This window comes from Paludibacterium purpuratum (genome assembly GCF_004363805.1).
Classification (GTDB): Bacteria; Pseudomonadota; Gammaproteobacteria; order Burkholderiales; family Chromobacteriaceae; genus Paludibacterium; species Paludibacterium purpuratum.
Map to the genome: position 1 here is coordinate 1 of NZ_SNZP01000001.1, position 230,686 is coordinate 230,686.

Genomic DNA, 230,686 nt, shown 5'->3' on the forward strand with positions numbered 1-230,686 from the left:
GGCGCAAAATCTACGTCACAGGCATTAGGCCTAAGGAGCGGTACGGCATCCAGCCTCCCCCTTCTCAACTTCACTTCCCACAATACAAGGAGCGGTTTCAACCGCGATTCCCCGCCAACGCCCCCCAAACCCAAGCCACCCCCACCCAAAATTTCAGCCTTTTCTGACAGCCGCGCTCGGTTGTCTATTTGCCTCTTGCTGGGTAATGTACTTGGTGCGGCCCAAGGCCGCGAAGAGGCGCGGGCCCGAGGTGTTGACGCACCGCCGAGCCCGCTGACCAAACCAACTCTCCTAAGGAGTCAGAATGGCTACTCAAGATGGTAATGCAACCCTCGTTTCTTTTCCAAACCCGGATTCCCGCCAACAGCAGTTACTTTCCCTGATTTCCGTGTTGTGCTTGCCACGCGCCAGTCGTCCAAATTCCGACAAGTGCCGCCTGATCGTCGATAGCCGCTTGCCGTGGGCGTTCGAGCGTATCGATGGCAGCACCTCTTGGATGTATCTGCCCAATGCCGCGCAAGCGCGTCATATGGCGGGGTGCCTGGTTCTCTCGGCCGATTAAGGCCTTTTCCGGAGGCGGGGAGCGAGGCTCCCCGGCCGGGGGTGATCGAATGTTAGCTTGCCGCGAAGTGCCTTCTTCTTTTTGCCGAGAGCGTTAACCAAACAGTATTGAGACCTGATCCCGTAGCTGCATATCTTCTAAAAAAATTTTTTAAATGCATTTAAGGTAAGCACAAATCCAATAAAAATTGAGATACCGATCAAAGCATATTCATCGCCAAAAATTATCTTTATATCTGAAAAATGCCATTGCAATAACAGGTTGCCTGTGCTTATCCAAAATACGATTGGTTTTGCCAAAAGTAAGGCTAAGCCAGCTGCATTAAATGCAAGAAGTACGCCAAGTGAGTTGATGATAAAAATATAAATAAATTTAATCATTTATAATTTAGTGACTTATTCCGTTAACAACCAAAGAGTTTGATTTTTCCTGAGTCCAGTTTCCAACTGTTGCACCCAGATAAGCTGGAACTGGATTTGGCGAATTCCACTTTACTATCCCATAGGGCCCTGACTTTACCCAATCAGGCCTGAACCAGGGGTTTACTGCAGAGTTTATCTTTCCAGTAAGCGCTTCCCCCGCTTTAAATCCGACAACTGTACCTATAGCGGCCCCTGCCATTGCTGCCTTGGCATCTTGTCCCTGCAGATGTGAACCAACATATGCCGTCCAGGCATTGTAGAGAGTGGAACTGCCCAGCGATGCTCCATTTGTCCACAATCCGGATGCACCTGCCATGCTTACATCCACCCAATTGACGTTCTGCCCCTTGGGAAGCGTGACTTTCTGATAACCATAATTGACTCCAGCTCCCAAAATCCCGGTAGTCAGCTTACTTGCTAGCGTTGCCTCTACTGCGGTTGTCGCCCCTCCCAACCAGGGCAGCGTGAGGACCAGCTCTGGATATACATTCTTCAGGGCATCTTGCTCAGATTGATGCTGAACACTCAGGTTCTCGTAATACGTTACCTGGGAACACGAGACGGTCGGGGCTCCTCTTGAAGTGCAATGAGACAGGGCCTCCTTGTATGCTTTTCTTTCATCGGGTTTTAGATAAATTTCCGTCACAGGAGTCTTCGCAGTCGTATTATTCTCCACCTCATTCTTCGCCGCGTCTGCCGCAGTCGAAGCCGCCGCGAAACTACCCTTGCTTGCCACCATCCCCATCAAACCGCCAGCGGCCGAGGTCAGTTGTGCCAGTTCGTCTTTCTGTTTCTCGGTCAGTGTTTCCGGGTTGTCGCTGCCGTACAGCTCTTTGGCGATCGCCCTGGCTGCCAGCGGCGCACTACCGGCGCCGATTGCACCTGCCGTCGCATCTTTACCGCTCAGTCCTGCCAGCACACCGCCAACCAGCGCATGGGCCATGACGTTGGCTGGCAGGTTAACCTGCGGCTTTCCATCTTGGTCTAAGGTGGTGGTCATCTCTTTAACCAACGTCGCCAGATACGGTGCGGCGGCATTGGCAGCAGCTTCTTTGGCGTTGCCGTCCAGCAGAGCGGTTAGCGCGCCAATCGCCGCTTGAGTGGCTTGACGGTAGGTGCCGCCGGTTTGCCAGCCCTCGGTACTGGTCTTGGCGTTGTTGAGCAGGGTGTCGGCCTGCTTATTCAGCGCGATTGCTTGTTCGCTATCCCCGGCGAGAGAGGCTTGCTGGGCCTGACTCTGCAACGTGGCCGCTTGCTTCTTGTCGGCCTCGGCCTGTGCTTTCATCGAGTCGGCGATGTCGCCGCCAATCTGTTGCGCTACGCCGACGATGATCTGATTCGCCTGGGCGGTCTGCTGCGCGTCCTTCATCTTCGCCTGCAAGTCTTGCGCTTGTTGCAGGTTGAGCGAGTTGGTCAGCGCGCCGTTGGCGGTGTTGGCGTCGCGGCTCTGCAATTCAGCGACCGTGCTACGGCTGGAAGCGTCCTGCGCGGCGTCGCTACTACCGGTAATGGTGACGGTGGCCGGGCTGATCACGCTTTGCGTCTGGCTATGCTGGTCTTCATTCTTCGGTAGCCCGGCGCCGGCCAGTGCGTTGCCTACAGCATTGGCCTTGACGTTGTTGCCCAGATTCTCCATCAAGCTGGCGCTGGAGCCATAACTTAGGCTCAGGCTCATTGAGCTCGCCTCGGTTTTCTGGTGGTTGGCCAGATCCTGGCTCTCTAGGCTGGCTGTCGCGAGCGTGTTATGGCTGGCATCGGCCTGGCTGGTGATGGCGGCGCCGGTCAATTGGGTGTCGTGCCTCACCAGGATATCGAACCCGCCCTGGCCGGCGGCGATGCCGCTTTGGCCGGTGGCGCTCAGGTAGTCGTGGTTGATGTCGGTGCGTGCCAAGTTGAGGTTGCCGGTGACCATCTGGCCATAGCAGATTGGCGGCACGCAGATGCTCAGGTCGAAGCCGGTCGAGCTCTGGTGGCTTTCGTACACGCTCTGGTCTTGCAGCGAGGAGATCGACAGGTTGCCGCCGACGTTGGCCTTGATGCTGCCGCCGGCCAGTTGGGCGCCGCGCAGGGTGGTGTCCTGGCCGCTATGGGTGGTCAGTTGGTCGCTGGCGGTCACCAGGGTGTTGTCATAGTGGGTTTCGTGGCCATTGGCGACATTGCTGTTGGTGCCGAGGCTGCCCTGGAAGCTGAGGCCGGTTTGTCCGCCGATGCCCAGCGTGGCCCCACCGCCCATGTTGAAGCCGCCGCCTTCGCTGTGGATTTCCGAGTGGTTTTCCGCGGCGGTCAACAGGATGTTGCGCGTGGCATCCAGATTGACGGTGGTGCCCTGTACTTTGGCGCCTTGCATGGTGATGTCGGTATCGCGCGCCGTGATGGTGACATCGCGGCCCTGCACGATGCTGCCGCGTTGCTGGCTGTCATGGCTTTCGCTGTCCTGGTGGCTTTCGCCGTAGGCGAATTTGTTGCTGACGCCGATCAGGCTGGTGCTCGCCCCGTCGGAGCCTTCCGGTTTTTTGCCGTCCAGGAACTGTGAGATTTGCTTGCCGGTACTGCCGTCGGTCAACTTGTCGTAAGCACCTACCGCCTTATAGGCGTTGTAGCCTGTCTTGAGTGCCAAGGCACCCTGCATGCGGTCGCTCGCCCCATCTTTCGAGGCCTGATAGGCATCGTAGGCGGCATTGACGGCGCTGCCTATCACACCGGCCAGCTCGTTACCCATGGTGAAGCTTTGGCTTTGGCTATGCGAGCGCGTGTCGTTGCGGTTGGTGATGGCGTCGAGGGTGATGCTGTTTCCGGTGAGGGTGACGTCCTGCGCGGCTTGCAGGTTGGTGCCCTGGCTTTGCAGGTTGCCTTGGCCGCTGCCGCGGAATTGCTGGTCGGCACCGGCTACGACGCTCAGCTTGCCATTGTTGGCGCTGAGCAGACTGCTGGTTTGGCTGACGCCGTTTTGCGTGTTATCCATTTCGTTGCGGCGCCAGTCGATCATGGTCTGACGCGGGCTGAGCCCGTTCAGCAGGCCGATGCCCCAAGAGCTGGATTGGAACTTGCTGCCGGCTTGCGACAGATTGTCGGCGGCCAGTAGATTGATGTTGCGGTTGGCCTGCAGACTCAGGTCGGTGTCGGCCAGCAGGTTGGAGGCCACCACCGAGGCATCGCGCCCGGCGCTCAGCGTCAGTTTGCCGCCGGAAATCGTGCTGCCGATGGCATCGGTTTGCAGCCCGCCTCGGGTCTGCGTACTTTGCTTACCGCCAATGCCCACCCCTTCGGTCCAACTGGCCGTCAGGCCGTGTTTTTCAGTGTGCTGGTAGAAGGTGTTTTCCGAAACGGCGTTGCCGTTATTGATCAACAGGTCGCGGTCGGCCTGCAGATTGACATCGTTGTTGCCGTTGACACGCCCGGCGGTCACCGTCAGGTCGCGGCCGCTACTCATGTCGATGCTTGTGCCTTGCACGCTGGTGCCGACATCCTGGGTGCTGTGGTGGGTGACGATGGTCGTGGTGGTGCTGCTACTGAAGAAGCCGCCGCTTTCGCTCACTGTTTTGCTGTAGTCGTCGTGCACATTGGCCGCGGTGGTCAGGCTCACGTCGCGGCCGGCCGCCAGGGTGACGGTGCCCTGCTTGCTAGCCAGCAAGGCCGCCTGTGCCGTCAGATCCTGCTTGGCTGCCAGGGTCAAGCCGGTATTGCCGGTCAACACCGCACCGTTTTGGCTAACGTCGCTCTGGTCGCCTCGGCTGCCACCCATATCCCACCAACCGCTGGCGTTGCGGGTCGCCACGGCACTCAGTTTGATGTCATTACCGGCCAATAGCGTGGCTTGGCCGCTACCCGCTTGCAATGCGGCAGCGCTGAGTGCGGTGTCATGGCCCGACTGCAGCTGTACATCGCCACCGGCGCTGACACTGCTGCGCTTCAGCTGCTGGTTGTTATAGTAGTTGCCTTCTGACTTTTCACCCGGATCGAAGTGGTGCAGGTAGTCCTGGCTATCGATGCCGGCGGTCAGGCTCAAATCGTGGCCGGCCAGTAGGCTGGCGTTGCCTTGGGAGGTGTTGAGGCTGGCGGCCTGGCCGGAAAGGTCGTGGCCAGCTTGTACGCTCAGGCCGGCACTGGCCTGCAGTTGGCTGCCATGGACAGCGCTGGACGAACTGCTGGTGTCGCCCCAGAGGGTTTGCCCCGGCTGCGACCAGTAGCCGTTGCCGCCATGCACGTCGTCCGTGGTGTGTGTCGTCAACTGCGCCAGGCTGACGTCATGCCCGCCGATCAGATTCGCTTGGCCACTTTGGGCCTGTAGCCCTGCGGCTGTCAGTGTCAGATCGTTGCCTGCCTGCACGTTTAGTGTACTGCCCGTCACGCTGGTCTGGTTCAACTGTTGGCTTGAGCTGGATGCGCTCTGGTTGAAGCCCCATCCATAGCCATAGCTCAACCCCGCCGAGCGGTTCGATGTGCTGGCATCCAAGGTGCTTTGCACGCTGAGATCGTGTCCGGCAATCAGGTCGACGGCGCCATTGGCCTTGCCTTGGAACGCGGATAGCAGCAGGTCGTGGCCGGCCATGACCGACATTGCCCCGTTGGTTGCCAGGCTGCTACCCAGCGTGTGTTGAACCGTATCGTTTTGGTAGGACGAGCTGGTGCCGGTCTGGGTCCAGCTGTATTCGTCGCCGTGATTATGCGATGTGCGCGTTTCGCTGAATCCAGTAAGGTTTTGTCGTGTGGTGGTATCGGTCGACTGCATGCCGGTGACACTCAGGTCATTACCGGCTTGCAGTTCGATGCCTGTTTGGCCGCTGCCTTGGAAGGCGGCCAGCGACAGGTCGTGCCCCGCCAGCAGTTGCAGTTTGCCCGCCGTATCGATGCTGCTGCCGGTGGTGGTCGTGCGCGATTCGGCGACTGGGCCGCCATGGGCGATGGTGACTTGCTCGCCGGTGACGGTCAGATCCCGGCCCGCCGCCAAGGTGGTGTCCCCGGCGCTGTGCACGTTGGTCGCGCTCAGTTTCATGTCGCCGTCGGCTTGCATCTGTAAGCGGCCGCCAGCATCGAGCGTGGCGTGCTGCATGTCGACACTGGCCATGTGGATGTTCATATCGCCATCCGCATGCATGGTGCCGCCGACACCGCTCACCAGACTACCATCGCCCAGCATGGTGATGTTCTGTGCGGCCAGGTAGGCGCCTTGCGGGCGCGTGCCGCCAGTGTCGCCCGCTGCGAGATAGACTTCTGGCACCAGCAACTGCTGGCCGTCGACGGTCTTGTTGACCAGCCAAACCATGTTTTGCGTCAGTTGCTTGACTTGATCGGCGCTCAGCGCGACCCCCAGCGTCAGATTCAGTGATTTAGCCTGGGTCGCCGCGTTGTTGAGCAAGGACTGATACTGCTGATTGCCGTTGTTGAAACCCGTCAGGTAGCGTTGGCCGGTCTGTCTTTCGATGGCACGCGATACCAACTGTTGCTCGACATAGCCATCGCCCAGCCGTTTTTGCAGCTTACCCGGGTCGAAGTTCAGCTGTTTTGCCAAGTAATCCGAGGAGACAAACTGGCTGAAGCTGGCAAAGCGTGGGTCGGTTTCGATCTGATAACGCGCGCTAGCCTCGGGGTGTGGGTCAAATGCCCCGCCTTTGGGCAAGGCGGCGCCCGCAGGCAATACCTCGATAGCGACGCTGGTACTGTTATGTGGGGTCGATGGCGCCACGGTGTCGGCGCTGCCTGTGCCGGTGTCGCTATGCGGGGTGGACGACGTCACGCTGCCGGCGTTGCTATCGTCCGTACTGACTGCTTTGGCCGAGGCGCTTTGCTGGTGTGCCGGTGCCTCGGCGACCGGATTGATCGGTTTGCCGTCGAGCGTCAGCCCGCTACCGCTCGGCGAGTCGATCTGGCCATTGGCGATGGCACCATTTTGGACATGGCTAACCTGCAGGGTGAGATTGCGGTTGGCGTGATAGACCGAGTCGGTGGTGCCGATCAGTTCGTGTCCAATTTGGGTGCTCTGACCCGTCTTGCCATCCTGATAGAACGTATCGCGATAAAGCGGCTGACCGGTATTCTGGACATCGTTGCCGGTGTGATGAATATCCCCGGCGGCCGTGATCCAGCTACTGCGGTTGATGGCACTGCCGATATCCAGGTTCAGGCTGCCGCCGATTTCAATGTAGGCCGGGTTGGACTGACCGCTGGCGACGTCGCTGGTGGTGTTGGTAGTGTTGTAGTAAGAGGGCGTGGCTGGACCGTATACTGGGATGACATCAAAATCATGCTCCTTTCCCCCCTCGCGCACTGTACGATATCCAAGGAATACCTGTGGAGGCGTACCCCCCACTTGCTGATGCGATGGGCCTGGTATGGTTCGGCAACTTTGGTCTTCTTTCCCATGGCATTCCTCATGCCCAATATCATTCCATATGTACACAGGGATGCTACCCGTCACCTGAGTCGTCTGCGTCACCGTGACCTGATTCGACTCGTTCACCAACGAAGTCGCATGGATCTCGGCATTGCCTTCCGCCGCAATGGTGCCGATCTGGTTGTGCACCAGCGCCACTTTGCTATCGGCCTTGCCGATCAGCAGGTTGCCCTGGCTGGAAATGTTGGCCCCACTGCTGTTCTCGATGCTCTGGCTCAGTTGCAGACTCATGTCGCCATTGCTGCCGATCCAGGCTTTGTCCCCGGTATTACTGAGTGTGGCGCCCGTTACCTGCAGCGTCTGTCCTGTGATCAGACCGCCGTTATTGAGCGTGTCGCTGCCGAGTGTCAGCGCGGCGGCGCTGATGCCGGCCCCGGCGCTATTGCTCAGGGTTTTGCCTGTCGTGCTGAGTAGGGTACCCGCGGCCAGGGTGCCTTGGTTGTCCACATTGCCGACAGTCAGGGTCAGGTTATGCACGGCTTGCAACTGATGCTGGTTGCTCAGTTGGCCGGCGGTCAGAGTCAGGTCGCGGTTGGCTTGCACCGTGGCGGTTTTTTCCATCATCACCGAGCCGCCCTTGACTGTCCATTGCAAGTCCTGCCCGGCCAGCAAGGTGCCGGATGCCGTGACCTTGGCCATGGTCAGGCTGAGGTCGTTGCCGGTGGTGACATGGCCATTGGCATTGTCCATGCCGACAGCGCTGGCGGTCAGTTTGCCCGCCGTGAGAATGGAGCCGTGGTTGGTCAGATCACCCGTCAGGGTCAGTTTGTTGTCCTGGTCGTCGAGCGCGAGCAGGGTGCCGCTGTTGCTGACATTGCGGGCACTGATTTGTAGATGCCCGCCCTGAATGGTGTCGCTGCCGTTTTGCACGACATCGGCCTTGATATTGAGTAGCGTGCCTTTGCCGGCGAGCAATTTGCCGCCGTCGTTGTCGAGCGCATGAGTCAGCTGAAGATCCAAGCCGGCAGCGCCGACGATCTTGCCCTGCGCGTGATTGGTCAGATTGTCGGCGCTGGTATTGAGTTGACCGTTACTGCCGATGGTGCCGCTATTGTCGATATCGCCGCTGCTGGCGAGCTTGCTGCTCTGTGTATCTAGCCCGATCAGGCTGCCGCTGTTCTTCAGGCTGCTGGCCGTGATATCGAAGTGCCCTGCCTGGATGGCGCCGCTACCGTTGTCGAGGGCGCCGCTGGCGAGGGTGAAGCCTGCCTGGTTGCCGGCGAGCAGGGTGCCGCCATCGTTTTTCAGGCTCTCGGCTTTATCGAAGGTGATGCCTTGCAGGCTTTCCAGGTGACCGTTGCGGTTGTCGATCTGTTTGGCCGACAGTGTCAGGCCGTTGGCCATGACGATCTGCCCCTGGTTGGTCAGGCTGGTTGTCAGTGCCAGTTTGCCGTTATTGGCATCGCGCCCGATGATCGTGCCGCCCTTGGCGTTTTCCAGGCTGCCGGCAGTCAGTTGCAGTTGTTGGCCGTCAATGGTGCCGCTGCCGTTGGCGATGTCGCCGGCGGTCAGGGTCAGCGTCTGGTCGCTGGCGAGCGTGCCGCCGTCGTTGTTGATCTGGCCGCCGTTCTTGGCGGTCATTGTCAAGGCGCCGTGGCTGGTCAGGTGCCCCTTGCTGTTGTCGGCGCTGCCGGCAGTGACGGTCAACTTGCCGTTGCCGCCCAGCGTTCCCTGGTTGGTCAGCGCGCCGCTGACGGTCACCGTGTTGTCCTTGTCGTCCAGCGCTTTGATGCTGCCGCTATTGCTCAGGCTGCTGGCATGGATGTCGAGGTGGCCAAACTGGATGGTGCCGCTGCCGTTATCGAGGCTGCCGCTGGATAGGGTAAAGCCTGCTTGGTTGCCGCCGAGCAAGGTACCACCATCGTTTTTGACGCTCTCGGCTTTATCGAAAGTAATGCCTTGCAGGCTTTCCAGATGGCCGTTGCGGTTGTCGATCTGCTTGGCCGATAGCGTCAGGCCGTTGGCCATGACGATCTGGCCCTGGTTGCTCAGGCTGGTTGTCAGATCCAGTTTGCCGTTGTTGGCATCGCGCCCGGTGATGGTGCCGCCCTTGGCGTTTTCCAGGCTGTCGGCCTTCAGTTGCAATTGCTGGCCGTCAACGGTGCCGCTGCCGTTGTTGATGTCTTTGGCGTTCAACGTCAGCGTCTGGTCGCTGGCGAGCGTGCCGCCATCGTTGATGAGTTGGCTGCCGTCGTTCAGGTTCAAAGCCAGATTTAGATGGCTGACCAAGCGGCCTTTGCTGTTGTCGACACTGGCGGCCTTGACGGTCAGCTTGCCGTTGCCGCCCAGTGTGCCTTGGTTGCTCAGCGCACCGGAGAGGTTCAGCGTGTTGTCCTGACCATCCAGCGCCTTGATGCTGCCGCTATTACTCAGGCTCGTGGCATGGATGTCGAGGTGGCCGATCTGGATGGTGCCGCTACCGTTGTCGAGGCTGCCGCTGCCGAAGGAGAAGCCAGCCTGGTTACCGCCGAGCAGGGTGCCGCCGTCGTTTTTCAGGCTTTCGACTTTATCGAAGCTAAGGTCTTGCAGGCTTTCCAGGTGGCCGCCACGGTTGTCGATTTGTTTGGCAGATAGCGTCAGGCTGTTGGCCATGACGATCTGCCCCTGATTGCTCAGGCTGTCGGTCAGTGTCAGCTTGCCGTTACTGGTGTCGTGGCCGGCGATCTTGCCACCCTTGGCGTTTTCCAGGCTGCCGGCCGTCAGTTGCAATTGCTGGCCGTCAACGGTGCCACTACCGTTGTCGATGTCTTTGGCGTTCAACGTCAGTAGCTGGTCGCTGGCGAGGGTGCCGCCGTCGTTACCCAGTTGGCTGCCGCCGTCGACGTTCAGATTTAGATGGCTGGTCAGGTGACCCTTGCTGTTGTCGACATTGGCGGCCGTGACGGTCAGATTGCCGTTGCCGCCCAGTGTGCCCTGGTTGCTCAGCGCGCCGGTGAGGGTCAGTTTGCTGTCCTGGCCATCCAGTGCTTTGATGTTGCCGCTATTACTCAGGCTACCCGCCGTCATGTCGAGGTGGCCGGTCTGAATGGTGCCGCCGCCATTGTTGAGCGCCGCGTTGCCGATGACTTTGATGCCGGACAGTTTGTCCGTGCCGAGCCAGCCGCCATCGTTCTGCAGACTGTCCGTCAGATCCAGCGTCAAGTCGCCGCGGCTGTGGATATCCCCGCCGGAGCGGTTGTCCAGTTGGCCGGCCTTGATCTTGATGCTACCTGTTTCTGCTGCGATCACCCCTGCGCGGTTGTCGAATTGGCCACTGAAGCTCAGCGAGCCCTGTTCGCTACCGGTCTGGGTCAGGGTACCCTTCGCGTTGCTGCCGCTCGTGCCGGTCAAATCCAGCAGACCCGCTTGCCAGGTGCCGCCGTCATGGTTGATTTGCTCGGCTTGGATATGGAGAGCCTGACCGGCGACCAGGGTGGTGTTCTGGCTGGTCAGTTGCGCCAGGGGGTGGTCTATGCCGTCTTGTCCCGCCAGCGACAGCTTGCCGCCGGTGTGCAGCGAGGCGTTGCTCAGGTCGATTTGCGCACTTCGAACGTCGATGCCGCTAACGGCCAGCCAGCTGCTAGCCGATTGCAGTTGCTTGGCGGCCAGGCTCAAGCTGCCGCTATCGAAGCCGAGGGTCACGCTGCCGTCCGGCTGTTGCCCGACGATGCGAGCCCCCGCCAGCAACTGGCCTTGCGCCTGAATATTATCGGCTTGCAGTGTTGCATCGTGGCCAGCGAGTAGCAGACCTTGTTGCGCCAAGGTCTGGCCGGCTTGCAAACCGATATCGCTACTCGCGACGACCGTGCCCTTCAATGTCAAATTCCCGGCGCTATTGAGCGTCAGTTCGCCGCCGTAGGCGCTCAAGTGGCCTTCGCTATTCACCCCCACGCCCTTCTCGGTGCCGATCAGGTGGATGGCGTTGGCGTACATGCCGCCCAGCGCGGCGACGTCCAGCGCCAAGGCCGGCGCCGGTGTGGGCGCGGCGTCGGTCAGCGGTGTGGCGGCGAGGGTGTCGGCGTCGATGCTATTGCGACCGAGCCGAACTTGCAGGTCCTTGGCGTGCAGGTCGCTGTTGACCTTGAGCGCACGCGTCAGAATGGCGAAGCTGTCGGCGTCGTTGGCGTTCAGGCTGTCGACGGTGATCTGACCGTCGTTGATCTTGTAGCTCGCCACGCCGCCTTGGGCGTTGAACTGCGGCGTACCGGTGGTCAGCGTGGCGCGCGCGGTGTTGATGAAGCCGCAACCGCTGCAACTGATGCCCCAGGGGTTGGCGATCACCACGTCGGCGCGCTGGCCCGCCACTTCGATGAAGCCCTTCAGTTGCGACGGATTGGCCTGCACCACCTCGTTGAGGATCACCCGGGCGCTGCCGCCCTTCAGGTTGGTGTTGCCGCTGATGTAGCCGCCGCGTTTGGTGCTGACCATGGCGGTGCTGTTGTTGAGAATCGCCCCGTTGGCATCGACGTTGAACTGCTGATACTGGTTGTGCGACACCCCGGCGCCGTTGGGGGCGGCGATCTGCACCAGCGCCACGCCGTTGGCCGCCTGGCCCACGGTCGGACCGCCCGCTGCGGCGACGATGCCGTCGGCCAGCGCCGCGCTGCCCAGCGCCAACAGGGCGGCGAAGCACAGCGGCCGCAGGGCGAACCCGGTCGCGGGCGCGCTGCCCGGCCCGCGTTCGCCGGCCTTGCCGTGAGCGTTGACGGTTTCCGCCACAGCCATCAATTGGCCGCGGACGCGATTGAAGACGATGCGATAGAGGTGTCGGTTCATGAGGGATGCCGCCTTACCACTGCAGGGTGAGGTTGAAGTGGGTGATCGACTGCCTTGCCCAGCTGTTGGGCAAGGTCAGCGGTTGTTCGTGGGTGAGCTCGGCCGTCAGGTGGCCGCCGAGGTTGGCGCGTAGGCCGATGGCACTGCCGGCGATGCGCTGGGTCGACAGCGTGACGCCGGGGGTACCGGTCACTTGGCCGGCATCGAGGCCGAGGTAGGCCTCGCAGCCGCTCGCGCCCAGTGTCCAGCTCAGTTCGTTGCGCCACGTCCAGCCGTTGTTGCCGGCCAGGCTGTCGGCGTCGAAACCGCGCACGGTGTAGTGACCGCCGACGCCGAACTGGTCGCCGGCCAACAGCCGGCTCGGGCTGTATTGCCCCTTGAGGGTGGTGCTATAGGCGCCTTGTTGGCCGCCCCATTGCCACGGCTGGCGCCAGTCGAGGCTGGCGCTGTAGATTTCCGGGCGCGTGGTCGGCCCGCCCTGGGCCGCCAGGCTATCGTCCTGCGCGCCCCATACCGGCACGCCGCGGCTGTAGCCCAGGCTGGCGTTGAGCACGCTCGACCCCAGGTACTGGCGGTGGGTCAGTTGCAGACCGAGATAGCTCAGGTCTTGCCGCTGGTTCAAGAGCTCGCTGTCCTCCAGATAGCTGCGCGAGGCTTTGCGCGTCAGCGAAAACGCCAGTTCGGTCTTGCTAGTTTGGTCGCGATGCAGCAAACGGGTCAGCGACAGCTGCGTGTTGCGGCTGTGGCCGGTGGACGTCAGCGTCTGCAGGCCGGTGTCGAGGGCCTGGCGGTATTGCGAGGCGCTGTAACTGAAGTAGGCGCTCCAGTTGCCCCACGGTACGAGCCAGGCGATCGACTGCGACAGGCTACGCGGGTAGGCCACGCCGTCGGCGTCCTGGCTTTGGTTGAGCGTCAAGACGTCGTTCAGGTGCAGCAGATCGTCGGCCAGCACCTGGCCGCTGAGCTGGTTCTTGCCGGTGGCGCTCTGGCCGCTGTTCTCTTCGCTGAGGCTCGCGTGCAGCGGTCGGCCTTGTGTCAGCGTCACTTCGACGATGCTCGCGCCCGGCGCGTCGCCCGGCAGCAGTTCCATGGTGGCTTGCTGCGAACCGGGGCGCGCCAGTTGTTCCAGCCCTTGTTCCAGGTCGCGCAGGTTGAGCAGATCGCCGGGGCCGGTGGGAAAGGCGCTGTCCAGTTCGCGCTGCGCGCCGCCGCCTTTGCGCCGGATGGCTTGGATGCGGCCTGGCAGCACCACCAAGTGCAGCTGGCCGGATTGCAGGTTCTGTTCCGGAATGTAGACGCGGCTGGTGACGAAGCCGTGCGCTACCAGGGCGTCGGTCAGGGTGGCGACCAGTTGGTTGATGGCGCCGAGATCCAGGCAGCGTCCTTCGGCGCCATGGGCCAACGGCGTCAACCAGCCGAGCCAGGCCGGCGGCGCGCCGTCGAGCACCACCCGGTGCACCGGGAAGCACGGGCCGCCGCTGGGGGCGGCGGGGACGGCGGGCGCTGGGGTCGAAGGGGCGAGGAATACGTCCGGCCGGCGTTGCTGCTGCTCGCGTTGCCGGTCGAGCTGTTGTTGTTGCTGCAGACGAATCTGCTCATCGCTCAGCGGCGCGGCGCCAATTGCCGGCGCCAAAAAAAGTAAACCGGCGATCAAACGCGCCGGCAAGGTGCTGCGTGTCATTGTTTTAACTTAACAAATAATAATATATCGTCACGTTAAGTTAGATGACTGTCGAGAATCTACTCTAAAAAACTATGTTTTTGGCATTAATAATCCAATTCGACATGGGTTATTTCGACTTTTTTCAATATTTTATTTTTAAATCAGTGGCTTGCTGGTTTTTGTGCGGCCGGGCTAATGTGGCGGGTGATGGATTGGGTGTGTTGTTTAAATGAGGCATGCGATTGTCGCTATCTGATTGATAACACATGCTTATACATATAGCATTACGTGTATATATAATGTTTTGTTGTTATGGTTGTTGCGTCTCTCTATAATTCGCCGTCGTATTTTTTTATGTCGAATATCAATGATCTTGTCATTGATCGAGTTTATGGAGTGATGTCAATGCAAATGAAGCAGATCCGCCTGGCGATGTTCGCCGCAGCACTGGTCGCCGGCAGTGCGTTCGCCGCCCAACCGTTCGTTGGCCCGTCCGTCGGCCTGAGTGTCAGCAGCGTGCACACCGATGTCGATTTCAGCGGCGGTCTGAACAACTCGATGTCTTCCAACCGCACCGCGTTCGATCTGAATGCCGGCTACGGTATGGAACTGGCGCCGAAGGTGGTTCTCAACGGTGCGATGAGTATCAATCTGAACCAGCCGTCGGCTGGTTCGCTGGGCTACAGCAGCACCAATTCGGTTACCGGCAAGTTCAAGGATCGCTGGTCCTTGTCGCTCGCCCCGGGGTACCTGATCACGCCGAAGCTGATGGCTTACGGCAAGGTGGCATATCAATATGCCAATATCGAGGTGAACGATAGCGCCTTCCCGGCGCAAGGTGCGCAGACCCTGCATTTCCACGGTTGGGGCTACGGCATCGGCGTGGCCTACGCACCGGTCGATCATCTGGAAACCAGCCTGGAAGTCCAGAAGACCGAATACAGCACCCAGCGCATGAACGCCAGCACCGGTCGCCCGACGACTACGGCGGTGACCCTGGGCGCCGCTTGGCGCTTCTAACATCGTCGAAGTGGGATCGAGGCGGCCAGAGGGCCGCCTTTTTTGTTTCTTGCAGAGCAGCTTGAGAGCCTGCCCCTCCTTTGCGGTTTTTTGGCTGGACTCCGACGGCTAATGGATTGCCACATGTAAGACATTTCGGACTTGTCCTATTCGTGCGCCATAAAGACGTTACTTAGAATTCAACAAAATATTCCCCAGCTAGGTTTCCCTGTCCCACTGCCGCCCTTGAGGCTTCGATGTAGGTGGCCGGTGCTCTGCCATGCGATTACCGCGTCCGGCGGTCAATTCCCAGCTGTTTTTATGTTGAATGCCAATGATTCAGTCATTGCGTGAGTTCCCGGAGAGATGTAAATGCAAATGAAGCAGATTCGCCTGACGATGTTAGCCGTAGCACTGGTGGCTGGTAGCGCATTCGCCGCCGAACCGTTCGTCGGTCCGTCCATTGGCCTGAGTGTTAGCAGCCTGCACACCGATGTCGACTTTGGCGGCATGCTGCGTCGCAACCCGACGTCCGCCAGCAGCGCTGCATACGATTTGAATGTCGGTTATGGCCTGGCGCTGGCGCCGAAGGTGGTGCTCAACGCTGCGGCGAGTTACGGTCTGAACAAGCCGTCGGCCGGTACGGCGGGTAATCGTCTCGTGCAGGTTTCCGGCGAGTTCAAGGACCGCTGGTCGGTGTCGCTCGCGCCGGGGTACCTGATCTCGTCGAAGTGGATGGCTTACGGCAAGGTGGCTTATCAGCATGCCAGCATGGAGTCCAATACCCACACCTTCTTTCTACAAGATTCGCAGAACTTGAAGTTCCACGGTTGGGGTTACGGCGCGGGCGTAGCCTACGCGCCGATCGACCTTCTGGAAACCAGCTTGGAAGTGCAGAGAACCGAATTCAGCACTCAGCAGACGCTGATCGGCACCGCCCGTCCAATGACCACGGCGGTCACGCTGGGCGCCGCTTGGCGCTTCTAATCTTGTCGAAGCAGGATCGAGGCGGCCATCGTGCCGCCTTTTTCGTTTATAGCCCGTCGGTTTGAGATGATTTACCCGGTTGGCAGTGTAGATGGCTGGTAGGTGCTTGGTTTTATAGGGAAATTAACCGTATCAAATTTGCGACGGTTCGAACGTTTTGTTTTGATGTATAACCAGTCGCTATGGGCCGGGGGGCTTGGGCTTATTGTGATGTCATATGGTTTGGTTGGTGAAATTTATGCCATGGAAATGTCATTTTTTGGCAATTTTCTTGACACATTGTCAGACAAGGCCTTAAAACAGCGGAGGACATTTTGATCACCACGCTGGAAAAAAAACATCATGAATGATAATCCGGAAGAGAAAACGCTACATCGCGGGCTGGAGTCGCGACATATCGAACTGATTGCACTGGGCGGCACCATCGGTGTCGGCCTGTTTATGGGCTCCGCCAGCACGCTGCATTGGGCGGGTCCGTCGGTGCTGTTGGCTTATGCCATTGCCGGCCTGTTCATTTTCTTCATCATGCGCATCATGGGCGAAATGCTGTACACCGAGCCGGTCACCGGCTCGTTCGCCGTCTATGCGCACAAATACCTTCATCCGTATTTCGGCTATCTGACCGCCTGGGGCTATTGGCTGATGTGGGTGGCCGTGGGCATTTCGGAAATCACCGCCGCCGGGGTGTATATGCAGTATTGGTTCCCCGGCTTGCCTCAGTGGGTTCCGGCATTGGCGTTCGTCGGCATTCTGGCGGCGTCCAATTTGCTGGCGGTGCGCCTGTATGGCGAATTCGAGTTCTGGTTCGGTTTGATCAAGATCTCCACCATTGTGGTGATGATCCTGGTCGGTCTGAAGCTGATCTTCGTCGGCAATGCCTCGATGCCGGCCACCGGTTTTGCCAATCTGAGCGTGCACGGCGGCTTCTTCGCCGGCGGCTGGCAGGGCTTCCTGTTCGCGCTTTGTCTGGTCGTGGCGGCGTATCAAGGGGTCGAGTTGGTGGGGATTACCGCCGGCGAGGCCAAGAACCCGCAAGTGACGCTCAAGCGCGCGGTCAATAATATCGTGTGGCGTATTCTGATTTTCTACATCGGCGCCATTTTCGTCATCGTCACCATCTATCCGTGGAACCTGATCGGCACCACCGGTAGCCCGTTTGTGCTGACCTTCTCCAAGATCGGCATCAGCACTGCCGCCGGCATCATCAATTTCGTGGTGCTGACCGCCGCACTGTCCGGCTGTAATAGCGGTATCTATAGCTGCGGCCGCATGCTGTACACCCTGTCGCAGAACCGTCAACTGCCGGCCTTCCTGTCGCGCGTGTCGAAAGGCGGCGTGCCGGTCAATGCCATCTGGGTCACCATCGCCTGTCTGTTGATCGGCTCCGCCTTGAACTACATCATCCCCAACCCGCAACGCGTGTTCGTGTATGTCTATAGCGCCAGCGTGTTGCCGGGCATGGTGCCTTGGTTCGTGGTGTTGGTGTGCCAGGCACGCTTCCGCCGCGCCCATGCCGCGACGATCAAGGATCATCCGTTCAAGTCGGTGCTGTTCCCGGCGGCCAACTACCTGACGATCGCCTTCCTGATCTGCGTGCTGATCGGCATGCTGATCAATCCGGATACCCGGGTTTCGCTGATCGTCGGCACATTGCTGTTGGCGGCTGTGTCGGTATGCTACAAGGTGTTCGGCTTGGGCCAGAAGCAGCGCGAAGCGCTGTCGCAGGCCGAATCCGCCTGATCGGTTCGATCGTTGTGCAAAAAACCCGCGAGCGGATCGCGGGTTTTTTATTGCAATGTCGTTTTAGGGGGGCAGTGGATGAGGGAAATTCTGCCAAAAACATGATCATGATCAAATTAAAAATGCGTAATGGGTACTACATTGACATTGCTTGGTGAGATTTTTACCCAAGAATAAGCGAAAATAATGAGGAATGTCGCGTTGGGGGGAGGCCGATAGGCCACATCGTTGTACATCCTGGCAGGCTGCGCTATATGGGCGGCCTGCCATTTTCATTTCTTCCGCCGAGGCTGGCCTTGCCGGGCATACGGCAAGAACCCTGTGTGCTTTTCAGTATTAATCATTCAATTGTCATTGATTGTCGGATATTAAACTTATAATCACAAATCCCACTGTAATTCAATCAGTATTTTCGCCTGCGTGGGCGAGATACGACACCTAGCGAAAATACCCCTGCATTGCCTTGGCCGGCGCGGTATCGTGCACGGAAACTGGCTATCTAGAATAGATTTTCCTTAGTTTTATATCGGTTTGAGCTATATAAGGGACTGACCCGGCGGGCGGTCGCACAAGAACATTACACAGGAATCTCCATCATGCGGTCTTTGCGCGTCAAACTGATAGTTTTCGTCGCCATGCTCATGGCGCTGGTCAGTCTGGTCATTGCCTTGCTGGTCTACAGCCAGATGCGAAGCGGCATGATCGAAGGGGTCGACCATGAGTTGTCGGGTACGGCACATGGTTATTCCACTTTCGTGCGCAATTGGTACAACGACAAGATGACCAGCGTGGTCGCCGCCGGGGGGATCGCCGATATGGCGGAGCCGGTGCCGGCACTCGGACGCATCAATGAAGCCGGCGGCTTCAACAAGTCGTATATCGGTTTCGCCGACCGGCACATCGTGTACTCGGATGGCCATGCGGCCAAACCGGGCTACGACCCGACCGCGCGTCCGTGGTATCAGATGGCGGCCAGCAACGGTAAACCGGGGGTGACCGCACCGTATACCGATTTCACCACGGGCCGACTGTGCCTGACTTTCGCCGCGCCGGTGATGAGCAACGGCAGTCTCAAGGCGGTAGTGGGCGGCGATGTGTTCATCGACGATCTGGTCAAGACGGTCTTGTCGGTCAAGCTGCGCGGCAACGGCTTCGCCTTCTTGGTGAGTAAGGACGGCAAGGTGCTGGCGCACCCGGATGCGCAGTTGACGCTCAAGCCGCTGACCAATGCCGCGCCCGAGTTGACGGCGGACCGCCTGGCCGCGGCCGCGACGAGCGGCGAAACGCTGCAGGTAAACACGCACGGTCAGTCGACCTATGTGCAGATCGTTCCGGTCGAGGGCACCGATTGGCTGTTGGGCGTTTCGATGGATACATCGGTGGTGACCGACCCGATGACCAAGGTGATGATCACCATTTCCATCACGGTGCTTGCCGCGCTGATCATCTTGGTTCCGATTGCGAGCATTGTGTTGGCCAGCATGCTCAAGGGCCTGCAGCGGCTGAAGGTGGCCATGCAGGAGATCTCGCAGGGCGAGGGCGATCTGACCCGTCGCATCGAGGTACTGGGGCAGGACGAAATCGCCGAGACCGCCAGCGCCTTCAATGTCTTCATCGGCCAGTTGCAAACCATGTTCCAGGGCGTGAAGCAGGAGGCGGACCGGTTGATCGAAGGCGTACAGGCCGCCGGCCACTCGGTGGAGAAGGTGGTCAGCGATTCGCGTGAGATTTCCGATGTGTCGAGCGCCAATGCCGCCACGCTGGAGGAAATCACCGTCAGCATTTCGCATATCGCCGATGCGGCGCATGAGGCGGATGGCCTGGTGGCGCAGACCGGATCGGTGTCGAGCGAAAGCGCCGGCGATATGGACAAGCTCTCGCGCGAGATGGGGGGCACGGTCGATGTGGTCAAGGGGCTGTCGGATATGCTGTCCTCGCTCGATCAGCGCTCGCAGCAGATCTCGGGTATCACCGAGGTGATCAAGGATATCGCCGATCAGACCAATCTGCTGGCGCTCAATGCCGCGATCGAAGCGGCGCGCGCCGGCGAAATGGGACGCGGTTTCGCGGTGGTGGCCGATGAAGTGCGCAAGCTGGCCGAGCGTACCGGCGGCGCCACGCAGGAAATCGCCGGCATGGTCGACATGATCCGCAACGAGACCGGCCAAGCGGTCGGCAATATGCAGCTGACGGTGCGGGCGGTGGATGGCGGTGTCGGGCTGACGCAGAGCGCGGCCGAACGCATTGCCACCATCCAGCAGGCGATGCGCCAGGTCGAGGCCAAGATGAACGAGATTGCGCTGTCCACCAGCGAACAACACAAGGCGACCACGGTGATCGCGCAGAGTACCGAGCGCATCAACGGCCGCATCATCGAGAACGACCACTCGCTGGGCAGTGTGCATCAGACGCTGTCGACGCTGAGCCAGGGCGCGGCGCGCATGCGCGAAATGTTCTCGCGCTTCCGGGTCTAGGTCGCGCGGCAGTCGCAAGGCAAAAAGGTGGAGCGATCCACCTTTTTTGTTTTGCGGTGGGCGAAACCCGGGCAGAGGGCTTATGCTGACATTCTTGTCAGAGGAGGCGATATGTCATGCTGCTTTTAGGGCTGGATCTGGAAACCGGCGGTGCCTTCAACGGCGATCCCGCCGACAATTTCATCACGGAAGTCGGTCTGGTGTTGTGGGACAGCGAGTTCGGCGAGCCGGTGGAGTGGTTGTCGGTGCTGCTCAAGCCCGAGGGGCCGGTGTCGCCCGAGTCGGCGGAGATGACCGGGCTATCGGACGCGCTGTTGGCGCGCCATGGCCGGCCGTGGGATATCCGCACGCTGCAGCCGATCGCCACGCTGATGCAGAAGGCCGATTACGTGGTCGCGCATAATGGCCGCGAGTTCGACCGGCAGATGCTCGAACGGGCCTTCGTCCGCTTCGGTCTGAAGCTGCCCGCCACGCCGTGGTTGGATACCCAATACGACATCGACTATCCGCGCGCTTGCAACGGACGGCAGTTGATCTACCTCGCCGGTTTTCACGGTCTGCTCAACCATTTCCAACATCGCGCCATCGGCGACGCTATGACCATGCTGGCGATCCTGCAGCGCTACGACTTGGCGCAGGTGATCGCCAATAGCCAACGCAAATGGCTGATCGTGCAGGCCAATGTGCAGTATGACGAGCGCGACAAGGCCAAGGAAAGAGGTTTCCGCTGGCAAAGCGACGGCGGGCGGCATTATGAGAAGTGCTGGGTCAAGCGCATTCGCGAAGATCAGTTGACGGCGTTGCAGGCGGCATGCGACTTCAATTTGACGGTGTTGGAGCGCGCTTAACGCGGGAGGTCGAGCGAGTCGGTCGTGACGACAAAATCGTTGCCGTGGCGGCGGACTTGTTTTTCCAGGGCCGGTGCCAGCCGCTCCCAGTGCGCCTGTAGCAGGGCCAGCGCTTCGTCGGCCGATACGGCTGATTGTTGCAACCAGGCGGGAACCGCCGCCGGGTCGATGTAGAAATAGGCCGGATAACCATCCAGCCGGGCATTCACCAGAATGCGCCGGCTGCGGTCGATGCGTGCCGCCAAGAGTTGCATCATCGTCTTACCCCTGCAAGGCCAGCGTGCCGCTACGGCCGGGAATTTCGCCCATGCGCACCGGACAGCGCGGCAAGGTCGCCGGGTCGAGCGTGCGAAACAGTTCGGCGCAGGAGACCAGTTGGTAGCCCTGCTGCTTCCAACCGCTCAGCAGTCGATCCAGCGTGTCGAGTAAGCGCAGCCCCTCGAGTTCGGCATGCAAGGTGTAGACATGTCCGCAGTCGGGCTTATTCGCCGTCTGATCCAACAGCACGCGGTGCACGTTGTCGGCGGTCAACCCGTCCAGGCCGATCAGTTCGTCCAGCGTCGGCAGCGTGGTGGGCAGTTGCGGTACCCCCAGCAAGCGACCCTGTTCGTCGACCGGCTGAAACGGCTGCGTCCCGCGGCAATCCGAGGCATAGTCGAGTTGGAGCGCCGCTTCGTGCGCGTAGGCGGCGTGGTTCATCTGCCAACCGGCGGCGCCGTGCGTGCGCGGCGGCTGGCCGAACACCTGGGTGAAGCGCTGAGCCGCCAGGTTCATTTCCCGTTCGGTCCAGGCCGCATCCTTGCCGGCGACGAAGTCCTGCCACTTGATGTGATCCCAGGTATGGATGCCGACCTCGAAACCGGCGTCGCGAACGCCGCGCATCAGCGCGGCCTCGCGCCGGCCGATGTCCGGGCCGGGCAGCAAGGTGCCGTATAGCAGGGTACAGATGCCATAGTGCTCGACCACCGAGGTGCGCGAAACCTTCTGCAGGAAGCCCTTGCGGAACACGCGGCGGATGGCGCGGCCGGTGTGATCCGGCCCCAGGCTGAACAAAAAGGTCGCGCCCGCCTGATGGCGGCTGAACAGTTCGATGAGCCGCGGCACACCGTCACGGGTGCCGCGCCAGGTATCGACGTCGACCTTGAGGGCCAGCTTGGGCATCGATTACTCCGCCAGATCGCGCGCCGAGGCGGCTTGATCGCGGTAGAAGTCGAAGATGCCCTTCAGTGCGTCGGCCATGCTGACCGTCGGCGCCCAGTCGAGGTCGGCCATGGTGTTGGCGATCTTCGGCACGCGATTTTGCACGTCCTGGTAGCCCTTGCCATAGTAGGCGCCGGAGGTGGTTTCCTTGAGTTGCACCTTGGTGGCGTTCTCGCGGTATTCCGGGTATTCGGCTGCCAGCTTGAGCATCATGCCGGCCAAGTCGCGGATCGAGAAGTTGTTGGTCGGGTTGCCGATATTGTAGATCTGGCTCGATGCCTTGCCGTTGCGGTTCTCGATGATTTTCATCAGCGCGCTGATGCCGTCGTCGATATAGGTGAAGGCCCGCTTTTGGGCGCCGCCGTCCACCAATTGAATCGGCTCGCCGCGCACGATGTGGCCGAGGAACTGGGTGATGACCCGGCTCGAGCCTTCCTTCGGGGTGTGGATGCTATCCAGGCCGGCGCCGATCCAGTTGAACGGGCGGAACAGGGTGTAGTCCAGCCCTTCTTGCTGGCCGTAGGCGGCGATGACGCGGTCCATCAATTGCTTGGAGCAAGCGTAGATCCAGCGCGGCTTGTTGATCGGGCCGTATACCAGGTCGGAGTTTTCCGGGTCGAATTCAGCGTCGGTGCTCTTGCCGTACACCTCGGAGGTGGAGGGGAACACCACGCGTTTCTTGTACTTGGCGCACCACTTGATGATCGGCAGGTTGGCTTCGAAGTCGAGTTCGAAGACGCGCAGCGGCGCCTGGACATAAGTGGCCGGGGTGGCGATGGCGACCAGCGGCAGCACCACGTCGCACTTCTTGACGTGGTATTCGATCCACTCGCGGTTGATGGTGATATCGCCTTCGAAGAAATGGAAACGCGGATGATCGCGCCACTCGAGTACGCGGTCGGCATGCATGTCCATGCCGTACACTTCCCAATCGGTGGTTTCGATGATGCGCTTGGTCAGGTGGTGGCCGATAAAGCCATTGACGCCGAGGATGAGAACTTTTTTCATGGGGTTCAACCGTTTCACAATTTAAAGAGGGAGCGTCGCGCGCTCACCGAAGCACGCGGCGAATCTTGCTGTATCCAGCGTTTGTTCGTCCAGATCTGCATCAAGTATGCGTAATACACCGCCATCGGCGCAGTCGAGGCGCAGATGCGCGCCGTCCACGCTCAAGCTGGCGCCGGGCCGTGCGGGCTGGCTGCCGGCAGGCTGCAACACGCGGGTTTTCCACAGGATCAGCCGGCCAGCCGACGTGTCGGCGAAGGCGCCGGGGTAGGGCCGGGATAGGGCGCGCACGAAGTCGTGCAACGCGCGCGCCGGCAGTTTGCCATCGATGCGGCCATCTTCCGGGCCGCGGCCGCCGAAATAGGCGCCCAGGCTCAGATCTTGTTTCGTCAATTCGGCGCTGCCGTCGATCAGACGCGGCAGGCTGCGCGCCAGCACGATCTCGGCGGCGACCACCACTTTGTCGAATACTTCGGCGGCGGTGTCGTCGGGCAGGATCGGTACGGCGAATTGGTCGACCAGCGGGCCGTTATCCGGCTTGACGTTCATCTGGTGCAGCGTGGCGCCGGTTTCGGTTTCGCCGTGGATCACCGCCCAGTTGATCGGTACCCGGCCGCGGTATTTCGGCAGCAGGGAACCGTGCATATTGTAGGCGCCGCGGCTCGCGGTCGATAGCAGCGGGGCCGCCAGCATCTTGCGGTAGTAGAACGAGAACAGAAAATCCGGCGCCAGCGCGCGTACGCGCGCCACGACGTCGTCGCTATTCGGATCGTCCGGGGTCATGGTCGGGATATCGTATTGGGCGGCGACGCCCGCAACGCTGTCGAACCAGATGGTTTCGTTCGGATTGTCCCGATGCGTGATCACCAGCGCGACGTCGACGCCTGCGCCGATTAAAGTCTTCAGGCAGCGCACGCCGACATCGTGGTAGGCAAACACCACGACGCGCGTCACGAGTTTTTCTCCAACACGGCACTGATCAGGTAACGCGGTCGCTTGCGCACTTCCTGGTAGATCCGTCCGATGTATTCGCCCAACAGTCCGATACCGAACAGCGCGATGCCGATCAGCAAGAAGGCGATGGCGAACAGCGTGAACAACCCGCCTTCCTCCGGACCGATGATCAATCGACGCGCCCCCATGTAGATCACCAGGATCGAAGACAGCAATGATACCGAAATGCCCAGGAACGAGAACAGTTGCAACGGCACCAGCGAGAAGCCGGTCATCAGGTCGAAATTCAGCCGGATCAGCGAGTACAGCGAGTACTTGGAAGTGCCGGCGAAGCGTTCTTCGTGGCCGACCACCACTTCGGTCGGCTTTTGTGCGAACTGATAGGCCAGAGCCGGGATGAAGGTATGCAGTTCGTTGCACTGGTTGATGGTGTCGATGATGCGGCGGCTATAGGCGCGCATCATGCAGCCCTGATCGGTCATCTTGATGTGGGTGATGCGTTCGCGCAGGCGGTTCATCAGCCTCGAGGCGACGTGGCGCCACACGCTGTCGTTGCGCTTGCGGCGGATCGAGCCGACGTAATCGTAGCCTTCGTCCATCTTGGCAAGCAGCACGCCGATGTCTTCCGGCGGGTTTTGCAAGTCGGCGTCCAGCGTGACGATGCGCTCGCCGCGGCAATGCTCGAAGCCGGCCAACAGCGCGCGGTGTTGGCCAAAGTTGCCGTTGAACAGCACGACGCGCGTGACATCGGATCGTTGTTCGAACTGGTCGGCCAGCATGGCGGCCGAACGGTCGCGGCTACCGTCGTTGATGAAGACGATCTCGTAGCGCACGCCCAGGGCGTCGAGTGCCGGGTATAGGCGTGCGAACAGCGCCGCCAGCACGGCTTCTTCGTTGTACACCGGTATAACAACCGATAGATTTATGACGTCTGACATGATGGTTTAATTTAGTACAGGTTTCATGACTTGCGAGAGCGCCGTGCACACCCGGTCGATATCTTCGTCGCGCATCGCGGGGAACAAGGGCAGCGTGATCGTGCGCGCGCCGATATCTTCCGCGATCGGAAAATCGCCCGTCTTGAAGCCGTGCGCCTTGAATAGCGAGAACAGATGCATTGCCGGGTAGTGCACGCCGATGCCGATGCCCTGCTGCTTCATGGCCTCGATAAATTCGCCGCGCGTCATGCGCATGCGCGCGAGCGGTAGCAGCGGCTGGAACATATGCCAGTTACCGTTGACGAAGTCGGCCAGCGGCAGTTCGAGGCCAAGCGCCGGGTCGAGTCGTTCGAAATAGCGTTGCGCCAGCTCGCGTCGCCGCGCGTTGAAGGCTTCCAGCCGCTCTAGCTGGCCCAAGCCGATGGCGGCGGCGATGTCGGTGAGGTTGGCTTTGCCGCCCAGTACGTCGACATCCATGGTGCCGTCCGGCAGCCGTGTGACGCCTTGCAGACGCAGCTTTTCGAACAGCCGTGCCTCGTCTTCGTCGTTCATCACCAAGCAGCCGCCTTCGCCGCTGGTCATGTTTTTGTTCGGATGGAAGCTAAACGACACCAGGTCGCCGCCTTGGCCGATACGTTGGCCGTTCCAGCTCGCGCCCATCGATTGGGCGGCGTCCTCGATAACGCGCAAGCGGTACTGTTCGGCAATGCGATAGAGCCGCTGGCGGTCGACCGGCAAACCGGCCAGGTCGACCGGCATCAGCGCGCGCGTACGCGGCGTGATGGCGGCTTCGATCCGATCGAGGTCGATATTGCGCGTGGCCGGGTCGACGTCGACGAATACCGGCGTGGCACCGACGGCCAGAATGACGTTGGCGGTGGCGATCCAGGATAACGGCGTGGTGATCACCTCGTCCCCCGGGCCGATGCCGGCGATTTGCAACGCCATTTCCAGCGCGGCCGTCGCGGAGGTGACCACGCGTACCGGGCGACCGCCGGCGAACGACGACAGCCGGGCTTCGAACTCGCGGCAGCGCGGACCGGTGGCGAGCCAGCCCGAGCGCAGTACATCGCCGACGGCGGCGATGGTGGCTTCGTCGATATCCGGGCGGGTAAAAGGCAGAAAGTCCATGAGCGATCCTTGGTTTAACTGCGCGCGACCAACACGACGCCGATGATGATGACGGCGATGCCGGCCATCCGTTGGGCGGTGATCATTTCGCCGAACAGCCACCAGGCCAAGAGTGCGTTGACCACGTAGCCGATAGACAGCATCGGGTAGGCGACGCTGACCTCGACACGCGACAACGCAAGAATCCACACCACCACACTGACCACGTAGCAGGATAGGCCGCCGAAAATCGGCAGGTTGGTGGCCAGTTTCCAGCCGATCGGCAGGATGTTGGCCGGCGAGAAATCGAAGTGACCGATCTGGCGTACGCCGGCTTTCAGGCAGAGCTGGGCCGCGGCATTGAGTAGGACACCTAGCAAAATCAGGGCGAATTCGAGCAATTTCATGGTTTGGCGACCACCATCCGGCGCGGGTCCTGATACACGATCTGCATCGGCAAGCCTTGTGCCTTGAGTTGTTGATAGGTGTCGCCGGCCATCATGGCCAGCGCCCGGTGCGCGGCGCGCCAGCGCACGGCGAAGCCGTCGAGCGTGGGAATCCAGCGAGTGGGTTCGGTCTTCTCGCCCAATTCGAACTCGTCGACGTAGTCGACCAGCACCACATCGCGATGCAAATAGAACGGCAGCGTCTGATCGTAGTAGCGGACCGAGAACACCTCGGTATCGGGCGTCGGTTTGAGCATCGCCACGATTTCCTTGCTGCTCTTCAGTTGCGCGTAGGGGTTGTAGCCGACCTGGATCAAGGTCAGCGACGCCAAGCTCGCCAGCGACAAGGCAATGACGGCGGCGGTCAGGCGCTCCAGCGCCAGAAAACGCCAGGCGCAGGCGGCGCCAAGCAAAAAGGTCAAGGCGCCGAGCGCCGTGTAATGGGCCAGCGGCCGCAGCACGGCAAGCGGAGTGTCGGGCGAGACCCAGCGCTGGACGAAGAACGTCGCCACCAGCAGCGACAGCCAGAACAGCACCGGCACTAGCAGATGCTTGAGCAGCCAGGCCGGTCGTTGGCGCGACAGCAGGTGGCCCGCCAACAGCGCCAGCGCCGGGAACATCGGCAGGATGTACGACGGCAGCTTGGAGCCCGATTTGCTGAAAAACAGGAAGACGAATACCGCCCAGACCAGCAACAGGCGGTCGGGCTGCATCTGGCCGCGTCCCTCGCGACGCAATCCTTGCGACAGGATCGGCGGCAGCAGCGTGACCCAGGGCATGAAGCCCACCAGCAGGTAGGGGACGAAATACCAGAACGGCCCGGAGCGGCGGTGCTCGGTGGTCAGGAAACGTTCGACGTGCTCGTGGATAAAGAAAAAGTGCGCGAACCCTGGGTTCTTCAGTGAAACCTGTATAAACCAGGGGGCGGTCAACAGCAGCAGAACGATCAGGCCCGACACCAGGTGCAGTCGGCGCCAGAAGGCGAATTGGCGGAATAGCAGGCTATAGAGCACCAGCACGGCGCCGGGGATGGCGATACCGATCAGGCCTTTGCTCAGCGTGGCGCCTGCCATGCCGGCCCAGCACAGCCACATCCAGCTTCGACGGGCGCTTTGCCCGGCATCTTCGCGCTGAGCCAGCAGAAAGCTGCACAGCGACAGCGTCAGGAAGGCCATCAATCCGGTATCGAGATTGAGGAAGTGGCTGTTGAGCACCACCCAGCAACTGCTGCCCATCACCATGGCCGACAAGTTGCCGGCCTCGCGGCCCCATAGACGGTTGGCGGTCAGGCCGACCAGGCCGATGGACAAGAAGCCGGCCAGCGCCGGCCACAGGCGCGCGGCGAATTCGTTGATGCCGAACCATTGGAAACTGAGCGCGCCAAGCCAATAGGGCAGGACGGGCTTTTCGAAATAAAGTAGGCCGTTGAGGCGTGGCGACAGCCAGTCGCCGCTTTGTAGCATGCCGAGCGACAAGGTGGCGTAGCGGCCCTCGTCGGAGTGAATCAATACATTATGGCCGAGGGCACCGAACCAGATGACGGCAAAAACCACCCATGCACACCAAGTATGGCGAGTCGGTGTCGAGGTCGTATCAAAAGAGTGATAGGTCATTGAGTTGGCGGTTGGCGCGACGTGGTAGTGGACGAATCGACAGGGGAATCATCAAAGTCTGACATAATAACTAGGCTGACTTGAAAGCACAAACATCCTATCTATTTACCGAGGTCTTTATGAAGAGCTTGAAACGCGCCGATTTGAGCGCGCTCAGTGCACAGGCGGCAGCCGCACCGCGTCTGCGTGCCCATCAGAATTTCCATGCGGAATTGGCCGACCCGATTCAGCGCTTGGCGATCGCCATGGAGCCCGGTACCTATGTGCGCCCGCACCGTCATCGGCATACCTTCGAGTTGCTGATGCCGTTGTCCGGGACTTTCGACTTGATCCAGTTCGACGATGACGGTTCGGTCTGCCGCCGCGTCCGCCTTGGCGGCGAGGGTTTGGCGCTGTGCGAACAAACGGCGGGCAGTTGGCATTCGGTCATCGCGCTCGAGCCCGGTAGCGTGATTTTCGAGGTCAAGCATGGCCCCTATATGCCTTTGGGCGCCGACGATATCGCCGCCTGGTCGCCGGCCGAGGGCGAGCCGGGCGTGGCCGCCATGATGGCATTTTTGGCGCGCGCCCAGGCCGGGGAGCGCTTCGCCGGCTAGTAGGAGTAGCCGTAGGCTGGGTTCGCCGAAGGCAACCCGCCTTCGCGCACGTGAGGTTGGTGCGTTGCTTCGCGAACGCACCCTACGGCGACAGTTCCTGCAGGTGTCTTAGCAGACAAAGCGTTTTTAATCGTTTGGCATTATGCTTGAGTCTGGTCAAACCCCGCACCGTCGCGGCGGTCTACAGTGGTTTATCGACTAACAGGAGTTTGCCATGCTGTACCAGCGCATATTCGTTCCAATCGACAACAGCACCCCTTCCGACCTGGCACTGTCCGAGGCCATCCGGCTCGCCAAGTCGCTCTCCGCCACCTTGATCATCGCCCACAGCATCGACACGCCGACTTATGGCCGAGGCAATCCCGAGATACTCGACAGCGCCGCGTTGGAGCAGCCGCTGCTGGAGAGCGGCAACAGCCTGCTTGAGGCCGCCAAGGCGCGCGTCCAAGCCGCCGGCGTGGCGTCGGAAACACTGCTGTTGCAAAACCGCGGAGACCCGATTGCTCAGGTATTGTTGACGGCCGCCAACAACGTGGCGGCCGATGTGATCATCATGGGGACGCATGGTCGCAGCGGCATCATGCATCTGCTGCTGGGCAGCGTGGCCGAGGGCGTGCTGCGCCAGGCGGATCTGCCGATTCTGCTAGTGCGAGGGGATTGAGCCCCTCGTCGTCTTCAAGCCGGTCGGCGTGCCGTCACCAGCCAGCAGGCGACGGGTGCGCCGCCTTCCACCCGCAGCGTTTCCGGAATGATGTCGATCTGATCGAAACCCTGCCGGCTCAGCAATGTATCCGCGTAGTGTTCGCCATGACGGAAACGGCCGGTCGGCTGGATTTCGTATTCTTGGGCCGAATCGGCCAGTGCTTCCAACGTCATGACTAGACGGCCGCCAGGACGCAGGGCGCTGTAGGTCTGCTGCAAGAAGGGGGTCAGGTCGCCGAAATAGATCAACAAGTCGGCGGCGGTGATCAGGTCGTATTGCGCGGGATGGGCGCTTAGCCAGTCGATGATTTCTGCGCGCTGCAATTGATGGTAGCGGCCGGTTGCCTGGGCGTGCGCCAGCATCTTATCCGACAGGTCGATACCGGTGAGGCTGACGCATTGGCCGGCGATCAGGTTGCCGACCAGGCCGGTGCCGCAACCGAGATCCAGCGCGCGTAGCCCTTGGCCGCAGGCCACGGCCACCGCGCCGGCGACAATGTGATGGCCGCGATAGCCCAGTTCGGCCTGATGGCTGTCGAAGGTCTCGGCATAGTCGTCGTACTTGGCTTCGATATAAGCATTCGAAGCGCGAGTCGGCACTTGGTCGCGCAGGCAGGCGTGGTAGAGGTGCAGCGCGGTCGGGTCTTCCGGGTTGGCTGCCAGATGTTGGCGATAGCACTCGGCGGCATCCGCCTGGCGGCCGAGACGAGCCAGCGCCATGCCGCGCATCACCAGTGGTTGGCCGTCGGCCGGCGCGGCGACGAAAGCGCGCAGCACGCATTCGGCGGCGTCCTGTTCGCGGCCTTGGCCGGTCAGCCAGTTGGCGTAGTTGGCCCAGGCATCCACCAGGGTTTCATCGAGTGCCACGGCGTGCTCGAAAGCTTCGCCCGCCAATTCGGTTTCCCCGAGCTTCTCGCGCATGGCGCCCAAGTTGTTCCATACCTGCGCGTTTTCCGGGTTGAGCAGCAGCGCATGTTGGAAAAAGCGCACCGCCTGTTCGGGCTGGCCGTGGGCCGCCAGCAGGTTACCCAGGTCGTTGAGCCAGTCGGCGCGGGCCGGGTCGAGTTCGATGGCATGCATCATGCGCTCGATGGCGCCCAGCATTTCGCCTTGCCGGAACAGCAGCAGACTGCCTAGATGCAAGGCCGGCGCGAATTCTGGCGCGCGGGCCAGCAACTGCGTGCACAGCGCCTCAGCCTGCGGCACATCGTTTCGCTCTAATGCCGAACGTGCCTGTGCCAGTTCCGCTTCTGCCTGTTGCTGATCAATTTGCATGCCATCTCTCCGATACCCGCTCTGCTAGCAGTATGTAGTATTTGTTTATCTTAAAATACAAGTTATAAATTGCGCTACTCTGTTACGCACGCTTTTGTGTCTTCACCCCCCATTCCCCCTTGGGCAGTGTCCCCACGCGCGGTGTCAATGCGCTACCATCACGACATTATTAATGTGGAGTGGAATATGCCTCGCATTTTGATGTTGTATACCGGCGGCACCATCGGAATGGCCGATACGGCCGAGGGGCTGGCGCCCGAACCCGGCCTGCTGCCGCGCCTGATCGAACGCCTACAAGATTCGCATTGCCAATTGGAGGTGATCGAATATCCGCAACTGATCGATTCCTCCGACATCACGCCGGCTCACTGGCGGCAGATAGTCGACGATATTGTCGGCCGTCGCGACCGGTACGACGGTTTTATCGTGGTGCACGGAACCGACACCATGGCCTACACCGCCTCGGTGCTGGCTTTCGCCTTGCAGGGTTTGGGCAAGCCGGTGGTGGTGACCGGCTCGCAACTGCCGCTGATCCGGCCGCGTAGCGATGGCTGGAGCAATTTGGCCGACGCCATCGAGGCGGCCTGTCAGCCTGATTTGCAAGAGGTGGTGGTGGTGTTCGACCGGGTGATGTTGCGCGGTTGTCGCGCGCGCAAAGTCGATGCCGCCGGCTTTCATGGTTTCGATAGCCCCAATTGCCCGCCGTTGGCCGAGTTCGGCATTGCGCCGACATGGTATCGCGAACGTTGGCGCGTGGCCGCCGATGCGATGGCGCCGCAATCGCCGCGGCTTAACGGCAAGGTGGCGGTCTTTTTCCTGACGCCGGGCGTGGGCGCGGGCTTGATCGGCGCGACGCTGTCGAACGCGTCGTTGGACGGCGCCGTACTGATGAGCTATGGCAACGGCAATACGCCGGCCGACGAAGGCTTGCTGTCGGGGGTGGCGGCGGCCTGCGCGCGCGGCATGCTGGTGTTGAACATCACCCAAGCGGTGTGCGGCGCGGTGGAGCCGGGCGCCTATGCCGCCAGCCAACCGCTGGTGCGTGCAGGGGCGATCCCGGGCGGCGATCTGACGCCGGAGGCCGCTTTGGCCAAGTTGCTCTGGGTCTCGGAGCAAGCCGGGAGCCTGGCGGATAAGCGCAGTGCGTTGACGCGGGATTGGGTCGGCGAGGCGAGCTGACTTTCGACACGGCGAACCTGTCCTTTTGGACAGGTTCCGTAATGGCCGCATAGGCGCCAAAGCCCTCGGCAGACTATCTATTCGGCCATTTAAGGATATCTTGTAATTTAAATCGATTAGTTGAATCACCTGTAACTATTAAATAGTATTGCTCGCTCTTCCACTTTCAAAAGCGCGAGCTTTCATGGACATCACTTCGCTCTTGGCCAGCTTCGCCACCGCTTTCAATCAGGAAAGCCGTGCGCTCTCGCTGGCGCTTGCCGACAGTTTTTCCGCCGAGCAGCTGCTGCCCTTGGAGGTTGTCGGGGAAGAAGGCGTTTCCCGGGCGTATCGCTACCGGCTCACCTGTTTGTCTCCGGATTGCGCCATCGAGTTGAAAACACTGTTAGGTCTGCCGGCGCGGTTCGGCATCGCCGGGGCGGACGGTGTCGAGACGGTGCGCTGCGGCGTGGTGTCCAAAGTGGAATTGCTAGGATCCGATGGCGGTTTCGCTCGCTATGCCCTGACGGTGGAAAGCCCGTTTTCCCTGCTCCGGCACCGTAAAACCAGCCGCGTGTTTCAAGATGTCTCGGTGCCGGACATCGTCAAAAAAATCTTCGCGGAACATGCCGCTGCCAATGCCGTCTTCGCGCGGGTTCAGACCTTGGACCTACACGTGCGCGACGCGCGCCCTCGGCGTTACTGCCTCCAATATCGAGAAAGCGATTTCGATTTCGTCGAACGCCTGTTAAGCGAAGAGGGCTACGCCTGGCGCTTTGACCATAGCGACGACGCAAGCGGCTCGTCGCCCGGTACCATCCCGCAGGTCAAGCTGGTGGTCTTCGACGATTCGTTCAACTTGCCCGAAGCCGCGGTTTGCCGTGTTCGATACCATCGCGCCGACGCGACCGAAGCGGAGGACGGCCTGACCGACTGGCAAGCCTCGCGCCAGATCGTGCCCGGCAGCGTGGCGTTGGCCTCATTCGATTACCAGCCGGTGTCTACCCGGCATGCCGGCGACGACAGTCGCATCGAGCAAGGTCGAAGCGGCGCGGCGTTGCAAGCCAGCTTGCAGGACTACGATAGCCCCGGCTTGCATTACGCTGGCGATATCGAGCAACTGGCCCGTTACGCCCAGCTACGTCAACAGGCGCACGATTTGCAGGCCAAAGCGTTCCAAGGTTCGGGCCCGGTGCGCGGCCTCGCCGCCGGCCAGATCTTTCGCCTCGACGACCACCCGGCGCATGAGCAGGATCGCCGCGAGCAGCGAGAATTCGTGGTGACGCAGCAAAGTTTTACCGCGCGCAACAACCTGCCCACCGATTTGGCGCAAATCGCCGGCATGGGCGATCGAACCGCCCAGGTCCCGTTCCATACGCAATTCCAGGCCCAGCGCCGCGGTATCCGGCTGACGCCGCCTTACGCCGATAGCAAGCATGCCAAACCCACCAGCCTTGGCTCGCAAACGGCGACGGTGGTCGGCCCCGCCGAACAAGAGGTTTATACCGATCGGTTCGGACGCCTCAAAGTGCAATTTCATTGGCAACGGCAAGGGGAAAGCCCGGCCGATCTGGACGACAAGTCCTCCTGCTGGCTGCGCATGGCCATGCCATCCGCCGGCGCGGGTTTCGGCCATCAATTTTTACCCAGAGTCGGTCAGGAAGTCTTGGTCGACTTTATCGAAAACGATATCGATCGTCCGGTGATCATCGGCGTGCTCTATAACGGCAGCCACCCGACGCCCGGCTTTAGCGGCGTCGGCCGTTTGCCGGCCAACAAGACGCTGTCCGGCATCAAGAGCAAAGAGCACCAGGGTAGTCAGTACAACGAATGGCTGTTCGACGATACGCCCGGCGAAGTGCGCGCCAAGTTCAGCAGCGAGCACGCCAAAACGCAACTCAACCTGGGCTTCCTCACCCACCCGCGCCAAGACGGCAAGGCAGAAGCGCGCGGCGAAGGCGCGGAACTACGCACCGACGCCAGCCTCGCCTTGCGCGCCGCGCAAGGGGTGCTGCTCACCACGTATGCCCGGTTGCAGGCCAGCCAGAACCAGTTGGCGCGCGAGGAGACGCTGGAACTGCTCGATCAGTGCGCCGAGCTGTTCCAGGCTTTTGGCGACTACGCCGCCCAGCATCAGGCGCTACCGCTGGATCGTTCCGTGCAGCAAGCGCTGATCGCACAGCTCAAGGCCTGGGAACACGGCAGCAATACCGCGCCGAAGCAAAGCGGCGGCGGGGCCCCGCTGATGAGCCTGGCCGCGCAAGGCGGCCTCAGCTACAGCACGCCGGCCGGCATCGTCGGCTATGCCGGTCTCAATTACGACCTGGCCGCCAAGAAACACCTGCAGTGCAGTGCCGGCGAGCAGTACAGCGTACAGGCCGGCAACGGTATCAGCCTGTTCGCCCAGTCCGGCGATATGCGGCTGATCGCGCACCAGGGGCCGATGTTGCTGCAGGCCCAACACAACAGCCTGACGGCGGAGGCCGAGCAAAACATCCGGCTGTCGGTGGTCAATGGCGAGGTGCTGGTGCATGCCCCCACCATTCGGCTGGTTTCCAACGCCGGCTCTTTCATCAAGCTCGACGGCAACATCACGCTCGGCACCCCGGGAAAAATCTTCCAGCAAGCCAACGCCAAGCATATGAGCGGGCCGGCCGGCGACAGCGTGCCGTCGCCTAACTTCGCCGCCGGGCCGACCGACCAGAAATTCCAGCTGCACTATCCCGGCGGCGGCGCGGTACAACCCGATCTGGCGGCTAACCGCGACTACGAAATCACGCTGAAGGACGGCAGCGTGCTCAAGGGCACCACCGATGACAAGGGCCAAGCCGACCTGCTGCAAGACCAGGCGATGCAAGTGGCCCGGGCACGCATCCTGCCCAAACAAAACTGACCAGGAGCGCAACCATGAGCGAAGACGTTTACTACGTCGGCGAGGCCTCGGCCTTGCTGCTGCCCAACCGATACAAGAACCACCCGGTGGAGGTGAAGCGCAACCACGCCGGCGTGATCATCCTGGTGCACGGCGTCAACGACGTCGGCGTCAGCTACCCGGCGCTGGATGCCGGGTTGTGTGCCGGCCTCAATGACCGGCTGGATCGCCCGGATCTGTTCCCCAACGACTTCCGCCTTCCCAAGGAGGGCGACGAGGCGGTGGACGACCCGGACGCGATCTTCTACCAGCGCGTCGCCAACGACCGCACCAACAGTCCGGTGATCCATTTCCATTGGGGTTATCGGGCGGGCAAAAGGGAAAGAGGTAAAGAGCAGGTCTATGGCCAGAACGTAGACGAATTTGGCAACCGCCTCGATGCGCGTTTCGCCAAAATGGGCGGCATGTTCGCCAATGCCACCAGCAATATCCCGGATATGTTCGGCGGCCGTTTCAAGGGCGGCTTCTTCACCTGGCTGGCGGACCAGGGCGCGGATAGCGTGCACAGCCTGAAGCAATGCCCGGACCGGCGCTACATGGCGCTGGCCGCCAAGCGGCTGGCGGCGTTGATCCGGCAAGTTCGCCGGATCAGCCGCAACGAGACCATCACCCTGGTGGCGCATAGCCAGGGCTGCCTGGTGTCCTTGTGCGCACAGGCCTTTCTGCACCAGGACGGCGGCGCCGACGGCTACGCCGATTGCCTGATCATGAACCATCCGCCTTATGGCATTCATGAGCCCTGGCTCGACTACGCCACGCAAAGCGGCCATGAACAGCAGACCTCCCAAGCGCGGGTGGAAACGCTGATCAACCTGGTGAAGCTGATCACCGACCAGCCGCATCCGCTGCCGGAGCTGCGCATCCTGGAAGAGCGCGAATGTTCGCTCGGCCGCACTGGCCGCGCCTGGACGCCAAGCCAGGGGCGCCGCCCGTGGGTCGACAGCGCCAATCTCGCCGGCGACAGTTACCACAACCTGGCCGACCCGGCGCAGGGCATTGCGTTTCCCGAGCGCGACAATCGCGGCAAGGTGTATTTGTACTTCTGTCCGCAGGATCGCACGGTGGGGCTGGCCAATGTGCAGGGCATCGGCACGCTGGGCGTGCCGCAGGCGGTCAATGGCACGCCGGTGCATAAACATGAGGCGCGGCACCGTGCCGCGCAGCCGATCCCCTTGCTCGGCAAGTTGGGGCCGCGCTTCCTGCAGCGGGTGTGGAGCTGGCGCCACCGCGGCGGCCAGCCCACGCTGGTGGGCGCGGCCCCGGGCCTCTACACGCCGCGCGAGTCGGGGGAGCCGGAATACGACGGCGGCGATTTCATCGACACCTTGTCCAGCGTCGCCCTCGACCCGAACGAGCAGGTGCAGATCACTGGCGAGGCGCTCAACCCGCCTTTCCGCCCCGATTTGCACTACGGCGAGGACAGCGGCGCGGCCATGCCCGGCAATATGGAAAAGCTCATGAGCGCCGAGGGACCGGGTTATATCGGCCAGCAAAACGCCGACCCGATCGATGCCTGCGACGCGTTGGTCAAGGGCGGCCTGCCCACCGAGGAAGCCAAAGCCGCGGCGGCGGCCGGCGACCAGGAACAAGCCGGCCGGCTGGCGCGCCAGCACTACCAGAACACGGAAACCTTCAAAAATTCCTACCACTCGTCCATCGTCGCCAACCCGGAGCATCACCGTTGGGTGACGGCCATGGACGTGGCCATCGGTCAGGCCTGGAGCATCGATAACCCGTTCTGGCTGAAGTTGTTGCAAGCGATGGCTGATTGGCGTACCGATTGGGACAAAGAAAAGGAAGGAATGGTGAAATACGACCAACTTGATCCGCTTGTGCGGGAATTGGTGGAAGCCACCGCCAAGTACTACCAGGAGGGCGTGTTCCCCGGCCACTTGGTGCCGACGACGCCGCCAGCGCCGATCGTCAGTCAGACCCGGGCGCAACGATCGCAAGGAGGCCGCGCATGATGCACGGCGCCGTTCGCCCGCGCCTTTGGCCCTGGCTGTTGGTTCTGTTAGGCTGTCTGGCCATGTGGATGGTAGTGGTCGAAACTATCATCTGCCCTGCGTCCCTGATCACGGAGCCCACGCCAATGTCACAGCGTCTCGCCTGGTGGCTGCTGCCGCCTTTACTGCTGGTGTTGACGCTATTCGGCGGCCAGTGGGCGCTGGCCAGCGCGACGCTCAACGTGGCCACGGCTCGGCAACAGCAGCAGTTGGCGCTTGAGGCCGAGCAACATGCCCTGGTCGCCAAGGGGGTCGCCGACGCCAAGGCGCAGCAGCAGTTCACGCTGGAAATCCGTAGCCTCGCGGTGACGGTGGATCGCTATCGCCAGATGAAGCTATGGCAGCGTCTCGACGAGATCGATAACCCTTGGCAAAACATCCTGGATCGGGATCCGAACAGCTACCAGTGGGAGGCGCGGGCACGACGCATCGTCAATACCCAGCGTTTCAACAAAACGCTAGAGAATGCCTTGCGGCTGTGGGTCGAGCGCTGGCCGATTCCCGTACTGGTGACCGATGGCCGCGGCTGGGGTATCAATCAAATTCTGAAGGCGCAGCATGGCTCCGGGCTGGGCATTCATATGTTCACCGGCCTGGCATCGCACCAAGGCGACGGCGGCGATGTGCTGGTTCAACAGTTGTTCCGCTTCTTCGACGACAACCCCACCTTGCCGGCCGCCTTGCTCTTGAGTACCGACAGCCAAGAAGACTATCTAGGGGGTAAAGACGCCCGCTTCGTTCCCACCATGCCGGACAGCATGGCGGCGCTGCTGGTGACGCGCACCGACCGCGTCGACCAGTTCATTCGCCCCTACGCGGTGGAGGTGCCGTACAAGCTCAACTACCACGACAAACGATATGACGTAATCAAGCTGTGGAATTTTTACTTCGATGCCGAGGAGGTTTACGAGAAATCTCCCAAAGCCTACACCGTTATGCCCACCACCTACTGGAACGAGCAGGTTAAGACCCTGATCGAGGAGGTGGACCCCAATGCCGGCCAGGGGCAATACCTGCCGTTTTGGGATGGCGGAAAGTCGGGGTTTAAACCGACGCCGTGGATTCCGGTGCGCTGGACCAAGTGGCAATTGCAAGACGAATACGACCGCGCGCCGCTGTTGGGCTATCTGCATCGCCCGGTCGAGGTCAGCCTGCAGGGAGACCGCCACCAGCAGACCGACGCGATGGTCGAAGGCTGGCGGCAGGCCTTGGCCACGTTGCCGGATGGGCAGGCGCCCAAGTGGTTGTTCTACGATATCGGCCGCGACGACCGTCGCATCGTTCCGTTCAGCAGCGCCATGGCGCTGCGCACCACGCCGCATGCGCTGGATTTCGCCGATGCCCAAACCAGCTACAACCTGACGCGTCGCGTGGCGGACACCGGCGCGTCCTCGCCGTTCGTCATGCTCGGCCTGGCGACGATGAAGAGCTATCGCGACGGCGGCGTGTCCGCCACCGTGCATCTCCGACAGGATGGCCGCGCCAGCATCATCATGGTGTCGCCGCCGTCGGATGCCGAAAAAGCCGGCAACAAGCCCAACAGCTACAATGGCGGCAAGGCGCCGGATCCAGCCAAACCCTACGACCCGTTCGTGGAAAGGCGGGTGCAGTAATGGCCCGGCAAGTCATCACCGAAGGCTGCGCTACCAGCCATGGCGGCAAGGTATTGGGCGGCAGCACGCTGGCCACCATCGACGGTCTGCGTGTCGCCGTGCTGGGCACGCCGTGCTCCTGCCCCATCGAAGGCCACGACGACTGCGTGATCGCCGAGGGCGACCCCGACGACACTCTGGACGGCCTCCCGGTGGCCTACGCCGGCTGCAAGACCAGCTGCGGCGCTACCTTGTTGGGCGGCGGTGCGCCCTGCAGCAAGGAGTGAGCCGCCGGGGCCACCGGCAGAAGCGCTCAACGAGACGTTGCCTATTTTTTGATCGACGCGTCAATCTTCCCTTGCTATCAAGAGCTTGCCCGTCTTGTCCACAGTCGGCCCACAGTCCTTTCCACGCTCGGCGTGGAAAACAGTGTAGCGGGCCAGTCGGCCGCTTTGCGGTGCGGTAGGGCGGTCTTCGACGCCGGGTTTGCCTGTTTTTTCAGCAGTCATCGCATTCGGTAGTCGGCTCAATCACTTACGGCGCTTGTCCACAATCGGCTCACAACGCTTTCCACGGCCATCGTGGAAAACCTGTTTGTGTTGCCTAAAAAATGAGCGGTTGTAAAAAAGCCAGGCCGATCATCGACTTGTCGCGGCTATCCACAGCCGGTTCACAAGGCTGTCCCCGTGGCTTGTGAGAATTTACCCAGCGCCCGCGCGGAGTCATATAATGTTTGTTTTAGTGTTGGGCACGGGCATGCAAGGGACGCAGTGCAAAGTGGCGCTGGTCGGGCCGGAGTCGTGCGGTAAGACGACCTTGGCCGAAGCGTTGGCAGAGCGCTTGCGTAACGCCGGCGAGTCGTGTGCGCTGGTGCCGGAATATGCGCGCGCTTATTATGCCGAGCGACCGTACCGGCCGACGCTCGACGATCTGCTGGCGATTGCGCGCGGACAGTTGGCGGCCGAGGCGCAAGCGGCGGCGAGCGGCGCACGCTGGCTGCTGTGCGATAGTACGGTGTTGACTTGTCTGATCTGGTCGGAAGTGGCCTTTGGCACTGTCGATCCGGCTCTGACTGCGCTCTATCTGCCGCGGAACTATGCGCTGACCCTCTTGCCGTTGCCGGATATTCCCTGGACGCCGGATCCGCTGCGTACGCACCCGGATGGACGCGCCACGTTGCTGATGCGTTATCGTAGCGCCTTGCACGCCGACGGTTCGACTGTGCGGGAAATTGCCGGAGAGGGGCTGGCGCGCGTGGATTTGGCTTGGCGGGCGCTACGGCAAATCCAGCCGAAATTGCCTAAAATTTGATCAGATGGAAAAACCGCTTTTGCCTCATACGCTTGTCGCGGTTGTCCACAATCGGCTCACAACACTGTCCCGCGTTGTCGTGGATAGCCGAGTCGCGGTGCCTAAAAAATAGGCTGTCATGATTTTCCCTGATATGTGAATGAGTTGGCATGGTTATCCACCGCCCGCTCACAGCACTATCCAGCATGGATGTGAAGTAATGCAGAAAACTTTTGAATTGCGCGGTGAATATATCGCGTTGTGCGATTTGTTGAAGATTTGCGGTGTTGCCGATAGCGGTGGCGCAGCCAAGCATATGGTGGCCGAAGGCGGTATTTCGGTCGATGGTCGGCAGGAGCTGCGCAAGACCTGCAAGATCCGTCCGGGCAGCCGTGTCAGCGGCGCGGGCTTTACCATCGAGGTGGTCGCGGCGCATGGCTGATGTGCCCGACGACGCGGCGCCGGAAGAGCCTGTGCCGCCTGAGGACAGCATGTGTTGCGGCAGCGGCTGCGAGTTTTGCGTCTGGACCACGTATTTTGCCGAACTGGCAGCCTATCGCCAGGCGTTGGCCGATTGGCAAGCGCGCCAGGGCGCCGCTCGGGAGGGTTTGAATGGCTAGTATCGATTTGCATTTCCACTCGCGCGCCTCGGACGGCGCGCTGGCGCCGGCCGAGGTGATTGCCCGTGCGCATGAACGCGAAGCCAGTCTGGTGGCGTTGACCGACCACGATTGCCTGGCCGGCCTCGCCGAGGCGCGCGCCGAAGCGCAGAAGCTGGGGCTGCCGTTTCTCAACGGCGTCGAGGCTTCCGTGAGTTGGGGCGTCAAGGCGCAGACGGTGCATATCGTCGGACTGGGCTTCGATCCGGACGATTCGACCTTGCGCGCCGGGCTCGATGGCGTGCGCCAGGGGCGTATCGACCGGGCGCACGAAATGGCTGCGCAGTTGGCGCGCGTCGGCATCGAAGGGGCGTTCGAAGGGGCGATGGTGTTCTGCGACAACCCGGATCAGATCAGCCGTACCCATTTCGCCCGCTTCCTGGTGGAGCAAGGCCATGTCAAGGATGTGCGCACGGTGTTCCGCAAATATCTGACGCCGGGTAAACCGGGGTATGTGCCGCACCGTTGGGCGACGCTTGCCGATGCGGTGGGTTGGATCGTCGGCGCAGGCGGGGAGGCGGTGATCGCGCATCCCGGCCGTTACGAGATGGGGCGCACGTTGACCGAGCGGCTGATCGACGAATTCAAGGCGGCGGGTGGCCGGGGCATCGAAGTGGCCAGCGGCAGCCACAGCCTGGACGATATGCACAAGTACGCGCTGATCGCGCAACGCTTCGATTTGTGGAGCAGTGCCGGCAGCGATTTCCATGCGCCGGGGGAGGGCTGCCGCGATGTCGGTCGCACCGACGACCTGCCGCCGATTTGCCGGCCGGTGTGGGAGCTGTTGGCCGACCGCATCGTGCGCTGAGGAAAAGAAATGGCTCAGTTTTTTGTGATTCACCCGGAAAATCCGCAGGCGCGGTTGATCCGCGAGGCGGTGAAGATCCTCCAAGAGGGCGGGGTGATCGTCTATCCGACCGATTCCTGTTACGCGCTTGGCTGCCGCTTGGGCGACAAGCATGCGATGGAGCGTATTCTGTCGATCCGGCAGGTGGATCAGAAGCACCACCTGACCTTGGTGTGCAACAATTTGTCGGAGTTGGCCAATTACGCCAAGGTCGATAACGCGCAGTTCCGCATGCTCAAGGCGGCGACGCCGGGTAGTTTTACTTTCATTTTGCAGGCGACGCGCGAGGTGCCGCGCCGCACTTTGCATCCCAAACGTTCGACCATTGGCTTGCGCGTACCGGATCACCCGGTTGCGCAGGCGCTGCTGCAGGAGTTGAACGAACCGATCCTCTCCTCGACACTGATGCTGCCGGGCGAGCCTGAGCCGTTGTGCGATCCCTACGATATTCGCGATCGGCTGGAGCATCAGGTCGACTTGATTCTGGACGGCGGTTGGAGCGGAAGCGAGCCGACGACGGTGCTCGACTTGACCGATGGGGTGACGCTGATCCGGCGCGGCAAAGGGGATCCAGCACTGTTCGGGTTGTAATTCAGTGCCGAATTTTAGAAACGAGAGTCCATGGATACATTGAACTTACTGCAGAAGATTTCCGTTTATGCGCTGCCGATCCTGTTGGCGATCACCGTGCACGAGGCGGCGCACGCTTACGCCGCCAAACGCTTCGGCGACCCGACCGCCTATGTGCTGGGACGCATGACGCTCAACCCGCTCAAACACATCGATCCGTTCGGCACCATCCTGTTGCCGTTGCTGTGCTTGTCGGTCGGCGGTTTCATCTTCGGCTGGGCCAAGCCCGTGCCGGTCAATTTCGGCGCGCTGAAGAACCCGCGCTTCGGCGGTCTCTGGGTGGCCGCCGCCGGGCCGGGCGCCAACTTGGCGATGGCGCTGATCTGGACCTTGCTGTTCAAGCTGGCGCTGGCGATGGCCAACGGCTATAGCGAACCGCTGGCGCTGATGAGCCAGGCCGGCATGACGATCAATGTGATGCTGATGGCGCTTAATCTGCTGCCGATCCTGCCGCTCGATGGCGGCCGTATTTTGGAGAGCCTGCTGCCGCGCCCGCTAGCCTGGCAATACTCGCGACTCGAACCCTATGGCATGTGGGTGCTGATCGGCCTGATGGTGCTCGGCCAGTTCGGCGGGGTGAATGTGCTGTCCTTGCTGTTATCGCCGCTGGTGCGGCTGATGTACGGCCTGCTGAACATGATGTTGTAACCCATGAGCGGCGTCTCCGACGACGGTTTCACGCTTGAGGCGCCGGTGTTGCCGGACGGTGTGCCGCTGGCGCACGTGTTCGGCGAACCGGTATTGGCGTTGCCGCAGGATTTGTTTATCCCGCCCGATGCGCTCAAGGTGATCCTGGAGAGTTTCGAGGGGCCGCTCGATCTGCTGTTGTACTTGATCCGCAAGCAGAATTTGAACGTGCTGGATATTCCGATGGCGCCGATCACCTCGCAATACATGGCGTATATCGATGCCATGCAGCATGAGCGTCTTGAGTTGGCTGCCGAGTATCTGCTGATGGCGGCGCTATTGATCGAGATTAAGTCGCGCCTGCTGCTGCCGCGCCCGCCGCGCGAGGACGAGGCCGAAGTGGAGGATCCGCGCGCCGAGCTTGCGCGCCGGCTGTTGGAGTACGAACAGATGAAGCTCGCGGGCTTGGCGCTCGACCAATTGCCGCAAGCCGAGCGCGATTTCGTTTGGCTGGCGGTGTTGTTGGAACAGACCGCGGAGACGCGTTTGCCGGATGTGACGCCGGTCGATCTGCGTCAGGCCTGGCTATCGATCCTGTCGCGCGCCGCGCGCAACCGCCATCACCAGGTGACCACTGACCAGCTGTCGGTGCGCGAGCAGATGAGCTGGATTCTGCGCCAGGTCGACGGTCGAGATTATGTGCCGTTCGAGGCATTGTTCGAGATCGAGCGGGGCGTGTCGTACCTGGTGGTCAATTTCATCGCCATTCTGGAACTGGTGAAGGAGGGGCTGCTGCGGGTCAGCCAGGAGGCGGCGTACCTGCCGATTTACGTGCGCAGTGCCAATACCGCGACCGAGCCGGCGTAAACTGGCGGCAACATCTCCCCACTCAGCTGATTTTTCATGTAAAATCCGCAGCTTCCCGCATTTCTGCACGTGACCCATGTCCATGACGGGCGACCCGACCCATTTCAAGACCGTTCTCGAAACCGCCCTGCTGACGGCGAGCGAGCCATTGTCGGTCGGCCAACTGAAAAAGCTGTTTGCCGAGGAGGTCGCGGCGGCGGCGATCAACGATGCGCTGGATGAGATCCAGCGTGCCTGGCTTGGGCGCGGGGTCGAGCTTGTGCGCTTGTCGTCGGGCTGGCGCTTTCGTGCTCGCACGGAGTTGACGCCTTATTTGGCGCGGCTCAATCCGGAAAAACCGCCGCGCTACTCGCGTGCGGTCATGGAAACCTTGGCGATTATTGCCTATAAGCAACCTGTTACGCGCGGCGACATCGAGTCGATCCGCGGCGTGACGGTATCGACCGGGGTGGTGCAGACGCTGCTGGAACGTGCCTGGATCGAAGTGATCGGGCACAAGGAAGTACCGGGCCGACCCGGCCTCTATGCCACCACGCGCAAGTTTCTCGACGATCTGGGCCTGAACTCGCTCGGCGATCTGCCGCCGTTGGCCGAGTTGGGCGCCTTGGTGGTGCCGGGTATCGAGCCGGACGACTCGCCCCTGGATAGTTGAAGGGGTTATGGGCGTGGGGACACGCTCCAATGAATAGGAATCGACATGTCTAAAGGACAAAACAATCGCGCCCGCCAACCGGTGGCGCGTGTCAAAGGCCGCGAGACGAGCCAGCCGCGCAATCCGGCTGGTAGCGGCAAGCCGGGAGGCTCGTCGTTCATCAAATCCAAACCGGCGCAATTGCCGCCGGGTTCCGGCAAGCAAACCCCGTTGGGCAAGAAGCCGGCGAGCGGTCGCACCGTCCCGGGCGGCGCACCGTTTGCGCGCCGCGACGAGCGTGCGCCACTGGAACGCGCCCCGCTGGAACGTACCAGACGGGATGAGCGTGCCCCGCTGGATCGTACCAGACGGGACGAGCGCGCGCCCTACGCACGCGATAAACGCGAAGAAGTCCGCCCGCCGCGCGACGAGCGCACGCCGGCCCCCAAGGTGGCGCGCGCCAAGAAACTGATGCTGCGCGATCCGGGGCAGAAAATGCAGGAGCGGGCGCGCCAGCTGCGCGAAACCCGCGTCGATTACGATCGTATCGAGCCTGTGCGGGTACAGAAGGCACTGGCCCAGTCGGGCGTCGGCTCGCGCCGCGAAATGGAAGAGTGGATCGAGGCCGGCCTAGTGCTGGTCAACGGCAAGAAGGCGACGCTGGGCGACAAGGTCGGGCCGCACGACCGCGTGACCGTCAAGGGCAGCTCGATCAAGCTGAAGTGGGCCGACCGCTTGCCGCGCGTGATCCTGTATCACAAGCAGGAGGGCGAAATCGTGTCGCGCGACGATCCGCAAGGCCGCGTGACGGTATTCGATCGCCTGCCTCAGGCCAAGAGCAGCCGCTGGGTGGCGGTGGGCCGGCTTGACGTGAATACCAGCGGCTTGATGATCATCACCACCAGCGGCGAATTGGCCAACAATATGATGCACCCGAGCTTCGAAGTGGAGCGCGAGTATGCGGTGCGCGTGCTGGGCGAAGTGACCGACGAGCAGCGCCGCGAGATGTGCAAGGAAATCGAGCTGGAGGACGGCCCGGCGCGTTTCGATCGCATCATCGACCAGGGGGGCGAGGGCAGCAATCATTGGTACCGGGTGGTGCTCAAGGAAGGCCGCAATCGCGAAGTGCGTCGTATGTTCGAGCACTTCGGCCTGCAGGTCAGCCGCTTGATGCGGGTGCGCTTCGGCCAAATCGGCCTGCCGCCGCGCCTGAAGCGCGGGCAGTTCTACGAACTCAACGAAGTCGAAGTGGCCGCGGTGATGAAGTGGGCTCACCTGACCATGACCGGCGGCAAGCCGCGTCGCTGAGCCGCTTGACTTGAATTCGAACCCCCAGGCGCCTACCTTAGCGCTTGGGGGTTTTTATTTTCTGGGCTTTATGATGAACAAGGCTTTTACCAAAGAGCAGGACGATGACGCGGAAGACGATCTTCCCGCCGAGCAGCGCTTGCCCGTCAGTAGTAAGAATTACCTGACTCCTGGCGGCTGGCGACGCCTGAAGGAAGAGCTGTATCACCTGGTGCATCGCGAGCGGCCGGAAATCGTGCAGGTGGTCAACTGGGCCGCCGGCAATGGCGATCGCTCCGAGAATGGCGATTACATTTACGGTAAGCGCCGCTTGCGCGAAATCGACCGCCGTATCCGCTTTTTGACCAAGCGGCTGGAGATCGCCGAAGTGGTCGATCCGGAGACGCGCCCGCCGACCGACCAGATCTTCTTTTCCGCCACGGTGCTCATCGCTCGCGGCAATGGCCAGGAGCAATTGCTGCGCATTGTCGGCGTGGACGAGACCGACCTGTCGAAGAACCACATCAGCTGGATCTCGCCGATTGCCCGAAGCCTGCTGAAGGCTCGCGAGGGCGATACGGTACTGTTTCGCGGTCCGGATGGCGACGAGGACATCGATATCCTGGAAGTGCGCTACGAAAAGATCGAGTAATACGAAAAACGGCCCGATTCGGGCCGTTGCTTCAACGCTCGGACGAACGCTTTCAAAGCGTGAGCGGCGCAGGCAGATCGGTCAGCATGGAGACTTCCGGCAGGCCGGAATGGAAGATCGCCTGTTGCAGCGTCTCGATCGCCTTGCGGCGGAAGAACTGTTTGCGCGTCACCAGCAATACGCGGCGTTCGGGCACCGGAGCCTTGAACGGGCGTATCGACAGCAATGGTTCGTCGGCGGGGCTGACCGAAGTGGCCGGCATCACGGTGATGCCGATGCCGCTCGCCACCATGTGGCGGATGGTGTTGAGCGAGCTGCCCTGCAACATGCCGGCGAGCCCATGGCCATGATTCTGCCGGCTGGCCAGGTCGCTGCAAGCTTGCAGCACCTGGTCGCGGAAGCAGTTGCCCTGGGTGAGCAGCAGTACGCTCTGCTGCGATAGCTGAGCGGTCTCCACCCGTTCGAGCTTTTCCCACGGATGACCTTTGGGCGTCGCCACCACGAACGGTTCGTCGTACAGCGGCCAGGCGATGGTGCCGGGCTCATCGAACGGGTCGGCGACAATGACCGCGTCGACTTCGCCGCGCTTGAGCATTTCCGCCAGGCGTGCGGTGTAATTCTCTTCGATGATCAGCGGCATGTCGGGCGCCAATTGGCGTAGCGCCGGAATCAGGCGCGGCAGCAGATAGGGCCCGATGGTGAAGATGACGCCGAGCTTGAGCGGGCCGACCAGTTCGTTCTGGTGCTCGCCCGCCAGGCGCTTGATGGTGTCCGCCTCTTCCAGCACGCGCTGAGCCTGTTCGACGACGCGTTCGCCGATTTCGGTCACGCTGACTTCCTGGCCGCCGCGCTCGAATAGCGTGACGCCCAGTTCGTCCTCCAGCTTCTTGATGGCGATCGACAGCGTCGGCTGGCTGACGAAGCAGCCCTGTGCCGCGCGGCCGAAGTGCCGTTCGCGTGCCACGGCCACGATGTAGCGCAGTTCGGTTAGCGTCATGGTGTCTTAGCGATTCTTTTCCGGCAGGACGATGTTGACCTCCAGGACTTCGAAGTTGTCCTGGCGCTCCAGTTGTACCTTGATATCGTCCTGGTTGATCGATACGTACTTGGAAATCACTTCCACCAGTTCGCGCTGCAGCGCCGGCAGATAGTCGGGCGTCGAGCCGGCGCCACGGCCGCTGCGCTCGTGCGCCAGGATGATCTGCAGTCTTTCGCGTGCGATATCGGCCGATTTTTGGCGTTTGCCGAAAATTCTTTCAATGAGCGTCATACCTTAGCCTCCGAACAGGCGCTTGAGGAGACCGGTCTTCGGTGCATCGAGGAAACGCATCGGGCAGTCGCGGCCCAAGAAACGAGACACCACGTCGGTATAGGCCTCGGCGACGTCGGTACCCTTCATGTGAATGGCGGGATTACCGGCGTTGGATGCCTGCAGCACCACTTGCGATTCAGGAATCACGCCGATCAGCGACACGCGCAGGATTTCCTTGACGTCGTCCACCGACAGCATTTCGCCCTTTTCCACTCGGCTTGGCGAGTAGCGGGTCAGCAGCAAGTGCTCCTTGACCGGCTCGCGGCCTTCCAGCGCGCGTTTCGATTTGGCCGACAGGATGCCCAGGATGCGATCGGAGTCGCGTACCGAGGACACTTCGGGGTTGGTGACGATGACGGCTTCGTCGGCGAAGTACAGCGCCAACAGCGCGCCCTTTTCGATACCGGCCGGCGAGTCGCATACGATGTACTCGAAGTTCATCTCGGCCAATTCTTTGAGCACCTGCTCGACGCCCTCTTCGGTGAGCGCATCCTTATCGCGGGTCTGCGACGCGGGGAGGATGTACAGGTTGTCGCAGTTCTTGTCTTTGATCAGCGCCTGGTTCAGCGTGGCTTCTTTATTGACCACGTTGATCAGGTCGTACACCACGCGGCGTTCGCAACCCATGATCAGATCGAGATTGCGCAAGCCGACGTCGAAGTCGATGACGGCCGTCTTGTGGCCGTTCAGTGCCAGGCCGGAGGCGAAGCTGGCGCTGGTGGTGGTCTTGCCGACCCCGCCCTTGCCCGATGTCACGACAATGATTTTTGCCACGTGTGGTTCCCTATTGAATGTCAATCGGTTATTCGCCGAGCGCGGTCATCACCAGGCGCTCGTTCTCCAGGAAAATCTGGGTAGCCTTGCCGCGAATGCTGTCGGGCAGGGCCTGTTCGATAGTGCGGTAGACGCCGGCAATGGAGACCAGCTCGGCTTCCATATTGCGTGCGAAGATGCGCGCCGCGGTATTGCCGCGTGCACCGGCCAAGGCACGGCCGCGCAGCGGCGCATACACATGGATGTCGCCGTCGGCGATGATTTCGGCGCCGGCGCTGACCATGGCCAATACCACCAGATTGCTGCCTTTTGCGTAGATCTGTTGGCCAGCGCGCACAGGGCGCTCGACCAACATGGTCGGTACCGGGGTCGGTTCTGCCGCGGGCTTGGCTGGCTTGGCGGGCGCCGGCGCGGCGGCCGGCTTGTCGGCGCGCGGTGCGTCGCCTAGATAGACCAGGTCATGCTGTGCCGCCAAGGCCGCCAGGGCGGAAGATGGGTGGCGCAGCCCGACAACGCGCAAGCCGTGCTGGCGCAATAGCGGCAGTAAACGGCCGAGGTCGAGCTGTTCGGGGTTTTCGAGGCCCTCGAGATCGATGACGAAAGCTTCGCCACCCAGTGCCGAACGCTGACCGAAGCGCTGTGCCAAGGCCTGCGTGAGCGTTTCCAGGTCGGTTGTGCGAGGTATCAGCGCCAGCAAATCGAGGCTGGCGGATTTGATGTCGAATATATTGCTTGCTGCTTGGCTCATGATGCCTTTGGATAGATTTCTTTTATGGGTGGCAGTGTACTTCCTTGTGCGGGAGCTTTCAATCAATCCGCCAGAATTGTCCTACGGAATTGAGGCTTTTGACCGTCGTATTGCTGCGCGGCAACAGACCTGCTCCAAAGGGTAGGTGGCTGGGGGCGATGCTTCTGTAATGATATTGGAATGAACTTGTCGTAAAAATGATGCGGAATTAGTGAGTTGTGCGCTTGTGCGCCGCAATAATGGTTGACGGAAGATTTCCGTGTGCGTAAAGTTTGATTGTGCGGTGCAACAAATGCAGGCTTGATGTTCTCGCGGCAAGATCTGTCTAACTTATGTAGGAGCTATCCATGTCGTTCAACACTCAGGAATTCTCTGCTATTGGCCAAGCGCAGTTTGACAAAGCTGTGCGCCTGTCCTCCATCGTTTTGACCAGCGCCGAGCGCCTGGCCTCGTTGCAACTGGATCTGACCCGCAAGCTGCTGGCCGACCAAGCGCAAACCTTCAAGGCTCTGGCCGAAGTGAAGGATCCGAAGGGCCTGGTCGAATTTCAGACCAACATCGCTCAGCCGACCATCGACCAAGCTTTTGCCGTTGCGCGCAATGTCTACGACGCTGCCGTGGCGACGCAGAACGAATTGTCGGCTTTCATCGAAGAGCAGGTTGCCGAAAACAACAAAACGTTGATCAGCACGCTGGACCGCCTGGCCAAGAATGCCCCGGCCGGTTCCGACATCGCTGTGACTGCGCTTAAGACGCTGGTGAACCAATCCAACGCCGCTTTCGAAAGCGTATCCAAGACCGCCAAGAAGGTAGGCGCCGAAATCGCCGAAGCCAGTGTTCAGGCCGCCACCAACTCGGCCAAGGCTGCCTCCGCCGCCGTGGCTCGTAGCAAGAAGCCGGCAGCCACCACCGGCGCTTGATCGCCGAGCGGATGTGCAACGAAAAAAAACCGCCTTAGGGCGGTTTTTTCGTTTTATGCCTGGGGCGGGCGTGGGCTCAGACCGCCCATCAACTGGGTCAGCATTTCCTGTTGTGCTTCGCGCTGCGTCAGTGCCAGCGTGATCAGCCTTGCCAGGTTTGCGGCGAAGTGGGCCTGCTGGCGCGGCGGTTGGCTGAATGCGGCCAGTTGCTGCCAAGGCGATTCTGCTTCCTCGGTCTCTGGGTAGAGCGACAAATACAGTTGGGATAGTGCCAGCAATTTGTCGGCCAGCACTTGTTGCTGCAGGAAGAAGGCGCCCCAGTCCGGGGGCTGCGGTGTGTGGCCGGGCGTTGACCAGCCGGCCTGGCAGGCCAGCGCGCAGGCCATGGAGAGCGCGTCGAAGATCTGGGCGGCGAAACGTCCGGCGCCTGCCGGTCCGCAGGGCAACCAGGCACCGGCTTGCGGTGCCAGCGCATCGAACAACGGGGTCAGTGTGTCGAGCGTCTCCGGCGCCGCGCCGATGAATAGCGCAAACCCGTATTGCTGGCCGAACGCTTGCCATGGGCCGGCGATTTCGGCATAGCCGAAGCCGGCATCGCGACAGTCGCTGGCTAGATGATGGCGCGCCTCGATGCCGCTGGCACCGGTGTCGATCAGATGACGATCCGCCAGCAAGCCGGGGCCGGCGTTGCCGCCTGTTGCCCGTGTGAACGGATGCTCGCTCTGGCTAGCCTCCGAGACCTCGAAGCCGTGTGCCAGCAGTCGGCGGGCGAACCACTGGTCGTGCTCGGTACTCCCTAGGACGGTGATTTTCACGGTGTTCTCGTGTGCGCAAGGTAATTGGGAGCGTCTGCCCTTCAGCCTAGCAGATTATGTGAGCCGGTTGCGGCTGCGGGCGCAAAAAAACCGGCGTGTCGCCGGCTTTTTCGCGCACTCGGGGATCAGTCTTTGTAGTTGGCCACGCCGTTTTTCAGCTCGGTGGCGGCGTCTTCCAGCGTGCCCCAGCCTTGCACCTTGACCCACTTGCCTTTTTCCAGGTCTTTGTAGTGTTCGAAGAAGTGCACCATCTGGTTGCGCAGCAGTTCCGGCAGGTCTTCCAGCTTCTGCACGCTCTTGTACATCGGGCACAACTTTTCCACCGGCACGGCGACAACCTTGGCATCGACGCCGGATTCGTCTTCCATCTTGATCAGGCCCAGTGCGCGGCAGCGTACCACCACGCCCGGCGGCAGCGGGAACGGCGTGACGACCAGGACGTCCACCGGATCGCCGTCGCCCGACAGGGTGTTCGGTACGAAGCCGTAGTTCGCCGGGTAGAACATCGAAGTGCCCATGAAGCGGTCGACGAAGATCGCGTTGGAATCCTTGTCGAATTCATATTTGATCGGGTCGCCGTTGGCGGAGATTTCGATCACAACGTTGAAATCGTGCGGCATTTCCTTGCCGGCGGGGATTTGCTTCAGATCCATCGTATTCAATCCTTTTTTAGCGTTACTCAAACGAACGATGTCTCGATTATAACCAAGCTTTTCCCCTGGGGGCGATGCGGATAGGGAAAAGGCCGACATGATTACGGTATAATTCGTACCCTATGCTGCAGGAATGGACCGATACACCATGTTCGACAAACTGATCATCGAATTCGACAAGGGACTGCGTACCTTGCTGGCGCCGGCGCACAGTGTGCGTCCGCACCCGGACGATAGCGTGCCCGAGGCCGAATTGTCCGAGCAGGAGCAACGTCATGCCGAGGGGTTGATGCGTGTCAATCACTGCGGCGAGATCTGCGCACAGGCCTTGTATCAGGGGCAGGCGTTGACCGCGCGCGATGCGTCGGCGCGTGAGGCGCTGCGCCAGGCGGCGCAAGAGGAGGAGGAGCATCTGGCCTGGACCGAGCGCCGCGTGCGCGAGCTCGGCGGCAGGGTCAGTCTGCTCAATCCGCTGTGGTACGGCGGCTCGTTGGCCATCGGTGTGGCGGCTGGCGTACTGGGCGACAAGTGGAATCTCGGTTTTCTGGAAGAAACGGAACAGCAGGTGACCGCGCATCTTGAGAGTCATTTGACGCGGCTGCCGGATCAAGACGGCAGGAGCCGGGCCATCGTGACGCAGATGCGCGACGACGAGCGCCGCCATGCCGAGATGGCGCACGACTTCGGCGCGGCGAAGTTGCCGTTACCGCTGCGCCACGCCATGAAACTCAGCGCGCGTGTGATGACGTCGTTGAGCTATCGCCTGTAATGCCGGTTTGTCCGTAAGGTCCCGCTGAGAAGGGTAGTAGGTGAGTATTTTTACTTAGGACATCGGCATTATTTTTGGTTCCATTTCCAAAATGAATGATCTATAACATCGTGGAATGTAACGAAGTTACATTTTTGTGGTCCCCTTTCCCGTCGCAAAAAGGAGCGATCCTCTCCCCTTTTGTTAGGAGGCATTCATGGCCAACATCGATGTGCTGTCTGTGCGCTTTGAAGAAGCGGACGACAAATACAAAAGCATCCTTCCCCATCTGACAGGTAAGTTCAAAAAGCTGGTGATCGAGTATCAGTGCCGATTCAGCGAAGCCGAGGTGAGCAACAAATATGAGTACTCGCTGTCGCTGAACCTGCACGCGCCGCTAAGCGGTCAAGCCTATAATCTGGGCCAGATCATCGCCGCGCCTTCGCGCTATGTCGCCATTCCCAACGTCAAGGCCACCGAGCTGTGTATCAAAAGGGTCTACGTGATCCATGTGCTGACGGAGTGGATTGCGTGTTGGACGGGCGCCGGCGTGTCGATCACGGAATACCCGGGATGCTGTATCCCGGCCGGCACTTTCTTCGTTCCGGTCTTCCAGATCACGCTGATTACCGTCGTGGCGCCGCGTCCCCCGACAACCGGGGTCGTGATCATTATGCCGCCGCCCAATTATGGCGCGTATGGATGGGGTGGATCCTGTTGCTGTCGTTGGTGAGGCCTGGCGAACGAGTTTGAACGAATGCCATGCTATCGTTGGCCATCGGATTCACGTTTCGACGTGCTTCGATGGCCTTCTATCTTCCCGCCCGCTTTATCTCTTCACAGGTCGTTATTCCCGCTGCGTCACGCCATGCCGCTCAGCGCGCGTGCGATGACGTCGTAGCGCTATCGCCAGTCATTTCCGCCTCGCCGGCCGTCGCGGCGTGGCCGGCAAGGATCTCCTCGATCAGCGTCGCGGTGGCGTGCGAATGGGCGCTGAAGCGCGCCAGAATCAGGTGGAACGGTGCGCTGTAGTCCAGGTCCGGTGTCGGGATCGGCCGCAGTTCGCAGCGCTCGACCCAGATGCGCGCGTAGTGGTCGGGGAGGTAGCCGATGAACTCGCCCGATAGCAGCAGGTGCAAGGTGCCTTCCATATGCGTCGAAACGGCGCGCGACTTCATTCCCATCGATTGACACAGCGGCGTGACCGGGTGAGCCTTGCCGCGTCCGGCAATCGGATAGGCCAGGATCTTCTTGCTGGTCACCAGGTCGGGGGAGTGCAGGAAAATCGGGTGCCGGCTGGCGGCGTACAGGCGTTGGGTCTCGGAGAAGAGTAACTGATAGCTAAGCCCCGGTAGCTGTTTCTCGCTGGAGGCCACGCCGATGTCCAACTGGCCTTGCAGCAGCAGCGTCTCGATGCGGGCGGCGTCGCAGACTTCCAGACTCAAGCTGACATTGGGGCAGTTTTGACTGAAGCGGCGCAGACACTCATGCAGGCGGCAGTCCGGGTGGGTGGCGATGTTGTCGGATAGGCCGATGCGGACATGGCCGAAGGTGACATGCTTGATGTCGCCCAACTCGTCTTCGTATTGGTCGATCAGTTTGAGCAGATTGAGCGTGGCGTCGTAGACCTGCCGTCCTTCCGGCGTCAGTTGGAACCCCTTGCGGCCGCGCTGGCACAGCTTCATGCCCAAGCGGGTTTCCAGGTCGTTCATCTTGTTGCTGATGGCGGACTGATACAGGCCGAGCTTGCGTTGTGCCGCGGAAAAGCCGCCGCTCTCCACGATGGTGACGAACAGGCGCAGCAAGCGAATATCGAAGTTGTCGAGATGCATGGTTCAGCTCATGGCACTGCATGTGTGCCAAATTAGAATTAGCTGAATTATAGAACAACCATGCACCCTCCCCAAGCGGATTACCGACAGGCGCTCGGAGAGGGGGGGGCGCAAGTTATTTTTCCCGGTTGAATACCTTCGCGACGTAATCCGAGGTCATGCAAGCGAGGACACCGCCGTAGCTCAGCGAGAACGATATGCTGTCGCCGACTTGGTAGCGCCGAGCCGCGTCGCTGAGATCGAGGATCAGGTGGTCGCTGCTGCCGCCCACGATGCGGATACCGGCGTCGAGCGGCGTGAGTTCGCTGAAAGACACATCCTGTTTGCCTAGCGCGCACAGCGCACGGTGCCGGATGCCGTAGTCCTCGAAGACCGGTTTGTGGCCAAAGGCATCCAGTGCGGTCGAATTGATCGGTACCGAGGGTTTGTCCTTGAGCTCGATGACCTCCACGGTTAGCGTGACGGTGTCTTGTACCAGGCCGGGTATCGGCTCGTCGTTCAGGCCGATGCCCATCAAGAGCGAGGCGCCCAGCCGCAGTTGGTTGATGCCGGCCGGCAGGCTGCCATCGAGTAGCATGAAGGCGGCCGCGGAATTGCAGCCAGAGACGATCGGGCATTCGCATGCCAGTTCCCGGCGGATGCACTCGGCGATATCCACCAGTCGCTGCTGGTTTTCCGGCGACGGCGCGACGCCGCCGTAGCAGGCCAGGTTGGCGCCGATACCTGCCAGGCCGAGGCCAGGCAGGCTGCTCGCCAGGCGGGCCAGTTCCAGTGTTTCGGCCTCATCGAAACAGCCTTCGCGCAGATCGCCCAGGTCTTGCATGACGACGATTCGATGCTGCCGGCCGTGCCGACTGGCCGCTGCGGACAGCGCGCGCAGTGTGACGGCCTCCGAATTGAGCGATATCTCGCTGTGGCGCACCACCTCGTCAGCCTGGTGTGGCGACGGCAAACGCAACAGCATGCGCGGTAGCCCAAGGTCGACCAGTCTTGCCAGATTGCTCAGGCGCGAGTCGGCCAGCAGATCGACGCCCGCTTCGCGCATGACTTGCGCGACTTCCGGCGAGCCGCGCATCAATTTCACCACGGCGGCGACTTCAATGCTGCTCTGGTGGCAGCGCTGAACCATTAGGCGGGTGTTGTGACGGATTTTTTCTAGATCGACAAACAAGCAGGGCAGGTGGGTGTTTTCAGTCATGGCGAGTCCCCTTGAGCGAATGGAATGAGAGTACGCTCGCCAAAATGCGGAATAAATAATGATTTGCTAATAGATAGATAATAAAAGTTATAACTATCATCGGCGCCGTCGCGCGCATAGCAAAAAAGCTTTCGCAGTAGCGAAAGCTTTTTGTGAAATCTGGCGTCCCCACGGGGAATCGAACCCCGGCCGCCGCCGTGAAAGGGCAGTGTTCTAACCGCTAAACTATAGGGACTGACTTTGGCGCACCCGGAGCGATTCGAACGCCCGACCCTCTGGTTCGTAGCCAGATACTCTATCCAACTGAGCTACGGGTGCAAAAACTGGCGTCCCCACGGGGAATCGAACCCCGGCCGCCGCCGTGAAAGGGCAGTGTTCTAACCGCTAAACTATAGGGACTAATTCTTGTGGCGCACCCGGAGCGATTCGAACGCCCGACCCTCTGGTTCGTAGCCAGATACTCTATCCAACTGAGCTACGGGTGCGCTGTAAGAGAACGGAATTGTAGCGACGAGTCATATCCATGTCAAGAAATATAGGAATTTTCTCCAATAGGCAGTAAAATGAACGACTTGCGCGCTACGAAAGTCGCGTTTTCCGCCGCACATCGTTTTCCCCGGACTTCATCGATGCCATTTTCTCGTCCCTGTGCCATTGTCGACCTCGAAACTACTGGCGGTCATCTTGCTCGCGACCGTATCACCGAGATCGGGATCATCCTGATCGACGGTGAGCGGGTCGAGCGTTTCGAGTCGCTGGTCAATCCCGGCCAACCGATCCCGTCCTTCATCCAGAATATGACCGGCATCAGCGACGCCATGGTGGCGGGCGCACCGGCATTCGGCGAGTTGGCGCAGACGATCCGCCAGCAACTGGCCGGCCGCTTGCTGATCGCGCACAACGTGCGTTTCGATTACGGCGTACTGAAGAACGAATTCAAGCGTGCCGGGCTGCGCCTGCAGAATGAGACGCTGTGCACGGTCAAGCTGTCGCGCAAGTTGTATCCCGAGCATTACAAACACAATCTCGATGCGGTGATGGCGCGCCACGGCATCGTGCTACCCGAGCGGCATCGGGCCTTGGCCGATGCCGAAGCGGTCTATCGTTTCTTGCTGGCCGCCGGTTCGGCGTTGGGGCAGGACGTGCTCGCCAGCGCCGCCGAGGCTTTATTGGCACAGAGCGCGCCGCCTGCCGGCATGGATGTCGAGACCTTCGACGCCTTGCCGGACGTGCCCGGCGTGTTCTGCATCCACGATCGCCAGGGATTGCCGCTTTATGTCGGCCACGACAGCAATCTGCGCCGTGGCGTGCTGGCGCATTTCACGCCGGGACACGGCAAGGCACTCCAGCTCGCGGGCGACGCCGGGCGCATCGAATGGACCGAGACGCTGGGCGAATTCGGCTCGGCGTTGTTGAATATCGTGCTGCTGAAAACCTTGCGCCCGCGGCTCAATCCCAAAGGTCGCATGGCCAGCGAGGTCTGTAGTCTGCGTTTGCAATCGGACGAGGAGGGGATGTTGCGGCCTCAGATCGTCAGCGGCGCCGACTTGCAGGGCGAGGGTTCGACGCGGCACTACGGTCTGTTCCGCACGCCGCGCGACGCCAAGAAGGCGCTCAAGGAGTTGGCCGAGTCGCAAGGCCTGTGTCAGTGGGTGTTGGGGGTGGAGCGGGTCACCAGTCGCAAGGGGCAACCTTGTGACGGGCGCGGGAAAGGCGGTTGTCAGGGTGCTTGCATCGGTCGCGAGCCGGCCTCGGCACACAATGCCCGCTTACTCAAAGCGTTGGAACGGCTGGCTGGGCGCGATTGGCCCTACCCGGGCGCGGTGGCCGTGGTCGAGCGCGACGAGGTCAGCGGCATGGTGCGCGAGCACCATTTCGACCGCTGGTGCTACCTGGGCAGTCGGGATGGCGGGAGCGATGCGCCGCTCAGCGGCCCTGTGTTGATGGATCCGGATGTCGTCAAGCTATTGACGGGATATTTCCGGAAGCCGACGACAGATACGAGCATCCGACTTTCGGAGAACAGCTAGCGGAGCGGGTTGGCGCAATCGCCTTCGGCATTGCGCCAACCCGCCGGCAACGCACCATCCTCCTCACTCGTGCATGGCCAGGAAGCCGCGCAGACGAGTCTCGATGATCCGCGGGTTTTCGCCGTTGGCGATGGCGACGATGCCCTCGACCACCAGCTCCTTCATGGCCACTTCGCCCGAGATGATGTTCTTCAGTTTATTGCCGATCGGCAAGAACAGCAGGTTGGCCGCGCCCACGCCGTACACGGTGGCCACGAAGGCCACGGCGATGCCGGCACCGAGCTTCGATGGGTCGGTCAGGTTTTCCATCACGTGGATCAGGCCGAGCACCGCACCCAGAATCCCCATGGTCGGCGAGTAGCCGCCGGCCGACTCCCAGATCTTGGCCGCCTGGCGGCGAGCATGTTCGAACATGGTGATCTCGACTTCCATCACGCTACGCAGCGTATCCGGTTCGCCGCCATCGACCAGCATCTGTAGCGCTTTGCGGGTAAAGGGGTCGCGTTGCATGTTGACGAAGCCTTCGAGCGACAATAGACCGCCGCGGCGGGCGCTCTGGCTCCAGTTGATCACTTCGCGGATCATGCTTTCATGATTGAATGCCGGCGGTGCGACGACCCAGCGCATCATACGCAGGCCGGTCATGAACTGTTTGGGCGTGCTTTGCAACATGACGGCACTGAGCGTGCCGCCTATGACGATCATAAAGGCGGTCAGCTGCAGCAAAGAACCGACGCTGCCGCCTTCCATAGCTTGGCCGGCGATGATGGCGGAAAAACCGCCGATAATAGCGATTATGCTGATCTTGTCCACGAGCCTGATCCGATATTGTTGGTTTTACTTCTTGCCTGTTTTCTCTTTTTGGCCGCCCAAAGATCGTGAGCAGCCCTTTTTTGCCAGCGTTTTTATATTAAAGCCAGTCTTTCAATTTTGCGCGCAGCCGGACGATCGCCTGGCTGTGCAATTGGCTGACCCTGGACTCCGATACCCCAAGTACCGCGCCGATTTCCTTGAGATTGAGTTCCTGTTCGTAGTAGAGCGCCATCAAAAGTTGGTCGCGCTCCGGCAGCAGTTTGATGCCCTCGATCAGCGATTGGCGGAAATCGTCGTCCGACAAAGTGGCCAGCGGATCCGGGCTGCTGCTGTCGACCAGGTTGCCCAGGCCGCCGAGCGGGTCTCCGTCGTCGTCGGTGAAGTCTTCGTAATGCAGCAGGGTCAAACCCTTGCATTCGCCCAACAGCTCCTGATAGTCGGCCAGCGGCATGGCCATTTCTTCGGCGATTTCCGATTCGATCGGGCTGCGTCCCAGCCGTTGCTCAAGCGTGTTGATCGTTTCTTCGATCTGCTTGGCGTGGCGCCGCGTCTGACGTGGCATCCAGTCTTCGCGACGCAGCTCGTCGAGCATGGCGCCACGCACGCGTTGACTGGCGAAGGTCTCGAATTGCACACCTTGACTCGGGTCGAATTGGCGCGCGGCGTCGATCAAGCCAATGATGCCGACCTGGATCAAATCGTCCAGCTCGATGGATGCGGGCAGGCGCGAAATCAGGATGCCGGCGATCTTCTTCACCATCGGGGCATACTGGGTGATGTCCAGGATCAGGTCGCTGCCATGGGCGTTGGGATGGTAACCCGCCACCACTTTCGAAGGCATTTGGTTGGTCATCAAACAGCTCCCTCGCTTTCCGCCCAGTCGCGTGACGCGGCAATCAGCATATCCATGTAGCCTGTACTACTGTTTGTAGTCTCTGTTGTATGCCATTGTGGCAGCACTGCGGCCAGTTGGGCAAAGGCAATGCTGGATTCGCTTTGCGGAAAAGCTTCGAGCGATGGACGGTGCAAGGCTTGGCTACGCCGGATCGCGCCATCTTCCGGCACGAAACCGACCCAGCGCAGGGCGACCGTCAGAAATTCGCTGGCCACCGACGACAGGCGGGCAAATAGTTCGCGCGCCTCTTCCAGGTGGCGCGCGCGATTGACCAGCACATTGAAGCAGGTTCGGCCATACATCGTCGCCAAGCGTTTGATGGTGGCGTAGGCCATGGTCAGCGACTCCGCCTGCGGCGTCAGCACCAGGATCAGGTTATCCGCCACACAGGCGGGCACCGGGTCGATGGCAGGGTTGGGAACATCGATCAAGAGCGATGTGGCGTCCCGCTCTTGCGCTGCGAACTCGGCGCCGAGCCGCAGCCACAACTGCGAGGAGAACAGGGCGCGTTCTTCCGGCCGGGCGTACAGGTTGACCAGGGTGACCCCCTGGCGCGAGCGGGCGGTCATCTCGGCCAGCCCGCTCATGCTGATGACCTGGGTTTCCAGGGTGGCGGTCGTCGGCACGCCGAGCCGGCGGGCGATTTGTTGGCCCGCGCAGCAATCGATGACCAGCGGCTGACCGCCGGCAAAGGCCACGCCGACGGCTAGTTCGGTGACCAAGGTCGAGGTGCCGACACCTTCCGCGCCGATGAAGGCAAAGCTCGGCGCACGCGTGGGCCGGGCATTGAGCATGCGCAAGCTGGCGGCTTGATCCTGATTCAGCGTCATAGCCAGCCTGCCTGCGCCGAATTGAGGATTTGCAATTCATCGTGTTGCAGGGCGAACGGCGAGTTGGTGTGGGGCGCCTTGAGCGCGCGATCGACCAGGAAGCTGCCGTGCGCGCTGTGCAGATCTTCCGGGACGCGCTGGCCGTTGGTGACATAGCATACCTTGAGGCGGTTGCGGATCACGATGTCCAGGCTGGCGCCGAGCGAAACGCTCTCGTCGATCTTGGACAGAATACAACCCGATAGCCCCTGTCCCTGATAGTTGCGCACCACGTCTTCCAGCGTATGGCCATCGGCATTGGCCGCCATGACCAGGATGCGGTCCACCTGTCGATCCATGGCGGCGAACATGCTGGTTTGAGCCCCGACACGCGCGTCGCGTTGGCCCATGCCGACCGTGTCGATGAAGATGATGTGCCGCGTCGCCAGATCGGCCAAGGTCAGTTGCAGATCGCCCTCGTTCTGGATCGAGAACACCGGCACGCCAAGAATTTTGCCGTAAATGCGCAATTGATCCTGAGCGCCGATCCGGTAGCTGTCGGTCGTGATCAGCGCCACATGCTGCGGGCCGAACTTCATGGTGGCTCGTGCCGCCAGCTTGGCGACGGTGGTGGTTTTACCCACGCCGGTCGGGCCGACCAGCGCGAAGACGCCGCCGCGCTCCATCATTTCGTTATCGGCCTCGACGCAGCGCAGATTGTGCAGCAGCGCCGAGCGCGCCCATTTGAGCGCGGTTTCTCCGTTGTATTGCGACGGCAGCTTTTCGATCAGTTGGCGGATCAAGGTCGAACTCAATCCGGTCGCCAGCAGTTGCTTGAACAACTCGATGCGGTTGGGCGTGCGCCCTTCCATATCGGTCCAGGCGAAGCTGGCGAGCTGGCTTTGCAGCAGACTGCGCAAGAGCTTGATCTCGTCGCCGATTTCCTTCAATTCGCTGGCCATCACCGCCGATTCGGCCGTCGCCTGCGCGACGGTCGTCGTGCGCGGGGGGGCGGTCGGCGCTGCCTGGCGCGTCTGCGGGGCGACAGGGGGCTCGAAGGGGGGCGCTGGCTGGGCGTACTGCTGCGCTGACGCCGGGCGCACGGCCGGCGCTTCCGGCTCGGCGGCGCGGCTTTCCGTGCGCGGCGCCGGCGGTGCCGACAGCGGTTCGACCGGCATGGCGTATGTGCGCGCCAATGCGCGATTGACGGCGGTGCCGTGCGTCGGCGACGGCGCGTTGCGCGGGGGATGACGGCTCGACGAGGTCGACAGAGTCGTTGCCAGATTGGCGACATCGGCATCCGCCACGGCCATGATCTCCACGCCGCCGCCCTGTGTCGGGCGGTTCGACAGGATCAGCGCATCCGCACCCAGTTCTTCGCGAACTTGGCGCAGCGCGTCTCGCGTGGTTTTTCCGAAGTACTTTTTGACCACCATCAGTCGTTAACCCTTATGGCCCCCAATAACGGCAATTATACGAATCGATTTATTATCCGGTATCTCATTATGCGAAATTACTCGCAACTGTGGCAGGGGGCGGCGTAAAAAACGTGCCAGCAACGGCCTGAGCGCCGGCGGCGTCAACAGCACCGGGTTGAACCCTTGCACTTCGGCCTGTTCCGATTCCTGCGCCGCGCTGGCGAGCAAATTCTCCGCCAAGCCCGGCTCCAGACCGCCGCCGGCCTTGGACTGTACCGCTTGCATCAGCACATTTTCCAGTGCCGGGTCGAGTGTCAGTAGCGGCAGTTCGGTCTCGCCCGGGAACAACTGCTGGACGATGACCCTGCCCAGAACGGTCCGCACCGCCGCCGCTAATTCGTCGATATCTTGCGTCGCGCCGATGTGATCGGCCAGGGTTTCCACGATAGACCGCATGTCGCGGATATGGATGCCCTCGCTCAGCAATTGCTGCAGTACCTTCTGCAAGGTGCCGATCGGCACCACCTTGGGCACCAGATCCTCGACCAGCTTGGGCGATTCCTTGGTCAGGTGATTGATCAGCGCCTGGACTTCCTCGCGACCCAATAGTTCGGCGGCGTGGGTATGCAATAGGTTGGAGATATGGGTCGCCACCACGGTGCTGGTATCCACGACCGTATAACCCAGCGCCTGGGCTTCCTCGCGCCTGGCGGTGTCGATCCACACCGCCGGCAGGCCGAAGGCCGGGTCGGTGGTATTCATGCCCGTCATTTCGCCCAGCACTTTGCCGGGGTTGATGGCCAGCATCTGGTTGATGAAGGCCTCGCCGCGGCCGATCTCCACGCCCTTGAGCAGAATGCGGTAGGCATTGGGCTTGATTTCCAGATTGTCGCGAATGTGCACGGCCGGCACCAGGAAACCCAGCTCCTGGGCGATCTTCTTGCGGATGCCGCGGATACGGCGCAATAGCTCGCCGTCCTGATTGCGGTCTACCAGCGGGATCAGGCGGTAGCCGACTTCCAGCCCCAACTGATCCACGTGCTGCACGTCGTTCCAGCTGACTTCGGCCACCGGCTGTTCGCGCGCCACGCGCGAGGCGGCTTCGGCTTTCTGCTCGGCTTGCTGCGCCTGCGCGTGCCGCTTGCTCATCTGGCGCGCCAGCATGCTCAGCATGCCGGCAATCAGCAAGAAGGCGAAGTGCGGCATGTTGGGGATGATGCCGATCATGCCGATCACGCCGGCGGTGATGTTGAGTACGCGCGGTTGGGTGAACAACTGTCCCAACAGCATTTCGGACAGGTCTTTATCCGTGCCGACGCGCGATACCACGATACCGGCGGCGGTCGAGATGATCAGCGCCGGGATCTGCGCCACCAGGCCGTCGCCGATGGTCAGCAGCGTATAGGTGGTGGCCGCCTCGCCGGCGGCCAGGTCGTGTTGTACCACGCCGACGATCAGACCGCCGACGATGTTGATCAGAATGATCATGATGCCGGCCATGGCATCGCCGCGCACGAACTTGGAGGCACCGTCCATGGCGCCGAAGAAGTTGGCTTCCTCGGCGATGGTGGCACGGCGCTTGCGCGCGTCCTCTTCGCCGATCAGGCCGGCGTTCAGGTCGGCGTCGATGGCCATCTGTTTGCCTGGCATGGCATCCAGAGTGAAGCGGGCGCTGACTTCGGCGATACGGCCGGCGCCTTTGGTGATCACCACGAAGTTGATGATGGTGATGATCACGAACACCACGATACCGATGGCGACATTGCCGCCGACCAGGAAGCGGGCGAACGACTCGATGACGTGGCCGGCCGCTGCCGGGCCGGTATGGCCGTTGAGTAGAATCACCCGCGCGGAGGCGACGTTAAGCGATAGGCGCAACAGGGTGGTGATCAGCAATACGGCAGGGAAGGCCGAAAAATCGAGCGGCTTGCGTACATTGATGCCGACGAGCAGAACGATCACCGATACGGCGATATTGAAAGTAAAGAAAATATCGAGCAGCAACGGCGGCAGCGGCAGCACCATCATCGTCAGAATCAGGATGATGAGGATCGGGCCTGCCAGGGCCCCATAATTGAACCGTTTTAGTACATCTAGGAAATTGTCCATACCCGATTATTCGCTCGCGCCAGGCGCCGCATCATGCTGGCGTTTGCTTTGTGGGTCAAGATCCGCGGGGACCTCGATCTGGTCCGGGTAGACCGGCGCCAGGCCGCCGTTGATTTCGTAAAGCTTCAACTGGTGCACATAGGCCAGTACCTGCGCTGCCGCGGCGTAAAGCCGACTCGGGATTTCGTCGCCGGGTTCGGTGTTGAAGTACAGCGCGCGGGCAAAGCTCGGCACGCGCATGATGGCGATGCGGTTTTCCTGCGCCAGGTCGATGATTTTCTCGGCCAGAATCAGCGAGCCCTTGGCCACGACTTGCGGTGCCCGCATGCCTTCCTTGTAGAGCAAGGCGACAGCGTAGTGCGTCGGGTTGGTGACGATGACGTTGGCGGTCGGCACGGCCTGCATCATGCGACGGCGCGCCGCTTCGCGCTGCATCTGGCGGATTTTGCCCTTCACCTCGGGCGAGCCTTCCTGTTCCTTGTATTCTCGCTTGACCTCGTCCTTGGTCATGCGCAGTTTCTTGTGGTAGCTCCACAACTGATAGGGTGCGTCGATCGCCACCAGCAGAATCATGGCGCCGGCGATGATGAAAAAGTTATGGATCATCATATCGACTAGCTTGGCCAGCCCCGATTCGAGGGGCATTTGTCCGATACCGATGATTTCTTGTCGCTGTTTCCACAGAACGGTGGTGGCGACGCCGCCGATCAGCAGCGACTTGAGAATCGCCTTGAGCGCCTCGGTGGCCGAATTGAGCGATACCAGCCGGCCCAAGCCGCTGATCAGGTTGAATTTGCCGAAATTGGGCTCCACCGCCTTGGTGGTGAAATTCCAGCCGCCGATCAGCATGGGGACAAACAGGGCGACGAAAAATAGCGTGCCAAGAATGGGGGCCATCTGCCACAAGGTGCCGAAGATGGCATCCTTGAAGCGTTCCAGCATATTGTCGGGGGAGAGCAGCGCGGCGTGGTCGAAGGTCAGCACGCGCCGGGTCAGATCCATGATGTAATGCGACAGCTTGCCGCCTTGCGACATCAGCATGGCCACGCCGGTCATGGTGAGGGCGAAGGTGGACAGTTCGCGCGAACGCGGAATGTTGCCTTGCGAACGTGCCTCTTCCAACCGTTTACCGGTTGCGGCTTCTGTTCGTTCGAGGTCTGAGTCTTCTGCCATCGTCTCGGTTCAAGGCAATCTATGAATTTTCAACCGGATGTTAGCGTATTTAAGGTGTGAGAAGCTACCTGAATAGCCTATGCATGTAGTCTCGCCGCTAGCGGTTTCGGGTACAATCGAGCGTTATGTCCCTAACCTTCGAGGCACCATGAAACAGTATCTGGATTTGATGCAGCACGTCCTGGCGCATGGCCAGGACAAGTCAGACCGGACCGGCACCGGTACGCGCTCGGTGTTCGGTTATCAGATGCGCTTCGATCTGGGGCAGGGCTTCCCGCTTGTGACCACCAAGAAGCTGCATCTGAAATCCATCGTTCACGAGTTGTTGTGGTTTCTGTCCGGCGATACCAATATCCGCTATTTGAAGGAAAACGGCGTGTCGATCTGGGACGAGTGGGCCGACGAGCATGGCGATCTGGGGCCGGTGTACGGTTACCAGTGGCGCAGTTGGCCGACGCCGGACGGCGGCAAGATCGATCAGATCGCCAAGGTGGTCGAGATGATCCGCAAAAGCCCGGACTCCCGTCGGTTGATCGTTTCGGCCTGGAACCCCGCGCTGGTGGATGAGATGGCGCTGCCGCCTTGTCATTCGCTGTTCCAGTTCTATGTGGCCGACGGCAAGTTGTCCTGCCAGTTGTATCAGCGCTCGGCGGACATCTTCCTTGGCGTGCCGTTCAATATCGCCAGCTACGCGTTGTTGACCATGATGGTGGCGCAGGTGTGCGATCTGCAGCCGGGCGATTTCGTGCACACCTTGGGCGACGCGCACTTGTACAGCAATCATTTCGAGCAGGCGCGCGAGCAGTTGTCGCGCGCGCCTCGGCCGTTGCCGAGCATGCGTCTGAATCCGGCGGTGCGCGATTTGTTCGCCTTCCGCTTCGAGGATTTCGCGCTAGAGGGCTACGAGCCGCATCCGCATATCAAAGCGCCGGTGGCGATATGACGCGGCCGCTATTGACGTTGGTGGCGGCGATGGCCGCCGACCGGGTGATCGGCATCGATAACCGGCTACCTTGGCATCTGCCGGAGGATCTGAAGCATTTCAAGGCGCTGACGCTGGGCAAGCCGGTGATCATGGGGCGCAAGACGTTCGAGTCGATCGGCCGTCCGCTGCCGGGGCGGCGCAACATCGTGGTGACCCGGCAGCCGGATTGGCGTGCCGAGGGCGTGGAGACTGCGCACGGGGTGGAAGAGGCGCTCGATCTGGCGGGCGATGTGGCCGAAGTCTGCTTGATCGGCGGCGCCGAACTCTACGCGCAAGCCTTGTCGCAGGCCGATCGTCTGCTCTTGACCGAGATCGAGCTGGCGGTGGCGGGCGATGCGCGTTTTCCCGAATTCCGAACGCTTGGCTGGCGTGAAGTAATGCGCGAAGCGCAGGTCAGTGCCGACGGCCTGCGCTTCGCTTTTGTCGAGTACCGTAAAGACAGCGCTTAACGCAACGTCCGGCCTTGCAGCGCTTCGGCCGAGGCTTGCGCCAACTCGCTGTAACCCGCACCGAAATCGGTCACCATGCGGTGCAGCCGAGCCTCGTCGCGTTCAATGACGACTTTCAGAAGATCTTCCAGGAACCGGTAAGTGCGCGCGATCTGGGTTTGACCCGCCCGCAAGATGGCGAACAGGCAACGCTGGGTCAGCGGGAACAGATCGTCCAGGGTGTCGCTCAGGTAGCGGTTGTCGGCATAACGATACAGCGTGCGCAGGAAATCCATGCCGTGCTGATAGAAGCCTTGCAGATCGCCTTGGCGTTGGCAGTGATCCATCCGCGTCATCAGTTCGAAGAAACCGGCCAGGTCGTCGTTTTGCCAGTTTTTCGCCAGGTTGCAGACCACGCGGTCGAATAACATCAGCCACAGCTCGAAGAAATCCCTCACATCGTTCGCGGCGATGCTGGCGACCACGGCGCCGCGGCGCGGGAAGATTTCCACCAGGTGTCGCCGCTGCAGAATCAGCAGTGCCTCGCGCACAGAACCGCGGCTGACTTCCAGTTCGGCGGCGATGCGCAGTTCCTGAATGCGCTCGCTGGGTTTCATTTCTCCCAGGATGATGCGTTGTTCCAGATATTGGGCGATTTGTTCGGTCAGCGAATCGTTGGCCTTGAATGACATGTGCGGCTCCTGCATACGCGGATATTTCCTGATGCGATTTGCTTATGATCTATTAAGTAAAATTATATTGTTCGGTTGTCGAACAATGGGCAGTCATTCTACCCGTGTGGCAAGTGATCGGGCGAGCGAAATGACAGGAGAAGTGCGGGGCGGAGGCCGGAATATGATCTGGCGCAAAAGAAGAAGCCGGGCGGCCGTTGGGTGCGGTCGCGAAAATGCCAGTCGGCGTTGACCGACTGGCATTCGGGGGGGGGCTCCAGACGTCTGCCGAGCCTTAGCTGCGCCGCGTGGCGACCAGATAGTTGACGTCGGTGCTGCCGCCGAGCGAATACACTTTGCTGAGCGGGTTGTAGTGCATGCCGGTGAACTCCGCCGGTTCCAGGTCGTGCGGACGCAGCATGCGCGACAGTTCGGAGGGTTTGATGAAGCGCTGGTACTCGTGTGTGCCGCGCGGCAGCATGCCCAGCAGGTATTCGGCGCCGATGATGGCCTGCAGATAGGCCTTCGGATTGCGGTTGAGGGTGGAGAAGAACACCCAGCCGCCGGGTTTGACCAATTGGGCGCAACTGGCGACGACACTGGCCGGGTCGGGGACGTGCTCCAACATTTCCATGCAGGTGACCACGTCATAGTGCGCCGGTTCGTTGGCCGCCAGCTCCTCGACCGGCACGCAGCGGTACTCGACCGCGACGCCCGACTCCAGGCTGTGTAGTTGCGCGACCTTGAGCGACTTCTTCGCCAAGTCGATGCCGCATACCTCGGCGCCCGCCACCGCCATGCTCTCGGCCAGGATGCCGCCGCCGCAACCGACGTCCAGCACCTTCTTGCCGGCAAGCCCAGCGTGACGATCGATAAATGCCAGTCGCAACGGGTTGATTTCGTGCAGCGGCTTGAATTCGCTTTCGCGATCCCACCACTTGTGCGCGAGCTCGCTGAATTTCGCGAGTTCGCTCTCGTCGACGTTGATATCCATGCTTATTTCGCACTCACGATACGGTGGCGCCAGTCTTCGGCCTTGGCCTTCAGGGCGCCTTCATCCAGGGTTTGCAGTTTACGCTCGTTCATCAGCGCCTGACCTTTGACCCAAACATGGCTGACCTGTTCGCGGCCGGCGGCATACACGACGTGCGAGATCGGATCGAAGGTCGGGGCGGTTTCCAGCGCCGACATGTCGATGGCGATCACGTCCGCCTGCTTGCCGGCCTTGAGGCTGCCGGTGCGGTCGTCGATGCCGAGTGCCTTGGCGCCGTTGAGCGTCGCCATGCGCAATGCGGTGGCGGCCGGCACCGCGGTCGGATCGAGCGTGCCGACTTTGGCCAGCAGGGCGGCCAGACGGGTTTCGGCCAACATGTCCAGTTTATTGTTGGAGGCGGCACCATCGGTGCCGATGCCGACATTGACGCCGGCGGCCAGCATCTGGGCGACCGGGGCAATGCCCGAGGCCAGCTTCATATTGGACGACGGGTTGTGCGCCACCGAAACGCCGTGGCTCGCGGCCAGGGCGATTTCCTCCGGCGACAGATGCACCATATGCGCGGCGATCAGGCGCGGCGACAACAGCCCCAGCGCCTTGAGACGGGCCAAAGGCCGCTGGTGGTGTTCCTTGACGCCATTTTCCACTTCGACGCCGGTTTCGTGGATGTGGCAGTGAATCAACATGTCTTCTTGTTCGGCCAGGGTCACCACCTTGCGGAAGGTATCGTCGCCGACCGTGTAGGGCGCATGCGGTGCCAGGGTGAAGGTGACCAGATCTTCGCCGAGGAATTCGCGCCGCTCGGCCAGCGCCTTGCTGATGTAGTCGTCGGCGTTCACGGCATAGTTGGTGGGGAATTCCAGAATCGAACAGCCGACGAAGGTGCGCATGCCGGCGGCTAGCCCCGCGCGCGCCATAGCGCCGTGGAAGAAATACATATCGTTGATGGTGGTGGTGCCGCAGCGGATCATTTCCGCCATGGCAAGCATTGCGCCGTCGAAGACGAAGTCGTCGCGCACATGCTTGCCTTCGGTCGGCCAGATATGGCCGGTCAGCCAATCCATCAGCGCCAGATCGTCGGCCATGCCGCGCAACAGGCTCATGGCGGAGTGACCGTGCAGATTGATCAGACCGGGCATCAGTACATGGCTGTCGAGCTTCACATGGCGGACTGCGTCAAGCGTGGCGGCCTGCGCGGCCGGAAGAATGGCTTCGATGACGCCATTGCGGATGGCTAGTGCATGGTTCTCCAGCACTTCACCATCGTTCTCGACAGTGATTATCCAGCGTGCTGTCAGCACAAGGTCATAAGTCTTGCCCGCCATGGTATCGATCCCGAATGGAAAAATGAATCGATTGTAGGCATTCGACCCAGGCAAGGCAATCTAATGTCTTGTCATTAAGTAAGTAAATTCCTAAGTTTGAGAAATTTCCCGAATCATAATAAAAAGACATAACATCTGAGTGAGGTAAATAATGATGTACGTGTATACTTCACGCAAAGATGATCGACATAATTTCCCATCCAGGTTTTTCTTGATGATTTGGACGGACTGAGATCGCATGACAACGTCGAACGCTAAAGCCGGTTTTGCTGCCGTACTTTCGTTGCGCACTGTATTTCTGATTGCGGTCCTGTTGGGTGTGCTGATTCCCGCCATGCTGAGCGGCGCATTGACGCTGAATCTGCAACGCGAAGCGGCCACCACGGATCTCTCCACCGATCAGCGGCGCGTACTGGACATCCTTGCGCTTGGCATGCAGGAGCCCTTGTGGAACCTCAGCCGGCAATCGGGCGCACCGCTTATCGAATCGGTGATGGACGACCCGCGCGTGGTGTCGATCCGCGTCACCGATACCCAATCGAACACCGTCTTCCTCTCGGCGTTGCGCAGCGAGCGACGCATCGGTTCGGTCTCCGTGCTGCAAAAGCCGGTGATCTACCGCGGCGAGGAAATCGGTCAGGTCACCATCGAATTCGATACCGAGCATCTGGCCAATCAGCTCAAGAGCGATCTACAGCGCATGCTGGGGACGTTGCTGGCGCAGATCGTGTTCTCGATGCTGTTGATCATGGCGATCCTGCACTCGCGCTTCCTGCGCCCCATCCGCGAACTGACGCACCAAGCCACCCAACTGGCCGAGCTCAAGCTGGACAGCCACTTCCTCTGGGAGCGTAGCGATGAGATCGGCCGTCTGGGGCGCCACCTCGAATGGACCCGCTCCGAACTCAAACGCCTGTTCGACGAATTGCGCGCCAAGACCATCGCCCTGGAAGCGGACATCGCCCGCCGGCGCGAGATGGAAGAAGCGCTGCGCCGCTCGGAAAACAAATACCGCGAACTGTTTTGGTCCAATCTGGACGGCATCGTCATCAGTTCGCTCGACGGCCAGGTGATCGATGCCAATCCGGCCTTCCTCAATCTGATGTGCTACAACCTGGATCAGCTCAAGCTGCAAAACTTCTGGTCGTTGGTGGCGCAAGAGAGCGAGGCGCTGGAGCATTTCAACCTGGACAACAAGGTGTTGCGCTTCGGTTACTGCGACGAGTTCGAGGCCACCTACCTGAACCGTTTCGGCAATGCGGTGCCGGTCAGTGTCAAGACGGTGGCGATGCGCGATTCGATGGGGCGCATCAACGCGGTATGGCGCATGGTGCGCGACATCTCGGAACGCCGCAGTGCCGAGGAGCGTATGCAACTGGCGGCCAAGGTGTTCGAAAACACCACCGAAGGCATCATGATCACCGACACCGACCTGCGCATCCGCATCGTCAACCGCGCCTTCAGCGATATCACCGGCTATAGCCAGCAGGAGGTGCTGGGCCAAAAACCGAGCATCCTATCCTCCGGGCGCCACGACGCGGCCTTCTATGCCCAGATGTGGCAGCAACTGGGCAGTCAGGGCTTCTGGCAGGGCGAAGTCTGGAACCGGCGCAAGAACGGCGAGATTTATCCCGAGTGGCTGGCGATCAATGTGGTCAAGAGTCCGCTGGGCGAATTGACACACTATGTGGCGATTTTCAGCGACCAGACAGAGCGTCGCGCCGCCGACGAGCGCATCCAATTCCTGGCGCATTTCGATGTCCTGACCAATCTGCCCAACCGCGCGCTGATGCAGGATCGTACCGAGCTTGCCATTGCCGCAGCCTCCCGCGACAACCTCCATCTAGCCTTGTTGTTGCTGGATCTCGATCGCTTCAAGACCATCAACGAGTCGTTGGGGCACTCGGCGGGCGACACGCTGCTGCAGGTGGCCGCCGACCGTATCAAGTCGGTGCTGGCGCCAGGGCAGATGGTGGCGCGCCAAGGCGGCGACGAGTTCATCATCATGCTGCCGGCGATCGGCGACCCGAGCGAGGCCGCGATGGTTGCCGAACGCATCATCCATGCCTTCGCCCCGTCGGTCGATCTGCATAACCATTCGATCAGCATCACGCCGTCGATCGGCATCAGCATCTATCCGGAGGATGGACGCGATTTCGATATGCTGGTGCGCAATGCCGACGCGGCGATGTATCACGCCAAGTCGTTCGGTCGCAATAGCTTCAAGTTTTATACCGCCGACCTCAACGCCCGCGCGCACGAAATTCTGGCGATCGAGAGTCAGTTGCGTTTTGCGTTGGATCGCAACGAATTTCTGCTGCACTACCAGCCACAAGTCGATATGCGTACCGGGCGCATCGTCGGCGCCGAGGCGTTGATTCGCTGGAATCATGCCGCACTCGGCCTGCTCGGACCGAATCGTTTCATCGATGTTGCCGAGGAACGCGGGTTCATCGTGCAATTGGGTAACTGGGTGATTCGCGAAGCCTGCCGTCAATTGGCTGCCTGGAATGCCGCCGGATTGCCGGAAATTTCGCTGGCGATCAATCTGTCGGCGCTACAGTTCCGCCAGGCCGACCTGGTGGCGACCCTGGAGCGGGCGGTGTCCGCCAACGGCCTGCCGGGCCGGGCGCTGGACATCGAAGTGACCGAGAGCGTGGTGATGGAAGATGTCGAGGCGACCGTGCAGACGATCGGCGCCATCAAACGCATGGGCATGCAACTCTCTATCGACGATTTCGGTACCGGTTATTCCAGCCTGTCTTACCTCAAGCGTTTCAAGGCCGACAAGTTGAAGATCGACCGCTCCTTTGTGCAGGATATCCCGGGCGACAGCGACGACAGTGAAATCGCCAAGGCGGTGATCAACATCGCGCAGACACTGAATATGAAAGTGGTGGCCGAAGGGGTGGAAACCATCGAACAGTGGCAGTTCCTGCTGGCAGAAGGGTGCGACTTGGTGCAGGGCTACCTGCTGGCCAAGCCGATGCCGGCGGCCGAGTTCGCCCAGTTGCTGAGCCAGGGGGTGCTGCTGCCGGCGTAGAGGCCTTGGGCGCTCGTCAGACAACCTCTACGCGGTTGCGCCCGAGATCCTTGGCGCGGTACAGCGCCTCGTCGGTGCGGGCGAGTACTTGATCCGGGTTTTTATCGTCTGCCCGCAGTTCGGTCATGCCCAGGCTGATGCTGAAGCAGATCTGCTGGTCGCCGATCTGCAGCGGGTGTTCGGCGACCCATACACGCAATTGTTCGCCCAATTCGCGGGCGCCGGCCAGTGCCGTATCCGGCATCAGGATGGCAAATTCCTCTCCCCCCAATCTTCCCAACAGATCGGTTGCCCGCAGTCGTTGCAGGCAGGTCTGGCTGAAATACCGCAGCACAGCGTCGCCGCTACTGTGACCCCAGCGGTCGTTGATGAGCTTGAAGTGATCGAAGTCGAGCATCAGGCAGCAGGCCGGCGTGCCATAGCGCCGCACCCGGGCCAGTTCTTGTTGCATGCGTTCCAGGAACGGGCGGCGATTGGCGACACCGGTGAGCGGATCGGTATTGGCCAGCCGCAGCAGTTCTTCTTCGATGCGTAGGGTTTCCGTGATGTCGTTGATGTGAGCGACGAAATACAGCGGCACTCCCTGCGGGTCGCGTACCAGCGAGATGGCGACGCGACAGTGCAGGAAGTGGCCGGCTTTGTGCAGGTAGCGTTTCTCGATTTCGCCATGCGGTAAATCGTTTCGCAGGATTTTCCGGATCAGGGCCATGACGCGTGCGCGATCTTGCGGATGGGTGATGCTTTCGATGCTGCGGCCTTCCAGCTCGGGGTGCTGGTAGCCGAACAATTGGCTGCCATGGGGATTGATGCGCAAGATGTTGCCGCCGATGTCGATCATCGCCATGCCGACAGTGGCCTGTTCGAAAGCCAGACGGAAGCGTTCTTCGCTCGCCCACAGCAATTGTTCCGCCGCCTTGCGCGCAGTGATGTCGGTGGCGATCAGTCCGGTGGCGTACAGCGTGCCGAGGAAATCGTGGATCGGAAATTTGACCGATAGGAAATGCCGCGTTTGGCCGTCTACCTGCACGATTTCCTCGATGGTCAGTGCCATGTTGTCGTGCTGAACGCGCAGATCGTTGGCACGAAACTGCGCGGCGGTGTCTGCCGGGAACAGCTCGGCGTCGGTGCGGCCGAGGTAGTGCTCCTGCGGCAAATGGAATAGCTGGCTGTATTTGGTATTGACATAGAGGTAGCGCCCAGCCAGATCCTTGACGCCCACAACATTGTTGGAGTTGTCGGCAATGGCCCGAAACAACGCAGCCTGTTGGTCGGCATTGAGTGTCTGTGTCGTTTGACTCTTCGGTGGCGGCATGTCCGGATGTCTCTGGGAGGCATTATCCATGCTGGCAGTATAGGAAACGCCCGCTACGTTACAGCGTTATGCGATGCCTTATCTGCTCTAAAGTCTGCTCAAGCCTGGCGGCCAGCTCGACAATGCATTGTGCCAATTCGGGCGCATCCAGCTTGGCTGCCTGCTCGGCGCTCTGACTCAAGGTCTGCAGCTCGTGTGCCGCAATGCTGCCGGCCATCCCCTTGAGGCCGTGTGTGAGTCCCGCCAGGGCGCGGGTGTCCTGGCGAGACAATGCCTGGCGCAGTTGGTTGGGTAGCCCGCTATTGCTGATGAGAAAAACGTTCAGCAGTTGATCGACGAAAGCCGGGTTGCGGGCGTAGCGGCTAGCCAATTCGCCCCACGGGTCGACCGCACTGCCCGGTTCCTGTTGCGTTGCCGCGACCGGAAGGGGCGGGCCGCCGGGGCGGACGTGGCGCAGAATGCACAGCACGAGCAAATCCCGGTCGAACGGTTTGGTAATGTGGTCGACCATATGGGCTGCCAGGCATTTGGCCCGATCCTCGGCCATGGCATAAGCACTTTGACCGATGATCGGTAGCCCAGGCACCAGCGCATGCAACTGGCGAGCGGCTTCGAAACCGTCCATCACCGGCATCTGGATGTCCATCAGGACCAGGTCGAAGCGGTCGGCGCCGCATTGTCGCAGCCGATCGACCACCTCTCGGCCATTTTCCGCCATCTCGACGTGCGCACCTTCCGCGCTCAGCATCTCCTCCAGCACCATTTGATTGACGCGGCAATCCTCCGCCGCCAGGATCGTCAACCCTTCGAGGCGGCGGTGCGGCGCCGGCTGCCTGGTGTCGTCGGGCAGTGCGCTATCCGGTGCGGTATTGGAGGAGGGCGTGGTCATTGGATAAGTGGGGTGTTTGCTGGTTATTCATTTTGAATATAGGCGCAATCCGGCGTTTGTCATTCTAGACGTCGCCGCGAAAAAAAACGGCCGCCGATTCATCGGCGGCCGGTTGCCAGCATCGTGATGCCTGGGTGGGCGATCTGTCAGCCAAGCGCCAGAGCGTTGGTCAGGTCCCCCGGGCCGTGCGTACCTAGGGCCGCGAAGGCCTCGTCGCGAATCCGGATGCCTTCGAGTTTAGGCAGGCCATGTACTCGGGTGATCAGGCGCAAGATCGAGGTCGTGTCGTAGAAGGTATGGTCGACATGCCCCTTGCGCGCGAACGGCGAGACGACGATGGCCGGAATACGCGAGCCAGGGCCGAAGCGGTCGCCTTTCGGCGGCGCCACATGATCCCACCAGCCACCGTTCTCGTCGTAGGTAATCACGACCACCATATGTTTCCACTGCGGGCTCTTCTTCAGGTAAGCCAGCACGTTGGCGACGTGGCGGTCGCCGGATTCGACATCCGAGTAGCCGGCATGCAGGTTGAGGTTGCCCTGTGGTTTGTAGAACGATACCGGCGGCAATTTCCCCGCTTCGATATCGGCCAGGAAGTGGTTGGAGATCGGGCTGTCGCCCAGGCCGGCGTCGCGCAGGTGTTTGGCGCGCTCGGCGGTGCCCGGGGCAAAGCGTTCGAAGTAGTTGAACGGTTGATGATGGTACTGGAAGTTCGGTGCGTCGGCACCGCCCTTGCCATCCAGCGCAGCTTGCCAGGCGCCGCTGTACCAGGCCCAGTCGACACCCTGGCGCGACAGCAAATCGCCGATGGTATCGTGGGTTTGCGGCGGCAGGGTGCTGGGATTCTGTGGATCGGCCCGTAGCGGATCTCCGCCAGCGGCCGGCGGAATGTAGCTTGGCTGGAAGGGCGGCGCCATGGTGTTGACGGCGTAGCCATCCGGCGAGATGGCGCCATTGTTGACGTACTTGGGCTGCCCGTTCAGCGCCGAGGCCGGGCAGTCGGCCGCCAGTTTCAGCTGCGTGCCTGTCGGGCCGTCATCCAGTACCGCGATCTTGCTTTTGGCCGGGCTGTTCTCGGCATTGGGGTAGAACGGCGCGCGGGCGCAGGCCAGGAATTGGTGGTTGAGGAACGAACCGCCGAAGGCTGCCATGAAGAAGTTATCGCACAGGGTGTATTCCTGGGCGATTTGCCATTGGTTGAGATGCTTGGCGGTTTCGGCGTAGTAGCCCATCGGCAAGGCGCCCGAGTCGGCCCAGGCGACAAAGCCATCATTTTTGCCGCCGTTGATCTGTCGCTGGTTCTGGTAGAACAAGTGCCACAGATCGCGGGTGATGACGGCTTCCGGCAGGAGTTTGCCTTCGGCATCCTTGAGCGGGAACGGCGCGTTGGCAAGCCCGGTGATCTTGTCCTCGCCGATCATGTAGTACTTGCCGGCGACTGTCTGCCCCTTTTGAACCAGGCCGCCCCAGATCTTCGGCAAGGTGGCGAGCGGGGTGACGCCGTCGCGATCCTTTTGGCGGTAGCTTTCGGGCGGTACGGCCGATAGCGGATGGCGCACACCGGGGAAGTTGCCGAACAGATTGTTGAAACTGCGGTTTTCCAGGTAGATGACGACGATGTTTTTGACGTGCGCTTTGAGCTGTTTGTCGAGCGCGCCGCCGGTCAGATGCAGGGGAGTGGCGCTGGGCGCGGCCTCGGCGCCTTGCGGCCAGACACCTGGCATGACGCTGGCTACGCCAAGCGCGGCGGCGGCTTCGAACAGTTTGCGTCGCGACGGATCGACGGGCTGTTCGGTGGACGGGGCTTGATCTTCTGACTTCGATGTCATTGCATGGACTCCGCGTTTACCAAGTTGGCAATTGTGTGATTATGCCACTCCACTATTAAATAGTCCCATGGCAAGTAATTTGAAATAATTGGCAAAAGTTTAATTCGCTTTGATTACAGTAATCTGTACACGCGGTGCTTGTGGTATTTGAGCCAATGCTAAATCTTTCGGGAAGGCCGGCTTGGACGCAACGGAGGGGGCCGGCCGAGAATCCGGGCGGCGGATTTATGCGGTTTTTATATTGAAGTTTCTATGATGATCTGGTCGCTGCTTTATGCGGCATGATCAGGAGAAGGCCATGGGCCTTTATATTCATTTGCTCAATCACACGATGCAGGACAAACGGCCATCGGTGTCGGATGAAGTTCCGGCGAACGCCTGGGCGCTTCGTCAACGTATCCTGCTGGCGCGTTATCTGGCGTTTACCCGTCCAAGGCGTGTGGGGCTTCTCCGATGGTGGCGCGAGCGATTCCGCCAGGTGTTGGCGGCGAAGTGAGGAGGGTAGTTTCATTGACGCTTGGGCCCCGTTCGGGGCTTTTTTTATGGCATTCATTCCCCAGTTGGAGCGGCTGTTGGGTGGATTCGTCGGAGGCAATCCACCAGGCCATCGCACGTTAAGTGCGATGCTTCGCGACCGCACCCTATCGCCGTGCCTACATGGTCAGGTTCGTTGTTATGGGCTGTCGTATAAATATATGTTTTTAGTATTGTTTTTTGATTTTTGCTACTGGTAAAGCGATACGGTTTGCATGGTTTGCCGCACATAATTTTTTGACATAGTGTTTGAGAACCGTTCTCGCTTGGACGGTTTCCCTCCACGTTGTTTTCTTGTGATAAAGGGTTCTCATCATGACAACCAAACCCGCAGTGGATCTCACCAATGCCAGCAATGAAGATCTGAAGCAAATCCACAACGCAGTGCTGCAACAACTGACGACACGCGCCATGAATCCGGCCACGCTGGCGGATGGTTACGATCGACACGGTAGCGGGCACTCTCGCTCCGGCGGCAACCCGACGATTCAGCAGCAGGTCACCAACGTCGCGCGCGGAGGCTGAATCGTGAACGCCATGGCTCGGGGGGGCTCTCCGGCGCTGGACTGGATCGTGCTGAAGGTCGCACAGCGTTGCAATCTCAACTGCACCTATTGTTATGTATACAACCGTGGCGACGACTCGTGGAAGTCGCGTCCGGCGCTCATTTCCGATGTCGTGGTCGCCAAACTGGCCGAACGCATTGTCGCGCATTGCGCACAGTACGGGCTGGACGCTTTCGTGGTGGAGTTGCATGGCGGCGAGCCTCTGCTTCTGGGCAAAAAGCGCATGCAACGGCTGATCGACATGTTGCGCCAGCGCTGCGCGCCGGTCAGGTTGCGGCTGATCCTACAGACCAACGGCTTGTTGCTGGATCCGGAATGGCTTGAGCTGTTCGACCGCAATGGCATCTCTTTCGGTATCAGCCTGGATGGTCCGCCGGAAGTGGCCGACCGCTTTCGCATCATGCGCAACGGGCAGGGGTCGACGCAGAAGCTGCTGGATAAGATTCGCGCTCTGCGTGCCGCCGGACCGGATTTCAACCGGCTGATGGGCAGTATCCTGTGCGTGGTCAATCCCGACCTCGATGGCGGCAAGCTAGTGCACTGGTTCGTCGACAACGGCTTCGATGCTTTCGAGTTTCTGCTGCCGGACGGCAATTACGTCAACTACCCGCAAGGATGGCGCGGCGTCGAACCGTACCGGCGCTTTTTGCTGGAAGCGTTCGAAGCTTGGTATGCCATGGGGAGCGCGGCACCGCAAATTCGTCTGTTCGAGATGATGATGATGGGCTTCATGGGCATCAAGTCGCCGCTGGATGCGCTGGGCGGCGATCTGCGCCGGCTGTGCGTGGTCGAATCGGATGGTTCGATCGGCGTCAGCGATGTGGTGCGCATCTGCCGGGGCGAGTACGCCAACGACAAGTTGGACATCTTCCAGCATCCGCTCGATCTGCATGCCTCGGTTTACCGCTTGGCGCAAATCCAGCAGCCCTGCGCACAATGCCAAGCCTGTCCGCATTTCGCCAGTTGCGGCGGCGGTTACTTGCCGCATCGCTTCGATGGCGCCGGGTTCGACCACCCGTCGATTTACTGCCACGCTTTGTATGCCCTGTCCGAACGCATGCTCTCGGTCATCCGCCGGGATCTGCCGCCGACGCTGCTCAGCGATCCGACCACTAGCCTTTGGACAGCCAGTCTGGCTGAATGACTATGCACAATGATGCGATCGATCCCCGTTATCGTCAGTTCGCCTGCCCGAAAATCGCTTTCGATCCGGTGCTATTCGAAGCGGTGGTGTTATTTCATGCCCAGGCGGTGGTGGACATGTTCCTGCAACGCCGTGCGGCACTGCTGGCGGAAAGAAGCGTTGGTGTGATTCCCCTGATCGAGCGCTGGCGGCAGCGTTCGCAGTGCGGCAGTCTGGATGCCGGCCTGGCATGGGATATGGCATTCGGCCGTGTGCAGTGGGCGCTGGAGACCGATGAGGTCGATGCGGGGGATGTGGCGCTGCACCTCGCCTTGCACCTGACTTCCCATGGCCTCCCCGGCGATTGGCGCGGCAGCTTGAGTGAAGCGGGTATGATGCGCTGGGGAAACTGGCTGCTGCCGGTGGAAGGGGAGGTTTCGGTTGTGAGCGACGGCGGGCAGGCGAGCGTATCGTTTGTCGATTTTGCGCGCGGGGCGCCGAGCACGCTGAGTTTTTACGCCGACGAGCACGGCTGGCAATGCGATCAGCCCGAAGCGTTGCTGCGAGTGGGGATCCATCAGTCGATCCTGCTGCTGCCGGAGTTTGCCATTCGCGGCCAACTGACCTTGGAGGATCAGTTCGGCAGCATTGTCGGCTATCCCGAACCCGATGCCGGCATGGCCGACACGCTGGCGCGCGCACTCGACTTGCTTGCCCGTTATGCACCGGATTATCTGATCTGGGTCGAGCGGGTGATTCGCGGCGCGGTGATTTGCCAATGCAAGGAAACCCGCACGCGCAGCAGCACTTGGTCCGAAGCGCCTGGCATCATCCTGTTGTCGCATACAACGGATGTGGCGACGATGGCCGAGATGCTGGTTCATGAGGCGTCGCACCAGTACTACCATGTCGTTGGGCGCGTCGGACGAGTCGACGACGGTAGCGACCGTCAGCTTTATTATTCGCCGGCCGTCGCGCGCGAGCGGCCATTGGCGCGGGTACTGATCGCGTATCATGCGTTCGCCAATATCCTATTGATGTACCGCGACTTCCGTCAGAACGGTTTGGCCATGACGGGGACGACGGGATGGTGGCATACCGCGGAACGGATGGAAGCCGATGTCGGCGTATTGGCTGCGCCGCTTTGCGACAATCCGGCGCTCACCGCCTACGGGCGTGCGCTATTCGAGCCGTTACACCAACGCGTCCACGCCGTGGCGGCCATCGATGGTTAATGCTCTGGCCGGCGAAGCGCCGACGACGGTGGCACTGGAGCATTTACTTCATCTGCTGGCATGGGAGGCGCCGCCGCAAGCATGGCGCCCTTGGCAGGCGGCCTATGACGTGTTTTTGTGGCAGCGTGTCCAGTATTTATGTGAACAAAGCGTCGACGACGGCTGCATCTTCCAGGCGCTGCAAGCATTGTCCCCGGCGCGCTGCCAGCGTTTCTTACGCACACCGCAGGTCGCACGATTACTTTATCGGCACGACGACAACGAGGACGTTTGGCGAGGCGGCACACGCTTGGCCGGTTTCTTGCTCGAAGAGTTGGGCGATTTGGACACCGCCGCTTGCGACTCGGCCGTGTTGCCTTGCGCGCGCCGCGTCACCTTGCTAGCTGACGCACTGGCTCTGGATCTGGATGGCAGGCAAACCTTTCCGGACGAAGACGGTCAGTGGCGCACGGTCTGCCATGCCTCTCCGGAGCGCGAAGCGGTACTGGACCAGCTCAGCGATGCGATGGCGGCATTGCAGCATCTGTCGCCGTCGTTGGCGGCCTTGGTGACGACTTGCATCGAGGTGCTGGCACTGCGCTGCGAACCCGAAACGCCGCGCGGGCTATTTTCCAGTACCTTCAGTCACTACGTCGGCCTGGTGCGTATCACCAATGCACATCTTGCCGAGGCGGATGCTCCCGCCTTGATGGATGCCTTGGTTCACGAGGCGATTCACTGCCTACTCTATCGCTACGAAGAGTCCTGCGCGCCTTTTCAGTCTGCTCGAGCGTGGACGGTAACGATCCAATCGCCATGGACGGGCGCGACCATCGCGTTGCCGTCTTATTTGCAGGCATGCATGGTGTGGTACGGCTTGTTCCACTTGTGGCGCCTTGCCGCCGTCAGCGGCTTCGGGCCGGCGCCGCGGGTGGCGCAGCTCGCAGAGCGCGCGCGCGTGGGGTTTTGCCACCGGCCGGTCTCCGAGGGGCTTATCGCACACCGTGGGTGGATCGCGCCGGCCTATCTGGATCTGCTATTGGCCGCCGAGGCTCGTATGTTGGCCGAACCCCCGGGATAGCATCGGATCGCCGGTTGTCCACGCGAGGTTCGCCACGGACAAAAAAAACCGCGCAACCCTTGGGTTGCGCGGTTTTGTGCTCTCGTAGGCTTGCGTCGAGGTATTACTCGGGGCGCATGTGCGGGAAGAGGATGACGTCGCGGATCGAGGCCGAGTCGGTCAGTAGCATGACCAGACGGTCGATGCCGATACCGCAACCGCCGGTCGGCGCCAGGCCGTATTCCAGCGCGCGCACGTAGTCGGCGTCGTAATGCATGGCTTCGTCGTCGCCGCTTTCCATCTGCTTGACCTGTTGCATGAAGCGATCGGCCTGGTCTTCCGGGTCGTTCAACTCGGAGTAACCGTTGGCCAGTTCGCGACCCACGCAGAACAGCTCGAAGCGTTCGGTGATGCCTTGGTGTTTATCCGAGGCGCGCGCCAAGGGCGACACTTCCACCGGGTAGTCGATGATGAAGGTCGGATTCCACAGTTGGCCTTCGGCGCACTCTTCGAACAGTGCCAGGTGCAGGCTACCCAAGCCCTTGGCCGGCGGTAGCTTGCCGCCGAGGCGCTGGATCTCCGCGGCCACCCACGCGGCATCGTTCAGCTGCGCGTCGGTGTACTGCGGGTTGTACTTCTTGATTGCCTGCACGATGGTCAGCCGGTCGAAGTTCGACAGGTCGACGGTTTTTCCCTGGTACGGAATCTGCAACGAACCGCAGACACGCATGGCGCCGTCCTGGATGATCCTTTCGGTCAATTCCATCATGCGATGGTAATCCGAATAGGCCTCGTAGAACTCCATCATGGTGAACTCGGGGTTGTGGCGAGTGCTCATCCCCTCGTTGCGGAAGTTGCGGTTGATTTCGAACACGCGTTCGAAGCCGCCGACCACCAGCCGCTTCAGATACAGTTCCGGCGCGATACGCAGGAACAGCGGCATGTCGAGCGCGTTGTGGTGCGTCTTGAACGGACGCGCCGAAGCGCCACCCGGGATCGGGTGCATCATCGGGGTTTCCACTTCCAGGTAGCGTTCGCCGATCATCACCTGGCGGATGCCTTGGATGATTTGCGAGCGCTTCATGAAGACGCTACGCGACTCTTCGTGCATCACCAGGTCGACATAGCGCTGGCGGTATTTCTGCTCTTGGTCGGCCAGGCCGTGGAACTTGTCCGGCAGCGGGCGGATGGCCTTCGACAACAGACGCACTTCGCTTGCGCGCACGGTCAGCTCGCCGGTCTTGGTGATGAACAGCGTGCCCTTGACCCCGAGGATGTCGCCCATATCCCAACGCTTGAAGTCGTCGTAGGCTTCGGCCGGGATGTCGTCGCTGGCGACGAAGATCTGGATCGCGCCGGTGAAATCCTGCAGCGTGGCGAACGAAGCCTTGCCCATGACACGTTTAAGCATCATACGACCAGCGACGGCGACCTCGATCTTTTCGGCTTCCAGCGCGTCACCCGGTTTACCGGCGTATTTATCCTGCAGATCTTTGGCAAACGCATTGCGTTTGTAATCGTTCGGATAAGCGACGCCTTTTTCGCGGATGGCTTTCAGCTTCAGGCGGCGCTCCGCCATGATTTGGTTTTCGTCCTGAATCGCAGATGTTTGTTCGTGTTCAGACATAAAAGCTCCATTAGCTACTGAATGGGGAAACCGTCGTCGGCGCGCGTGGGGTAGTGTGCGTCGGGCAGCGGGTTTCCCTTACTACGGCCGGGGACCATCCCCGGCTTTTAAACGCCTTGCTTCAGGCTGGCCTCGATGAAATCGTCGAGGTCGCCGTCCATCACGGCTTTGATGTTGCCGACTTCATGGCCAGTACGCAGATCTTTGATACGAGACTGGTCGAAAACGTAGGAGCGAATTTGATGCCCCCAGCCCACGTCGGTTTTACTGTCTTCGAGTGCCTGCTTGGCGGCATTGCGCTTTTTAAGCTCAAGCTCATATAGCTTGGCACGCAGCATCTGCATGGCTTCGTCGCGGTTGCGATGCTGAGATCGGTCGTTCTGACACTGTACCACAATGCCCGTTGGGTTGTGGGTAATACGAACCGCGGAGTCGGTTTTGTTGATGTGCTGACCGCCCGCGCCGGAAGCGCGGTAGGTATCGATTCTGAGATCGGCCGGATTGATGTCGATTTCGATCGAGTCGTCGACCTCGGGGTAGACGAATACCGACGAGAACGATGTGTGCCGGCGGGCATTGGAATCGAAGGGCGAAACACGAACCAAACGGTGCACGCCGACCTCGGTGCGCAACAGGCCGTAGGCGTAGTCGCCCTCGATCTTCAGCGTTGCGCTGGTAATGCCTGCGACTTCGCCTTCGGACTCTTCCAGTACGTCGACCTTGAAACCCTTGCGCTCGGCGTAGCGGGTGTACATGCGCAGCAGCATGCCGGCCCAGTCCTGCGCCTCGGTGCCGCCCGCGCCGGCCTGGATGTCGAGGAAGCAGGGGCGCGGATCCATCGGGTCGTTGAACATGCGGCGGAATTCGAGTTGCGCCAGGCGTGTCTCGATGTCGACCAGGTCGGCCTGTACGGCCAGAACGGTGTCGTCGTCGCCTTCGTCGCGCGCCATGTCGAACAGGTCACGGCTGTCGCCGATGCCGGCGTCGAGCGACTCCAGCGTGACGACGACGTCTTCAAGTTGCTTGCGTTCGCGGCCCAAGTCCTGGGCGCGTTTGGGATCGTTCCAGACTTCCGGATCTTCGGTCAGGCGAACCACTTCTTCCAGCCGGTCTTTTTTACCAGCGTAGTCAAAGATACCCCCGAATATCGGTCAATCGGCTGGCCAGGTCCTCCATTTGGGCGGCGATCTGGTTCAGTACCTCGGCTTCGATCATGTCTACTACTCCAAAAAAATATCGAGAAAAACCTAGGAGCGCGTGCTCCTCATGTTGAGGTTTCGCTGGCGCGGCGTCCTTTTAACAAATCGGTCGGCAGGCCTTGGCTGCAAATGCAAAGCGCACCCGAGGGGTGCGCTTTGGTCGGCTGCCGCTACGTCAGGCAGACGGATGGAGCGTTCAGCCCAGCAGGGGAAGAATCGCTGCGCGTTCTTCTTCCAGTTCGTTCTGGGTCAGGGTCATCCGTTCGCGGCTGAATTCGTCAATGGCAAGACCTTGCACGATCTTGTAGTCGCCATTCTCGCACACCACCGGGAAACCGTACATCAGGCCTTCCGGGATGCCGTAGGAACCGTCGGACGGTATGCCCATGGTCACCCATTCGCCGTTGGTGCCATGCCACCAGTCGTGGATGTGGTCGATGGCGGCGTTGGCGGCCGATGCGGCGGAGGACAGACCGCGTGCTTCGATGATGGCGGCGCCGCGTTTGCCCACGGTCGGCAGGAACACGTCGCGGTTCCAGGCTTCGTCGTTGATCAGGCTCTTGACGTTCTGACCGTCGATGGTGGCGAAGCGGTAGTCGGCGTACATGGTCGGCGAGTGGTTGCCCCATACCGCCAATTGGCGGATGGCGGCCACCGGCTTGCCGGCCTTGGCGGCGATCTGCGACAGCGCCCGGTTGTGGTCAAGACGCAACATTGCGGTGAATTGACGTGGATTCAGATCCGGCGCGCTCTTCATGGCGATGTAGGCGTTGGTGTTGGCCGGGTTGCCGACCACCAGCACCTTCACTTTGCGGTCGGCATGGTCGTTCAGCGCCTTGCCCTGCACGGTGAAGATGGCGCCGTTGGCTTCGAGCAGATCCTTGCGTTCCATGCCCTTCGAGCGCGGGCGGGCGCCGACCAGGATGGCGACCTGGGCATCCTTGAACGCCACGTTCGGGTCGTCGGTGGCGACCATGCCGGCCAACAGCGGGAAGGCGCAGTCTTCCAATTCCATCATTACGCCCTTAACCGCGGTTTGCGCTTGCGGGAGGTCGAGCAGTTGCAGGATGACAGGCTGATCTTTGCCGAGCATTTCGCCGCTGGCGATGCGGAACAGCAGGCTGTAACCGATCTGGCCGGCAGCGCCGGTTACGGCTACACGTACGGGGGCTTTCATATGACTGACTCTCCTTTTGTTGTGTCCGTTTTGTTGCTGCGATTGCGTCAGGATGACTGAGTGTAGCACGCAGAATTCGCGATGTGTTTGGAAATGTCCTACTTTGGTAAATGTCTTTGTCTGAAACTTATGTCTTATATAAGACTGGTCTTTACGCTTGATTTGTTTGGTGATAAAAAGACGGGGATGATGAGAAACACGCTGCGGCGTCTGCCGCTTTATGCACAAATCAAGTCGGTTTTGATCCGGCGTATCGTCGATGGCGAATGGCAGGCCAATCAGGCGCTGCCCAGCGAGTGGGAGCTCGCGGCCGAGCTCGATGTCAGCCAGGGCACCGTGCGCAAGGCGCTGGGCGAGTTGGTGACGCAGGGCGTGCTGTACCGGCGCCAGGGGCGCGGTACTTTCGTGGCCGAGGTGGCCAGCGACTGGGGTGCGGGCTATCTGGTGACGCCGGGGCTATTGAACGAAAAGCCGGACGAGCTGGTGCTGGAGCTTTTGGGCTGTTCGCGCGGCAATGCGCCGGACGAGGTGGCCCAGGTGCTGGGGCTCAGACGCGGCGCGCCGGTGATCCGGGTTCGGCAGTTGTGGCGGCTCTCCGGTCTGGCGGTGGCGCTTGACGATGCCTATCTGCCGGCCGAGCCGTTCGACGGCCTGGATGCGCGCTCGATCCGCCAATGTGGCGGCGGCGTTTATGTGACGCTGCAGCGGCGTTTCGGCGTGCGGCTCCGCGTGACGGGCGAGCAACTGCGTGCGGTCATGCTCGGGCGCGAGGACGCGGCCATGCTGGGCGTGGCGCCCGACCAGCCGGTGCTGTCGCAGTTGCGGGTGTCGGCGACCATGGAGGGCGAGCCGTTGGAGTGGCGGCAGCGGATTTGTCTGACCGATTCGCTCGCTTTTACCACTGGCCGGCAGCCATGATTCGGACGGCAAGCGTCCGCTTTTGATAGAATTCATCGGTCATATTCCGGTTTCGACCGGTGTATGGCCAAGCACGAAGCCAGAGTCGACCGCACAACAAGAGTCGACGGCTCGGGCGGTCCCGCAGGTCGGGAACCGTCGATATATATTGCTCAACAAAGTGGAAAACCAAATGCAGAAGCAAAGACCCAAGCATCTGGACCTGGCCAAAATCAGGCTTCCGGTGCCCGGCATTGTCTCGATCTTGCATCGGGTCAGCGGCGTGGCGCTGTTCCTGTTCTTGCCGGTCCTGATTTACCTCCTCCAGGGTTCGCTGAGCTCGGCCGAATCCTTCGATGCCTTCCGTTCCGTCATCGCCCATCCGCTCGTCAAGCTGGTTCTGATCGGCGTGCTATGGGCATTTCTGCATCACGCGATGGCGGGCATTCGTTTCCTGTTTCTCGATATGCACAAGGGGCTCGAACTGGCCACCGCGCGCGCGACCGCTAAGACCGTGCTGGTCGTCAGCCTGGTGCTGACCTTGATCCTGGGGGTGGCGGTATGGTGAATCGTATTGTTGTCGGAGCCCACTACGGCTTGCGCGACTGGCTGGTCCAGCGCGCCACCGCCGTGATCATGTTGGCCTATACCCTGGCGCTGGTGTTGTTCCTGCTGGTGATGCCGTCGGGTTTTGCCGGCTGGAAGGCGTTGTTCGCTTGTTCCTGGGTGCGTCTCTTGACCCAGGTCACGTTGCTGGCGCTCTTGCTGCATGCCTGGGTGGGCGTGCGCGATATCTGGATGGACTATGTCAAACCGGTCGGCGTGCGCCTTGTGCTGCATGTGCTGACCATTCTGTGGCTGGTGTCCTGTTTCATCTATTCCGTTAAGGTAGTCTGGGGGCTGTAATGGGCGTACCCGTTCGTCGTTTCGATGCAGTGATTGTGGGGGGCGGTGGCGCCGGCTTGCGCGCTGCGCTGCAACTGTCCGAGGCCGGTCTCAAGACCGCCGTGCTTTCCAAGGTATTTCCGACGCGTTCGCACACCGTGGCGGCGCAAGGCGGGATTTCCGCTTCGCTGGGCAATGTCCAGGAAGACCACTGGCAGTGGCATATGTATGACACCGTCAAAGGGTCGGACTGGCTGGGCGACCAGGATGCCATCGAGTTCATGTGCCGCACCGCGCCGGATGCCGTGGTGGAGCTGGAACATTTCGGCATGCCGTTCGACCGTTTGGAGAACGGCAAGATCTATCAACGGCCGTTCGGCGGCCATACGCAGCATAACGGCAAGACCCCGGTACAGCGCGCCTGCGCCGCAGCCGACCGGACCGGCCATGCCATGCTGCACACGCTGTACCAGCGCAATGTGCGCGCCAATACCCAGTTCTTCGTCGAATGGATGGCGCTGGATCTGATCCGCGACGCCGAGGGCGACGTGGTCGGCGTGACCGCGCTGGAAATGGAGACCGGCGAGATCTATGTGCTGCACGCCAAGGCGGTGTTGTTCGCCACCGGCGGCGCCGGCCGTATCTATGCCGCGTCCACCAACGCCTTCATCAATACCGGCGATGGCCTGGGCATGTGCGTGCGTGCCGGGCTGCCGCTGGAAGACATGGAATTCTGGCAGTTCCACCCGACCGGCGTGGCCGGCGCCGGCGTGCTGATCACCGAGGGCGTGCGCGGCGAGGGCGGCATTCTGCTCAACGCCAACGGCGAACGCTTCATGGAACGCTATGCGCCGAACCTCAAGGATCTGGCGCCGCGCGATTTCGTCTCGCGTTCGATGGAGCTCGAGGTGCTGGAAGGCCGCGGTTGCGGCCCGCACAAGGATCACGTGCTGCTCAAGCTCGATCACCTCGGTCCGGACATCATCAATCAGCGTCTGCCGGGTATCCGCGAAATCGCGATCAAGTTCGCCGGCGTCGACCCGATCAAGGAGCCGATCCCGGTCATCCCGACCTGTCATTACATGATGGGCGGCATTCCGACCAACTATCGCGGCGAAGTGGTCGCGCCCAAGGGCGACGACCCGGAAGTGCGCGTCAACGGTTTCTACGCCGCGGGCGAGTGCGCCTGCGCCTCGGTGCACGGCGCCAACCGTCTGGGCACCAATTCCTTGTTGGATCTGGTGGTGTTCGGCAAGTCGGCCGGCGACAGCATGATCAAGTACATCCGCGAGGAAATGCCGACCTGGAAGGATCTGCCGGCGGATGCGGCCGACCGGTCGCTCGCCCGGGTGGCGCGACTCGACGGTCAGACCGGCGGCGAGGAAGTGGCCGATGTGCGCGCCGCGATGCAACGCACGGTGCAGTCGCGTGCCGGGGTGTTCCGTAACGACGCCAACCTCAAGCTGGGCGTGGACGAGATCGCCCAGGTGGCCGACCGTGCCCGCCTGTTGCAGATCAAGGACAAGTCCAAGGTGTTCAATACTGCGCGTGTCGAAGCGCTGGAACTGGAAAACCTGGTCGAAGTCGCCGTGGCCACGCTGGTGGCGGCCGAGGCGCGCAAGGAGTCGCGCGGTGCGCATGCGCACGACGATTATCCGAAGCGCGATGACGATAACTGGATGAAGCACTCGCTGTTCTTCGGTTCCGACCGCAGCTTGCGCTATAAGCCGGTTCACACCAAGCCGCTGTCGGTGGATTACATTCCGCCGAAAGAACGGACTTTCTGACCCGGAGCCCAGACATGAAGAAAATGCGTTTTTCGATCTACCGCTACAACCCGGAGACCGATGCCAAGCCTTACATGCAGGACTACGAGGTGGAGATCGGTCCGAAGGACATCAAACTTCTGGATGTGTTGACCAAGCTGAAGGCGATGGACGACACGCTGTCGTTCCGCCGCTCCTGCCGCGAAGGCATCTGCGGTTCCGACGGCATGAACATCAACGGCAAGAACGGCCTCGCCTGCTTGACCGACGTGGCGAGCCTGTCCGAGCCGGTCGCGTTGCGTCCGCTGCCGGGCCTGCCGATCGTGCGCGACCTGATCGTCGACATGACCCAGTTCTTCAAGCAATACCACTCGATCAAGCCTTATGTGGTCAACAACACCCCGGCGCCCGAGCGCGAGCGTTTGCAGTCGCCGGAAGACCGCAAGGAACTGGATGGTTTGTACGAGTGCATCTTGTGTGCTTGCTGTTCGACGTCCTGCCCGTCGTTCTGGTGGAACCCCGACAAGTTCGTCGGCCCGGCGGGCCTATTGGCCGCCTACCGTTTCATCGCCGATACGCGTGACGAGATCACCAGCGAACGCCTGGATAATCTGGAAGACCCGTACCGCCTGTTCCGCTGCCATACCATCATGAACTGCGTCGATGTGTGTCCGAAGCATCTGAATCCGACCCGTGCGATCGGCAAGATCAAGGACTTGATGGTGAAGCGCGCGGTATGAGCGAGATCGATGCCACCGAAAAGAAGCGGATTCGTTGGCGCTCGCGGCGAGGACTGCTGGAGCTCGATATCGTGCTCGAGCGGTTTCTCGCCAGCGGCTTCGACGATCTCGATCAGGGCCAACTGGCGGACTACCGCCGTCTGCTTCAGCTTGACGACAACGATTTTCTCGACGTCGTCAACGGCAAGGCCGATCTCGACGATGCGGCGCTGATGGCGATCGTGCGCCTGCTGCGCGCCGTCTGAACGGGGAGGGGAAAGCCGCCTGCTCGCGCGGGCGGTTAGGGTCGATAGACCCGAGGGGCTGCAAACAAAATCACCATAACAACTGGGAGTTAAGCTAGTGGAAACCAACCGTAAAGTGACGCTCACTTACAGCGAAGGCAAAGATACGCTGGAGATGCCGGTTCTGGCCGGTTCGCTCGGGCCGGACGTCGTCGACATCCGTAACTTTGCCAAGACCGGCATGTTCACCTTCGACCCGGGGTTTCTCGCCACCGCGAGCTGCGAATCGAAGATCACCTTCATCGATGGCGATCTGGGCCAGCTCTACTATCGCGGCTACCCGATCGAACAGTTGGCCGAACATTCCGACTACCTGGAGTGCTGCTACTTGCTGATGAACGGCGAACTGCCGACCGCCAAGCAGCGCGAAGAATTCAGTTACACCATCATGCACCACACCATGGTGCACGAGCAGTTATCCAGCTTCTTCAAGGGCTTCCGCCGCGACTCCCACCCGATGGCGATGATGGTCGGCGTGGTCGGCGCGCTGTCCGCGTTCTATCAGGACAGCCTGGATATTTCCAACCCCGATCACCGCAAGGTGGCCAAGTTCCGTCTGATCTCCAAGATCCCGACGATCGCCGCCATGTGTTTCCGCTACTCGATCGGTGCGCCGTTCATGTATCCGCGCAACAACCTGTCCTATAGCGCCAACTTCCTGCACATGATGTTCGCCACCCCGTGCGAACCGTACGAGCCGAACCCGGTGCTGGTACGCGCGCTGGATCGTATTCTGATCCTGCATGCCGACCACGAGCAGAACGCCTCCACGTCGACCGTGCGCCTGGCCGGTTCCTCCGGCGCCAACCCGTTCGCCTGCGTCGCCGCCGGTATCGCCTGCCTGTGGGGCCCGGCCCATGGCGGCGCCAACGAAGCGGTGCTGAAGATGCTGGACGAGATCGGCTCCGAGGACAACATCGAAGAATTCATCCAGGGCGTGAAGGACAAGCGCTATCGCCTGATGGGCTTCGGCCACCGCGTGTACAAGAACATGGATCCGCGCGCCAGCATCATGCGCGAGACTTGCCACGATGTGCTGCAGGAACTGGGTTTGCACGACGATCCGAAGTTCAAGTTGGCGATGAAGTTGGAACAAATCGCGCTCAGCGACCCGTACTTCGTCGAGCGCAAGCTGTATCCGAACGTCGACTTCTACTCCGGCATCGTGCTGGCCGCGCTGAATATCCCGGTTTCGATGTTCACCGTGATCTTCGCGTTGGCGCGCACCGTGGGCTGGATCAGCCACTGGGACGAAATGCTGTCCGACCCGCAACAGAAGATCGGCCGTCCGCGCCAGCTGTACACCGGTGCGCCGCGTCGCGATTACGTGCCGGTCACCAAGCGCTAAACGGAGGGTAGGGAGTTGGGCGTAGCTCGCATTCGCCGCAGGCAATGCGACATGCCCGCCCACTCCCCCCAAGAGTCTTACGTCGATCGCGGCGTTTTGCCGCCGCCATCGCCATAACGCTTTTACCACGCTGCAGCCAAGACAAAACAAAGGACCGAACCATGATGCAAAGCATGTACAGTCATTCCTACCTGTTCGGTGGGAATGCACCGTTCATCGAGGAGCTGTACGAACAGTATCTTGCCGATCCGAACGCTATCGACGAACAGTGGCGCGCCTACTTCGACAAGCTCGCCCAGGCGCCGGGCGCGAGCGAGCGCGATGTGCCGCACTTGCCGATCCAGGAATCGTTCATCCAACTGGCGAAACAGCCGTCGGCCGCGCGCGGCAAGAGCGCGGTCGCCGAGTGGGAGTCGATGCAAAAGCAGGTCGGCGTACTGAAGCTGATCTCGGCCTATCGCGTGTTGGGGGCACGCCAGGCCAATCTGGATCCGCTGATGCGCATGGATCAGCACGCGGCGCCTGAACTCGATCCGGCCAACCATGGCCTGGGCGACGCCGACATGGCGGTGCAGTTCAACGTCGGCTCGTTGGTTGGGCCGCAGCGCCTGCCGCTGTCGGAGATTCTGGCGCGCCTGAAGCAGACCTACTGCGGCAGCATCGGTTTCGAGTACATGCATTTGACCGATTCGCAAGAAAAGCATTGGCTGCAGCATCGCTTCGAGGCCGATTTGTCGACGCCGCGTTTCGACGCCGCCCGCAAAAAGCGCATCCTCAAGCAGATCACCGCCGCCGAGACGCTGGAACGCTATCTGCACACCAAGTATGTCGGCCAGAAGCGCTTCTCGCTCGAGGGTGGCGAAAGCGCCATCGTCGCGCTCGATCACCTGATCCAGAATGCCGGCCAGCACGGCACGCAGGAACTGATCATCGGTATGGCCCACCGTGGCCGCCTGAACGTGCTGGTCAATACGCTGGGCAAGCTGCCGCGCGATCTGTTCGCCGAGTTCGAGGGTAAGAAGACCTCCGACCTGGCTTCGGGCGACGTCAAATACCATATGGGTTTCTCCAGCGATATTCCGACGCCGTCGGGCCCGATGCACGTCTCGCTGGCGTTCAACCCCTCGCACCTGGAAATCGTCAATCCGGTGGTCGAGGGCTCGGTGCGTGCCCGCCAGGAGCATCGCAACGACAGCGAACGCAAGCAGGCGGTGCCGGTGCTGATTCACGGCGACTCCGCGTTTGCCGGCCTGGGCGTCAACCAAGGTACGTTCAACCTGTCGCAGACCCGTGGCTACGGCACCGGCGGCACGATCCACCTGGTGATCAACAACCAAGTGGGCTTCACCACCTCGGATACGCGCGACGTCCGCTCGACGCTGTACTGCACCGACGTGGCCAAGATGGTCGAAGCGCCGATTTTCCACGTTAACGGCGACGATCCGGAAGCCGTGTGCTACGTGACGCAGCTGGCGCTCGATTACCGCATGGCCTTCAAGAAGGATGTGGTCATCGATATGGTCTGCTATCGCAAGCTCGGCCATAACGAGGGCGACGATCCGTTCCTGACCCAGCCGATGATGTACAAGCGCATCGCCAAGCACGAGGGCGCCCGCGCGTTGTACGCCAACCGTCTGATCGCCGACGGCGTGATCGGCAAGGACGAGGCCGATGGCCTGATCAAGGCTTATCGCGATGCGCTGGACAAGGGCGAGCATGTCGAACAGACCGTGCTGTCCAACTACAAGCGCGAGCATGCCAACGACTGGAGCCATTTCATCGGCACCCACTGGGCGCATCCGACCGACACGTCGTTGCCGTTGGCCGATCTGCAACGTCTGGCCGATAAGGTCACCTCGGTACCGGAAGGCTTCAAGCTGCATCCGACAGTCGAGAAGGTGATCAACGCGCGCCGCGCCATGGCCGAGGGCAAGCAGGACGTCGACTGGGGCATGGCCGAAACCCTGGCCTATGCGTCGCTGGTGACCAACGGTTATTCGGTGCGGCTGTCCGGCGAGGACTCCGGTCGCGGCACCTTCGCTCACCGCCATTCGGTGCTGCACGATCAGAACCGCGAGCGCTGGGATCAAGGCACCTATGTGCCGTTGCGCAATATGGCCGAGGGTCAGGGCAATTTCCTGGTGATCGACTCCATTCTCAACGAAGAAGCGGTGTTGGCCTACGAGTACGGCTATGCCTGTTCGGCGCCGAACGATCTGGTGATCTGGGAGGCGCAGTTCGGCGATTTCGCCAACGGCGCGCAAGTCGCCATCGACCAATTCATTTCCTCGGGCGAGACCAAGTGGGGCCGCTTGTGCGGTCTGGGCCTGATTCTGCCGCACGGCTACGACGGTCAGGGTCCGGAGCACTCGTCCGCCCGCCTGGAGCGCTGGCTGCAACTGTGCGCCGAGCACAACATCCAGGTGATCATGCCGTCCGAGGCCGGCCAGATGTTCCACCTGCTGCGTCGCCAGATCCTGCGCCCGTATCGCAAGCCGCTGATCATCTTCCTATCCAAGCGCCTGCTGCGCTACAAGGATTCGATGAGCCCGATCGAGTCGCTGACCACGGGCGGTTTCCGCCCGGTGATCGGCGACAGCACCGTGGCCGACCCGAAGAAGGTCAAGCGCGTGCTGCTGTGCGCCGGGCAGGTGTATTACGACCTGTTCAACGCCCGCCGCGACCGCGGCTTGGACAAAGACATCGCCATCGTGCGCATCGAACAGCTCTATCCGTTCCCGACCGAGCAAGTCGCCGCCGAGCTGGCACGCTACTCCACGGCGCGCGAAGTACTTTGGGTACAGGAAGAGCCGCGCAACCAGGGGGCCTGGTATCAGATTCGCCACCGGCTGGAGGGGCTGTTGATCGGCAAGCAGACGCTGGCGTTCGCCGGTCGTCCGTCCTCCGCGTCGCCTGCCGTCGGTTACATGAGCAAGCATGTCGCGCAGCTCAAGGCCTTTATCGATGACGCCATGACCCTTACCAAGTAAGGCACGAGACAAAAAAACCCGCGGGGCTGCGCCCCCGCGCAATGGAGAAGAAGATGCTGATCGAAGTCAAAGTCCCGCAATTGCCGGAATCGGTTTCCGAAGCCACGCTGATGACCTGGCACAAGAAGGTGGGTGAGTCCGTCAACCGCGACGAAAACCTGATCGACCTGGAAACCGACAAGGTCGTGCTGGAGCTGCCGGCGCCTCAGGCCGGCGTGATCGTCAAGATCGTCGAAGCCGATGGCGCGACCGTGGTGTCCGGCCAGTTGCTGGCGCAGATCGATACCGAAGCGGTGGCAGGCGTCGCCGCCGCGGCGCCGGCCGCGGCTTCTGCTGCAGCACCCGCCGCTGTCGCCGCGGCGCCGGGTGGGGCCGCCATGCCGTCGGCCGCCAAGCTCGCCGCGGAGAGCGGTGTCGACCTGTCCCAGGTCGCCGGTAGCGGCCGCGATGGCCGTATCCTCAAGGAAGACGTGCAGGCCGCCGCCAAGGCGCCGGTTGTCCCGGCCGCTGCGCCGGCCCAGGCCGGTCCGGTGTTGGCCAAGAGCGCACCGGCCGGCGGCGCCGCGCTGGCAAGCACCCCGCCGGCAGTCAATGTCGCGGGCCTGTTGGCCGATCGGCCGGAACAGCGCGTACCGATGTCGCGTCTGCGCCAACGCGTTGCCGAGCGTTTGGTGATGTCGCAACAAACCAACGCCATCCTGACCACCTTCAACGAAGTCAACATGAAGCCGGTCATGGATCTGCGCAACAAGTACAAGGAAAAGTTCGAGAAGGAGCACGGCGTCAAGCTGGGCTTCATGTCGTTCTTCGTCAAGGCCGCCGTGGCCGCCTTGAAGAAATTCCCGGTGGTCAATGCCTCGATCGACGGCAACGACATCATCTATCACGGCTACTTCGACATCGGTATCGCCGTCGGCAGCCCGCGCGGTCTGGTCGTGCCGATTCTGCGCAATGCGGATCAACTGAGCATCGCCGAGATCGAACGCCAGATCGCCGATTTCGCGGTCAAGGCCCGCGACGGCAAGCTCGCGCTGGAAGACCTGACCGGCGGTACCTTCTCCGTCACCAACGGCGGTACGTTCGGCTCGATGATGTCGACCCCGATCATCAACCCGCCGCAATCGGCGATCCTCGGCATGCATGCCACCAAGGAGCGTGCGGTGGTCGAGAACGGTCAGGTGGTGGTGCGGCCGATGATGTATCTGGCCCTGTCCTACGACCACCGTATCATCGACGGTCGCGAAGCCGTGCTGACGCTGGTAACCATCAAGGATCTGCTGGAAGATCCCGCGCGTCTGATCCTGGATCTGTAATCGACGCGGGCTCGGGGCGCGGCATGGGGCGATCCCCCCGCCGCGCCCCGCATCACGATTTGCGTTTCTCCTTCAAGGAAGACTTATGAGTCAGGAATTTGATGTCGTAGTGATCGGCGCCGGCCCCGGCGGCTATATCGCCGCCATCCGCGCTGCGCAACTCGGTTTCAAGACCGCATGCATCGATGCCTACAAGGGACCGGATGGCCAGCCGGCATTGGGCGGAACCTGCCTGAACGTGGGTTGCATCCCCTCCAAGGCGCTGTTGCAGTCGTCCGAGCACTTTCATGCGCTCAACCATGGCTTCGCCGAGCATGGCATCAACGTCAAGGGCGCCAGCTTCGACCCGGCGCAGATGGTCGCGCGCAAGGATGGCATCGTGCAGAAGCTGACCGCCGGCGTTGCCTTCCTGTTTAAGAAAAACAAGATCGCCAACCTGCACGGGCTGGGCAGTTTGAAGGGCCGTGCCGACGAGAAGTGGCAGATCGAAGTGCGCGACGGCGACAAGGTCGAGACCGTCTCCGCCAGCCATGTGATCGTCGCCACCGGTTCCCGTCCGCGCCCGCTGCCGGGGGTGGAAATCGACAACAAGACCGTGCTGGATAACACCGGCGCGCTGGCCATGGCCGCCACGCCCAAGCGTCTTGGCGTGATCGGCGCCGGTGTGATCGGCCTGGAAATGGGCTCGGTCTGGGCCCGTTTGGGTAGCGAGGTCACCATCCTGGAGGCACTGCCGACCTTCCTCGGCGCCGCGGATGCCCAGATCGCACGCGAAGCGCTGCGCACGTTGACCAAGGACACCGGGCTGAACATCCAGACCGGCGTCAAGATCGGCAACATCAAGACCGGCAAGACCGTGACCGTCGAGTACGAAAAGGACGGCAAGAGCGAAAGCCTGACCGTCGACAAGCTGATCGTCGCCATCGGCCGCGTGCCGAACACCGACGGCCTTGGCGCCGAAGCGGTGAATCTGCAGGTGGACGAACGCGGCTTCATCGTGGTCGACGATAGCTGCCACACCAATCTGCCCAACGTCTGGGCCATCGGCGATGTGGTGCGCGGGCCGATGCTGGCGCACAAAGCGATGGAAGAGGGCGTGGCCGTGGCCGAACGCATTGCCGGCCAGAAGCCGCACGTCGATTTCGGTTCGATCCCGTGGGTGATCTATACCTCGCCGGAAATCGCCTGGGTCGGCAAGACCGAAGAGCAGCTCAAGGCCGCGGGTATTGCCTACAAGAAAGGCACGGCGCCGTTCGCTCCCAACGGTCGTGCGCTTGGCATGGGGCAGGCGCAAGGCACGGTCAAGATTCTGGCCGACGCCGAAACCGACCGCATCCTCGGCATGCACGTCATCGGGCCGATGGCATCCGAATTGGTGACCGAGGGCGTGCTGTCGCTGGAATTCAAAGCGGCGAGCGAGGATATCGCCCGCATCGTGCACGCGCACCCGAGCTTGTCCGAGGTGGTGCACGAAGCGGCGCTGGCCTGCGACAAGCGTGCGTTGCACGGTTGACCAATGAAATACCGGGCGGGGACTTTCCGCCCTTGAAGAAGCTGCAAATCAGCCACCATCTGGCACGGCGGTGCGAGCCGCCGGCCCAGTGAAAAGGAAACCATAGATGAACCTCCACGAATACCAAGCGAAAGCGCTGTTGGCCAAGTACGGTCTGCCGGTGCAGCAGGGCGTGTTGGCGGCGACGCCTGAAGAAGCCGCAGCCGCGTTCGACACGCTCGGCGGCAAATTCGCCGTGATCAAGGCCCAAGTGCATGCCGGCGGTCGCGGCAAAGCCGGCGGCGTCAAAGTGGTCAAGAGCCGCGAAGAAGCCACCGATGTGACCAAGTCGTTGCTGGGCACCCGGCTGGTGACCTATCAGACCGACGCACTGGGACAGCCGGTGAACTCGGTGCTGGTGTGCGAAGACATGTACCCGGTCGAGCGCGAACTGTACTTGGGCGCCGTGGTCGACCGCGGTAGCCGCCGCGTCACCTTCATGGCCTCCACCGAAGGCGGTGTGGAAATCGAGAAGGTGGCCGAGGAAACCCCGGAAAAGATCATCAAGGTGACCGTCGACCCGCTGGTCGGCATGCAGCCGTGCCAGGCGCGCGAAGTGGCTTTTGCCCTGAATCTCAAGGGTGAACAGATCGCCGCCTTCACCAAGCTGATGCTCGGCGCCTACCAGGCCTTCGTGGACAACGATTTCGCCCTGTTCGAAATCAACCCGCTGGCGGTACGCGCCAACGGTGCGCTGGCTTGCGTGGACGCCAAGATCGGTATCGACAGCAATGCGCTGTATCGCCACCCGGAGCTGTCGATTCAACGCGACAAGAGCCAGGAAAACGAGCGCGAGCTCAAGGCCTCCGAGTTCGATCTGAACTACGTCGCGCTGGAAGGCAATATCGGCTGCATGGTCAACGGCGCCGGTCTGGCGATGGCGACCATGGACATCATCAAGCTCTACGGCGGTCAACCGGCCAACTTCCTCGACGTGGGCGGCGGCGCCACCAAGGAGCGCGTGATCGAGGCGTTCAAGCTGATCCTGGCCGATCCGTCGGTGGAAGGCGTGCTGATCAACATCTTCGGCGGCATCGTTCGTTGTGACATGATTGCCGAAGCCATCATCGCCGCGGTCAAGGAAGTGCATGTGACCGTGCCGGTCGTGGTGCGTCTGGAAGGCAATAATGCGGAATTGGGCGCCAAGCTCTTGTCCGAGTCCGGTCTGAAGCTGACGCCGGCCGATGGCCTCGCCGACGCCGCCGGCAAGATCGTGGCCGCCGTCAAAGCCTAACCCAGCACAAAAAGGACAGAACAATGAGCGTACTTGTAAACAAAGACACCAAGGTGCTGGTACAAGGCTTTACCGGCAAGAACGGCACCTTCCATGCCGAACAGTGCATGGCCTACGGCACCCAGATCGTCGGCGGCGTGACCCCGGGCAAGGGCGGCGCGACCCACCTCGGCCGTCCGGTGTTCAACACCATGAACGAAGCCGTGCGCACCACCGGCGCCAATGCCTCGGTGATTTTCGTGCCGGCGCCGTTCGTGCTCGACTCGATTGTCGAAGCGGTCGATGCCGGTATCGAGCTGATCGTCTGCATTACCGAAGGCGTCCCCACGCTGGACATGCTCAAGGCCAAGCGTTACATCGAAACCGTTGGCGGCGTGACCCTGATCGGCCCGAACTGCCCCGGTATCATCACCCCGGGCGAGTGCAAGATCGGCATCATGCCGGGTCATATCCACCGCCGCGGCAAGATCGGCATCATCTCGCGCTCCGGCACCTTGACCTACGAAGCCGTGGCGCAAACCACCAAGCTGGGCCTGGGCCAGACCACCTGCATCGGCATCGGCGGCGACCCGATTCCGGGGCTGAACCATGTCGGCGCGCTGAAACTGTTCCAGAACGACCCGGAAACCGAAGCGATCGTGATGATCGGCGAGATCGGCGGCACCGCCGAGGAAGAAGCGGCCGAATACATCCAGTCCGAGGTGAAGAAGCCGGTGGTCGGCTACATCGCAGGCGTCACCGCCCCCAAGGGCAAGCGCATGGGCCACGCCGGCGCCATCATCTCCGGCGGCAAGGGCACGGCTGAAGAGAAGTTCCGCGCCTTCGAAAAGGCCGGCATGGCCTACACCCGCAGCCCGGCGGAAATCGGCAGCACCATGATGGAACTATTGAAGTCCAAGGGCATGGCTTAAGCCCGCAGGATCTAGCAAAGACAAAGCGCCGGCATGATGCCGGCGCTTTTTTTGTGGGAGCGGCTTGAGCCGCGATGGCCGCCGCGGTTAAAACCGCTCCCACGGCCGACGTTGCTACTTCCAGCACCGCACACCCAGCGCGGCCAACGAAGCAACGGCCGCAAGCCCAGTCACGCCGAGCCAGCCATGGCTCGCCAGCAACCAGCTGCCGCTGACCGAGCCCGCCGCCATGCCGATGAACATCCCGACGAACAGCACGGCGTTGAGCCGGCTGCGCGCCGCCGGGTCGATCCGGTAGATCACCGACTGGTGTGCGATCAGGCTGGCTTGCACGCCCAGGTCGAATAGCACCGTACCGATGCCGAGCGCGATCAATTGCGCCGTGGCCGGCCAGGTCGTAGCCAAGCTCAGCAGTGCGAAAGCGATGATGGCAAGCCCCGCGCCGATGCGCGTGACCACTTCCGGCCCGCGCCGATCCGCCATGTGGCCGGCCAGCGGCGCGGCCAAAGCACCGGCGGCGCCGGCTAGACCGAAGGCGCCGGCCACGGCGCTGCCCAGATGGAACGGCGCATCGGCGAGCATCAGCGCCAGTGTCGACCAGAAGGCGCTGAAGCCCAGCGACAGCAGGCCTTGCGCGATCGCGGCGCGACGCAGTGCATCATGTCGCCGCCACAGCGTCCACAGTGACGCCAATAAGGCGTGGTAGGGCAGGGTCGTCGTCGGACGCACATGGGGCAGGAAGCGACGAATCGCCAGGCTAATCAGCACAATGCTGCCCGCGGCGATGAAGAACATGGTGCGCCAGCCGAACTGCTCGGCCACCAGGCCGCTCACCACTCTTGAGAGCAAAATGCCGGTGAGCAAGCCGGTCATGACCGTACCGACCACCTTGCCACGCGCGGCTTCCGGCGACAGCGTGGCGGCGGCCGGCACGATGTCCTGCGCCATGGTCGCCATCAGCCCGATCATGAGCGAAGCGGGCAGCAAGGCGGCGAGCGAATGGGACAGCGCCGCCAACAGCAGCGCCAGAACCAGCAGCATCGCCTTGACCAGCATGATATTGCGGCGGTCGTGACGGTCGCCCAGCGGCGCCAGTAGCAGAATGCCCAGCGCGTAGCCTAACTGGGTCAAAGTCGGAATCAAGCCGACGGCGCGGCTCGACGCGCCGATATCGCCGGCCATCACCCCCAACATCGGCTGGCTGTAGTACAGGCAAGCCACCGATAGGCCAGCAGCCACGGCCAGCAACAGAATCAGCGCGCGCGATAGGGGGTGTGCGGCCGTTTGCGAGATGGCCGGTGCTTCTTCGGCCGGTAGCACTTCGGTCGTGGACATGATCAACCTCATGGAACGATGGATAACGTCTGCATGATGGCTGTGCGCGTGATGCATGGGTAGGTGCGCAAAATGTAGATTTGTTATACATTTAACGTATGACTATGAACGAAAAAACGCCAATGGCCCTGGATGACTCGCAAAGTAAGATCCCGAGCGGGACGCTGCTCTTGCCGCCGGGTACCGGCGATCGAATCGAACTGATGTTGACGTTCTTGCGTATCGTCGAAGCCGGCAACCTCTCCGCCGCGGCGGCGCAATTGGGCACCACCCAGCCCACCGTCAGCCGCCGCCTGCAAACCCTTGAACGTGCGCTGGGGCTGCGCTTGCTCCAGCGCACCACCCATACCATGCGCCTGACCCAGGACGGCGAGCGCTGCTACGAGCGCGCCAAGGAGCTGCTGGCCGGTTGGGCCCGCTTCGAATCGGAATTGAAAGGCGCACGCGAGGAGCCTGAAGGGACGCTACGGGTGATTGTGCCGCACGCCTTCGGTCAAGACCGGCTGGTCGGCCCGCTGGCCCGTTACCTGCAACAGCACGCCGGCATGACGGTGGAGTGGCTGCTGCACGACGATCGTGCCATTCACGACTACATCTCCGCCGGTATCGACTGTGCCATTCAGGTCGGCGAAGTGACCGACCCCGGACTGGTGGCTATTCCGCTAGGGCAGGTGCAGCGCATCGTCGTGGCCGCGCCGTCGCTATTGGCCGGGCGGGATGTGCCGCAGGACGCGGGCGAGTTGGCCAAGCTGCCTTGGCTCGCGCTGCACACCTACTATCGCAACGAGGTGCTACTGGAACACACCGTCAGCCATAAGCGCAAACGCCTGCAGATCAAGCCGCGTTTTAGCACCGACAGCCTGTATGCCTTGCGCAGCGCCGCCATCCGCGGCCTAGGCGTCGGCATCGGCTCGCGCTGGGCGTTGACCGAGGCGTTGGCCAACGGCCAACTGGTCCAGTTGGTGCCGGAATGGCAGGCTGCCCCTCTGCCGGTAAGTCTGGTCTATCCCTACGCCCGCTTCTACCCAGCCCGGCTTCGGCGCTTCATTGACCTCATTCGTGCCGAAGGGGGGGCGCTTTTCGACAGTGCGGGTTAGGACGCTGGGGGACAGGGGATGCGATAAATCACGGCGGTGTACTTCGGCTTCTCGCAGCGGTCGATCACCATCCCGCCCAGCGACTCGGCGATGCCTCGACTGGGGCTGTTCTGCTCCGCCACCGGATAAGTGAAGCTGGCCGGGGGCATCGTTTGCGCTGCCCATTGCGCCACCAGTCGCACCGCTTCGCGGCCAAAGCCATGGCCGTGGCTGTCTTCGCGAATCCAGATGCCGAGTTCCGGACTGTCCTCCCGCAGGTGGTGCAAACCGGCCAAGCCCAAGAAATGGTCATCGGCGCGCTGTCGTATCGCGAACACATAGTCCGTGCCATCCGCCATCGACGTTAACCACGACTGGTAGATCTGGTCGAACGATGCCCGGTTGGCGGGCGGATCCCACGACATAAAACGCGCCAGCGTCGGGGTGATGCAGCCGTAGGCCTCGCCGGCGTCGCTGGCGGTGAATGGCTGCAGCGATAATCGGATCGATTGAATGTGAATCTCGCGTGTTAATAGTGCCATTTTTACCCTCATAGCTAGGTGCCGCCGTGACGTCGATCATGATCGTGAAATGATCTTTGAATAAGTATCGTACAGCAAATGGCTTAGGCGTATGAATCGAAAATATGCCTTTTTCATTGAGCGATGATTGGGAATCGCTGAGGCGTGAGAGTGATTGTCAATAATGATTTTGATGGTTTGAATTTGTGCAACCAAACCGCACTCTTGGTAAGATAAGCTTCAGCCGTAATATTACTGAATTAATAAGAAAATAAGAATTCAAAATAAAGGAAACAATCAATGAAACGCCTTCTGCTCCTTGCCGCGCTGTGGTTATCCGGTTATAGCGCTTGGGCAGGCCAAACGATCGCGCTGCTTCCCGTTATTGAGACCTCTGCGGCAATCCCTGAAGCGCTCCTTGACGATACGATTAACCTGGCATTTGCCAATACGTATCGTTTTACGCTGATCAAACCGGCACAACCCAAAGCCTTGTTGAATAAGCTCAAGTTTCCGCAAACGGAATTACTGAAAGCCGATCCGGCCGCCGTGGCACTTGTTGGTAAACAGGCCGGGGCAGACATGGTGGCCTTGGTTAGCGTGCACCACTCGATATCTAAAACTATGCATGTTGCTCCAAGTGCTCTCGTGCTTACCGGTATGCTTGCATTTTCTGTCAATGTGTATTGGGACTATCCCTCTTTATTGACCGCCGATATGGTGTTGGTTGATGTTAATACTGGCCAGGTATCTGACAATATACATGTCAACGATACCTATAAAAATATGATGACCAATGCCGCCATCAACGAAAGTCTCGAAAAATTTCAGGTCACACTGCAACGAGAAATAGCCGACCGTTATCCGCTGAGCGCCCATATTGTCAAAGTCAGATCCGCTGGCGAATATTTGTTCGATATCAATGCCTGCCAAGCCAAGGAAATAGGCAACAAAATGATCGTTTACAACGATGGCAAAAACAGCGTGGACCCCGTATCCGGCAAGGTGACCAAAGGTGAGCGGGTCATTCTCGGCGTGGGCAAGATTACCCAGATATCGGGCGATATTGCGGTATTGGAAGCCTCGGGTCTGGATGGGGCGGTGGAGCCAGGAAAAACCCTGGTAACGCCAAAGCTATAAGGGGCGATAGGCTGGGTAATGTGTGCCAATGTTTCTTCATACATAGAACAATTGCCGAGCGAAAAATGCGCATCGGATATTTGAAAAGAAAATTGTGTAAGGATATTAAAGAATGAAACGTTTTTTGCAGCTTGCAATGTTTTGGGTATTCGGCCTCGGCGCTTTTGCCAACCCGACAGTGACGGTGCTGCCGGTTCTTGAGTCCAATTCAAACCTGCCGATTGCCGCCATCTCCGATGCGTATGCTCAGACATTGGTCAATAGCCGCCGCTTCACCACCGTTGCACCTGGCCAGCAAACCGCCATGCTGAACGCGTTAAAGCAGCAGCCAGCAGGACTACTCGGCGCCAATCCAAAGACGCTCGCCAATCTAGGCAAGCAAGCCGGCGCGCAAATGGTGGCCGTTGCCCGCGTCAACGGTTCGGAAAGCCCTCTGCATCCGGATGAAATCGTGCCGGATAGCAATAACAAAAAAGCGGCTTACATCACTATTCTTACACTGGAGATGAGGCTGATCGATGTGCAAACAGGCATGGTGACCAAGACCCTGTTCGCCAACGTTAGAAATTATTCCGACGACAAGGATAAATGCCTGGACGACTCGCTTTCCGACTTGCAGGACAAGCTGAAGAGCGAGATCCAGACCGTTTACCCATTAGAAGGCAATATCGTCAAAAATAGCGCCGATAAGAAGTACATCATCAATCTCGGCGCCGCAGATGGGCTGGAAGACGACAGCACCATGTTGATTTACGAAGACGGCCAACCGATTCCCGACCCGAGTACCGGCAAGCTGCTGCTGGGAGAGCAAACCATGCTCGGCGACGGTGTCATCACCCAGCTTTCGGCCGATAGCGCGGTGCTGCGAGTCAAGCATCTGAAAGGAACGATTGTCGAGGGCCAGACCAAGGTCAAACCCAAGCCATAAGGAATGTGCGGATTCCTCGAGGACTACCGTCAAGTCCTCTCCGGAATCCGCAGCATCGTCGCGGCTAGGTAAACACTATGCGGCCGATTGGCCCATGAGCGCATCGCGCACCGACGGGCGGCGTGCCGTCGCGCGCAGATAGCGCTGTGTCGCGGGCCATGTCGCCAGGTCGATGCCGAGGAATTTGAACCAGCTCAGCACGGTGAACAGATAGGCGTCGGCTACGCTGAAACGTTCGCCGAAGAGGTACTCGTGCTCGGCCAGTCTCGCCTCGACGATGCGCATGCGCTCATCTAGTTTGAGGCGAAATTTCGCTTTGACCTCATCGCTCAGAAAATCGTTGAACAACACCGCCGAACCGTGATGTAGTTCGCTGGTGATGTAGTTGAGCCACTCCTGCAAGCGGGTCCGGGCGAGTGTACCGTTGGCGGGGGCGAGCCCGCTCTCGGGATACTGGTCGGCAAGATACTGAATGATGGCCGGTCCTTCCGTCAGTACCTCGCCATTATCGAGTTCCACCGCGGCGACATAGCCTTTGGGATTGATTTGCAGGAAGTCCCTGCCATCCGCTGTGCGCTTGCTTTCCTTGTCGACGCGGATCAGATCGAAGTCCACACCGAGCTCTCGCAAGACGATATCCGGCGAAAGCGAGCAGGTATAGGGGATGTAATACAGTTTCATCAGTGCTCCTCCACGTAGGGTCGAATAGGCCGATACGGCCTGAATGAACACCAACGAGTCTGCCGTGGGCGAGTGCCACGGTAAAATTAACACGCCAATTTCGAACCATTAGTTGAGCTACTGATTCCATGATGAATTTGACGCATTGGCAACTGCTGGTTGCCGTGGCGGATCTGGCCAATATCACGCGGGCGGCGGAACGGGTCGGCATGACGCAATCGGGCGCTAGTCAGGCGATTGCACAAATGGAAGCGCATCTTGGCATGCCGCTGTTCCGCCGCGAGCGGCGCCATGTCGCCGTCACCGAGCTGGGGGAGCACATCATCGCCCAAGCGCGCGACATGCTGGGGGCGTGGGAGGCAATCCGGGCGTTTGCCGACGAAAACCAGGGCCTTGGGCATGGCCGCATCCGTCTCGCTAGTTTCCCTTCCGCTTTTTCGCATGTGTTGCCCGACTTGCTCGGGCCATTCCGGCGCCGGCACCCCGGTATCGAGTTGGTCATGCTGGAAGGTAGCGATGTGGAGGTCGAGTCCTGGCTGGAGGACGGTACCGCCGAAGTCGGGGTGATGTTGAATCCGCCCCCCGAGCGCTCGCCGATCATGCTTGGCCGTTCCGAATGGGTGGTACTGGTGCCGAACGCCCACCCACTGGCCAGACGTTCGAGACAACAAGGTGTCTCGTGGGCGGAGCTGGCCGACGAGCCCTTCATCGCGGCTACTGGCGGCTGCCGCAACAATGCACTAAGTTTGAGTGCCCAAGCCGGCGTTTTCTTGAACCAGATCCGTGTCACTGTCCATGATTGGGCCAGCGCGGCGGTGCTGGTGAAGGAGGGGCTGGGCGTGGCGGTGCTGCCGGAATCGACCGTGCCTGTCGATCTGGCGGGGGTGCGGATGCTGGCGCTACAGCCCGGCATTTTCCGCAGCTACGGTCTGGTGCAGGCGCCGGCCGCAGTCGGCGCCAAACCGGTGCAAGCGTTGTTCAGTATGTTGCGCGGCACATTCAATGCGGCAACTTCAACTGCCCCTCGCGCTTGAACGGAATCCTGCCCCAGCCGTTGAGGCCGTCCAGATAGCCGCTGATCTGGTAGTCCAGCGTGGTGTTGCCTTGCTGCAGTGCGCTTTGCGTCAGCTGCAGCAGTTCGAGCAGCGAGGTGTGCACGGTCAGCGGCACGGTGCCTTCGCCCATGGCGGGGATCGCGATCGGCTGATTGTTGATGCCCGAGCCGATCTTCTTGCCGTGGCTGGTCAAGTCGAAGTACAGACCTTGAGCGTTCAGGTCGCGGTCGTTAGGGTTCTGCACGCGGAGCGTGACGGTGAAGTCCTGTTCCAAGAGCGATGTTTTGCCGGCTTCGATGCTGGCGACTTGCACTTCGGGTTTTTTCAGCGATAGATCGCCACAGGCGCCGAGTAGGCCCAATACCAATAACATGGCACAGGCGCGAAGTTTTCTTTTCATGGCAACTTCCCCAAAATTTCTTGCGTGACCTGAATCCAGGCGCGCGCAGCGTGTGATAAATAAACGTCTTTTTGCCAGATCAGGCCAAGATTCCAGACGATTTGCTCTTCATCCAGCCGGATCACGTCGAACGGCCAGGACTCCAGCCGGTCGGTGACAGATTGCGGCAGCAACGCGATGCCGAGCTTGGCGTTGACCATGGCGACGATGAAGTCCCAGTGCGCACTGCGACCGGCGATGCGCATCGGCTGGCCGAGTCGGGCGAAACCGTCGCGGATTCGCCGGCTCAGCGTGAAATCCTCCGGAAAGAACACGATGGGCCAATCGGCCACATCGGCCAATCGAACCGATTCGCGTCCCTGCCACGGCGATCCGGCCGGTGCCACCACGCATAACGGGTCGCGCGCGAAGCCGAATTGCTCGAACACCTGGCTGTCCACCGGCAGTACCGCGGCACCGATTTCCAACTGGCCGCTCCTGACGCTATTTTCGATTGCGACGGCGCCGTCTTCCACCACTTTGAGTTCAATATTCGGATAACGTTCTCGGAATGCGCTGACCACCGGTGCCAGGAAGGCGCCGCCAGACATCGGCGGTAAGCCGACCATCAGTTCGCCACGCTCGAGCGATACCAAGTCGGAGAGCTCGGTTTTCATGCGAGTCATGGCCGAGAGCACGTCCTGACCGCGCTCGAAGGTGACCTGGCCGGCATCGGTGAGGCGAAAGCCGCGCCCCTCGCGGATAAACAGCGGCATGCCGAGCTCATCCTCCAGTTGTTTCATCATCTTGCTGATGGTCGGCTGGGTGACGAACAACTTTTCGGCTGCCCGGGTAAAGCTTTGTTGGCGAACCACTTCTGTAAAGTAGCGCAGTGCGCGGATGTCCATCTATAACATTCCATAATGGAATCGATTTTATAAGTTTAATTCATTTTTAGAATGTTAGCAGCGCTCCTATACTAGCGTCTCTCCCTGTGTTGTGTTGTGGCTCGATCATGTTGGCAGCAAGGTTTTCCAGTTGTACGAATACGATGCGGACTTTGGTTCAAGTCGTGTTGTTCAGCGCGGTTTGGCTGGCAGCCAATAGATTGAGTAGTCAGTTCCTGCCAGTGGTGCCCGCCGGGGTGCTGGGGATGTTCCTGGTGCTCGGGGTGCTCTGGCTGGGATGGCTTCCGGTCGAGTGGTGCAGGGATGGCGCACGATGGCTGTTGGCGGAAATGTTGTTGTTCTTTATTCCCGCCGTGGTTTCGGTCGTGCAGTACCCGGATGTGATTATAACCGCCGGATTGAAGATTCTGTTGGTGATCGTGATTTCGACCGCGATCGTCATGGTTGTCACCTCATTGGTGGTCGACCGTTGTTATCGGCTGGAGATCATGCTCAAGCGCCAATGGCGCGGAAGGACGGCATGATGGCGCAGATAGTGGCATGGTGTTGGATGTTGGTGACCTTGGCGCTGTATTGGGGCGTTAAATGGGGTTATCGCCAGCACAGGGCTTGGTGGAGCTCGCCGCTGATTGCCGTTCCGGCTTTGCTGATATTGCTGGTGCAGCTGTTGCACGAGCCGTTCGCTGAATATTTTCAGGTGACGCATTGGTTGGGCTGGATGCTTGGCCCCGCGACTGTCGCCTTTGCAGTACCGATTTACGAGCATCGTCAGTTGATTCGCAAACATTGGCTGTCCCTCAGCGCGGGTGTGTTGGTTGGGATGCCGGTCGCGGTGATCAGCTCGGTGATGTTGGCAAGATGGTTGAACCTGTCGGACCTGCTGCAACGCAGCCTGGCACCTCGATCGATCAGTACGCCGTTCGCCCTGGTGACGACCGGTAGCATTGGCGGATCGCCGCAGCTGACCGCCGTGTTTGTCGTGATTACCGGTGTGTGCGGCATGTTGTTCGGCGAAATGATGCTGGCGCTGTTGCCCTTACGCAGCAAACTGGCGCGAGGTGCGCTGTTCGGCGCGGCGGCTCATGCGGCCGGCACCGCCAAGGCGTTGGAGATCGGCGCCGAGGAAGGGGTGGTCGCCAGCTTGACCATGATGCTGGGCGGTGTCGCTACCGTGTTCGCCGCGCCGCTGATCGCAATGTATTTGCAGTAGCAGTAAACGTTTCCCTGTGTGCTGTGTGGGCACCATCGCGGAAGAATTTCTCCGTATGTCCCATAACGAGCGTTGATTCGGGCCGGCCAATCGCCGGCCCATTTTTTTTGCTATATATTTTATATGGGAGTCAGGTCTTGTTTGATGCATGCTTCGTGCGACAGACAAGACCCGACTCCCATTTCTTTATATGAGGTGAACACAATGGATAAACATCGTTTTGTTGTGTCGGCAGTCGTGCTGATCGCCTCGCTGGCGATGGCGCCGACGGTCATGGCGGATCCGGGCGGCAACGGTAATGGCCAAGGACACGGGCAAGGGCATGGCATGGGCCATGGCAAGTCGAACAAACGGATGGCGCAGGACGAAGCCGCCGTGGGGGTCGGCATATCCTACGGCCAAGCGCGCGCTCTGGCGGTGAACGACGGTTTGGTCGGCTATCCGGCATTGCCGCCGGGAATCGCCAAGAATCTGGCGCGCGGCAAACCGCTGCCGCCGGGAATCGCCAAGCGCCTGCCGCCGCCTGGGATGTTGGCGCAATTGCCACGCGATGAGGCCCATGAATGGCGTGTTGCCGGCGATACCTTGATTCAGGTGTCGATCTCAACCAATACGGTGAGCGCGGTGTTTCGCGGGGTATTCAAATAATCGTCTCGTCAGCTTGACCGCTCGCTGTCGTGGCAGGCACAACCTTCGCCTTCGGCGGCCTGCACCAGCGTTTGCAGAATCCCGCAGTGCGCGGCATCGCTCGCCTGCGGGCAACGCTGGCGCAATACCTGCAGTTGCTGCTCAAGCAGGCGCAGGGATTCGACCTGTTGGTGCACGCTTTTGATGTGGCGGTCGATCAGTTGGTTGATTTCCTCGCACGCCAGCGTCGGGTCGGCGCGAAAATCGGCCAGCTGTCGGATCTCCGCCAGGGAAATGCCCAACGAGCGGCAGTGCAGAATAAAGTTCAATTCGCCCAGATGTTCGCTGCGGTAATGACGGTAGCCTGCCGGACTGCGGTCAGGTGCAGTGAGAAGTTTTTCCTTCTCGTAGTAGCGGATGGTCTCCACTTCGCAGCCAGCCATTTTGGCTAGTTCGCCGATCAGCATGATGATGCTCGCAAAAAAGATCTTGACCCTATAGTAGCTTCAGGGTGTGAAATTGACTACAACCGAACTGCATGGCAAGGATTGCCCCATGAGCGAATCGACCACCCATCAACAGCGTTGTGGCTGTCACGGACATGGCTGTACCGAGACTGTCAGCGCACACGAGCACCAGCAAGAGCACGAAGCTCATCATGAGCACGAGCACGAGCACGAGCATGAACATTCGCATGAGCACGCGCACCAGGCTGGCGCATGTTGTGGCGGCACCGATGGCGGTGTTCTGAAGGCCCGTTTAAGCGACAAGGCCGGTGCCGAAAGTACCCGGCTGCGCATTCAGGCGATGGATTGTCCGACCGAGGCTCGCTTGATCGAGAAGGCGTTGGCGGGTGTGCCGGGCGTGACCGAGCTGCATTTCGATTTCTTCGAGCGGGTGCTGACGGTCGAGCACGAACGACTGGAATCCCAGCGCTTGATCGATGCGATCGCTCATGTCGGCATGCGCGCCGAACCCTTGTCTGCCGGTGCAGCTTCCGAACCGGCGGCCTCGACGCGGCATGGCGGACAGGGATGGTTTGCGTTGTCCGGCGTGGCGGCGTTCACGGCCGAGGGGGTGGCCTGGGGGATGCACGACCAGCATCCGCTGGTGGTTCTGCTGGCCGTGCTGTCGATTGCCTGCGGTGGCCTGCCGACCCTGAAAAAGGGCTGGATCGCATTGCGTTCCCGCGTGCTGAACATTCATTTCCTGATGGCGCTGGCCGTGAGCGGCGCCCTGCTGATCGGCCAGTGGCCGGAAGCGGCCATGGTGCTGTTCCTGTTCGGTTTGGCGGAAAAGCTGGAAGCCATGTCGCTGTCGCGTGTCGGTCGGGCCGTGCGCGAGCTAATGAGCCTGGCGCCGGCGACCGCCTGGGTGCGTGCGGGCGATGACTGGCGCGAAGTGGCCGTGGCGGAGGTCGCGGTGGGCGACAAGCTGCGGGTTAGGCCTGGAGAGCGGGTGCCGTTGGACGGCGATATCGTGGTCGGCCGCAGCGATTTCAACGAGGCGCCGATCACCGGCGAAAGCCTGCCGCGCGACAAAGGCGAAGGCGAGCCGGTATTCGCCGGCAGCATCAACGGCCAGGGCATGGTCGAGATCGTTGCGCGCGCGCCGGCCGACGGCTCGGTGCTGGCGCGCATTATCGACAGCGTGCGCGATGCCCAGGCCTCGAAGGCGCCGACCCAGCGTTTTATCGACCGCTTCGCTCGGATCTATACCCCGGCTGTGGTATTGCTGGCGGTGGCCGCCGCCATTCTGTTGCCGCTGTTCGGTCTGATGCCGGCCCGCACCGCTTTCTACCAGTCGCTGGTGTTGTTGGTGATCGCCTGCCCCTGCGCCATGGTGATCGCCACGCCGGTAACGCTGGTCAGCTCGCTGGCCGCCGCCGCGCGGCACGGGTTGTTGATCAAAGGCGGCGAAGCGCTGGAAACCGCCGCCCGTGTGCGCGCCGTGGCTTTCGACAAGACCGGCACCCTGACGACCGGACAGACCGAAGTCGTGCGTATCCTTCCGTTGGCCGAGTGCGACGAGGTCGAGGTGCTGCGCCTGGCCGCCGCGTTGGACGCACATTCGACCCATCCTTTGGCTCGAGCCTTGCTGTCGGCCGCTGGCGCGCGCCAGCTTGACTTGCCGCCGGCCGAACAGTTGCGCGAGCAGGCGGGTTTGGGGGTGAGCGGCATGATCGCCGGCCGCCAACTGTCTCTTGGCAGCCAGCGCATGGCGCGCGATGCCGGTGCATGGGGTCCGGCGCTGCAGCAGTCGTTGGATGAGATCGAACTCCAGGGGCAGGCCGCCTTGCTGTTGCTCGAGGGCTCGCGGGCGCTTGGGGCGATCGCCGTGGCGGATCGGGTACGACCCGAGGCCGCGGCGGCGGTGTCCCGCCTGGCGGCGCTTGGCGTGCATGCGGTCATTCTCTCGGGCGATAATCAGCGGGTGGTCGACAGTCTGGGGCGGGTGACCGGTATCGACGACGCGCAGGGCGCTTTGCTACCTGAAGATAAACTGACGCAGATCGAGCGGCTGCAGGCCCGCTACGGTGTGGTGGCCATGGTCGGCGACGGCGTCAACGACGCACCCGCCCTGGCGCGTGCCGACCTGGGTGTCGCCATGGGCGCGGCATCGGATACGGCACTGGAAACCGCCTCGGTGGCTTTGATGGACGACCGGCTGGCCAAGCTACCGCAAATGCTGTCCCTGGCGCACCGAACCATGCGGGTGCTGCGTTTCAACCTGGGTTTGGCACTGGCGATCAAGCTGGTGTTCTTCGCCTTGGCGTTGTCTGGCTTGGCAACGCTTTGGATGGCGGTTTTCGCCGATGTCGGCGCCAGCTTGATCGTGGTCGGCAACGGTTTGCGCCTGGCACGACACAAGCCCTAGGCGTAGGTATTGATCAGGCTGCCGGCCGAGGCGCTGTTGTTGACCCCGGTGCCGGCTGCGGAGTAGGAAGAAGGGCCGGTGGCGTTGTTGGTGCCGCCGGCTGTTTTGTTTTGTTGGGCTTGGGCTTCGCGCAGTTGCGCTTCGGCACGGGCGATCTGCTGCGCGGCTTCGGCCGCCACTCGCCGATCCTGCGGCGAAGGGTCGGCCGGCGCCAGCGCCGCCTGTTGAATGCGCCGGGCCCGATCCAGTGTTTCTTGCGGCGTGCGGCCCGGCGACGTATCGATCGAAACCTCACCGCCTACCGCATAGCGCTTGCCGTCCGGTCCCGTTTCGTAGCTGAAACTGGCACCGCTGGTGGCGAGTCCGCCGGCCGCGGCCAGGTGGGCCTGCTCGTGAGCATGCACGTCCCGGTCGATGGCCTGGAGTCGGGCCACTTCTTGCTGCTGGGCGGGCGTCAACGTTTGGCTGCCGCTAGCCGGGTAAGGGCTGGCGCTGCCGAAGGTGCTGGCGCTGATGGATGAAATCGACATGGAAACAAGCCCTTGTACTGCTATGATCTTAGCAGTTTGGCATGTCAAATCAATCTAGAAGGAGTGCGCGCATGGTTGAGCGCGAGCTGAAGATGTCGGTGCTGATGACGCCCGATATGGCGAATTTTTCCGGCAACGTGCACGGCGGCGTGTTGCTCAAGCTGCTCGACCAGGTGGCTTATGCCTGTGCCAGCCGCTATGCCGGCAGCTATGTGGTGACGCTGTCGGTCGATCAGGTGCTGTTCAAGCAGCCGATCCACGTCGGCGAGCTGGTGACTTTCTTCGCCAGCGTCAATCACGTTGGTCGCACCTCGATGGAGGTCGGCATCAAAGTGGTGGCGGAAAACATCCAGCAGCGGCTGGTACGCCATACCAATAGTTGTTATTTCACCATGGTGGCGTGGCAGGATGGCAAGTCGATGCCGGTACCGCCGTTGACGCTCGATACCGATGAGCAAAAGAAGCGTTTCCGCGCAGCGGAGATCCGCCGCAAGATGCGCATGGAGGCCGAGGCGCGCATGCGCGACCTGGCGGTGGATTGACGCTATGTTTCGTTTGGTTCATCAAGACCCGCGTTTTTTTCTGATCGACAAATCCCCCGGTGTCAGCTTCCACCGCCATGGCGAGGAGGCCGGTTTGGTGGAGTCGGTGCGGGCGGCGCTTGGGCCGGTTTGGCCGGTGCATCGCCTAGATCGCATGACCTCTGGACTGTTGTTGCTCGCCCGTAGCCCCGACGCCGCTCGGCAATTGGCCTCCGCTTTGGCGGAGCGGCGCATCGACAAGCGCTATTTGGCGCTGTCGGATCGCAAGCCGGCGAAGAAACAGGGCTTGATCCGCGGCGACATGGAGAAAGGCCGCGGCGGTGCCTGGCGCTTATTGCCCAGCCGCCAACACCCGGCCGAAACCCGTTTTCTCAGCACATCGCTCGCGCCCGGCGTGCGTGTCTTCTTCCTCAAGCCGCTGACTGGCAGGACACATCAATTGCGCGTCGCCTTGAAAAGTCTCGGCGCGCCGATCATCGGCGATCCGCTCTATCACCCGGCAAGCGCCGAGCCGGTGGATCGGGGGTATCTGCATGCCTGGTGGCTGCGGTTCGAACTCGATGGCGAAGTCTTTGCTTTCGAATGCGCGCCGCAGCAGGGCGCATTATTTCTGCGAGAGGATTTTCGTTCGTTGATCGCGCTGCCCGATTGGCACCCCACTGCCTGGTGAGCATGTGGCCGATGAATCAGCCGGCGTAGCGCGCGAGCCGCACGCCATTGGCAGCGCAGTCGGCGTTGAATCGATCGCTCGCCAGATAGGCGTATTCGAGTGGCCGCGTCGCGGCGATAGGGTCGGGCAGGGGATCGGCATGGCCCGGATGGCACATGATCAGGGCGCCGTCGGGCAGCCGAGCGAGCCAGCGCTGCATCAGCGCGGCGAAGTCGGCGCCGGGCGTCAACGAGTAAAGGCCGGCGAACCAATCGGGGCCGGTCAGGCCATGGCGCTGCAAATGTGCGCTGAACCCGTGACAGCACTGCTTGAGCACCTGTCCCTTGAAGCCGCTGTCGCCAAGGTCGGCCAGACGGTCCGGGCGGCGTACATAGGGTGGCGCGCGATCATGCCAGCGCAGTGCGATCGCCTCGGTCAGCGCTTGGCGCACCACGGGGAGTGCGTGTACATGCTGGTGGCCGTCCAGATAATCCGGCAAGCGGCCGAGGGCGTCGCAGAAGGCGTCGATCTGAGCCAGCAGCCGGTCGCGCAGATCGGCGCGCGCCAACAGCCGTAGTTGGCTCGCCAACAACCAATAACTCAAGCCGCGCACCGGCTGGCCCAACGGCTCCGTCAGATTGAAGTGCAGGCCGACGTCCACCGGCAACGGTGCGAGTTCGCTCGCCAGTTCTCGCCAGTAGGGGGATTGTGCGAACACGCTGGTGGCGGATAAGCGACCGGCGCCGATCAGTTCGAGAATGCCGCGACTGATACCGGGCGATTGGGCGAAATCGTCGGCGCATAGAACCAGGCGGCGCATCAGACCGCGCTCCTCGCGCGGAAGGCCCACAGTTTACTCAGTACGAAGGTCAGCGCGGCCACGGCGAATAGCACGATCAGCAGCGAGACGCGATAGTCGAGCGCGGTGAAGCGTAGCAATAGCGCATAGAGAGCTTCGTTGACGAAGAAGCTCAGGCAGGCAACGCCGAAAAAGCGCGGCAGCGATTGCCGGTGCGGCGTGCCGCTGTGACCGAAGGTGAATTGACGGTGGCCCCAGTAGCTGACCTGGAACGCCAACAGGAAGGCGGCGACATTGGCGATGAGCGGCGCCAACCCCAACGGCGTCAGTACGACGGTCACCGTCAGGTAGTGCACCACCAATGCGCTGATGCCGACGACCCCGAACCAGAACAACTGCCGTTTCACTCGCGGCCCTCGTCGCTGCTCGTCAGGTGGGTGATGCGGCTGACGAAGTAGGATGGGCGAAGTTTCACTTCGGTGAAGATCCGGCCGATGTATTCGCCCAGCACGCCGATGGACAATAGCTGTACGCCGCCGAGGAACATGATGGCGACGATCAGCGTCGGCCAGCCATGCTGATCGTTGCCATACAGCAGCGTTTGCAGCAGGACGAACAGCGCATAGGCGATCGAGGTCAGCGAGATGATGCTACCCACCAGGGTCCAGATCCGCAGCGGCACATTGGAGAACGCGGTCAAACCGGTTAGCCCCAGACCGAGCAAGCGGTAAAGGTTGAAGCTGCTCTGGCCGCCGCGCCGGTCGTTGGTATGGGTTTCTACGCCCAATCGGGTGAATCCGACCCAGTTGTACAGCCCCTTCATGAAGCGGTTACGCTCCGGCATTTGGCGTAGCGCATCCAGGATGCACCGATCCAGTACGCGGAAATCCTGGGTGTTCTCGGGAATCTTCAATTGCGCGCCGGTATTGAGCAGCGTATAGAACACCCTCGTGAACCAGCGCTTGGCGAAGCTCTCTCCCTCGCGGCTGGCGCGCACGCTGTAGACCATGTCGTAGCCCTTGCGCCAATTGTCGAGGAAAGCCGGAATCATTTCCGGCGGGTGCTGGAAATCGCCGTCGATCAGCACCGCCACGTCGCCGCGCGCCAGATCGATCCCGGCGGTCAGCGCCAATTCTTTGCCGAAGTTGCGCGAAAGTTGCACCAAGGTGACCGGCAATTGCTCCTTGAGGCGCAATACCCGCTCGACCGTGGCATCGCGGCTGCCATCGTCGATCACGATCAATTCGTGGCGCAGCCCCTGGGCCAGTAGGATCTGATGCAGGGTGTGCAATAGCGGTGCGATATTCTCCGCTTCGTTGAAGGCCGGCACGATGCAACTGACCAGCGGATCGGCCGGCCGCTCGGCGGCACGAAGTTGCAATAGATATTCTGGGACAAAATCTTCGGTCATAGCGGATCCTGGTCAGGCATTGCCTTGTCGCTTGCGCAACAACAGGGTGACTTCGCCCGGGTTGTGGAAGCGACCGATTTCTTCAAAAGCTTGTTTGACCGAGGCAGGCAAGGTCAAGTAGTCGTTTGGCGTCGTGGCGATGTAGTCCACCGTATGGTCTTGCAGCAGCGCCAGTGCGGCTTGTGCATCGGTACTGGTACGCACGCGCCCTTGCGAATAGAACTCGGCGGAGAACTCGCGCCGGGTGTCCCAGTACAGTAGCCGGCTATCTGCTGTCGGGTGCTCTGCCTGCCAGGCACGGATCAACGTCTCCTGGGTACGGCCGACCTTGCCGGGCAGCGCGACGAAAGCCAGCGTCGCCGCCAGCGTGATCAAGCCCGCACTGAGCCCGAGCCAAACGACCGGGGCGCTCGCCATCCGGCTCCGACGCCACAGTTCGGCGAACAGTAGGGCGAAGCCGCCGGTCATCGGCAGCGGATACGGGAAGATAATATTGCCAGACAAGGTGAAAAACGCCAACGCCATCAGCGACCACAACACGATATACGACATCCAGCCATCGTCCGCTTCGCCTGCCGGCGCGGGTCTGCGCCGGCACAGCCAATAGATCGCAAGCGGCGACCAAGGCAGCAGGCCGGCGAAGGCGAAAGGCCAAATCATGCCATGCGGCGTGGCATGGGCAAAACCATAACGGTCGCCCTTCCAGCCCGGATCGAGGAAGCGGTGTACATGCTCGCCCATGATGAAATAGTTTAGGAAGCCCGGTGTGCGCATTTCCGCCAGGATGTACCAGGGTACGCCGATGGCTAGCATCAGCAGCAGGCCACCCAGCCAGGGTAGACCGCGCCACATCGTCATCCACTCGCGCCGCAGGCAAAGCCAGATGAAGATCGGCATGCCGACCAACACAATGGCCAGCGGTCCTTTGGCCAGCAAGCCCAGGCCGAGACCCGCGAAAAACAGGTAGCCCCACAATTTGCTGCGTTCGCGTAGCGCCAGCCAGAACGCCACCTGCGACAGCGTGACGCAGAACATCAGCGCCGGGTCGGTCATGACCGTACCGGCGCACAGGTAGAACAGCAGCCCGCCCGCGAGCGCGAGCAGTGCGATCCAGGCGGCGTCGATACCTTGGCGGCGGCGCGCGACCAACCAGATCAGCCAGCCTGCGCCGATGGCTAGCAACAGCGCCGGTAGGCGCACAGCGAACGCGTTGACACCGAATAGTCCCATGGTGGCAGCGGACAACCAGGTCGATAGCGGCGGTTTTGCCCAGAACGGCACACCGTAATCGTGCAGCAGCGTGACCCAGTTGCCGGTCTCCAGCATCTTGCGGGCGATTTCCGCGTACCGTGCTTCGGTGGTGTCGTTGAGCGGGATGACGAACATGGCGATTAGCCGGATGACCAGCAAAGCCATCAAAACCCTTACCACGCGTCGTCGAGTCTGTTCCATGTCGATTCCTGAAACGGCAATTTTTGCAACCGGCTATTTTATACCAGCAAAGCTTAATATGCTTTTAAACCTAGCGTATTGCATGAAAAATCTTTATGTCCGTAGAGCGGCTCCTGCCGGCGATCATGGCCAGCCAAAAAAAAGCCACCGCGCGGGCGGTGGCTTTTGTAGTGTTCGCTATCCGGATCAAGCCGTGGTGTGCATCATCTTCTTCAGCTTGCTCGACAGTACGAACAGGATCAACGAAGCGATACCGGCCATGACCACGAACAGCATGAAGAAATCATGCAAGTTGTTGATGGTGTGGCCCATGAATACCGGCGGCGCCATCTTGGGGTCCGGGTACAGCGCGGACAGCACGCCGGCGAACTTGTTGGCGGCGGCGTTGGACAGGAACCAAATCCCCATCATCAGACTGGTGAAACGCACCGGCGACAGTTTGACCACCAGCGACAGACCGATCGGCGACAGGCACAGCTCGCCGAAGGTGTGCAGCAGATACAGGCTGAACAGCCACATCATGCTGACTTTGACGCCGGGTTGCAGGCCATCGACGCCGAAGGCGATCACCAGATAGCCGACGGCCAGCAGGAACAGACCGATGGCCATCTTGGTCGGCGAGGCCGGTTCGATACCCTTGGTGCCGAGGCGGGTCCATAGCCAGGCGAAGATCGGCGCGCACAACACGATGGCGACCGGATTGATCGACTGGAAGTAGGAAGCCGGTACCACGAAGCCCAGCAAGTTGCGGTTGGTCTGTTCTTCGGCGAAGAAGGTCAGCGACGCGCCGGCTTGTTCGAAGGCCGACCAGAAGAAGATCACAAACAGCGAAACGATCAAGATCACAGCCAGGCGTTCGTAATCGACACGCGTCAGCGGCTCGTGCTTGGCGTGGCCGCTGGCGTCGGTCGAGCGGGTCGGCGCCATGCCGATTGCGCGGCCTTCCGGGGTGACCAGGTAGGCATTCTTCAGCAAGGTGAACACGACCAGGCTGACCAGCATGCCGCAGCCCGCTGCCAGGAAGCCCCACTTGAAGTCGTGCGGATCCCCTGTGTCCCCCAGGGTGCCGCAGACCAGCGGTGCCAGCAGTGCGCCGGCGTTGATGCCCATGTAGAAAATGGTAAAGGCCGCGTCGACGCGCTTATCGCCCGCCGGATACAGCTGACCGACCATCGAGGAGATGTTCGGCTTGAACAGGCCGTTACCGGCGATCAGCGCGCCCAGACCGGTGTACATCAGGGTCGTGGCGGTGCCGATCGAATGGCTGAACAGCGAGCCGGAGAAGAACATCATGAACTGGCCGAAGGCCATCAACAGACCGCCGGCGATAATCGAGCGGCGATTGCCCCAGTATCGGTCGGCGATGTAACCGCCGATCAGCGGGGTCAGGTAAACCAGGCTGGTGTACGTGCCGTAAATGCCCGAAGCGTGTGCCTTGTCCAGCATCAGTGCTTTGACCATGAACAGGACGAAGATGGCGCGCATGCCGTAGTAGCTGAAGCGCTCCCACATTTCGGTGACAAAGAGCAAGTACAGGCCCTTTGGGTGTGCTTGTTTGATCATCTGTGTTTTCCTAGTGCAACGAGCTTGAGGGACCAACGACTTATATATGCTTTTGTTATGTCCCATACAGTGGTGGCACTGCTGGGGACTCGCATGATAACGATATTCTTATGTGCTAAGGGGGTTTTTTGCTGTTTGTGGGTATTTATATGTCATCATGTGCGTGTTTGTTGATATAAGTCTTGTGGTTTGCACAAAGTCATCGGAATAAAAGTTTTGTTGGGATGCGCCGGTTGGCATATAAGTGCTGCTATGTGAAGCGATTGTCACATCGCAAAAAAATGATTTATTGCTACTTGAACTCAAATAGGTGGGTGGCGTAGGCTAAGCAAAGCGCCATGGGGCGTTTTGACCAACCATACAGTATCGAGTTTGAGGATGGATGCTCACTGCTTTAGGGCTGTGGTTCCGCACTGGTACACGCTCGACATCGTTTTGACCTACGACTTTCCCCGCGCCTGATCTCCCTTGCGCCGAGCGGCGCATTCGCTTTGCCGTTTTCAGTCACCGCAACAGTACCGGCCGACATGCATTTGCCGTTTGAGGCAGGCTAAGTCGCGTCCGTGGGAGAGTAAACATGGCTCGTCGTATTCCTGAACCGTTCCGTATCAAGATGGTAGAACCGATTCACCAAACCACCCCCGAATATCGTCGCCAGGCATTGGATGCCGCCGGCTGGAATCCCTTCCTGCTGCATGGCGACGATGTCTATATCGATTTGCTGACCGACAGCGGCACCGGCGCGATGAGCGACCGCCAGTGGGCCGGGTTGATGATGGGGGACGAGTCCTACGCCGGCAGTCGCAACTTTTATCACTTGGAACAGACCGTGCGCGAGGTGTTCGGCTATCAGCACGTCATGCCGACGCACCAGGGGCGCGGCGCCGAACAGATCCTGTTCCCCGAGCTGGTCAAGCGCGTCAAGGGCAGCGCGCCGGTGTTTTTCTCCAACTATCATTTCGACACCACCAAGGCGCATGTGGAGATGGCCGGCGCTCGGGCGCAGAACCTGCTGACCCCGGCCGCGCTAGATACACAGAAGGCGTATGACTGGAAAGGCGACTTCGATGTCGAGGGTCTGAAAAGCGCTATCACCGCGCACGGCCCGGACAACGTGGCAGGGGTGATCGTCACCATCACCTGCAACAGCGCCGGCGGTCAGCCCGTATCGATGGGCAATATTCGCGAAGTCAGCCGGCTGGCGCGCCAACACGGCATCCCGGTCATCCTCGACGCCGCGCGTTTTGCCGAAAACGCCTGGTTCATCAAGCACCGCGACCGCGACTACGCCAATGCCGAAATCGGCGACATCGTGCGCGAAATGTTCGGCTACGGCGATATCTTCACCATGTCGGCCAAGAAGGATGGCCTGGTGAACATCGGCGGTCTCTGCTGTTTCCGCGACAACCTCGATTTATTCCGTGCGGTGCAGGTGCGCTGTGTGGCGATGGAAGGCTTCGTCACCTATGGCGGTCTGGCCGGTCGCGATATGGAAGCGTTGGCGATTGGCTTGAAGGAGGGGATGGACCACGGCTACCTGAGCTATCGCATCGCCCAAGTGGCCTATCTGGGCGAACGCCTGGCGCAGGGCGGCGTGCCGATCCAGACGCCGACGGGTGGCCACGCGGTCTTTGTCGATGCCAAGCGTATGCTGCCGCATATTCCGGCCCATCAATTCCCGGCGCATGCGCTGGCGTGCGAGCTGTACCTGGAAGGCGGCATCCGCGGGGTGGAAATCGGCTCGCTGCTCTTGGGCCGCAATCCGGTCACCGGCGAACAGGAACCGTCCGACCTGGAGTTGCTGCGCCTGACCATTCCGCGCCGTGTCTACACCAACGACCATATGGACTACATCGCCGATTGTCTGATCGACCTGAATGCCCGAGCCAACAGCATTCGCGGCCTGACCTTCGAGTATGAGCCGCCGATCCTGCGTCACTTCACCGCACGGCTCAAGCAGGTGTGAGTCGCCCTGCCTGGTGTCAAAAAACCGCCTTCGGGCGGTTTTTTTAGTTTGTGGAGCGGCTGTCAGGATGCGTTTGCGAAGCAACGCACCAACCTTCTCGTTTTTTAAAGGTAGACAGCTATCAGGCCACCGCCAGTCGGGGGCGCTTCGTCCCCCGCCTCCGGTTGCAGGCCTTAGTCGGCCGTTAGAATCAGGCAGCCCGCCAGCCTCCGCGCCTGTACGGCTTTGGGCAGAACCATCCACGACATGTGACTATCGAGCGGCTCGAACGCCCAAAACAACCGGCTATCGACCACCAATCGGTACTCGTCGGAATTTGGATGACTCTGACGCGGCAAGCACAACACGGAAATTAGGCTAAGTAACCGCTGTTGGCGGAAATCCTGATTTGAAGAAGAGATAGGGACTGCATTACCATCGTGGGCAACCATACTGACTCCTGCTGTGAGTTGGTTTGGCCAGCGGGTTCGGTGGTGCTGCGAACACCCCGAACCCGCGCCTTTCGCGGCTTGCGCCGCGACACCCACCATACCCAGCTAGCGAGCCAGTGACAATGGCGCGTGGCTGTCAGGAAATGCTGAAAATGTGGCGTGGGAAGGCGTCGCGGCTGAAGCCGCGAATGCCCGACTTTACAGCGAGTAGCTCTTCAAAATACGGATCTGTTCCCGCGCCAATTGATCGAGTTCGCCGGACAGGCGCGCGGTTTCTTCCGAGGCGTGGCTTGCTTCCACCGCCATACCGGCCACCTGTTCGACCCGGGTGGCGATGGACTGGCTCGCGGCGCCCTGTTCGCCGATGGCCTGGCTGATTTCCCCCACCTGCTGCGAGGCGATACGGGTTGCTTCGTGGATTTCCCGGATCGACCTGTCAGCCAGGTCGGCGCGTTCCTCGCCGGTCTGCACCAGATTCTCGACGTTGGCCATGTGGCTGGTGGCGCTTTGCGCGTAGTCGCGCATCTTGTTGATGGTGGCGCCGATCTCCAGCGTCGATTGCGCGGTACGCTCGGCCAGTTTACGCACCTCGTCGGCCACCACGGCGAAGCCGCGTCCCTGCTCGCCGGCACGGGCGGCCTCGATGGCGGCGTTGAGCGCCAGCAAATTGGTCTGGTCGGCGATGTCGCGGATGATCTGCAGCACGTTGGCAACCTGGGTACTTTCTTCGCCGAGTTTGCGGATGCTCTCGGCCGCTTCTTCCACCACGCCGGCGATATTGTGGATGTCGCCGATGGTGGCGCTGATCGACTCGGTGCCCTGCTTGGCCTTTTCGCCGGCGAGCTGTGCGCCGTCGCGGGTGTCGCGGGCGCTATCGGCCACATGGCTGATGCTGACGGTCATCTGCTCGATGGCGGCGGCCATGGCCGACGACGCCTCGCTTTGCACGCCGGCGCTTTGCGAGACTTTGCGCGAGGCCTCCGTCACCGAGTTGGCCAATTGCGCCACGCCATCCGCGCCGCGCAGGATCGTGCGCAGATTGTCTTGCAGCCGATCGAGCAGTTCGTTGAAGTTCTGCGAGGTTTCGCCGATTTCGTCATGGCGGATCGTCGGGGCGCGCAGCGTCAGGTTCAGGCTGTCCTTGATGTGCTGCATGGTGTCTTTCAACGCCAGCAGGCTCGTGCGCATGCTGCGCACCATGCGGATGCCGAACAAGGCGGATAGCACGCCGGACACGACGATCAACACCAGCATCAGTTTGCGCGCCAGCAAATAGTTGGCCTGATTGCTGTTGGAGACGTCGTTGCCGAGGTCGTAGTTCATCTTCAGATGCGTCTGTAAGGCTTGCGTCAGCGCATCGCTGGCCTTGGCGAAACCGGGGTAGGCGGCTTGCATGCCCGCTTGATCGTTGGCCCGAACCGCCTTGAGGAAAGTGGCGCGCTCGGTACGCCAGGCCTTGAGCGCCGCCACGTCTTGCTTGAGCAATATCGGATCTTGCGCCGAATAGAACGTCACTCTGGCCTGGCCGATCATTTTCACATCCTGATCGGTATAGTCGGAGACGTATTGCGACAGGGTCTTGTCCATCGAGGCATCGAGCGCGGCAATCTTGCTTTCCAGTTCCGGTCTGGCTGCCTGGGCTGCGACCGGCAGCAGCAGCACGTCGATGCGCAGTTGGTCCGAGGCGTTGCTCAGATCGCTCATTTGTTGGATGGCTGGAAACACGTACTGCATCGAGTAGTCGAAGCGCTCCTGCGATTCGGATAGCTTGAACATGCCAATGATGCCCACCAGCAGCAGGGCGAAAAAACTCAACGCCGAGGTGGCGGTCAATTGTTGGGTCAGCGAGAAGTGGCGTTTCATATTGTCCCCCCATGCGCGGACGCGAACGTCCACGCGGACCTTTTCTGTTATTAGAAATGAAACAATAACGGGTACTGCATCAGCTTGGTGTTGCTCGACATCAGGTTTGGTCGATTATGGCGCGACCGGCGCCACCCGGATGTCGACGGTGGCCGGCAACCCGCTGTCGGTGCCGGTCACCGTCTGCGATGCATGCCACTTCAATTCGCCGTTGGCGTAGACCTGGGTATCCACTTCGTAATGTCCCCCGGCACGGATGGCGCGGCGGTCGTAGATCAGGGCGTAGACCAGCGGAGTCTTCTTCGGATGGTTGAGGAACTGTTCGCTCAACACCGCCGCCGCACCGCCGCTACCGCTCACATCCATCAGCCGCTGGCGCACCATCACGTTGCGCGCATCCTTGAACAGTCCCGCGGGCAGATCGATATTGCCGTTCAGCGAGGTGGGCTGATAGGGCGTGCCGGCACAGGCGCCGAGCAGCAGCGCGACGCACAAAACGACGAGTCGCGGGAAACGTTGCAGCATGTTTAGATCTCCGGTTTTCGATGCGAAGACCAAATTGGACGCTTTTTGCCGATTGGATGCAATCACGCCGTCGAAGACGACGGCGTGATTGGGGGGCGGGAAGGGGGGGTTATTCCCCGATAAAACTCGATTTCTCTCGGGTCTTGAGCGATGGATCTTCCACCTGGGTGACGGTGAAGTGGATCTCGTGGCTGCCCTTGGTGGCGACCTCGGGTTCTGCCTGGACGCGTAAGCCGACCAGCCGATTGTCGCCCGGGCGGACGGTAATTTCCTTTTCGTCCGTCTGCAGCCGCAAGTCCGGTAGCCCGTCGACCTTCACCGTGAAATGCTGCGGCTGGTCGGTGACGTTCATGATGCGGATGCTGTAGCTGTTCTCCAGCCAGCCGTCGTCGGTTTCACGTACCAGCGAGGCGCGGTCGCGAATAATGTCGACCTTGAATGGCAAGCGCAGGTAGAACGCCGTGCCGGCCGTTGCCAACACCGCCAGCAGCACCACCGAGTACATGATCACCCGCGGCCGCAGAATGCGGTGCGGAATCTGCTCGCGGCTGAACTTGCCTTCCTGCACGTTCTCCGTGGTGTAGCTGATCAGCCCGCGCGGGTAGCCCATCTTGTCCATGACTTCGTCGCAGCCGTCGATACAGGCGGCACAGCCGATGCATTCGTACTGCAGGCCGTCGCGGATGTCGATGCCCACCGGGCACACCTGCACGCAAATACCGCAATTGATGCAGCTGCCCAAGTCGACCGTCGCGGGGTCGATGCCTTTCTTGCGTGCGCCGCGCGGTTCGCCGCGGGCTTCGTCGTAGGAGATGATCAGGGTGTCGCGGTCGAACATCACGCTTTGGAAGCGGGCATAGGGACACATGTATTTGCAGACCTGTTCGCGCATGTGGGCGGCGAACAGGTAGGTGAAGCCGGCGTAGAAGAAGATCCAGAAGGTTTCCCACGGCCCGTAGTCGAAGGTCGGCGCGGCGGCCACCAGATCGCGGATCGGCGTGTAGTAGCCGACCAAGGTGAAGCCGGTCCAGAGCGAGAACAGAATCATCAGGCCGTGCTTGACCGATTTGATCGCGAACTTGCGCCCGTTCATCGACTGTTTATCCAGCTTCATGCGCTGTACGTGATTGCCTTCGATCAGGCGTTCGATCCATAGCATGACCTCGGTGTACACGGTCTGCGGACAGGCATAGCCGCACCACAAACGGCCAGCGATGGTGGTCCAGAGGAATAGGCCGAAAGCACAGACCATCAAGAGCGCCGACAGATAGACGAAATCCTGCGGCCAGATGGTCAGGCCGAACAGGTAGAACTTGCGGTTGACCAGATCGAACAGCAACGCCTGGCGGCCATGCCAGGTGACCCAAGGCATGCCGAGATAAAACAGTTGCGTACCGAACAGAAATAACAAGCGCCACTTGGCGAAGATGCCGCGTACGTCGCGCGGATAGAGTTTTCGAGATTTTTCGTACAGTGAAATCGATTGCTCTTGTTGGCCTTCCACCTTGACCTTGATGTCCTTGAGTGAACCCGACATGGTTTTTCCCTTGCGAGACTGTTCTTAAAAGTAAGGCGCGGATGAATTGTGCCTGACTATCTTATTATTGTGCAGCATTACCCTCTCATAACCCCTCTCATATAGCCATAGTTCTTCAGTCGTAGTTTTGCTTTATGTTAAATGCATTTTAGGTTTTCCCAGGCAAGGATGATCGCGCTGCGGCGATGTTGCATTTATTTGTAATTATCATAATTAAAACAATTAATTTTTTGTTTGTCATTGCCTTGGGGTGTGGCTATAACAGGCTCTCAACGCACTAATCGCAGTGCAGAGGGGGGCGTATGCCGAACTCCAACCCTGTCATGTCCGATGCTTCTCCCGTGCAAGATAGCGGGTCGACATCGCCTGTGCCGGATCTGCCCAAAGGCGGGGGTGCCGTTCGCGGCATCGGCGAGAAATTTGCCGTCAACCCCGTGACCGGCACCAGCTCATTGACGCTTCCGATTGCCTGCTCGCCCGGACGTGCCGGCGCCACGCCGCAACTCGTGCTGTCTTACGACTCGGGAACCGGCAACGGCCCGTTCGGCATGGGCTGGCAATTGGGATTGCCGACGGTCAGCCGCCGTACCGACAAAGGCTTGCCGCAATATCGGGACGATGAGGCGTCGGACAGCTTTCTGCTGTCGGGGGCGGAGGATCTGGTTCCCGTACTGTTGCCAGACTCCGAGGGCGGTTCGCGCATCAAGGAAACGCACCGGCACGGTTACCGCATCCGCTACTATCGGCCGCGCATCGAAGGGATGTTCTCGCGTATCGAGCGTTGGACGCGCGAGTGCGATGGCGACACGCATTGGCGCAGCTTCAGTCGCGATAATGCCTTGACGATCTACGGCGCCACGCCCGACAGCCGGATCAGCGATCCCAGCGACCCCCGCCGTGTTTTCTCCTGGCTGATCTGCCAAAGCTACGATGCCAAGGGCAACGCGATCGACTATCGCTACCTGGCCGAAGACCAGCAAGGCGTGGATCTCGGACTGGCTAACGAGCGCAACCGTCTGCGCGGGGCCAACCGATATCTGAAATCGGTTCGTTACGGCAACCGTCGGCCGCTATTGCTGGATGCGACCAGTCCCAGTTTTCGGCCGCCGGCATTGCCCGATCTATCCGATGCGTCATGGCTGTTCGAACTGCTGTTCGATTACGGCGAGGGGCATTACCAGGAGACGACGGCCGACGATGGCGAGTGCTACGCAGGCGTGCGCCTCGATCCGTTGCACGCGTGGCCTGCGCGCGCGGACCCCTTTTCCGGCTATCGCGCCGGCTTCGAAGTGCGCCACTACCGCTTGTGCCGTCGTGTGCTGATGCTGCATCACCTGCCGGAAGAACTGGGCGTTGCCGATTATCTGGTCAGTGCGCTGCACTTCAATTACCGCGAAAAAGCGCGCGGCAGCCAGATGATCGGTGCCACGCAGTCCGGTTATCAACGATTGCCAAACGGGGACTACCTCAAGCGCAGCTGGCCCGAGTTGACATTGGATTACAGCGAAAGCCCCCTGGATGACGGCCGCTACCGGCAACTGCCGGTGCAGGCCGCGCCCGAGGATAGCCTGGACAATTTGCCCGCGGGTATCGATCTATCTCGTTACCGCTGGGTGGATCTGAACGGCGAGGGGATCGCCGGCGTGTTGACGGAGCAGGGTAACGGCTGGTTCTACAAGCCCAACCTCGGCGAGGGGATGCTCGGTGCCGCACGCCAAGTCTCCGCGCGCCCCTCGTTGGCTAATCTGAACGCCGGCAGGCAGCAATTGCTCGACCTGTATCGCGACGGCAATCTGGCCCTGGCGGAATTCGATGCGCCGAACCCGGGGTTCTACCCGCGCGGCGAGGCGGCCGGCTGGCAATCATTTCGTCCATTCCCTTCGCTGCCCGATCTCGATTGGCGCGATGCCAATCTGCGTTTTATCGATCTGACCGGCGATGGCCACCCCGACATTCTGCTGACTCGCGATACGGCGGTCACCTTGTGGCATGAGTCGCTCGGTGCGGATGGTTTCGGCCCGGAGCGACGTATTCATCCCAGTCTCGATGAGGAAAGCGGACCGCGCGTGGTATTCGCCGATGGTACCCAATCGGTCTTTCTGGCCGATATGAGCGGCGATGGATTGACCGATCTGGTACGCATCCGCAACGGCGAAGTCTGCTATTGGCCGAACATCGGTTATGGACAGTTCGGCCCCAAGGTCTGCATGGACAACGCGCCCTGGTTCGACGAGCGCGACAGTTTCGATCAGCGGCGTATCCTGTTGGCCGATATCGAAGGCTACGGCACCACCGATATCCTGTACCGAGGACGCGATGGGATCCGCGTCTACCTCAATCGGCACGGCAATAGCTGGTCCGAGCCGCGTCTCCTGGCGCAGTTGCCCGCCACCGACAGCGCCACGGCATTGACGGTGGTGGATTTCCTCGGTCGCGGCACGGCCTGTCTGCTCTGGTCCTCGCCGCTTCCGGGGCATGCGCGCCGGCCTTTGTGGTACCTGGATCTGATGGCTGGCGGTAAACCGCATCTGTTGGTCTCGGTACGTAACAATTTGGGCGCCGAGACCCGGATCGACTATGCCTCCTCCACGCACTTCTACCTGGAGGATCAGGCTGCCGGTACGCCATGGATCACGCGCTTGCCGTTTCCGGTGCATGTCGTGGCGCGGGTGGAGACGCGAGACCTGATCGACGGCAATCGCTTTGTCACCCGCTATGCCTATCACCATGGCCATTACGACGGGCTGGAGCGCGAGTTCCGCGGTTTTGCTCGCGTGGACCAGTGGGACACCGAGGCTTACGGGGTGGACGAGGACGAGGGCGCGGCGAGCAACTTCGATCCCGCTTTCTTCGTGCCGCCGGTGCTGACCAAGACGTGGTACCACACCGGTGCGCTCGACCGCTCCGGCCGGGTGTCGCGCCAACTGGCACACGAATACTATCGGGAAACGGGGCTAGACCAGGCGGAGCTGGCGGCGCTGCTGCTCGACGACACCGTCTTGCCGCCAGGGCTGACTGGGGATGCCCTGCGCGAGGCGGTGCGCGCGCTCAAGGGCGCGCGGCTGCGGCAGGAAGTGTACGCGCTGGACGATACCCCCGAATCGACGCGGCCTTACTCGGTATCGGAAGCCAATTACACCATCGTGCCGCTGCAGCCGCGCGGCCCCAACCGTTACGCGGTGTTCTTTACCCATGCGCGCGAAACCCTGAGCTGCCAATACGAGCGCAAGTTGTTCGCCGTCCATGACGGCCACACCTTGCCCGAGGCGGCCGGCTGCTCGCAGGCCGGCATCCGTTGGCTGGCCGATCCACGTATCAAGCACGATATGGTGTTGCGGGTGGACGCTTACGGCAACGTGCTGCAAGCATTGGCGATCGCCTATGGCCGTCGCTACCACGAATGCGGCGGCCACTTGAGCGATGCCGACCGCGCCCGACAGCGGCAAATGTTCGCGACGTTGAGCCAGGCCGCGTTCACCGGGGCGGTGGACTTGGCCGAGGCTTATCGCACGCCGCTAAGAGCCAGTGCGCAAAGCTATGAGTTGATTCGGCTGGCCGAGGCCTACGCGGCCAAACAAGGTCGCGGCGTGCCGAGGCTGTTGCGCTTCGAGGTGGTGCAGCATTTGTTGGCGCAAGGAGCCATCGATCTGCCTTATGAAGACGTCCAAGCTGCCGGCGCGGTGCTGCCGATGCTCTATCGCCGCTTGATCGACAGTGAGGCGATCCGTTACCGCGGCAACGATTTGAACCGTTTGTTGCCGTTGGGCGAGCTTGAGTCGCTGGCGCTGCCGGGCGAAGGCTACCGCTTGGCGTTCACCCCGGGTTTGATCGACCGGATCTATCGCCAGACGCGCGATGGCGTCGATATCCCGTTGCTGCCGGATCCCGCCACCTTGTTGGGCGGCAAGGGGGGCGATCAAGGGGGTTACGTCGACTTGCATGGCGACGGGCACTGGTGGATGCCTTCGGGGCGCAGCTTCTATCACCCGGATGCGTTGGCCGCGCCAGCCGAAGAGTTGGCGGAGGCTTGCGCGCATTTCTTCTTTCCCCGGCGATTCAGCAACGCGTTTGGCGCCGAGGCCTCGGTGGATTACCTGCATGATCTGCTGGTGGCGCAAACGCGCGATGCATTGGGTAATACCGTGTCGGCTCGCTACGATTTCCGCGTCTTGCATCCGAGCCTGATGATCGACCCCAATGGCAACCGGCAGAGCGCCGCCTTCGACGCTTTGGGCCGGACGGTGGCGACCGCGATCGGCGGTAAGGATGGCGAGGGGGTGGGCGATTCCCTGGACGACTTCGGCGTGTTCGACGCCAACCTGGATTTGACCCGTCTGCAGGACTTTGCCGCCAGCCCGGAGGCCGCCGCCGCAGGGCTCCTCAAGAGCGCGACCACCCGTTTCGTTTACGACCCGCACCGCTACCGCCGCTGTGGCGAGCCGCCATTTGCCGCCACCTTGGCGCGTGAAATGCATGTCAGCGACTTGGTGCCGGATCAGGTCGGCCCGATCCACATCGCCCTGACTTATTCAGATGGTTTCGGCCGCGAAATCCAATCCAAGATCCAGGCGGAGCCAGGGCCGGGCGCCTTGCGCGCGGCGCCTGCGCGGCTGCCGGACGGCGATATCGTGCCGGGTGCTTTGCGCCTGGCGGACGACGGACTGCCGCTCTCCGGGCCGCTCGATCCTCGCTGGGTGGGCAAGGGGCGCACCGTATTCAACAACAAGGGAAAGCCGGTCAAGCAATACCAGCCGTTTTTCAGCAGCACGCACCTGTTCGAACCCGAGACGCAGCTGCGTCAGGTCGGCGTCACGCCGATCATGTGCTATGACCCGCTGGGCCGGCTGGTGATGTTGCTGATGGCCGATCATAGCTATCGCAAGGTGGTGATCGGCCCTTGGCAGCAGCAGTCTTGGGATGCCAACGACACCGTGCTGCAAGCCGACCCGGCGGAAGACCCCGATGTCGGCGGATACTTCCGCTTGCTGCCGCCGGTCGATTACCTGCCGACTTGGTACGCGAGTCGTGCCGATGGTCAACTCGGCGCGGATGAGCGCAACGCCGCATTGCGCGCCGCCGAACATGCCGCGACGCCGCCTAGGGTGTACCAGGATGCGCTCGGCCACGACTTTCTCAGCCTGGCCGATAACGGTCGTTTCGGGGTCTATGCCACGCGCAGTCTGGTGGATATCGAAGGCAATCTGCGCCAAGTGATCGATGCCTTGGGGCGCACCGTCGCGCTGTACGACTATGACATGCTGGGCCATCGCATCCGCCAGGCAAGCATGGAGGCCGGCGAACGCTGGATGCTGCACGATGTCAGCGACAAGCCGATCCGCGCCTGGGATAGCCGGGGGCACGGTTTCCGCACCGAATACGACCGCTTGCGCCGCAGCCTGCGCCATAGTGTGCGCGGCAGCACGGCCGAATCCGACCCGCGCACGCTCGGCCGCGAGGTGGTGTACCAAAAGACCGAGTACGGCGAAGCGCAACACGATGCCGCGGCGCGTAACCTGAGAACGCGCCCCTATCGCCAATTCGACGCCGCCGGCATCGTCACCAGCGAACGTTACGATTTCAAGGGCAATGTACCGGAAACCCACCGCCAACTGCTGAACGACTATAAGGATCTGCCCGACTGGGACGATGCCGGCGAGGTCTTCAGCAGCCAGTCGGTGTTCGACGCACTCAATCGGCCGGTGCAAATGTTACTGCCATATAGCCAGCAATCGGCGGCGGGCTATACCGTACTGCGCCCCGCTTATAACCGGGCCAACCTGTTGGATCGCATCGATTGCTGGCTCGATCTGCCCGCCCGGCCCTCGGCGATCTTGGCGCGCACGGGAGCGAGCCTGCGCCCGATCGAGCAGATCGACTATGACGCTCAAGGTCGGCGCACACGCATTGTGTTGGGCAATGGCGTGGCCAGCGACTACGACTACGACCCGCTTACCCTGCGGCTGCGGCGCCTGGCGACGTGTCGCGGCGGCGCTGTTTTGCAGGATTTGAGCTACGTCTACGATGCGGTCGGCAATATCACCCGTATCGGCGACGATGCCCAGCAGTCCTTGTATTTCGACGGTGCGGTGGCGCAGCCTGGCCACGATTATCTTTACGACCCGCTCTACCGGCTGATCGCGGCCGATGGGCGCGAGTTCGTCGCGCCGGGCCAGGACGGCGCCCCGGCCAGTGCCAGCGACGTGCCGCGCGTCGGGCAACGCTGGCCAGGCAATCCGCAAGCGATTCAGCCTTGGTGCGAGGAATATCTATACGACGCAGTGGGCAACCTGTTGCAACTGCTGCACCACCACGGCGTCTTGTCGGCCAATCTCGGCGAGATCGCTTGGCAGCGTCATTACCACTACGACGCGCCGAGCTTGATCGATTCCGCGCAACGCAATAACCGTTTAAGCCATAGCGCAGTCGGCCGCGTAGACGAACATTACCGCTACGATGCGCACGGCAATATCGTCGGCATGCCGCGACAAAGCGCCATGAGTTGGGATTTCAAGGATCAACTGCACTGCTCTGCGCGCCAGGCGGTGCGGCCGGACGATGACGCGGCTCGGGGCGAGACGACCTGGTATGTCTACGACGCGGGCGGCGACCGCGTGCGTAAGGTCACCGAGCGTTTCAACGGTCGCCGCATGCATGAACGGATCTATCTCGGCGGCATCGAGCTTTACCGCGAATACGACGCGCACGGCGTCAAGGTGCAGTTGGCGCGCGAAACCCTGCACGTGATGGACGGCAAGCGGCGTGTGGCCATGGTCGAGACCCGGACGATCGGTGCGGCGCACGATCCATCCCCCGCGCGTCTCACGCGTTACCAGTTGGCCGATCACCTGGATTCGTCCTGCCTCGAACTCGACGAAGCCGCACGCCTGATCAGCTACGAGGAGTACTACCCCTACGGCAGTACCGCCTATCAGTCGCTTAACCGGCGCGTGCGGGCCGCGGCCAAACGCTATCGCTATACGGCGATGGAGCGGGATGAAGAAACCGGATTCTGCTATCACCGCGCCCGCTATTACTTGCCGTGGCTGGGGCGCTGGCTCAGTTGCGATCCGCTCGGCATCGAAAGCGGCGTGAACCTCTATGCCTACGCCAACGGCAATCCGGTGGCGAACACCGATACCAATGGCACGGCCTGCGATCCGACGGTCGCCACTTGCATGGACTTCGAGGGGCAGGAGATCAACTTCACCTCCTCCTCGCCGCTACGCGAAGTGCCCTTTGCCGTGCATGTGGACGAAATCGACGCGGTGCGGGGCGATTTGGCCGGCGGTGTGGCCGGTTCTCCCTCCGATCCGGCGAACAAGCAGTTACTCGACTGTCGGACCAATACCTGCTCCAAGAGCAACTACGTCGGCAGTTCGCCGCCGCCGCGCCGTCCGGCGGTTTCGATTGCGGACAATCCCGAGGAGGCCGAGAGCCGGTTGCTGACCGGGCGTTTGGACGAGATCGAGGAAATCCGCGATCTGGCCGACCAGGCCACCGCCAATACCGCGGCCGGCCGCCGCACCAATGCCGCTTTGCGTTATCGGATCGCGCGCGATCCGGCTGTGGGGCGGTTCTTGCGTTCCATCGGCATCAATCCGGACGATTTGACGCTGTTGCCGTCGCCGAACGGCGGGCAGCGCCCAACCGGACCGTCGGTCAATTTCTCGCCGCGCGACGCCGATATCAACCCGGCCACCGGCGAAGTCATTCCGGGGCCGAATACCGACGCCGCGATGGCGCGTCGCGCCCAGCGGCTGGCAAGTCAAGCGCCGCCGGTGGCCTCGGTACTGTCGGCCGAAGCCGGCCTGGTGGAAGAGGAGCTGGCTTCGCATGTCGCCCCGCCCGCCGCGCCGCCGCGCTTGCCGGCGGGCGGAGGGGGCGGCAGTCCGATCAGCGGCGCCGCGACCCAATTGGGCGTGACCTTGGTGCCGGGAACCGCCGAATCGCTACTGGTGACCGAGGCGGCGGGCCATACCGCCTTGCAATTGGGTTTGCCGCGGCTTGGCGCCGCGGCGCTTTCCGGGGCCGAATCCGGCGGTCCGGCCGCCTTGGGCGGCTTGGTGGGCGCGCCGGCGGGCTACGTGTTCGAAGGGGTTGCGCGCGAGAATGGCGCCAGCAATACCACGGCGATCGGTGTCGGTACCGCGGGGGCGGTGGCGACCGGGGCGACCGTTGCCGTCGCGGCGGTGCTGATCGTGGCGACCGCCCCGGTTTCTCTGACCGTCATCGCCGGTGCCGCCATCGTCGGCGGGCTTGCCGCCGGTTTTGGCTATCTGATGTCGCATGCGTTGTAGAGGAGTGATTCCATCATGTCAGCCTTGATCGTCATTCGTTTGGTGCCGGGCACTCCCGTCGACGGCGACACTTTCATCGATTACCTGACCGGGCTACAGATCGAAGCGTTCGACCTGACCTACGGCAGCGTACCGCAAGGGGTCTCGGTCGGGGTCGCGAAGTATATCCCGCCGACTTCCAGCCCGATTTCCCCGCCGCCCGCGCCGCCCGTGTACGCCGCTTTCCCCACTTTCGATCCGGCCACCGGCATCGTGCAGCACTTCGAACTCAGTAGCGGCTTGCCGCCGCTGGTGTATTACCCGGTCAGCGTGGCCACGGCGGTGATCAAGGTGGCGTCGCCGACCGCATTCGAAAACCTGCGTATCGTCATGACGCGCGGCGGCCATAGCTGGAACGTGGCCGAGGCGTATTACAACGCGACGCTGGCGAGCGGTTCGCCCACGCCCGCCATGTATCAGGGTCTGAGCGTCACCAGTTGCTATCTGACGCTGCCGCCCTCGTCGGCGCACGGTATCAGCGTCAGCTTGCCCTCGGACGGCACGCCGCCGGCGTTCGACGATCTGGTTTTGGCCATGACCGCGGTGTTGAACATCGATCCCGGCGGTGCCCCGCCGGCGCTGGCCGATTTGAATCCGCAGCAATGCGCCAATCTAGCTCATGAAATTGTCTGGAGCGTGCCCGGCCCTATGCCGGTGCCGCCGGACACGCTGGAAAATCTGTATACCGATCCGCCGAACACCGGCACCTTGACCGATAGTCACGAACAGAACCGCTTGCAGTTCCAAGGGTCGCTATCGTCCTACTACGCGCCGCGCGATGCCAACGCCCAGCAGCTCACCACCTATGTGTACGCGGTGGCGGCGGCCTTCAAGTGTCAACAGATGACCCTATCGGCCACCCGGGCGCTGTTCGAACTGCCGGTGGATGCCGGTATCAGCCATGGCGGCCCGTTGGGCAGCACGGAGGTGTTGCTGGTCAATCCGGGCGGCGGCGCGTTGCCGGTGAGTTTTGGGGTGCCGGCAGCATACTTCTACGCGTTGGATGCCAATCTGCCGCCGCAAGTCAGCGTGGCGCAGCGCTTTAACATGGCCACCGGCGACCGGGCCGAGCGCTTATTGGTGCAGCTGGCCGATGCCGTGGACAAGGGGGTCATCACCGATCAAGAAAAGATCAACGGCGCCGGGCCTGCCATCAACCCGGCGCAGGCCGTGCGCCGCATGAATGCGCTCAGTGCCGGCGGCAGTCAGTCGCGCCCACCGTGCCCGGTGGACGGATCGATCACCACGGTGCTGAACGATTGGCTGGCCTACGGTGCCGATTGGCCCGATGCCACGGTGCATCCGATCAATGAATTCTGGATCATCGTCAGCCCGCCCGGCGGCGAGGCCGTGACCCATCCGGCCGATTATCTGGATTTTGTCCTGGTGGCGCTGACGCAAGGTTATGTGCCGCCCGGCAGCCCGCAGTCGTTGAAGGATCTGGTGCTGGCCAATCTGATCGTGACGCCGGCCGGTGCGGTGCACCCCACCACGGTGGCGCAGTTGGCCGAGGCGCTGAGTTCCGATTGGCGCACCTTCTTTGTCGGGAGTCCCGGTTGGCCGGGCAATCAATGGTTGCCGCCCTTTACCGGCTTGGGCAGCCCCGAGGCTCGACTGGCGGCTTTCATCACCTATATCCGGCAGTTCTTTTCCGCCGCACCGCCTGCGCCGCCGGCAAGCTACAGCGCCGGCAACCCGGACGCGCCGCCGGTGCTGCTGCCGCCCGCCACCGACTGGATCGCGCAGGCGATGCAGCAATATGCGCTGTTGCCCGGCGGGGCGCCGATCGTGCTGGGTAACGGCTTCGACGACACGCTGATGGCGCAAGCCGCGCAGATGCTTTTTCCCAACGACGCCCATGCCCAGGCTTGGTTGATGCAGGCCATGCATGCGCTCGACGGGTTATCCGCGTTGGTCAAGCCGCTCGGCGTGACGCCCCAACTCGGGTTTTCGCTGATGGAGGCGCTCTATGCGCGCGGCTTCCGATCGGCAAGCGATGTTCTGGCGTTGTCGCTGACCGAATTCGCCACCTCGCTGATCGGTAGCCTGGCCTACGACTATGCGCCCACGATCTTCGGCAACGTCGGCGGCAACCCCGGGCAGGGCCCCGTACCCGGGCCGTTCGGACCGGTCAATCCCGGCGATCTGGTCAATTGCCTGCCGGCGCCGTGCCGTTCGCCGTTGGGAGAAATCGAATACCTGCATGAGCTGTTGGCGCTGGCCGAGAGCGCCACATGCGACGACCCGCAGGCGCTGCCTGCCGCCGGCCACGCCACCTTGGGCGATGTGCTCGCCACCCGGCGCGGCCCGCTGGGCCAATTGTTGGCCGATTGTCCCAATCTCGAAATCCCGCTGCCGTTGATCGATATCGTCAACGAAAATCTGGAGAGCCTGGTCGCCACCGCGCCGGGGCAGACGCAGGGAGTGGTCTACCAGACTACCGGCGATGCGCTGGCGGGCTATCCCTTGTGTGCCGCGCACTGCTGCGGCGCGTCGGAAGAAGGGGAGGCGGGCTGCCACGACCCGGCGACGCTTTACGCGACGCTGCCGGGCTATTCCAGCCCAGCGGTGCCGCTGGCGGTGCCGTCGTGCTATGCGCTGCTGGCCAACGACTTTTCCGCGCCCGGCTTGCCGTATTCGCAGGCGCTCGACGTCAACGGCGCCTACCTACGCCACCTCGGCACTTCGCGCTATTCGGTCATGCGCCGCTTCCGTCGCGACATCACCGCCTTTGTCCACGACCCGGCGCTTGCGCCGCCGGTGTTTCAGGCGCACCTGTGGCGTTACCCGCTGAGCCTGGACTTGACGCTGGCCTACTTGTGCCTGACGCAGCAAGAGGCCGATGCCTGGTTCGGCGATGCCACCACCACCGCGGCATGGAGCATGCTGGGCTTCGCCACGGCAACCAGCAATCGCGTGCCGTGGACCCGTACCTTGTCGCAAGTGTCGGAGTTTCTCGCCCGCACCGGTTTGTCTTGGTGCGAATTGGTCGAGTTGCAGCAATGCGGGGTGGTGCCCTTCAGCTACAGCGGCAGCCAAGACGGCAAGCTACCGCCCTGCGAGCCATGCTATCCAGCGCGTTATTCGCTGACTTTCGGCAATACCACGCCGGCGCAGACAGGCTTCGCCACGCTGGCGGTGTTCATCCGCTTGTGGCGCAAGTTGCAATGCTGCGGCGCTATCCGTCTCAGCATGAACGATTTGGCCGACTGCTATGCGGTGTTGATGCCGATCGGCGGCGGCATGGCCTTCCTGCGCGAATTGGCATCGCTCCTGTTGTTGCATGAGGAATGCCATGTCGCCTTACGCGATGGGCACGATCATGCGCCGGGCAGCGGTGCCGATCGTTTGCATATCCTGGCGCTCTGGGTGGGCAGCGGCGCGCGCAAATGGTCATGGGCCGTGGCGCAGTTGCTGCACGGCGTGCGCCCCGCGGCGTTGCGTCGCCATCGTTGCCATGACCGCCCGCCGCAGTTCATTAAGTTGCTGGAGCAAAACCTCGATCCCTTATCGCGCCTAGCGGGGTTCGACCCCGCAACGGCCGGGCTCGAATGGCATGCCAAGCCAAGCGCTACGCTGCGTTTCGCCGAAGTGCTGGCCAAGTTGTACGCCTCCGCCTTCAGCGTCGGCGAGGTGCTGTATTTGTTCAGTGCCGATGCCCATCTGGATGGCGACGATCCTTTCCCGTTGCAAACCGCCAACGAAGCGCTCGATCTGCCGCTGGATCTACCGGACGAGCTGCACGAAGCATCGCTTTGGCATTTGCGCCGCGAGTTGTTGGCGCTCACGGTTGCACCGCACGACGCTCACCATTGGACCTGGGCGCGCATCAGCGCCAGCCTGCGCGACGATTTCGGTTTTCAGCCGCCCGCCGGCGGCGACACATGGCAGACGCTGGGGCAGCATTTCTTCCCGAGCATGCTGGGCGCGAGCCCTCTCGACCGGCGCTTCGGCGTTCCTCTGCCCGGCTCAAACCCCTTGATGTGGAATACCCCGCTGGATGGGCCTTTCCAGTACGACGCCGCAACGCAATCGCTCTGGACGCAGTTGCCGCTTCGCGATGAAGCCGTGATCGAAAAATTGGCCGCCATGCGGCCGCTGGCAACGGCGGCAGAGCAGCAAGCGGTGCAGAACCTGTATTTTCTGCCGCGCCTGGCGTTGGCGCCGTTTGCCTTTCTTTTCGACGACTATGCGGCGGCCGAACGCTTGCTGATCGAATGTGGCGACGAAGACGAACGCTGGGCCTTTTTCCAGCATCAGTTCGCCCTTTGCCACGCGCGTTGCCGGCAAATTGCTTGCCATCTGGCGCGTCACGCTCAGCGGGCGGACGAGGGCGGCGAGCAGGTCGCCTGGGCGGTGATCCGCAATCTGTGGGGCGACGAGAACCGCGGTCTTGCGCCGTGGGAAAACGACAATGGCGCCGAACCGCCTGTGTTATGGCAACCCCGGCCCAATGGTTGCGGCTTTGCCGCCTTGCTGGGCTTGACCGGGACCGGGCTCATGGGCGAATTCGGCGTGGGCGCGAACAACACGCTGTGGCGTGAAACGCGCGGGCCGCTCACTGCCTTCGACGCGGTACGCAACCACCGCAATACGCCGCAACCCACGGTGATTCCCGCTCTCGGCGCCAGCTTGTCGGCGCAGCAAATGCAGACGCTAACGCTGCACAACGGCTATGCCCTGTCCGACGAGGACGGGGTTTTGCTGGGGGGCGTGCAAGGGTTTGTCGTGCGTTGGCGCGGGGTACTGCTGATCGAAGAAGCCGGCGACTACCATTTTCTGGCGGGCGCACCCAGCCGCGATGGCGAAGTGCCCGACTTCGAGCAGGCCGAGGAACGGCGCTGGCGCGTCCAGCTTGCGCGCGGGCAACGGACTTGGCAATTGCTCAACCATCGCTGGGACGACCAGCAGGAGCATGCGCATCCCCATCTGCCGCTCGCTCGCGGCGCCTACCAATTGACCATCGAGTTCGAACAGCCCGAACCGCGCGGCGAAGACTGCGATTGCCAGGAGCCACGGCCATTCCACACCGGCTTCGCCCTGAAATACAAAGGGCCGGACAGCGATGAACACTGGATCGCCTTGCCGTTGTGCCGGCTCTACTTGCAGGACAAAGACGGCACGCTGGGGCAGGGGATCAAGCAGCGCGACAACAGCGTGTTGAACAACTATCTCGACGCGCGTTATGTCAGCACGCTACGCGATATCCGCCGCACCTATCAGCGCGCCTTCAAGGGGATGCTGTTCGCCAGCCGTTTCGACCTGTCGGCCAAGCGCATCGCCGACGACCGTCAGTCCGAGTTGGGCTTCATGCTGGCCAACCCGGATCGTTTCGCCGGGCGCGCCTACGCGCCCTCGGGCGGCGGTTATATCAGCCATGACGCCGGTTTCGATTTCAACTTCTGGCCGCTGTTGGACAACTATCTGGCGCCCGATGCCGCGGTGGACGATCGCGTCGCGCCGAGCCTGAAACGGCAGCAGGCGCTGTTCGACTGGTGGGAGCGCACCTTCGATTACACGCGCATGCGCGCCGACACCCATAGCGCCCCGTCCCGTCCAGCCTGGTTGTTGTTTCACGATGCCCAGGAGCAGCAGCCGGCCGACCCGAGCTATTTGCTGCGGCATATCGGCGTCGATCTGCGTCATGCGCATGCCGTCACCCAGGTGTTCGATCTGGCCGCCGGTGCGCTCTATACCCTCGCAAGCCTTGACCTGGAGGACGATCGCTGGGCAGTGCGGGTATGGCATGCCGATAACGGGATGCGCGAGTTGGCGCACGACTTCGCTGCGCGCGACATCGAATTCGCCCGCCCTTGCCTGTGGGCTAGCGCCACTCCCGATATCGCTCTACCAGGGGAGAGCGCCAGCGGCAATGCCAACTTGGTGGCCTTCGCGCAGCAAGGGGAGTTTGCCGCTGGCGCGCCGCGGCGCTATCAGGGACTGCGCCGCCTCAACGATTGTCTGCGTCGGAATGCCCGTGACGCCCTGCTGGCCTATCTGACCGTCAATAGCCGCGTGCCCTTGCCCTGGGGCGGTTTTGCCGCCGCCCCCGTCGATATCGCCGCCTTGCTGTTGCTGGATGTCTCGACTGGCGTATGCGAAAAGGCCAGCCGCATCCAGGAGGCCATCAGCGCCGTGCAAAGCTTCATGCGGCGTGCGCGCCTGGGCTTGGAGGCGGGATGGACGGTGAGCGGCGATTTCGCCCGTCTATGGGACAAGCAGTTCGCCGATTACGCCGTTTGGCTGCGCTGTAAAACGCGCCAGGTGTACCGCGAGAACTGGATCGAGTGGGCGGAAGCGGCACGGGCGAGCGAGGTGGAAGCCTACCGCTTGCTCAAGCACGAGCTGGCTCGCGCAACCTTGTCCATTGCCGTGCCGGGCGGGCTTGAGTGGTGGCCGGATCAAGTGCCGCCGGCACACGGCGGTCTGATGGTGCTGCAGCAACGCGAGCCATCGCAATTACACATCATCGCCGAGCGTGAGGGTTTGGGCTTGCAAGGATTGCCGGATCGCGACGGACAACTGTCGTGGCTGGCGCCTTTGGCCGCCGACATCCCCAATCCGCCCAACCCCGGCGGCGGCACCCCGAACGATCCGACCGGCGGTAAACCCGCCGGCGCGGTGGCCGCGGCGGCGCAAGGATTGGCGACCGCCCAGGCCTATGGGCCGCCGTTGCCGTTCTGGCTGGAGGCGGCGGTCAAGATGGGGCGGCGTTTCTATCGTATCGCCGCGGCTGGCGAGCCGTTTGCCGGTCATGCTTTTGCGCCCCAAGGCAACGCCCAAAGCACGACCTGCTGCGCGTGCTGCGGCGAGACGCATCCGCCGCTTGGCGACGAGTATTATTTCTGGCTGGAGGCCGGCGAGGTGTTTAACGAACCGGTCATGGCCGTGGGCGAGGATGTCGAGCCGCACAATTTCCAGTACGGGTTCCAGAACGATCTGTACGATGCGGCCGAGCAGGAATCGACGCTGTGGCAGACACCGGCGCAATTGCCGCAATTGCTGGCCTGGGCACCGAAACCCGTCGTTTACCTGGCCTGGACGCGGTTGCACAACGGCGAATTTCAGCCGCCGCGTCGCGCCGTGACCGGAGTCGCGGTGAGCGATGCCGCCAGCGCCGACCTGCAATTCCTGGGGCGCAAGGACGATTCGCTGACTTTCGCGGTCAGCGGCGCGTTAGCTGCCGAGCCCGGTTATCTTGACCCCAGCGCACCCGGCTTCCGCTACGACCTTGCGGCCGACAGCGCTCAAACCTTGCCGCTGGTCGATAGTGCCCAACCGACCGGGCTGAGCTATCCGGGCGGATTGCCGGCCTATCCGTTCTTCGTCTATGATGAGCCCGGCGCCGCGCTGTTTCCCACCAGCCTCTATGCGCCCGCGCTGGCGGTCGCCTGCGTGCAGCGTGCGCACTGCCGTTTCGAGTCGGCCATCAAGTGGTTGCAATTGGCTTTCGATCCGCTGCATCAGGACAATACCTGGGTACGTTGCAAGCGCAGCACCGACGACACCGACGCCAACACGCTGACGCACGTGGGCGAGAGCGACTTGATTCACAGCTGCTGCAGCAGCACCGGCATCAGCGATGCCGTGGCGCGCAACCGTTCGATTCTGCTCGAAGTGCTCGACACGCTATTGGCCTGGGCCGATAGCATGCTGCGCAAATCGACCTCGGAAGCCTTCCAACAGGCGCGTCTATTGCTGGATACCGCCTCATGGATCTTGGGACCGCGTCCGGCCGATGTTATGAAGCACACCGTGGCCGATGGCATGACCGTGGCCGCGTTCGTGGCGGATTTCGCGCCGCTCAATCCTAGATTACTGGCCGTATACGATCTGGTGGCCGACCGGCTCGATCTGTTGCATCGCTGCGAGAATGGGCGGCGCTTCAAAGAGGGGCGGCCCGGTTGCGAGCTGCCGTATTTTGGCCGCCCATGTCTGGGCGATGGCGGCTGCCCGGTCTCGACGCCGTGCCCGGAGCCCTGGGACGACTGCTGCGTGTCCAGTCCCTACCGCTTCGATGTCTTGATCGGCCGCGCCCAGGAGTTGGCCGGCAAAGTGCGCGAACTGGGCGGCGCCTTGTTGGCCGCCTACGAAAAGGGCGACGCCGAGTATCTGAACGCCATGCGTGCCCGCTTCGAGGCCGAAGTCGCCGAGATGAGCTTAGGTATGCGGCAAGACCAGTGGCGCGACGCCGACTGGCAGATCGAGGCGCTGCAAAAGACCAAGGCTTCGAGCCAGGCCAATCTGCTGTATTACACCAATTTGCTGCAGCATGGCCTGATCCCGGATGAGCTGCAGTACCAAAGCCTGACCGAGAGCGCGATCGTGACGCACGCGGCGGGCAACACCATCGAGGCGATCGGCGAAGTGATCAAGCTGATCCCCGATGTGTTCGTCGGCACCTCGGACTATGTGCAGTTGCCGGTCGGCACCAAGCTTGCCGGCATGTTCGAGTCCATCGCCCGCATCATCAACATGGTGGCGGACATCGAAAGCGCCACCGCCGGGCTGGATTTGACCAACGCCGGTTGGGAGCGGCGCGCCGACGAATGGTTACATCAGACGCAGGTGCTACCGATCGAGATCCATCAGATCGAACGCCAGATATTGGGCGCCGACCGGCGGCGCGACCAGGCGCTGCAGGAGCTGAACATGCAACAGCGCCAGAGCGAGCAGAGCAGGGAGACGCTGGATTTCCTGCGAGATAAGTTCAGTGGCGACGCCTTGTACCTGTATCTACAAAAGGAAACCAGTGCGCTGTATTTCCAAGCCTACGAGATGGCCATGCGCGCAGCACACCAGGCGCAGCAGGCCTATTGGCTCGAACGTGGCGACGATTGGCGCCGCTTTGTCCCGTCGGATGCCTGGGATTCGCTCCATGAGGGGCTGCTGGCGGGCGAGCGGCTGGATCTGGCTCTGGCGCGTATGGCGCAGTCGTACCGCGACAAGAATCTGCGCGAGTACGAACTGACCAAGCACTTCTCGCTACGTCTGCACTTCCCGCTGGCTTATCTGCGCTTGCGCGCCGTCGGCCACTGCGAAATCGAATTGCCGGAGTGGATGTTCGATGCCGACTATCCCGGCATGTACCTGCGGCGCATCAAGAATGTCAGTCTGACACTGCCGTGCGTCACCGGGCCGTATACCGGCGTGCATTGCCGCCTGACGCTCTTGAGCAGCCAAACCCGTATCGACCCGCGCCTGACCCCACCGCCGCACCGCTGTTGCGACGAACAGCACGATGCTTGCGACTACACCTGCTGCTGCGACGATCCGCGCCTGCTGCGCCTCTACGGCGCACGCGAGGCGATAGCCACCTCGGATGGCCAGAACGACGATGGTTTGTTCGAACTCAACTTCCGCGACGAGCGCTATTTGCCGTTCGAGTACCATGGTGCCGTCAGTCGCTGGCGCATCGAATTGCCGCCCGAGAACAATGCCTTCGACTTCGATACCCTGAGCGATGTGGTGCTGCATCTGAACTACACCGCGCGCGAAGGGGGCGAGGCATTACGTTGCGAAGCGTTGCGCTGCGCCAAGCGGCACTTGCCGGGCGAGGGCTGGAGCCTGCTGGAAATCCGCCACGAATGTCCTTCCGCTTGGGCTCGCTTCCAGCAGGCGCCGCACGCCGAGTGCGAGTCGATGCGCGAGCTGGATATCGAACTGGTGCGCCGCCAGTTCCCCTTCCTGCCCGGCGAGCCGGAGATTGCCGTGGGCGAGTTCGCCTTGCTGTTCGAAACCTGCGAAAGCGACCCGCCGGCCGAGCACTGCGTAGAAGCCGCCTGGTTGCCGGAGGGCGGTTGCCGGGATGATCTCGAATACCGCGATATCCATTGCTACGCCAGTGCCGAATGGCCCTGCCTGTACCAAGGCCTGCATGCCCTGCCGCGGCGACGGCTCGACTGCGGCGAGCACCGGACTTTGCGTTTGCGCTTTTGCTGCAGCGGGCCTGTGACGCGGCTGTTCCTGCTGTGTCGCTACCACGCCGAGCCCTGCCCGAGGCATTGCCACGATGAACCGATGACACCGTGCGACTCGGCGCCTTGCTGCTGCGGGAAAGGGGAGGAGGGAGCCGTGGGCAGATGAAGAGCGGTTCCGGGGGGCTTGTCGCCGCGATTGGCCGGTAGCGGGCATTCGCGGCGACAAGCCGCACCTGCAACGAGCTTTTCTTGTTGAGCATGACGGGCTTGCTGTTGCTACATAGGAAATAAAAGTAAGAATAAATATAAAATAAAAAATTTCCTCATGAAAACTTGCTAAATTTATTTGGCAAGTTAGAGAGAAATTTTATGTGAAATGATTTTCTAATGCCTGAGTATATTATTTATTATCAGATAGCAGCGCTGAAGGTATATGAGAAGAAAATATATCTTTATGAGCAAAGAAATCTACATTCTCCAAATAGACCTCGAAAGATCCACCATTACCTGTGGTGATTTTTGTTTTTTCTGGCCTAGAGAAATCATAACCTTTCTTCGTGATTTTATATTCCCCAGTAAGTAAATTGTAATTAACTACTTTGCTTCTATCTATTAAATTTTCGTCTTTTTCATCTGGTGTAGCTTCCTCTTTTGTTGCCTTGGATATGGTAGAAAATGTTGTTTCAGTAAATCCAATTAAGCGTATTTTATTTTTGGTAAATTTAAACTGATAGACGCTGCTTAATGAGACTGGCCGGTAACCTTCTCCAGATGATTCATATATAAAAATGCTGCCATTCTTGATGGATGCATCAATTTCGTAGTTATTTGGATAGGAGAATTCTTTTGAAAGAAAGCTATGCTTTTTTGAGTTTTCGTTTAAAGAAACAGCAATTGTTGAATATACTGTCCCAGGATGATTCTGACAGTCTTGTTTAGAGCTTATTGAAACCGTGTCGGTTTGTGAGTCTTTGCTCAAGCTTCCACTGACCAATATAGGCTTTGTGCACTCTGCATTAGCAATTTGCACAATAACAACCCAAAGAAATGAGAATATTAATTTCTTCATCTAAATATCGCCAAAGTTAATTTGAAATTATCTCTTCTGTCGTTGTATGAGTTGGTTTTGTTGTTCACGATAGCTGTGATTTCATCGACAAAACTTGGTGCAGAACCTTTGTCGGCGATTTTATATAAGCCATTGTACCACCAAAACCATACAGCTGACCGAATGGCATATTTTGGCTGTGAGGCCAAATCCGGTGTTTCGACAAAATTAATAGATTCACCAGGCCATAGCTTCGGAAAATCTTTGGTCAGTTGAGTGTAGTTTGTTCGACCCGTTACTTGTTTATAACCACGCCCACGATATTTCCAGCCATCGCCGCTTTCAACCGTTCCATTTCCTAGGTTTGTATTTCCTTCATTACTGTATGCCCTATTGGCAATAGAAGAAGGCTCGGCTGGATGGCCATGGCGGCGGCCATAAAGCTCCGCCTCATCAGGATGGCGACGGAAATATCGGAAGATGCCAATTAAGCCTTTAGGGGAGTAGTTAAAGCTTTCATTTTTTTCGAGACCAGGTCCAGCCTCTTGCATGACCTGAGCAAAAAAATGTGCTTTTCTCAGTGGTGTGTCGAGTTTGAACCTAATCGGATCATGATTCAGTTCATCCGCGATGGCTTGCAGTTCTGCCATCTTGGCATTTTTAGCAGGCCCAGCATGCATGTGCACAATTGCTGGCCACATTCTTTGCATTTGCTCCAGCGATATCAAGGTCGCATTTTGCGCATCGACCTTGGTTTCCGGATTGCCTTGCGCATCCGTACCGGAAGAGGTGGGCATACCTTGCGGATGGAGTGGATTGCTGCCCTCCGGCGAGTGGCGGGTCGGCTTGGGTTGCGGTTTGATATCCGGATAGACGGTTTGTTGGGAATCCGGCGGATGCGGTTGGGTTTCCGCCTCGATCTTGATCAAGTCCACCACCGCCGTGAAATGCTGTTCCGCAATGCTATCGGGGCCGAGCTGCAGCGTACCGATATATTTGTGGGCTTTCATCTTTTTGGACAGCACCGAGAACCGTACTTGGCTGCCGCCGGGGAATTGGGCCGACACCATGCCATGGCTATCGGTAATGCCGAACTGCCCACCATCCGCGCGATCGCTCATGCTGCAGGATAGGCCGACAATCGGCAGCGCTCTTCCCTGGCGGACGGTCACACACACTTTAACCTGCGACATGCTGGGTTTCTCCATCTAATTCGTCGGGGTTGGTAGGCACATGAGAGACGAGAGTCCATTGCCCATTCCCCACATACGTCTCGATGTTCTCTGCTTGTTTGGTAAATACGGTGTCGGTGCTGCCGCCGTTATCCAAGTTGCCCGAGGCTAGCGTTTTGCCTTGGCTGTCGACCACCTTGTAAGGACTCTGCCTGAGGGTGGGGTCGCCTCGCATGGCTTGGCGTAAATTGAACCGTTGGCTATACGCCTGCTTTTGCATGAACGGCACCGAAGGCGGTTGCAAATTCAGGCTGGTCGGCCCATCCATGATCTGCGATGTGCCCTTGATACTGACCTTGCCCGGTGCATGCAGCTCGATCTTGCCGTCGGCGATGCGGATGTATGCGCCGCCACAGGTCAACAGCACTTCCTTCTTGCCGTTGTACAACTGTTTGCCGTTAACCGAGGTGATGGAAAGCGCTTGTTCAGCGGTCAACTCCATCTCGCCGCTTTGCGCCTGCACCTGCACTTTGCCCTTGCTGGCGATCAGCTTGAGGCTGATGACATCTTTCACCCCGGCGACGAACAGGCTGATGTGCTGGCCGACGTTGGCGAGCCATCTGCGGCCAGCGGTGTGGTTGACGTCGCGTTGCGCGACCAAGTCCAAGTTGCTGCCGGCGGCGACGGTTTGGCTTTGCTCGGTTAGGCTGGCGATACCGGCTGGGGCGCTCATGACCAGAATGGGTTGTTGGCCTGTGCCTTGGCCGTTCAATCCTGTATTGCTGCCGGTTTCCCACGCTTTGCTCTGCTCGTCGAGTTTTTTCTGCGGCTCGATATCCACCGTGTCGGCCAACTGTGCCGTGGCCACGTCACCCAGGCTTTGGCTCAGGGCGAGCGCGGCGTCGAGTTGGGCTTGAGCGCTGGCGCGTGCCAGTTGGTTACCGGCGGCACCCTGTTGCGCTTCGGTCGAGAGTAATAGGCCGTGCGCTGCGCGGACGGCGCCGTGCTGGTCGGTGCGTAGTTCGAACCCTTCGCCGCGTGCTTCGGCTTTGCCGTCTGCGCGCGGGTGCGTGAGAAAGCCCTGGTTGAGTTGCGTGGCGCCGTGGCTGCTCGCCAGTCGCGACCGTACCTGGTTTGGCGTGTCGTCGAACAAGAGTTCGTTGTGACCGCCGCCCTGATGCTCTTTCGATTTAATGCCGGACAGCGTCTTGTTGCCCGGGAGTGCGCCGCTGGCCGAGAAGGATGGCGGGTTATGGCTGCCGTTATACAACACCCCGGTCACCACCGGACGGTCGATGTCGCCTTCGATAAAGTCGATCAGCACTTCCTGGCCGATGCGCGGGATGAACTGGTGCCCCCAGGCGGCGCCGGCCGAAGGCATGGCGACGCGTACCCAGCAGCTGGAGCGTTCGTCGAAGCCGGCACCGGCCTCCGGGTGTTCCTGGTTGCGTGCCCAATGGAACTGCACCTTGATACGGCCTTGCTCGTCGGTGTGCACTTCCTCGCCGCCCGGGCCGACCACGGTGGCGGTTTGCGCGCCGAGCGCGGTCGGTTTGGCGTGTTCGGTGCCGCTGTAGGCCGGCGATAGCGGTAGGCCTCTGGGCTGGGCGTCGAATTGGGTTCGATAGGGCGGACTGTCGCTGGCGCTGATTAATTGTTGAGCCAGTCCCTCCGGTAGATTGTTGCGCGCCTGAAAGCTTTGCCGGGTGACCACGAACTCGCGTTGATCGACCGGCTTGCGCTCGTAGAGCGGATGCTCGTCCAATCTAAACCAGTGCCCGGCATGCAGGCCACGCGCCGTGCCGCTGCCTTGAAACCCTTGTGCGGCCAAGTCGTGCGCCTGCTGGCGCAATTGCGCATAACGCGTCAGACCATCGGCGTCGGAGGCGTAGTACAGCGATTGCGGATCGTAGCTCTCCAAGGAGCGCTCGGCCGGCTGGTCGGGGCGCTGGCTGCTGTCCATGCCCTGGCCGGTCTGCACCGCTTTGTAGTCGAAGCTGGCCAAACTCACTTGGCGGGTAGCCAGACTCTGGCGTGCCTGCCACTCGGTCAGACCGTCCTCGGCTTCGGTGGCGTCACTGCGATGGAAGCGCACCCGTTGCTGGCTGGATTGCGGCAGGCTGTACGGGTCGTCGAACACCGTCAGTTGAATGTGGCCGTCTGCGGTATGGAAACGCCAACCCAAGCCTTCCTCCGCCAGCAAGCGGGTCAGAAACGCTAAATCGCTTTCGCGGTACTGCAACGTGTAGCTGCGGGGAGCGGCGGGGCGCGTCAGCTCAATGGCCAGCGTCTGCAGCCGGGCGAACACCGGGTTGTTGGCCTGATGTTCGGCGATAACCTGCTTGACAATGTCCGGCACCGACAAATCTTGGAAAACCCGGCTGGTTGTTCGGTGACGCAAAAGGGCAAACGGCGGCTCAAGGACTAACCGGTAACGACTGAAACCGCCGTCGCTGCCGAGCGCTTGTGCCTGGGTCACCACCCCGGCACGAACCACCTCTTCGCCGTTTTGATCCCGAATCGCCAAGCGGGCCGACAGACCGAGCAGGTTTTTCAACGCCAGATTGGCGTCGGGCGACAGGCAGTCGACGCTATAGCGATAGTTGTCGGAGACGGCTTCTTCGCCATCGACGCTTTGCGGCAGCAGCCGGCCATCCCATTGGCCATCGTCGCCCAGTTGCAGCGATAGCAGACGTCGATCTTGCGTAAAAGCGGAAGCGAAGGCGGCCAACAACGAAGAAACATCCATGAGTGTAGAGGCTGTCGCGAATCATTCACGACATTATTGTTTAAAATGAAGTTATGGATTTTAATGGATTGTTATGGTGTGGGACAAGGATACCTGTTCCAAAGGACAGGTATTTCGGATTGATCTGAAGCGCGTGCGATAGCGAGGCGAACGGCCATTCGATGATACTCGGCCGGAGGGCTGCGCCCTCCGCCTCCTTAAAGAAAGGCCGTTAATCGGCCGTTAGCACCAGGCATCCCGCCAGATGACGCGCCTGCGCGGCATTGGGCAGATAGAGCCACGACATGTTGGTATCGAGCGGCTCGAACGCCCCGAACAACCGGCTATCGACCACCAATCGGCACGCGTCGGAATTTGGACGACGGGGCCGCGGCGTGTGCAACACGGAAATCAGGGAAAGTAACTGCTGTTGGCGGGAGTCAGGGTTTTGTGAAAACACAGGAACGGCTTTAAGATTGTGAGCAACCATACTTACTTCCTTGAAAAGTGGGTTTGGCCAGCGGGCTCGGCGGTGTGCAACCACCCCGGGCTCGCGCCTCTTCAGCGACGAATGTCGCACCAGTAGATTACCCAGCCACACTTACACTGACAACCGCGCGCGGCCGTCAGAAAATGCTGAAAATGAATGCCCCTACCGCCTCGTCAGGCGGCTTGAGCCGCGATGAGCCACGGCGGGTTATTCAATCTTCGCGCAGGATGATCGACAGCGAGCGCTTGCACAGCCCGGGCGGCAGGTTGTTCAAGTAGCCTTGCTCGAAGGCTTTGTCGATCAGTTCGCTTTTGCTCACGACGGCGAATTTCTCCTTGAGCATGCATACATGCCACTCGACGGTGCGCGTGGAGATGCCGAGCGCGCGGCCGATCAGCCGGGCGGAACGCCCGCGCAGCAACAAGAACAGAATCTCCTGCTGGCGCTGAGTGAGTTTGGGGCCTTGGCTCGGGTGGCCGATGATGAAGCTGGTACGAGTGGTGAGCTGATCGCTGCCGCTCATGGGGCTATAGGCAATTTTGCCCAGCAGCGCCCCGAGTTGCAGCAGTTCGTCGCTGTTGAGTTCCTGCGTATTAACAATGGTGCCGACAATGTTTTGCGCCGGGTCGCGCAACAGCCTCTTGCAGGTGAGCATTGAACGCCAGGTGTGGTTGCTGTAGCGATGGATATCCAGGATACGCAATGTCTGGCCGGTGCGGATGACCTCGCGATCCTGTGCTCGGAACAAGTGTGCACTCTCCGCGGCGTCGCAATGCAGATCCAGGTCGCTCAGGCCAACGATTTCTTCTTTGTGTCGAAATCCAAATAATTCCGCAGTTTGTTGCGTTGTGTACAAGAAGTTGGACTGTAAATCCTTACACCCCCAAAAACCGGGCAGGGTATCGATCAGCTGTTGCTGGTGCGGCGTGATGAATGAATCCATTCGTTGTCTCCTTTGAGCGTGGAATAGCTTGACGGGATGCATGACGTGCGCCCGATGGGGGCATCCAGCTTCGAAAGGCAAGGCGGCGCGAGGTTTGTCGGTCGAGTGGCGTGGGGGCGTGGATGTAGACCGAATCGCGTGTAGGAATAACCGGCGCGCACAATGAAAAACGGCGGAAGCGTTATCGCTTCCGCCGTTTGGCTTACGGACAGACTTGAATCGGTTTACTGCTGCTGTTGTTGCGGCAGATTGGACAGGCCCCAGACGTAGGCGGCCAGCAGATGCACCTTGCTTTCGCCCAGGAAGTCCTTCCAGGCCGGCATCTGGTTGTTACGGCCGTTGGTGATGGTTTCGATGATGGTCTTTTCAGTACCGCCATACAGCCATACCCCGCTCGGGTGCGTCAGGTTCGGCGCGCCGATGGCGGTGTTGCCCTTGCCGTCCGGACCGTGGCAGGAAGCACAAATGGTCTTGAAGGTGGTCTCGCCACGCGCCGCGCGTTCGGCATCATGCTTCTTGCCGGCGATCTGCATCACGTAGTTGGCCACGTCCTTGACCTTCTCCTCGCCCAACACCGCGCCCCAGGCCGGCATCTGACCATGGCGCCCGCCCATGATCGTCGTTTTGATGGTCTGCGGATCGCCGCCGTACATCCAGTCGTGGTGCACCAGGTTCGGGAAGCCCTTGGCGCCGCGCGCGTCGGAGCCGTGGCACTGGATGCAATAGGTCTGGAACAGGCGCTGACCCATCTCGTGCGCTTGCGGGTCCGCTGCGACGGTCTTCAGATCCATCTGCAGGTACTTGTTGTACATCGGCATGAACTTGGCTTCCGCCTGGGCGCGTTCCTCGTTGTACTGCCCGACCGAGGTCCAGCCGCGCAGGCCGGCGAAGGTGCCGAGCCCCGGATACAGCACCAGGTAGACGGCGCCGAAGATCAAGGTTAGATAGAACAACATCATCCACCAGCGCGGCAGGGGATTGTTGTACTCCTGTAGGTCGCCGTCCCACACATGGCCCATGGTCTGCGCCTGTTCCCCTGGCTTGACCGTTGTTTTCGATTGGGTGATCAGCAATACCGCCAAGCCGATAAAGCCGACGACCACGATTACCGTGATGTAGATCCCCCAAAAACCGCTGACAAAATCACTCATCATCTCGCTCCGTTGCCGGTTTGCTGCGCAGGGTCTTCTTTGGGTGTGTCATCGTCGTCGATGATCATGTTCGCCACCTCGTTGTAGCGTTGCTTGGAGCGCTTGCTATAGGCGACCCAGGCAAACAGCAGAAACGAGACGAAGCAGAAGACCGTAAACAGCTCACGGGCAAAATTGGTCCAGTCCATGGCTTAACGCACGTTCTTCAGCGCAAGGCCGAGGCTTTGCAGGTAGGCGATCAGCGCGTCCATTTCGGACTTGCCGTCGACTTCCGACTTGGCATTGGCGATGTCTTGGTCGGTATACGGCACGCCAACCACGCGTAGCGCGCGCATCTTCGCCTGAACGTCGTCCGCGTCGGCCAGATTCTTGGCCAGCCACGGGAATGCCGGCATGTTCGACTCCGGTACCACGTCGCGCGGGTTGGTCAGGTGGACGCGATGCCATTCGTCGGAGTAGCGACCGCCGACTCGGGCCAGGTCCGGGCCATTACGCTTGGAGCCCCATTGGAACGGATGGTCGTAAACCGATTCGCCGGCGACCGAGTAGTGGCCGTAGCGTTCGGTTTCGGCCCGGAACGGACGGATCATCTGCGAGTGGCAGGTGTAACAGCCTTCACGGATGTAGATATCCCGGCCGGTCAATTCGAGGGCGCTATACGGCTTGAGGCCCTCGATCGGCTGGGTGGTGGATTTCTGGAATGCCAGCGGAACGATTTCCACCAGGCCGGCGATACTGATCACGATCAGGGTGAAGACGATCAGGAAGCCGACGTGTTCTTCGACAAGTTTCTGAATCTTATCCATTTTTATTCTGCCTTCCCGCTTTTCAGTGGCCTTGTGCCGCCAACGCCGGAATCTTGGCGTCGACTGCCTTGCCTGCATTGATGGTGCGGAACACGTTGTAACCCATGATCAGCATGCCGGACAGATAGAACAGGCCGCCAAGCGCGCGCACGATCAGGTAGGGATGCACGGCCTTGACCACTTCGACGAAAGCGTAGGTCAAGGTGCCATCCGGGTTGATGGCGCGCCACATCAGGCCTTCGGTCACACCGGCGATCCACATCGAGGCGATATAGAGCACTACGCCGACCGTGGCGATCCAGAAGTGTGCTTCGATCAGCTTGACGCTATGCATCTCTTCGCGGTTCCACAGGCGCGGGATCAGGTAGTAGATGGCACCGATGGTGATGAAGCCGACCCAGCCCAGCGCACCGGAGTGAACGTGGCCGATGCCCCAGTCGGAGTAGTGCGATAGGGCGTTGACGGTCTTGATCGACATCATCGGACCTTCGAAGGTCGACATGCCGTAGAAGGACAGCGAGACGATCAGGAATTTCAGGATCGGGTCGGTGCGCAGTTTGTGCCATGCGCCGGACAAGGTCATGATGCCGTTGATCATACCGCCCCAGCTCGGTGCCAGCAGAACCAGCGAGAACACCATGCCGAGCGACTGGGTCCAGTCGGGCAGCGCGGTGTAGTGCAGGTGGTGCGGGCCGGCCCACATATAGGTGAAGATCAGCGCCCAGAAGTGCACCACGGACAGCCGGTACGAGTAGATCGGGCGACCTGCCTGTTTCGGTACGAAGTAGTACATCATGCCGAGGAAGGCGGCGGTCAGGAAGAAGCCCACGGCGTTATGGCCGTACCACCATTGCACCATCGCGTCCACGGCACCCGAATAGACCGAGTAGGACTTCCACATGGTCACCGGGATGAAGGCGCTGTTGACGATGTGTAGCAGGGCCACGGCCAGGATGAAGGCACCGTAGAACCAGTTGGCCACGTAGATGTGTTTGACCTTGCGGATGGCCAGCGTGCCGAAGAACACGATGGCGTAGACCACCCAGATGATGGTGATCAACAGTTTGATCGGCCATTCCAGTTCGGCGTACTCCTTGCCGAAGGTGATGCCAAGCGGAAAGGTGATCGCGGCGAGTACGATGACGAGCTGCCAGCCCCAGAAGGTAAAGGCGGCGAGCTTGTCGGAGATCAGCCGGACGTTGCAGGTGCGCTGTACCACGTAATACGAGGTGGCGAACAGCCCACAACCGCCGAAGGCGAAGATCACCGCGTTCGTATGCAGCGGGCGCAGACGGCCAAAGTGGAACCAGGGCCCGAAATTGAGCTCCGGCCACACCATCTGGGCCGCTATGATGACGCCCACCAGCATGCCGACCACGCCCCAAACGACGGTCATGATGGCAAACTGGCGCACCACCTTATAGTTATAAGTGGATTGCGTTTCCATTTATGGTTATCTCCAAGGTTGCGAACTCAGAACGTGAAAGACACTGCAGCGCCGCAGAAGGCCCGCACCGGGATTACCCGCGGTTCGATGCCCGGCAGATTCTTTGTTGAGACAAATCCCACTGTCCGGACAATGTCCGAACAATCATCCCCCGAAATGCCAATGCCGTTATTCTATAGTCATTCGTAATATACGAACGAATTCCAGTCATCGTGAACTCGCAAGGTTCTTTGATCCTGGCGGCTTGCAGGCTTGCTTTGTTATTAAACTAATTCCAACAACATTTGCAGTATAATGTCATGGGGTCGACATTAGTTGACCTGTATCAATTTCTCTTGGCGGTCAGCACAACGCCATTGACAATGTTAAAATCCCGTTTTTGCTTTGCAGGATAGTTCCTCATGTCCGTTCCTGTTCTCTATCGCATCCGCCCCGCCTCGCCCGAAGCGCATCTTTTCGAAGTTTCCTTGACCGTCGCCCAGCCTGCCAAAAAGGGACAGATGTTCCATTTGCCAGCTTGGATTCCGGGCAGTTACATGATCCGCGAGTTCGCCCGCCACATCGTTTCGCTACGCGCCGAGTGTTCGGGCCGGCCGGTGGCGGTACAGAAGCTCGATAAGCACAGCTGGCAGGCCGATCCGGTCGATGGCGTGCTGACGTTGCACTACCAGGTCTACGCCTTCGATTTGTCGGTGCGTGGTGCCTACCTGGACAAGCAGCGTGGCTTCTTCAACGGTACCAGCGTGTTTCTCGCCGTCGAGGGGTATGAGCAAACCGCTTGCGATGTGGAGATCGAGGCGCCGAAGGGCAAGCACTACCAAGACTGGCGCGTGGCGACCAGCCTGCCTGTGCGGCCGGATAAGCAGAAGGGGCGAGGCTTCGGACGCTATCGCGCGGAGAATTACGATGAATTGATCGACCACCCGGTGGAACTGGGCGCGTTCGAGTCGGTATCGTTCAAAGCTTGTGGCGTACCGCATGAATTTGTGGTTTCAGGCCTGTTCCGCGCCGATCTGAAGCGCCTGGCGCGCGATGCGAAGAAAATATGTGAGTGGCATATACGGTTGTTCGGCGAGCCGGCGCCTTTCGACCGCTACGTCTTCATGCTGTTCGCCGGCAAGGATATCTACGGCGGTTTGGAGCATCGAAGCTCCACTGCGTTGATGTGCGACCGCGACGACCTGCCCCTACCGGGTGCCAAGCAAATCAGCGATGGCTACATGCGCTTGTTGGGTTTGATCAGCCACGAATACTTCCATGCCTGGAACGTCAAACGCCTGAAACCGGCCGTGTTCCAACCCTACGATCTCGCGCGCGAGGGGCATACCCACCTGCTATGGGCGTTCGAGGGCATCACGTCTTACTACGACGATCTGGCGCTGTTGCGCGCCGGGCTGATCGATCGCGAGCGCTATCTGGGCCAACTGGCCGAAACCATCTCCGGGGTGATGCGCGGCAACGGCCGTACCAAGCAGACGCTGGAGGAATCGAGCTTCGATGCCTGGATCAAGTACTACCGCCAGGATGAGAACAGCCCCAACAGCATTGTCAGTTACTACGCCAAGGGCGCGTTGGTGGCACTGTCTCTGGATTTGTTGATTCGCGACAAGACGCGCGGCGCCAAGTCCTTGGACGATGTCATGCGCTTTTTGTGGAAAAAATGGCAAAAGGATGGCGCCGGTCTGGCCGAGGATGAGTGGGAGTCCTTGGCAATCGACGCCACCGGGCTCGATCTGCGCGATTTCTTCGACCGTGCGCTACGTTCGACCGAGGATCTGCCGCTGGCCGCGCTGTTGGCGACCCAAGGCATCAAACTCGACTACGACCTCGCGGCCTCCGCCGGCGATCGCGGCGGCTTCGGTGCTCTCAAGCCCGCCCCCGAATCGCCGCGGGCAACGCTAGGCGTCAAGGCGTCGACCGACGTGCTGGGCGTGCGTTTGCAGCAGGTATTCGACGGTGGCGCCGCCCAGGCTGCCGGCCTATCCGGCGGCGATGTGATTGTGGCGGTAGATGGTCTGCGCGTCGCCGATCCGGAAAAGATGCAGGCGCGTTTGATGCCGGGACAGAGTGCGACCGTGCACGCCTTCCGGCGCGACGAACTGATGACTTTGCAGGTATTGCCACAGGCGCAAGCGCCCGATGCCTGCCGTCTGTCCCAAATGAAAAAGACCGGCCGATGGCCGGCGGACTAGTCAATCCGCAGCATAGCGGATCTTTGGCGGGGCTGGCGCCCCGCCTTATCGACCTCGTTAAAGTGAGTAGAAAATGACACTCCAGCCTCAAGTCAAGTACCGCAACGATTATCTGCCGACGCCCTTTCTAGTCGATCGCGTCGATCTTAAGTTCGATATCGAAGACGAGTTGACGCGGGTTTCCTCGCGCCTAGTGATCAATCGCAACGAGGCGGCTGCGCACAGTGCCGACCTGGTGCTCGACGGCTCGGCCCGCCTGACCGGTGTCGTGCTCGACGGCCAGACGCTGGGCCCTGACCGTTACCTGCTCGGCGAGGATACGTTGACGGTGAAGGACGTGCCGGACAGCTTCATCCTGGAAATCGAGACCGAACTGTCGCCCGCTTCGAACACCAGCCTGATGGGGCTGTATGCCTCCAACGGCAATCTGTTCACCCAGTGCGAGCCGGAAGGCTTCCGCAAAATCACCTACTACATGGACCGTCCGGATGTGATGGCCAAGTTCACCACCACCATCGTCGCCGACAAGGTGAAGTTCCCGGCCATGCTGTCCAACGGCAACAAGGTGGGCGAGGGCATGGTCGACAAGAAGCGCCGCTGGGTTAAATGGGTCGACCCGTACCGCAAGCCGTCCTACCTGTTCGCCATGGTGGCCGGCAAGTTGACCGCGCTGAAGGACAAGTTCGTCACGATGAGCGGCAGAACCGTTGCGCTGGAGATCTGGACCGAACCTGCCGACCAGGACAAGGTGGTGTTCGCCATGGAGGCGGTCAAGCACGCCATGAAGTGGGACGAGGAGCGTTTCGGTCTCGAGTACGACCTCGATATCTATATGATCGTGGCGGTGGGCGACTTCAACATGGGCGCCATGGAGAACAAGGGCCTGAACATCTTCAACACCAAGTACGTGCTGGCGCGTCAGGAAACCGCGACCGACGTCGACTTCGAAGGGGTCGAGGCGGTGATTGCGCACGAGTACTTCCATAACTGGACCGGCAACCGCGTGACTTGCCGCGACTGGTTCCAGTTGTCGTTGAAGGAAGGCCTGACCGTATTCCGCGATCAGGAGTTCTCCGCCGATATGACCAGCCGCGCGGTCAAGCGCATCGAAGACGTGCAGGGGCTGCGCGCCATGCAATTCCCGGAGGACGCCGGCCCGACCGCGCATCCGATTCGCCCGGACAGCTACATCGAAATGAACAACTTCTACACCATGACGGTGTATGAGAAGGGCGCCGAAGTGGTGCGCATGTATCAGACCCTGTTGGGGCGCGATGGCTTCCGCAAGGGGATGGATCTCTACTTCAAGCGTCACGACGGCCATGCGGTGACCTGCGACGACTTCCGTGCCGCCATGGCCGACGCCAACGACGTCGACCTGGAACAGTTTGCGTTGTGGTACAGCCAGGCCGGCACTCCGGTGCTGGACGTCAAGGGCCAGTACGACGCGGCGGCCCGCACCTATCGCCTGGACGTGTGTCAGTCCTGCTCGTCCACGCCGGGCCAGAGCGACAAGTTGCCGATGCATATTCCGCTCGCGCTGGGGCTACTCGGTAGCGACGGCCAGGATCTGCCGCTCAAGCTTGCGGGCGAGGCGGAAGCCGGCGCCACGACGCGAGTGCTGGACGTCAAGCGCGCCGAGGAGTCGTTCCTGTTCCTGGACGTGCCTAGCGAACCGGTACCGTCGCTATTGCGTGAATTCTCCGCGCCGGTGCGGCTCAACGTCGATCTGACCGATGTGCAATTGGCCTTCCTGATGGCTCACGATAGCGATGCCTTTGCCCGCTGGGAGGCCGGTCAAATGTTGTCGCAGCGCGTGCTGCGCCAACTGGTGGCCGACCATCAGGCCGGCCGGGCGCTGGCGCTGCCGGCGCATTTCACCGCCGCGTTCGCTGCCGTGCTCAAGGACTCGCTCGCCGACCCGGCCTTCAAGGCGCTGATGCTCGGTCTGCCGAGCGAAGGCGAAATGCTCGAGTGGTTCGACGCCGCCGATCCTGCCTGCAACCATCTGGTGCGCGAGTTCGTGCTCAAGCAGTTGGCCCAGGCGCTGCGCGGCGAATGGCGCCAGACCTTCGAACTCAACCAGACCCGCGAGTACCGCCCGGAAGACGCCGGCCGTCGCACCTTGAAGAACCACGCGTTGGCCATGCTGAGCCGTCTCGACGACGCCTGGCCGCTGGAAGCCGCGAAGAGCCAGTGCCTGCATGCCGACAATATGAGCGATCAGATGGGCGCGTTGCTGGCCTTGCGCGACAGCGACGCAGCCGAGCGCGCCGACTGCCTGGCTGCCTTCGCCGACCGTTGGATCGGCGACCCGTTGGTGATGGACAAGTACTTCGCTCTGTTGGCTTCAAGCCAGATCCCCAGTGCACTCGAGCATGTGCAAAGCGCGCTGGCACACCCGGCGTTCTCGATCAAGAACCCGAACAAGGTCTACGCGCTGCTACGTACCTTCGGCCGCAATATGGCGCATTTCCACGCGGCCGACGGCAGTGGTTATCGCTTCATGGCCGACCAGGTGCTGGCGGTCGACGCGCTCAATCCGTCGGTTGCGAGCCGGTTGGTGGCGGCCTTCAACCGTTGGAAGAAGGTCGAACCGCAGCGTCGGGCATTGATGAAGGCCGAACTGGAACGCTTGGCCGCGGCCAAGTTGTCCAAGGATGTGTTCGAGATCGTATCGAAGAATCTGGAACAAGCTTGATCCGTGCCAGAGGCCTAGCAAGCGGGCGTGAGTTATCGCGCCCACTTGTTTTTTGTTGAGAAAGAGGTGGTCGACCATGCGGGGAAAGGGAGGCAGCGCGGCGCTGCTCGTGGGCTTGTGGCTGGTCTGGGCCTATAGCTGGATCGCCAGCAAGATGGGCCTGCCGTATATGACGCCGCTGCAGTTGGCGTTCTGGCGCACGCTGCTTGGCGTGACCACGCTGGGCGTCGTCATCTTGCTGACCGGACGCAGCCTGCGGCCGACGCCGTTTTGGCCGACCTTCTGGCTTGGCATGAGTCAAACCGCCGCCTTCGGCTCGCTCACCACCATGGCGCTCTTGGCCGGTGGCGCCGGCAAGGTATCGGTGCTGGCATATACCATGCCGTTCTGGACGCTGCTGTTGGCACGCTGTTTTCTCAATGAACGCCTGGGCGGGTTGCAGTGGGGGGCGGTGGTGCTCGCCTGCGTCGGTTTGGTGCTGATCATTCAGCCTTGGCAGTTGCATGGCGGTCCACTGTCGGACGTGCTGGCCATCGCCGGCGGCCTGGCTTGGGCCGTGGGCGCCGTGCAGGCCAAGCGTCTGCGCCTGCGCTACCGCGTCAGCACCATGGCGCTGACCTTCTGGCAGATGCTATGGGGGGTGATGCCGCTCGGCGTGCTGGCGTGGTTGATGCCGGCGCCGCCGGTACACGTCGGTTGGCAACTGGTGGCGATCTTGCTCTATCTCGGCGTGTTCGCCTCCGGGCTTGGCTGGCTGACCTGGATGTTATTGCTATCGCGTCTGTCGGCCGGGATGGCGAGCCTGAACGTGCTGGCGATTCCGGCCGTGGCGGTGTTGATGGCCTGGCTGCAGATGGGTGAGGCTCCGGATCGGGTCGAGGGGGTCGGTATGCTGTTGATTGCTTTGGCGCTGGCGCTGTTGTCCGGTTGGACGGTCTGGCGCGAGCGCCAGACCGTCGCTTGACGTTAACGGGAGTTTCTGGCAATCATACAAGCGTTTGCTTTAAGTGCTAAGTCGCGTTAGACGACGTCAACGTTTGGGATTGCCGTGAAAAATCTGGAAAACGACTTGTTCGTCGCGGTGACGGCGCACGACCGTCTGCGCCTGCGGCGTATTCGCCGGCCGGATGCCGGCGAGGCCGTGCTGCTGGTGCATGGCGCCATGGCCAATGGCCGAATTTTCTACTCCAACTCGGGCAAGGGGCTGGCGCACTATCTGGCGCTCAACGGCTACGACGTGTTCGTGCTTGACCTGCGCGGGCGCGGCGGCAGCACACCGGCTATCGACAAGCGTGCCCGCCATGGACAAACCGAGAGTATTCGCGACGACATTCCCGCAGCGCACCGTGCCATTCGCGCGCTCAAGGGCAGCGCGCCGATCCATTGGATGGCCCACTCCTGGGGGGGCGTGCTGATGCATAGCGCGCTGTTGCGCGACCCCGACTTGATCTCCGACGTCACCTCTTGCGTGTATTTCGCTTCCAAGCGCAGTGTCCGAGTGAAGAATTGGCAGCGTTGCTTGAAAGTCGACCTGTTCTGGAACGGCGCCGCGCATCTGATTAGCCGTACGGTCGGCTATTTGCCTACGCGCGCCATGGGGCTGGGGCCGGACAACGAAAGTCGGCTAAGCCATGCCCAGAGTAGTCGCTGGGTGCGGCACTCGCACTGGGTCGATCCGGTCGACGGCTTCGACTACGGCGCCGCCGCCAAGCATGCGACATTGCCGCCGACACTGTATTTCGCCGCCTACCATGACCCTTGTCTGGGACATCGCGACGACGTGCGTCGCTTCCGCGACGAATCCGGGCCGCACTACTCTCGTGTGCACCTACTCGGCCGAAGCACTGGGCATCGCCAAGACTACGACCATGCCTCGTTGCTGACACACCCCGATACGATCGAGGATCATTTCCCGCTGGTATTGCGCTGGTTGGCCGGCGATTTTGCCGCCGTCTCGGAAAATATCTGACGTATGATGCAAAGCGGGAAGTTCTTTATCTTCGCGCTGCCATGTCACGATCACAACGCCTGCTGGCCCTGATCCAGCTCCTTCGCGGCCACCGTTATCCGGTGGCTGGCGCCCGCTTGGCCGAAGACCTCGGCATTAGCCTGCGCACGCTTTACCGCGACATCGCCACCTTGCAAGAGCAGGGGGCGACCATCGAGGGCGAGCCTGGACTTGGCTACGTACTGCGCCCAGGTTTCATGCTGCCGCCTTTGATGTTTAGCGAGGAGGAGATCGAGGCGCTGGTGCTCGGCACGCGCTGGGTGGCAAAGCGCGCCGATAGCCGGCTGGCCGAGGGGGCCGCAAGCGCGCTCGCCAAGATCGCCGCCGTGCTGCCGGCCGACCTGCGTCTGGCGTTGGATACATCCGCCTTGTTGGTGGCCGGCACCGACGAGCCGTTATCCGCCGTCGATCTGGCGCTTGTGCGACAGGCGATTCGACTTGAGCGTAAGGTGGTGCTGCGCTACTGCGATTTGCAGGGCGCCGAATCGACCCGCACCGTCTGGCCGTTTGCCTTGGGCTACTTCGACCATGTGCGCATGTTGGTGGCTTGGTGCGAACTGCGGCAAGGGTTCCGGCACTTTCGCGCCGACCGCATCAGCGCCATGGATACCCTGACCGAGAGGTATCCACAACGGCGCCATATCCTGCTCAAGACCTGGCGCGAGCAAAACGGCATCACTACTGACAAAAATTGACAGTGGTGTTGTCTACACTGCAGTTGTCAGCCGGGCAGTCGCCCGAGCCAACTTTCGTTCGAGGAGTGCTTGATGGCCCAGCCCAATTACCTACTGCTATATGTCGACAGCCCGGCGCAGAGCGCCGCTTTCTATAGCTGGCTGCTAGATCGACAGCCTGTCGAATCTTCGCCGACCTTCGCACTATTCGTACTCGATAGCGGCGTGAAGCTCGGCCTATGGTCGAAACATACCGTCGAGCCTGCCGCGGCGGTCACAGGCGGCGGGGGCGAGTTGGGGTTTCCTGTCGAAAACCACGATGTGGTGCGCGCGCTCTATAAGGCTTGGTGCGACAAAGGCCTACCGATCCTACAGCCGCCGACCGAACTGGACTTCGGCTATACCTTCGTCGCACTGGATCCGGACGGCCATCGGCTGCGCGTGTTCGCTCTGAACATGGAATAACACGCCACCTCTGTGTCCCGGCATGCCCATGCTAGAATCGTCGGAAAAGATTTCTGGGGATATAAGGAGAAGCTGGGATGTCGGGAAATAGTTTTGGTCTGTTGTTCACCGTGACGTCTTTCGGGGAAAGCCATGGACCGGGTATCGGCTGCGTGGTGGACGGCTGTCCGCCGGGGATGGCGCTTTGCGCGGAGGATATTCAGGTGGAGCTGGATCGGCGCAAGCCCGGCACCAGTCGCCATGTGACCCAACGGCGCGAGGAAGACCGGGTGGAGGTCCTCTCCGGCGTGTACGAGGGGAAAACCACCGGGACGCCGATCGCGCTATTGATCCGCAACACCGATCAGCGTTCGCGCGACTACGGCAATATCGCCGATGCCTTCCGACCCGGACATGCCGACTATACCTATTGGCATAAGTACGGCATCCGGGATCCGCGTGGCGGCGGCCGCTCCTCGGCGCGCGAGACAGCGGTGCGCGTCGCGGCCGGCGCGATCGCCAAGAAGTGGCTGCACGAAAAATTCGGCATCGTGATCCGTGGCCATCTGACTCAGATCGGCGAAGTGGCGATTCCGTTCACCGATTGGGCCGACGTCGAGAAGAACCCGTTTTTTGCCGCCGATAGCGCCATTGTGCCCACGCTGGAACACTATATGGACGAGATCCGCAAAAGCCTCGATTCGGTCGGCGCGCGTTTGCGCGTGGTGGCGGAGAACGTGCCAGTGGGCTGGGGCGAGCCGGTCTACGACCGGCTGGACGCCGAGATTGCCTATGCCATGATGGGCATCAATGCCGTCAAGGGCGTGGAGATCGGCGCAGGCTTCGGCTGCGTGACGCAGCGCGGCAGCGAACATGGCGACGAATTGACGCCGCAGGGCTTCGCCAGCAATCATGCCGGCGGTGTGCTGGGCGGTATTTCCAGCGGACAGCCCATCGAAGTATCCATCGCCATCAAGCCGACCTCCAGCATCGCCACGCCGCGCCGCTCGATCGATAAGCAGGGTGCCCCTGTGCAGCTGGAAACCCACGGCCGTCACGATCCTTGCGTCGGCATTCGCGCCACACCCATCGCGGAAGCCATGCTGGCACTGGTTTTGATCGACCACGCGCTGCGCCACCGCGCGCAATGCGGCGACGTGTCGGTATCGACCCCGCGCATTTAAACCAGGGGGCGGATCCGTCATCGGCAATACGTCATCAGCGGTTGGCGTAGCCCGGCTCGACCGCGCTGACGTGCCTTTCACACCAGGGGGCTCTATCATCGCCCCCTATGCCAACCCCGCACGATGCCGTCTTCAAGCAGTTCCTATCCGACCCGGACACTGCGCGCGACTTTCTCGACATTCATCTGCCGCCGGCGGTGCATGGCCTGTGCGATCTCGCCACCTTGCACTTGGCGTCCGGCAGCTTTATCGAACCCGACCTCAGTGCCTATTATTCGGACATTCTCTATTCCGTCGAAACACGCGGTACGCCGGGTTATATCTACTGCGTCATCGAACACCAGTCGACCCCGGACAAGTTGATGGCCTTTCGGCTGATGCGCTATTGCCTGGCGGCCATGCAAAACCATTTGAGAAAAGGTCACGATCAATTGCCTTTGGTCGTGCCGTTGCTGTTCTATCACGGTAGCCAAAGCCCTTATCCGCACAGTACGCATTGGCTCGATTTATTCGTCCAACCGGATCTGGCCTCAAAGCTCTACAACCGGCCATTTCCACTCGTCGACGTAACAGTGATCCCGGACGAGACAATTTTGCAGCATAAGCGCATCGCCCTTCTGGAGCTGGTGCAAAAGCACATTTACCGACGTGATATGATGGAACTGATCGGCGAGTTGCGTTTCTTATTGAGCCATGGCACTTGCAGCCAGGATCAACTTAAATCGCTGTTGAATTACATGCTACAGGCCGGCGAAACGGCGGAGCCGCAAACCCTGTTGCACGAGTTGGCGCACAGTGCGTCGCAGTATGAGGAGGCCGTGATGACCATTGCAGAGAAGCTGCGCGAGGAAGGTCGGCAAGAAGGACGCCAGGAAGGGCGCCAAGAAGGTCGGCAAGAAGGTCGGCAAGAAGGCCGCCAGGAAGGACGGCAGGAAGGACGCCGAGAAGGCCTGCAGGAAGGTATCCACGAGGGCATCTTGATGGTGGCGTGCAAGATGCTGGCCAATGGCGTGAGCCGCGAGGCCGTTATGCAATGCACCGGCCTGACCGAGCAAGAGCTAGACCAGCTTATTCACTAATTCCCATCAGATTTCTTCCCGCATGCGCAGGTGCCGACTTGCGCGCACGCGATTGGCTCAGTGCTTCGCGAATGCGCCAACCCGCCGCGTATTAGACGTAACCGTTGGGGTTTTGCTGCTGCCAGCGCCAGGCATCCCGGCACATGTCGTCTAGCGTATGCTCGGCCTTCCAGCCCAGTAGGCGCTCCGCCGACGAGGGATCGGCATGGCAACTGGCGATGTCGCCGCTACGCCGTTCAACGATGCGGTAGGGGATACGCCGTCCGCTGGCGCGTTCGAATGCCGCAATGATTTCCAGTACCGAATAACCGCACCCGGTGCCCAAGTTCAGTGTGTGCACGGCGGGTTCGCCGTTCATCAACGCCAGCGCCTTGACGTGCGCGCGCGCCAGGTCGACCACGTGGATATAGTCGCGTACGCCGGTACCGTCCGGGGTCGGGTAGTCGCTGCCGAAAACTTTGACTTCCGGCAGCTTGCCCACCGCCACTTGGCTGACGAACGGCAGCAGGTTGTTGGGGATGCCGTTGGGGTCTTCGCCGATTCTTCCGCTTACATGGGCGCCGACTGGATTGAAATAGCGCAATAACGCCACGCGCCAGCCGGCTTCGCTTAGCGCCAGGTCGCGCAGAAAGACCTCGGTCATCCATTTGGTCTGACCATAGGGGTTGGTCGGGCCGAGCGGGCAATCCTCGGTAATCGGCATACCCGCGTTGTCGCGGTACACGGTGGCGGAAGAGCTGAACACGATGTTGCGCACGCCGGCGAGCTGCATGCAAGACAGCAGATTGAGCGTGCCGGTCAGATTGTTGTGGTAGTAGGTTAGCGGTTGCGCCACCGACTCGCCCACTGCCTTAAGCGCGGCAAAGTGAATCACCGCATCGAAGCGGTACTGCCTGAACAGGGGTTGCAACGCTTCGCGCTCCAGCAAATCCACCTCGTGGTGGCGCACGGCCTTGCCGGCCAACTGCTCGACTCGTTTTAGCGCCTCCGGTTTGCTGTTGCTGAAGTTGTCGACCACGACGGGGTCGTGGCCGGCGGCGATGAGTTCCAGCAAGGTGTGGCTGCCGATGTAGCCGGCGCCGCCGGTGACGAGGATGGTGCTCATGAACGGATTCTCGCGTTGTTGTAATGTGAGGAATCGATATTCTAGCAGCACGCTGTACGATGCTGATAACAGTGGGTTGTCCTGATGCGCCGACGGCTTGACGTTCGTTGTCTGTCAGCCTTATAACACTACAGTTTAAACATTTTGTTTAAACAGATCTGTTACAAGGAGGATCTCGATGAAGACATCTCGGATGTTGTTGACCACCTTGGCGCTGTCGCTGGTCGGTGGCGGCGCCGCTGCCGCCGACCAGGCGACGGCCAAGATCAACCGGAGCAACTTGTTGGTGGATCGGGGGTGCACCACCGTCGTGGAAGCCCATATGGGCTACAACGACCGATCTCCCGTAGAGCGTCTTGCGCTTAATCGCCAGCCGGAAAACAGTAGGAAAATCCAAGAGTGCGTGGAACGTTATCGCGTCGCGGCGGCAGCCGCCAGCCGTTAGAGCCGATTGGTTCTCCATGAAAAACCCCAGGATCGATCCCGGGGTTTTTCCATATCCCGGTTCTTCTACGATGTTTGCGGACTGGACGCCGCCGTTTTTTCACTGGAGCCGGCTGTGCCAATCCAATAGCATAGGCACAGCAATAAGCCAATAATGAAATAGCACACCATTAGATGCATCATGCTCTGCATCGGTATGAAGTTGAACAACATCAGCGCTACCCCAGTAAAGAACATTTTGACAAAACTTTGAACGGCGCTGGCGGCTCCCTTATTCTGCGAAAATCCATACATGCATAGTGTCAGGGTCAAAGGCGAGACAATGCCGCAGTTGATCGCCAACAAGATCGTGACCAAAATGATCAAAATCAAGCTATCTCCTGCATAGCTGAAAAGCATAAAAAATGATATTGCAGTCAAAAACAAACTGGCTACGCAAAATTTAAACAAAAAGCTGGTGTCGATTTTGCAAAGCCGACTGGATAGTAGTAGCGATCCAATGACAAGGCTGCCTGCGTAAACAATGTAGATCGAAGCGTTTTCAATCGGGGAGTAGCCATGTTGATGCAAGATAAATGGCATGTATGAATAATAGGCGATGGTGATGACAAATATAAAGGCCGAGGCGAAATTGAATGCCATGAATCGCACGATTTTAAAAGTGCCCCAATATATAGCCGCTTGCTCTTTGTAGCTTTTCTTGATTTTTGGTATTTCGTGGGTCTCTAGCAGGTGGCGCAATAAAACGGCAATGGCAATGATGTTGACAATCAATAACCCAATAAAAACAATTCGCCAGTTGTAGTACTGCTGCAGCAAACCACCGGCCACGGGTGCGAACGATGGCGATGCTTGGCTAGCCATGGAGAAGTAAGAGAAAGCTTTTTTGATGGATAGTTGATCGTGGCAGACATCCGATATGATCGCCCGCGCGATAACCGGTGCGCCACCTGCACCGAACCCGGTGATGAAGCGTCCGATGTATAGTGTATCTAGCGTGTTGGCAAAGCTTGAAATCACTACGCCGACACATGCAATCAAAAACGCAATGATGATGGCTCGTTTTCTACCATGATTATCGGAAAATGTGCCGTAGTAAAATTGCGATACACCAACCCCAAGCAAATATACGACAATCAAGTACTTGGTTGCATACTCGCTGACACCGAATGATTTCATGATATAGGGCAGCGATGGGTTGATGAAATCCATCCCCATCAGCCCTGCAACCAGGATAATGCAAGAGAACAGGATTGCGCGCTTCTGTGTCTTATCAAGCATGGCTCACCTCATGAGTCGCTTTTTTGACGGTGGGAAACGGCTCTTTGTCTTTGCGAGCCGAAGCCGCTTCTTTGTAATCGTAAATCGGTGTTTTATGCTCATGGCTGACCAAGAATTCGATCAACTTCGGGCCTTTTATTTCTCTGGCCTTCATGATGGTTTCGACGACAGCATCGCTGGACGATACTCTGAAAGAGGGCACGCCGAGCGCCTGGGCGAACATGCTGAAATCGTGATCCGGCAAATCGCTCAACTCCTTCATATTGTCGATGTTGTTGAAGTAGGTTTGCCCATAGTAGCTATTGTTGATGACGACAAATGTCACGTCGATGTTGTATTTGGCCGCGGTTTGAATCTCGGTTCCATGCATCAACATGCAACCATCACCCGTAATGGTCAGAACCGGCTGATCCGGCCTCGCCAGCTTGCCGCCAATCGAGGCCGGAATGGCCCATCCCATCGGACCGATGGTCGTGGTGGAAAAATAGTCGTAGGGCCCGAAGGATTCCCAGTAATGTCCGGTAAATGCCCGATGCGTGCCGGAGTCGACGTAGAGAACGGTATCCCTAGGAAAAATCGTTCGAAGTTGTTTTACGATATAAGCCGGGTGTAAAACTTTTTCATTGAATTGCGTGTTTTCAATATCATAATATTTTTCAATAGCCATGATATTTTTCAGCCAGGCCGATCGCTCGTGTTGCTGCTGATGCAGCAAAGCACCATGATCTATCAGGTGAGTCACGAAGGTGCAGTAATCGCTGACGATCGTATCGCCTATCACATCGCTCGGATTGACCAAGTCGATATCGTCATAAACGTCGATGAAGTCGCAAGAAATGAAATCGTCGCGCCACGCCATGGTGTTCCACTGCGTGTAATCGAATCCGATTCTAATAATGTAATCCACATTGTCGATAGAGAGCACCTGGCTGGAACGCCGGGAGCCCATGTAGCCAAAACAACCCAACGAAAGCGGGTGGTCTTCCGGGAAAATGCCTTTTGCGCTTACCGTCGTGGCAACCGGGACATTGTATTTTTCCGCCAAATCCACCAGCAATGGCGTGAGCGCTTCGCTGCGGGCGAAACTGCCGACCAAAATGGCCATTCTGGCCGAAGTGCCTAGTTTCGCGATCAGCTCGTCGGCTCGCTTGGCATCGATGATGCGATGACTTCTCGCGCCATGGGAAATGATCGTATGCCGATGATTCGAGTTATCCAGCAGACACTCTTCCGGCAACGACAAGTAGCAAGGTCGTTGAGTGGTATACAAGGTGTGCAGCGTGCGATTGAAATAGCGCGGCAGTGTTGTCGCGTTATGGACATGGAAGCTGGACGACGCAACGGGTTTGACCATGTCGATCAGGTTGAACATGCTTTGCGAGGCATCTTGCAATGCCCCCCGCATTTCCCATTTGGAGGGGATCTGACCGGAGATCAACAGCAACGGCGAGCGATCGGTATAAGCTGCTGCCATGGCCGTTAACGCGTTGGTCGTTCCGGGGCCGCCGATCGTGAAGCAAACGCCGATTTTCCCCGAGGCGCGGGCGTAGCCGTCCGCCATGAAGGCCGCTCCTTCTTCATGCGCGCAAACGATCGGTTTGATCGCGGGGTGCGCTTGATCGAGCTTATAGCAAGACATGAAAGGGTTGATCAATTTCCCGGGGACCATGAAGAAATGGGTAATATCTTCTTGTGCAAGTGCATTCAAGATGTAGTTTGCGTTGTTATACCCCATCGTGAATCTCCACAAAATTGATATTTCCGCTTGCCAGCGCGTCACGTTGCTTTAAGTTAAAAGAATTTAATGTGACGTTCGGCATGTCTGCAAAATAATCCAATGGCCTTTCGGCTTCATAGTCCGAAACATGCAGCATTTCATTCGCCCGCCGTTGCAGATAGGCAATAAAATCTTTAGCGAATAGCTCGGTTCTTGATACAGTCCATTGCAGCGCCAGTTTTTTTTCTTTTGGCGGGACGACAGGTTTGGTACTCGAATGAACGATGCGGGCATCCCAGATAACCAGATCACCTATATTGGTTTTGATGCATTTCCCGGCCATCTCTCCTTGATTAACACGCTTGGTTAGCTCGGCTCTTTCTACGCGGTTCAGAAGGTGCGACTTGGGAATGAGGGTTACGCCACCGCCATTCTCTTCATCGTTATCTTGAAAGTACAAACTGCATTGAACGAATTCCGGCGTAACCAGCCCTTTTTCGTCTTCCTCTTTCATGAAATAAGAGTCGTTGTGAAAGGAAAGATAAATGCTTTCACGGACGGTCATATTGGGGTATAGCGTTACTTTTTCCTCACCTAGAATAGCCTTGACTTCATCCAATGCCTGATTGAGGATGGTTTCCGTGAAAAGTGGCTTTTTGAAGAAAATGTGTTGCGGCAAGGTTTTTAGATTGGAATGCTGCAACAGCTCCGTATGATCGTTCCGCATCCGTTCAATCGTTTCCTTGGCAACGACATTGGGGACAATGACGTAGCCTTCTTGCTCGAAGAAATTTTTCAGATCCATGATGTTATCCTTGCAGTGAGCGGATTAAGCCGCCATCGACACGAATAGCGCTGCCCGTGATATATGACGATGCTTCTTTGTTCATTAGAAACGCAACGGCATTGACAATGTCTTCCGCGCGCCCATATTTTTTAGACGGAATGGAAGTCTGTACCTTTTCCCGATATTGCTCTTTCGATATGCCCAGTCGATCGGCGGTGGCCGCTTCAATCTGCTCTAGCCGAGCGGTTGCGATCTTTCCCGGTATCACGGTATTGATGTTGATATTGAATGGCGACAGCTCATCGCTGACACTTTTCAGCCAAGCGTGCATAGCCGATCTGATCGCATTGGAAATACACAAGCCGGGTATCGGTGCCGTCATGCCGGATGAGCCGATCAACACGAATCTGCCAAAGCGTCGCTCTTTCATCTTCGGCACCAAAGCCTGGACAATTTTGATTTGGCTAAGAAATAGCGATTGAAAATGTTTCAGCCAAATCGACTCCGGTATGTCCAATGAGTCGGCGTAGTAGGGCGGGCCGCCGGCATTGAGCACCACGCGATCGAAGTCCAAGTGGTGCGATTCGTTGAGCGCCTCGATAAAGCGATCGACGGATTGGCTATCCGATAAGTCGACCTGAAATACGCTTGGAAAATTGCCATGCATCGCGCCGATGCTTTCGCACGCCGCATGGATTTTTTCTCCATTGCTCGATGCAATACACACCTGTGCGCCTTGATGACAGAAGTGTTTTGCGCACTCATAACCGATCCCGGTGCTGGCGCCCAGCACCAGGATCCGTGCGTTTTTAAAATCACTCATAGCAAACGCCAGTCAGGTTTTCGACTTGCTTGAAAAAGTCCGGGAATGAGCAGATGACATCGCGGAAACCATCGATCAGATTCGGTTTTTCCATCTTGAGCGATGCAACGAACAAGGACATGAACACCCGGTGGTCGCCCCAACTGGATAGCGTCTCACCCCCCAGATGGCTCGACTTGCCTTTGATTACAAACCCATCCTCGATGTCGTCCCGGTAAATGGTTTCGATATTCACCTGCAGACGCTTCAGCTCGGAAACCATCGCTTTGATGCGATTGCTTTTGTGTAGCCGAGTAATGCTCCCACCCGTTACCTTGAATTCTCCATTGACGAACGCACCCAATGCCGCGAGTGTGGGAATGATGTTGGGGCAGTTGGAAACATCGAAGTGGTAGTCGCCCACCAATTCCCGGTTAGGATTGGTCAAGCGCAGCTGATTGGTGTCTGCATCGAAAGCAAGCCGCACACCCAATGCCTCCACGACGTCGAGAAAGTAACGCTCTCCTTGCATGCTGTGGAATGGCATGTTGTCCAGCAGGTATTCGCCTTGGAAAAGCGTGCACATAGCCAGGAAATACGAGGCCGACGTCATGTCTCCAGCCAGCGTGACATTAATAGGCTTGTAATGACCCGGGTAGACTTGGATCTCGGTCATCGTATCGTTGTAAACCAGTTCGATGCCGGCGAGCTGCATGAAATGCGCCGTCTGTTCGATGTAGGAGCGCGACAGGAGATGGTTGTGCACGCTGATGTGAATACCCTTGGGCGTCAGCGGCGCGACGAACATCAAGGCGGTGATGAATTGCGAACTGATATCGCCGGCCAGCTCGACCTTGCCGCCTTGCAAGTTGCCGTCCCAGCTGACGACGGGGGCTTTGCCAGGCTCCGCCAGGCAGCTCAGTCGAGCGCCAAGGCTTTCCAACGCATCGAACAAAGGTTTCATGACGCGAGGCCGTAGCGAGGCATCGCCGGTGACGATGATCGGCGTATCCGACGTACAAGCCAACGCGGTTGCCGTGCGAAATACCAAACCCGAGCCTAAGCAATCCAGAATTTGGTTGTTATAGTTGATCTTGCCGCCAATGCCTTTGATTTCCAGATAGCCATCGTGATCGGTGATTTCAGCGCCCAGCGCGCGCATGACATTTTTCATTGTCTGCGTTTCTAGGCACCTTAGATCGTTGTGGATATAGCTCACACCGTCGGCCAGACTGGCCACGATAATGCCTCTTTGCGTCTCGGGTTTGGACGAGGGAATGCTGCATCTTTGATGGATCGGCTTTGTTTTGCCGACGCAAAGATGGCGACTGAAATCATTAATGGCATTGTTGGCAATCTCCTCGGCGGAGATTTTTTCGGCAATCATGTCCACGGTAAATTTTCCTTTGTTTAGAAATTGTTAAGTCATCAATGGCTTCAACAGCGCATATCGTTGATTGTTGTTATCGATGCTTGACGCCCCCTCTGGATACCGCTTCTTGTTATGAAGGTGTAATATAAATGCCTGTTTTCAATCTCAATGCTTCTCATTCTCGACACGACTTTCGATCATGGCTCTCAGGTGCACACGGCGATGTCGGATGTCGGGTTACGATCTACGTTATGTTGCTAGAACGGCAGGGGAGGACTGCTTTCTCGCGCAGCTGAATGACGCGTCACAGCTGCTTATGGCATAAATATTTAAACTTAAAATGATGTTTAGATATGCCAAGTGTATTTAAATGTTTTTTGCGTTGCAACAAACGAAAAGGGGATTTTCCTGATCGTCGGATCAGTTGACATGAAGCTATACCGGCGAAAGGAGATGGCGCGTGGACGCCCGAATTGGGGGGGCAAAGCGGGCTCAGTGCTAATCGGCTGGTCCCGCTACAAGCAATGATCGCTGCCGGTGCGTCGCTGCCGGGAATCGCTCTTCACATAAAAAAACATGGCCCTAGCGCATCGCTAGGGCCATGTCTGGATTGATGCCGGCCGCGAATGCTCGCGGCCGGTCTTGCATCAATAGGTGTAGAACATGCGTTGGATGGCTTGGGTGTCGTGGGTCTTGGTCAAGGCCAGCATCAGCAGGATGCGTGCCTTTTGCGCGTTGAGCGTGTCGCTCACCACAAAGTCTTCCTTATCGTCGTTGGCTTCGCCATTGCGCGCCACGATGCCGTTGCCGACGCGCGAGCTACGCACGACGATGACGCCCTTTTGGCGAGCATCGCGGAATGCCGGCATCATTTGCGCGGCCACGCTGCCGTCGCCTACGCCCGCTTGCACGATCCCCTGAGCGCCGGCGCCGATGTCGGCGTCCATGGCCACACGGTCCATATTGGCGTAACCGTAGACGATATCCACGCGCGGCAGGCTGCTGAGCTTGCTGACGTCGAACTCGGTATCTGCGGTGTTTTTACGGGTGGACATGCGGTAGAAATGCGCCTTGTTGTCCTGCATATAGCCGAGGAAGCCCAGCTCCGGCGTGCGGAAGGTGTCGGCGGTCGAGGTATTGCTCTTGGTCACTTCGCGCGCGGCGTTGATTTGATCGTTGAGCGCTACCAGTACGCCCTTGCCGACGGCTTCTTTGCTGCCGGCCAGGATGACGGCGTTATAGAGGTTGATCGGGCCGTCCGCGCTGATGGCGGTCGACGGCCGCATCGAGCCGACCACGACCACCGGCTTCTTGCTCTTGACCACCAAGTCGAGGAAGTAGGCCGTTTCTTCGATGGTATCGGTGCCGTGGGTCACCACGATGCCATCCACGTCTTTTTGCGCCAGCAGCTGATTGATGCGCTTGGCGAGCTTCAGCCAGACTTCGTTGGTCATGCTTTCGCTAGCGATCTGCGCCACTTGTTCGCCGCGCACTTCGGCCACTTTCTGCAACTCCGGCACCGATTCGATCATCTTGTCGACCCCGAGCTTGGCCGCGGTATAGCCGACAGTGGTGGTGGAGGTTGCGCCGGTACCGGCGATGGTGCCGCCGGTGGCTAGGATGACGACGTGCGGCAGGTCGGCGGCTTGCACCGGGGCGAAGCACAGACCGACGGCGATTGCTGCGGCGCTAATGACTGACTTGAGACGGTTATTCATTGCTAAATGACTCCGTTTTCTTTGTAAAAATTGGTGATTTTTCCCTGTATGCCGGTAACTACCGGCATGACGACCGTAGCGTTTTTATCGCAGCGGATCTATGATATGATAATTAAATGTTATAAATTTGCAATAAAAACTGTTTTAATATGCAATTTAAATTTCTGGATGTGGCGCGGAAGCGACGGGGCGGGGTAAGGTGCTGATAGGAAAAGAAAAAACGCGGGCCGAGTGGCCCGCGCTTTTTTGCTCAGAGCTCGAAAGTCAGCCCGAGTAACGGTGCGTGTTGCTGCGCGCCGTAGACGTCCGAATCGCCCGGTGCGCCGGAAACGATGCGTCGGTGCATGACGACCTTGACCGCGTGGGCCGGAGCGAACCACACGATATTGTGGATGTCTTCCGGCGTCAGGCGGTAGGCGGCGGCGATGAGTTCCTTGTTGATCTGCTTGGTTTCGCGCAGCGTCTCGAAGATCTTGTGGTCTTTGAACATGATGTCGAGCACCAGTTCAAACGGCCCGGAGTTCTTCGAACGCACAACGCGCGCGATGTCGAGAATACCGTATTTCATGCCGTGACTCCTTGCGGGGTGACCTGCTGCATATGGAAGGGGAACAGGTCTTCCTGCGGCAGATCCATCAAGTGATAAACCGAGAATTCAAACACCACGCCGGCACGAATGTCGGACGGGGAGAACGGCAGCGCCAGGTTGCCGGCTGTCGCCACGCGGCCCGGATAACCGTAGTGCAGCAGCGTCGAGCGGGTCAGCGAGCAGACGGTGTCGGCGGCTTCCTGGGTCGGTGCAACCACTTCGATCACGATGCCCAACTCATGCGTCTGGGTTTGTTTGACCGGTTCCAGGTCGCCCATCACGCCGTTCTTGCCGTAGATGTGGAAAAACACTTTGGCGTCGGCGTTGGCGCCGAGGTTGTTCTCGACACGTTGGCGCACGGCCTGCAGGATTTCCTCGATCGACTTGATCATGATCGGATCGCGCACGCCGGCAATGGCCACCGTGCGGAAGCCGACCGGGCGCGAGCCTTCCAGCTTGACCTTGTACGGCGTGTGCTCGTGACGCGAGCCGGTCACGCGTACCTGGCCGTTGCCGATGTCCTCGAACTTGCACTCGCGCAGGTTCAGTACGCCGCCCGGGCCGGGCAGCATGTAGGGATCGGACTTCTCGTACAGCGTGTGTGCGGCGGCCGACTCGGGGGTGAACTTGCGTTCATCCGAGAAGGTTTTCAGCACAAAGCCGGTTTCGTCCAGGATGCCCATGGCGCAATCGGAGCCCGAGCCCGGGGTGGCGGCGATCGCCGCGCATTCCAGGATCTTGCCGCAATGCAGCGCCAAACCTTCGTCGTAGCCCAGCATGATCGGCAGCGCCGCGAAGCAGGACGGGTCGTAGGCACGACCGCCCAGCACCACTTGCGCACCGGCCTTGAGCGCGGCGATAAAGGGTTCTACACCCATCTGCGCGACCAGATTGGTGGTGGCGTCGATGGCTTCGTGCGTCAGCGGCGGCACGAATTCCAGCGCTTCGATCTTGCCGGCGTCCAGCGCGGCATGCACCACGTCCTTGGATACGTCGGTCGGGATCACCGCCATCTTGAACGACAGATTCGCTTCGGCGGCGATTTCCAACACGATCTGGCGGCACCATTCCAGGTGCGGCGCCGCGCCGGAACCGCCGGCGGTGCCGATGACCACCGGAATACCGTGCTTCACGCCCTCGGTGATCATGAAGCGCAGGTCGCGCTTGACGCCGGTGCGGTCGGTAAAGGCCTTGCCCGCGCCCAGGTAGTACGGGCCGGGGTCGCTAGATCCGCCATCGACGGCGATCAGGTCGGGCTTCTCGGCGATGGCGCGACGGAAGCTTTCTTCCGGAAAGCCATAGCCCAGAATCGCGGTGGGCGACAGGATTTTGAATGCGGGTTTCACTTTGCGCTCCTCTTCGCCTTGAGTTGGGCGATCGTGCGGTGCATTTCGTTGTAGACGATATTCAGGCCTTCATCGAAGCCCATGCCCGGCTTGACCAGCATGCGCATCGGACGGGCGGCCACGGCGAGGTGGACGCAGGTGCGGGCGCTGACGTCGGTTTCGTTGCAGGTACCGCCTTGATAGGCTTCCATGCCGTGCTGGTTGCAATACAGCACCGAGTCGACGATGTTGTGGATGCCGCCCAGATCCGGCGTCTTGATCTGAACCATGTGGCAGCACTTGGCATCGGTGAAGTCGACGATGTCTTCATAGGTGTTGCACCATTCGTCGGCCACCAGCTTGACCGGCGAACCCATGCGGGTCAGCTCGGCGGTGATCTTGCCCATGCATTCGATCTGGGCTTCCTTGCCGCCCATGTCCACCGGGCCTTCGATGTACAGTTCCAGGCCGCCGGCGAAATCTACCAGACCGGCAATGTACTGCGCCACGCGGATCGGATCGTTATCGAAGATCAGGCCGATGGTGCCGTATACGTCGATGTGCAGCGCCGGGCGGTAGCTGGCGTCCGGGGACAGTTGCTTGACGCGGTCGGCCAGCCACTTGACGTAGGCCTGCAGCTTTTCGCCCTTGAAGCCCAGTTTTTCTTCGACGTTGTTGATCAGGCCGTGCGGCAGGACATCCACGCCCTTGATGATCATCTTGTCGACGGCGTTGTAGCGGTCGTCGCCGCTCTGGCCAAACAAGGGAATCGGCTCGGCGATCACCGGCAGCTTGTATTCGTCGCAGATCACCTCGGCCTTCAGGCGGTTGGTCGACAGCGCGGTGGCGTCCAGCAAGGCCTGGGTCAGGCCGTAGCGGATCGCGGTGTGCAGGCGCTTGCCTTCCACTTGCAGGTTGTCGAAGAAACGCGCGTTTTCCAGGAAGGAAGCCACGTCGCGGCCTTCCAGCAGCGGCTTGATATGCTTTTCCAGGAAGGGTACGAACTGCTCGCCGAGGAACAGCGGGTCGCGGCCGCCGGCGCCGGAGTATTGCACCGCGGCGCAATCGCCCACGGCCATGGCGCCGTTTTCCAGTTGCAGCAGCACCGACACGCATTCGCCGGCTTGGCGCACGGCGCGGAAGCCGCTGGTCACCGGCGCACCGGTGTAATTGAAGCCGTCATGGCCGGCGCCGTTCTTGATGGCCTGTTGGTCATCGAAATAGAAAGAGGAATAGCCTGCTACGAACAGGGCGCGAACGATTTTCATTTTGCCGGTCTCCCGATCAGGGTGCTCTTGGAAATTGCGTAAATATCATCGACGACCATCTGGAACGACGGTTCGCGGCCTTCGGCGCGCGCGCGTTCGTTGATCAGGTCGCGATGCAGGGTCAGTACGTCTTCCGGCAGCGGCACTTGGCCGGCCTCGAAGACACGAACCGCGCCGTGGTTGTCGCGCACCGGCAGCAGTTTGCCGGCGTTGCAGGCGGCAGGGGCGAACGGGACGTCGATCACGCCGGCTTCGAAGGCGCGAACCGTGCCCACGGCGATATCGCCGTTGCCCAGTTCGAACACCTTGCTCATCACAGCGCGCACTTCGCGCTTGATCAGTTCCACTTCGAAGGCCAGCGCATCGCTGTTCGGGAAGACCTGATCCTGCACCATGTTCAGAATCTGACGGGTGGCGTTCAGGCCGGCGCGGTTGGCTTCCATGGTCGGAATGCCGCGTGCTTCGTGCGGGGTCTTGACGATCACCTTGGTCGCCCCCGACAGGCCGGCGACGGCGCCGCCCCACGAGATCACCGAGAAGGCCATGGCTTCGTTTTCCGGGAAGCCGCCCATCCATTGGTGGAATACCGTGGTCAGTTCGAAGTCGTCGAAGCCGGCGGCGCGGAAGTATTCGTCGGCCAGTTCGCGCAGGGCGCGGATGGCGGCGATGTCCTGCACCATGTTGCCGACTTGACCGTAGCCGACGGTGATCGAACGCACGCCTTGTTCCAGTGCCAGCAGGCCTTCGATGATGGCCACGCTGTGCGAGATGAACGGCGGTACCAGCGTGCCGGACAGCGGGCCGAACGGTTCGCGGTTGATGCGCACGCCGTGCTCTTCATACAGGCCGACCAGACGGTCGCAGTACTGCCAGTCGCGGATCGACTTCTCCAGCGATACCTTCTTGGCGTAGGGGATGTTGTAGGAGATACCGCCGCCTTCGTAGGCGCTGAAGCCGCCGGCGAGCGTGATTTCCGCCAACAGTCGTGCATCCGGGGTGCCGTGACGCACCTGAACCGGTTTGTCGACCGCTTCCACCACACGGCGGCATTCGGCCAGGCCGTGGTTGACCGCCGGGAAGCCGTTGAGCAACGACGTGCCGGCTTCGCGCGACTTGGCGATACCCTTGGCGGACTCTTCGTAGCGGTTCAGACGGGTGTAGGCATCGATGGTGGACGGCAGCAGGTCGCAAGCGGTCTGTAGACCTTGCAGCAACGCGATGTGCTCATCGACCAGCGCCACGCCGGCACGCGGCTGCGACAGGGTCTTGCCTTCGGCGTCGGCCTTCTTCAGCACGGCGGCGAAGCGCTTGTGTTCGGGCAGGGATTCCTGATACTTGACGCCGTCGGCGAACTTCACGTCTTTGCCGGTCGGCCAGGTCGTCAGTACCTGTTCACGTTCCGCCAAAAAATCCGGCAGCTCGATTTTCTTGTTTGTCAGTTCCATCGTATTTCCAATCATGATTGCGCCAGCAGCGCGACACCGGTGAAGGCGGCCGCTTCTGGGTAGTTTCTTGCCACGTTGGCTAAGAGCGGGAAGAGATACTGTTCGTCGCGGTAATACTCGACGGTCGAGGGCAGTAGCACGGTTTTGCCTTTGCTATCGACCTTGCGCTCGCGAATCCAGTTGCCGACATCGAATTCCTTGCTGTTGGCGAGCCAACCGCCGGAGCCGATCACCTTTTTAACGCTGGTCAGGTCGCGGCCGGTCTGTACGTCCACGGTGCCTTCCAGCGTGTAGACCTGGGTCGAGCGGCCGGCATGGCGTTCGCAAGCATAGGCGGCGCAGGCGCCGGCCAAGAGCGTGTCGAAGCGTTTGCCCTGGCTGTCTTGCGGCAGATAATCCGGCTCGGCGGTCACCTTCTCCACATACTCATGGAAAGCGGCGATTTGTGCCGGATCGTGCGCCAGGTGTTCGGCGATCAAGGCTTCGCCGGTTTCGCTGGCGGCCTCGGCCGAGACGCGCATGCCCAGGTCGCCCTCGACGGTGCGCTTGATCAGCGGCTCGGGCAGTCCGCGCTGTACCGCACCCGGAGGCGGGCACTGGTCGTGCGACGAATAGACGTCGGTGGTCGCGCCCCCCATGTCGAGCAGCATGAAGTCATGCCAGCCCGGGACGTGCTCTTGGATATGTCGGGTGAATTCGTAGACCGCGTAGGGCGTGGGGACCGGTTCGGAACCAGTGGCGGCGATGATCTCGTCCAACCCCTTGCCTTTGACGATGCGAGACAAAAAAATCGAACGCATGGCTTCGCGCGCCGGATCCGGGTTCTGCTGATCGAGTGCCGGCAGAACGTTTTCGACCACCACCAGATCCTTTTGGCCCAACAGATCGGTCACTTCATCCTGTACCGCGCGATTGCCGGCATAGACGATGGAGCAATCGAGCTTGGATGCCGCAAGCAGCGAGGCATTGTGGCAGATGGTGTCGAAGTGGCCGCCGTCGGTGCCGCCGGCGAACAGCAGGATGTCCGGCGGATTGTCTTCCAGTGCGCGGATGTCCGAGCGGTTCATCCGATAGGCGAACACCTGGGTGATTTTGGCACCGGCCGAATAGGCGGCCACGCGGGCCGACTCCAGCGTGATGCTGGGCACCAATCCCAGTGCGGCGACCGCCAGCCCGCCCTTGGCGGATGACGAGTAGTTCAGTGTGATTTCACCCGAGCGAATCCGCTCGATGGCGTTGTCATCGTCCAGGAGTGCATTGAGCACCTGAAAGAAGCCATCGGCCAGGTGTTGCACGGTGGTCGGGCTGACCGTCCGTTTCAAGAGTTGCAGATCTCGATCCCCGACCTCGAACAACGCACCCTTTGTCCAGGTGGAGCCGATATCGATGGAGACGGTTTTCATGCCGCGGCCTCTACAGCCTGATGTTCGCGGCGGTAGGCGGCGATGTCCAGGTGCAGACAGTCGACGACATGCTGCAGGTCGACATCCGGTCCGAACACGCGGTCGAAGCCCATGCCCTTGAAGATCACTTCCACATCCTTGAACTCGCGCTTGCCGATCACCAGGTTGCCGCCGACGAACAGCGGGATGCCGTCCAGGCCGCGTTCGGTGCAGCGGTCGCGCATGCCGATACAGTCGATTTCGCCGTGACCGTAGATCGACGAGATCAGGATGGCTTGGGCATTGGTTTCGATGGCGGCGTCGATGTACTCGTCCTGGCTGACCATCACGCCCAGGTTGATGACGTTGAAGCCGGCGCGGGCAAAGACGTTTTCCAGAATTTTGTTGCCGACCGCGTGACAGTCGGAACCGATGACGCCAATGACGATGGTTTCTTGCATGACAAATCTCCCTGTGATGTGTCTGGCTCTCTACCGATCGGGTTGTGGATGATCGGCAGCTTGCTGATAATTCCACTGCACTCGGGTTTGCCCTGCCTATGCTTAAAAAACATGAGTTGGTGCGTGCTGTGCATGAACTCTGTATGAGCAAACTCGAATACTTCTGTTGCCCTTATTTTTATTAGTTCCCACTTATGAAGCAAACGATATAAAATCACTACATAGTGCATTTTTGGAATGATCTGTGCGAAATGACTGTCATCGGCGCACAAATCATTTGTCGTAGTGATGGACGACAAGGGACTTTTCATGCGCCGCAAGATTCCCGGCACCGATGTGCTGATCGCTTTCGAAACCGCCGCACGCCACCTGAGCTTTACTCGGGCGGCCGCCGAGTTGTCGCTAACGCAAAGCGCCGTCTGCCGCCAGATCGCCGGCCTGGAGCAATACCTTGGCGTGCCCTTGTTCAATCGCATCAAAAAACGCATCAGCCTGACCGACGCCGGCCAGCAGTATGCCAAGCAGATCCGGGAGGATCTGGCGCGGTTGGAACGCGACACGCTATCGGTCATGGCGCATCAGGGGTCGGGCGGCGTGCTCGAATTGGCGGTGATTCCCACTTTCGCGACACGCTGGCTGATTCCGCGCTTGGGGGAATTCAATGCGCAGCATCCGGAGGTCACGCTCAATCTGACCACCCGCGCCGAGCCTTTCATGTTCACCGACACGCCGTTCGATGCGGCGATCCACTTCGGCGATCCGATCTGGCCGGGGGCGGTGGCTGAATATCTATTCGGTGAAGAGATCGTGCCGGTGTGCAGCCCGAAGCTACTGGAACAAGAGAAGTTGCCGCTCGACCCGCACGACTTGAAGCGTTTCACGCTGTTGCACCAGTCGGCTCGGCCGGATGCCTGGCATCAATGGTTCGACATGGTGCATATCGCCGATATCAACGCCATGCGCGGTCCGCGTTACGAGCTGTTCTCCATGCTGGTGGAGGCGGCGCGCGCCAGCTTGGGCGTGGCGCTGGTGCCGCGCTTCTTCGTATTGAACGAGCTGTCTTCGGGTGAGTTGGTCGTGCCTTGTACCCATCCGATGAAGAGCGAGCGCGGCTATTACCTGGTTTACCCGGAGCGCAAGAGCACCTCGGTGGCGTTGCAGACCTTCATGCAGTGGCTGCTCGACCGCGCGCAGCGCTATCGCGCCGATACGCCGTGTGTCGGCTAGGGGGAATTGGCCGGCTGTGATTGCGAGGTCTTATATAATTTCATTTTGGTAAACAAATAATGAAATAGATTGGCGTTTATCATTTCTTTTTGTGCAAGTAAAGTACGTCTCATACGCCACGTCGTGACGTGAACCGCATAAAAGGAAAAGCCAAATGAAGACCCTTACCATGATGATCGCCCTGTTGACCGTGACCTCCGCCGCCATGGCCGAAAGCAACTACGTACCGCGCCAAACCCAGGCCGCGTTGGCCGAGGCGCAAGCCGCCCAGAAGAGCAGCGCTCCGGCGGTCAACGCCCCGCAAGCCGCGGGTGCGTCCGAGCACAGCAACTACACCCGTCGCTAAGACGGCATGCGTCGCGCCGAAAACGGCGTATCGATCCGAACCGCTCGTGTTTCACACGGGCGGTTTTGTTTTGTGCGACACCGAAACGAGTTGGGAAGATTGATCCATGGCAGAGACGACGATACCGGCGCTGCTGCTAAAATGGCAGCGTCGCGGCACCGTGCCGTCATCCGTCTTTTTCGGGAATCGCTATGAAACCGCCTGCCGCTACCGCTGCCACACTGTCCTTTCGCCGCTATTTCTTCAGACAGAGCCTGATTTTGTCGTTGGTGTTCGTTGCGATGAACGGCGTGACGCTGCTGCGCGGCAGCCAAGCCGTGCAGGCGGTGGACTTGGTGCGACTGGTGGTCGCCTCGGTGGTCGGCGGTTGCCTGGGGGCGCTGGCGATGTGGCTGCTGCGTCGCCGCAAACCGCGCTAACGCCCGGCGATGTCAGCCCTGCCGCAGGATGCGACGCACCTCGGCGCGCAGGGCCGGCAGCAGATCAGCGGCGAACCAGGGGTGTTGCGCGAGCCAACGCTGGTTGCGCGGGCTTGGATGGGGCAGGGGGAACACCGCTGGCGCCATCGTGCGCCAGGTCGCGACCGTTTCGCTCAGCGTCTCGCTGCGATGCTGCGGCAGGTGATAGTCGCGCGCGTATTGGCCAATCACCAGGGTAAGCTGGATATTGGCTAGGGCGGGCAGCAAGCGTGGGTGCCAGGTCCGGCGGCATTCCGGCCGGGGCGGCAGATCGCCGGCGCGACCCTTGCCCGGGTAGCAAAAGCCCATCGGCACAATGGCGAATAGCGCCGGATCGTAGAATTGCCCGGGCGTCACGTCGAGCCACTCGCGCAGGCGCCGGCCGCTGGCATCGTTCCAGGGAATCCCGCTTTCGTGCACCTTGCGTCCGGGTGCTTGGCCGGCGATCAGAATACGCGCGCGCCGATCGGCGATCACGACCGGCCTAGGCGGGTGCGGCAGCACCTCGGCGCAGAGGCGACAGAGGGCGATCTCGTCGAGCAGCGACGGCAACGGATCGGTGGGTTGAGGCGAGTTAATCGGCGACATGCCGTCAATAATATCAGCCTCGAATGCCGCCGCTAAAGATTGATCGAGGCGAGCGCGCAACCGATCAGCGACATGCCTGCCACCCACTGCAACCAAGGTTGCCCCCGTTCTGCCCCCGGTAATTGCCGCAACGCCCGCGCCAGCAGCGCACACAACGCGAACACCAGCCAGACCGTGGCGAGAAACAGCGGCGCCAACTGCGCCATCTGCGGCAGTATCGGCTGGTTGCGCTGCAGGAACTGCGGGAAATAAACCAGCAGGAAGCCGACGATCTTCGGGTTGAGCAAGGTGGTGGTCAGGCCCTGCCAAAATGCTCGACTAGGCGCGACCGCCTCGGCGGATACCGTGTCGGCCGCACTGCGGATCTGACCGACCCCCAGGTACATCAACCAACCGATTCCCAGCCATTTCAGTAGTGCGAAGGCCGCGGTCGACGCGGCGAACAACGCCCCCAGCCCGCCGACGACCACCAGCAATAGCAAGGCATCGGCCAGCACCACGCCGGTAATCGCCAGCAAACTCCCTGCCACGCCGTGACGCATCGACTGCATGACGATCAGCACCAGCGAAGGGCCGGGCAATAAGGTAATGAGCGCGGTGGCCAAGATGAAGTGCAGCAACATGCGGATCTCCTAGCGCAAGAGGCCGAGCCGGTCGGTCAGTTTGTTGACGAGCTTTTTCGGGCCGAGCAGCGCCAGTCCGTGATAGCGCAACGCGTCGGCAGGTGTGCTGGCCATGGCCTCGGCATAGGCTTGGTAACTACGCGTGCTGAGTGTGGCGTCGATCAAGTCGATCACCGTCAATTCGGCCTCATGCGGCCGCGCGTCTTGGCGCAGTTGCTGCAGTTGCTCGGTCGATGCCTGCAAGACCGGGATCGGCCGGGTGGTGATGCCGCGGTGCGGCTGGCCTTGGCCATCGACGAGGTCTTCGCCGATCCAGGTCGGATGCGCCTTGCCCAGACTGAGCGACAAGACCGCCGCTGTGTTGGCCAGAATGCCGGTGGGGAGCCGTGGGTCGAGAACGATGGCGCATTTCAGGTCGGACATGGTGCGTTCCTTGATCGGGGAGGAGCACTGACTGTAACGCGTACCGGATTGTTCGATAATATGATATGAATTGTATTTAGTGTTCTATGGAATGGATTAATGATCGACGAACTACGTGCGTTGGCCGTGTTTGCCAAGACCGTCGAGGCGGGGTCGTTCCGTGCCGCAGCGGCCGCTCTGGCGTTGTCGCCCTCGGTGGTTAGCCATCATGTGGCGCAGTTGGAACAACGGCTGGGGGTGGCGCTGCTCTATCGTTCGACTCGACGCCTGTCGCTGACCGACGACGGCCGGTTGCTGTACGGCCATGCCCGCGAGATGTTGGCCGCGGCGGAGACCGGGCTTGGCGCCCTGGCGGAGCGTACCGGCGAGCTGTCCGGTGCGTTGTCGGTCACGTTGCCGGCGTTCCTGGCGCAGAGCGCGCTGATTGGGACGATAGCGGGGTTCTTGCGTCAGCACGGCAAGGTGCGCTTGACGCTGGACTTTAGCGACGAAAAGCAGGACTTGGTCGGCGAGGGGATCGACCTGGCCATTCGCATCGGCGACCTGCAAGACAGCGGGCTCAAATCGGTGCGGCTATTCGATCTGCCGCGCAAACTCGTGGCCGCGCCCGCGCTGTTGGCCGGGCAGGTGCCGCTTGAGCGGCCCGAAGCGTTGCGCGCGTTCGACTGGATCGGCATTAGCATGCGGCCAGGCGCCAAAACGCTACGCCATCGCGATGGTAGGGAAAGTCAGATCGACATTGCCCCGCGCGTGCGGGTGAACAGTATCGAAGCCTCGTGCCAGTTGGCGCTGGCCGGCGCCGGGCTGTGCACGCCGCCGGCGTTCATGGTGGCGGACGACCTGGCCGCCGGACGCCTGGTGGAACCGCTGCCCGAGTGGCATGTGCCGGCTTTGGGCGTCTACGCGGTCTGGCCGCCGAACGCCGCGCGCGATGGTCTGACGCGGCGCCTGATCGACTGTTTGCGCGATACGGCGCTTTGACCGAGGGGGATTCGAACCCCCGTCAGGGCTGGGTAGGGCTGACCGGTCGGCGTTCGGCGTACTGCGGCAAGCCATCGGCGATGACTTCCCAATCGGCCTTCGAGTCGACGAAGGCGTGATAGGCGTTGTCGCAGGTGAAGGGTGTCTCGATAGTGCCCAGACGCAGGCGGATGATCCCGGGCAACTGGTCGTTCGCGCTATAGATCGGACTACCGCAGTGGGCGCAGAACATCCGGGCTTTCTCCGGTACGGCGCGGTAAGCCTTCAGCAGTTCCCGACCGCGCGTGATGCGAAATTTCTCCGCCGCGACCGGGCTGACCGCCACATAGGCAGAACCTTGTGCCTTGCGGCACATCGCGCAGTGGCACATCGATATCTCTTCGATATCGCCATCGTATTCAAAACGTATCCCGCCACACAGACATCCGCCGACAATCATGAGCGTCTCCTTTGCGTATAAGGCCTTGGGGCTGGCTATTTATATCGCATAGTTTTTTGTTTTCTACAATGCATCGTGGGCACCTGTCGCGTCGGGTGTTCGTTCTTGAAACCGTGAGGAGACGATGATGTCAGTGAAAGCGATTCCGGATGGATTCCAATCTGTCGTGCCTTATCTCGCCGCTCAGGATGCCTCGGCGTTGATTGCGTTTTTGCAGCAAGCTTTCGATGCCCAGGTGTGTCTGCTGCACAAGCTGCCGAGCGGCCATGTGTTGCATGCCCAGGTACGCGTGGGCGATTGCATGGTGATGACCTCGGATCCTCAACCGAAGTCGGAGTGCAAAATCGGCCCGGCGATGCTCTATATGTATGTCGCGGATGTGGATGCCGCGTATCGAAAGGCCGTCGATGCCGGCGGCAAGTCATTGTCGACACCCGCCGACATGTTCTACGGCGACCGTTCGGCCGGTGTGGAAGATCCTGCCGGCAACCAGTGGTATCTGGCGACCCACATCGAGGATGTCCCCGAAGAGGAGCTGATACGGCGGGTGCAGACCCTGTGCGGTTGATACCGATGTCGCCGGCCGGTTCTTAAGAGGCGGCTTAAGACCGGCAGGCGGATCGCTCAGCTTTTTTGCCGTTCAAGTCAGCATTCCACCGATGGCGCCCCTGTCGGCCGGCGCTGCAACATGCACGCTTGTTATCAAGTGTTATTAAGCGATTGACCGAGAGAATCGGCGGCGATCGCCTCTGCCAACTTTGCAGGATTGCTTGTGATCGATAGCGTGCTCGACCACCTCGCCATGCAATTGAACCAGCACTTCCGCCGCCGCGCGGTGCTGGGCGAAGACATGGTTGTGGTTTCCAATCTGCACGAGCCCGGCGGTGGGGCGGTATTGCTCGCCGAAAACAAACTGGTGCTGTTCATCGGTGGGATCGAACGCGAGACGGCGGCCCATCGAGCACGTAGCGACGGCATCGGTCTTCTGCGCGGCGCCGAGCCGCTGTATCTGAATTTGCTGGTGATGTGCGCCGCGACTTTTAGTGGTCAAGGTTACCCCGAAGCACTCAAATTCCTCTCCGACGCCATCGCTTTTTTTCAAAGCAGACCCGTCTTCGATCATCAGAACTCGCCCGATCTGGATCCCCGCATCGAGCGCCTGGTGCTGAACATCGAGAATTTGAGTCGCAGCGAAATGCACAGTATGTGGAGCATCCACGGCGGCCGTTATTTGCCATCGGTGCTGTATCGCGTGCGCTTGGTCTGCCTGGACGGCGATATGCCGTCGCGGCGCGAAACCCCGGTGCGCGCACCCGATGTGGCGCTGGAGAGAAAGTGAATAGCGGCGCCGACACCTACCACCTGTTGGCGGCGTTGAGTCTGCGCCATCCGTATTTCGGCACGGGACGGCCTAATGGACTGGCGCTGAGCGCCGACGCGGCCAGTGCGGCGCTGATGGCGCGCTTCGACCTGAAGTGGCGCGCTGCGAACGGGACGGTCGAGCTGTATGTCAGGGACAGCCAATTGTCGGGTTTGTGGAGCGAGCGCGCCAGTTGGCCGGAGGGGGGGCTGGTGTTCACATTGCACTCCTCCGATTCGTTGTGCGCGTATTACACCGATCTGGGCGCGCTGGCTGCGGCCGGCACCTTTCGCGCCGGCGCCGAGTCCGGGCCATTGCAGCCGGATGGCAGCGGGTTCGCTGGTGGAAACGGCGTGCTGTCGCGTTTGGTCTTGCCGCTGGCGCCACCCGGGTGTCCGAGCTTGGACGCTTGGCAGCGCGCCGAGCCCAGTCGCTACTCGCTCTCCATTCCGGTACGCCGAACCGTTTGGAAGTACCTCCTGCTGGGCGATTGGCGCGGCGAGCTACGTATCGTCGATGTGGCCGCGGGCATCGATTTCAGCACACCTTGCCGTGAGACGCTGCCCGACGGGCGCGAGACGATCGCGATCCGTTCGCAAGGCGAAATCGCACTGCAAGAACGTCCGACGCATCGCTTTCAGTTGCGGCAGAAGGGCGGCAATACCGAACGTGTGCTGCTTGCGCGGCTGCCGCTGGCCGAACCGCGCAATCTGTTGCGCGAGGCCATCGACGGCACCGTGCGCGATGTGTCGGAAATTTTTATCAACGCTTGATCTCCACGGGAGAGTGCAATGGGTGTAATGAAGACGCCTGGCGTCTATATCAAGGAAAAAAATGCCTTTCCCAACTCCGTGGTGGAGGTGGCGACGGCTATCCCGGCTTTTATCGGCCATACCCGGATCGCGGACAATCGTAATAAGCCGCTGAGCATGAAACCCTGGCGCATCAGCTCGATGGCCGAATACCACCAGTACTTCGGCGATGGTCCGGCGCCTCGTTTCGAGATTGTCGAAAAACCCGAGTCGGTGGCGCAGGCGGCCTTTACCGCCCAGGGCAAGGAATATGTCCTCAAGCAACAGGATGGCGCACAAGGCGGCAATTACCTGCTCTATACCGCGCTCAGGCATTTCTACATGAACGGCGGCGGCCCCTGCTACATCGTCTCGGTGGGTAACTACCAGCAGGATCTCGACGTCGAGAAGTTCGCGGCGGGTATCGACGAGCTGCTCAAAGAGCAGGAGCCGACCATGCTGGTGATTCCCGATGCGGTCAAACTCGGTCGGGAGAACTGCAAAACCTTGCAGCAGAAGATGCTGCAGCATTGCGGCTATGAAATGCGCAACCGGGTCGCCATCCTCGACGTGTTCGACGGCTACAAAACCCGCAAAGACCCCGACGGCGATCCGGTGGAGAACTTCCGCGGCGACCTGGGCATCAACTATCTCGATTTCGCCGCGGCCTATTATCCCTGGCTCAACACCTCGGTGATCGGCGACAAGGAAGTCAGTTACGAGAACATCGCCAACGCCGATGCACTCAAGACGCTGCTGAGCGCCGATCTGAATTTGCTCGAACCGCCGGCCGACGATGCGTCCGATAAGGACAAGATCCGCTACAAGGATCTGACCGCGGCGCTCGACCATGTCGTCTCCAATTGGAAAGACGACACCAGCACCAAGCCGGACGACATTGACACCAGCAAGGCTCTGCTCAACAAGACCCTGCTGTCGTGCAGCCCGCTCTACAAAACCGTGCTCGACGAAGTGAAATTCCAGTTGAACCAGTTGCCGCCGAGCGCCGCCATGGCCGGCATCTACACCATGGTGGATAACACGCGCGGTGTGTGGAAAGCGCCGGCCAACGTCAGCTTGAGCGGGGTGAATTCGCCTACTGTCAGCATTTCGGCGGTGGACCAGGAGGACCTGAACGTCACCGCTCAAGGCAAATCGATCAACGCGATCCGCAGCTTCATCGGCGAGGGCGTGCTGGTATGGGGCGCGCGCACCTTGGACGGCAATAGCCTGGATTGGCGCTACGTCAACGTGCGCCGCACCATGATCATGCTGGAAGAGTCTTGCCGCCTGGCCGCCAAGGCCTTGGTGTTCGAACCGAACGTGGCCAATACCTGGGTCACCATCAGGAGCATGATCCAGAATTTCCTCACCGGTATCTGGAAGCGCGGCGGCTTGGCCGGCGCGTCGCCGGAGGATGCGTTCAGCGTGCATGTCGGGCTGGGCGACACCATGACGCCGGAAGACATTCTGGAAGGCATTTTGCGTGTGACGGTACTGGTGGCCATGGTGCGGCCGGCCGAGTTCATCGAAATCACTTTCCAGCAACAGATGCAGAAATCCTAACGGGCCGCGGCTTGCGGATCCCAGCGCGAATTAAGGAGGGAGTCACATGGCAGACGACGGTTCGGCGCAATCGGCCAATGTATGGCCGATGCCCAAATTCCACTTCCAGGTGAAGTGGGATTCGACGGTGATGTCGTTCGAAGAGGTGTCGGGCCTGGATGTGGAGGCTCAGCAGATCGAATATCGCCAGGGCGATAGCCCGGTGTTTTCCACGGTCAAAATGCCGGGGTTGAAGAAGTACGGCAACGTGACCATGAAAAAGGGCGTGTTCAAGGCGGATAACAAGTTCTGGGATTGGTTCAACCAAATCAAGATGAACACCATCAAGCGCGTGCCGGTGATCATCAGCCTGCTTGACGAGGCCGGTAGCCCCACCATGGTCTGGACGCTGAACAATGCTTGGCCCGCCAAGATCACCGGCACCGATTTGAAAGCGCAGGGCAACGAGGTGGCGGTCGAAACCATCGAGATCGCACACGAGGGGTTGACGATTGCCAACGGCTAAGCGCGGTTACTAAGCCATGGCGACCATCCATCGCCCCGGCGATCCGCATTTCATGCCGGTTTCGTTCTCGTTCGAGGTCACTTTCCCCGGCCAGCGTAGCGGCGTGGATGGCTCGTTCCAGGAGGTGTCGGGGCTGGATGTGCGCATGGAGACCGAGGACGTGCACAGCGGCGGTGAAAACCGCTACGTGTATAAACTGCCCAAGGGCGTCCAGCAAGACAAACTGGTGCTCAAACGCGGTGTGGCGGATAGCCGCTCGCCGCTGATGACCTGGTGCAAGGCGACCCTGGAGGGCGGTTTGGCGCTACCGGTCTTGCCTCGGGACGTGTGCGTCTATCTGCTGGACGAGCAGGGCCACCGGTTGCGCGGTTGGACCTTCAGCAATGCGTTTCCCGTGCGCTGGAGCGTCGACGAATTCAACTCGACCAAAAACAACGTCGCGATCGAGACCATCGAGTTGGCTTATCTACAATGTTCGCGGGGGATGTAAGACATGACGATTGAAGTGCGCCAAATGGTCATCCGGTCGGAACTGGCCTCGAACGGGGCCGCTGCGGGCAGGGCGACGGATAAGCCGGTCGAGGACGACTGCTGCGGAGAAAACCCGCTGGCGGATCAGCCGCATCGGGCGCAGCGCGCGGAAGTGCACACGCTGCGCGAGCAATTGGAACGGCTGCGGGAACGCTAGCATGGCGATTCTCGATGCGCTACAGGCGGAGCGTGCCGCGCTCAAAATCGTGGCGTGCGAAGAACATAACGGCATGGTGATGCCCTCGGCGCCGTTCATTTCGCTGCAGGTCAACCCATCCCAGGTTGCGCGTGCCTTCACCACCTGCTTCACCAAGAGCAAACCGATGGGCGACGCCGGTGCCGGTCGGCAATTTAGCCATATGCAGCCGGGCACTTTATCGTTCTCGACGGTATTCGACGGCACCGGCGTGATTCCGCGCCCGCTGTTTAGCCTATTGCCCATCAATGTCGAGGATCAGATCGAGTCGCTCAAGCTGGTCGTTTACGACTACAAAGGCACGGCGCACCAGCCCAATATCGTGCAGATTGTCTGGGGCAGCCAGTCGTTCACCGGCCGACTGACCCGGCTCAACATCACCTACACGTTGTTTCGCCCCAGCGGTTCGCCGTTGCGCGCCACGGTCGAGCTGGCCTTCGACGAGTACATCAGCCGCAAACAACGTTCGCTGGAAATCAGCGCCAGTTCCCCCGACCTGAGCCATATGGTCGAGGTGCGCGACGGCGATACCCTGCCGCTGTTATGCCAGCGCATCTACGGCGATAGCCGCTATTACGCCGAAGTCGCCCGCTTCAACGGTCTGCAGCGCTTTCGCTCTTTGCCGCCCGGTCTACAACTGCATTTCCCGCCGCTGGAGTGACACATGGGTGCGAGACCAGGCTTGGATCAGGAGGGCGATCTGCGGGTCAAGGTGTCTTGCGACGGCAAACCGCAGGTGGATCTACCGTTGGTCTCGCTCACCGTGCGGCGCGCATTCAATCGCGTCCCCTGGGCCGAACTGATCGTTCAGGACGGCGATATGGCGAGCGGGAAATTCAAACTCGGCGACGGCAATGCTTTCGAGCCGGGAACCAAAGTGCTGATCAGCGCGGGCTACGGCCCCGCAAGCGAGCCATTGTTCGACGGCATCGTGGTCGGCATCGGCATCAAAATCGATGGCCCGAACGCCGCGCGTCTGGTGGTCGAGTGCCGCGACCCGGTCTGCAGGATGACGTTGGGCCGCAATAACGCCAACTATTTGCAGCAGAAGGATAGCGCCATCATCGGCAAGCTGATCGGCCAGTATGACGGGCTGACGGCCGATGTGGTCGAGACGACGCTGGAACACGACGAGCTGGTGCAATACGACTGCAGCGATTGGGATTTCATGCTGGCGCGCGCCGAATGCAACGGCCTGTTGGTGAATGTGGCCAACGGCCGCGTCAGTGTGCAGCCGCCCCAAGGCCAGCGGATGGTGGGCGAATTGGCCTGGGGGCGCGACCTCTACGCCTTCAGCGCCCATACCGACGCGCGTCATCAATACACCGCCGCGCGCGCGACCGCCTGGGATGCGCAGCAATTGGCCATCGTGCAAGGCAGCGAGGCCAAGCCGACCGCCTTGCTCCAGCAAGGCGACTTGAGCGGCCAGAAATTGGCCAAGGTCGCCAGCCCGAAAACCCTGGCATTGCACACCGCCACCCAGCAAGAACAAGCGGCGCTGACCACTTGGGCCGAGGCGACGCAGATGAAGGCGGCGCTTGCGCGCATTCGCGGCCGCTTGACCTGCCGCGGCTATAGCGGCATCGAGCCGGGCGCGGTGATCCAGGTCGAACGGGTCGGCCGGCATTTCGCCGGCGAAGTGCTGGTCAGCGCGGTCGAGCACTGCCTCGACAACAGCGAATGGCACGCGGAGGTCGAGTTTGGCTTGGCGCCGGACTGGCACATGATGCGCGACGATGTGCAAATGCCTGCCGCCGCGGGCCTGTTGCCCGGCGTCGGCGGGCTGCAGATCGGCGTGGTGCTCAAACTCGACGGCGACCCGAAAGACGCCCAGCGTATCCAGATCAAGCTGCCGGTCATGCAGGCCGAAACCGAGGGGGTATGGGCGCGCTGCCTGCAGTTTTACGGCTCAAACGGGTTTGGCGCGCTGTTCTTGCCCGAAGTCGGCGACGAGGTCATCGTCGGCTACCTGAACGATGATCCCAGCCATCCGGTAGTGCTGGGTTCGCTCTACAGCGGAAAACACGCGCCGCCTTACCCTATCGAGGCCGACAACGATACCAAGGCCATCGTCACCCGCGCTAAGCACAAGATCGAGTTCAACGAAAAAGACAAGATCCTGACCATTACCACGCCCGGCAAAAACAAGCTGGTGCTTGACGATGACGATCAATCCATCCTGATCCAGGATCAGCACAACAACAGCATCAAGTTGTCGCAAGACGGCATCGCGCTCGATACGCCCTACGACATTACGCTCAGCGCGAAAAAGAACATCAAGCTCGATGCCCAAATGGCCATCGAGCTGACCGCCCAGGCCAACGCCAAGATCGCCGGGCTGAACATCGACTGCGAAGCCCAGGCCGGTTTTAGCGGCAAAGGCAACGCCAAGGCCGAGCTGTCGTCCACGGGTCAGGTTACCGTCAGCGGCAGCCTGGTCAAGATCAATTGAGGAGCATGCCATGCCGCCCGCCGCGCGCCTGACCGATATGCATACTTGCCCGGTGGTGTCGGTCTGGGGATCGCCACACGGCGGCGGGCCGATTGTCGGTCCAGGCATTACCAACGTGCTGATCGGCGGGCTGTGCGCCGCCGTGGTCGGCGATAGCGCCCTGTGCAGCGGCGCGCCCGAGATGCCGAATTCGATCGTCAAGGGCTCGACCACCGTCTTGATCGGCGGCCGCCCGGCGGCGCGGGTGGGCGACCCCACCGCGCACGGCGGCAATATCACCCTCGGCATTTTGAATGTGCTGATCGGAGGCTGAATATGAGCCCGTTTCTCGGCCGCGGCTGGCAATTTCCGGTGCACTTCGATCCCGGCAGCAAACAGGCCGGAATGGTGTCGGGCCTGGAGGACATCGAGGAGAGTCTTCGCATCCTGCTAGGAACCCAGCCCGGCGAGCGCGTCATGTTGCCGGAGTATGGCTGCGGCCTGCGGCGCATGGTGTTCGAGGCGTTGAGCGAGGGCATGCTGGCCGAATTGAAGGCGATGATTCGCAAGGCGGTGTTGTTTTTCGAGCCGCGCATCCTGCTCGAACGCATCGACGTCGACGTGGAGGATGCCCGGCTCGGCCGGCTCGACGTGCTGCTGGTGTATACCCTGCGTACCACCAATACCCGGCACAACCTCGTCTATCCCCTGTATCTCGACCAGGCCAGTACGCCGGTCGATGCCTATTGAGATCGCATGCCATACGGAACACGGCAAAACCAGCGTTTGAGCGCAGCCCTTCAGCCGGGCTATATCCTGCCCGACGAGTTCAGCCTGGCCGAGCGGCTGTGCCTGAGCGTGGCCCAGGCGGCCGGTCTGCGCTTTGCCGGCGGCGCCGAGCACGAGCGCTGGGACGAGGTGCTGCGTAGCGACGAAGCGGTGTTGTTGGCCGAGCTTGCGGCGTTGCCGCTCGAACGGATGCAGCAGACCTTTCTCTCGGCCTTGAGCTGGGAGGCGCCGGAGAGTCTGTGGCGGCAGCTGTGGGCGTTTGCGCGCCGTTACGACGATATGCGCTGGCGTCTGACCCGCGCGCATACCCCGGCGGCGGTCGCGTTGGGCCAGGCGCTTTCCGCCCGGATCGAGTCGGGGTTGGGCGAATTGTGGGCGCGCGGCATCCTGGTGTTCGGGGTCGGCGAGGGCGAGCTGCACCCGGCCTGGGCACGGCAAGTCCCGGACGCCGGCGCGACCGGCGCCGAGGACGAAGCGACCCGGCGCCAATTGCTGCGCCGTTGTTGGCTGGCGCTGAGCCAAGCGCTCGGCGCCGAGCGCGATGCGGCGCAGGCGGCATTCGAGCAAAGTCTGCACAGCGGCCGGCACGATCCGGCCATGGGGCTGCTGCTCGCCGCGCTGCAGCTCTATCAAGTCAGTCGCGCGCCGCTCAACCGTTTTCCGGAGCGGCTGATCGATTTCTACTACCGCGATGTGCTGCGTTTGAGACCCCGGCCGGCAGCCGCCGAGTATGTCCATCTGCTGTTGGAGCGCGACCCGCGTTACGCGGGCGAAGTCTCCATTGCGGCCGGTATGCGCTTTATCGGCGGCGAGGATGCCAACGGCCGGGCGATCGCCTTTGCGGCGGACGGTCCGCTGACGCTGAGCGACACCCGTATTCAGGCTTTGTGCAGTGTGCGCGTCGAGCGCGATCCGTTGATTTCGCCCGAATGCGAATTCGATTACGCCACCCGCGTGCAGGCGGAAGTGTTGCCGCCGCAAGCGCCGGAGGCGGCCTATCGGCCTCGCCCGGCCTGGTGGCCGGTGCTGGGCGGGCAGGCCAAGGGGTCGGCCGCGCGAGCCGAGGACGCCGAACTTGGCCTCGCCGTGGCCTCGCCGTTACTGCTGCTGAGAGAAGGGCGGCGCGAAGTGCGCCTGCGCCTGCGCTTTGCGCATCCCGCCGATGACGACGCGTTGCTCGCTCGTGCGCTACGCATGCCCGTCGACCGACGCGATGCCGCTTGGGTGGCCGAAGTGTTCGCGCGCTATGCCGCACACGAATGGCAGCACTTCCCGCCGCGCCCTCGTCCGACGCCGCCGTCTGCGCTCGACGTGGCCGAGATGGCGCGCGCCGCCTGGGCGCGTTCGCCTCGCTTCGATGGCGACGGGCATGTGGCCTTCTTGCTGGCCGCCTGCCTGGCTGCCAAGCAGGCAGGCATATTCGCCGAACGGCTGGGGCGGCTGTTTGCCGCCTGGTTGATCGCGCTTGACGACCTGCGCCCGGAGGACCTTGCCGCGTTGCGCGCGCACGCGGCCAGCTTGCGCGACCCCGGGCAGGGCGTGCGCGCAGTCGAACTCGACGACCCGTTGATCCTGATCTACCCGTCGCGGCGCGGCGGCGCGGCGGATCGCCCGGATCGCACCCTGATCTTCAGTCGCGTATTCGAGCAAGTGTGGCAGGCGCATCTCAGCGTGGCGGACGGTTGGCTCGCGATCGAGCGGGTTTTCGTCCGTCGGCTTTGCGGCACAACCGAACTCGGCGGCGGCCTGACGCTGGCCTTGCGTCTGGGGCCGGAACAGCCGCCTATCGTGGCCTGCCAGCCCGGCGTGCATGGCGAACACTGGCCGGCGCAGGCGGTGTTGCAATTGCGGCTTCGCACCCGCTCGCGACTCTATGCCTACAGCCTGCTGCAACAGTATCGCTTGTGCGAGTTGCATCTCGATGTGGCGGTGCGCGACGCGCGCCATCTGGTGCTGTACAACCAATTGGGCCGGCTCGATCCCTCCAAGCCCTTTCAGCCCTTCGGTCCTATGCCGGTGCAAGGCAACTATATGCTGCTGGGCAGCCCCGAGCTGGCGTGCAAGCCCTTACTCTCGCTACGTCTGCGGCTGAGGTGGTCGGGGTTGCCCGATGGGCCGGGTGGACTGGCCGAGCACTACGCCGCCTATCCAGGCGATTGGCGCAATGGCCAGTTCCGTCTGCTGCCGCAGCTGTTGGTCGATGGTCAATGGTGCGCGGAACGCGGAACGCTGCCGATGTTTGCCGAGCGTCGCGGCGAGACGCGCCTGGCGCGCGAAAGCCAACTCGATTTCCCGCGCGATACCTTGCGCCGCTGGCAACGCGCCATACCGGTCGGGACGGATGGGCAGCCCTTCTTGTACGGCCTGGATAGTCGCAACGGCTTTTTTCGCTTCGAATTGTGCGAGCCGGCCGGCGCCTTCGGGCATGCCGCCTACCCCGGGCTGCTCGGCGCGGCGCTCACTCGCAACGCACGGCGCAAGCGGGCGGCCCCGCTGCCGCGCGAGCCCTATACCCCCAGTTTGGAAGGGGTGAGCCTCAGCTATCAGGCCAGCCTTGCCTTGCCTTTGACGCGCGAGGTCGTCGATGCGCGTCGCGACGGGGGCCATCTGGCCGTCTACCATCTACATCCGTTCGGTGTGCTCGATCTCGGCCATGATCGCGGCGGCGGCTATCCGCGACTGCTGCCGCGTTTCGCACATGACGGCAACCTGTTCGTCGGTCTGGGCGGCAGCGACCCGCAAGGTGCGCTGAGCCTGTTGTTTCACTTGCGCAAGGAAGAGGCCGCGGAGCGCCTGCGCGAGACGCCGCCAGCGCTGCAGTGGTCTGCCTGGCTGGCTGACGGCTGGCGCGCGCTGGCGCCGCAACAGCAATTGGCCGACGACACGCAAGGCATGCTGCGCACCGGCATCGTGCAGCTGAACCTGCCCGCCGACATGCGCACCGACTGTGCCGCCTTGCCGGCTCGCGGTTATTGGCTAAGGCTCGGCGCGGATTGGGGCTTTGGCCAGTTGGCCGGTTTGTACGGCGTGCACGCGCATGCGATCCGCGCCACGCGCTGCGAGGCCGCCTCGGCCGACGATAGCGCCGAACCGCTAGCGCCGGACAGCGTGAACGCACCGGCGCAAAGCCTGGCGGGTTTACGCGGCGTGCGCCAAGTCGGACAGTCGGCCGGGCGGCGTGTCGCCGACCCGCCGGAAGCGTTGCGCCTGCGCGGCGCCGAACGCCTGCGCCACAAACAGCGCGCCATCACCGCTTGGGATTACGAGCGCCTGCTGCTCGATGCCTTTCCCGAGGTGCACAAGGCCAAGTGTTTGCCCTATCACCCGGCCAGCGCGGATGGCCTGCCGTTGCACCCCGTCCCGGGCCAAGTGTTGGTCGTGGTGGTGCCGCACCCGCATCGAGGCAGCTTGTTCAGCAGCACCGAAGCGCCGAGATTGGACGCCGATGCCATCGTCGCCATGCAGGCGTATTTGCAGGCACGCGCGCCGAGCGGCGCACGTGTGTGGGTACGCAATGCCGCCTACGAGCGCGTCCAGGTGCGCGGAACCTTGCGGCTGGAGCCGGGCCGCCATGCCGGTGCGACGCTGCGCCGGCTCAATCAGGCCCTGGTCGAATTTCTGTCCCCTTGGCACACGGGCGGTGTGGAGGCCGATTTCGACTCCACCTTGCGCGCCGAGGCGATCGAAGCCTTTCTGCGCGCGCAGGACGACGTCGCCGCGGTCGGCCGGCTTGCCTTGCTGCATATCGCGCGCGACGACCATCACTTCTACCGCCTGCGGGACGTGCCGGTTTCAGGCGAGCTGCGCGGCGTGACGCCGCTTAAGCCATGGAGTTTGTTGCTGCCGGTACGCCAGCATCTGTTGCGGGTGGACGACGAGCAGCCGGGGTTGGCGCCGCCCGCCACCGGCATCGACCGGCTGGAAATCGGCGCCACCTTTATCGTCGGCCGGCGCGCCGACGCGGCGGGAGCGAACGCGTCATGACCAGCCGGAACCGCGAATCGCTCAAGCACTATTTCCGTGAAGGCGCGTTGCCCAACGAAGGGCATTTCGCCGATCTGATCGACTCCATGCTCAATATGAGCGACGAAGGCTTCCGCAAATCGGTGGAGAATGGCTTCGAAGTATCCGCCTTGGCGGGCCACGATGCCTTGATCAGTTTCTTTCGCGACCAAGAGCAGGAAAACCCCGCTTGGCGGCTGGAGCTTGCGGGCGCGCGCGACGCACTGCTGCTGCGCGGCAGCGCGCCGCGCGACAACATCGGCGAAGATGGCCAGCCCGCCGCGCCGGCCTTGTTGACCTTGCAGCACGATCTCGTGCACCCCGCCGTCGGTATCGGTACCGAGTCGCCGCAGGCTACGCTGGATGTGGCGGGCGTGCTGCGCAGTCAAGGACGCCAAGGCGCGTCGGCACGCCGGATCGAGACGCCGCTGCTGGCCAATGGCCAATGGCAGGATCTGACCGACGAGCTGCAGGGCTGCCAGGCGTTCGAGGTGATGGCCGGCGCCGGCCATAGCGGGGAGGGGCGCTTCGGCCTGCTGCATGCGGTGGCGCTCAATACTTACAACCCGACACTCGGGCTGTTCAATCTGTTCAACCGCAAGCGCGGCATACGCTGTACGCATGGCTACTACAGTCGGCGCTGCGATCGCTTGCAACTGCGTTGGCATGGCAGCAGCGGGCGCCAAGCCAGCTATCGGCTGCAAATCCGCAGCGGCTGCGATTTCGGTGCCGGCGTGCAGATCCAGGCGCAATTGACGCAGTTGTGGTTCGATCCGCACATGAAGGGCGGTCAGCCATGAGTATGCAGCCGCTGCCCGCCGACGGGGCGCCGACCGGCGCCCATATCGCGCGTTTGGAAGGCGACCCCGAATACGGTTTCGCCGATTTGCGCCGGCGCGGCTTGGCGCTGGCGCAAGCAGGCAGCGGCGAGTTGTGGAGCGACTACAACCATCACGACCCGGGCGTGACCTTGCTCGAAGCGCTGTGCTACGCGCTGACCGAAGGGCTGTACGGCGCCGATATGGCGCTGGCCGACTTGCTCACCGGCGAGAATGGCCGCATCGACTATGCGCGCCACGGCTTACACCCGCCCGAAGATGCGCTGCCGTGCCGCCCCTGCACCGAAAGCGATTGGTTGCGCTATCTGTTCGATCGCGTGCCGCAGCTCCGCCACGCGCGCCTGTCGGTACCGCAAGACGATGGGCGATGGCACTGGGCGTTGAATATCGCCGAAACGCGACGCGAGGTGGCGGCGGTACAGGCCATGCGGGCCTACTGGCGAGCGCGCAACTTGGGCGAGGATCTGGCCGTGCCGCCGGTGGTCCTCAAGCCGCGCTGGTGTGCGTTGCAATTCGAGTTGAGCGTCGAAGGGCCGCGAGATGTGACCGACATCCTGGTCGAGCTGGTGCGCCGCACGGCCGAGCGAGTCGGCGCCGTGCCGCAGCGTCAATCGATGCGGGTGCGGCTGGATCAGGCAATGCGCGAGGGCGGACTCGATAGCGCCAGTCTGTTCGAGGGACCGGCCTTGCGTGATGGCTGGCTGGATGCCGAGGCGCTGAGCCGCGAGATGGGTAGTCCGCTGTATTTCAGCGATCTGGCGCAGACCTTGCGCCAGATCGACGGGGTTGCCGATGTTCTGTCGCTGCGGCTGATTCCGTGCGAGGGCGAGGCGCAAGGCAATAGCCTGGAGCGTCAGGGCGACGATTGGGCGCTACAGCTGCATTGGCCGGAAGCGGCCGGGGATCTGAGCCAATGGCAGGTTAGGCGGCGCGGTATTGCTCTCGCCATCGACACCGGCGCGGTGATCCGTCGTCTGCACGACGAGCGCAAAGCCCTTGGGCTCGCCGCAGGATGGTCGGTGCCGGACGAAGTGGTCTCGCACTGGCTGAGCCTGCCCGCCGGCCGCTACCTGGCGCCCATGCCTTATCTGTCGAGCTGGCATCATCTGCCGCCGCTCTATCGTGCCGCGCATGCCGCGCCGGCGGCCGATGCCGCGGGCGAGGGGCAGTTCGCCGCTTACTTGGCGCTGTTGGAGCAGTGGCTGGCACACGGCGAGGCCCAACAACAGCACCTGCGCCAATTATTCAGCGTCGACGCTGCGCCGGGGCAAAGCTATTGGTGGGATCCGCTCGACGCCGATCGATTACCGGGACTGGCCGGCTTGCGCGACGACGACGTCGAGGCGTTCGCCGAGGCCGATGCGGCACTGGCGCGGCGTGGGCGGGTGCTCGACCTGTTGTTGGCGCTGCATGGCGAATCCTGCGGGCAGAACAGTCTGCAGAACTTCGGTTGGTATTACCGTCCGGCGCAATGGCAACTGCATTTATACGAGTGCAAACGCCGTCTGCTGACGGATGTCGTGCGTCAAACGCGCGACCGCGGCGGCGCTTTCGACTATAGCCGGCCCGCGCTCGACACGGCGGACAATACCGCGCCGCTGCACACGCGTATCGCCTTGCTGCTCGGCTTCAGCCACAGCCACAGCCGACGACTGTGCCGCCGCTTGGCGGACATGGGCATGGCCGTGGCGGAAAACCGGCGCTTGGCGCCCGCCGCGGGGGCGCCAGCCGGCCAGCAGGCGCTGGCCATGTGGCCGCCGTCGCGTGCCGGCATCGATACGCTCTATGCCGAGGATCTGGTCGCGGGGCGCGTGGCGGATCGGCTGGCTCATTACTTTACCGAACTCGACCCGAGTGCTTTGCCGGCCGCGCTATTGCGTGCCGCCGCGCATGCCGAGCGCTATCGCGTGGTCGACGACCCCGGGCGGCCGCTGTGGCTGGGGCCCGACGAGAACAACCGTTGGTGGCCGCTGACGGTACGCGGCGGCCCGGCGCACGCGCGCGCCGCCGGGCGCTACCTGCATGCTTTCGCTTGCGACAGCCAGCGCGATGCCGAGGGCCTGCACTTGGTCGAGCATGTGCTGCTGCGACCCTGCTCGGCCGAAGCGGCCGCCGACGTGCCGGACGATTTCTACCCGCATCGCATCAGCCTGGTGTTTGCCGGCTGGACCGCGCGCGGCCGCGATCCAGGATTTCGCGAGCTGGCGAAAGAAACCGTCGAGCAATCCTGCCCGGCGCATGTGCTACCCCGCTTGTTCTGGCTTGACGCCGCGCCGCTTGCAGCGTTCGAGCAGGCCTTCGCCGCCTGGCTCGATGCGCGCCGCGCCTATTGCCAGGCGTTGCGGGACGATCCTTGGCAGGTTCCGCCGTCGGTTGTCGGCGAACTAGACCGTACTGCCGGGCAGTTACGCGGGTCGATCGTCGACATGGGACGCGAGGAGGGGGTATGAGCCGCGCCCAGCATGCGATCGAAACGCTCAGCTGGCAGAGTCGCGCCGCCAGGCCTGACGCCGCCATGGCGCACCAGGCGCGCTTGAGCGCCTTTCTCGCCGGCCCGGGGCAGGCCGCCATCGATAAAGTGTTCTCGCATCTGTCGCCGCCAGGCGAGGTATGGCGACTCGACCGCCTGGAGATCGACCTCGGCCCCTTGGCGCCGGAGGACAGCTTCGAACAATGGGCCGATTGCCTGGAAAGACAACTGTGGACCCAATTGCTGCGGGTGCGGCAGACCTTGCCGCCCTCGGCGCGCACCGGACTACTGGCCTGGCGCGCAGCGGCCGGGACGGGCGGCGCGCGCTCGTTGAGCGCCAGTCAGCACGCATTGGAAAATTTCCTGTATTACCTGGCGCACGGCCATTTGCCCTGGTCGCTCAGCCCGCTGGCCGGCCGTGAGTTGTCGGCGTGGCTGGCGCGCCTGGCCCAGCGCACCGGCCCGCGCTTATGGACGCTGCTGCAGCAGATCTACCCCAGCGACTATGTGCTGGCGCGTCTGAGCCAGATCACACCGCATCAGGGGCTGCAAGCCTTGTTGGCTGTGCGCCACCGCGAATTGGCCGACAGCTTGTCGATGCTGGACGAACAGATCCTGGCACCCTTGCAGGCGCGCGGTCGGCTGGGCGCCTATCAGGTTGCCCGGCTGCAGCAGGCCTGGCGCGTGGCCGGATTGCGCGCGCTATGGGGACAACGCGCCGGCAACCTGAGTTCCGACCGCTTGCGCCGCTTGTTGCATGAGTTGGGTGCCGCGCTCAGCCTGCAGTTGGGCCAAGGCTGGCTGAGCGCTTGGCGGCCGGCCCAGACGTTACGCGGCCGTCGCGGCGCGCAAAGCGAATTGACGCAGATGCTGCTCAGCGGTCTGTTTTGCGTGTTGGGGCGCCGGCCGGGTCAGCCCAAGCCACCCGCTCGCGACTCGGGCGCGGCAGCCCCGCGGCGAGTGGTATTCGCGCGCGCGGCAAGGGTCGACAACGATTCGGCACGGCGGGAGGTGGACGAACCGCCCGAACTGAGCGAGGCAACCCTGGCGGCGTGGCTGCCCGGACCGCAGCGGCGCGCGTCGCCAGAGTTGCGGGCGCAACTGCAAACCTTGTTATTGCGACGCGAACGTCGCTGGGATTGCGCGAGGCGCTTAAGCGCCGCCACGCGTTGGCGGCTGATCGGCGCCTTATCCGGTCGCGCGGCGGATTCGGCGGCAGCCTCCGGCGATAGCGCCGATGCCGCCAATGCCGGTGCGCGCTGGGACGAATCGCTGCGGCAGTTCGCGCTGGCGGCGCTGTCGGGCGGCGCCCGCCCAGTGGCTGGACAGACGGCGGGGCTGTCGGCCTTGCAAGCCTGGCTGCTCGATTACACGCTGCGTCAATTGGCCCTGGGCGAGGCCGCACCGCGAGATGCGCGCGGTTGGCAGCGACTGTGGCAGCGCGCACTGGCCGAGTGGCGCGCGCCACCTGCCGCCGCCGATCCCCCGCAGCCGGTCGCCGTGGCCCCCGTCACCGCAACCACCGGCACGACCGCAGGCAAGCTGTCGCGCATTCTGGCCTTTGCCGCCGAGCCGGTGGCGCGGCGCGGCTGGCTGCCGCGCTTGCGCATCGCACTCTGGCTGGCCGAACCGACACTCTGCCGCGCCTGGTTGGCGCGCACGCAAGATGCCGAGCGCTGGACGCTCCTGCATGCTTTGTTCCCCACGGCCGCGCCGGCGCTCGAAACCGCCAGCCGTGCGTTGTTGGCCGCCCAGGCGCTGTTGCTGCCACAATGGACCGGGGCGCAACGCCAAGCCAGCCACTGGGACTTTTTGACCGCCTACCTGCTACGCGATGGCCTGCCGCCCACGCCCGACGGCATGGCGCGCCGCTATGCGCTGCATCTGTGCCGCGAGACGCTGTCCGAGCACGGCGCGCAGGGGGCGACGCTCGCGCGTTGGCTGGCGCTCCTCGATCAAGCGCTGAACGCGACCGGTGCCGAACCGGTGCGGTCGATTTCCTCGGCGGCGTTGCGTCGGGCGCCAAGCGTGGCCGAACAATGGCAAGCCAGCCGTTTGCCAAACGCGGCGCGAACCCGTGCGCCCCAGCCCGCACCGCCGCCAGCGATCGATGGCCATTATCTGAACAACGCCGGCCTGGTGCTATTGGCCAATTACAGCCAGCGCTTGTTCGGCGTACTCGGTCTGCTCGACGGCGCGCGGTTTAGCGACGCCGAGGCGCAATCGCGCGCAGTGCGTTGCCTGGCCTACCTGGTGGACGGCCACGACCAGGGCAGCGAACCGGAATGGGTGCTGCCCAAGCTGCTGTGCGGCATGCCGCTGGCGCAACCGTTAATCGGCGAGGCGGGGGTGGCGCCGGACACGCGCGCCGTGCTCGACAGCCTGCTCGACGCGGTGATCGCGCATTGGTCGGCGCTGGGCCGCACCTCGCCGACCGGCCTGCGCGAAACCTTCCTGCTGCGGGAGGGCGGGTTGCGGCACGAACAGACCAGCGCCGCCGCGCATTGGCGCCTGACGGTGAAGCCCGGGCCGTTCGACATGCTGCTCGACCGGTTGCCCTGGTCCTACGCCACGATCAAATTGCCCTGGATGACGGAGGCGCTGTATGTCGATTGGCGCTAACGCCATGGCGCACGCCGAAGCGCTGCGGCGCGAGCTCGACTGGTTCGAAGCCGTGCTCGACCTGCGCTTCAAGCAGCACTTCGCCGGCGAAGGCATCGATTGGTCGGCGTTGCCGCCCGCGCCCGAACTGCCGGAAGGCAGCGCGTTGGCGGAAATGGTGGCGCAATACGCGCTGGGCGAGCGCGAGCGTCTGATGCTGGCGTTGGGGCTTGCACCGCATCTGCGCCCGGCGGCGCTGGATCTGTTCTTCGTCAAGAACAGCCATTTCGACCGCCTGTTCAGCGAGTTCGGCGGTATCAAGGCCGCGCGCCACGCCGGTTTTCTGCCCAGCGGCGAAACCGCGGCTTTTTTGTTGGCCGGCGACGATCTGGCGGCGCGTATCGCCTTGCTGGCGCTATTCGATCCGCAGCATGCCTTTGCCAGCGCCGGCCTGCTGCAGCTCGATGGCGAGGCGGGCGGCGAGCCGCAGTTGGCCAGCCTACTGCAAGTCAGCGCCGAGGCCTTGCAGCGCCTGCAGACCGGGGTGTGGCACAAGCCCGATTACAACGCGCAGTTTCCGGCCAAGCGCATCAGCACCGCCTTGGGCTGGGACGACCTGGTGCTGGCGCCCGAAGTGATGGCGGAAGTCGACGTGCTGCGCGCTTGGCTGCGCAACGGCCCGACGCTGATGAACGATTGGGGACTTTCCCGCGCGGTGAAACCCGGCTACCGCTGCCTGTTCTACGGCCCGCCAGGCACCGGCAAGACCCTGACGGCTTCGTTGTTGGGGCAGGGCGCCGATGTCGATGTCTACCGTATCGACCTATCGATGGTGGTATCCAAATACATCGGCGAAACCGAGAAAAACTTGGCCCGGGTGTTCGACCAGGCGCAAAACCGGCGGTGGATACTGTTTTTCGACGAGGCCGACGCGCTGTTCGGCAAGCGTACCGCCGCCAACAGCAGCAACGACCGTCACGCCAATCAGGAAGTGGCCTATCTGCTGCAGCGGGTGGAGGACTTTCCCGGCGTGGTCATCCTGGCTAGCAATCTGCGCGGCAATATCGACGAAGCCTTTTCGCGGCGTTTTCAATCCATGATCTATTTCCCCCTGCCCGACGCCACCCAACGCCTGCGACTGTGGCAGAGCCTGCTGAGCCAGCCTGAACGGTTGGCCGACGATATCGACCTGCTCGATTTGGCCGAACGCCACACCTTGTCGGGCGGCGCCATGGTCAACGTGCTGCGTTTCGCCGTACTCCAGGCCGAACTCGCCGGCGAAAAACGGCTCTCGGCCGAGCACCTGCGCCAGGGCCTGGCACGCGAAATGCGCAAGGAAGGGAGAACGCTATGAGCGCGGGACGGATGCGGCAGTGGGCGCTGGTGCTGGCGGGCTGCCTGGCGCTGTCGCCGGCTTGGTCGGCGCCGGCCTCCGCACCGACGGCTGCCCTGGCGCTGGCGCCATCCGCCTGCTTGCCGGGCGATGCGCAACTGCCCGGCGACCCGAATTGTCCGGGGGGCATCGAAGCCTTGTCGCTGCACCGAACCGCGCTGGTGGCGCTGCCTGCTGCGAAATCGGGCCATCCCTATCTTTACCGCTTCCAGCCCAGTGGCGGGTTGCCGCCTTACCGCTTTCTCGAGATCGGCTCCGGCCTGCCGGCCGGCTTGAGCCTGAGCGCCGATGGCCGGGTGGTGGGTAACACCGTGCAAACCGGTAGCTGGCGTTTTACCCTCGAATTGCGCGACCAGGGCGATCAAGTACTGCGCCAGCGCTTCACCCTGCGCGTGATCGGGCCGACGGTGCCCAAGCCCGCGCCGGAGCCGAAAACCATTGTCGACGTACCCGGCGAGCGGGCACAGCAACCGTTGCCGATCGCCGACGAGATCGTGACCTATCTGCTCGGCGCCGAAGCGATTTCGGCGATCGCCCCCGATGCCGTGCCACCCGCGCCGGTCCCCGACGCCTCGGCCCCGGCCCCGGCCGCTACGGCGAAGAAGTCCAACGCCAGCCAGCCGCGCATGCCGACGGCGCTGCCGCCGGGGCTGAGTTCGCTCGATCCCGACCGGCCCTTGCCGGAAGACTTGGACATGCTGCCGCCGATCGCCCTCAAGCCGGACGCCGTGCCGGCCAAGTCGGCGGCCAAGGCGCCCCCGGTCAATTACAGCGTCTTGAGCGCCGGCGCCGCCAAGCAATTGCAAAGGCTGCTGCTGCCGCTGGTCGGCGTGGAATATTTGAACCGCGGGCTGTTGCTGGCCGCGCTCGACGACCGCGTCTGCCGCTATGCCCAAGCCTTGACGCGGCAGGCGGCATTGGACAGCCGGCAGGCGGCGCCGAGCGACGGGCAATGGCGCGCGCGCTGCGCCGAGGCGTGGCAAACGCCGGTCAACCATGCGCTGCTGCGCGCCGACGGCCGCATCGCTTGGCAGGACTTGCCGCTGTGGCTAATGCCGCCGCCAGTGCGCGAGCGGCTGGCCGCCCAGGCCGCGCTGCACCACGCACCGTATTCGACCACCGCGCCGATCTGGCAGGGCTCCGGCTGCAATTGCCTGCTGAGCGCCCGCGATGGCGAGGTGTTCGGCTTCTTTCCCGGTTGGCACGATCCTAAACTTGGGCTGAAGGTCAACTTTGGGCTATACGAACACATCGTCACCCTGGCGCAGCCCATCGACGACGACGGCCATGTCGCCTTGCCACAGCCGAGCGCCGAGCAGTTGGCGTTCTTCGACGCCGCCAACCGTTTCCGCACCCAGCTCGACCTGACGCTTTATCGGGGCGACTGGCGTTTTCTGGCGCGCTTGAGCCCGGATGAACTGCGCGCGCGCGCCGACAGGGCGGCGAGCGAAGCGCGCCGGCTGATCGACACCCCGCTGGCGCGTTATTTCCGGCGCTGGCAAGACAAGCTGCCGGGCATGGGCGGCGGCCAGACTTTGGGTGACGGCCTGGTGCTGTATCTCGACCAGACCCCGGCTGTCGGCAGTACCGATTACAGCAAGTTCGAGCTGTTCCGCGACCGGTTGATCCGCGCGCTGATCGCCGAGCTGCGCCAAGGAGAACGACAATACACGCTGAGCCTGATGATCGACGGCACGGATCTGCTGCCGCGTGCACTTTTGGCCGGCACCAGTGCCGATGCCGCGCCGCCCGGCAGGTGGACCGTCGCGCAACTGGCCGACTATCTCAAATTGGCCGAAGACCCGCCCCCTGGCGACAGCGCGTCGCTGCCGCGCAACCCCTATCAAAGCGCTAGCAAACTTAGTCTCAAATTGCTGCTGATGCTGCCCGAGCCTAGCTCGGTGAGTAAAAAAGCGTTGCGACAATATATCGATACCGTGCCCGCACTGGCAGGCGGGCAGCGCGTGCGCTTCTTGCGCCACATCCTGCCGCTGGTGTCGCTCGGCAGCACCGATGCGGCGCAGTTCAACGACGACATGCTGTATTTCAACGACAACTTCGGCGGCGCGGCGCTGTGGCCGCGGCCGATCACGCTGGACGCGCAGTCGCGTCAGCTCGATAAGAGCGTGCGCGCCAGCATCCTGGGCGGCGAGCCGACCGAGAACCCGGTGTGCGACCAAGTGTGCAATTGGCGCTGGGAAGTGCGCGCCGTGTTCGCGCTCTTGGCGCTCATCGCCGTCGTCTCCTTGCTGCTATATCTAACATCATGCCGTATCCGCGCACTCGGCCGGCCCTACCAGCTCTACCTGCTGCTCGCCGCCATCGCACCTTTGCTGTTCGGCGGCCTGTTGCTCGGTTGCGACCCGGACCTCAACACCGGCACCGGCGCCGGCAAACTGAGCAATATCCTGCTGATCGTGGTGCTGGTGGCGGTGATCTTGAGCCTTTTGATTCCGCTGCTACAACCCAAAGTCGAAAAACCCTGATCTTTCGGAGGTGCCCATGTACGCCGAGAAAAAAGCCCACGATCCGTTAGAGATCTCCACGACCGACAACCGCCAGCCGCAAGGGGCGGCGCAGCGGGAGGCCGACGACAGTCCGCGCCAGCAGACGCAGGGACAGCGGCTGGCGCAAATGCAAACCCAGCACCACGCCAACGGCCTGCCGGCGCAGTTGCGCCAGGGTATCGAGTCGCTGTCCGGCTTCGACATGAGCGATGTGCGCGTGCACCGCAACTCAGACAAGCCTGCGCAATTGCAGGCGCATGCCTACGCCCAGGGTAGCGACATCTATCTCGGGCCGGGTCAGGACAAGCACCTGCCGCACGAAGCCTGGCACGTGGTACAGCAGAAACAGGGCCGGGTGCGGCCGACACTACAGATGAAGGGCGGAGTGGGGGTGAATGACGATGTGGGGTTGGAGCGCGAGGCGGATGTGATGGGGGGGCGGGTGTTGTGTTCGGCTCCTCAAAATGGCGGTCATGCCGCCAGCTTAGTTTATGAGAAGAAAGGCGTGGGTCACCTGATATCTCAATTCATGTTTAATTTCAAAGCTGCAAGTTCTGTGGACTTCGATGTTATAGAAAATAACAATTTATTTGTTCATAAAGAATTTTTTGATTGGTACGGTAGTTATGATGTTATTGGATTTGTGAAAAAATTCTTCAATGACTGTTTTAATATTGGACAACTTCCAGCTGATGGTATGTATAAAATATATCTAGGAAAAACAAAGGGGGAATTAGCTAGTAAATCATATGTTTCCGTTATTTTTAATGTGCGAAGTAATCGGCAGGAAAATAAATGTGGCGCGAATATTTTTCATTGTGGGGCATCGAATGGACTTAATCATCAAGCACCTGACTATAAGTATGAATATGAAAGTGGCTATTTTAAAAAATGTGACTGAGATTTAGATTTATCGGAGTGATAACTTGCAGGCTGAGCACTGTTATTTTCGTTTGTGCCAATGTCTTCCTTCTCGCAACATCTAGCCGTGCTCGTACTGCGAGGGGCTGGGACAGGGAGCTACGGCAAATGCCCGCTGTTGAAGAATGCACTGAGCCCTAGGAGACGCATATGCACTCCGCGAAGCAAGCCCATAGCCTGTCAGATGCTTCTCTGACCGACAGCCACCAACCCCAAGGAACAGCACAACGCCAAGTCGACGACAGCCCGCGCCAGCAGACACAAGGCGAGCGGCTGATGCAACTGGGGGCGCCAAGCCACGCCAACGGCCTACCGGCGCAGCTACGCCAAGGCATCGAGTCATTGTCCGGCTTCGACATGAGCGACGTGCGCGTGCACCGCAACTCCGACAAGCCGGCACAGTTGCAAGCGCATGCCTACGCCCAGGGTGGCGACATTTATCTCGGGTCGGGGCAGGATCAGCATCTGCCGCACGAAGCCTGGCATGTGGTGCAGCAGCGGCAGGGGCGGGTGCGGCCGACCTTGCAAATGAAGACTGGCGTGGCGGTGAACGACGATGCCGGCTTGGAGCGCGAGGCGGATGCGATGGGGGAAAGCGCCATGCGGCTGGCTCACAGCCCAGGGGATCTTTCCCCCATCCTGCAACGGCGCATGGATCGGACCGCGCCGGTCGTACAGCGTGCCAGCGCTTTGGTTTTAATCGGCTCCGTGAAGGATATGAACGATCTGAAGGTCAATACCAAGCTGGAAGAAGAAAACCTTGGCTTGAAATCCGTCAAATTGGCTAACGCCAATTTGGGCACCATTGGGGCCGACGATACCCTTTATTTGAGCGGTGCCCATGGCGATTCGGATAGTTATGGCCCGTATGGGTCGGGCGTGGCATTGGTCAATGCGCTATGGGCGCGCGGATTACGGGTTTGCCGATCGATTTGGCTAACCGGCTGCGAGACCGGCAATGGTTTCTCGGCGGATTTTTATGCCAAAGCGACGCAAAAAGGCATAGACATCAAAGAGTATGTGACAGCGCCAAAGACCTACGGCCGTACTCGCAATGGCGGCAGAATGACGGCGGAAACGCCGGAAGGGGTCCAGGTTCGCAAGCTGAAAGAAGAGAAGGGAAAGTTGGATTTTTTAGAGCAGGTCTTTGGGAAAGGCGATGAGCTGCAAAAGCAAATCGACGATATCGTCAATAAGCCGGGTTATTGGGAGGAAATCGAAAACCCGATTCAGCTGGCCGAGGAAGTAAAGGAAATGTACGACGATTTGGATAGGTATTATGCCGGGTATGATGTCAAGGATAGCTTGCAAGGCGATGGATTCGACTACGACACCTATGAAAAGCAATTCAAGAATATCAAAGACACCTATAACCCAAGACTAAAAAAAGCGATAGAAGTGTGGGCGACGCACGGCAAGGAGAGCGTCAAAGAGGCGTTTTTGGCTGTCTATAACCGTCAGCCGGTGGCAAGAAAAGTTTGGGATTTGAGCGGGTTATTTTAATGGGAAATGGCGTCAGGCATGACGATCGAGGCAACGTCAACAGCTCTCCCCACTCAACCCCTCGCGCAAGGCATAGCGCGTCAGTTCGGCGATGGTTTGTATGCCGAGTTTTTTGAAGATATTTTCGCGGTGGCTGGCCACAGTCTTGGCGCTGATGAACAGGCGCTTGGCGATGGCTTGGGTGCCGTGGCCTTCGGCGAACAGTTGCGCCACCTGGCGCTCGCGCGTGCTGAGCTGCGGCAGGCGCAGCGCCTCGACGGCCGCCGCCGGGTTGCGGCAGGCCTGCATCACGCCGCCGACCAGCTCGCCGCTAAGGTAGATCTGGTTGGCCATGACGCGGCGGATGCCACGCACCAGCTCTTCGAAGCTATTGTCTTTCAGTACGTAGCCGGCGGCGCCGGCGTCGAGTGCCTCCACCACGCACTGTGGCCGGTCGTTGACCGATAGACACAATAGTTTGCATGGCAGCGCCTCGGCGCTAAGCCGGCGGATGACTTCCAGCCCGTTCATGATCGGCATATTGAGGTCGGTCACCACGACGTCCGGCTGATGCGTGCGCGCCAGTTGCAGCAGTTCCATGCCGTTTTTCGCCTGCGCCAGCACTTGGATGTCGGGTTCGCGCTCGATCAGCGCGCTCAAACCTTCGCGCAATATGGCGTGATCGTCGGCCAGGATGACGCGGATCGTCATACTGCACCCTCGCTTCCCGCCGTGCTCGGCTGCCAATGGATGTGCGCCTGGACCCCATGGCCAGGACGGCTATGCAGTTCGAGCTGGGCGCCGGCCTGGGCGAGCTGATCCGGCAGCCGGCACAGACCGTGGTGGCCTGCGGCGGGCCGTCGCATCCGCGCCGGGTCGATACCGGGGCCATTGTCGCTGACGGTGAGCACCAGGCCGCCCGGCCACGCGTCGGCGGCGCGCAGGCTGATGCGGATGTCGGCGCGCGGCGCATGCTTGCAGGCGTTGATCAACAATTCGCGTGCGGCACGGCAGATCAGCCTTTGCGCGGGTGGTGGCGGTTGAATGTCGATGGCCTGGCAGTCGAGTACAATCTTGCGCCGGCTGAGCCGGCCAATTTCTTGCGCCAGTTGTCGGCATTGCTGGCCCAGTTCGGCGGGAGGCGGTGTCTCGGCGCTACGTAGGCCGTCGATCAGACCGCGGGTGCTGTGTAGTGCCTGTTTAACCAATTGCCGCCCGTGTTCAAACGCAGCACCACTTCCTGCCGGGTCGGTGGCGCGTGCTGTATCGAGTTGAATCAGTGCAAAGGCGAGCAGCTGAGCCAAGTCGTCGTGCAATAACTGGGCCAGCGCCTCCTGTGTGCCGGTGTCGGCGGCAGCGTGGTCGGTAAGCACTTGCGGTGGGGGCATGATCGCTTTTTTGCCTACGCGCTTTGCACCGCATCGCGGTTGGCAGGCAGCGTGAGACGGAAGAGGTTATTGGATTATTGATAATACCAATAGCATAAGACATGGCAAACAATATGAATGTACAGGCGGTGTCATGTTGTGTTTGTGCCGCGTGCTGGTAGTGATGATGGGCTGAAAAACGCCCAGTGGGCCTAACAGAAGAAACTATCGCAGTAACCAGGCTTCTAACCGGCCAGTCGCGCTAAAACGACTTCGGATCGAGGAAACCATGAACCCCGCAGTCCACACGCCTGTCACGCAACAATATCTCGATGCCAGGCTCGAAGCCGTCGAGCTGCGGATGGATGCGCGCGTTCAGCGCATCGAAGACAAGATGGATCTGTTTGCGCAATCCATGCAGCAAATGCAGCAGTCGATCAAAGAGGTGTGCATTGAAACGCATAGTGCCATTGCGACGTTGCAGGGCGATACGCAGCACACGATCGAAAAATTCCAGGCCGAAACGCAGAGTGCCATCGAGCGGCTGCAGGTCGATACCAAAAGCCTGAAAAATACCGTGCTGATGACCGGCATCAGTTCCGTGGTGGCGATTGTTTTGGGGGTCGCGGCCTTCAATTCCACCGTGCTTGGCAATATGGTGGCCTCGTTCGAGGCCGGCAACAGTTCGGCACAGTTGCTGGCGCGTATACAAGCCCAGCAAGAAAAGCACGATAAAAAGATGGAGGAAATCGTCCTGCGCATCGAACAGCGGAACGCTGCTGCACCTCAGTGATGCGCCGTGGCAGGCAAAAGGCCTGAGCGTTTGCCCAGGCCTTTTCGATTCACCGTTCCCAGTATTCCTTTTCCCGGCCTTGCGAGCCTGGATTGAGTAGGGCATTCAGACGGCGTAGCTGTTCTGGTTCGCCACGCAGGCGCAGCCAACTGCCTTCCTCCTCCGGCCGTTCTTCCAGCACCTGGCAGCTCGCGTAGATCTCGCCGCGCAATTGTTGCGCCGACCACGGCAGCAGCAACGTTTCCTCCACCAGCTCTTGCCGGAAGAAGGCGACGATGGTCGCGTGCAGTTGGGCGACATCCTCCGGGCGCCGCGCGCTCATCACCACGCAGTCCGGATAGCGTTCGCGTAGTTCTGCCGCCCAGGCCTCCTGCTCGGCTTTGCTGCCGACATGGTCGATCTTGTTAAACACGCGAATTCTAGGCACTTCGTCGGCGCCGATCTCGCTCAGCACCTCGTCGGTCACGGCCAACTGACGTAGGAAGCCCGGATCGCTGGCATCGATCACATGCAGCAACAATGCCGCATCCAGCGCTTCTTCCAGGGTCGATTTGAACGAGGCCACCAAGCCGTGAGGCAAGTTCTTGATGAAGCCGACGGTGTCGCTGACCAGTACGCGCGGCACACTCTCCGGATGCAGCACTCGCACGGTGGTGTCCAGCGTGGCGAACAGTTTATTGGCCACCAGCACCTCGCTGCCGGTCAGCGCCCGCATCAGCGTGGATTTGCCCGCATTGGTGTAACCCACCAGCGATACCCCGGCCAGGCCTTGGCCTTGACGTTCCAGTCGACGGGCGCGTTGGGTCTTGCGCTCCAGTTCCATGGCGCTGATTTCGCGCTGTAACTCGGCGATACGATCGCGTACCTTGCGACGGTCAAGCTCGGTGTGCGACTCGCCTGCACCACGCCCCCCGGTGCCGCTGCGCTGCCGGCCTTGCGGACCGGCCAGCTTGGCCGCTTCGCGCAAGCGCGGCGCCATATAGCCTAGGCGGGCGATTTCCACCTGCGCGCGTGCCGCGCGCGAGCGGGCGTTGCGATGGAAGATTTCCAGGATGACCATGGTGCGGTCCATCACTTCGCAGCCCACGGCCAGTTCCAGATTACGTGCCTGCGACGGCGAGATTTCGTGGTCGACCAACAGCATGTCGATCTCGACCGCGCTGCTGTTCGGCACATGCGGCGCATCTTCGTCATCGTCGTCGTGGCGACTGGCTCGAACGAAGTGGCTGATCTCTTCCCGCTTGCCCACGCCCAGATAGGCTGTGCGATCGAACCCGCTACGCTTTTGGATGAAGGTTTGCACGACCTGGAAACCCAGCGTCTTGGCCAACTCGGCGAGCTCGGTGAGCGAGGACTCGAACTCGACATCGCCGACCTCCGGCAACTGAACCGAGGCCACAATGGCATAGCGAGGCTTTTCGTTTACTTCTGTTTGCATGTGCTGGTGATTTTGACTTGGTGGAGCGAGCCCAGATCTTACTAGCAAATGGCGCCTGCCGCTCTCATTGCGGCAGCGGTTCGCCTATACCGGGTAGATAGCGTAGCGAAAACCACAGTTGGTCGAGCGCGTGGCAGGCGGGCGGGCGCAAGCGGGCGGCGGCCTCGTCGGCGTTGGGGCGGCGTGGGGCGAACGCGCCGCCGGTACCCTGGTTGATGAATAACTCATGGATGACGCCGGCAACATGGGGGGAGTGGCAATTCGCCAGCGGACTCAGGTAGCGCTCGCGTTCCACCGGCGACAGTTGGCTGGTGCCGGCGCCATCCTGCAACCATATGTACACGCCGCTGGCTGTCATGGCGTCGATCAACTGGCCATAGGCATCCGGGGCTGCGTGACCGTTGAAGAACGTGGAAATGTAGACCGGAAGGGGGGATAGGGCGCTCAAGTCGGCACGGATTGCGCGTAAATAGTCGACGAGCGCCTGCTGACGGGCGGTTTCCCGCCAATTCATATCGTCGACCTCGGCCGCCAGATACCAGCCCTGAATGATTTCCGGCCCGAGAGCGGAAAGCAAGCCGCGCGCCTGTGCGGCATCGTTGCGCTGCAGAATTTGCAGGTAGTCGGGCAGGTCGGCATCGCGGCGCTGTTGCTGCTGGAAAAAGTCCGGATCGGCGGCGAGTCCGACAATGAGGGCAAGCCCCGCCGCATGGGCCTCGCGCATCCGCGCCAGCAGCCAATCCCGTTCGGTGCCTGTGGCGAATGCCTGGCCATACCGGGTCCATTGCCACACCACGGTATCGAATCCCTGCCGATGCAGCGCGGAAAACAGCCCGGGCCATTGCGCCGCCGCCACGCTCTGGTCGCGTAGCTGCGGCTGGTAGAAGATGGCGCGCATGGCCTGGGCCGGCAGGGTCACGGCCAACAGCAGGGCGACGATCAGCCCTCTCACCAGCGTCCTCCTATCGAAAAGACCACCGCGTTGCCAGGCGAATAGCTGCTATGCAACGGGTGTTGCAGCTCGAGACCGACGCTGACCTTGTGCGGATAGGCATTATAGTCGTCCTGACCTAGCCACAGATTCCAGCGCAGCCCGGCGCCGAAGCGCTGGTCGTCGTAATCGGCGGCGCCTGGTTCGCGGCTGTGGCTGTATTGCAGGTGACCGTAGGGTTCCAAGGTCTGGCCCTCGGCGATCTTGGCGTGATAGCTCATGCGATAGTCGGCGCTCAGCGCGGTGCGTTCGGCGAGACGATAGCGCGCCAGATCCAGATAAAGATTCTGCGCCAGCCATCCATGGCCAAGCGGATGCCAGTCGTCGCCGTAGCGGCCCGCGTTGAAGAACGAAGCGCTGGCGCGCACCATCTGATCGGCACGTTGGCCAGATGCCGACGTGAGCGGTGTCTGCTGCTCCACGGCGAGATAAATCACCTGATCGCGCCAGAGCTTCCAATTCAGGCCCACGCCCAATTCCGGATCCTGCAACGGTAGCGGCTCTTGGGCGGAGCCGGCAAAAACGCGCGCGTATGCGGATAGCGTGCGCCCGTCGCGCGAGGCGGGGTGACCCAGCAGATAATCCAGCATCATCTGCGAATAACCGCGATAAGACTGGTTGGCATTCGCGCCGGCGGAGGACGAGGGGTTGCTGCCGCTCCAGGCGTCCAGGCTGAACGTCCAGCGCCGGCTCAGCACCTCGTGTAGTCGGGTCAAGGCGAAACGCTGTGCGATATCGTCGTCGTCCGCCGGGCTGGGCCAGGCATCCAGCGCCTGCTCGGCATAGGCCAGGGCCTTGTCGTTGTTTGCCAACCGGGTCTGGACGAAGACCAGTTGCCGGATCAGCGTCTGATCACCCGGGCGGATGGCCGCCGCCTGTGTGAGCGCCTGGGCCGCGGCGGCGGCATTGCCGGCGCGCCATTCGGCATAGCCGAGTTGGCTTTGCAATTCGCCGTCCGCAGGCGCCAGGGCCACGGCCTGGCGTAGCGTTTGCAGCGCTGCTCGCGCTTGACCGGATTGCTGCTGCAATGCCGCCAAGCGCATGGAATAGTCGGCGCGCGGGTTCAGCGCGATAGCGCGGGAAATTTCCTCCATGGCGCGTAGGGGATCGTGTCGGCCGTCGGCGGCCAGCAGACCGCGCAGCCAATGGATCTCTGCCCGCTCCTCGCCATGATAGGCATTCAGCCAGATCTCGGCTTGGTCCCAGTCGCGCGCCTGCGTCGCGCTGGCCGCGGCGGCCAGGCGCTCTGATGGTGTCATGTCGTCCAGCGATTGTCGCCGCCAGCTCTGCAATGCGGTGGCATAGTCGCGGTTGGCGTAGGCCTGGTAGGCGAGCGCCTTGTCGGCCAGGCCGCCGGCGCCGAGCAGGCTGGCCTGGCGGTAGGCGTTTTGGGCCAGCCCGGGGGCGCTCTGGCGGTAGCAATCGCCAAGAATCAGCCAGCTTTGCGCCGGGTAGCGCGGCGAACCATCGCCGAGCACCGTTCGGATGGCCGGGCAATCGTCCAGCAGCCTCAAGATCAGCGCCTGGGCCGCGCGCAGCGCGGGGGTATCCAGCGGGCGGGCCAACATCGCGTGCTGCCGATCATTCACCTGGCTTGACAGCACGGCGGCCAGGCGATGCAGCAACAGCAGGCGCTCGCTTTCCGCGCGCCCCGCGAACGGATAACGCGCCAGCAGTAGTTTGGCGGCGGCGTCATGGTATCCCGCACCCTGCAGCCGGTAACTAAGCGCGTCCAACGGTCGATCGCCCTGTTGGGCGAGCAGCATGTCGGCTAAGGATACGGCCTGCGCCTGGCGACGTTCGCTTAGCGCCAAATCGAAGCGCTCGCTGAGCGATGGGGCGGGCGAGGGCGGTTGCGGTGCGTCGTCCGCCTTTCGGCTGGGAGGCTGCGCGGGCACGGCGGGCTTGGGGGGCGATGCCAATGATCGCAACGCGTCGGCCAAGCGAGTATCGGCCGGGGTGATCTTGCTCTGTGCGAGCAGTAGGTGCCGTGCGTCTTGCGGGCGGCTGGTCCGCCGATAGCCTTCCGCCAGGTAGAGCGCCGCGCTGGGGCTGTCCGGTGCCAAGGCGCGCGCGCGCTCCAGCTCGGCGATCGCGGGCGGCCATTGGCCTTGGCGCTCGAGCTCGAAGGCCTTGTTCAAGTGGGGATAGATCAGGAAGTAGCGGTAATTGCTGACTTCCTTTTGCAGCCTGGCGGTGTCGTTCGCCTGGGAGATCGCGCTCAGGCCGACCATCAGCGCGGCCAGCATCCATCTTGCTTTCATCCGGCCACCATGGGATTCATCTGCTGGGCTTGGGCAATCAATTCGCCCATGTCCGGCTGCAGCTCTCGTTGCCGCCTCAGTGCCTGTTCCAGCGTATGCGGCGTGACGATGCCGTTGTCCACTAAAAAACGGCCGAGCGTTTGCTGGCCATGCTGGTGGCGTAGCAGGATGGATTTAAGCGCCGCCGCGTCGAGATGGCCCAGCGCCATCAGCACTTCGACGAACAGCAGTTGGCGCGATTCGTAATGGCGCCACAGCTTGCGCGCGCGCGGTTGACTTAGCTTGCCGTCGGCGACGGCCTGATCGAGCCGTTCGCGCGGATCGGCCTCGCGGGCGCGGGTGTAGTGGCGACGCAGGCCGACCGTGACCTGGCCCTTGGGAACGATGCAATAGGCGACGGGGCGTTTGAGCTTGCGCGCGAGCGCGGCGAGCGACACCGGGTCGATGTCGCTTTCGCTGGCGAGCAGCAACACGCCGTTCTCCTCGCGCAGCGGCAGTACGGCATATTGCAATGCCAATGCCGCCGGAAGCTGGGTGACCAGCGAAGGCGGCAGCCGGTAGGCGTCGACGGTGTCGTGCGGCACGCCGCTTTGCTCCGCCAGTGCCCGTGCCAGATCGTCGGCGGCAAGCTTGTTGTGATGAACGAGCCAACTGCCCAGCCGCAACCCATTGCCTTGATGACGCAGCGCCTCATCGAGATCGGCCTCGCCGATCAATTTCATCTCCAGCAAGATGCTGCCCAGCGGTCGGCGTGCCCGGTTGACGCCGCCGACCGAGGGAAAGTCGTGGCTGGTTTTGTCCCAGGCGACACGGCGCGGGTCGCCTTGCTCGATGATCTGTCTGAGCGCGCGCCAGTTGGCCATAAAATTGATGAAATTGCCCCAGAACAGGCGCGGGATCGCCATCAATCCTTGCCACAGGCCATAGTAAGCGCTGACGAAAATCACCCGCTGCAGCATGCGGTTCGCCATCAGCCCCGAGTTGACCAGCAATAGGGCGCGCAGCCAGCCGTCGCCCTCGAAGATGGAAAGAAAATGGTAGGCGCCGGGCCAGACGGTTTGGTAGGCCAGCAGCATCAATAGTTGCAGCAGGATCAGCGAGGCGAGAAAGCTGATGAAATTACTGATCGCCCCTTTGCGGTCGCGCCACAGGAAATAGTTGAGAACTGGGTTGGCTGACCAGCGGTGCGTCTTCGTGCCTTGATAGACGATGCCGACGATCCAGCGGGATTTCTGACGAATGGCGGCCTGCAAGGTATCGGGGAAATACTCGCGCACGCAGACCACGCTGGCGGAGCGCCGGTTGCGGCCGAAGGTTGCGCGCGCCGCCCCGTCCTCGCGCATGACCGAAAAACGGACGAAGACCTCGCTCATGCCGCGCGCCTTGAGCCGGAAGCCGATATCGTAGTCTTCGGTCAAACTCTGAATGTCAAAGGCGCGCCCATCGCCCTCCTGCAGCAGGGCGAGGATGGCGCGGCGGCTGAAACAGGTGCCGACGCCGGCGCTCGGCACCTGTCCGGCGAGCGCTTCGCGCACCGGCACGTCCTTGCCATGCAGTTCGGCGAATTCGTCCAGATAGTGCAGGCTGGTGAAGTTGGTCCAGTGGCGTTCCAGCGGGTAGACCGGCACCTGGATCAGGTCCTTGCGGTCGATCAGATAATTGAACAGCCTGAGCTCCATGTCGCCCACCACATCCTCGGCGTCATGCAGGATGAAGCCGGAAAAGACGATGCCGGCGCGCTGCTCGAATTGAAACATGGCATCGAGCACATTGTTCAGGCAGTCCGCCTTACTGGTCGGGCCCGGTCGGGCGCAGACCACCTTGTGGACGTTGGGGAAGCGCGCGCAGACCTCGTCCACGTCGCGTTGGGTATCCGGGTCGTTGGGATAGGTGCCGACGAAGATGTGATAGTTCTCGTAATCGAGCGTGCGCGCCGCCAGCTCGGCCATGTGGCCGATGACCCCGGTTTCGTGCCAGGCGGGCACCATGATGGCCAGCGGTTTTTCAGCCGGCTGATAGAGTGCGTGATAGTCCAGGCGGTCGTGCCGGCGGTAGATGGTGACGGCGCGCCAGACGCGGCGGATCCAATAGACGAGATCGATAGTCAGGTCGTCCAACCCGCTTAGCAGCATGAAGATCGCCAGGGCGATGGCGATGAACTTCAGGGCGAACAAGTAGCTGGAAAAAACGTCCAGCCAGGGGATATCGCTCATGCCTGCTCGCGGGGATGTGCACACAGGGCTTGCGCCAGGTGCTCGACGATACGAGTGCAGGCGTGGCCATCGCCGAAGGGATTGACGGCTGCTTGCAAGGCTTGGTGCTGTTCGGGGTGGTGCCAGAGCCGCTCGAACTCGGCGACGATCTTGTCGCGGCGTGTGCCGGCAATGCGGGCGCAGCCCGCGATCACCGCCTCGGGGCGCTCGGTTTCCTCGCGCAGCACCAACAGCGGCGCGCCGAAGGTGGGCGCCTCTTCCTGCAGCCCGCCGGAGTCGGTCATCACCAGCCATGCGTCGGCGAGGGCCTGCTGCATGGCCGGATAATCGAGCGGCGCACTCAGCGATATATTGGGCAAGTGGCCCAGCAGGCGGTGCACCGGCGCTTTGACTGTGGGGTTGGGATGCACGGGGAACCGGATCGGCAACTGCGGGTAACGTGCGGCGATGTCGGCGATGGCGCCGCAGATCGCCTCCAGGTCGCCTCCCCAGTTTTCCCGCCGATGCAGCGTGAGCAGCAGATGGCCGTGGCCTGTCGCACGCCGGCGGATGGCGTGCCGGGCGGCGATCCATTGTTGGGCGTCCACCACGGTATTGCCGGTCACGACAATGTCGCTGCCGCGGCCAAGTTCGGCAGCCAGGTCGTCGGCGGCTTGGCGCGTCGGCGCGTAGTGAAAGCGGGCAACGCGGCTGATCATCTGGCGGATACCTTCCTCGGGGAAGGGGCGGTCCAGCCGGTGCGTGCGCAAGCCTGCCTCGACGTGGGCGACCGGCACCTGATGGTAAAAGCCGGCCAGCGCACCGATGAAGGCGTCCTCGGTATCGCCTTGCACGATCACGAGCGACCAGCGCCGGCGGCGCATCACCTCTTCCATTTGCGCTCTAAAGCCCTGACCGAATTCGAATAGGCTGTCGCCTTGACGGCTGAGGTGGATATCGGGCTGGATCGCGAAGCTGGACAGCATTTGGCTCGCCAACTCGCCATGTTGGCCGCTGTGCAGCCAGCAAGGACGGGCCCAGTCGGTTTGGCGCAACGCGTGATAGAGCGGGGCGAGCTTGATGATGGCGGGGCGGGTGCCGCTGATGATGAGAATGTCCTGCGGTTGCAACGGTGTCACCTGAATAGGAAAGGGCTAATTGTCTTTATTAGTAACTAATTGTTTTGAATGGGCGCTAAAAGATAAGCGGCATGCTATAGGGGCATGCCGGTGTGTTGCTTGGAAACGCTATGTTTAATGCATGAGTGCTAAGAAAACTGATGTGGGAGCAATATTATCATAATTGATAATGGCTTAGTGCTCGAATTCCGTGTGAAAATTGACGTACGACAGGCACATCTACGCCGAACATCGGTGAATCGCCCCTCGGCGGGAGCAACCGGCGCAGATAAGGCGTCAATGCATGTCTCGGCTCAGATCGTAAGAGTGTCTTATATCCAGCGGCTGAGTTGCAGGAAGGCATCGACAGTAGGTACGTGTTCGGGTGGATTTTCCTCAGACCAGTCGGTCTCAGGCGCTAAGCGCATGGCCTCGTACTCTGCCATTTCATAGAGTGGATAAATATGGAGAGGCCATGAGTTTTTAGCGTTCTGAATGGACCAGCCAACAAAATGACCCGCAGAATTACGCGCTGTTTCTATATGGTATCTTGGCATGAGGAACGCCTTCACTCGCAGCCAGCTTGGCATCTTATGTGAGCAGTAGAGACGAAGCCGACCAGAACGCCCCAACCTATAACTAGGTTAATGAGATATTCAGGCATGGTCTGTGCACTAGCGTGCATATGCTAAGTGAGTTTAAAAAAACAATGTTCAGGATATCGTCCTATGTCGCCCGACGCACCATGGGTATGATTGTCCACGCCTGTCCACATCCAACCTATCAACAAGCCGTATCTTGGTAGGACGGGCGGATTAACGCTCCAGCACATAGCGACCTGGAGCCGGTTCCAATGGCGGACAGGATGCGCAGCCCATGGCAGGCGGCATCGTCACTTCGCCGGACTGATTTGCCAACCATGCCTCCCATACCTGCCACCACGAACCCTGTTGCGGCAAGGTCGTTTCCAGCCATGTGTCCGGGTCGGTATAGCGATCCTCGTGGCTGCCGGCAGACAAACGAAAATGTCTGCCGGGGAGCCCCGGCTCGCTGACAATACCTGCATTATGTCCGCCGCTAGCCAGTAGGAACTGGCTGTCGGTACCCAGCGCTAATTTGATCTTATAGACGGAACGCCAGGGCGCGACATGGTCTTTCTCCGTGGCCACCACGAATACCGGCGCACGGATGTCGTGCAGCACCACAGGGCGGCCATCTACCTGATAGCGTCCTTCGAATAAATCATTGTTTAGGAATAATCGTCTCAAGTATTCGCTGTGCATTCGATACGGCATGCGAGTGCTGTCGGCATTCCAGGCCATCAGCGCTGTCATCGGCGCGCGTCGTCCAAGCAGATACTCCTGCACCAACTGGGACCAGAGCAGATCGTTGGAGCGCAGCAACTGAAATGCGCCGGCCATCTGTTTGGCGTCCAGATAGCCACGATCCCGCATGATGTCTTCCAGAAAGGCTATTTGGCTTTCATCGATAAACAGTGTCAATTCGCCAGCTTCGGTGAAGTCGACTTGTGCCGCGAGCAAGGTGATGGATTGAATGATTGGGTTGTTTTCCCGTGCCAGGTAGGCCGCCGTGATGGCCAGCAAGGTGCCACCCAGGCAGTAGCCGAGCGTATTGACCCGGCAATCCGGCAGTATTCGAGCGATGACATTCAGCGCATCCAATATGCCCAGCCGCAAGTAGTCGTCCATTCCCAAATTGCGGTCGTCCGCCATCGGGTTGCGCCAGGAGATCATGAACACGGTGTAGCCGTGCTCCACGAGATATCGCACCAGCGAGTTGTGCGGTGACAGATCCAGAATGTAGTACTTCATGATCCAGGCGGGGATGAACAGCACCGGCTGCGCCTTGACCTGCGGGGTACTTGGCGAGTACTGGATCAACTCCATCAGATGGTTGTGGAAGACGATCGTGCCAGGCGTAATGGCAACCGTTTCGCCGGGGATGAATTGCTCCATGCCGCTAGGCGGCAGTCCGGCCGAGCGGCACTCCCAGTCCGCCAACAGGTTGCGCCAGCCGCGCAACAGATTTTGCCCCCCCTCTCGCAAAGTGGTTTCCTGCACCAGAGGATTGGTGGCCAGAAAATTCACAGGGGAGATCATGTCTAGCAACTGGCGCGCCATAAAGGACACGACCTGTTCGTGGTGCGGGGACACGCCGCTGATGCCGGTCGTGGCATTGAGCCACCATTGCTGCTGCAACAGAAAGGTCTGCGAATACAGGTTGAACGGCCAGCGTTGCCAGGCCTCGTCGCGGAAACGGTTGTCCTGCTCAAGCGGTGCGATGCAAGGGGGGCAAGCCGAGCCGACGCAGGCGCGCGGCAAGTAATGCGTGAGCCTAGCCCACTTATGGGTCCCACTCTGTGCCAAATGCGCCCATTTTCCGGGCGTGATGGCGAAATGCGTTGCCCAGTCGTAAAAGGCCAGCGCCAGGCTTGCTGGCGAAATTCCAAAAGTGGCGCGCGACATCTGGGCATGCAGCATCTGATCGAAGGCGTCGGACCATTCCAAGTCCTGAATCGGCTCCTGGGAAAGCCTCTCGATGTCGGACCGGTCTGATCCCTGTTGGGCAAAATTTGTCCATGGTTGCAGCCAGGCCTCAGCTGCGCGTGCCGACCAGAGTGTGGAAAGCGCATCCAACTCTGGAACACGAAGACTTTCGTTCATATTGCCTCCTTGGCGCGCCGTAACACGCTGCCTAGCAATCGTACTGCCGCAATTGCCGCGAAAACTCCGGCAATCCTTCAATGCCGCTGCTTTCTGCGCGCAGGCACCAACCTTCCAGTTGGCTGGACAACTGCGCGGTCGAGCTGGTGGAACGCTGCCACAGCGAGGCGAGCTCGCACCTCATGGCATAGATAGTGCTCAACGTCATGCTGAGTGGCAAAACCCGTTCCAGAAGCTCGCAATCCGGCTGTGGCTCACGCGCGGCATGTCGCAGCCATTGGTGGATGGGCTCCAGTCCAGCGGTCGCATGCAGCGCCAGCTGCTGGCGGCGCAGGCGGCGTAACTCCACCTCCGCCGTGCGATGCAGGACATGGTCGAAACGCGCCAATACCAAATATCGATGGGCGATTACCGCATGCAGCGTCTCCTCGTCGCAATGGCGTTTTAGCGGATTCAGGTGTAGGGGCGCCAGAGGCTGGCGCACCACTGCCAAATGCAAGTTTGCGAGTAGGCGGATATACATCCAGCCGATATCAAACTCCCACCAACGGACAGACAGCTTAGGAGACGTCACATAAGCGTGGTGATTGTTATGCAGCTCTTCGCCGCCAATCAGCAGCCCCCAGGGAAAGATATTTCGCGAGGAGTCGTTGGTTGCGAACAAGCGATAGCCCCAGTAGTGGCCGACCCCGTTGATGACGCCGGCGGCGAAAACGGGAATCCACAGCATTTGCACCGCCCAAACGCTCAGTCCGATGGGGCCGAACAACAGCAGATCTATCAGCAGCATCAGGCTGACGCCCAGGTGGGTGTGGCGGGCATACAGCCGGCGCTCAAGCCAGTCATCGGGGGTGTTGCTCCCGTACTGATCCAGCATGGCTTGGTTGCTGGCCGCGCGGCGGTACAGCTCGCTACCTTCCAGCAATACCGTCCAGAGCCCAAAATATTGCGGGCTGTGCGGGTCTCCGATGGTGTCGGTGCCGGCATGGTGCGCGCGGTGGATGGCAACCCATTCCCGGGTGACCATGCCGGTGGTCAGCCACAACCAGAAGCGGAAGAAATGGCTGGCCAACGGGTGCAGCCGCAAGGCCCTGTGCGCCTGATGCCGGTGTAGAAAGACCGTGACTGCGACGATGGTGAGGTGGGTGAAACCTAACGTCGTCAGGGCAACGCCCCGCCAGCTCAGGTCGAGTAGACTCAGTAGCATGGCTCCTCCTTCGACAAGCCGCCAACGGCCGCTTGCCTCTTAACGGGCGCTGCTTGCTGTGGGCTAGTCGGCGTCCACAGCGCTGGCGTGATTGACTACGGTGGCCGGAACGACACTCCGGCTGGGCGAAGGCTTTTTAAGCATGTTAGCCATCGGATTCAAACTATCCACCATGGAGCTGGGAATCAAAATTGTGGTACCGCGCTCTTTGGTGGTTTCATAGATGATATTCATCGCCCGCAATTGCAGCGCGGTGGGGTGTTCTGCGTAGATATTCGCCGCTTCAACAAACTTGCCGGCGATCTCGGCCTCGGCGGAGCCTAGGATGATCCGGGCCTGCTTTTCCCGCTCGGCCTGCGCTTGGCGAGACATGGCGTCCTGCAGCGCTACTGGAATGGCGACATCGCGGATTTCCACCGAGCGCACGGTGATGCCCCATTCCGCGGTTTTATCGCCAATCTTGCGGCACAGTGCCTGATCGGTGCTTTGGCGGTCGCTTAATAGTACGGACAACATCGAGGAGCCGATCATTTCGCGTAGCGAAGTCTGAGCGATCCGATCAATCGCCTGTCGGTAATCGGTGATGGCCAGCGCCGCCTTTTGCGCATCATGCACATGCCAGAAGATGATGGCGTCCACATTCACCGGCACGGTGTCGCGAGTCAGTGCCTGCTCGGCATTGAAGGCGGTGGTCTGGATTCTTTCGTCGATGATGGTTACTACGCGATCCACCACCGGGATGATCAGAAACAGGCCCGGTCCGCTCACTCCGCGCAGTTTGCCGGCGCGTAGCACCACGAATTTCTGCCAAGTGTTGGCCATTCGTAACGATAGTGCCACGATCACGGCGCACATCCACAGTAAAATGGCCAGCGGCAGATAGCCGGCAGCATAAGCCAGCGCACCGGATAAAACGAAAACAGCGACAATAAACGAGGTGATGGCGTTCATGGCGGCGCTCCATGCTAAAGGTTTGAATGCGGGTATTGACTATGCTGAAGCATCGGCGCTTTTACTGGGCGTCATCTGTGCGCTGTCATACATAGGGATGAAGATTGTGGTGCCGTGTCATTACCGGAACGCCACTGCGACAACGTTCAGGGCGCATTGGAAATGCCTCGAATGAGGGCCTTCCCCTGCACTCGCTCTTTGCATGCCCCCAATACTCGTTTTCTGCAATGCGGCTTTCCTTGAGATGGCTTGAAGACTAGAGAGGAAATGACCATGAATGACGACCCCAGGCTGAATGGTTTGCTCGCTGGGCTGCCTGAACGTGAATGGCTAAGATTGGCCCCTCAATTGGAATGGGTGGACATGCCACTGGGTAAAGTGCTGTATGAGCCGGGATGCCCACTGAGCCATATTTATTTCTTGACCTCTGCCATTGTCTCTCTGCTCTACGTGATGGAGGATGGCGCCTCTGCGGAAATCGCCATCGTTGGCCATGAGGGGGCGGTCGGCATCGCCTTGTTCATGGGCGGAGAAACGACGCCGAGCCGCGCGGTGGTTCAAAGCGCCGGCCATGGCTACCGGCTGAAGGCGCAGGCCTTGAAAGACGAATTCAATCGCGCCGAGTCGATGATGCACCAACTGCTGCGCTACACCCAGGCGTTGATTACCCAGATGGGCCAGACTGCGGTATGCAATCGCCACCATTCGCTCGATCAGCAGTTGTGCCGCTGGTTATTGCTGAGCCTGGATCGTCTGCCCGGCAATGAGTTGATCATGACGCAAGAGTTGATCGCCAATATGCTGGGCGTGCGCCGCGAAGGCGTCACCGAGGCCGCGCTCAAACTACAGCGAGCTGGATTGATCCACTATGTGCGGGGCCATATCACCATTGTGGATCGACGTGGACTGGAGCGGCGCACCTGCGAGTGTTATGAGGTGGTGAGAAAAGAGTATCAGCGTCTGCTGACTGCACCGCTACCGCATCAAGCCTGATTGCGCCGGCTCCGGCGCGCCCAGCCACCTGCCGTGCAATACCCCGACCAGGCCCGCGCCCCACGTTCACGGGGGCGTCGGAAGCTGCCGCAACTCATAGGGCAGAATGCCGCCGCCAGCATCACGCCAGGGTTGGAGATATTGGTGCAGGAGGTGATGGCGGCGAACTGCACCGTGCCATGCCCTAGGGCGCATTGAAGCGATCCTTCAGCGCTGGCAGCGCAATCGGGCGACTGACATCGCCGACGCCCAGTTCGGCCAATGCCCCGGCAAGGCGTGAAATCGTGCGGATCGGCCGGAGGCCAGGGGGAACTCGCGCAAACTGTCTTGTGCACTTAGGAGCACGATGTGCTCCTGAGAAGAGGGCAAGGCGGCACGACAGGAGTAATAAGCTTGGGCTATGACTTAGGGATAGACTTCTATCCGACGAAGCGAAATCGCAACGAGCACAGTGCCGCGTGTAGGAGACGATCGCTTCTGCCAACTGTTGGCGGCAAGGGGCAGGCCGCAGGACAGGGCATGAGAAATGCAAAGTGGTGAGCTTGTTCAAAATATTAGGCCATTCAGGCCTGTGCGTTTGTAGAAGAAACCATATAAAAGTGACCATGGGGTGAGTAAATGCGATGGCGCAACGTGATGATATTTTATCCAGTCCGGCGGCGCTGAAATGCGAACACCTTGGAGGTGAAAATGAACTCTATGGGAGCTGCCAATAAAGAAATTGTCGAGCACGATAACTCTTGTAAAAAATGGTCAGTACAAACCAGGCTACGATTGGCTGACTCTCTTTTTACTAGTGTCAGCGAAGGGGTGTGCATCACTGATAATGAACAGAGAATATTGGAAATCAATCAAACCCTATGCAACATCACAGGGTTCAGTAGCAGTGAAATTCTAGGAAGAACGCCTAAGATATTTGCCTCGGAAATCCATAGCAAACTGTTTTTCGATACCATGTGGCTAGCGATTTGCAAACAAGGACAATGGCAAGGGGAAGTATGGAATAGAAATGGTAGTGGAGGTCTGTATGCTATCCGGCTTAATATATCTGCAGTTTATGATTCCAACCAAAAAATAACTCATTATGTTGGAATTATGGGCGATGTGACCCAGCAAAAACTGGATTTGGCTGCAATCACCAAAAGCGCTAACATTGATTCTCTGACCGGATTGCCAAACAGATTGCTTTTCACCGATAGACTTCTTCAAGCAATTTCTCAGGCAGATCGAAATAAAGCACAGATTGCTGTTTGTTTTTTAGATATGGATCACTTTAAGAATATCAATGATATTCACGGCCATCAAAGTGGTGATATCGTATTAAAAGAAATTGCCCGTAGATTGACATTAACAATCAGAGCCGGGGATACCGCAGCGCGACTAGGCGGCGATGAATTTGTACTATTACTCTGGGGTGTAGAAAAGAAGTTTGATTGCAATATGCTTCTGGAAAGAGTTAGACATTTGATATGTCAACCTATCATTCTGCCCGACACGACCATTTTCCCAGCAACCAGCATGGGCGTGGCCATCTATCCCTCTGATGCTGTGCTACCGGATGTCTTGGTCGCTTTGGCCGATGCCGCGATGTACCGGGCTAAAACATCGGGAGGAAATCGTACGATTTATCATCATAAAGGAGCGGATTGACGATTACTCCGCTCTAAAAAACATCACATCGTGACGCGATCCCGTCTGATAAATTGATCTCTATCCGGGCTTGCACTGGGTGCTACTGTTGCAGGGAAAAAAATAAAGCCCCTGAGCTTCATTGGGTTATGAAGAATCAAGGGCTTATTGGGTCACTGGCGGAGAGGGTGGGATTCGAACCCACGTAGGACTCGCGTCCTCCACTGATTTCGAGTCAGGGCCGTTCGGCCTCTCCGGCACCTCTCCGCTGCTCAGTGAGAAGCGAATTCTACGGGCGGGGGGTTGGCTTGTCAACGGGTTTGTCGGTGAAAATCGAGGCCGGATGACAGCGCTGGACGGGTTTGGATCATTCCATCTACTTGCGCTGTGCTCGGTCAGCAAAAAATGCTCTTGTAATGTATGGTAAAACCATGGCGATGCTTGGAGGGACAGGGCGATGACACAGGGATTGCCGGCGGGGTCGCCGGTGTCGAGCCGATGTAGCGGGGCGGTGGCTTGGCTGTACGTGGAAGGCCCTTGGGATGCCGAACGGGTGCGGTTGGCGCGCGATCATTTCGAAGAGACGCGCGCGGTGCATCCGCTGCCGACGCCATGGGGATTGATCGTGGTGGTGCTGGGCTCGACGGTGTGTGTGCCGGAGGCGTTGCTGGCATTGCGTGCCGCCGCGCGTCAGGATGCGCGCATGGCGGGGCGAGTAGCTACGGCTTGGGTGATGGCGCCGGGGTTGGAAGGGCGCAGCATCATGCCGGCCGTTTTGCACACCGTCTATCAGGATATTTGCCCGTTGGCGGTGTGCGCCAACGAAGCGGATGCCGAGCATTGGCTGCAGGCGCGGCTGGCCGAGCATACGACGGGCGCCAAGCGGTAATCTCTCGCGTTCACCGTCGGCCGGGGAGCCGTGCTCCCCGCCTCCGAAAAGGCCTTAGTCGGCCGTTAGCACCAGGCACCCTGCCATATGCCGCGCTTGCGCGGCCTTGGGCAGATACAACCAAGACATGTTGGCATCGATCGGTTCGAACGCCCACGGCAAGCGGCTATCGACGATCAAGCGGCACTCGTCGGAATTTGCACGACTGCCGCGCGGCAAGCACAACACGGAAATCAGGGAAAGTAACTGCTGTTGGCGGGAATCCGGGTTTGGAAAAGAAACGAGGGTTGCATTACCATCTTGAGTAGCCATTCTGACTCCTGCTATGAGTTGGTTTGGTCAGCGGGCCCGGCGGTGTTCCTAGCACCCCGGGCCCGCGCCTCTACGCGGCAAAGGCCGCACCAGTAGACTACCCAGCCGCATACCAACTGACAACCAAGCGCGACCGTCAGAAAATGCTGAAAATGCATGCCATACCGGTTCCTACCGAACGAACAACCCAAAAAAAACGCCATGCCCGTGGGCATGGCGTACCAGTGTCGCGTTTCGTTGAATCAGCTCTTGAGCTCGTTTTCCCACTTGGCGACCACGGCGGTGGCAATCGAGTTGCCCATGACGTTGGTGGCGGAACGGCCCATGTCCAGGAAGTGGTCGATGCCGAGGATCAGCAGCAGGCCGGCTTCCGGGATGTTGAACTGCGGCAGCATGGCGGCGATGACCACCAGCGAGGCGCGCGGTACGCCGGCCATACCCTTGGAGGTCACCATGAACATCAGCAGCATGGTGATTTCCTGGGTCAGGGTCAGCGGGATGTTGAACGCTTGCGCCAGGAAGATGGTGGCGAAGGTGCAATACATCATCGAGCCGTCGAGGTTGAACGAGTAGCCCATCGGCAGCACGAAGCTGGCGATCTTATTGGAAACGCCGAAGCGTTCCAGCTGTTCCAGGGTCTTCGGGTAGGCGGCTTCCGAACTGGCGGTGGAGAAGGCCAGCAGGATCGGCTCGCGAATCGAGCGTACCAGCGTCAGTACGCGCGGGCCGATGAACAGGCCGCCGATCAGGATCAGCGCGCTCCACAGCAGCAGGATCGACAGGTAGAACTCGCCGAGGAACTTGCCGTAGGTGCCGAGGATGGCCAGGCCGTCCTTGGCGACGGTGGCGGCCAGCGCTGCGAACACGGCGATAGGCGCAACGGCCATCACGTAGCCGGTGAGCTTCAGCATGACGTGGGCGGCGACGTCCATCAGGTCGACCAACAGCTTGGCACGTTCGCCCAGAGCGGCGCAGGAGGTGCCGAAGAACAGCGAGAACACCACGATTTGCAGAATCTCGTTGTTGGCCATGGCATCGAACACGCTCTTCGGGAAGGCGTGGGTGATGAAGTCCTTGACGCTCATGGCGCTGGCCTTGATGCCGGAGTCGGCGTGCAGATCGGGCAGCGGCAGGTTGACCGCGACACCCGGCTTGAGCAGGTTGACCATGATCAGACCGAGGGTCAACGACAAGAGCGATGCCGAGATGAACCACATCAGCGTCTTGCCGCCGACGCGGCCGACGCTCTTGCCGTCGCCCATGCGGGCGATGCCGGCCACCAGGGTGGTGAAGACCAGCGGTGCGATGATCATCTTGATCAGGCGCAGGAAGATATCGGTCAGCATGCCGATGTTGTCGGCGAAGGACTTCAACGCGGCCGGATCGGTGGTGCCCGAACGGACGAACATACCGGTCAGAATGCCTAGCACCATGCCGAGCAAGATGAATAGTGTGAGTTTCTTTGACTTCATAGTGTGTGTGGTGTCCCTTGAGATAGCGTATTCGTTCCCGTTGCGGCCGTTATGTATCTGTTATGTTTTTGCGCTGCGGCTGCGACGAACCGAGCCTCGATACATGATATTGGTCTTGTTCTGAATCGAGACGAGGAAAACTCTTAAAGAGTTAGGGGGCGATTATAGTCATCATGGCGGAATATGTCTTTATGTTGGGTATGGCGGCCATACTTTTTTGCATAACCTGCAGTTTTTTTGCCACTGCAACACAAATTTTGGCATTAAATATATTCAAATGGCATGGTTTGGAAATATTTCATCCGAGTATTGCAGAGCAGGCAAGCAAAAAGCCGGGAAACCCCGGCTTGGTCATGGCGTGGTGCAGCGATCAGCGCCGACGCAGGAATAGGCTCGGTTGGTTGATGACCAGGGCTGCGGCGATCAAGGCCAGCGCGATCCAGGCATTCAGGCCGATGGTCTCTTCGGCGATCCAGGCGCCGATCACGACGCCGACCGGCGGCACCAGATAATTGGTCAAGGAGGTGAAGACCGAGCCGGCCATCTGGATCAAACGGGCGAACATCAGATACACGATCCCGGCGCAGAACACGCCCAGCACCAACAGCGCTTCCAAGGTGCCCAGGCTGATGTGCAGTGTCCAGGGGCGGTCGACGATCAGGGCCAGTACGATCAACGGCAGGGCCGCCAGCGCCAGGATGTTGCGCACGGTGATGACCGGGGAGAGGCCGCCCAGGCGGTTGAACATCAGCAGGCTGACCGAGACGCTGGCGGCGGCGCCGAGCACGGCCAGCTCGCCTAACAGGCTATCGGCCCAGTTGCCGGACAGACCGGGCATCACCAGGATCAGGATGCCGACGAAGCCGGTCGCGACGCTGGCGACGGCCGGCAAGCGCCAGTGCGGGCCGGCGACGAACAGCGGCGCCAGCACGATGGTGAAGATCGGGATCGTGCCCATCAGAATCGATGCGACGCTGCTTTCGACGCGCGTCTGTCCCCAACCGAGCAGAAACAACGGCAGTAGCGCTTCGAAAAAGGCCAGCAACAAGTAGGTCGGCAGCAAGCGGCGCGCCGATGCCGCGGCATGACGGCGTTCGTCCGGCATGAACAGACCGATGAGCGCGAGGGTGAGCGCACCGATGGCGGCACGGCTGGCCGCGAGCGTCAAGGGCGGCAGCTCGCGGATCACGATCTGGTTGAAAATGAACTGCGCGCCCCAGATCAGGGCGATGGCCAGCAAGAGTAGGTAATGAATCGGGCTGGGCGATTTGTGCATGAAAGGCTTTCTTCGCAAAAAATGAAAAAAACGCGCCCCTACCGCCTGGCGTGCAGGCGGTGTGGGAGCCTTCCGGTTTATTAGATGCCGGCGTGTAGCACCGGATAAGGTTGTCCGATCAGAACCGGTAATACGTCGGACATGTGGGCCGGATCGTCCGTGGTATAGAAACGGTATCCGGCCGGTTGGCTGGGGGTCATACCCGCCAGCAGATCGGCGGCGCGGCGCGCGATGGCGTCCGCCGGGTCGTCCAATACCATGTCCGGGCCGACGAGTTCGCGAATCAGCGGCGCCAGGAACGGGTAGTGGGTGCAACCGAGCACGATGTGATCGACGTGCTCTGCCAACAAAGGTTCAACGACGGCTGCCACTTTTTCTTTGGCCGCCTGGCTGTCCAGTTCGCCAGCCTCGACCAGCTCGACCCAGCCGCGCCCGGGGCGCGGCAGGACTTCGACCGTACCCGCATGGCGCTGCAGCAGCGAGCGGAAGCGGGCGCTTTGCAGCATGAATTCGGTGGCGAGCACCGCGATGCGTCCGCTGTGGCTGGCTAGCGCGGCGGGCTTGACCGCCGGTTCGATGGCCACGATCGGGATCGGCAGTTCGCGGCGCATGACGTCCACCGCTGCGCTGGTCGCGGTGTTGCAGGCGACCACCAGCAGGGCGGCGCCCTGTTGGTGCAGGAAATGGCCGATACGCAGGCTGCGCTCGGTCAGCTCCTCGCGGCTCTTCGAGCCGTAAGGCAAATAGGCCTGGTCCGCCAGATAGGTGACCGGCCAGTCGGGCAGGGCGCGGGCAACGGCGCGCCAGACGGATAGCCCGCCCAAGCCCGAATCGAACATGGCAATCATCGTTAGTTACGCTGAATGACGATTTTGGGGAACTTGCTGCTGAAGTCCTGCGCCTGCTCGCCGACCTTGACGGCCACGCGTTGGGCCAGTTCGCGGTAGCTGGCGGCGACCGGGCTGTCTGGGTCGCCGATCACGCTCGGCCGGCCCTCGTCGGTGGCGGCGCGGATGGCGATATCGAGCGGCAGCGAGCCCAGCAGTTCGACGCCGTATTCTGCGGCCATTCGCTCGCCGCCGCCGCTGCCGAAGATGTGCTCGGCATGGCCGCAGTTCGAGCAAACATGGATCGCCATGTTTTCCACCAGGCCGAGGATCGGCACGCCGACCTTTTCGAACATCTTCAAGCCCTTCTTGGCGTCGAGCAAGGCGATGTCCTGCGGAGTGGTGACGATCACCGCGCCGGTGACCGGCACCTTTTGCGCCAGCGTCAGCTGGATGTCGCCGGTGCCCGGCGGCAGGTCGATCACCAGATAGTCGAGGTTGTCCCACTGCGTGTCGTTGAGCAGTTGCTGCAGCGCCTGCGAGACCATCGGGCCGCGCCATACCATGGCTTGGTCGGCATCCACCAGGAAGCCAATCGACATGATCTGCACGCCGTGGTTGACGATCGGCACGATGTGCTTGCCGTCCGGCGACTCGGGCCGTTTCCCGGCCACGCCCATCATCAGCGGTTGCGATGGGCCGTAGATATCGGCATCCAAAAGACCGACCCGCGCTCCTTCGAGCGCCAGTGCCAACGCCAGGTTGACGGCGGTGGTCGACTTGCCGACC

Annotated in this window: 188 protein-coding genes and 5 tRNA genes (1 of these 193 cut by a window edge); 96 read left to right on the forward strand and 97 right to left on the reverse strand. The window is 61.1% G+C overall.

The features are described from left to right. The first annotated feature begins 304 nt into the window (after positions 1–304). Positions 305–562, forward strand: coding sequence for a hypothetical protein (locus DFP86_RS00005; protein WP_133677951.1), 258 nt, complete (start codon positions 305–307; stop codon positions 560–562). A gap of 137 nt (positions 563–699) precedes the next feature. On the opposite strand, the gene DFP86_RS00010 is transcribed toward DFP86_RS00005, so the two are convergent. Genes DFP86_RS00010 through DFP86_RS00020 form a run of 3 tightly spaced genes read right to left on the reverse strand, consistent with a single transcriptional unit; the run spans position 700 to position 13,811 of the window. After that, entirely contained in the window at positions 700–942 is a 243-nt protein-coding gene (locus DFP86_RS00010) for a hypothetical protein (RefSeq protein WP_133677952.1), read from the reverse strand. A 7-nt stretch (positions 943–949) separates the two neighbouring features. Next, positions 950–12,130, reverse strand: coding sequence for a hemagglutinin repeat-containing protein (locus DFP86_RS00015; protein ID WP_133677953.1), 11,181 nt, complete (start codon positions 12,128–12,130; stop codon positions 950–952). Positions 12,131–12,143: 13 nt separating this feature from the next. Continuing rightward, complete coding sequence (locus tag DFP86_RS00020; protein ID WP_133677954.1) at positions 12,144–13,811, reverse strand: ShlB/FhaC/HecB family hemolysin secretion/activation protein; 1,668 nt, start codon at positions 13,809–13,811, stop codon at positions 12,144–12,146. A gap of 387 nt (positions 13,812–14,198) precedes the next feature. On the opposite strand from DFP86_RS00020, the gene DFP86_RS00025 reads away from it, so the two are divergent. From DFP86_RS00025 to DFP86_RS00045, 5 genes are all read left to right on the forward strand, one after another. Next, positions 14,199–14,813: a porin family protein gene (locus DFP86_RS00025; protein ID WP_166642095.1), complete on the forward strand. Its 615-nt coding sequence runs from the start codon at positions 14,199–14,201 to the stop codon at positions 14,811–14,813. 351 nt (positions 14,814–15,164) lie between these two features. After that, complete coding sequence (locus DFP86_RS00030) at positions 15,165–15,779, forward strand: porin family protein (protein WP_133677956.1); 615 nt, start codon at positions 15,165–15,167, stop codon at positions 15,777–15,779. A gap of 342 nt (positions 15,780–16,121) precedes the next feature. Continuing rightward, positions 16,122–17,519: an amino acid permease gene (locus tag DFP86_RS00035; RefSeq protein ID WP_133677957.1), complete on the forward strand. Its 1,398-nt coding sequence runs from the start codon at positions 16,122–16,124 to the stop codon at positions 17,517–17,519. A gap of 596 nt (positions 17,520–18,115) precedes the next feature. Then, the gene (locus DFP86_RS00040) at positions 18,116–19,993 is read left to right on the forward strand and encodes a methyl-accepting chemotaxis protein (RefSeq protein ID WP_133677958.1); all 1,878 of its coding nucleotides are present in this window, start codon (positions 18,116–18,118) and stop codon (positions 19,991–19,993) included. Between the two features lie 116 nt (positions 19,994–20,109). Further along, positions 20,110–20,841, forward strand: a complete 732-nt coding sequence (locus tag DFP86_RS00045; RefSeq protein ID WP_133677959.1) for an exonuclease domain-containing protein — start codon at positions 20,110–20,112, stop codon at positions 20,839–20,841. On the opposite strand, the gene DFP86_RS00050 is transcribed toward DFP86_RS00045, so the two are convergent. The 8 genes from DFP86_RS00050 to DFP86_RS00085 are packed head-to-tail and all read right to left on the reverse strand — an operon-like array spanning position 20,838 to position 28,047. Further along, positions 20,838–21,098 (reverse strand): hypothetical protein, encoded by a 261-nt coding sequence (locus DFP86_RS00050; protein WP_133677960.1) that lies wholly within the window; start codon positions 21,096–21,098, stop codon positions 20,838–20,840. The two genes, DFP86_RS00045 and DFP86_RS00050, sit on opposite strands and share 4 nt — an antisense overlap. Positions 21,099–21,102: 4 nt before the next feature. Further along, positions 21,103–22,002: a polysaccharide deacetylase family protein gene (locus DFP86_RS00055; protein ID WP_133677961.1), complete on the reverse strand. Its 900-nt coding sequence runs from the start codon at positions 22,000–22,002 to the stop codon at positions 21,103–21,105. A 3-nt stretch (positions 22,003–22,005) separates the two neighbouring features. Beyond that, a complete protein-coding gene (locus tag DFP86_RS00060) occupies positions 22,006–23,049 on the reverse strand; it encodes a bifunctional UDP-4-keto-pentose/UDP-xylose synthase (RefSeq protein ID WP_133677962.1) in 1,044 nt (347 codons plus the stop codon). A 21-nt stretch (positions 23,050–23,070) separates the two neighbouring features. Next, entirely contained in the window at positions 23,071–24,000 is a 930-nt protein-coding gene (locus tag DFP86_RS00065; RefSeq protein WP_133677963.1) for a formyltransferase, read from the reverse strand. Next, a complete protein-coding gene (locus DFP86_RS00070; protein ID WP_133677964.1) occupies positions 23,997–24,938 on the reverse strand; it encodes a glycosyltransferase in 942 nt (313 codons plus the stop codon). Before DFP86_RS00070 ends, DFP86_RS00065 begins: the two co-directional genes overlap by 4 nt. 6 nt (positions 24,939–24,944) lie before the next feature. Then, positions 24,945–26,069 carry a DegT/DnrJ/EryC1/StrS family aminotransferase gene (locus DFP86_RS00075; protein ID WP_133677965.1) on the reverse strand — a complete coding sequence of 375 codons (1,125 nt, stop codon included), beginning with the start codon at positions 26,067–26,069 and terminating at the stop codon, positions 24,945–24,947. 14 nt (positions 26,070–26,083) lie between these two features. Further along, positions 26,084–26,455, reverse strand: coding sequence for an SMR family transporter (locus DFP86_RS00080; RefSeq protein ID WP_133677966.1), 372 nt, complete (start codon positions 26,453–26,455; stop codon positions 26,084–26,086). After that, positions 26,452–28,047, reverse strand: a complete 1,596-nt coding sequence (locus tag DFP86_RS00085; protein ID WP_166642096.1) for an ArnT family glycosyltransferase — start codon at positions 28,045–28,047, stop codon at positions 26,452–26,454. Before DFP86_RS00085 ends, DFP86_RS00080 begins: the two co-directional genes overlap by 4 nt. 179 nt (positions 28,048–28,226) lie before the next feature. Here DFP86_RS00085 and DFP86_RS00090 point away from each other — a divergent pair, with 179 nt between their 5' ends. Next, positions 28,227–28,703: a WbuC family cupin fold metalloprotein gene (locus DFP86_RS00090; protein WP_133677968.1), complete on the forward strand. Its 477-nt coding sequence runs from the start codon at positions 28,227–28,229 to the stop codon at positions 28,701–28,703. A gap of 214 nt (positions 28,704–28,917) precedes the next feature. Beyond that, the gene (locus tag DFP86_RS00095; RefSeq protein WP_243729271.1) at positions 28,918–29,364 is read left to right on the forward strand and encodes a universal stress protein; all 447 of its coding nucleotides are present in this window, start codon (positions 28,918–28,920) and stop codon (positions 29,362–29,364) included. A gap of 14 nt (positions 29,365–29,378) precedes the next feature. Here DFP86_RS00095 and DFP86_RS00100 read toward each other — a convergent pair whose 3' ends face one another. Beyond that, complete coding sequence (locus tag DFP86_RS00100; RefSeq protein WP_133677969.1) at positions 29,379–30,680, reverse strand: tetratricopeptide repeat protein; 1,302 nt, start codon at positions 30,678–30,680, stop codon at positions 29,379–29,381. A gap of 186 nt (positions 30,681–30,866) precedes the next feature. Between DFP86_RS00100 and DFP86_RS00105 the strand changes: the two genes are divergently transcribed. The 15 genes from DFP86_RS00105 (at position 30,867) to greB (ending at position 45,858) form a co-directional block, all read left to right on the forward strand. Then, positions 30,867–31,859: an asparaginase gene (locus tag DFP86_RS00105; RefSeq protein WP_133677970.1), complete on the forward strand. Its 993-nt coding sequence runs from the start codon at positions 30,867–30,869 to the stop codon at positions 31,857–31,859. Between the two features lie 184 nt (positions 31,860–32,043). Then, positions 32,044–34,731 (forward strand): type VI secretion system Vgr family protein, encoded by a 2,688-nt coding sequence (locus DFP86_RS00110; RefSeq protein WP_133677971.1) that lies wholly within the window; start codon positions 32,044–32,046, stop codon positions 34,729–34,731. A 14-nt stretch (positions 34,732–34,745) separates the two neighbouring features. Continuing rightward, positions 34,746–36,737, forward strand: a complete 1,992-nt coding sequence (locus DFP86_RS00115; protein WP_133677972.1) for a T6SS effector phospholipase Tle3 domain-containing protein — start codon at positions 34,746–34,748, stop codon at positions 36,735–36,737. A gap of 125 nt (positions 36,738–36,862) precedes the next feature. Further along, the gene (locus DFP86_RS00120) at positions 36,863–38,389 is read left to right on the forward strand and encodes a type VI lipase adapter Tla3 domain-containing protein (protein WP_166642097.1); all 1,527 of its coding nucleotides are present in this window, start codon (positions 36,863–36,865) and stop codon (positions 38,387–38,389) included. Continuing rightward, positions 38,389–38,655 carry a PAAR domain-containing protein gene (locus tag DFP86_RS00125; protein WP_133677974.1) on the forward strand — a complete coding sequence of 89 codons (267 nt, stop codon included), beginning with the start codon at positions 38,389–38,391 and terminating at the stop codon, positions 38,653–38,655. Before DFP86_RS00120 ends, DFP86_RS00125 begins: the two co-directional genes overlap by 1 nt. 442 nt (positions 38,656–39,097) lie before the next feature. Continuing rightward, a complete protein-coding gene (locus tag DFP86_RS00130) occupies positions 39,098–39,679 on the forward strand; it encodes an AAA family ATPase (protein WP_243729272.1) in 582 nt (193 codons plus the stop codon). Positions 39,680–39,878: 199 nt separating this feature from the next. Next, on the forward strand, positions 39,879–40,100 hold the full coding sequence (locus DFP86_RS00135; protein ID WP_133677975.1) for an RNA-binding S4 domain-containing protein: 222 nt from the start codon (positions 39,879–39,881) through the stop codon (positions 40,098–40,100). Further along, positions 40,093–40,278, forward strand: a complete 186-nt coding sequence (locus DFP86_RS00140; RefSeq protein WP_133677976.1) for an oxidoreductase-like domain-containing protein — start codon at positions 40,093–40,095, stop codon at positions 40,276–40,278. Before DFP86_RS00135 ends, DFP86_RS00140 begins: the two co-directional genes overlap by 8 nt. Beyond that, a complete protein-coding gene (locus DFP86_RS00145) occupies positions 40,271–41,125 on the forward strand; it encodes a 3',5'-nucleoside bisphosphate phosphatase (protein WP_133677977.1) in 855 nt (284 codons plus the stop codon). The genes DFP86_RS00140 and DFP86_RS00145 overlap by 8 nt, the downstream gene beginning before the upstream one ends. 9 nt (positions 41,126–41,134) lie before the next feature. Further along, on the forward strand, positions 41,135–41,755 hold the full coding sequence (locus tag DFP86_RS00150; RefSeq protein ID WP_133677978.1) for an L-threonylcarbamoyladenylate synthase: 621 nt from the start codon (positions 41,135–41,137) through the stop codon (positions 41,753–41,755). A gap of 30 nt (positions 41,756–41,785) precedes the next feature. Next, positions 41,786–42,442, forward strand: a complete 657-nt coding sequence (locus DFP86_RS00155) for a site-2 protease family protein (RefSeq protein WP_133677979.1) — start codon at positions 41,786–41,788, stop codon at positions 42,440–42,442. Positions 42,443–42,445: 3 nt separating this feature from the next. Further along, entirely contained in the window at positions 42,446–43,288 is an 843-nt protein-coding gene (locus DFP86_RS00160; protein WP_133677980.1) for a segregation and condensation protein A, read from the forward strand. Between the two features lie 76 nt (positions 43,289–43,364). Next, complete coding sequence (gene scpB / locus DFP86_RS00165; RefSeq protein ID WP_133677981.1) at positions 43,365–43,940, forward strand: SMC-Scp complex subunit ScpB; 576 nt, start codon at positions 43,365–43,367, stop codon at positions 43,938–43,940. A gap of 45 nt (positions 43,941–43,985) precedes the next feature. Further along, complete coding sequence (gene rluB / locus DFP86_RS00170; protein WP_133677982.1) at positions 43,986–45,227, forward strand: 23S rRNA pseudouridine(2605) synthase RluB; 1,242 nt, start codon at positions 43,986–43,988, stop codon at positions 45,225–45,227. 73 nt (positions 45,228–45,300) lie between these two features. Further along, entirely contained in the window at positions 45,301–45,858 is a 558-nt protein-coding gene (greB, locus tag DFP86_RS00175; RefSeq protein ID WP_133678313.1) for a transcription elongation factor GreB, read from the forward strand. A gap of 52 nt (positions 45,859–45,910) precedes the next feature. On the opposite strand, the gene DFP86_RS00180 is transcribed toward greB, so the two are convergent. The 4 genes from DFP86_RS00180 to minC are packed head-to-tail and all read right to left on the reverse strand — an operon-like array spanning position 45,911 to position 48,692. Continuing rightward, the gene (locus DFP86_RS00180; RefSeq protein ID WP_133677983.1) at positions 45,911–46,855 is read right to left on the reverse strand and encodes a LysR substrate-binding domain-containing protein; all 945 of its coding nucleotides are present in this window, start codon (positions 46,853–46,855) and stop codon (positions 45,911–45,913) included. A gap of 6 nt (positions 46,856–46,861) precedes the next feature. Beyond that, positions 46,862–47,128: a cell division topological specificity factor MinE gene (minE, locus tag DFP86_RS00185; RefSeq protein WP_133677984.1), complete on the reverse strand. Its 267-nt coding sequence runs from the start codon at positions 47,126–47,128 to the stop codon at positions 46,862–46,864. A gap of 3 nt (positions 47,129–47,131) precedes the next feature. Then, the gene (gene minD, locus DFP86_RS00190; protein ID WP_133677985.1) at positions 47,132–47,944 is read right to left on the reverse strand and encodes a septum site-determining protein MinD; all 813 of its coding nucleotides are present in this window, start codon (positions 47,942–47,944) and stop codon (positions 47,132–47,134) included. Between the two features lie 28 nt (positions 47,945–47,972). Beyond that, positions 47,973–48,692, reverse strand: coding sequence for a septum site-determining protein MinC (minC, locus tag DFP86_RS00195; protein WP_133677986.1), 720 nt, complete (start codon positions 48,690–48,692; stop codon positions 47,973–47,975). Between the two features lie 347 nt (positions 48,693–49,039). On the opposite strand from minC, the gene DFP86_RS00200 reads away from it, so the two are divergent. Next, positions 49,040–49,612: a phasin family protein gene (locus DFP86_RS00200; protein ID WP_133677987.1), complete on the forward strand. Its 573-nt coding sequence runs from the start codon at positions 49,040–49,042 to the stop codon at positions 49,610–49,612. Between the two features lie 53 nt (positions 49,613–49,665). Here DFP86_RS00200 and DFP86_RS00205 read toward each other — a convergent pair whose 3' ends face one another. Together DFP86_RS00205 and ppa are read right to left on the reverse strand one after the other, a co-directional pair. Then, complete coding sequence (locus DFP86_RS00205; protein ID WP_133677988.1) at positions 49,666–50,427, reverse strand: 6-phosphogluconate dehydrogenase; 762 nt, start codon at positions 50,425–50,427, stop codon at positions 49,666–49,668. Positions 50,428–50,552: 125 nt separating this feature from the next. Beyond that, entirely contained in the window at positions 50,553–51,080 is a 528-nt protein-coding gene (gene ppa, locus DFP86_RS00210; protein ID WP_133677989.1) for an inorganic diphosphatase, read from the reverse strand. Positions 51,081–51,228: 148 nt separating this feature from the next. Here ppa and coq7 point away from each other — a divergent pair, with 148 nt between their 5' ends. Both coq7 and DFP86_RS00220 read left to right on the forward strand, forming a co-directional pair. Beyond that, complete coding sequence (gene coq7 / locus DFP86_RS00215) at positions 51,229–51,849, forward strand: 2-polyprenyl-3-methyl-6-methoxy-1,4-benzoquinone monooxygenase (protein ID WP_133677990.1); 621 nt, start codon at positions 51,229–51,231, stop codon at positions 51,847–51,849. 196 nt (positions 51,850–52,045) lie between these two features. Beyond that, positions 52,046–52,561: a hypothetical protein gene (locus DFP86_RS00220; protein WP_133677991.1), complete on the forward strand. Its 516-nt coding sequence runs from the start codon at positions 52,046–52,048 to the stop codon at positions 52,559–52,561. Positions 52,562–52,703: 142 nt separating this feature from the next. Here the strand turns inward: DFP86_RS00220 and DFP86_RS00225 are convergent, their stop codons facing one another. The 6 genes from DFP86_RS00225 to DFP86_RS00250 all read right to left on the reverse strand — a co-directional run bounded on the left by DFP86_RS00225 (position 52,704) and on the right by DFP86_RS00250 (position 55,343). After that, positions 52,704–53,660: a LysR family transcriptional regulator gene (locus tag DFP86_RS00225; RefSeq protein ID WP_133677992.1), complete on the reverse strand. Its 957-nt coding sequence runs from the start codon at positions 53,658–53,660 to the stop codon at positions 52,704–52,706. Positions 53,661–53,775: 115 nt separating this feature from the next. Further along, complete coding sequence (locus tag DFP86_RS00230) at positions 53,776–54,858, reverse strand: alanine/ornithine racemase family PLP-dependent enzyme (protein WP_133677993.1); 1,083 nt, start codon at positions 54,856–54,858, stop codon at positions 53,776–53,778. 160 nt (positions 54,859–55,018) lie between these two features. After that, positions 55,019–55,093, reverse strand: a tRNA-Glu gene (locus tag DFP86_RS00235). A gap of 6 nt (positions 55,094–55,099) precedes the next feature. Continuing rightward, a tRNA-Arg gene (locus tag DFP86_RS00240) sits at positions 55,100–55,176 on the reverse strand. 6 nt (positions 55,177–55,182) lie between these two features. Then, positions 55,183–55,257 (reverse strand) — tRNA-Glu (locus tag DFP86_RS00245). A gap of 9 nt (positions 55,258–55,266) precedes the next feature. Continuing rightward, positions 55,267–55,343, reverse strand: a tRNA-Arg gene (locus tag DFP86_RS00250). A 144-nt stretch (positions 55,344–55,487) separates the two neighbouring features. On the opposite strand from DFP86_RS00250, the gene DFP86_RS00255 reads away from it, so the two are divergent. Further along, a complete protein-coding gene (locus DFP86_RS00255; protein WP_133677994.1) occupies positions 55,488–56,888 on the forward strand; it encodes an exonuclease domain-containing protein in 1,401 nt (466 codons plus the stop codon). A 63-nt stretch (positions 56,889–56,951) separates the two neighbouring features. Here DFP86_RS00255 and DFP86_RS00260 read toward each other — a convergent pair whose 3' ends face one another. The 6 genes from DFP86_RS00260 to flhB all read right to left on the reverse strand — a co-directional run bounded on the left by DFP86_RS00260 (position 56,952) and on the right by flhB (position 64,105). Next, positions 56,952–57,701, reverse strand: a complete 750-nt coding sequence (locus tag DFP86_RS00260) for a flagellar motor protein (protein ID WP_133677995.1) — start codon at positions 57,699–57,701, stop codon at positions 56,952–56,954. A gap of 97 nt (positions 57,702–57,798) precedes the next feature. Beyond that, a complete protein-coding gene (locus DFP86_RS00265; protein WP_279526880.1) occupies positions 57,799–58,554 on the reverse strand; it encodes an RNA polymerase sigma factor FliA in 756 nt (251 codons plus the stop codon). Then, complete coding sequence (locus DFP86_RS00270; RefSeq protein ID WP_133677996.1) at positions 58,554–59,426, reverse strand: MinD/ParA family ATP-binding protein; 873 nt, start codon at positions 59,424–59,426, stop codon at positions 58,554–58,556. The genes DFP86_RS00265 and DFP86_RS00270 overlap by 1 nt, the downstream gene beginning before the upstream one ends. Beyond that, a complete protein-coding gene (gene flhF / locus DFP86_RS00275; RefSeq protein ID WP_133677997.1) occupies positions 59,423–60,841 on the reverse strand; it encodes a flagellar biosynthesis GTPase FlhF in 1,419 nt (472 codons plus the stop codon). The genes DFP86_RS00270 and flhF overlap by 4 nt, the downstream gene beginning before the upstream one ends. Before the next feature lie 6 nt (positions 60,842–60,847). Then, positions 60,848–62,932 carry a flagellar biosynthesis protein FlhA gene (flhA, locus tag DFP86_RS00280; RefSeq protein WP_133677998.1) on the reverse strand — a complete coding sequence of 695 codons (2,085 nt, stop codon included), beginning with the start codon at positions 62,930–62,932 and terminating at the stop codon, positions 60,848–60,850. Positions 62,933–62,938: 6 nt separating this feature from the next. Then, positions 62,939–64,105 (reverse strand): flagellar biosynthesis protein FlhB, encoded by a 1,167-nt coding sequence (gene flhB / locus DFP86_RS00285; protein ID WP_133677999.1) that lies wholly within the window; start codon positions 64,103–64,105, stop codon positions 62,939–62,941. A gap of 148 nt (positions 64,106–64,253) precedes the next feature. On the opposite strand from flhB, the gene DFP86_RS00290 reads away from it, so the two are divergent. Beyond that, positions 64,254–65,048 carry a thymidylate synthase gene (locus DFP86_RS00290; RefSeq protein ID WP_133678000.1) on the forward strand — a complete coding sequence of 265 codons (795 nt, stop codon included), beginning with the start codon at positions 64,254–64,256 and terminating at the stop codon, positions 65,046–65,048. After that, the gene (locus DFP86_RS00295) at positions 65,045–65,539 is read left to right on the forward strand and encodes a dihydrofolate reductase (RefSeq protein ID WP_133678001.1); all 495 of its coding nucleotides are present in this window, start codon (positions 65,045–65,047) and stop codon (positions 65,537–65,539) included. The genes DFP86_RS00290 and DFP86_RS00295 overlap by 4 nt, the downstream gene beginning before the upstream one ends. Here the strand turns inward: DFP86_RS00295 and DFP86_RS00300 are convergent. From DFP86_RS00300 to DFP86_RS00310, 3 genes are all read right to left on the reverse strand, one after another. Further along, positions 65,536–66,210, reverse strand: coding sequence for a GntR family transcriptional regulator (locus DFP86_RS00300; RefSeq protein ID WP_133678002.1), 675 nt, complete (start codon positions 66,208–66,210; stop codon positions 65,536–65,538). The genes DFP86_RS00295 and DFP86_RS00300 overlap by 4 nt on opposite strands. Positions 66,211–66,484: 274 nt before the next feature. Further along, a complete protein-coding gene (gene ubiG / locus DFP86_RS00305; protein WP_133678003.1) occupies positions 66,485–67,183 on the reverse strand; it encodes a bifunctional 2-polyprenyl-6-hydroxyphenol methylase/3-demethylubiquinol 3-O-methyltransferase UbiG in 699 nt (232 codons plus the stop codon). 2 nt (positions 67,184–67,185) lie between these two features. Further along, complete coding sequence (locus tag DFP86_RS00310) at positions 67,186–68,508, reverse strand: TRZ/ATZ family hydrolase (RefSeq protein ID WP_133678004.1); 1,323 nt, start codon at positions 68,506–68,508, stop codon at positions 67,186–67,188. Positions 68,509–68,746: 238 nt separating this feature from the next. On the opposite strand from DFP86_RS00310, the gene DFP86_RS00315 reads away from it, so the two are divergent. Beyond that, positions 68,747–71,551 carry an EAL domain-containing protein gene (locus DFP86_RS00315; protein WP_133678005.1) on the forward strand — a complete coding sequence of 935 codons (2,805 nt, stop codon included), beginning with the start codon at positions 68,747–68,749 and terminating at the stop codon, positions 71,549–71,551. A gap of 16 nt (positions 71,552–71,567) precedes the next feature. On the opposite strand, the gene DFP86_RS00320 is transcribed toward DFP86_RS00315, so the two are convergent. From DFP86_RS00320 to DFP86_RS00330, 3 genes are all read right to left on the reverse strand, one after another. Then, positions 71,568–72,863, reverse strand: a complete 1,296-nt coding sequence (locus DFP86_RS00320) for a sensor domain-containing diguanylate cyclase (RefSeq protein WP_166642098.1) — start codon at positions 72,861–72,863, stop codon at positions 71,568–71,570. Between the two features lie 58 nt (positions 72,864–72,921). Then, the gene (locus DFP86_RS00325) at positions 72,922–73,752 is read right to left on the reverse strand and encodes a response regulator (RefSeq protein WP_133678007.1); all 831 of its coding nucleotides are present in this window, start codon (positions 73,750–73,752) and stop codon (positions 72,922–72,924) included. A 146-nt stretch (positions 73,753–73,898) separates the two neighbouring features. After that, on the reverse strand, positions 73,899–75,581 hold the full coding sequence (locus DFP86_RS00330; protein WP_133678008.1) for an acid phosphatase: 1,683 nt from the start codon (positions 75,579–75,581) through the stop codon (positions 73,899–73,901). 298 nt (positions 75,582–75,879) lie between these two features. On the opposite strand from DFP86_RS00330, the gene DFP86_RS00335 reads away from it, so the two are divergent. The 5 genes from DFP86_RS00335 to DFP86_RS00355 all read left to right on the forward strand — a co-directional run bounded on the left by DFP86_RS00335 (position 75,880) and on the right by DFP86_RS00355 (position 80,099). Continuing rightward, a complete protein-coding gene (locus tag DFP86_RS00335; protein ID WP_133678009.1) occupies positions 75,880–76,077 on the forward strand; it encodes a hypothetical protein in 198 nt (65 codons plus the stop codon). Positions 76,078–76,430: 353 nt separating this feature from the next. Then, positions 76,431–76,640: a hypothetical protein gene (locus DFP86_RS00340; RefSeq protein WP_133678010.1), complete on the forward strand. Its 210-nt coding sequence runs from the start codon at positions 76,431–76,433 to the stop codon at positions 76,638–76,640. A gap of 12 nt (positions 76,641–76,652) precedes the next feature. Then, entirely contained in the window at positions 76,653–77,825 is a 1,173-nt protein-coding gene (locus DFP86_RS00345; protein WP_133678315.1) for a radical SAM protein, read from the forward strand. After that, on the forward strand, positions 77,822–79,039 hold the full coding sequence (locus DFP86_RS00350; protein WP_133678011.1) for an aKG-HExxH-type peptide beta-hydroxylase: 1,218 nt from the start codon (positions 77,822–77,824) through the stop codon (positions 79,037–79,039). The genes DFP86_RS00345 and DFP86_RS00350 overlap by 4 nt, the downstream gene beginning before the upstream one ends. Beyond that, a complete protein-coding gene (locus tag DFP86_RS00355; RefSeq protein WP_133678012.1) occupies positions 79,032–80,099 on the forward strand; it encodes an aKG-HExxH-type peptide beta-hydroxylase in 1,068 nt (355 codons plus the stop codon). The genes DFP86_RS00350 and DFP86_RS00355 overlap by 8 nt, the downstream gene beginning before the upstream one ends. A 103-nt stretch (positions 80,100–80,202) precedes the next feature. Here DFP86_RS00355 and lysS read toward each other — a convergent pair whose 3' ends face one another. From lysS to DFP86_RS00370, 3 genes are all read right to left on the reverse strand, one after another. After that, positions 80,203–81,705, reverse strand: a complete 1,503-nt coding sequence (lysS, locus tag DFP86_RS00360) for a lysine--tRNA ligase (protein WP_133678013.1) — start codon at positions 81,703–81,705, stop codon at positions 80,203–80,205. Between the two features lie 107 nt (positions 81,706–81,812). Beyond that, a protein-coding gene (prfB, locus tag DFP86_RS00365) for a peptide chain release factor 2 (protein ID WP_133678316.1) occupies positions 81,813–82,917 on the reverse strand; the annotation gives its coding sequence in 2 pieces (ribosomal slippage) (positions 81,813–82,835 and positions 82,837–82,917; 1,104 coding nt in all). A gap of 183 nt (positions 82,918–83,100) precedes the next feature. Then, the gene (locus tag DFP86_RS00370) at positions 83,101–84,081 is read right to left on the reverse strand and encodes a malate dehydrogenase (protein WP_133678014.1); all 981 of its coding nucleotides are present in this window, start codon (positions 84,079–84,081) and stop codon (positions 83,101–83,103) included. Positions 84,082–84,267: 186 nt separating this feature from the next. On the opposite strand from DFP86_RS00370, the gene DFP86_RS00375 reads away from it, so the two are divergent. The 12 genes from DFP86_RS00375 to sucD all read left to right on the forward strand — a co-directional run bounded on the left by DFP86_RS00375 (position 84,268) and on the right by sucD (position 98,001). Continuing rightward, positions 84,268–84,999 (forward strand): GntR family transcriptional regulator, encoded by a 732-nt coding sequence (locus tag DFP86_RS00375; RefSeq protein WP_133678015.1) that lies wholly within the window; start codon positions 84,268–84,270, stop codon positions 84,997–84,999. A 172-nt stretch (positions 85,000–85,171) separates the two neighbouring features. Beyond that, a complete protein-coding gene (sdhC, locus tag DFP86_RS00380; protein ID WP_133678016.1) occupies positions 85,172–85,546 on the forward strand; it encodes a succinate dehydrogenase, cytochrome b556 subunit in 375 nt (124 codons plus the stop codon). Then, positions 85,540–85,884: a succinate dehydrogenase, hydrophobic membrane anchor protein gene (sdhD, locus tag DFP86_RS00385; RefSeq protein WP_133678017.1), complete on the forward strand. Its 345-nt coding sequence runs from the start codon at positions 85,540–85,542 to the stop codon at positions 85,882–85,884. Before sdhC ends, sdhD begins: the two co-directional genes overlap by 7 nt. After that, a complete protein-coding gene (sdhA, locus tag DFP86_RS00390; RefSeq protein WP_133678018.1) occupies positions 85,884–87,650 on the forward strand; it encodes a succinate dehydrogenase flavoprotein subunit in 1,767 nt (588 codons plus the stop codon). Before sdhD ends, sdhA begins: the two co-directional genes overlap by 1 nt. Positions 87,651–87,664: 14 nt before the next feature. After that, on the forward strand, positions 87,665–88,369 hold the full coding sequence (locus DFP86_RS00395) for a succinate dehydrogenase iron-sulfur subunit (protein WP_133678019.1): 705 nt from the start codon (positions 87,665–87,667) through the stop codon (positions 88,367–88,369). Further along, positions 88,366–88,614: an FAD assembly factor SdhE gene (locus DFP86_RS00400; RefSeq protein ID WP_133678020.1), complete on the forward strand. Its 249-nt coding sequence runs from the start codon at positions 88,366–88,368 to the stop codon at positions 88,612–88,614. The genes DFP86_RS00395 and DFP86_RS00400 overlap by 4 nt, the downstream gene beginning before the upstream one ends. 97 nt (positions 88,615–88,711) lie before the next feature. Then, positions 88,712–90,001, forward strand: a complete 1,290-nt coding sequence (gene gltA, locus DFP86_RS00405) for a citrate synthase (protein WP_133678021.1) — start codon at positions 88,712–88,714, stop codon at positions 89,999–90,001. A 161-nt stretch (positions 90,002–90,162) separates the two neighbouring features. After that, positions 90,163–92,991 (forward strand): 2-oxoglutarate dehydrogenase E1 component, encoded by a 2,829-nt coding sequence (locus tag DFP86_RS00410; RefSeq protein ID WP_133678022.1) that lies wholly within the window; start codon positions 90,163–90,165, stop codon positions 92,989–92,991. Positions 92,992–93,044: 53 nt separating this feature from the next. Continuing rightward, entirely contained in the window at positions 93,045–94,304 is a 1,260-nt protein-coding gene (gene odhB / locus DFP86_RS00415) for a 2-oxoglutarate dehydrogenase complex dihydrolipoyllysine-residue succinyltransferase (protein WP_133678023.1), read from the forward strand. Between the two features lie 85 nt (positions 94,305–94,389). After that, entirely contained in the window at positions 94,390–95,817 is a 1,428-nt protein-coding gene (gene lpdA / locus DFP86_RS00420) for a dihydrolipoyl dehydrogenase (RefSeq protein ID WP_133678024.1), read from the forward strand. Positions 95,818–95,923: 106 nt separating this feature from the next. Next, complete coding sequence (gene sucC / locus DFP86_RS00425) at positions 95,924–97,090, forward strand: ADP-forming succinate--CoA ligase subunit beta (RefSeq protein ID WP_133678025.1); 1,167 nt, start codon at positions 95,924–95,926, stop codon at positions 97,088–97,090. Between the two features lie 23 nt (positions 97,091–97,113). Next, on the forward strand, positions 97,114–98,001 hold the full coding sequence (sucD, locus tag DFP86_RS00430) for a succinate--CoA ligase subunit alpha (RefSeq protein WP_133678026.1): 888 nt from the start codon (positions 97,114–97,116) through the stop codon (positions 97,999–98,001). Positions 98,002–98,115: 114 nt separating this feature from the next. Here sucD and DFP86_RS00435 read toward each other — a convergent pair whose 3' ends face one another. After that, positions 98,116–99,336, reverse strand: a complete 1,221-nt coding sequence (locus tag DFP86_RS00435; RefSeq protein ID WP_133678027.1) for an MFS transporter — start codon at positions 99,334–99,336, stop codon at positions 98,116–98,118. Positions 99,337–99,458: 122 nt separating this feature from the next. On the opposite strand from DFP86_RS00435, the gene DFP86_RS00440 reads away from it, so the two are divergent. Further along, positions 99,459–100,433: a LysR family transcriptional regulator gene (locus DFP86_RS00440; protein ID WP_133678028.1), complete on the forward strand. Its 975-nt coding sequence runs from the start codon at positions 99,459–99,461 to the stop codon at positions 100,431–100,433. Here the strand turns inward: DFP86_RS00440 and DFP86_RS00445 are convergent. Next, positions 100,430–100,954, reverse strand: coding sequence for a GNAT family N-acetyltransferase (locus DFP86_RS00445; protein WP_133678029.1), 525 nt, complete (start codon positions 100,952–100,954; stop codon positions 100,430–100,432). The genes DFP86_RS00440 and DFP86_RS00445 overlap by 4 nt on opposite strands. Positions 100,955–101,233: 279 nt before the next feature. On the opposite strand from DFP86_RS00445, the gene DFP86_RS00450 reads away from it, so the two are divergent. Beyond that, positions 101,234–102,073, forward strand: a complete 840-nt coding sequence (locus tag DFP86_RS00450; RefSeq protein WP_133678030.1) for a hypothetical protein — start codon at positions 101,234–101,236, stop codon at positions 102,071–102,073. A gap of 112 nt (positions 102,074–102,185) precedes the next feature. Next, positions 102,186–103,001 (forward strand): hypothetical protein, encoded by an 816-nt coding sequence (locus tag DFP86_RS00455; RefSeq protein ID WP_133678031.1) that lies wholly within the window; start codon positions 102,186–102,188, stop codon positions 102,999–103,001. 75 nt (positions 103,002–103,076) lie between these two features. Here the strand turns inward: DFP86_RS00455 and gstA are convergent, their stop codons facing one another. Continuing rightward, positions 103,077–103,682, reverse strand: coding sequence for a glutathione transferase GstA (gene gstA, locus DFP86_RS00460; protein WP_133678032.1), 606 nt, complete (start codon positions 103,680–103,682; stop codon positions 103,077–103,079). A gap of 128 nt (positions 103,683–103,810) precedes the next feature. Here gstA and DFP86_RS00465 point away from each other — a divergent pair, with 128 nt between their 5' ends. Next, positions 103,811–104,716, forward strand: a complete 906-nt coding sequence (locus DFP86_RS00465; RefSeq protein ID WP_133678033.1) for a LysR family transcriptional regulator — start codon at positions 103,811–103,813, stop codon at positions 104,714–104,716. On the opposite strand, the gene DFP86_RS00470 is transcribed toward DFP86_RS00465, so the two are convergent. Continuing rightward, the gene (locus tag DFP86_RS00470) at positions 104,682–105,137 is read right to left on the reverse strand and encodes an LEA/WHy family protein (RefSeq protein WP_133678034.1); all 456 of its coding nucleotides are present in this window, start codon (positions 105,135–105,137) and stop codon (positions 104,682–104,684) included. The genes DFP86_RS00465 and DFP86_RS00470 overlap by 35 nt on opposite strands. Further along, a complete protein-coding gene (locus DFP86_RS00475) occupies positions 105,134–106,024 on the reverse strand; it encodes a LysR family transcriptional regulator (RefSeq protein WP_133678035.1) in 891 nt (296 codons plus the stop codon). The genes DFP86_RS00470 and DFP86_RS00475 overlap by 4 nt, the downstream gene beginning before the upstream one ends. Before the next feature lie 143 nt (positions 106,025–106,167). Between DFP86_RS00475 and DFP86_RS00480 the strand changes: the two genes are divergently transcribed. The 3 genes from DFP86_RS00480 to DFP86_RS00490 all read left to right on the forward strand — a co-directional run bounded on the left by DFP86_RS00480 (position 106,168) and on the right by DFP86_RS00490 (position 107,882). Beyond that, on the forward strand, positions 106,168–106,548 hold the full coding sequence (locus DFP86_RS00480; protein WP_208108163.1) for a CidA/LrgA family protein: 381 nt from the start codon (positions 106,168–106,170) through the stop codon (positions 106,546–106,548). Next, positions 106,545–107,234, forward strand: coding sequence for an LrgB family protein (locus DFP86_RS00485; protein ID WP_243729273.1), 690 nt, complete (start codon positions 106,545–106,547; stop codon positions 107,232–107,234). The genes DFP86_RS00480 and DFP86_RS00485 overlap by 4 nt, the downstream gene beginning before the upstream one ends. A 204-nt stretch (positions 107,235–107,438) precedes the next feature. Next, the gene (locus tag DFP86_RS00490; RefSeq protein WP_133678038.1) at positions 107,439–107,882 is read left to right on the forward strand and encodes an anti-virulence regulator CigR family protein; all 444 of its coding nucleotides are present in this window, start codon (positions 107,439–107,441) and stop codon (positions 107,880–107,882) included. An 8-nt stretch (positions 107,883–107,890) separates the two neighbouring features. Here DFP86_RS00490 and cadR read toward each other — a convergent pair whose 3' ends face one another. Then, positions 107,891–108,328, reverse strand: a complete 438-nt coding sequence (gene cadR, locus DFP86_RS00495) for a Cd(II)/Pb(II)-responsive transcriptional regulator (RefSeq protein ID WP_133678039.1) — start codon at positions 108,326–108,328, stop codon at positions 107,891–107,893. Positions 108,329–108,416: 88 nt separating this feature from the next. On the opposite strand from cadR, the gene DFP86_RS00500 reads away from it, so the two are divergent. Next, complete coding sequence (locus DFP86_RS00500; RefSeq protein ID WP_133678040.1) at positions 108,417–110,738, forward strand: heavy metal translocating P-type ATPase; 2,322 nt, start codon at positions 108,417–108,419, stop codon at positions 110,736–110,738. Here the strand turns inward: DFP86_RS00500 and DFP86_RS00505 are convergent. After that, entirely contained in the window at positions 110,735–111,268 is a 534-nt protein-coding gene (locus DFP86_RS00505) for a putative metalloprotease CJM1_0395 family protein (protein ID WP_133678041.1), read from the reverse strand. The two genes, DFP86_RS00500 and DFP86_RS00505, sit on opposite strands and share 4 nt — an antisense overlap. Before the next feature lie 71 nt (positions 111,269–111,339). Here DFP86_RS00505 and DFP86_RS00510 point away from each other — a divergent pair, with 71 nt between their 5' ends. Continuing rightward, positions 111,340–111,810 carry an acyl-CoA thioesterase gene (locus DFP86_RS00510; RefSeq protein WP_243729274.1) on the forward strand — a complete coding sequence of 157 codons (471 nt, stop codon included), beginning with the start codon at positions 111,340–111,342 and terminating at the stop codon, positions 111,808–111,810. A 4-nt stretch (positions 111,811–111,814) separates the two neighbouring features. After that, positions 111,815–112,480, forward strand: a complete 666-nt coding sequence (locus DFP86_RS00515) for a TIGR01621 family pseudouridine synthase (RefSeq protein ID WP_133678043.1) — start codon at positions 111,815–111,817, stop codon at positions 112,478–112,480. Between the two features lie 16 nt (positions 112,481–112,496). Here DFP86_RS00515 and DFP86_RS00520 read toward each other — a convergent pair whose 3' ends face one another. From DFP86_RS00520 to DFP86_RS00540, 5 genes are all read right to left on the reverse strand, one after another. Beyond that, the gene (locus DFP86_RS00520; protein ID WP_243729275.1) at positions 112,497–113,279 is read right to left on the reverse strand and encodes a ChbG/HpnK family deacetylase; all 783 of its coding nucleotides are present in this window, start codon (positions 113,277–113,279) and stop codon (positions 112,497–112,499) included. Next, positions 113,279–113,665, reverse strand: coding sequence for a GtrA family protein (locus DFP86_RS00525; protein ID WP_133678044.1), 387 nt, complete (start codon positions 113,663–113,665; stop codon positions 113,279–113,281). Before DFP86_RS00525 ends, DFP86_RS00520 begins: the two co-directional genes overlap by 1 nt. Continuing rightward, positions 113,662–114,669: a glycosyltransferase family 2 protein gene (locus DFP86_RS00530; protein WP_133678045.1), complete on the reverse strand. Its 1,008-nt coding sequence runs from the start codon at positions 114,667–114,669 to the stop codon at positions 113,662–113,664. Before DFP86_RS00530 ends, DFP86_RS00525 begins: the two co-directional genes overlap by 4 nt. Positions 114,670–114,681: 12 nt before the next feature. Further along, on the reverse strand, positions 114,682–116,121 hold the full coding sequence (locus tag DFP86_RS00535) for an ArnT family glycosyltransferase (RefSeq protein ID WP_133678046.1): 1,440 nt from the start codon (positions 116,119–116,121) through the stop codon (positions 114,682–114,684). Positions 116,122–116,307: 186 nt separating this feature from the next. Continuing rightward, positions 116,308–117,684, reverse strand: coding sequence for a peptide MFS transporter (locus DFP86_RS00540; protein WP_133678047.1), 1,377 nt, complete (start codon positions 117,682–117,684; stop codon positions 116,308–116,310). A gap of 577 nt (positions 117,685–118,261) precedes the next feature. Between DFP86_RS00540 and DFP86_RS00545 the strand changes: the two genes are divergently transcribed. Next, entirely contained in the window at positions 118,262–119,650 is a 1,389-nt protein-coding gene (locus DFP86_RS00545; protein ID WP_133678048.1) for a tryptophanase, read from the forward strand. A gap of 173 nt (positions 119,651–119,823) precedes the next feature. On the opposite strand, the gene DFP86_RS00550 is transcribed toward DFP86_RS00545, so the two are convergent. From DFP86_RS00550 to ccoG, 4 genes are all read right to left on the reverse strand, one after another. Next, positions 119,824–120,081, reverse strand: a complete 258-nt coding sequence (locus DFP86_RS00550; RefSeq protein ID WP_133678049.1) for a hypothetical protein — start codon at positions 120,079–120,081, stop codon at positions 119,824–119,826. A 198-nt stretch (positions 120,082–120,279) separates the two neighbouring features. Further along, complete coding sequence (locus DFP86_RS00555; RefSeq protein WP_133678050.1) at positions 120,280–121,944, reverse strand: methyl-accepting chemotaxis protein; 1,665 nt, start codon at positions 121,942–121,944, stop codon at positions 120,280–120,282. Between the two features lie 114 nt (positions 121,945–122,058). Continuing rightward, the gene (locus DFP86_RS00560; protein WP_133678051.1) at positions 122,059–122,469 is read right to left on the reverse strand and encodes a YbaY family lipoprotein; all 411 of its coding nucleotides are present in this window, start codon (positions 122,467–122,469) and stop codon (positions 122,059–122,061) included. 109 nt (positions 122,470–122,578) lie between these two features. Continuing rightward, a complete protein-coding gene (gene ccoG, locus DFP86_RS00565) occupies positions 122,579–124,006 on the reverse strand; it encodes a cytochrome c oxidase accessory protein CcoG (protein WP_133678052.1) in 1,428 nt (475 codons plus the stop codon). A 302-nt stretch (positions 124,007–124,308) separates the two neighbouring features. Between ccoG and DFP86_RS00570 the strand changes: the two genes are divergently transcribed. Both DFP86_RS00570 and DFP86_RS00575 read left to right on the forward strand, forming a co-directional pair. Further along, complete coding sequence (locus DFP86_RS00570) at positions 124,309–132,303, forward strand: SpvB/TcaC N-terminal domain-containing protein (protein WP_133678053.1); 7,995 nt, start codon at positions 124,309–124,311, stop codon at positions 132,301–132,303. 15 nt (positions 132,304–132,318) lie between these two features. Beyond that, positions 132,319–142,428 (forward strand): Tc toxin subunit A-related protein, encoded by a 10,110-nt coding sequence (locus DFP86_RS00575; RefSeq protein WP_133678054.1) that lies wholly within the window; start codon positions 132,319–132,321, stop codon positions 142,426–142,428. A gap of 234 nt (positions 142,429–142,662) precedes the next feature. Here the strand turns inward: DFP86_RS00575 and DFP86_RS00580 are convergent, their stop codons facing one another. The 9 genes from DFP86_RS00580 to ccoN form a co-directional block, all read right to left on the reverse strand. Next, complete coding sequence (locus DFP86_RS00580; protein ID WP_133678055.1) at positions 142,663–143,331, reverse strand: hypothetical protein; 669 nt, start codon at positions 143,329–143,331, stop codon at positions 142,663–142,665. Beyond that, positions 143,328–144,503 carry a glycoside hydrolase family 19 protein gene (locus DFP86_RS00585; protein WP_133678056.1) on the reverse strand — a complete coding sequence of 392 codons (1,176 nt, stop codon included), beginning with the start codon at positions 144,501–144,503 and terminating at the stop codon, positions 143,328–143,330. The genes DFP86_RS00580 and DFP86_RS00585 overlap by 4 nt, the downstream gene beginning before the upstream one ends. Continuing rightward, positions 144,490–147,231 carry a type VI secretion system Vgr family protein gene (locus DFP86_RS00590; protein ID WP_133678057.1) on the reverse strand — a complete coding sequence of 914 codons (2,742 nt, stop codon included), beginning with the start codon at positions 147,229–147,231 and terminating at the stop codon, positions 144,490–144,492. The genes DFP86_RS00585 and DFP86_RS00590 overlap by 14 nt, the downstream gene beginning before the upstream one ends. A gap of 211 nt (positions 147,232–147,442) precedes the next feature. After that, complete coding sequence (locus DFP86_RS00600) at positions 147,443–147,700, reverse strand: hypothetical protein (protein ID WP_133678058.1); 258 nt, start codon at positions 147,698–147,700, stop codon at positions 147,443–147,445. Between the two features lie 211 nt (positions 147,701–147,911). Continuing rightward, positions 147,912–148,643 (reverse strand): helix-turn-helix transcriptional regulator, encoded by a 732-nt coding sequence (locus DFP86_RS00605; RefSeq protein WP_166642099.1) that lies wholly within the window; start codon positions 148,641–148,643, stop codon positions 147,912–147,914. 224 nt (positions 148,644–148,867) lie between these two features. Then, positions 148,868–149,794 (reverse strand): cytochrome-c oxidase, cbb3-type subunit III, encoded by a 927-nt coding sequence (gene ccoP / locus DFP86_RS00610; RefSeq protein ID WP_133678060.1) that lies wholly within the window; start codon positions 149,792–149,794, stop codon positions 148,868–148,870. Continuing rightward, positions 149,794–149,982, reverse strand: a complete 189-nt coding sequence (locus DFP86_RS00615; protein WP_133678061.1) for a cbb3-type cytochrome oxidase subunit 3 — start codon at positions 149,980–149,982, stop codon at positions 149,794–149,796. The genes ccoP and DFP86_RS00615 overlap by 1 nt, the downstream gene beginning before the upstream one ends. A 3-nt stretch (positions 149,983–149,985) precedes the next feature. Further along, positions 149,986–150,600 (reverse strand): cytochrome-c oxidase, cbb3-type subunit II, encoded by a 615-nt coding sequence (ccoO, locus tag DFP86_RS00620; protein ID WP_133678062.1) that lies wholly within the window; start codon positions 150,598–150,600, stop codon positions 149,986–149,988. 22 nt (positions 150,601–150,622) lie between these two features. After that, entirely contained in the window at positions 150,623–152,047 is a 1,425-nt protein-coding gene (gene ccoN / locus DFP86_RS00625) for a cytochrome-c oxidase, cbb3-type subunit I (RefSeq protein ID WP_133678063.1), read from the reverse strand. Between the two features lie 401 nt (positions 152,048–152,448). Between ccoN and DFP86_RS00630 the strand changes: the two genes are divergently transcribed. The 8 genes from DFP86_RS00630 to DFP86_RS00665 all read left to right on the forward strand — a co-directional run bounded on the left by DFP86_RS00630 (position 152,449) and on the right by DFP86_RS00665 (position 162,329). Then, entirely contained in the window at positions 152,449–154,239 is a 1,791-nt protein-coding gene (locus DFP86_RS00630) for a M61 family metallopeptidase (protein ID WP_133678064.1), read from the forward strand. Between the two features lie 73 nt (positions 154,240–154,312). Next, the gene (pepN, locus tag DFP86_RS00635; RefSeq protein WP_133678065.1) at positions 154,313–156,940 is read left to right on the forward strand and encodes an aminopeptidase N; all 2,628 of its coding nucleotides are present in this window, start codon (positions 154,313–154,315) and stop codon (positions 156,938–156,940) included. 76 nt (positions 156,941–157,016) lie between these two features. Next, positions 157,017–157,904, forward strand: a complete 888-nt coding sequence (locus DFP86_RS00640; protein ID WP_133678066.1) for a DMT family transporter — start codon at positions 157,017–157,019, stop codon at positions 157,902–157,904. 84 nt (positions 157,905–157,988) lie between these two features. Next, positions 157,989–158,909 (forward strand): alpha/beta fold hydrolase, encoded by a 921-nt coding sequence (locus DFP86_RS00645; RefSeq protein ID WP_133678067.1) that lies wholly within the window; start codon positions 157,989–157,991, stop codon positions 158,907–158,909. 41 nt (positions 158,910–158,950) lie between these two features. Then, positions 158,951–159,643 carry a helix-turn-helix transcriptional regulator gene (locus DFP86_RS00650; protein ID WP_133678068.1) on the forward strand — a complete coding sequence of 231 codons (693 nt, stop codon included), beginning with the start codon at positions 158,951–158,953 and terminating at the stop codon, positions 159,641–159,643. A gap of 72 nt (positions 159,644–159,715) precedes the next feature. Then, the gene (locus DFP86_RS00655) at positions 159,716–160,087 is read left to right on the forward strand and encodes a VOC family protein (RefSeq protein WP_133678069.1); all 372 of its coding nucleotides are present in this window, start codon (positions 159,716–159,718) and stop codon (positions 160,085–160,087) included. Positions 160,088–160,164: 77 nt separating this feature from the next. Next, positions 160,165–161,250, forward strand: a complete 1,086-nt coding sequence (aroC, locus tag DFP86_RS00660) for a chorismate synthase (protein ID WP_133678070.1) — start codon at positions 160,165–160,167, stop codon at positions 161,248–161,250. 107 nt (positions 161,251–161,357) lie between these two features. After that, positions 161,358–162,329, forward strand: coding sequence for an Rpn family recombination-promoting nuclease/putative transposase (locus DFP86_RS00665; protein WP_133678071.1), 972 nt, complete (start codon positions 161,358–161,360; stop codon positions 162,327–162,329). Between the two features lie 91 nt (positions 162,330–162,420). On the opposite strand, the gene galE is transcribed toward DFP86_RS00665, so the two are convergent. Then, positions 162,421–163,434, reverse strand: coding sequence for a UDP-glucose 4-epimerase GalE (gene galE, locus DFP86_RS00670; RefSeq protein ID WP_133678072.1), 1,014 nt, complete (start codon positions 163,432–163,434; stop codon positions 162,421–162,423). Between the two features lie 178 nt (positions 163,435–163,612). On the opposite strand from galE, the gene DFP86_RS00675 reads away from it, so the two are divergent. Beyond that, positions 163,613–163,879, forward strand: a complete 267-nt coding sequence (locus tag DFP86_RS00675) for a hypothetical protein (RefSeq protein ID WP_133678073.1) — start codon at positions 163,613–163,615, stop codon at positions 163,877–163,879. Between the two features lie 65 nt (positions 163,880–163,944). Here DFP86_RS00675 and DFP86_RS00680 read toward each other — a convergent pair whose 3' ends face one another. From DFP86_RS00680 to glmS, 12 genes are all read right to left on the reverse strand, one after another. Further along, positions 163,945–165,159, reverse strand: coding sequence for an MFS transporter (locus DFP86_RS00680; protein ID WP_133678074.1), 1,215 nt, complete (start codon positions 165,157–165,159; stop codon positions 163,945–163,947). Then, positions 165,152–166,894 (reverse strand): thiamine pyrophosphate-binding protein, encoded by a 1,743-nt coding sequence (locus tag DFP86_RS00685; RefSeq protein WP_133678075.1) that lies wholly within the window; start codon positions 166,892–166,894, stop codon positions 165,152–165,154. The genes DFP86_RS00680 and DFP86_RS00685 overlap by 8 nt, the downstream gene beginning before the upstream one ends. Next, positions 166,884–167,681, reverse strand: coding sequence for a phytanoyl-CoA dioxygenase family protein (locus DFP86_RS00690; RefSeq protein WP_133678076.1), 798 nt, complete (start codon positions 167,679–167,681; stop codon positions 166,884–166,886). Before DFP86_RS00690 ends, DFP86_RS00685 begins: the two co-directional genes overlap by 11 nt. Before the next feature lie 4 nt (positions 167,682–167,685). Next, positions 167,686–168,486: an SDR family oxidoreductase gene (locus DFP86_RS00695; protein WP_133678077.1), complete on the reverse strand. Its 801-nt coding sequence runs from the start codon at positions 168,484–168,486 to the stop codon at positions 167,686–167,688. Beyond that, the gene (gene aroA, locus DFP86_RS00700) at positions 168,479–169,852 is read right to left on the reverse strand and encodes a 3-phosphoshikimate 1-carboxyvinyltransferase (RefSeq protein ID WP_133678319.1); all 1,374 of its coding nucleotides are present in this window, start codon (positions 169,850–169,852) and stop codon (positions 168,479–168,481) included. Before aroA ends, DFP86_RS00695 begins: the two co-directional genes overlap by 8 nt. A 632-nt stretch (positions 169,853–170,484) precedes the next feature. Further along, the gene (locus DFP86_RS00705) at positions 170,485–171,555 is read right to left on the reverse strand and encodes a type II asparaginase (RefSeq protein ID WP_133678078.1); all 1,071 of its coding nucleotides are present in this window, start codon (positions 171,553–171,555) and stop codon (positions 170,485–170,487) included. Between the two features lie 250 nt (positions 171,556–171,805). Continuing rightward, positions 171,806–172,123 (reverse strand): DUF4387 domain-containing protein, encoded by a 318-nt coding sequence (locus tag DFP86_RS00710; protein WP_133678079.1) that lies wholly within the window; start codon positions 172,121–172,123, stop codon positions 171,806–171,808. Further along, positions 172,120–173,490: an acyclic terpene utilization AtuA family protein gene (locus DFP86_RS00715; RefSeq protein WP_133678080.1), complete on the reverse strand. Its 1,371-nt coding sequence runs from the start codon at positions 173,488–173,490 to the stop codon at positions 172,120–172,122. Before DFP86_RS00715 ends, DFP86_RS00710 begins: the two co-directional genes overlap by 4 nt. Continuing rightward, positions 173,487–174,737: a methylaspartate ammonia-lyase gene (locus tag DFP86_RS00720; protein WP_133678081.1), complete on the reverse strand. Its 1,251-nt coding sequence runs from the start codon at positions 174,735–174,737 to the stop codon at positions 173,487–173,489. Before DFP86_RS00720 ends, DFP86_RS00715 begins: the two co-directional genes overlap by 4 nt. Next, positions 174,734–176,182, reverse strand: coding sequence for a methylaspartate mutase subunit E (locus tag DFP86_RS00725; protein ID WP_133678082.1), 1,449 nt, complete (start codon positions 176,180–176,182; stop codon positions 174,734–174,736). Before DFP86_RS00725 ends, DFP86_RS00720 begins: the two co-directional genes overlap by 4 nt. An 11-nt stretch (positions 176,183–176,193) precedes the next feature. After that, a complete protein-coding gene (glmL, locus tag DFP86_RS00730; protein WP_133678083.1) occupies positions 176,194–177,585 on the reverse strand; it encodes a methylaspartate mutase accessory protein GlmL in 1,392 nt (463 codons plus the stop codon). After that, positions 177,582–178,025, reverse strand: coding sequence for a methylaspartate mutase subunit S (gene glmS, locus DFP86_RS00735; protein WP_133678084.1), 444 nt, complete (start codon positions 178,023–178,025; stop codon positions 177,582–177,584). Before glmS ends, glmL begins: the two co-directional genes overlap by 4 nt. A gap of 309 nt (positions 178,026–178,334) precedes the next feature. Here glmS and gcvA point away from each other — a divergent pair, with 309 nt between their 5' ends. The 3 genes from gcvA (at position 178,335) to DFP86_RS00750 (ending at position 180,017) form a co-directional block, all read left to right on the forward strand. Further along, positions 178,335–179,252 (forward strand): transcriptional regulator GcvA, encoded by a 918-nt coding sequence (gene gcvA / locus DFP86_RS00740; RefSeq protein ID WP_133678085.1) that lies wholly within the window; start codon positions 178,335–178,337, stop codon positions 179,250–179,252. A 154-nt stretch (positions 179,253–179,406) separates the two neighbouring features. Then, the gene (locus DFP86_RS00745) at positions 179,407–179,598 is read left to right on the forward strand and encodes a hypothetical protein (protein WP_133678086.1); all 192 of its coding nucleotides are present in this window, start codon (positions 179,407–179,409) and stop codon (positions 179,596–179,598) included. A 191-nt stretch (positions 179,599–179,789) separates the two neighbouring features. Continuing rightward, positions 179,790–180,017 carry a hypothetical protein gene (locus tag DFP86_RS00750; protein ID WP_133678087.1) on the forward strand — a complete coding sequence of 76 codons (228 nt, stop codon included), beginning with the start codon at positions 179,790–179,792 and terminating at the stop codon, positions 180,015–180,017. A 12-nt stretch (positions 180,018–180,029) separates the two neighbouring features. Here DFP86_RS00750 and DFP86_RS00755 read toward each other — a convergent pair whose 3' ends face one another. From DFP86_RS00755 to DFP86_RS00765, 3 genes are read right to left on the reverse strand one after another with little or no spacing between them, the layout of a single operon-like run. Beyond that, a complete protein-coding gene (locus DFP86_RS00755; protein ID WP_133678088.1) occupies positions 180,030–180,644 on the reverse strand; it encodes a uracil-DNA glycosylase family protein in 615 nt (204 codons plus the stop codon). Between the two features lie 32 nt (positions 180,645–180,676). Beyond that, positions 180,677–181,267, reverse strand: a complete 591-nt coding sequence (locus tag DFP86_RS00760) for a LysE family translocator (RefSeq protein WP_133678089.1) — start codon at positions 181,265–181,267, stop codon at positions 180,677–180,679. 9 nt (positions 181,268–181,276) lie between these two features. Then, positions 181,277–181,690 carry a DUF2000 domain-containing protein gene (locus tag DFP86_RS00765; protein ID WP_133678090.1) on the reverse strand — a complete coding sequence of 138 codons (414 nt, stop codon included), beginning with the start codon at positions 181,688–181,690 and terminating at the stop codon, positions 181,277–181,279. Between the two features lie 99 nt (positions 181,691–181,789). Here DFP86_RS00765 and DFP86_RS00770 point away from each other — a divergent pair, with 99 nt between their 5' ends. Continuing rightward, complete coding sequence (locus tag DFP86_RS00770) at positions 181,790–182,671, forward strand: LysR family transcriptional regulator (RefSeq protein ID WP_133678091.1); 882 nt, start codon at positions 181,790–181,792, stop codon at positions 182,669–182,671. Positions 182,672–182,693: 22 nt separating this feature from the next. Here DFP86_RS00770 and DFP86_RS00775 read toward each other — a convergent pair whose 3' ends face one another. Continuing rightward, entirely contained in the window at positions 182,694–183,110 is a 417-nt protein-coding gene (locus DFP86_RS00775; RefSeq protein ID WP_133678092.1) for a GFA family protein, read from the reverse strand. Between the two features lie 124 nt (positions 183,111–183,234). Between DFP86_RS00775 and DFP86_RS00780 the strand changes: the two genes are divergently transcribed. The 19 genes from DFP86_RS00780 (at position 183,235) to DFP86_RS00870 (ending at position 207,515) form a co-directional block, all read left to right on the forward strand. Beyond that, positions 183,235–183,678, forward strand: coding sequence for a VOC family protein (locus DFP86_RS00780; protein WP_208108165.1), 444 nt, complete (start codon positions 183,235–183,237; stop codon positions 183,676–183,678). A 204-nt stretch (positions 183,679–183,882) separates the two neighbouring features. Beyond that, positions 183,883–184,449, forward strand: a complete 567-nt coding sequence (locus DFP86_RS00785) for a Pvc16 family protein (RefSeq protein WP_133678093.1) — start codon at positions 183,883–183,885, stop codon at positions 184,447–184,449. Continuing rightward, positions 184,446–185,243, forward strand: a complete 798-nt coding sequence (locus tag DFP86_RS00790; RefSeq protein ID WP_133678094.1) for a hypothetical protein — start codon at positions 184,446–184,448, stop codon at positions 185,241–185,243. The genes DFP86_RS00785 and DFP86_RS00790 overlap by 4 nt, the downstream gene beginning before the upstream one ends. Before the next feature lie 18 nt (positions 185,244–185,261). After that, entirely contained in the window at positions 185,262–186,827 is a 1,566-nt protein-coding gene (locus tag DFP86_RS00795; protein ID WP_133678095.1) for a phage tail sheath family protein, read from the forward strand. A gap of 46 nt (positions 186,828–186,873) precedes the next feature. After that, complete coding sequence (locus tag DFP86_RS00800) at positions 186,874–187,332, forward strand: phage tail protein (protein ID WP_133678096.1); 459 nt, start codon at positions 186,874–186,876, stop codon at positions 187,330–187,332. Between the two features lie 16 nt (positions 187,333–187,348). Next, entirely contained in the window at positions 187,349–187,822 is a 474-nt protein-coding gene (locus DFP86_RS00805; protein ID WP_208108166.1) for a phage tail protein, read from the forward strand. A gap of 3 nt (positions 187,823–187,825) precedes the next feature. Then, positions 187,826–188,020 carry a hypothetical protein gene (locus DFP86_RS00810; RefSeq protein ID WP_133678097.1) on the forward strand — a complete coding sequence of 65 codons (195 nt, stop codon included), beginning with the start codon at positions 187,826–187,828 and terminating at the stop codon, positions 188,018–188,020. 1 nt (position 188,021) lies between these two features. Next, complete coding sequence (locus DFP86_RS00815; protein ID WP_133678098.1) at positions 188,022–188,720, forward strand: CIS tube protein; 699 nt, start codon at positions 188,022–188,024, stop codon at positions 188,718–188,720. Positions 188,721–188,723: 3 nt separating this feature from the next. Continuing rightward, a complete protein-coding gene (vgrG, locus tag DFP86_RS00820) occupies positions 188,724–190,511 on the forward strand; it encodes a type VI secretion system tip protein VgrG (protein ID WP_133678099.1) in 1,788 nt (595 codons plus the stop codon). A gap of 10 nt (positions 190,512–190,521) precedes the next feature. Further along, positions 190,522–190,824: a PAAR domain-containing protein gene (locus tag DFP86_RS00825; RefSeq protein ID WP_133678100.1), complete on the forward strand. Its 303-nt coding sequence runs from the start codon at positions 190,522–190,524 to the stop codon at positions 190,822–190,824. Between the two features lie 2 nt (positions 190,825–190,826). After that, complete coding sequence (locus tag DFP86_RS00830; protein ID WP_133678101.1) at positions 190,827–191,240, forward strand: GPW/gp25 family protein; 414 nt, start codon at positions 190,827–190,829, stop codon at positions 191,238–191,240. Positions 191,241–191,246: 6 nt separating this feature from the next. After that, positions 191,247–195,263: a baseplate J/gp47 family protein gene (locus tag DFP86_RS00835; RefSeq protein WP_133678102.1), complete on the forward strand. Its 4,017-nt coding sequence runs from the start codon at positions 191,247–191,249 to the stop codon at positions 195,261–195,263. Continuing rightward, a complete protein-coding gene (locus DFP86_RS00840) occupies positions 195,260–196,081 on the forward strand; it encodes a hypothetical protein (protein WP_133678103.1) in 822 nt (273 codons plus the stop codon). Before DFP86_RS00835 ends, DFP86_RS00840 begins: the two co-directional genes overlap by 4 nt. Next, on the forward strand, positions 196,078–198,570 hold the full coding sequence (locus DFP86_RS00845; protein ID WP_133678104.1) for a hypothetical protein: 2,493 nt from the start codon (positions 196,078–196,080) through the stop codon (positions 198,568–198,570). The genes DFP86_RS00840 and DFP86_RS00845 overlap by 4 nt, the downstream gene beginning before the upstream one ends. Then, positions 198,567–201,212, forward strand: coding sequence for a contractile injection system tape measure protein (locus DFP86_RS00850; RefSeq protein WP_133678105.1), 2,646 nt, complete (start codon positions 198,567–198,569; stop codon positions 201,210–201,212). The genes DFP86_RS00845 and DFP86_RS00850 overlap by 4 nt, the downstream gene beginning before the upstream one ends. After that, the gene (locus DFP86_RS00855; protein WP_133678106.1) at positions 201,196–202,545 is read left to right on the forward strand and encodes an ATP-binding protein; all 1,350 of its coding nucleotides are present in this window, start codon (positions 201,196–201,198) and stop codon (positions 202,543–202,545) included. Before DFP86_RS00850 ends, DFP86_RS00855 begins: the two co-directional genes overlap by 17 nt. Beyond that, the gene (locus tag DFP86_RS00860) at positions 202,542–205,070 is read left to right on the forward strand and encodes an Ig domain-containing protein (RefSeq protein ID WP_133678107.1); all 2,529 of its coding nucleotides are present in this window, start codon (positions 202,542–202,544) and stop codon (positions 205,068–205,070) included. Before DFP86_RS00855 ends, DFP86_RS00860 begins: the two co-directional genes overlap by 4 nt. A gap of 16 nt (positions 205,071–205,086) precedes the next feature. Beyond that, a complete protein-coding gene (locus DFP86_RS00865; protein ID WP_133678108.1) occupies positions 205,087–205,992 on the forward strand; it encodes an eCIS core domain-containing protein in 906 nt (301 codons plus the stop codon). 296 nt (positions 205,993–206,288) lie between these two features. Continuing rightward, positions 206,289–207,515 (forward strand): eCIS core domain-containing protein, encoded by a 1,227-nt coding sequence (locus DFP86_RS00870; protein WP_208108167.1) that lies wholly within the window; start codon positions 206,289–206,291, stop codon positions 207,513–207,515. Between the two features lie 36 nt (positions 207,516–207,551). On the opposite strand, the gene DFP86_RS00875 is transcribed toward DFP86_RS00870, so the two are convergent. After that, positions 207,552–208,205, reverse strand: a complete 654-nt coding sequence (locus DFP86_RS00875; protein ID WP_133678110.1) for a response regulator — start codon at positions 208,203–208,205, stop codon at positions 207,552–207,554. Beyond that, complete coding sequence (locus tag DFP86_RS00880) at positions 208,202–208,882, reverse strand: sensor histidine kinase (RefSeq protein ID WP_133678111.1); 681 nt, start codon at positions 208,880–208,882, stop codon at positions 208,202–208,204. The genes DFP86_RS00875 and DFP86_RS00880 overlap by 4 nt, the downstream gene beginning before the upstream one ends. Before the next feature lie 268 nt (positions 208,883–209,150). Between DFP86_RS00880 and DFP86_RS00885 the strand changes: the two genes are divergently transcribed. After that, positions 209,151–209,654 (forward strand): hypothetical protein, encoded by a 504-nt coding sequence (locus tag DFP86_RS00885; protein WP_133678112.1) that lies wholly within the window; start codon positions 209,151–209,153, stop codon positions 209,652–209,654. A gap of 49 nt (positions 209,655–209,703) precedes the next feature. On the opposite strand, the gene hflX is transcribed toward DFP86_RS00885, so the two are convergent. From hflX to DFP86_RS00925, 8 genes are all read right to left on the reverse strand, one after another. Continuing rightward, entirely contained in the window at positions 209,704–211,092 is a 1,389-nt protein-coding gene (gene hflX / locus DFP86_RS00890) for a GTPase HflX (protein ID WP_133678113.1), read from the reverse strand. A gap of 64 nt (positions 211,093–211,156) precedes the next feature. Then, entirely contained in the window at positions 211,157–212,044 is an 888-nt protein-coding gene (locus DFP86_RS00895) for a DUF4434 domain-containing protein (RefSeq protein WP_133678114.1), read from the reverse strand. Beyond that, positions 212,041–214,347 carry an NfrA family protein gene (locus tag DFP86_RS00900; protein WP_133678115.1) on the reverse strand — a complete coding sequence of 769 codons (2,307 nt, stop codon included), beginning with the start codon at positions 214,345–214,347 and terminating at the stop codon, positions 212,041–212,043. The genes DFP86_RS00895 and DFP86_RS00900 overlap by 4 nt, the downstream gene beginning before the upstream one ends. After that, positions 214,344–216,560, reverse strand: a complete 2,217-nt coding sequence (nfrB, locus tag DFP86_RS00905; protein WP_243729276.1) for a cyclic di-3',5'-guanylate-activated glycosyltransferase NfrB — start codon at positions 216,558–216,560, stop codon at positions 214,344–214,346. Before nfrB ends, DFP86_RS00900 begins: the two co-directional genes overlap by 4 nt. Beyond that, complete coding sequence (wecB, locus tag DFP86_RS00910; RefSeq protein ID WP_208108168.1) at positions 216,557–217,669, reverse strand: non-hydrolyzing UDP-N-acetylglucosamine 2-epimerase; 1,113 nt, start codon at positions 217,667–217,669, stop codon at positions 216,557–216,559. The genes nfrB and wecB overlap by 4 nt, the downstream gene beginning before the upstream one ends. Before the next feature lie 803 nt (positions 217,670–218,472). Next, on the reverse strand, positions 218,473–220,341 hold the full coding sequence (locus tag DFP86_RS00915; RefSeq protein WP_133678117.1) for a PHA/PHB synthase family protein: 1,869 nt from the start codon (positions 220,339–220,341) through the stop codon (positions 218,473–218,475). A gap of 31 nt (positions 220,342–220,372) precedes the next feature. Then, positions 220,373–221,548, reverse strand: a complete 1,176-nt coding sequence (locus DFP86_RS00920; protein ID WP_133678118.1) for a DesA family fatty acid desaturase — start codon at positions 221,546–221,548, stop codon at positions 220,373–220,375. 63 nt (positions 221,549–221,611) lie between these two features. Continuing rightward, positions 221,612–222,499 carry a slipin family protein gene (locus tag DFP86_RS00925; protein WP_133678119.1) on the reverse strand — a complete coding sequence of 296 codons (888 nt, stop codon included), beginning with the start codon at positions 222,497–222,499 and terminating at the stop codon, positions 221,612–221,614. A gap of 363 nt (positions 222,500–222,862) precedes the next feature. Here DFP86_RS00925 and DFP86_RS00930 point away from each other — a divergent pair, with 363 nt between their 5' ends. After that, positions 222,863–223,492, forward strand: a complete 630-nt coding sequence (locus DFP86_RS00930; protein ID WP_243729277.1) for a Crp/Fnr family transcriptional regulator — start codon at positions 222,863–222,865, stop codon at positions 223,490–223,492. 690 nt (positions 223,493–224,182) lie between these two features. Next, complete coding sequence (locus DFP86_RS00940) at positions 224,183–225,142, forward strand: sensor domain-containing diguanylate cyclase (protein ID WP_133678122.1); 960 nt, start codon at positions 224,183–224,185, stop codon at positions 225,140–225,142. 156 nt (positions 225,143–225,298) lie between these two features. Here the strand turns inward: DFP86_RS00940 and DFP86_RS00945 are convergent. Next, positions 225,299–225,388 (reverse strand) — tRNA-Ser (locus tag DFP86_RS00945). Between the two features lie 190 nt (positions 225,389–225,578). Here DFP86_RS00945 and DFP86_RS00950 point away from each other — a divergent pair. Beyond that, on the forward strand, positions 225,579–226,010 hold the full coding sequence (locus tag DFP86_RS00950; protein WP_133678123.1) for a hypothetical protein: 432 nt from the start codon (positions 225,579–225,581) through the stop codon (positions 226,008–226,010). 54 nt (positions 226,011–226,064) lie between these two features. On the opposite strand, the gene DFP86_RS00955 is transcribed toward DFP86_RS00950, so the two are convergent. The 5 genes from DFP86_RS00955 to apbC form a co-directional block, all read right to left on the reverse strand. Further along, positions 226,065–226,322 (reverse strand): hypothetical protein, encoded by a 258-nt coding sequence (locus DFP86_RS00955; protein WP_133678124.1) that lies wholly within the window; start codon positions 226,320–226,322, stop codon positions 226,065–226,067. Positions 226,323–226,564: 242 nt separating this feature from the next. Further along, positions 226,565–227,794 carry a dicarboxylate/amino acid:cation symporter gene (locus DFP86_RS00960; RefSeq protein WP_133678125.1) on the reverse strand — a complete coding sequence of 410 codons (1,230 nt, stop codon included), beginning with the start codon at positions 227,792–227,794 and terminating at the stop codon, positions 226,565–226,567. Positions 227,795–228,164: 370 nt separating this feature from the next. Further along, a complete protein-coding gene (locus DFP86_RS00965) occupies positions 228,165–229,070 on the reverse strand; it encodes a DMT family transporter (RefSeq protein ID WP_133678126.1) in 906 nt (301 codons plus the stop codon). Between the two features lie 80 nt (positions 229,071–229,150). Further along, on the reverse strand, positions 229,151–229,909 hold the full coding sequence (gene murI / locus DFP86_RS00970) for a glutamate racemase (RefSeq protein WP_208108169.1): 759 nt from the start codon (positions 229,907–229,909) through the stop codon (positions 229,151–229,153). 11 nt (positions 229,910–229,920) lie between these two features. Continuing rightward, on the reverse strand, positions 229,921–230,686 hold the 3' portion of the coding sequence (gene apbC / locus DFP86_RS00975; RefSeq protein ID WP_133678128.1) for an iron-sulfur cluster carrier protein ApbC. The gene runs 305 nt beyond the window's last position; the window shows 766 of its 1,071 coding nt (coding positions 306–1,071); the start codon falls outside the window, past its right edge; it ends in the stop codon at positions 229,921–229,923.

What these genes read in the sequence shown, in the direction of transcription:
- DFP86_RS00005 (WP_133677951.1), top strand. Translation starts at nt 305, where the DNA reads ATGGCTACTCAAGATGGTAATGCAACCCTCGTTTCTTTTCCAAACCCG.
- DFP86_RS00010 (WP_133677952.1), bottom strand. Translation starts at nt 942, where the DNA reads ATGATTAAATTTATTTATATTTTTATCATCAACTCACTTGGCGTACTT.
- DFP86_RS00015 (WP_133677953.1), bottom strand. Translation starts at nt 12,130, where the DNA reads ATGAACCGACACCTCTATCGCATCGTCTTCAATCGCGTCCGCGGCCAA.
- DFP86_RS00020 (WP_133677954.1), bottom strand. Translation starts at nt 13,811, where the DNA reads ATGACACGCAGCACCTTGCCGGCGCGTTTGATCGCCGGTTTACTTTTT.
- DFP86_RS00025 (WP_166642095.1), top strand. Translation starts at nt 14,199, where the DNA reads ATGCAAATGAAGCAGATCCGCCTGGCGATGTTCGCCGCAGCACTGGTC.
- DFP86_RS00030 (WP_133677956.1), top strand. Translation starts at nt 15,165, where the DNA reads ATGCAAATGAAGCAGATTCGCCTGACGATGTTAGCCGTAGCACTGGTG.
- DFP86_RS00035 (WP_133677957.1), top strand. Translation starts at nt 16,122, where the DNA reads ATGAATGATAATCCGGAAGAGAAAACGCTACATCGCGGGCTGGAGTCG.
- DFP86_RS00040 (WP_133677958.1), top strand. Translation starts at nt 18,116, where the DNA reads ATGCGGTCTTTGCGCGTCAAACTGATAGTTTTCGTCGCCATGCTCATG.
- DFP86_RS00045 (WP_133677959.1), top strand. Translation starts at nt 20,110, where the DNA reads ATGCTGCTTTTAGGGCTGGATCTGGAAACCGGCGGTGCCTTCAACGGC.
- DFP86_RS00050 (WP_133677960.1), bottom strand. Translation starts at nt 21,098, where the DNA reads ATGATGCAACTCTTGGCGGCACGCATCGACCGCAGCCGGCGCATTCTG.
- DFP86_RS00055 (WP_133677961.1), bottom strand. Translation starts at nt 22,002, where the DNA reads ATGCCCAAGCTGGCCCTCAAGGTCGACGTCGATACCTGGCGCGGCACC.
- DFP86_RS00060 (WP_133677962.1), bottom strand. Translation starts at nt 23,049, where the DNA reads ATGAAAAAAGTTCTCATCCTCGGCGTCAATGGCTTTATCGGCCACCAC.
- DFP86_RS00070 (WP_133677964.1), bottom strand. Translation starts at nt 24,938, where the DNA reads ATGTCAGACGTCATAAATCTATCGGTTGTTATACCGGTGTACAACGAA.
- DFP86_RS00075 (WP_133677965.1), bottom strand. Translation starts at nt 26,069, where the DNA reads ATGGACTTTCTGCCTTTTACCCGCCCGGATATCGACGAAGCCACCATC.
- DFP86_RS00080 (WP_133677966.1), bottom strand. Translation starts at nt 26,455, where the DNA reads ATGAAATTGCTCGAATTCGCCCTGATTTTGCTAGGTGTCCTACTCAAT.
- DFP86_RS00090 (WP_133677968.1), top strand. Translation starts at nt 28,227, where the DNA reads ATGAAGAGCTTGAAACGCGCCGATTTGAGCGCGCTCAGTGCACAGGCG.
- DFP86_RS00095 (WP_243729271.1), top strand. Translation starts at nt 28,918, where the DNA reads ATGCTGTACCAGCGCATATTCGTTCCAATCGACAACAGCACCCCTTCC.
- DFP86_RS00100 (WP_133677969.1), bottom strand. Translation starts at nt 30,680, where the DNA reads ATGCAAATTGATCAGCAACAGGCAGAAGCGGAACTGGCACAGGCACGT.
- DFP86_RS00105 (WP_133677970.1), top strand. Translation starts at nt 30,867, where the DNA reads ATGCCTCGCATTTTGATGTTGTATACCGGCGGCACCATCGGAATGGCC.
- DFP86_RS00110 (WP_133677971.1), top strand. Translation starts at nt 32,044, where the DNA reads ATGGACATCACTTCGCTCTTGGCCAGCTTCGCCACCGCTTTCAATCAG.
- DFP86_RS00115 (WP_133677972.1), top strand. Translation starts at nt 34,746, where the DNA reads ATGAGCGAAGACGTTTACTACGTCGGCGAGGCCTCGGCCTTGCTGCTG.
- DFP86_RS00120 (WP_166642097.1), top strand. Translation starts at nt 36,863, where the DNA reads ATGTCACAGCGTCTCGCCTGGTGGCTGCTGCCGCCTTTACTGCTGGTG.
- DFP86_RS00125 (WP_133677974.1), top strand. Translation starts at nt 38,389, where the DNA reads ATGGCCCGGCAAGTCATCACCGAAGGCTGCGCTACCAGCCATGGCGGC.
- DFP86_RS00130 (WP_243729272.1), top strand. Translation starts at nt 39,098, where the DNA reads ATGTTTGTTTTAGTGTTGGGCACGGGCATGCAAGGGACGCAGTGCAAA.
- DFP86_RS00135 (WP_133677975.1), top strand. Translation starts at nt 39,879, where the DNA reads ATGCAGAAAACTTTTGAATTGCGCGGTGAATATATCGCGTTGTGCGAT.
- DFP86_RS00140 (WP_133677976.1), top strand. Translation starts at nt 40,093, where the DNA reads ATGGCTGATGTGCCCGACGACGCGGCGCCGGAAGAGCCTGTGCCGCCT.
- DFP86_RS00145 (WP_133677977.1), top strand. Translation starts at nt 40,271, where the DNA reads ATGGCTAGTATCGATTTGCATTTCCACTCGCGCGCCTCGGACGGCGCG.
- DFP86_RS00150 (WP_133677978.1), top strand. Translation starts at nt 41,135, where the DNA reads ATGGCTCAGTTTTTTGTGATTCACCCGGAAAATCCGCAGGCGCGGTTG.
- DFP86_RS00155 (WP_133677979.1), top strand. Translation starts at nt 41,786, where the DNA reads ATGGATACATTGAACTTACTGCAGAAGATTTCCGTTTATGCGCTGCCG.
- DFP86_RS00160 (WP_133677980.1), top strand. Translation starts at nt 42,446, where the DNA reads ATGAGCGGCGTCTCCGACGACGGTTTCACGCTTGAGGCGCCGGTGTTG.
- scpB (WP_133677981.1), top strand. Translation starts at nt 43,365, where the DNA reads ATGTCCATGACGGGCGACCCGACCCATTTCAAGACCGTTCTCGAAACC.
- rluB (WP_133677982.1), top strand. Translation starts at nt 43,986, where the DNA reads ATGTCTAAAGGACAAAACAATCGCGCCCGCCAACCGGTGGCGCGTGTC.
- greB (WP_133678313.1), top strand. Translation starts at nt 45,301, where the DNA reads ATGAACAAGGCTTTTACCAAAGAGCAGGACGATGACGCGGAAGACGAT.
- DFP86_RS00180 (WP_133677983.1), bottom strand. Translation starts at nt 46,855, where the DNA reads ATGACGCTAACCGAACTGCGCTACATCGTGGCCGTGGCACGCGAACGG.
- minE (WP_133677984.1), bottom strand. Translation starts at nt 47,128, where the DNA reads ATGACGCTCATTGAAAGAATTTTCGGCAAACGCCAAAAATCGGCCGAT.
- minC (WP_133677986.1), bottom strand. Translation starts at nt 48,692, where the DNA reads ATGAGCCAAGCAGCAAGCAATATATTCGACATCAAATCCGCCAGCCTC.
- DFP86_RS00200 (WP_133677987.1), top strand. Translation starts at nt 49,040, where the DNA reads ATGTCGTTCAACACTCAGGAATTCTCTGCTATTGGCCAAGCGCAGTTT.
- ppa (WP_133677989.1), bottom strand. Translation starts at nt 51,080, where the DNA reads ATGGATCTGAAGCAAATCCCCGCCGGCAAGGAAATGCCGCACGATTTC.
- coq7 (WP_133677990.1), top strand. Translation starts at nt 51,229, where the DNA reads ATGTTCGACAAACTGATCATCGAATTCGACAAGGGACTGCGTACCTTG.
- DFP86_RS00220 (WP_133677991.1), top strand. Translation starts at nt 52,046, where the DNA reads ATGGCCAACATCGATGTGCTGTCTGTGCGCTTTGAAGAAGCGGACGAC.
- DFP86_RS00225 (WP_133677992.1), bottom strand. Translation starts at nt 53,660, where the DNA reads ATGCATCTCGACAACTTCGATATTCGCTTGCTGCGCCTGTTCGTCACC.
- DFP86_RS00230 (WP_133677993.1), bottom strand. Translation starts at nt 54,858, where the DNA reads ATGACTGAAAACACCCACCTGCCCTGCTTGTTTGTCGATCTAGAAAAA.
- DFP86_RS00255 (WP_133677994.1), top strand. Translation starts at nt 55,488, where the DNA reads ATGCCATTTTCTCGTCCCTGTGCCATTGTCGACCTCGAAACTACTGGC.
- DFP86_RS00265 (WP_279526880.1), bottom strand. Translation starts at nt 58,554, where the DNA reads ATGACCAACCAAATGCCTTCGAAAGTGGTGGCGGGTTACCATCCCAAC.
- DFP86_RS00270 (WP_133677996.1), bottom strand. Translation starts at nt 59,426, where the DNA reads ATGACGCTGAATCAGGATCAAGCCGCCAGCTTGCGCATGCTCAATGCC.
- flhF (WP_133677997.1), bottom strand. Translation starts at nt 60,841, where the DNA reads ATGGTGGTCAAAAAGTACTTCGGAAAAACCACGCGAGACGCGCTGCGC.
- flhA (WP_133677998.1), bottom strand. Translation starts at nt 62,932, where the DNA reads ATGGACAATTTCCTAGATGTACTAAAACGGTTCAATTATGGGGCCCTG.
- flhB (WP_133677999.1), bottom strand. Translation starts at nt 64,105, where the DNA reads ATGGCAGAAGACTCAGACCTCGAACGAACAGAAGCCGCAACCGGTAAA.
- DFP86_RS00290 (WP_133678000.1), top strand. Translation starts at nt 64,254, where the DNA reads ATGAAACAGTATCTGGATTTGATGCAGCACGTCCTGGCGCATGGCCAG.
- DFP86_RS00295 (WP_133678001.1), top strand. Translation starts at nt 65,045, where the DNA reads ATGACGCGGCCGCTATTGACGTTGGTGGCGGCGATGGCCGCCGACCGG.
- DFP86_RS00300 (WP_133678002.1), bottom strand. Translation starts at nt 66,210, where the DNA reads ATGTCATTCAAGGCCAACGATTCGCTGACCGAACAAATCGCCCAATAT.
- ubiG (WP_133678003.1), bottom strand. Translation starts at nt 67,183, where the DNA reads ATGGATATCAACGTCGACGAGAGCGAACTCGCGAAATTCAGCGAGCTC.
- DFP86_RS00310 (WP_133678004.1), bottom strand. Translation starts at nt 68,508, where the DNA reads ATGGCGGGCAAGACTTATGACCTTGTGCTGACAGCACGCTGGATAATC.
- DFP86_RS00315 (WP_133678005.1), top strand. Translation starts at nt 68,747, where the DNA reads ATGACAACGTCGAACGCTAAAGCCGGTTTTGCTGCCGTACTTTCGTTG.
- DFP86_RS00320 (WP_166642098.1), bottom strand. Translation starts at nt 72,863, where the DNA reads ATGCCGCCACCGAAGAGTCAAACGACACAGACACTCAATGCCGACCAA.
- DFP86_RS00325 (WP_133678007.1), bottom strand. Translation starts at nt 73,752, where the DNA reads ATGACCACGCCCTCCTCCAATACCGCACCGGATAGCGCACTGCCCGAC.
- DFP86_RS00330 (WP_133678008.1), bottom strand. Translation starts at nt 75,581, where the DNA reads ATGACATCGAAGTCAGAAGATCAAGCCCCGTCCACCGAACAGCCCGTC.
- DFP86_RS00335 (WP_133678009.1), top strand. Translation starts at nt 75,880, where the DNA reads ATGGGCCTTTATATTCATTTGCTCAATCACACGATGCAGGACAAACGG.
- DFP86_RS00340 (WP_133678010.1), top strand. Translation starts at nt 76,431, where the DNA reads ATGACAACCAAACCCGCAGTGGATCTCACCAATGCCAGCAATGAAGAT.
- DFP86_RS00345 (WP_133678315.1), top strand. Translation starts at nt 76,653, where the DNA reads ATGGCTCGGGGGGGCTCTCCGGCGCTGGACTGGATCGTGCTGAAGGTC.
- DFP86_RS00350 (WP_133678011.1), top strand. Translation starts at nt 77,822, where the DNA reads ATGACTATGCACAATGATGCGATCGATCCCCGTTATCGTCAGTTCGCC.
- DFP86_RS00355 (WP_133678012.1), top strand. Translation starts at nt 79,032, where the DNA reads ATGGTTAATGCTCTGGCCGGCGAAGCGCCGACGACGGTGGCACTGGAG.
- lysS (WP_133678013.1), bottom strand. Translation starts at nt 81,705, where the DNA reads ATGTCTGAACACGAACAAACATCTGCGATTCAGGACGAAAACCAAATC.
- DFP86_RS00370 (WP_133678014.1), bottom strand. Translation starts at nt 84,081, where the DNA reads ATGAAAGCCCCCGTACGTGTAGCCGTAACCGGCGCTGCCGGCCAGATC.
- DFP86_RS00375 (WP_133678015.1), top strand. Translation starts at nt 84,268, where the DNA reads ATGATGAGAAACACGCTGCGGCGTCTGCCGCTTTATGCACAAATCAAG.
- sdhC (WP_133678016.1), top strand. Translation starts at nt 85,172, where the DNA reads ATGCAGAAGCAAAGACCCAAGCATCTGGACCTGGCCAAAATCAGGCTT.
- sdhD (WP_133678017.1), top strand. Translation starts at nt 85,540, where the DNA reads ATGGTGAATCGTATTGTTGTCGGAGCCCACTACGGCTTGCGCGACTGG.
- sdhA (WP_133678018.1), top strand. Translation starts at nt 85,884, where the DNA reads ATGGGCGTACCCGTTCGTCGTTTCGATGCAGTGATTGTGGGGGGCGGT.
- DFP86_RS00395 (WP_133678019.1), top strand. Translation starts at nt 87,665, where the DNA reads ATGAAGAAAATGCGTTTTTCGATCTACCGCTACAACCCGGAGACCGAT.
- DFP86_RS00400 (WP_133678020.1), top strand. Translation starts at nt 88,366, where the DNA reads ATGAGCGAGATCGATGCCACCGAAAAGAAGCGGATTCGTTGGCGCTCG.
- DFP86_RS00410 (WP_133678022.1), top strand. Translation starts at nt 90,163, where the DNA reads ATGATGCAAAGCATGTACAGTCATTCCTACCTGTTCGGTGGGAATGCA.
- odhB (WP_133678023.1), top strand. Translation starts at nt 93,045, where the DNA reads ATGCTGATCGAAGTCAAAGTCCCGCAATTGCCGGAATCGGTTTCCGAA.
- lpdA (WP_133678024.1), top strand. Translation starts at nt 94,390, where the DNA reads ATGAGTCAGGAATTTGATGTCGTAGTGATCGGCGCCGGCCCCGGCGGC.
- sucC (WP_133678025.1), top strand. Translation starts at nt 95,924, where the DNA reads ATGAACCTCCACGAATACCAAGCGAAAGCGCTGTTGGCCAAGTACGGT.
- sucD (WP_133678026.1), top strand. Translation starts at nt 97,114, where the DNA reads ATGAGCGTACTTGTAAACAAAGACACCAAGGTGCTGGTACAAGGCTTT.
- DFP86_RS00435 (WP_133678027.1), bottom strand. Translation starts at nt 99,336, where the DNA reads ATGTCCACGACCGAAGTGCTACCGGCCGAAGAAGCACCGGCCATCTCG.
- DFP86_RS00440 (WP_133678028.1), top strand. Translation starts at nt 99,459, where the DNA reads ATGGCCCTGGATGACTCGCAAAGTAAGATCCCGAGCGGGACGCTGCTC.
- DFP86_RS00445 (WP_133678029.1), bottom strand. Translation starts at nt 100,954, where the DNA reads ATGGCACTATTAACACGCGAGATTCACATTCAATCGATCCGATTATCG.
- DFP86_RS00450 (WP_133678030.1), top strand. Translation starts at nt 101,234, where the DNA reads ATGAAACGCCTTCTGCTCCTTGCCGCGCTGTGGTTATCCGGTTATAGC.
- DFP86_RS00455 (WP_133678031.1), top strand. Translation starts at nt 102,186, where the DNA reads ATGAAACGTTTTTTGCAGCTTGCAATGTTTTGGGTATTCGGCCTCGGC.
- gstA (WP_133678032.1), bottom strand. Translation starts at nt 103,682, where the DNA reads ATGAAACTGTATTACATCCCCTATACCTGCTCGCTTTCGCCGGATATC.
- DFP86_RS00465 (WP_133678033.1), top strand. Translation starts at nt 103,811, where the DNA reads ATGATGAATTTGACGCATTGGCAACTGCTGGTTGCCGTGGCGGATCTG.
- DFP86_RS00470 (WP_133678034.1), bottom strand. Translation starts at nt 105,137, where the DNA reads ATGAAAAGAAAACTTCGCGCCTGTGCCATGTTATTGGTATTGGGCCTA.
- DFP86_RS00475 (WP_133678035.1), bottom strand. Translation starts at nt 106,024, where the DNA reads ATGGACATCCGCGCACTGCGCTACTTTACAGAAGTGGTTCGCCAACAA.
- DFP86_RS00480 (WP_208108163.1), top strand. Translation starts at nt 106,168, where the DNA reads ATGCGGACTTTGGTTCAAGTCGTGTTGTTCAGCGCGGTTTGGCTGGCA.
- DFP86_RS00485 (WP_243729273.1), top strand. Translation starts at nt 106,545, where the DNA reads ATGATGGCGCAGATAGTGGCATGGTGTTGGATGTTGGTGACCTTGGCG.
- DFP86_RS00490 (WP_133678038.1), top strand. Translation starts at nt 107,439, where the DNA reads ATGGATAAACATCGTTTTGTTGTGTCGGCAGTCGTGCTGATCGCCTCG.
- cadR (WP_133678039.1), bottom strand. Translation starts at nt 108,328, where the DNA reads ATGCTGATCGGCGAACTAGCCAAAATGGCTGGCTGCGAAGTGGAGACC.
- DFP86_RS00500 (WP_133678040.1), top strand. Translation starts at nt 108,417, where the DNA reads ATGAGCGAATCGACCACCCATCAACAGCGTTGTGGCTGTCACGGACAT.
- DFP86_RS00505 (WP_133678041.1), bottom strand. Translation starts at nt 111,268, where the DNA reads ATGTCGATTTCATCCATCAGCGCCAGCACCTTCGGCAGCGCCAGCCCT.
- DFP86_RS00510 (WP_243729274.1), top strand. Translation starts at nt 111,340, where the DNA reads ATGGTTGAGCGCGAGCTGAAGATGTCGGTGCTGATGACGCCCGATATG.
- DFP86_RS00515 (WP_133678043.1), top strand. Translation starts at nt 111,815, where the DNA reads ATGTTTCGTTTGGTTCATCAAGACCCGCGTTTTTTTCTGATCGACAAA.
- DFP86_RS00520 (WP_243729275.1), bottom strand. Translation starts at nt 113,279, where the DNA reads ATGCGCCGCCTGGTTCTATGCGCCGACGATTTCGCCCAATCGCCCGGT.
- DFP86_RS00530 (WP_133678045.1), bottom strand. Translation starts at nt 114,669, where the DNA reads ATGACCGAAGATTTTGTCCCAGAATATCTATTGCAACTTCGTGCCGCC.
- DFP86_RS00535 (WP_133678046.1), bottom strand. Translation starts at nt 116,121, where the DNA reads ATGGAACAGACTCGACGACGCGTGGTAAGGGTTTTGATGGCTTTGCTG.
- DFP86_RS00540 (WP_133678047.1), bottom strand. Translation starts at nt 117,684, where the DNA reads ATGATCAAACAAGCACACCCAAAGGGCCTGTACTTGCTCTTTGTCACC.
- DFP86_RS00545 (WP_133678048.1), top strand. Translation starts at nt 118,262, where the DNA reads ATGGCTCGTCGTATTCCTGAACCGTTCCGTATCAAGATGGTAGAACCG.
- DFP86_RS00550 (WP_133678049.1), bottom strand. Translation starts at nt 120,081, where the DNA reads ATGGTTGCCCACGATGGTAATGCAGTCCCTATCTCTTCTTCAAATCAG.
- DFP86_RS00555 (WP_133678050.1), bottom strand. Translation starts at nt 121,944, where the DNA reads ATGAAACGCCACTTCTCGCTGACCCAACAATTGACCGCCACCTCGGCG.
- DFP86_RS00560 (WP_133678051.1), bottom strand. Translation starts at nt 122,469, where the DNA reads ATGCTGCAACGTTTCCCGCGACTCGTCGTTTTGTGCGTCGCGCTGCTG.
- ccoG (WP_133678052.1), bottom strand. Translation starts at nt 124,006, where the DNA reads ATGTCGGGTTCACTCAAGGACATCAAGGTCAAGGTGGAAGGCCAACAA.
- DFP86_RS00570 (WP_133678053.1), top strand. Translation starts at nt 124,309, where the DNA reads ATGCCGAACTCCAACCCTGTCATGTCCGATGCTTCTCCCGTGCAAGAT.
- DFP86_RS00575 (WP_133678054.1), top strand. Translation starts at nt 132,319, where the DNA reads ATGTCAGCCTTGATCGTCATTCGTTTGGTGCCGGGCACTCCCGTCGAC.
- DFP86_RS00580 (WP_133678055.1), bottom strand. Translation starts at nt 143,331, where the DNA reads ATGAAGAAATTAATATTCTCATTTCTTTGGGTTGTTATTGTGCAAATT.
- DFP86_RS00585 (WP_133678056.1), bottom strand. Translation starts at nt 144,503, where the DNA reads ATGTCGCAGGTTAAAGTGTGTGTGACCGTCCGCCAGGGAAGAGCGCTG.
- DFP86_RS00590 (WP_133678057.1), bottom strand. Translation starts at nt 147,231, where the DNA reads ATGGATGTTTCTTCGTTGTTGGCCGCCTTCGCTTCCGCTTTTACGCAA.
- DFP86_RS00600 (WP_133678058.1), bottom strand. Translation starts at nt 147,700, where the DNA reads ATGGTTGCTCACAATCTTAAAGCCGTTCCTGTGTTTTCACAAAACCCT.
- DFP86_RS00605 (WP_166642099.1), bottom strand. Translation starts at nt 148,643, where the DNA reads ATGGATTCATTCATCACGCCGCACCAGCAACAGCTGATCGATACCCTG.
- ccoP (WP_133678060.1), bottom strand. Translation starts at nt 149,794, where the DNA reads ATGAGTGATTTTGTCAGCGGTTTTTGGGGGATCTACATCACGGTAATC.
- DFP86_RS00615 (WP_133678061.1), bottom strand. Translation starts at nt 149,982, where the DNA reads ATGGACTGGACCAATTTTGCCCGTGAGCTGTTTACGGTCTTCTGCTTC.
- ccoO (WP_133678062.1), bottom strand. Translation starts at nt 150,600, where the DNA reads ATGGATAAGATTCAGAAACTTGTCGAAGAACACGTCGGCTTCCTGATC.
- ccoN (WP_133678063.1), bottom strand. Translation starts at nt 152,047, where the DNA reads ATGGAAACGCAATCCACTTATAACTATAAGGTGGTGCGCCAGTTTGCC.
- DFP86_RS00630 (WP_133678064.1), top strand. Translation starts at nt 152,449, where the DNA reads ATGTCCGTTCCTGTTCTCTATCGCATCCGCCCCGCCTCGCCCGAAGCG.
- pepN (WP_133678065.1), top strand. Translation starts at nt 154,313, where the DNA reads ATGACACTCCAGCCTCAAGTCAAGTACCGCAACGATTATCTGCCGACG.
- DFP86_RS00640 (WP_133678066.1), top strand. Translation starts at nt 157,017, where the DNA reads ATGCGGGGAAAGGGAGGCAGCGCGGCGCTGCTCGTGGGCTTGTGGCTG.
- DFP86_RS00650 (WP_133678068.1), top strand. Translation starts at nt 158,951, where the DNA reads ATGTCACGATCACAACGCCTGCTGGCCCTGATCCAGCTCCTTCGCGGC.
- DFP86_RS00655 (WP_133678069.1), top strand. Translation starts at nt 159,716, where the DNA reads ATGGCCCAGCCCAATTACCTACTGCTATATGTCGACAGCCCGGCGCAG.
- aroC (WP_133678070.1), top strand. Translation starts at nt 160,165, where the DNA reads ATGTCGGGAAATAGTTTTGGTCTGTTGTTCACCGTGACGTCTTTCGGG.
- DFP86_RS00665 (WP_133678071.1), top strand. Translation starts at nt 161,358, where the DNA reads ATGCCAACCCCGCACGATGCCGTCTTCAAGCAGTTCCTATCCGACCCG.
- galE (WP_133678072.1), bottom strand. Translation starts at nt 163,434, where the DNA reads ATGAGCACCATCCTCGTCACCGGCGGCGCCGGCTACATCGGCAGCCAC.
- DFP86_RS00675 (WP_133678073.1), top strand. Translation starts at nt 163,613, where the DNA reads ATGAAGACATCTCGGATGTTGTTGACCACCTTGGCGCTGTCGCTGGTC.
- DFP86_RS00680 (WP_133678074.1), bottom strand. Translation starts at nt 165,159, where the DNA reads ATGCTTGATAAGACACAGAAGCGCGCAATCCTGTTCTCTTGCATTATC.
- DFP86_RS00685 (WP_133678075.1), bottom strand. Translation starts at nt 166,894, where the DNA reads ATGGGGTATAACAACGCAAACTACATCTTGAATGCACTTGCACAAGAA.
- DFP86_RS00690 (WP_133678076.1), bottom strand. Translation starts at nt 167,681, where the DNA reads ATGGATCTGAAAAATTTCTTCGAGCAAGAAGGCTACGTCATTGTCCCC.
- DFP86_RS00695 (WP_133678077.1), bottom strand. Translation starts at nt 168,486, where the DNA reads ATGAGTGATTTTAAAAACGCACGGATCCTGGTGCTGGGCGCCAGCACC.
- aroA (WP_133678319.1), bottom strand. Translation starts at nt 169,852, where the DNA reads ATGATTGCCGAAAAAATCTCCGCCGAGGAGATTGCCAACAATGCCATT.
- DFP86_RS00705 (WP_133678078.1), bottom strand. Translation starts at nt 171,555, where the DNA reads ATGAATAACCGTCTCAAGTCAGTCATTAGCGCCGCAGCAATCGCCGTC.
- DFP86_RS00710 (WP_133678079.1), bottom strand. Translation starts at nt 172,123, where the DNA reads ATGAAATACGGTATTCTCGACATCGCGCGCGTTGTGCGTTCGAAGAAC.
- DFP86_RS00720 (WP_133678081.1), bottom strand. Translation starts at nt 174,737, where the DNA reads ATGAAAATCGTTCGCGCCCTGTTCGTAGCAGGCTATTCCTCTTTCTAT.
- DFP86_RS00725 (WP_133678082.1), bottom strand. Translation starts at nt 176,182, where the DNA reads ATGGAACTGACAAACAAGAAAATCGAGCTGCCGGATTTTTTGGCGGAA.
- glmL (WP_133678083.1), bottom strand. Translation starts at nt 177,585, where the DNA reads ATGAAAACCGTCTCCATCGATATCGGCTCCACCTGGACAAAGGGTGCG.
- glmS (WP_133678084.1), bottom strand. Translation starts at nt 178,025, where the DNA reads ATGCAAGAAACCATCGTCATTGGCGTCATCGGTTCCGACTGTCACGCG.
- gcvA (WP_133678085.1), top strand. Translation starts at nt 178,335, where the DNA reads ATGCGCCGCAAGATTCCCGGCACCGATGTGCTGATCGCTTTCGAAACC.
- DFP86_RS00745 (WP_133678086.1), top strand. Translation starts at nt 179,407, where the DNA reads ATGAAGACCCTTACCATGATGATCGCCCTGTTGACCGTGACCTCCGCC.
- DFP86_RS00750 (WP_133678087.1), top strand. Translation starts at nt 179,790, where the DNA reads ATGAAACCGCCTGCCGCTACCGCTGCCACACTGTCCTTTCGCCGCTAT.
- DFP86_RS00755 (WP_133678088.1), bottom strand. Translation starts at nt 180,644, where the DNA reads ATGTCGCCGATTAACTCGCCTCAACCCACCGATCCGTTGCCGTCGCTG.
- DFP86_RS00760 (WP_133678089.1), bottom strand. Translation starts at nt 181,267, where the DNA reads ATGTTGCTGCACTTCATCTTGGCCACCGCGCTCATTACCTTATTGCCC.
- DFP86_RS00765 (WP_133678090.1), bottom strand. Translation starts at nt 181,690, where the DNA reads ATGTCCGACCTGAAATGCGCCATCGTTCTCGACCCACGGCTCCCCACC.
- DFP86_RS00770 (WP_133678091.1), top strand. Translation starts at nt 181,790, where the DNA reads ATGATCGACGAACTACGTGCGTTGGCCGTGTTTGCCAAGACCGTCGAG.
- DFP86_RS00775 (WP_133678092.1), bottom strand. Translation starts at nt 183,110, where the DNA reads ATGATTGTCGGCGGATGTCTGTGTGGCGGGATACGTTTTGAATACGAT.
- DFP86_RS00780 (WP_208108165.1), top strand. Translation starts at nt 183,235, where the DNA reads ATGATGTCAGTGAAAGCGATTCCGGATGGATTCCAATCTGTCGTGCCT.
- DFP86_RS00795 (WP_133678095.1), top strand. Translation starts at nt 185,262, where the DNA reads ATGGGTGTAATGAAGACGCCTGGCGTCTATATCAAGGAAAAAAATGCC.
- DFP86_RS00800 (WP_133678096.1), top strand. Translation starts at nt 186,874, where the DNA reads ATGGCAGACGACGGTTCGGCGCAATCGGCCAATGTATGGCCGATGCCC.
- DFP86_RS00805 (WP_208108166.1), top strand. Translation starts at nt 187,349, where the DNA reads ATGGCGACCATCCATCGCCCCGGCGATCCGCATTTCATGCCGGTTTCG.
- DFP86_RS00810 (WP_133678097.1), top strand. Translation starts at nt 187,826, where the DNA reads ATGACGATTGAAGTGCGCCAAATGGTCATCCGGTCGGAACTGGCCTCG.
- DFP86_RS00815 (WP_133678098.1), top strand. Translation starts at nt 188,022, where the DNA reads ATGGCGATTCTCGATGCGCTACAGGCGGAGCGTGCCGCGCTCAAAATC.
- vgrG (WP_133678099.1), top strand. Translation starts at nt 188,724, where the DNA reads ATGGGTGCGAGACCAGGCTTGGATCAGGAGGGCGATCTGCGGGTCAAG.
- DFP86_RS00825 (WP_133678100.1), top strand. Translation starts at nt 190,522, where the DNA reads ATGCCGCCCGCCGCGCGCCTGACCGATATGCATACTTGCCCGGTGGTG.
- DFP86_RS00830 (WP_133678101.1), top strand. Translation starts at nt 190,827, where the DNA reads ATGAGCCCGTTTCTCGGCCGCGGCTGGCAATTTCCGGTGCACTTCGAT.
- DFP86_RS00835 (WP_133678102.1), top strand. Translation starts at nt 191,247, where the DNA reads ATGCCATACGGAACACGGCAAAACCAGCGTTTGAGCGCAGCCCTTCAG.
- DFP86_RS00840 (WP_133678103.1), top strand. Translation starts at nt 195,260, where the DNA reads ATGACCAGCCGGAACCGCGAATCGCTCAAGCACTATTTCCGTGAAGGC.
- DFP86_RS00845 (WP_133678104.1), top strand. Translation starts at nt 196,078, where the DNA reads ATGAGTATGCAGCCGCTGCCCGCCGACGGGGCGCCGACCGGCGCCCAT.
- DFP86_RS00850 (WP_133678105.1), top strand. Translation starts at nt 198,567, where the DNA reads ATGAGCCGCGCCCAGCATGCGATCGAAACGCTCAGCTGGCAGAGTCGC.
- DFP86_RS00855 (WP_133678106.1), top strand. Translation starts at nt 201,196, where the DNA reads ATGTCGATTGGCGCTAACGCCATGGCGCACGCCGAAGCGCTGCGGCGC.
- DFP86_RS00860 (WP_133678107.1), top strand. Translation starts at nt 202,542, where the DNA reads ATGAGCGCGGGACGGATGCGGCAGTGGGCGCTGGTGCTGGCGGGCTGC.
- DFP86_RS00865 (WP_133678108.1), top strand. Translation starts at nt 205,087, where the DNA reads ATGTACGCCGAGAAAAAAGCCCACGATCCGTTAGAGATCTCCACGACC.
- DFP86_RS00870 (WP_208108167.1), top strand. Translation starts at nt 206,289, where the DNA reads ATGCAACTGGGGGCGCCAAGCCACGCCAACGGCCTACCGGCGCAGCTA.
- DFP86_RS00875 (WP_133678110.1), bottom strand. Translation starts at nt 208,205, where the DNA reads ATGACGATCCGCGTCATCCTGGCCGACGATCACGCCATATTGCGCGAA.
- DFP86_RS00880 (WP_133678111.1), bottom strand. Translation starts at nt 208,882, where the DNA reads ATGCCCCCACCGCAAGTGCTTACCGACCACGCTGCCGCCGACACCGGC.
- DFP86_RS00885 (WP_133678112.1), top strand. Translation starts at nt 209,151, where the DNA reads ATGAACCCCGCAGTCCACACGCCTGTCACGCAACAATATCTCGATGCC.
- hflX (WP_133678113.1), bottom strand. Translation starts at nt 211,092, where the DNA reads ATGCAAACAGAAGTAAACGAAAAGCCTCGCTATGCCATTGTGGCCTCG.
- DFP86_RS00900 (WP_133678115.1), bottom strand. Translation starts at nt 214,347, where the DNA reads ATGAAAGCAAGATGGATGCTGGCCGCGCTGATGGTCGGCCTGAGCGCG.
- nfrB (WP_243729276.1), bottom strand. Translation starts at nt 216,560, where the DNA reads ATGAGCGATATCCCCTGGCTGGACGTTTTTTCCAGCTACTTGTTCGCC.
- DFP86_RS00915 (WP_133678117.1), bottom strand. Translation starts at nt 220,341, where the DNA reads ATGAACGAAAGTCTTCGTGTTCCAGAGTTGGATGCGCTTTCCACACTC.
- DFP86_RS00920 (WP_133678118.1), bottom strand. Translation starts at nt 221,548, where the DNA reads ATGCTACTGAGTCTACTCGACCTGAGCTGGCGGGGCGTTGCCCTGACG.
- DFP86_RS00925 (WP_133678119.1), bottom strand. Translation starts at nt 222,499, where the DNA reads ATGAACGCCATCACCTCGTTTATTGTCGCTGTTTTCGTTTTATCCGGT.
- DFP86_RS00930 (WP_243729277.1), top strand. Translation starts at nt 222,863, where the DNA reads ATGCCACTGGGTAAAGTGCTGTATGAGCCGGGATGCCCACTGAGCCAT.
- DFP86_RS00940 (WP_133678122.1), top strand. Translation starts at nt 224,183, where the DNA reads ATGAACTCTATGGGAGCTGCCAATAAAGAAATTGTCGAGCACGATAAC.
- DFP86_RS00950 (WP_133678123.1), top strand. Translation starts at nt 225,579, where the DNA reads ATGACACAGGGATTGCCGGCGGGGTCGCCGGTGTCGAGCCGATGTAGC.
- DFP86_RS00955 (WP_133678124.1), bottom strand. Translation starts at nt 226,322, where the DNA reads ATGGCTACTCAAGATGGTAATGCAACCCTCGTTTCTTTTCCAAACCCG.
- DFP86_RS00960 (WP_133678125.1), bottom strand. Translation starts at nt 227,794, where the DNA reads ATGAAGTCAAAGAAACTCACACTATTCATCTTGCTCGGCATGGTGCTA.
- DFP86_RS00965 (WP_133678126.1), bottom strand. Translation starts at nt 229,070, where the DNA reads ATGCACAAATCGCCCAGCCCGATTCATTACCTACTCTTGCTGGCCATC.
- murI (WP_208108169.1), bottom strand. Translation starts at nt 229,909, where the DNA reads ATGTTCGATTCGGGCTTGGGCGGGCTATCCGTCTGGCGCGCCGTTGCC.